Consider the following 169,704-nt stretch of genomic DNA (forward strand, 5'->3'; position numbering starts at 1 on the left):
ACAATTTCCCATCCTGAAGGAAAAATTTGAGTTAATGCAATGTCTTTTACAGTTTCATTTTTAGGATTGCTTACTGTAATTTTTGCTACAAAATCTTGTCCTTGTTTTAAATTATCAATGTTGATGTTTTTCCCTTTTAAATCGACATAATTTACAGAAACACTCAAACCTCTACGTTCTGATATTTCATCACCCAAAGCAAGTTTCCCAGCATTGATAATTCTTGCAAAAACAATATTGTTATCGTTGTTTTTAAAGGTGATTGTATTCGTTCCTTTTTTTACAGGTAAAGTTCTTTGAATCATAGCACTTGAAGATTGTAATCGTTCTGTTTTTCCTCCAAATTGATAATTCATATTGATGGATTTGCCTCCATTTTTCACCACCATTTTTCCAATTGCTAATAAACTAAAAGCAGTAGTTTGTGTGCTCATCCAACGTTTAGAAGACAATTCTTTAGCAATGGTTTTTGCCACATTTTTAGCTTCTTTATTGTTGGTAATTAGCATTGTTTCTAATGCCATTGCTCTGTTTCTAGTTACAGAACCATAATTGTAATAATTGTACCCAGAGAAATTTAAATCTGCTTTTTGCATAATTTCATCAGCAGCTTCTTTTTGCCCAACCAAGGCATAAGTGGCAGCCAAACGCCATTTTGCATCATTAGAAATTTGCTTGAATTCTCGTAAACGATTCATTGCAGATAAATCTGGGCTTCCAGCCAAAGCCAACGTATACAATCTGTAAGCTTGTGCTAAATCTGAAGTATATCCGTTGTAATTTTGCCTCCAGTTTCTGGCTACTTGTTTTTGATATTTGATAAAATTGCTCTTAAAAGTTAATGGTAAAACAAAACCTTTTTTCTCTGCTTCTAATAAAAAATGACCTGCATAACTTGTTCCCCAATCACTTATGTAACCTTCTCCCATCCAATAAGATAAACCTCCATTTGCTTTTTGAAAATTTCCTAAACGTGCAATTCCTTTTTCTATATTTCTTTGAATTTGCACTTTCTTTGCAGATGGTAAATCAAACAAATCTGTTAAAAATAATTGCGGAAAAACGCTTGATGTAGTTTGCTCTACACAACCATGTGGATATTGTATTAAATACTCCAATCTTCCAGAAAAATTTATAGACGGAATTGTTGACAATTCTAAAATCGCTTTGTTAGAACCAGTAACTCCAAATGTTTCAAAATTGATTGTTTGCGTCTGCTTACCCTCAATTGTTGCATCAATTACTTTGGAGGTTATTGGATTTGGATTTACAACATCCAATTCTACTTTATAGCTCGATTTTTCTCCTCCACCAGTGGCAATTACCTCAACAGTATTGATACCATTTGCTTTTAAAACGTCCAACTCAAAATAGACCATTTTTTCATCTGGTTTTTCAAAACTAAGTTGTTGAGTCTTATTGCCTAAAACATTTATTCCATCAGAAGTTTTTACTTGAATAGTAACGTTTTTCACATTTTTATCCATTGCAAAAACAGAAATTGGCAGGGTTACTTTTTCTTTTGGCGATAATTTTCTTGGCAATGTAGCCAACACCATCAATGGTTTTTTAACAGGTGTTGCTTTTTCTGCGTTTCCAAAAGCTTCCTTTTTTACATTGCCAGCAATCACCATTGTTCTTGCTAAGCCAATATAATTTGGCAAGGTGATCTTGTGCGATTTTGTAGCTCCTTTTTGCAACTCAAAAGGTCCTAAAAATTTGACAACAGGTTTGAAACGATTTGCTTTTTGGTTTTTCCCTTTAGCTGCACTTCCATCTCCACCAATGGCAAAAACCTGATCTACACTTCCTGAATATGCACCAATTACATCATCAAAAATATCCCACGTTTTTACACCTAAAGCTTCTCTTGCGTAAAATGTATTGTATGCATTTGGCGTTTTAAATCTTGTTAAATCTAACAAACCTTCTTCTACAATTGCCAAAGTATAAGTCATTGGTTTGTTATTTTTTTCAGATACTTTTACCACAAATTCTTTTTTGGGTTGCAATTCATCTGGCATCAAAATTTGTGGTTGTAAAATAGTATTTTTATCTTCCACTAAAATCGGAATTACACCATATAATCTTATTGGTAAATCGTTTTCTGTAACTTGATGTGGCTGCAATAAAGATATATTTACAAACATATTTGGTGTCATATTTTTGTTAATAGGAATTTCTATAGAAGTTGTTCCTTTTTGAGTTTCTACCCATTTTGTTTCCAAAACTTTTGTGCCATTTTCTATACTGATTAATGCACGTCCTTTTGAACCTGAAGGAAAGGTAATTTTTGCAGTTTCACCAACATTATACGTTTCTTTATCAGCAGAAAACACTAGCATTTTTGCAGCATCTTTATCTCCTGATGATGAATTTTGCCACCAATTTTTGTAGAAATAAGCTGTTCTACCTGTTGCGTGACCACTTTTTTTATCTATGACTCTAATTAAAAATCGTCCTCTATCTTCATCAGGAATGTTCAATTTAAAACTTCCTTTTCCTTTTGAATTTGTCCTGATTTTTAGAGTTCTATATGGCTTTCTATAACTGCTAGAGGTATATCTTGATAAATTATCTTCAGAAGAACTCCACCACCAACGCCAATTAATTTGATAGATTTTTACTTCTATTTCATCTCTTTGAATTGGATTCCCATTTTCATCTACAGAAACCACAGAAAACTCTTGATTTTCATCTGTATAAAAAGAACCATATCTGTTTCCTTTAGGAGATTTTAAACCAACAAAACTAATGTAAGGTGCATATTTTTTTGTGAATGCATCCAAAGAAAAATCGCCACCATTTTCAAAAGCTCTTACTAAAAATTGAACATTTAACATTCCTGGAGCATTTTTACCAACTTTTAATTTGCTATTGATTTTTGCAAATCCGTTTGCATCTAATTTACCATCAAAAACATTGATTTCTTCTGATAAAAATTTTCTTGATGGATCAGAAAACACATAGTTTTTATAATTTTTAAAACTATAATTAGACGTAGAAACTTTTGCTTTAATTGTTGCTTTTAAGTTTTTTGCAGGTGTTCCATGCAACCATTTTACATCTAAAGTTCCATTAATTGGTTTTTCTGATGTCAAGATTTCATCATCAAAATCTACTTTAATTTTTAGACGATTTGGTTTCACAGTCTCAACTTTTAAATTCTTGTAAAACTTTGCTCCACCTACAGAAATTTTAGCAGAATAATTTCCTGTTTTTGCTTCTTGTTTGGTTTTTACTGTGAATTTGTAAAAATTATTAAGGTTTTCTGAAGTTACTTTTTTGTATATCAGTTTTCCACTTGGATCTGTTACTTCTAATTTTATAGGATGATTTTTAGGGAGTTTGTTATCTGCATCATTCAACAAAAAAGTTAAATAAATGTTGTCTCCTGGTCTCCAAACTCCACGTTCTCCATAAAGATATCCTTTTAAACCTTTTTGAGTTTTGCTACCAGAAACATTAAACTTGCTTACAGACAAAGAATTCCCATCAAATAATTTGATATAACCAGTGTTGTTACCTTTAGAAATTACAGCAAATGCTGCACTTTTTGGACTTTCTATATTTGTAAAACCACGAGAATCTGTTTTGGTAGAAAGTAATTCTTGTTGCTGGTAATTGTACAATTTAATACTTGCACCTGCTATTGGTTTTGTTGTTAAAATATCTGTAATTGCAAAAAAATAATCATTGTTTGTCCCTTTTTTGGCAATAATACCAAGGTTAGAAGCTAGTAAATTTTGAGCAATTATTTTGTTATTATAATACGATTCGTGACAAGGATTATCTCTTTCGCGCCAATTATAATTTTGGTTTTTGTAACTATATAATTTATTATCCCAATACAATTCTTCTCTTTCTTCTTCACTTTCGACATCAGAAAAATTATTGTATTCTTCTTCATAATAATCATCTTCAATATCCTTATTATCTGATATAGAATTTTTGTTTTCTGAACAGCTATAAAAGGTTTGATTTTTATTAAAGCTCAATTCAACTCTATAAATAGCACCAGGTTCAGTTTCTATCATTTTGGACAAATCTATGCTATAAGCTTTCCATTTTTGTGTGTTATTTTCTTTGTTTTTAATTAAGGTTATTGTTTCTTTTGCTATTCTTCTTCCTACTCTTTTAATGTTGTAGTCGTTATTACTGTTAATGTTATTTTCTTGCAGAAATTGCAACATATTGTCTTCAAAAATTTTAATGATTCTAACCTCTACTTCTTTTACATTAATAGCTTCGAAATTGTATTTTAAATCTTTTGAATTTGGTAAAATGGTTCCACTTGAAATGGCTCTGATTTGTGGTTTCTTCTGCTCAAAAGTAACCACTTCTTTAAATGTTTTTTTGAGTTTGTATTGATCAGAATTAAGAATTCCAGGAAAAACAGACACTGTAATACTGCCTTCTAATTTAGCGCTTGAAAATACTTTTAATTCATTTCCGTTGATAATAAAACGTGGTTTTTTAACATTTTGCACCACTACCAAACCGTTTAAATTTTGTTGTTGTTTTAAAGCATCAGAAAAATTAATTGAAATGTAGCTTTCTTTGCTTTTTTGAACAGAAATATTAATGACTTTAAAGTTATTTTTACCGGGAATTATAATTTCATTTTCGCCTTTAGAATCTGCTTTTATGGGTTTTCCATCCCAAGAAACTTGTAGTTTACTATCATCAACAAAACGTTGAATACTATCAATTTTAAATTCAAAGACTTTTGATGATGCATAGGAATTATCCCAAACAATATTTTTAGTTTTTCCACTTTGTGAAGCTTTTAACAGCTTTTTTGCATTTTCTAAGGAAATTATATCTGCCGATTTTACAATACCTTCTAAATATTGAAACTCTTTAGAATAAGACTGTAAAGACGCTGTTTGAATACTAAAGTTGGGTGTGATTGTTCTAAACTGAAATGTATAATTTTTAAATTCTTGTTGAATGTTTTTATAGATTTCATTCAGCTTTATAGTTACTGAATATTCTGTAGCTGCATCTAAATTTTCATCAGGAATAAATATAAACGCATGCTTATTTATGGTTTTAATTTTTCCGTTTACAAAAGGTTTAATTGATAAAATATCTGTAGAAACCTCTTGATTTGCTTCCCAACCATCAACTTCTTTGGCTAGATTTATAGTAATTTTTTCAGTTACAGAAACCACTCCAGAAGTAGTATAACTGATGTATTCTTTAAATTTATAGATGTTATCTGTCTTTATTGCAGACTTTTTACAAGAAAAAATCAATAAAAAAATAACGAAAGCCGAAAGTAGGTGTTTTGTTTTCATAGTTGTGGTATTTGTAAGCACAACTCAAAAATACAGCTTTAAGTATCTAAAAAAAACGATAAATTAGAATTCGTTAAGATCTGTTTAGAATTTGCTATTTATTCTTCTCAAAACTTCGCTTTCTTAAAAAAGACAATACTGTAACTAAAACAACAATGGCTGTTAAAACATATATAAAAGTAGGAATTGGCAATGGATCTCCTGCTGCATAACTGTGTAAACCAGACAAGTAATAATTTACTCCAAAAGAGGTCATAATTATAGAAGCAAACGCAAAAACACTTACAGCATTAAGTACAAATCTACTTTTTAAAGTCGGTATTAAACGCAAGTGCAATACAATTGCGTAGACAATAATACTTATTAATGCCCAAGTTTCTTTTGGGTCCCAGGCCCAATAACGTCCCCAAGATTCGTTTGCCCAAACACCCCCTAAAAAAGTACCAATGGTTAAGACAAAAAGTCCAATTGTCATTGAAATTTCATTAATATAGGTAAGTTCTTTTATCTTAATATTGATAACTTCTTTGTTTTTTTTGGTTCTAAAAATGAATAATAAAAGTGCCATAAAACCCAAAATTGCAGACAATGCTAAAGGTGCATAACTACTAACAATGGTTGCTACATGTACTTTTAACCAAAAAGATTTTAAAACAGGCATTAAATTGGTTATTTCTGGGCTTAACCAGTCTAAATAACTTACAAAAAGCAGTGCTCCTGCAAAAAGTGTTGCCAATGGCAAAGAAAAATCTGATTTTCTAAAAGTTAATAATCCACATAAAAGTAATGTCCAAGCTACAAAAACCAACATTTCATAACCATTACTCCAAGGAGCGTGACCAGAAATATACCATCTTAAAATAATATTTCCTGTAAAGAGAATAAAACTTAGCAGTGTAAAAATTATGGATGCATTCCAAACTATATTTATTAGTTTATTTGTGGTAAATATTTTGATTAGTGAAATAATTAGTAATACTAAACCAATTACAAATAGCACTTGAAATAACCAAAAATTTAAATTTAATTGATTGTACCATAATTCTGCTTCTATGCGTTTTCTACTTGGTATTATTTCTTTACCTAAAACGTCTTGAAACTTTTTAATATATTCTAACTTTTCACTTGCTGCAACCCAATTTTTAGAATTTACATCTTTAAAATAAGTAGGAATAATGCTTTTTGCAAATTCACCATCTTCCTGTGGAAAGTTTTTAAAATCGTGTGTGTGGCTATACCATTTGTTATTCTCGTCATTTTTATTCGGGAAAATCGTTAAATAATTCCCAGAAAACACATTATAAAGAATATTAAAACGCTCATCTACTTTTAAAACTTCTTTGTCAAACTCGCTTCTTTCTGCAGGTTTTTTCTGATTGGCTTCTTCTACAACTTGTTTTAAAATATAATCTCTATTATCATCTAACAAACCTAAAAAAGAGACAAAACCATCTTCACTAATTTTTAAATTTTTAAAGAGTTCTCCTCCTTTTTCTGCATCTACTTTTATAATAGGTATATATTGCCAAACGTTTGCAGAGGCTTGCATTGCTAAAAAAGCTTGATTGGCATTTAACTTTACAGACTCACCATTTTTAGTAAATTTAAAATAAGGTTTTCTAGATAGTTTTCTTAAAAATTCTGATGCTAATGTGTTTAAAGGTTTTACTCTACCATCTAAATCTTGTACCATTAAACGCCCAAATAAATCTGCATGTTGCGCATTTACTGTTTGCTGTTTTATGGTTTTTACTGTTATTTCTGGAGATTTTTTTTGTGCAAAAGAAAACGCAGACAAAAACATTAATACTACTAGTGTTGTAGTCTTTTTTAATTTGTTTAATTTCTTATTAATCAATGTAAAACGCGATGCTTTTCCGAATAAAGTAAAAAACATTCCTACCATCATTAAAAGGTATCCTAAGTAGGTAACATTTGTACCTAAACTATCATAATTTACAGCTAAAACAGTACCTAATTCATCTGTATCATAACTTGCTTGAAAAAAACGATATCCTTTGTAATCTAAAACATTATTCATAAAAATTCTTTGATAAAAGCTTTTTTCGCCATCTATTACTTTAACCTCACTTGCATACGAAGAAGGACTTGTAGAACCTGGATAACGTTCTAGTTGAAAATCATCTAAATGTATAGAAAATGGTGTAAATATTGGTGCAGAACCATAGGATAAAGATATTTCTACATCGTCTATTTTTATTGGATGTTCTATAGGCAAGAATCCTTCTCTGTATAAAATTGTTTGCTCTTTTGTTTTGTTATTATAAGTAACATTAACCACTAAAGCATCATCTTTAAACTCGTCATTATCTTTCGGTTTTTCGGCACCTGTTACCAATTCAATTTTTGCATTTTTATGATATGACATTGGTACGAAAGAAACGTCTCCATCTCTATAAAGAGTTCTTAATGTTAATGGCTGCAAACTGTCTTTTTGAATAACGCTTGCTGTTTCTGTAGCCATTACAAAAGAACTTAAATTTCTTGGCGATAAAACGCTTAATACGCCATTTTTCTCAGTAATATTTATAACATCTTTTCCTTGCGCTTCAAAACCTATTTTATGTTGATGCTCTCCAACTGCTTCTATTTCTCCTCGCTCTAAAAAGACAGTTTCTCTTCCTTTTCCAGCAGAAATTACCATTTGTATCATAGACTTTCCGTCTTTTTCTGCATCTACAATTTGCGGAATGGCATCAGCTACAAACTTCTTATAATCAACCGTAATTGGCTTGCTGTTAAAATCTGTTTTTAGTGTAAAACTATTATTGCTTATTGGAGAAAAACTTAATTGTTTTCTAACAGATTTCGAAGTTTTACCGTCTTTTAAATGAACATGCAAGTAATTTGTACTTGAGATAATTACGTTAGATGATGCCCCTTCTCTTATTCGCATGATACCACCTTCTGATGCGTAACGTGTAATTGCTGCACCAATTAAGATAATAATAAAAGAAATATGGAATAATAAAATGGCCCATTTTTCTTTTCGGAGTAATTTATATTTAAAAATATTTGCTAAAAAACAACCCCCTAAACCAACCATCACCATTTCAAACCACCAAGCATTATAAATAATTTTCCAAGCGGTTGCTGTACCATAATCATTTTCTATAAAAGTGGCTATTGCCATAGAAACTGCAAAAGTAAACAGCAGTACAACTGCTAAAATAGAGGATGAGAATAATCGGTTTAATTTATTCATCTTTTTAAAATATGATTAAAAAAAATGCCTTTTTAAGATAAAAAGGCATCTTTTGTATGTAATTTTCTAATTATTTATTAATAGAAGCCGTGGTTTTTATTTCCATTTTATCTTCTCTTTGTTTAGCTTCTTCTAACCATTTTGGCAAGAGATTTTTCTTAAAAGCTTCTTTTTCTGCTTTTAATTTTTCGATATCTAAACCAATATATTTTTGTGCTAATTCTTTAGTAGAAACATCTGGCATGTCAATTGGTTTGTTAAAACCTAAAGTAGCTAATAATCTTGCTAGTTTTAAACGAGCATCCTGTGCTTTTACTAAACCACCACCAATAACTCTTGCAGTTTCTACTGGAGAGTGGAAAGAAGCTCCATGAGAAGCTGCAGAATAATCCCATCGCCATTGAGCGTGTCTAATATCTGTTAGAATATCTTTCATTTGTGCTTCTGTTGCTCCTAAATCCCAACATTTTTTAGCCTCTAAATGAGCTCTTACTAATAAATCTTCTAATTTTAACCTGTTTTCTTTTGCTTTGCTTTGTCTTTCATACACATTTGCAATTAATTTCTTAGAGTCTTCTCTATGACAAACTTGGCAAGCGTTAGATGTATTATTTAGAGGAGATTGAATATGGTGATCTGTAAATTTTTGGCCACCTTCACTTTTATATGGCATGTGACAATCTGCACAAGAAACGCCTCTATCTGCATGCACACCTGTTACAAACGTTTCATAACCTGGATGCTGTGCCTTTAACATTGGGGCTCTACTAATTTTGTGTGTCCAATCTTTAAATTTTAAATTGTCATAATAATTTTCCATTGCTTCTACAGACATTCCGTCTTTCCAAGGAAACGTTAAATAAGGTACACCTTCTTTACCTGGTTTCTTTTTATCAAAATAATACTCTACATGACATTGTGCACAAACTAATGAACGCATTTCATTATGAGTAGCGTTATTGATGTCTTTACCCATTGCATCAAAAGCCTCTACTAAAGCTGGTCTAGATATTCTTAATTTCATGGTTTTAGAATCGTGGCAATCTGCACAACCAATATTGTTTACAACTTCTGCACCTTTGTCTGCCCATTTTCCTTTATAAAATTCTGCAACCCCAATTTCATTCATTAATCTTGGTACATCTGGGCTTTTACAAGTCCAACAAGTTGCTGGCATTGGACCATCTCCTTTTCCTTTTGGCCCACCAGTTCTTAAAGTATTTCTTAAATCTTCGATTGCATAAGAATGACCTCTACCCTGATTATAATCTTTAGAAAAACCATAACCAGCAAATAAAATTACCAAATTAGGATCTTCTTCCAAAACATCTATCATTGCAGAACCACCTTGGAAAGAACGAAATGTTGTATCTAAAGTTTGTAATGATGATTGATATTCTAATGGAAAATTTTCTCCCCAAACTTCATTTCTTGGTTCATTTTCAGAAATATCTACCTGAGGAACATACTTATATTTTGCTTCGGATTTCCTATTTACAATACTTGATGCTAGTAAACCAAGTAGAAAAACTGCAACTATAGTAATTACAAATAATACTTTATTTTTCATTTTAGATAATTTTAATTTATTTAACTTCTTTTGCCAACCATTCTGGAATTACTGTTTTTTGTGTATCTGTAGGTAATGGTGCAATATTGTATTTTATGGTTAATAACCCGTGAATATCTCCATGAGGTACGTGTTGATGACAACTCCAGCACTTTCTCTGTGTTCTATTATCTTTATGATCCTCTAGATAACCACTGTATTTTGTTTGTGTAACTTGTTGTACATGGCAACGAATACAATTTTGTTGAACAACTCTTTGCGAAGCTTCTTTCATTTCTATTACATCTGGTTCTGCTCTTGCTGTAAAAACTGATGCGTGATATAAACCGTCTTTTGCCTTAAAATAATACTTCTCAAAAACATTATCATGAGGCACATGACAATCGTTACATTTTGCCCATTCTCTATGAGAACTCTTCATCCAGCTGTTATATACTGGTGTCATAACATGGCAATTTACACAGGCTTGAGGATCATCTGACAAATAAGAAAGTACTTTTGCTTCTTTTGCCATAAACAAACTTAACCCAATCAGCACAGCAATTAAAAACAGTGCTGTTTTTCGCCATTTTCTAGTTTTTGGTAGTATTTCTATTTTACGTTTCAATTTGTTTATTTTGAACTATTAAATAATTATTGGCACTAAATTGATTTGTTAAAATTAAGTTAAAGAATTGAGTTTTCCAAAACTTAATCAAAAATACAACACATAAAAAAATAGAATTATGACAATTATCATAATATTAATTATTTTAAATAAAAAAACCTTAATCAAGTGATTAAGGTTTTTAGAGGTGTCTAGCGGATTCGAACCGCTGTACATGGTTTTGCAAACCATTGCCTAGCCACTCGGCCAAGACACCTTAATAATAAATTCGAAGTATTTTTTCTTCGAAAGTTTAATTTGTCATTCCTATAAAAACAAGAATCTAAATTAAGGATTGCAAATTTACGCAAATTTACAAGTATTGCAAGTATTTTTTTATGTTATCGTTTTTTTGTGAGAATTATAACAACTTCTTCTACATTTCCGCCAATTGGTGGATTGATTTTTGCTACAGAAACTCTTGTTTTTCTTACCATAAGAAGCTCTTTAAAAATTCTATCTAATATTCTTTGAGCTACTTCTTCTAACAATTTAGAACGAATTGCCATTTCTTCTTTTACAATATGGTTTAAATGAACATAATCTACAGTGTCTACTAATTCATCAGTTTTTGCAGATTTTTTTAAACCTGCTTTTACTAAAACATCTACTCTGTATTCGCTACCAATCTTTGCTTCTTCTTCTAAACAACCATGATTAGCAAAGAGTTTTATGTTATTTACTTTTATAATTCCCATTTATTCTTTTTGTTTTGAAATTGACTCTATCTTTTCCCACATTTTGTCTGTATTTAATCTGAAAGAGCCCAAATACTCAAAACTACATTGTTCTGGCTCTATAATAGATAAAAATGGTTCGCCGTTTTTATTATTGTATAAATGATAATTTTCTCCGAAAATAGGTTCGAAACTAAACTTTGCATTGTAAATTAAATCGTTGTACTGGAACTTTTGCATTAAAGCTTCGTACTCTTTTTTAACTTCGTCAAACTTAGATTTTAGCTGTTTGTTTACACGCTGAATTCCGTCGTTTTTCCAACTTGCTGTATGTAATGGCTTAATTACTGGAGAACTTGCTGATGTCCCATAAGGCTTTAAAGCAGCATCATATTGCTCAGTTTCTTCATTAAAAACGACTAAATCTGGTTTTTTGTCCTCTTTTTTCATTGTTACAAAAATACGATAATTAATAAGTACTAAATTCTGTTTTTAGAAAATTTTAACTTGTAAGTAAGCCTGCGTTAAGGATTGAAACGACATCCTCTGAACTTGTTTCAGAGATATAGTGGAAAGCCTGACCTGAAAGGGAACGCCCAAAATAAAAATATACAAGTTATTTTACGTAATTTTGTGGCTTAATTTTTTCAAATAAAACGATGTCTGAAGAGAAAAAATCGCTCAATTTTTTAGAGCATATTATAGAGGAAGATTTGGCAAATGGGATGCCAAAACAAGATTTGCGTTTTCGTTTTCCTCCAGAACCAAATGGTTATTTACACATTGGTCATACTAAAGCAATTGGAATTAGTTTCGGTTTGGGACAGAAATACAATGCACCTGTAAACTTGCGTTTTGATGATACAAATCCTGCAAAAGAAGAACAAGAGTATGTAGATGCAATTAAGAAAGATATTTCTTGGTTAGGATATACTTGGGCAGAAGAATGTTATTCTTCTGATTATTTTCAGCAACTATATGATTGGGCAGTTTTATTGATAAAAGACGGAAAAGCCTATGTAGATTCGCAAACATCTGAAGAAATGCGCCAACAAAAAGGAACACCAACTCAAGTTGGAACAAATAGTCCTTTTAGGGATAGAAGTGTGGAAGAAAACTTGGAATTATTTCAAGGAATGAAAGATGGCAAATTTAAAGAAGGAGAACACGTTTTACGTGCTAAGATTGATATGGCTGATGATAATATGTTGATGCGTGATCCTTTAATGTACAGAATTATGTATAAAACGCATCATAGAACTGGTGACGATTGGTGCATTTACCCAATGTACGATTGGACCCATGGAGAGAGTGATTATATTGAGCAAATCTCGCATTCTTTGTGTTCTTTAGAGTTTAAACCTCATAGAAAATTATACAATTGGTTTAGAGATCATGTTTATGAATACAGTAAAAATTCATATCCAAACCCGCCAAAACAGCGTGAATTTTCTCGTTTAAATTTGAGCTATACTATTATGAGTAAACGTAAATTGTTGACTTTAGTCGAAAAAGGAATTGTTTCTGGTTGGGATGACCCAAGAATGCCTACAATCTCTGGTTTACGCAGACGTGGTTACACACCTGCTTCTATTAGAAGTTTTGTGGAAACTGTTGGGGTTTCTAAGCGTGAAAACGTGATTGATGTTGCTCTTTTAGAGTTTAAAATTCGTGAAGATTTAAACAAAACTGCAAAAAGAGTAATGGGTGTTTTAGACCCTGTAAAAGTGGTAATTACCAATTATCCTGAAGGTAAAGAGGAGATGTTGGATGCGAATTATAATGATTATGAAGACGGTTTTGGAAGCAGAGAAGTTCCGTTTTCTAGAGAGATTTATATTGAGCGCGAAGATTTTAGAGAAGAAGCCAATAAGAAGTTTTTCCGATTAAAATTAGGAAAGGAAGTCCGTTTAAAAAATGCGTATTTTATTACTGCAAATAGTTGTACAAAAGATGCTGATGGAAATATTACTGAAATACAATGTACTTATGATCCACTAACAAAATCTGGAAGTGGAACTCCAGAAAGTATGCGTAAAGTAAAAGGAACACTGCATTGGGTTTCTGTAAAACACGCAATTAAAGCAGAAGTTAGAGCTTATGATAGATTGTTTTTAGATGAAGCTCCAGACGCACATAAAGACAAGGATTATATGGAATTTTTAAATCCGAATTCTTTAAAAATTATCAATGCTTTTGTAGAACCAAGTTTACAATCTGCTAAAATTGGTGAGCGTTTTCAGTTTCAACGATTAGGATATTTTAATGTAGATGACGATTCTACTCCTGAGAAATTAGTCTTTAATAAAACTGTTGGACTGAGAGATTCTTGGGGAGGTAAATAAGTTGGCAGTCGCAGTTTTCAGTTTCAGCTGGAAGTTGGAAGTTGGAAGTTGGAAGTTGGAAGTTGGAAGTTGGAAGTTGGAAGTTTTTAAAAATGTATGTTCGAGCGCAGTCGAGAACTAATTAAAATTTATAATTATGAAAAAAATACTTTTATTATCGTTATTTATAATCGCTTTTTCTTGTGGAAACAAGGAAGAAATAACACAAGTTGCAGAAATTTCTTGCGGACAATGTAAGCTCGGTTTAGATTCTGAAGAGGGTTGCAGTTTAGCAGTTCGTTTTGATGATAAAGCTTATTTTGTAGATGGTTTTGGAATTGATGATTTTGGTGATGCTCATGATGAAAAAATAGGTTTTTGCAACGTGATTCGAAAAGGAGAAATTACTGGTAAAGTTGTAGATGGAAGATTTGTTGCGAGCAATATTAAATTAACTGATGAGTAAAAGTCTTAAAATATTAGAATGGAAAAATCCGAAGTAAAAATTTTATTTCGGATTTTTTTTTATAATCAATTCATTTGCATATATAATATATATAATATATATTTGAATTTGGGAAATTTGTTTATAAAACTAAATTTGGAGTAACATGAAAAAATTAGTAGAAATAGATGATTCTATTCTCACAAAACTAAAAGTATTATCCGCTTTTGAAGGATTAAGCGTAAAAGCTCTAATGGAAAAAGCTATTGAATTGTTTGTTAAATCGAAAGAAAAAGAACAATTAGATAGTTTGTCTAAAGAACAAAAAGAAGATTTAGGCTTATTACTTTTAATGCAACAAGTAGATAGAACTAAAACAGTTAGTAGAGAAGAGGTCTTTAAACTGTTAGAATAAAATGAATGTAATTTACCTAGAGAGTTTAATTAAAGATTTAAAAAAAGTAAGAGATAAAAAACTATTGAAATCTCTATCTAAAGTTTTATTAAATCTAGAAGAAAGTGAAGATTTATTTAAAGTTTCTAGTGTAAAGAAAATGTCAGGTCACCCAGAAGCCTACAGAATTAGAATTGGTGATTATAGGTTGGGGTTTTATTACTCAGAAAATCAAATAGAAGTTGTTAGATTTTTAAAAAGGAATGACATTTATAAAGTATTTCCTTAAAAAATGGATTACTACATTCGCAGGAATAACAAATAGATAAAAAAATCCGATGAAAATTAATTTTCATCGGATTTTTTTCACTGCAAACTGAATACTGAAAAACTGCCAACTAAATTAAGGTGCAGGATTGGGAATTTCTGTATGCACAGCTTCAATTTCTTTTAAAGTTTCTTCTGATAAATTAATATGAATGCTTCCAATATTTTCTTTTAACTGACTCATCTTAGTAGCTCCAATAATATTACTCGTTACAAAAGGTAATTGATTGATAAATGCCAAGGACATTTCCGATAATGTAACTCCGTTTTTCTTAGCAATCGTTTCGTATTTCTCTACAGCTTTTGAACAACTATCTCCCATATAACGTGCTACAAAACGTGGAAACAAAGTACCTCTTGCTCCTTCTGGTTTGTTTCCATTTAAATACTTACCTGATAAAATACCTTGTGCTAATGGAGAATAAGCAAATAATCCAATATCTTCTCTCAAAGAAACTTCGCTCATTCCTACTTCATAACCTCTATGAATCATAGAATATGAATTCTGAACAGTTACTGGTCTTGCCAAGTCATTTAATTTGGCAGTTTGTAAATATTGCATGGTTCCCCAAGGAGTTTCGTTAGACAAACCATATTGTCTAATTTTTCCTTCACTAATTAAATCATTTAACGTTTGTACGATTTCTAAATAGTTCTCAGCTTCATTTTTTGCAGCATCTGTTGGGAAATCTCTCAAACCAAATACATTAACTCCTCTATTAGGCCAATGCAACTGGTACAAATCTATATAATCTGTTTGCAAACGTTTTAAACTACCTTCTACAGCTTCTAAAATATTCTTTTTAGACAAACCTCCTTCTCTAATATGTTTTGTATAATCTCCACCACCAGCAATTTTACTTGCTAAAACTATTTTGTCTCTGTTTCCTGATTTTTTAAACCAATTACCAATAATTTTTTCTGTAGCCCCATAAGTTTCTGGAGTTGCAGGAACAGCATATAACTCTGCAGTATCAAAAAAATTAACTCCTTGCTCAAGAGCATAATCCATTTGTTCAAAACCTTCTTCTTGGGTGTTTTGGTTTCCCCAAGTCATAGTTCCTAAACATATTTTACTAACTTTTATATTGGTATTTGGGAGTTTTGTGTATTTCATTTTTATTATATTTAATCATAAATACCTTTGTAGAATATCTGCTCATTAAAACTTCTTTTAGGATATTTTTTATTCATCATTTTAAGGTATAGAGGGTAATATTTCTTTAAAATCTTTAAATCATTTAAAACTGGGTGATAGTTTAAATTTATTTCTTCTGTTACAAACATTTGCAAAATTCTAACTTTGCTTTCTAAAATTACCTCATAGCAGTTAAAGCCTGCAATTATTCTTTTGTTATTTAAATTTGTAGCTATCAATTTGAAATTATCAAAATTTTTATATTCTTCCTTAAAATTATAATCAAGCATACTAAAATCTTCAATACTAAAAATAGTATTTACTAAACTATCTCTACTAATTTTTATAATATTTGTAAAATTACTTTCATTAAGTATCGAGTCCCTTAAATTCTTAACTGTAAACTGAATATAATCTTTAGGATTTATCCTAAAATATTTTACACTTTTCCTATCATAATGTGCAACTCCTAGAAGATCATCTAAAATAACAACACTAGAATCTTTAGGATTTACGGATTTTAATTCAATCGCTTTTGGCGATTTGTTATTTAAGGAATCTGCAAGTTCTTTACTAAAATAATTTCGAGATTTAATAAAAAAGGTGATCCCTTTTTCGGTAAAACTTTCTTTTTGAGCACTTAAAGAGTAAGTCATCTGCAAAAAACAAAGTACCATAAGTAACCTAATTTTCTTCATATCTATTTTTAATAATGGAAACAAAACTAAAACATAATAACATTTAAAACAATAAGCGCATAATTTAAAAAATTATACGCTTATAAGAATAAATTATATTCAAGTAAAATGCGATATTTCACATGAGTGTTTCTTCTCTTTGGGAAGATTAAGATGGGCTTTGAATAGCCTCAATTCCAGGTAAAGATTTTCCTTCTAACATCTCTAACATAGCACCACCACCAGTAGAAACATAGCTTACTTTATCTGCAAAACCAAATTGTTTTACTGCTGCAACAGAATCTCCACCACCAACTAAAGAAAATGCTCCATTTTTAGTTGCTTTATCAATAGAATGACCTAATGCAATAGTTCCTGCAGCAAAAGATTCCATTTCAAAAACACCTAAAGGTCCATTCCATAAAATAGTTTTACACTTGTTTACAACATCATCAAAAATTTCTCTTGATTTTGGTCCAGCATCAACACCTTCCCAACCATCAGGAATTTGAGTGATATCTAAATTTTGTGTATTTGCATCGTTAGAAAAATTGTCTGCAGCAACAACATCAACAGGAATATGAACTTCTACTCCTTTTGCTTTGGCTTGTTTTAAAATATCTAAAGCCAACTCTTGTTTATCATCTTCGCAAATAGAGTTACCTATTTTTCCTCCTTGAGCTTTTATAAAGGTAAAACTCATTCCACCTCCAATAATTAAATGATCTACTTTGTCTAAAATATTTTCTATTACTGTAATTTTAGACGATACTTTTGCACCTCCTAAAATTGCTAATACTGGTTTTTCTGAATTGTTTAAAACCTTATCTATACTTTCTATTTCTCTTGCTAATAAATTTCCAAAGCATTTATTTTCTTCAAAAAACTGTGCAATAATTGTTGTGGATGCATGTGCTCTATGAGCTGTACCAAATGCATCGTTTACATAAATGTCTCCAAATTTTGATAATTTTTCTGCAAATGCAACATCTCCCTTTTTCTCTTCATCATAAAAACGTAAGTTTTCTAACAATAAAATCTCACCCGATTCTAAATTAGCCACTGCTTCTTCTACCTTTTCTCCAATACAATCTTCCACAAATTTAACATTGCAACCAATAATATCTACTACAGAACTTACAATGTGCTTTAAAGAAAACTCCTCTTGAAAACCTTTTGGGCGACCTAAATGAGACATCAATACACAACTACCTCCTTGTTCTAAAACATCAATTATGGTAGATTTTGCAGCCTGAATTCTGGTAGCATCAGTTACTTCAAAATTGTCATTTAAAGGTACATTAAAGTCTACACGTATTATTGCTTTTTTATTTTCGAAATTAAAATCTTTTAGTGTTTTCATTTTTAATTTTGTCTATTTTCAACAAAAATACCGATTTCTTTAGTTTTTATGAAGTCGAAATTTAAAAAGTTAATACAACGTTTGCGCTTATACTCATATTTTTTCTAAGCTACTTTTTTCCTTATTTCTAAAACTTACAATTGCAATTCCTACAAATAAAATAGCAGCAGCTACATAAGCAGAAAACTGAGTATAATTAGACTTATCTGCATTTGCTACTCCTATTGCTATAAGTGCCCAAACACCAACCAGAGCAAATTGGCTCATATTACGTTTCCAAATAACTACTATGTTAATAATTGTGGCAATTAATATCATAGCAACAGTCCAAAACAAAGTTGATATTCCAAAACCATCCCAATCTATCTTTACTAAATAAGTAGATACATTTGCAATACTTGCAACAGTTACCCAACCACTATAAATTGCAAATGGCCAACAAAGAAATATTTTTTGTGAAAAACGCGTTTGTCCAATTCCTATTTTTGTGTTCTGTACAATTTTTAATAGTGAAAAAAGCAATAAAAAAATACAGATACAAGACCAACCAGTATATTCATAAATCCAACAAAAAACCCAAGCACAGTTTGCAATGCAAGAAATAACGAACCAAAAACCTATTTTTTCTATAAAACTATTATCCTTTACATTTACAAACAAACTTCTACCTTGGTAAATTACAAAACCTAATAGTAATAAATAGATGAGTCCCCAAATAGAAAATGCATAACTTGCTGGCGTAAATAAAGATTTATACTCACTAGAAATTTCGCCAATTGTAGTGTTGTTCATAGCTCCAGTGTTAGACAAGTAGTTTATAAAAACAACAGATACAAATGCAATACCATTTAAAATTTGTATTATTTTTTTCATTACTAATTTTTATTTTTTTGTTGATTAAAAATACAAAAATCTAATTAAAGATTTTAGAAACCTTTATATTTGCTTATGCTTTTCAACCAAATCATAGGTCAAGAACATATTAAAAATCATTTACAGAAATCTGCTGAAAATGGAAGAATACCACATGCGCAACTTTTTGTTGGTAAAGAAGGGAGTGGTACTTTGCCAATGGCAATTGCTTATGCACAATTTTTGTTGTGTAATTTTTCTGATGATGCTGAAGTTTGTAATTTAAAATGCGACAAATTGCAACATCCAGATTTGCATTTTGCATTTCCAGTTACATCTAACGAAAATGTAAAAAAACATCCTGTTAGTAGTTTGTTTTTAGAAGATTGGAGAACCTTTATAGAAACACAACCTTATGGAAGTTTGTTTAATTGGCTGCAACATATTGGTGTAGAAAATAAGCAAGGAATTATTGGTGTTGATGAAGCTGAAGAAGTTGTAAAAAAACTGCGCCTTAAAAGTTACGAAGGTGGGTTTAAAGTGATGATAATTTGGATGGCAGAAAAAATGAATATTGCTGCTGCAAATAAATTGCTGAAACTGATTGAAGAGCCACCAGAAAAAACCGTTTTTCTATTGATAACTGAAAACGAAGAACAGATTATAAACACCATAAAATCTCGTTGTCAAGCTCTGCATTTTCCTGCTTTGAGCGAACAAGATATTGCCAACACTTTGGTTGTAAATCATCAAGTTTCTGATAATGAAGCTACAAAAATTGCACATCAAGCAGCAGGAAATTTTAACAAAGCCATTCATTTATTACAAAATGATTCTAGCGATTTAATTTTCGAAGAATGGTTTGTGGCTTGGATTAGAACAGCATTTAGAGCCAAAGGAAATGCTGCTGTAGTACAACAATTAATTTCTTGGTCTGACACAATTGCCAAAACCGGACGTGAAACTCAAAAACGTTTTTTAGATTATTGTTTACAGTTTTTTAGACAAGCTTTATTGATGAATTATAAATCAGATAATTTGGTTTTTATGGAAACAAAAACTGGTTTTAACTTATCAAAATTTGCACCTTTTGTACATTCTGGAAATATTTTGGAGATAGAAAAAGAACTAAATGATGCTATGTATCACATTGAAAGAAATGGAAATGCAAAAATTATTTTGTTAGATTTATCTATGAAATTAACAAGGTTTTTACATAAAAAAGAGGAGACAGTTTAATTTATTTAATTTAAAAATAGTCCTTTCTTCATAAAAACTCTACCCAAAAATGTAACCTTTTTAAAAATTTGAGGTTTTAAGATTGGTAACCAACTTAAGTAGAGAATATTATGAGACACCTTAAATTAATTGCAATTATTTTTATTTTTTGGAGCTGTAAAAACAATAAAAGCACAAATAAATATCAAGATTTAATAGTAATTGATCAAAACTATAAAGAAGCCTTAAAAATAGCTTCAAAAAAAGATAAGTTAATTTTTATAGACTTTTATACAACTTGGTGTGCACCCTGTAAAAAATTAGATAAATTAATTTTTAAAAACGATTCAATAAAAAAAATTCTTAAAAAAGATTTTATTTTATTAAAATACAATGCAGAAAATGATACTGTTTTTCACTTATCTAAAAAACACCATGTTAGTAGTTATCCTACTGGTATTATTCTTAATAGTAAAGGTTATGTTTTAAATAGAAAATATGGTTTTCCTGGAAACGATTTTCAATCATTAAGTAAAAGCGTATTAGAACTTACAAATGAAAGTATTGAATTAAATAAACAAAATAAAACAATAAAGGGATATTCTAATAAAATTGATGCTTCTAAATATCCAAAATTCTATACTAATTATATAAATCGTACCAATACTAAAATAAATTCCTCAGAATTAAATGCATATTGGAACTCAAATCAAGATATTTTATCAGAAGAATATTTTTCTACACTTATTTATTTTGCTAGAGAAGCATCAGATGCTATCGCAAATAATTCGTTAAAAAATTTAGAAAAATATACAGAACTTTATGGTAAGAATGATGTTGAAATATTGATGTATTTTTTAACTTCTGGAAAATTTAATAGAGCAATTTCTGAAAAAAATCAAGTAAAATATAATGAAGCTGTTCTCTTTGCTAAAAATGCTTTAAGTAAAAGATGGACTGATAATATCTTGCCAAGTTTTGAAAAAGATTTTCTAAAAGAATTAAATAAATGGAATAAAGTATTTGAAATCAATAAAAAACTGAAAGAAAATGGACAGTTTGATGAAGAATATGTGAATCATTTTAGTTGGGAAGTTTATAAAAAGTGTGACAATCAAGATGTGATTAAAAAATGTCTCCAATGGATGAAAGACTTAACAGATGCCAAACCAACCTATGCCTATTTAGATACTTATGCCTTTTTGATGTACAAATCTGGAAATAAAAAAGAAACTAAAAAAATAGCACAAAAAGCTTTAGAAATTGCAAAAAAAGAAGGCAAAAAAACTAAAAGTATCGAGAATTTATTAAACAAATTATAATATATTTTTTAAAGAATTGATTAAAAATGTTGCTCTTAAAAAGCAACTTTTTTAATACTTGATTTTTTTACCTTTACAAATACTCAAAAATTAAAACAAAAAACTGTCCCCTTTTTAAATTTGACAAACGTCTTATAAGTATAAACTTAAAAATTTTAAATTATGAAACAATTTATGATGATTTTTATTGGCGAAGATTATGCTGATTTAGGGCTTTCTCCAGAAGAAATGCAAAACAGAATGGAAAAATGGTTTGCTTGGAGCCAGAAAATGGATGCAGCTGGAATTAAACATGAAGGCGAAGCTTTAACTTCCAAAATACGACGTATTTCTGGTGTCGAAAGAACATCAAAAGACATTGCATCTACAGAATTGAAAGAAATTGTTGGTGGTTATTACACAGTTTCTGCCAAAGATTTTGATGAAGTTGAAGAAATTGCCAAAGATTTTCCAGATTACGATTTAGGCTCTTATGTAGAAATTAGAGAAGTTATGGTATTTGATCATTAATGGAAACGAAACTCATAGACCATCTTTTTAGATATCATAGTGGAAAGATGGTTTCTGTTTTAACTCGAATTTTTGGACTCTCAAATCTACAAATTATAGAAGATGCTGTACAAGATACTTTTTTAAAAGCTAGTATTTCTTGGCGAAAAAAACAGCCAGAAAATCCTGAAGCTTGGTTAACGCAAGCTGCAAAAAATAGAGTTTTAGATATTTTTAGAAAACTAAAAACAGAACAAAAACGCTTCCCAAAAACCAAAAATGGAATTGAAGCAATCTCTATTAACGAACTCTTTTTAGATACTGAAATAGAAGACGCACAACTTCGGATGATTTTTACAGCCTGCCATCCAAAACTAAACCCAAAAAATCAAATTGCTTTTGCCTTAAAAACCATTTCTGGTTTTAGCACAAAAGAAATTGCATCAGCTTTATTAACTAAAGAAGAAACAATAAAAAAACGGTTATTAAGGGCAAGAAACACTATCAAAAAAACAAATTTAGCGTTTACAATTCCTCAAGGAAAAGAATTACAGCAACGAATTGAAAGTGTTTTAGCAGTTATTTATTTAATTTTTAATGAAGGTTTTCACTCTAATAAAAAAGAAATTCTCATTCAAAAAGAATTGTGTGGAGAAGCTATCAGATTGTGTAAAATGTTATTGAAGAATAAACACACTCAAACTTCTAATACTTACGCTTTGTTTGCATTAATGTGTTTTCATGCTGCAAGATTAGATGCAAAAATAAATACCGAAAATGAGTTGTTAGATTTAAAAACACAAGACAGAAATAAATGGTCTTTTCCTTTGATTCAATTAGGAAATGCTACGATGCACAAAGCTGTAGAAACTGATGATTTTTCTACCTATCATTATGAAGCTGCTATTGTTGCAGAACACATAAAAGCACCCAATTTCCAACAAACCAATTGGGATAAAATTTTACATTGGTACAAATGTTTGTACGAATTGAATCCTTCTACTTCCCACCTGTTAACAATGGCAGTTGTCTGTTTACAAAGCGAAAACTATGTAAAAGCCAATTATTATTTCGAACAAATAAATCCTGATGATTTAGCACAACGTGCTTACTTATTTTATGGCGCAAAAGCAGATTATTTTGCCAAAATAAACAACAAAAAAGAAGCTTTAAAATGTATTGATATTGCTTTAGAAAAAGTGACTAATAAGTTAGAAAGAGCATTTTTGGAGAAGAAGAAAGGGAGTTTACTACTTTAGAAATATGCATTTTTCATCTCAAATGAAACACATTGAAATCGAGAAATCTTAATAATCAAGTTCGTGTTAGAGATTTCTCCACAAAGACGAAATAAAATATATCTGTCATTTCGAATGAAACGCAGTGAAGTCAAAAAATCTCTTGTTGTGACTTAAAATAAAAAAATTATATCACGTTTTAACTCTTTTTAGATTTCTCCACAAGGTCGAAATGACATACTTCTGTCATTTTAAATGAAACAAAGTGAAATCGAGAAATCTTAAAAATCAAATTCTCATTTTGGATTTCTTCCCAAGGTCTAAATAACAAACAAATGTCATTTTGAGCGAAACGCAGTGAAGTCGAAAAATCTCTTGTTGTAACTTACAAATAAAAAAATTATATCACGTTTTAACTCATTTTAGATTTCTCCACAAGGTCGAAATGACATACTTCTGTCATTTTAAATGAAACACAGTGAAATAGAGAAATCTTAAAAATTAAATTCTCATTTTGGATTTCTCTACAAGGTCTAAATAACAAACAAATGTCATTTTGAGCGAAACGCAGTGAAGCCGAAAAATCTCTTGTTGAAACTTAAAATAAAAAAATTATATCACGTTTTAACTCTTTTTAGATTTCTCCACAAGGTCGAAATGACAAACAAATGTCATTTTAAGCATTACTAAAATCAAAATATATTTTGATTGAAAATAACTTACGAAGTAAACAGTGAAGTAGAACAATCTAAAAAAGTTCTATTTTTATAGATTCCTGTTACCCAATCAAGTTGAGTATAAACTTCACAGGAATGACACAGATCTACATCCCTTTTGCAGCACGTTTAGCAACATATAAGTCTGCAATGGTTGGGTTTTCTGGGCAGGATTTTATTTGTTCAAAAACATCACCAGCTTTTACAAATCCTGTTTGAATCACTTTAAAATAAACACCACACATTGTTGTATTCCAAAATTGCTTTACAATTTTCATATTGTTAAAACGAATTCCTAATTTATAACAAGGATTTCTTTGAACTGAGGCTTCTAAAATGGTTTTACCCACTTTAAATCTATCACCTTGATGAATTCTGGTTTCGTCTAAATCATCAATGGTTAAATTTTCTCCAAAAATTCCATGCTTAAAATCTACATTTGGATGCAATTTTTTAAAATAGTCGTAATGTTTTAAAGAATAACCATAAACTGCTTGTAAAATACCTCCATGATGTTCTCTATCCGAAATTTCATCACCTTTTACATCTTCTGTATCTAAAAAAATAGACTTATCAACAGTATATTTAAAAATTCCTGTTTCTACTTTTTTTCCTTTGTAATCGATTTCTTTTCGTTCGCCAATATTTGTTGAGATTATTTTCATTTTTATTTGTTCTCCTGCAAGGTCTTGAAGACCTTGTAGGTATTATTTTCGCTAATATGTTTATATCTACAAGGTTTTTGAAACCTTGCAGGAAGTTTTTAAAATCTTACAAAATATTCTCAATAAAAAATCTATTTTCTAAATTTTGCTAACGCTTTTTTCGTGAAATCAGACAACACCAATTCACCAGAAACTGCAGCTCTTTCAGCTAATAAAGTGTTCCAGTTTTCTGTTCCTTTCCACAAAGCCTTTTTCATTTCGTCTAAAGCTGTGGGATTGTATGCAGCTAATTTTTCTGATAAAATTTCTACTTCTTCATCTAATTCTTTTATGGTTTCAAACACTTTTGCATACAAACCTTTTTCTTTTGCCCAATAGGCGTTTTTCCAATTGGTTGCGTCTAAAGTCAATTCTGCAGTTCCAGAAACTCCAATTTTTCTGGTTACAGCAGGTTCAATAACAAAGGGACCAATTCCTATGGTAAATTCTGATAATTTTATGGATGCATTTTCTGTTGCCAACACATAATCGCAAGCAGCTGCTAAACCAACTCCACCACCAACTGTTTTTCCTTGAATTCTACCAATAATTAATTTCCCACAACTTCTCATTGCATTAATTACATTTGCAAAACCTGAGAAAAATTGTTTGCCTTCTTCCAAGTTAGAAATGGCTACTAATTCATCGAAAGAAGCACCTGCACAAAAAGCTTTTTCTCCTTCCGATTTTAAAATAATGACAGAAACTGCTTCGTTATTTCCAACAGTAATTAATTCGTTTTTCAATCTTTCTAACAGTTCACTTGGAAAGGAATTACTCGCTGGATGTCCAAATTCTATGGTTGCAATTTTGTTATGTATGTTGGTGTATAAACTTCCGTTTTTTCTTGAAGTGGTCATAAACTTTTCTTTTTGTAAAAATAAGGTTTAATTCTTAATAGTTCTTGATACATTTTTCTTCATTCTTCAGAAAAAAACTCTAACTAACAACTATTTTAGTTACTATTTGCAAGAGGCAAAAATTTTCTCCTAAACTTTAAAACCAATGGTAAGCCTCTTGTAATCATCCATAAAACAAAAGTAATCCAAATGGCATATAATTTTAAATCTAGTGAATCAAAAAATAGTAACGCTGGTATAAAAATCAATCCTGTGGAAAGTAAAAGTAGGTTTCTTAAATACTTCATTTCTCCCATTCCTTTAAACATTCCATCAAAAATATAGGTAATTCCACAAATGGGTTGCATTGCTAAAATTAACCAAAATGTTGTGTAAAACTGATCTAAAACTTCTTTGTCTTTCGTAAAAATATTGCCAATTTGTTCGTAAAAAATAAATCCTACAAGTGCCATAAAAACACCCATTACCAAGCCATAAAATAATAAGTTATTGCCCAATTTTAATAATGTTTTATAGTCTTTTGCTCCTAATAACTTTCCTGATAAAATATTTCCTGCACTAGAATAACCATCTATACTAAATGCACCTAAAAGCCACAGATTTAAACCAATTGTGTAGGCTGCAATATAGGCTGCTCCATAACCAGTTGCATACGCTGTTGCAAAATATAAAGCTGTATTTAAAGCAACTGTTCTTACAAAAAGATTACCAATCATACCTAATAAACGAGGAATTTCTGGATGAATATCTAAAGAGATTTTTAAAGACATTGATGTCTTTTTCAATAATAAAACTAAAGAAATTATTGCCATTACAACTTGAGCAATGACACTTGCATACGCAGCTCCTTCTATATTCATAGCAGGAATATAACCTTCTATTCCATATACAAATATAAGATCCAAAACAATATTTAGTAATGCTCCAATAATGGCAATTATCATTGGATAATAAGTGTTTTGTAACCCTCTAAATGTTCCGAAAATGGCAAATACAAAAAGTGAAAACGGAAAGCCGAAAATTCTAATTTTAAAATAAGAAACACAATATTCTAAAATTTCTCCTGATGCATTGTAAAATTTGAAAATTTGTGCTGCAAATGGATAAGAAATTGCCAAAATAACCAAACTACCCAAGACTATAATTGCAATTGCTTGTGCAGGTAGTGTTTTTACTGCACCTAATTTATTAGCTCCTACATATTGAGAGATAATAGATGAAATTGCACTTCGAATCTGTCCGAAAACCCAAACTAACATCGAAATAAATGCACCAACAATACCTACAGCTGCTAAACTTTCTGTTGCATTTTTATCTATATTACCAATAATTGCAGTGTCTGTAATAGATAGCAAAGGCTCTGCAATACCAGCAATTAAAGCAGGAATCGCTAATTTATTAATGCTTTTAAAACTAATATTTGTGCTCAATAATTTTCTTTTTTGCAAAGGTACATATCTAAAAAATGAGAACAGAAACTAATAAATGAAAAATAACTAACTTTGCATTGACTAAATCTATACCAATGAAACATATTTTAGTACCTATTGGATCTACTGAAAATGCAAAATCTACTTTGCAATACGCAATAGATTTTGCTAGTGAAATAGATGCAGACATTTCTGTTTTTAGAGCTTATAAAGCAAAATCAAAGGCAGGAACTATGGTTAATTTAAACGCTATTATTGAGCGTGAAACAAACCTGTATTTGCGAACAATGGTAAATGCTGTGGATAGAAAAAATGTAGATGTAAAATTAATTGCTGCAAAAGGAAACTTACTGGAAAGTGTAGAAGCTATTGATAAAGAATTAGGCATTGATTTAATTATTGTTGGCGCAAAAAGTAATTCTTTTAAAGAGGAAACATTTTTGGGAAGTACTGCTGGAAGTTTGGTAAAACAAACCGATATTGCTGTTTTAGCTGTACCTGAAGCATATATTTACAAACCTGTAAGTAACATTTTAATGGCTTTTAAATCTGGAATTGTAAATAGTAAAACAACTTTAGAGTCTATAAAAACTATTGTTCAAAAATTTAAACCTCAAGTAAATTTGTTATTGGTAAAAACACCAGATTTTACTGAAGAAGATTTAGTGCTTGATCAAGGATTGTTAGATTTACAATCTTCGTTTACTACTACAGAAAATGCGACTACTTTTCAAGGAGTTTTAGAGCATTTTAAAACACATAACCCAGACATGTTGTGCGTTTTTAGACGTAAAAGAGGTTTCTTTAAAAAATTATGGGAAAAGAATACGATTCTTAAAAAAGAGTTTTATACTTCTATTCCTTTGTTAATTTTGAAGGAGAAGTAGAGTTCTTAAACTTATTTTAGATTAAGATTTTCATTTCGGTTTTTTTGGAGAAATTTCTCTATTAAACTTTATTATTCGGGTTTTTAAACTTCATTTTATTATGTTCGAAATGACAATATAAAGATTCAAGTTAATTTATTGGTTTGAATGATAAGGTCTCATAATTATCAATCAAATCCATAGCACAAAAGACTTTTGGATTGCTGTAAATTATGTGATTATAATCTAAATCTGTTACTATTTCTGCTAATGGAACAAATACAAAGATTAAAATCAAAAAAACCGACATTAATTTTACACTCTTAGGCTCATTATCCGTTTCAGAATATTGTATTTTAATTTGGTCATAACTATTATTCATAGGTTAAAAATAAAAAACTAATACTTTAAATCTGCAGGTTCTATAAAATCGGTTTCTAGGTTGAAAATTTCTTTGATGTAGATTTTTATTTCCTCTATAAATTCTTCCAATTTTTCTGAAGTGATATTTGTTTCTGGATTCCTGTAATTTGATGAAAAATTGATAGGTAAAAAACCACTATTTAGGTTTTTAAAAGAATAAATTCCGGCTTCTAAAGGTTTTGTAAAATCGTATTTTTTTGTTTTTGTATATACATAAGCATATAATAAAACCTGAATCGCTTTTAGATGTTTTTCGTCTCTCAGGTTTTCAAATTCAGGAACTCTTAAATTACCATTGGTAACAATTCCTGTTTTGTAATCGATAATTCTTAAAACCCCATTCAATTCATCAACTCTATCTACTTGGCCATGTAATTTTATGGGAAAATCTATTCCATCAATTTTAATTTCTGTAGCTAAGTTTTCTTCTGTAGCAATTATTTTAAGTTGATTTTTAGTGTCTTTTAACAACTCTTTTTCTTTGGCTAAAAAATTATCGACAAATCTGTTAGCAACTTCAAAAATTAAACGGTTTCTTCCTGTAGAAATATCCCCATTTTTAAATTCGTCTTTAAAATACTTTACCACCAATTCTTTAGCCTTTATTTTCATACTATCTATATCATCAACCGTTAAAAATTGACCTATAAAAGATTGGTACAATTTATCTAAAGTATTGTGTACAACAGTTCCTAAAGTTTTATAAGCCACAGTTTCTTCAACATCTTCAAACTCTTTTAATTTTAAAACTTTCTGTTTGTAAAAAGAAATTGGATTGTGTAAATAATTGGTTAACGCAGATGGCGAAATTCCTTTTTCAGCTAAGGTTTTTAAACTTTCTAAAACAGATTCGTTCTTTTTAATTTCTTTTAACTCTACGTTTTGAGTTACTACTTTTGGAGAAATAATTTTCTGAACAATGTCTGTTCTCATCATTTCTAATTGGGTTACAAACCTGCTTTTTTCTCCACTTCCAAAAACATCGTGTTCTGTATTGTAAATGATAAAAACGTTTTTGGCTCTCTGCATTAACCTAAAAAAGTGATACGAAAAAATTACATCTTTTTCTCTGTAGGTTGGCAAACCAAAAGCCAATTTTACATCAAAAGGAATAAAAGAATTTTGTTGGCTACTTGCAGGTAAAATTCCTTCGTTTGTAGAGACTAGAATGATATTTTCAAAATCTAAAACACGCGTTTCTAACATTCCCATTAATTGCAAACCTCTTAATGGTTCTCCTTGAAAAGACAAACTTTCTGAAGCAATTAATTGTCTAAAAAAAAGTGACAAGGTTTTTAAATCTGGAAAATATCTAAACTCTTTATGCAACGTTTTTAACTGTGTAAAAATGGTATAAAAACGGAATAAATATTCTTTCTCTAAATCTGTAACATCTTCTTTTAAAAGATTGATTAAATTTAGAATCCTGTCAATAAAATCATCAATAGAAACATAATTGTTAAAAATTGATATGATGTTTTTTTTGATTTCTGCACTTGAGTTTTTAACTAATTTCTGAATGTGATTTTGATTTATAAACGTCTGATTCTGTTTGGCAACCTCATCAGAAAAAGCATCTATTTCTGGAATTAATTTATAAATAGATTGGTGTTTTAGAAATCGAATAACATCTTTATGATAAAATTCATTATCAGTAGATTTTTGTAATTTATCCTGAGAAATAAACAACTGAAATATGGAAAACAATAAATTAGTTGTTGGAATATCTTTTAAAGGATATCCCATTGTAATATTAATTGCATTGATGTTTTTGGGCAACGAATTTAATGTAATTGGCAACAAGGTTTCATCTGCCATTACCAAAGCTGTATTGCTAAAACTTGTAAATTTCTCTAAGATTTCTCCTGCATATTTTATTTGAGTTGTGTTTTTAGAAGCACCAATAACTTCTATATTTTTTGGTTTAGAAAACGTATTTCCAAGTATTTTTAGTTGATTTTTTTCATAATATTTCCATTCTGCTTTATACTTTCTGATGAATTTTCCTGCTTGATGGTTTCCATTAAAAAAAACAGAATCTATGTCCCAAAAAATTTCTGACTTCCCAGTTTCTAAAACTTTCTGAAACAGAAACTCTTCAGCTTTATTTAGTGCATTAAAACCGATAAAAAAGAACTTTTTGTTGGCATTCTTTTTTAAAAAAATATCGATTTTCTCACAAGACTCTCTATAAATAAAACCTTGATAACCAATGTTTTTTTCTTTTAAAAAACTGTAAAAAGCATTGTAATAGGTATTTAATTTTTCTAAAAACGAATAATGATCTTTCATTAATTCTGTTTCTTGAAACTCCCCTTTTACGGACCATTTTTTTAAACGTTGAATATCTCTTAAATAGATAAAAATATCTTTTGTATCTACTAAATGTTGGTCTATTTCATTAAAATCTTGCAATACTGTAAATGCCCAAGAAGCAAAAACATCAAAAGAAACTGGTTCTTTTTCTAAACCTTTATAAATAGTATAAAAGTGAAATAATAATTGAATACTATCTACTTTTTCTATTTCTGAAACTTGGCTGATAAACTGCTCTACATTTAAAATTTCTGGTAAAAAACCAATAGTAATTTTATCTTTAAGTGTTTGTTTTAGAAATATTTTTGCTCTTTGCGAAGGCAAAACAAAAACCACATTTTCAAAAGAAGTTGTTGTTTTTAAAATATCATCTAAAGTATCAGAAATAAAAGATTGCATCAATTTTTTGGATTCAGTTTCGATTTCTAAATTACAAAAACTTACTTTTATATATCTTTAATCCTTAAATTATTTTTTGATGCAAAATGAATTAAATGTTGTTGGTATTCAAGCGGATTTAGTTTGGGAAAACCCTGCTAAAAATCTTGCTTTTTTTGAAAAAAAAATCAATACTCTTCCAAAGGATATCCATCTAATTGTGCTACCAGAAATGTTTACTACTGGTTTTACAATGCAGCCTGAAAAAGTTGCTGAAAAAATGGATGGAGATGCTGTTTCTTGGATGAAAAAAATGGCTCAAAAAAACGATGTTGCAATTGTTGGAAGTTTGGTAATTAAAAGATTTTTCGATTATACTCAAGATGACATTAAATATTACAATCGTTTGGTTTTTGTACATCCTTCAGGTAAAATTGAATCTTATGACAAAAGGCATTCTTTTACTTTGGCTGGAGAAGATAAAGTGTATACTTCTGGCAATAATAAATTGATTGTGGACTATAAAGGATGGAAAATATGTCCGTTAATTTGTTATGATTTGCGTTTTCCTGTTTGGGCAAGAAATACAGAAAATTACGATTTATTATTGTTTATGGCAAATTGGCCAGTTGCTAGAATTAAAGCTTGGGACACGCTTTTAAAAGCGCGCGCAATCGAAAATATGAGTTATGTTATTGGCGTAAATAGAACTGGAAAAGATGCTAATAATTATGAATATTCTGGTAATTCTCTAATCTTAGATTTTTTGGGTGAGGAATTGTCTTCTTTAGCTGAAAATGAAATCGGTACTATTTCTGCAACTATTTATAAAGATAAGCAGGAAACTATGAGGAATAAGTTAGGTTTTTTAAATGATAGAGATTCTTTTTCTTTCGAAATTTAAACTTTAAAAAATTACCACATAGGAGTGCAGATAACGTAGAGTTATATCTTAAAAACTTAATGTTAATGAATCCCAAAAGGGTTTGAAATCCTTTTGGGATTTTGATATTCTAGAACAAAAAAAGACCTCACAGGTTTTGGAAATATGTGAGGTCTGTGTATTTAAAAATATAAAAAAATTTATATATTCTATTGGTTTACAAACAAGTTTAGCCCAGATTGAACGACCTGTTTGAGCTCTTTTTTATACTGAACTCGATTTAGTATCTTTTGTAATAATGAAACATGTTATTAAATAAGTGAGATGCTGAAATAAATTCAGCATAAAAAAAGCGAGTAGTGAAAGCTGGAAATAGCTCCTAGTAAAGCTATGCTGGCACCATCCATTTAAAATTAAACTTGGTATCTGGAATTACAATTCTTTCTGTAATTCTGTACATTCTTTCTGGTAATTTCATTAAAAAATCTCTTGCTTTTTCTGCTTCTGGAGTAAGATTTGTAATTTTATCTATTTCCCACATGTTATTTAATTTCTTTAAAATATCTACATAGTCAAAACCTGTATACACACCAACTCTTTGTGCAACTGCAGAGAAATCATCAAACAAACTACCTTTTGCTCCAAAAGATTCACGTAAATGCATAGCTGGCATTACAATTTTGTATTTCATCATGTGTTGGAAAGCCAACATCATTTCACTTGGGTCTATTTTAAAAATTTCTTTTACAAAATGTGCATACGCTTGGTGATGACGCATTTCATCTCCAGCAATAATTTTAGACATTTTTGCCAACGCTTTATGACCTTTTTTACGAGCAATTTTAGCTACATTATTATGAGAAACGTAAGTTGCCAATTCTTGAAATGTGGTATATACAAAGTTTTTATAAGGGTCTGTAGAAGTACCAATATCAAAACCATCTGCAATTAAATGTTGTGTAGAAATTTCTACTTCGCGCATGTTTACACGTCCAGATAAATACAAATACTTGTTTAAAGTATCTCCATGTCTGTTTTCTTCTGCTGTCCAAGTTCTTACCCATTTTGCCCAGCTATTATCTGGGTCTTGAGAAACGCCATCTAAGTCTAACAACCAAGACTCGTAAGTTGGTAAAGCTTCTTCTGTGATTGTGTCTCCAACAAGAACAACCCAAAAATCGTCATGCAATTCTTTAGAGATTTCTCTAATTTCTTCTATCTCAGAAATAAAAGAATCTTTCTGCGAATTTGGTAAGAAATCTGTTGGTTGCCAGATTTTTTCAGCAGGAATCAAATACCTTTCCATAAAAGTTTCCATGCTTTTTTCTAGCTGTAACATTACTTCTTTTCTAATATTTTTAATTGTAGACATTTTCTTTATTTTATATGTTCTTTTATAACACTTTCTGTTTGTGCTAATAACTCATCAAAAGGTAATGAATCTATTTTTATAGGCTTATGAGTAGTTATAGTAATAGAGCTACCTAAGCCTAAAGGAAATTTTCCGTACTTAAATACTTTCCAAGAGTTGTTAATGGTTAAAGGTACAACATAACCATCTTTATTATATTTTGCAATTACTTTTAATCCGTTTGAAGCAAATCTTTTTGGTGTTCCGTTTCTACTTCTTGTGCCTTCTGGAAAAATAATTGCACCCCATTTGTTTTTATTTATTCTTTTAGAAAATTTTACTAACTCACTTATCGCCTGTTTTGGATCTTTTCTGTTGATGAGTGCAGCACCTCCATTTCTTAAGTTAAAAGACACACTTGGAATGCCTTTGCCTAATTCTATTTTGGCTACAAATTTTGGGTGTTGCTTTCTAAAAAACCAACCTATGGGAGGTATATCAAAAGTAGATTGATGGTTAGAAACAAATACAACAGATGTGTTTTCTGGTATTTTATATTTGTTGATTAATCTTACAGGGACACCAATAATCAACATTGATTTTACTAAAAAAAAATTTAAAATAGCTACTACTTTTGCATGTGCTTTATGTCCAAATAAGTTTAAACTTAACCATTGTAATGGATGAAAAATGACTAGAAATAAAAAAAACACCAATACAAAGATTGGTGATACTATGTAGCTTAGTATTTTCATCTTTTAAAACCAGTTACTCCAAGGAATTCTTGAAAGAATTAATACCAGTGCAAGTCCATAAAAGACAACAAAACTTTTAAATTTTGCAGCATCTTCTATCTTCTTTTTATGCTTAGACCATCCTATTGTAATTAATACTATTGCTAATATCATAATTATAGGGTGCTCTACTGCTAATAATCTAGCAGTCTTATCTTTCATAACATCTCCAGCTCCCATTTTTAATGCTTTGTACCAAGGAGACATAAAATACCACCCTAAACCTATTAGTAATTGGATGTGAGATACTATTAACGTAAAGAGTCCTACACGTAAATCTTTTTCTTTAAACTGCTTTTTTTGTGTTAACCCAATTATAGCATTTACAACTGTAAAAATTAAAATTGCTAAAACAAGGTATGCCCAATAAGAATGTATTTGTTTCATCATAATTAAATGTGTTTGGATAACAACAAAGTTAGTGATTTTTAAAACAAAAAAACCACCTCAGTTGAGGTGGTTTTTGAATAATTCTTAAAATTGACAAATTATTGTTTTACGTATTCGCCTCCTGTTTTTATAACAGCAAGTGTCCAAACACCATTAGCTCCATTATAAATGTTATAAGAAACTAAATATTTTTGACCTTCTGCGTCATTTGGAAAATTGTTCAATAAAATTGTGTTAATTTTTGCTAAACGAGCTTTTTCTGTTTCTTCATCTCTACCTGCTCTTACATCAAAATTATTATATCGATCATTACCTACTAAAGCATAGTCTGCATTTGTTAATGTATACTTAATTGTATTATCTGGAATCCATTTAGTTCCATCATGTCCAAACTTGATTGTTTCATTAATAATGTTTTCATATTTAGACCAATTTTTACCATCGTATATAAAGAAAGCTACGTAACTATATAATGCTCTATCATCTACTCTACCATCCTCATCTATATCTTGTGTGTCTGTAACAAACAATTTATACATAATACCTTCTATATCTCCTGCTTTTTTATTTTCAAACTTAAATCTATCATTTAAAAAAACTGGTATTTTCTCGAAAGCTTCTTCTTCAAAAGAGAATTGAGCTCTTGGCTCTCCCATAGATGCATACTCTTCTGGTGTAATACCAATAGACATTTCCCAAGTACCTCCATTATTTATAAAACCATTATTTAATTCTACAGTTGCAGCACCATTATAATATTTATAAGTTAAAGAAACTAAAAGTCTGTTTGCTGCATTAGGGTATTTTGTATTTAAAAATGAAACAATGTGATCATAGCTAGAAAAATTTCCAAATCTAGCAACATTTCCTCCTTGAGCAGTATAATCTAAATCTGATACTTCATAAACTTTTAAACTTTTCTCATCATTTTTTTTGTTGAATAATTTAAATGTTACCTCAACTAAAGATTCTTTTCCCCAAACTGGATATTTTTTAGATAAAAAGTCTGGTAACATTGTTTTAGCATCATCTAAAGAACTAAAGTTCCCAAAGTTTAAATTTAAAGCTTCATAGTCTTCATCTGTTAGTGTAATTTTTGCTTCACCAGAAATAGTGGTTTCTTTAGCATCAATTTCTTTATAAATGTCTTCCATTGGGTTGCATGATGCAAAAGTCAATGCAAGAATTGTAAGAGAATAAAATAATTTTTTCATTGTTTTTTAATTTTATATTTTAGAATAATATCTTAACACCTAAGTTATAAGTTCTTCCGAAACCAAACCAAACAAGTGGATCAGCAGCATCTAAAGCATCAGCTACATATTCAGTATCAAAAATATTGTTTACTCGAACTGTAACAGTAGTATCAAAACTACCAAATTTAAATCCGTGGCGCAAACTAGCATCAAAAGTACTATAATTTGGTGCTTTCCAAGAATTTCCTGGTCTAGTAGTTGGTGCAGATGTAGTTGCGTAATCTAACACATCTATTTGAGCATATAAATCTGCAAAATAATTATAATCTACTGTAATAGATGTTTTATCCCAAAATTTATATAGCATTCCAAGAGCTGCTGTTGTTTGTGCTGCATCAGATACTCTTAGTCCTTTAATTGGTAAATATACTGTTGAAACTTGATTTTGATTCTCATCAAAAATACCAACGTTTTCTAAATCGTTATTCCATTTCCAATTCCCTAAAGACAACATTCCTGTAAAATTTAAGTTATCTGTTGGTTTGTATGTAAAATCAAATTCAACACCTTTATGTAATGCATTAACTCCTAATAAGTTTGCAGTAAAATCTTCTGATCCAGGAATATTAGGATCTGCAGAAATACGTCTTGTAAAAGTTCTATCATTCCATTCTGTTCTATACAAATTTACATTAGCAGCAAATTTTTCTCCTCTAATACCATATCCTAATTCTAAACTAAAAATCTTTTCATTTTCTGCATTAGGATTTACATCTGTATTATTAAAGTTCTGAAAAACTGCATCAAAGTTTGCTGGCCTTTCAAAATATCCAATATTGGCAAATACATTTTGCACATCATCTATTCTATAGTTTGCACCTCCTTTGATACTATAACCATTTAATTTCACTTTATCAGTAATAGATAAATCTCTACCAGCTTGAGTATTTAAATCATATTGGAAATAATCAATTCTCTGATAAGAACTTCTCTGGAAAGATGTTGATAAAAAAGCATCAAAATTTTCTGCAGCATATTCAATCTGTCCGAAAAACCCTAACCATCCAACTTTTCCATCATTATTATATGCCATCTTATCACCAACTCTTAATGGAGCATTTGGATTATTAACATTATTTGGATTTCCACTGCTATCAACGTCTAGGAAAAAATCTCCTCCTAACAAATCTGTTACTTCTCTAAAGTGCTTTCCTGTATAAGTTCTCCAGTCTAAACCTCCAATTAAACTAATTTCTTCAGTTAATTCAGTTTTTAATGTAGATAAAACACCATACCATTCATGATCATTTCTTGAAGCTCTTAAAATTGCTTCAGACCCTAATGCTCCATTAGCTTTATTTATCCCTACAATATTATCAATATCTACTGGTTGATCAAAACCACCAATTCTTTCATTGAATAAACTTCTATTAGAACCAGCAGTTCCACCACCACCACCTGTTCCGTAAGAAACGTAAGCAGCAGTAGATAATGTAGTGACATCACTAATTGTCCAATAATGATTTAAAGAAGTTTGAGATTTATGATAGAAATTGTCTTCTATATTTACAACTTGACCATTTTTGTATCCCCAATCTGGGTTAAATCTGATACCAGATTCAGCGTTTCTATAAGTTGCAATTGTACTTCTGTTTTGTCTTTGACCATGTCTTTGTGGTGCTCCAAAAGTAGTAAAAGATAACTTATGGTTTTCGTTTAATTCTTTAGAAAAGTTAACAAAGTAATTATAACCATTAAACTGAGTTCCATCTACATAACCTTCTCCAGAAGTTTTTGCAAAAGAAACAGTAGCAGCAAAACCATTATCCATTAAACCTGTAGAAAGTGTAAATCCATATTTTTGAAATCCATCATTACCAGTAGAAGCAATTATATTTCCTCCTTTTTCAACATCAGATGTTTTAGATAAAATATTAATAGTACCACCTATAGAAGGCACAGCAACTTTAGCTGCTCCTAAACCTCTTTGAACTTGCATTGCAGAAGTAACATCTGCCAAACCTGCCCAATTAGACCAAAATACTCTACCATTTTCCATATCATTAACAGGAACTCCGTTAATCATAACAGCAACGTTTTCAGAATTAAATCCACGTAAGTTAATACGCCCATCTCCAAAACCACCTCCAGATTTTGTGGCGTAAACTCCTGGTGTAGATTTTAAAACTTCTGGAAATTCTTGAGACCCTAATTTTCTTTCAATATCTGCTGCTTTAATTGTAGAAACTGCAACAGGAGTTTTTCTATCAATGGCAAAAGAAGTTGCTGTAACAACAATTTCATCCAAAGAACCTGCGTCCTCAGTTAATTTGATAGTTTTTAAATTATTTTTTGACGGAGAAAAAGATACTTCAACACTTTTGTATCCTATAAAAGATACTACCACAAGACCAGAACTTGTTTTAGAGTTTAGTACAAAATTTCCATCAAAATCAGTAGAAGTACCATTATCAGTACCTTTTACTACAATACTTGCTCCTGGAAGAGGCTGGTTTGTTTCATCCACCACTTTACCAGTAATTTTAGTTTGTCCTAAAACTGTAGCTGTTACAAAAAACAAGGCTACAAATAATAAGTTTTTAAAATTTTTCATTTTTTAATTTTATGTTATTAAATGTTCTGCAAAATTGTTGCTTTTACAGGTTTTTAATGTTAATTTAATGTTAAGGTTTAACAAAAAATTATGATAACGAAACTAAACATAAAAAGAGTTAAGTATTGATAATAAATGGATTACATATTAACCAACTTATTAACAAAAAGCTATAGAAAAGTTAAAAAAATATTTTTTTTATTAGACAAACACTTACCTACTGTTTATTCAATAACTTCTTAGCAAGTTCTTTACCTAATTCTACACCAAATTGGTCATAACTGTAAATATTCCATAAAATTCCTTGTGTATAAATTTTATGCTCGTAAAGCGTGATTAATTTTCCTAAAGAGTGTGGTGTTAATTTATCAAAAAGAATAGCATTACTAGGTCTGTTTCCTTCAAAAATTTTAAATGGTAATAATGTAGCAATTTTATCTTCATCACCAAAAAACTTTAATTCTAAATGAACTTCTTCTTTGGTTTTACCAAAAGCTAAAGCTTCCATTTGTCCATAATAATTTGCCATTAATTTTTTATGATGATCTGTTAAACCATATAAAGATTCTTTATAACCTATAAAATCACAGGGAATTAGTTTGGTTCCTTGATGTACCAATTGCATAAATGCATGTTGCATATTGGTACCTGTACTTCCCCAAACAATTGTTCCTGTTTGGTAGTCTATTTTATCTCCATTTCTATCTACGCCTTTTCCATTACTTTCCATAATGGCTTGTTGTAAATAATCTGGAAGCTTTTTTAAATATTGCGTATAAGGTAAAACTGCTTCTGTTTCTGCACCATAAAAGTTATTATACCAAATACTTAATAAGGCTAAGATTACTGGAATATTCTTATCGAAATCTGTATTTCTATAATGTAAATCCATTTCTTCTGCCCCTTCTAATAGTGCTTTGTAATGATCAAAACCAACTGATAAGGAAATTGATAATCCTACTGCAGACCAAAGCGAAAATCTACCTCCAACCCAGTTCCACATTGGAAAAACGTTTGTTTTATCTATCCCAAAGTTATCTACTGCTTCTAAATTTGTAGAAACTGCAACAAAATGTTTTGGAATATCAAAAATGGTTGCATATTTTAAAAACCAATTTTTAATGGTTTCTGCATTTGAAATGGTTTCTTGAGTAGTAAATGTTTTTGATACAATTACAAATAAAGTAGTTTCTGGATTTAAATTTTTTATAACTTCAGAAACATGATCTCCATCTACATTAGAAACAAAATGAGTAGTTAATTGATTTTTATAATATTGTAAAGATTCTACAACCATATCTGGCCCTAAATCTGACCCACCAATACCAATATTTACAACATCTGTAATTGATTTACCTGTATAGCCTTTCCATTTTCCAGAAATAACTTTGTTAGAAAAACTTTTAATTTTTCTTAAAGCAGATTGTATTTTGGGTTTAATATCTTTTCCGTCAATTAAAACAGGTTCGTCTGAAGAGCTTCTTAAAGCTGTGTGTAAAACTGCTCTGTTTTCTGTTACATTTATAATTTCTCCTGAAAATTGTTTTTCAATAGCATCTTTTAAATCTACCTCTTCTGCAAGGTCTACCAACAATTTTATAGTTTCTTTTGTAATTCTATTTTTAGAAAAATCGACAGACAAATCTTTAAATTTTATAGAAAAATCTTCTTTTCTATTCTCTTCTTTGTCTAAATTTTTGATATTGACATCTTTTATTTCATTAAAATGATTTTTTAATGATGCCCAAGCTTTTGTTTTTGTTGGATTGGTATTTTTTAAAGCCATTTTTTATTTTTTTGCTATAGTTTCTATTACTTGTGGTTCTGGAACAGCAAGCTGATTGTGATCTAATTGATATTTTAAAGGTTTTATGAACTCTAAATATCTAGGTTTTAAACTTTTTTTAAGAGGTTCTGCAGCTGGTAACTTTTGTTTAAAAGGGTCTACTTCTTTACCGTTTTTCCAAAAACGATAACAAACATGAGGGCCTCCTGTATTTCCAGTCATTCCAACCAAACCAATAACTTGCCCCTGTTTAACATATTGCCCTTTTTTAACTTTTCGCGTTTTCATGTGCAAATATTGGGTAGAATATGTACTGTTGTGCTTTATTTTTACAAATTTACCATTACCACCTCTTCTTGTAGACTCTACAACAGTTCCGCTTGCAGTGGCTAAAATTGGAGTACCAATATTGGCAGCAAAATCTGTACCTCTGTGTGGTCTAACTCGATTTCCATAATAAGCAATTCTTCTTTTTAAATTATACCTAGAAGATATTCTGTATTGAAATTTTATGGGTGATTTTAAAAACTGACTTCTCAGCATATTTCCTTCGCTATCATAATATTCTGTAATTCCTTTTATAGAATCTGCTAAAAACCTGTAGGCATAAAAATCTTCTCCTCGATGTTTAAAAACAGCAGCTTTTACTTCTCCATAACCTGCAAAAAGATTGTTTTTAATGTATTTTTCTTCAAAAATAATTTTAAAAGAATCTCCTTTTTGAAGTTTATAAAAATCTAATGTCCAAGCATAAATATCTGCAACTGTATTTGTTAAGTTTGGCGACAAATGCAAACTATCCATAGCATTAGATAAGTTTGAATAAATAGTACCTTCTACAATTTTTTGGACTGTTTTTATAGGTTGTAAGTATGTATGAGCTTTGATAATTGTGTCAGAAAAATCTACAATTGTAGCCTTAATTTTATCGTTTTTGTAAATAAAAACTTGTGCTTCCTGCAAAGAATCTTTACTTGCTAAAATTGTATAAGGTTTGCCAGCTCTAACTCTTCTAACATCAAAAACATCTTTTATAGAACCTGCTATTTTATTAATCTTTGGATAAAAAACGTGATGCCTATCTAGTATTGTTCCAAAACTTTCTCCGCTTTTAATTGTGTCTTGAATTACCACATAATTATCTATATTATAGCCATATCTAATTTCTGGTAATGGAATTACTTTTTTTATAGATATTGGTGGTTTTTCTTCTTTTTTACAAGATAAAACGGATAGGATTGCGAGTAAGAAGAAGACTATTTTTCTCAAGAAGTATACTTTTAATTAAACTCCCCAAAAGTACAAATAAAATTGATTTTTCATCAATCATAATTGATGAAGTTTCAATATCGTTTTCGTTAAAATTTTTCTAATTTATTTTAAACTCGTTTGCCAAACCTTTATATTCTTCTAATTCTGCTCTCAAAGAACCTACAGATAAATCTGCTTTCATTTTTATAGGAATTTTATTGGCATCTTCTGTAATCCATAATGTAACACTTTCTTGTGCTTTAAATACTCTTCCAGATTGTACTAAAGGTCTAAAAAGCATTGTTTTTATTTTTCCGAATTTTGTTTTGATAGTTTCCCTACCCAAAAAACGCAATTTAAAAGGATATATTTTAGAATCCAAAAACATATCGATTGCTATTTCATCTCCTTTTTTCATATTATTTACATTATGATTTCTTAAATAATAGAAAGAAGACAACATATCTTGTACATTATAAAAGGCTACAGATGTATCTTTTTGCTTTGTAAAATCTTGAACATAGGCTTTGTTAGACTTATAATTAAAAGAAGTAATTCTATGTTTTTTATAACCTCCTTCGTCAATTTTTCTTTTAAACAAATAAGGTTTTATACTGTCTTTATCAAAAAAAGACTCGTATTTATCATCAACTTTAAAAAACCATTTTATCATTCCAGATGTCCAGCCAGTTCCTTTTGTGTGAAATACTTTTTTACCATTTAAATCTGTTTCTTTTACTTCTAAAACTGCTGTTCCAGCTCTTAAAAAACCAGAATAGCTCATTTTATAACGCAACCATTCTCCACTTTTAAAAGCAGATTCTTTCTTTTGACTAGAAACAGAAAAAGTGATTATAAATACTAAAAATAATAAGATATTTTTTTTCATAGTTTTCAAACTTATAAAAAAGTAATGACAATTACCATTCCAAAAATGAAAAATGTGATTTACAACCTATTTGTGTACAACTTTTTTAAGAAATTTTTAAGCGTTTTTAGAAAGTTCCCCAATTTTTCAGTTCTTCTTCACTCCATAAATAAGGGTAGAAAATTCTTCGTTGATATTTAGGGTGCATATATTTACGCCAATTGCTGCCACCTGTGGCTTTAAGTTCTGAGTCATCACCTCCAATATATTTTGCTGCTGCATTGTAATGGGCCATAACCCATTTTACGTTTACAGTATAATCGTAATGACGCATTGCTTTGATTAAATCTTCGTTTTCTTGAACTTCTTTAGGCAGTTGCTTGAATTTTAAAGACAAATTAATATCATTATAATCTTCCATAAAATCTATAAAATCGCCCATATATTTTTTCTCAAACAAGTTTAACAAGGTAGATTTTTGTCCAGTAGTATAGTTTTTACCTGCTGCTTGCCAATACAAATGATTGTAAGCATTTCTAAATGATGAGTTTCTATCTATAGTATCTCTAAATCTGGCATCGATTAAATTAATGAGTTCTGTTGATGCAAATTCAATTTTACGATATTGTGCAGATTGAAAACCACTTGCTGGTGTTAGCGTATTTCTAAATTTTAGATACTGCTCACGTTCCATACCTTCTGACATCACATTAAAAGAGCTACATAACATATCAAAATACCTGCTTATTCTGCCTAAATGCATCGAAAATTTATCTGCTGAAACTTTATTTGCTTTTGCAACTTGTTCTATTTCCCACAAAATCATTTTAAACAATAGCTCATTTACCTGATGATACATGATAAACACCATTTCATCAGGTTGTGTAGTTCTTGGGGTTTGTAGACCTAAAAGCGCATCTGTTTGAATATAATCCCAATAGGTAATTGGTGTACTCCACAACAAACCTTCTAACATAGAGTCTACTGGAACACCTAATTTATCATATTTTTCTTCTATGGCTTTTAAAATTTCTTCTCTTTCCATTATTGTTGATTGAATAACAAAGATATAATAGTTTATAAAATTAAGACCTCACAGGTTTTAAAAACCTGTGAGGTCTATGATTATTTTCTGCTTACTGCAAACTAAAAAACTGCAAACTTTTTACAACGTTCCTCTTTTTGCTTGTTCTCTTTCTATAGATTCAAACAGTGCTTTAAAGTTTCCTGCACCAAAACCTCTTGCTCCCATTCTTTGAATGATTTCAAAAAATAAAGTAGGTCTATCTTCTACTGGTTTTGTGAAAATTTGCAATAAATAGCCTTCTTCATCTGCATCTATCATAATTCCTAAAGCTTTTAGCTTTTCGATATCTTCTTTTAATTCGTGACTGTGTTCTTCTAATCTACCTGGAACTGCTCTGTAATATTCTTCTGGTGGAATTGATAAAAACTCTACTCCATTCGATCTTAATTGAGTTACAGTTTTAATAATGTCATCTGTTGCAACTGCTATGTGTTGTACTCCTGCACCTTCATAAAAATCTAAATATTCTTCGATTTGCGAACGTTTTTTACCTTCTGCTGGTTCGTTAATTGGAAATTTAATTCGTCCATTTCCATTAGACATTACTTTACTCATTAATGCTGAATATTCTGTATGAATTTGTTTGTCATCAAATGATAAAAAGTTGACAAACCCCATGACATCTTCATAAAATTTTACCCAAGTATTCATCTGATTCCAACCTACATTACCAACCATGTGATCTATATATTTTAATCCAGAAGTAGGTGGATTGTAATCTGATTCCCATTTTTGAAAACCTGGCAAAAATGCGCCATTGTAATTTTTACGCTCTACAAACATGTGTACAGTTTCTCCATAGGTATAGATTCCTGCTCTTACTACTTCTCCATGTTCATCTTTTTCTACAGTTGGCTCCATGTACGATTTTGCACCTCTTGAAGTGGTTTCTTTATATGCTTGTCTTGCATCTTCTACCCAAAGTGCCACAATTTTTACTCCATCTCCATGTTTTACAATATGGTCGTTAATTGGTGATTTGCTATTTAAAGGTGTGGTTAGCATTAACTTAATTTTGTCTTGAGTTAAGACATAGCTTACAGAGTCTGTTGATCCTGTTTCTAATCCACGATATGCGTGCGACTGAAATCCGAATGCGGTTTTGTAGAAATGGGCTGCTTGTTTTGCATTACCTACATAAAATTCTACATAATCTGTACCTAACAATGGAAGGAAGTCTTGTGCTCCTTCAAATATTTTTTCTAAACCGTAGTTTACTGATTTTATATCTTTTTTACTCATCTTTATATTTTATAGAAAAGAGAACAAAGAAGCAAGATTAGAGACCTTTTAGAGCTTATTTTAAAAACCCATTGTCATTTTTTGAAATTCTTGAATCTTTAATTCAATCTTTGTTAATTGTGCTTTATTAATGTAATTTCTTTTATATACTGTTATTAATTGTGTTTCGAGTTCAAACGAAGAACCTAAAGCAAAGTTGATAAACTGAGAAAAAGATGTATCAGTTCTTGATGAACCTTCTATAATACTACTTGGAATAGAAACAGAACATCTATTAATTTGAGAGATTAATCCAAATCTTTAAATTCTTATAATTGTGCCATTTCCTTTTCTCCACTCTCTTTATTCTTTACTCTTTATTCTTTTCTCTCTTCTACTCAAGCCACGATTTATAATAATCTTCGTCTGCAATTTTCATTGCTTCTTCTGTAACTTGCAAAGGTTTAAAGGTATCTACCATTACTGCCAATTCTTCTGTAACAGTTTCTCCTATACTTCTTTCTGTTGCTCCTGGATGTGGACCATGAGGTATTCCTGCTGGATGCAAGGAAATATGACCAGCTTCAATATCGTTTCTGCTCATAAAATCGCCATCTACATAGTACAAAACCTCATCAGAATCTATATTACTGTGATTGTATGGTGCAGGAATTGAGTTTGGATGATAATCATACAAACGTGGTACAAAACTGCAAATTACAAAGGTATTTGTCTCGAAAGTTTGATGCACTGGAGGTGGTTGATGAATACGTCCTGTAATGGGTTCGAAATCGTGAATTGAAAATGCATAAGGAAAATTATAACCATCATAACCTACCACATCAAAAGGATGTGAAGCGTAAACCATTTCTATAATTTCTCCTTGTTTTTTTACTTTGATTAAGAAATCGCCCAACTCATTATAGGTTTCTAATTCTTCTGGTCTGCGTAAATCTCGCTCACAAAAAGGCGAGTGTTCTAACAATTGACCAAACCAGTTTCTATAACGTTTTGGTGTATAAACTGGCGAATAAGATTCTACAATAAACAGTCGATTATTTTCGTCATCAAAGTCTAATTTATAGATAATTCCTCGAGGAATTACTAAATAATCTCCATACTTAAAATCGAGATTACCCAACATTGTGCGTAATTTTCCTGTTCCTTTATGGATAAAAATTACTTCGTCTGCATCTGTATTTTTATAAAAATAATCTTTGGTAGATTGTTTTGGAGCGGATAAAATAATATTACAATCAACATTTGTTAAAACAATTTTTCTACTTTCTAGATAATCGTTTTCTGGAGGAACTTGAAATCCTAGAAACCTGTATGATTGAATATTATTCGCTTTTGCAATTTTGGGTTTTACAGAGTATTGTTTCCCTATTTTTTTGACCATTGTTGGTCTGTGTTCGTGATAAGAGTTTGTAGACATCCCATCAAAACCAATGGTCCCAAACAATTGTTCGTAATATAAACTACCGTCTTTTTTACGGAATTGTGTGTGTCTTTTTGGAGGAATTTCTCCTAATTTATGATAAAAAGGCATAATGTTAATGTAAAAATTAATTAATGATTTAATGTATCAATGCTTTAAATATAAGACAATTGTTACATTGGTAAACTATTATGATTTACATTAAACGCTCATTCTGGATTGCGCTTTATTAAGAATTTTAAATAAGATAGTAAGCCTAAAAACATCTCAATCGATTTCGTTTGATATTCAAATATACAAAAACTATAAAGATATATTTTTAGTATTATAAAAAAACCGAAACTTTAAGTTTCGGTTTTAATTTTTTTTGAATCTGTTTTACTCTGTTGGCAATCTTTCATCAATCATTTTTAATGGCATATCTCCCATTAATTCAAACACATCTAAAATGCTTCTTACAGTATCTTCTTCTTCTACTTGCTCATTAACAAACCATTGTAAAAAAACTTCAGATGCAAAATCATCTACTTTTCTTGCTTGTTTAAAGCACTTGTAAATAGATTGTGTTACATGTATTTCTTGGTCTAAAGATTTCTCATAAATTTCTCTTAATCCTTCAAAATCATTATTTACTTCTGGAATTGATGGTGAAATTGCAGCACCTCCAGCATCATTAATAAAGTTAAAAATCTTCATTCCATGTGCTCTTTCTTCTTCTGCTTGTCTGTAAAAAAAAGCTTTACTGTTAAGTAGTTCTCTTTGATCGCACCAAGATGCCATTGCTAAATAAGAGGCAGATGCATGCATTTCTAATGCGATTTGGTGATTTAAAACATCCATAACTTCTGGATGTATTGTCATTTGTCTTCTTATTGCTGTTTTCATAATCATATTGTTTATATACCAAAGATACAGTAAAATGAGTATATCTTTAAAATTATAGACAAATTTAAACCTAATCTAAATAAAATTAGAAATTGATGATACTATTACTAATAACTATAGAAACAGAGTTCTATTTCTTCTTTTAAGTCTAAAAGTTTTGGGATTTCTAAAAAAACGAGGTGTTTTCTATCTGCTATAAATAGTAGTACAAAATTTTCGTTTTGAATGATATTTTCTAAGTTTTCTGGAGTACTATATTCGTTAATTTTATTTCGCAATTGCAATAATTGCGGAAATGTTAACTGCATTTGTTTATCATCTATAGTTAATTGATAATTACAAAAGGTAACTTTTTGAAGTTGTACGTTAAATTGAATGTCTGTAAAAATACTCACTTTGCAAAAATAAGTATTTATTTAGAATAAATAAAAATAATATTTAGAGAAAGTAGTCAACTCCTATTAATTCATAAAAAGGAGTAAAAAAGACTATAGCAATTAAGATAAACACAACAACTTTTACAAAAGTAGATGTTGTCTTCTCTGGAATAATAAAATTTGCGCTCAAATTGTTTGATTGTAATAATATGTCTTTTGATTCGTAGATTGGAGTTTCTAACTTTGGTCTTTTAACAATTTGCTTAATCTGTGGAGTTATATTTGAATATAATAACAATGCTGCTAAAGAACTTAACATAATTATATCAAAAATAGTAAACAAATTTCCAAAATTGAAAAAATCAAGGAATAGAGTTATACAAGGAACAATAAATGAGAGATAAAATAATAATTCCGGAAAAACTGATTTCTTACTATCGGATTGAATATCATTTTTATCAAAATTACTACTTGGAATTCTACTGTAGTAAAAAAGTAAAGCAGCAACGAGAATTAGTGATATAAATGAAAAAGTAATTAACTCCAATCCATTTAAAACATTATCATCAAAATAAAAATGACCAACTAAATTCAAACCTATCATAATTCTAATTTTTATCTAAAATAAGAAAATTATTTGAAAAAGTCCTTTTAGGCTTTAGTAATTTTAAGGGTTTTAATATTCAAAATAAGTTACAGTGTATTGAACTGAGATACTTATTTTCATTCTCGTGAATGCGTTAGGGATTGAAGTGACATCCTTTTTATGCAGAACTCGATTTGGAATCAGTCTGTTTAAATTCTAATACTTTTGTTTAAATGAAAGATGCTGAACTAAATTCAGCATAAAAAGATATAACGTAAAGCCCGACCTTTTTAGGGAACGCCCAAAATATGGTTTTAAGCAACATTAATAACCTCTTCTATTTGCGGTGCATATTTTTTAATAGTTGCTTCAACCCCATTTTTTAAGGTCATTTGGTTTACAGAACAACCTGTGCAAGCTCCTTCTAATTGTACTCTTACAATAGCATCTTCTATAGACAAAAGTTTTATATTGCCACCATCGCTCATTAAAAACGGACGAATTTCTTCTAACGCCTTTTCTACATTATTTAAAGTTTCTTCTGCTGTCATAATCTATATTATTTTGTACTACAACCACTCATTGTTGTAATTCTTACCACTTCTGTTGGTGGTAAATTTGCATTTCTTTTTAATAGTTGAGATACCATTTCTTTAGTTATCTCATTAAAGGCTTTTTCTAAGACTGTGCCTTCTTGCATGGCTACTGGTCTTCCAACATCTCCTGCTTCGCGAATGCTTTGTACCAAAGGAATTTCTCCTAAAAACTGTGTTTTTATATCTGCTGCTAAATTTTTAGCTCCATCTTGTCCAAAGATATAATATTTATTATTAGGTAATTCTTCTGGTGTAAAATATGCCATATTTTCTATAATACCTAAAACTGGCACATTTATACTTTCTTGTTGAAACATGGCTACTCCTTTTTTAGCATCTGCTAATGCAATATTTTGTGGTGTACTTACCACAACTGCTCCATTTATTGGCAATGCTTGTACAATTGACAAATGTACATCTCCTGTTCCTGGAGGTAAATCAATTAACAGAAAATCTAACTCACCCCAAGCACCATCAAAAATTAATTGGTTTAAGGCTTTGCTTGCCATTGGTCCTCGCCAAATTACAGCTTGATCTGGATTTGTAAAAAAACCTAAAGAAAGTAGTTTTACGCCATAATTTTCTATTGGCTTCATTTTAGAACGACCTTCTACTTTTACAGAAAGTGGTCTTTCTTTTTCTACATCGAACATTATATGTTGTGATGGTCCATAAACATCTGCATCTAAAACACCTACATTAAATCCCATTTTTGCTAATGAAATAGCTGTATTTGCTGTAATTGTAGATTTTCCTACCCCTCCTTTTCCAGAGGCAATTGCAATGATGTTTTTAATGTTCGGAATTTCTTTTCCTCTAATCTGATTTGGATTCTCTTTAGGTGCTGGCTTTTCTACTTTTACATTAATTTTTAGATCAATGTTTTCATCAACAATATTTTTTATTGCTTTAGAAATTTCTGATTCTATCTTCTTTTTAGCTTGTAAAGTTGGGTTGTTTATAGTTACATCTACAATAACTTCATTACCAAAAGTGACTACATTAGTTACATTTTTGTTTTCTACTAAGCTTTTTCCTTCTCCAGGTGCTGTAATAGTTTCTAATGCTTTGTATATATCTTGTTTTGTAAAACTCACGTCTTATTTTTATTTAATCTTGATTGCAAAGATACAGCTAACTATTAAGAAATTAAAAAGAATAGATTGTGTTTATTTATGTATTAATAAGTGAAAATGATTGTAGTTTTATATTGAGAAAATACTTGTTTTAGTTTTTACAATATTCTAAATAACAGTTAAGACAATTCATCTATTGGGTTCCAAAAAACTGTTTCTAAATCTTGAATCTGGTTTTCTATTACAACAATGCCTTCATTTTCTAATAATTGTTGCATTAAGTTAGTACCATTAAAATGATGTTTACCTGTTAACAATCCTTTTTTATTAACAACTCTATGTGCAGGTACTTCTTCTTTTTGATTGCTAGAATTATTCATAGCCCAACCTACCATTCTTGCAGATTTTGCAGCTCCTAAATAAGTGGCTATTGCTCCATAACTTGTAACTCTGCCAAAAGGAATTAATCTTGCTACTTGATATACTTTTTCAAAAAAATTATCGGATTCTTTCACTTTGTAAATATACTATTTTAGAAGTATAAAATAAGATTTCTCAGTCGCCCAAAAAGGCTTATTTAGAAATGACAGAAAAGTGAAAATTGTGAGATTCTGAAACTCTTGAAATTTTAGGACAGAATGACAACATCTAATATTTCAATCGAAATTTAATGTAAGTAATAGGTTTACCAACTGCTAAATATTGGTTTTCGTAAAAAGTTTGTGTTTGTATAACTTCTTCTGGTGCACCATCATTTTTATAGATATTGTGGTTGGCATATAAAACTTCATGACCTTCTCCATGCAATAAGCCTAGTGTATAACCATGCATAAATTCGCTATCTGTTTTCAGGTTCATAATACCATCTTCTTTTAAAATTATATGGTATTTTTTTAAGAAAGTTGCATTGGTCATTCTATGTTTTGTACGTTGAAATTTTATTTGAGGATCAGGAAACGTAATCCAAATTTCAGAAACTTCATTTTCTGCAAAAATAAAATCGACCAACTCTATTTGGGTTCTAACAAAAGCAACATTGGGTAAGTTTTCTTCGATGGCAGTTTTTGCTCCCCTCCAAAATCGTGCTCCTTTAATATCAATACCTATATAGTTTTTATCAGGATTTTTCCTAGCTAAAGCAATGGTGTATTCGCCTTTACCACAACCCAATTCAACAACTATAGGATTAGAATTACCAAAAAAAGAATGCCATTTGCCTTTTTGAGAAAAATTAGTAACAACTTCTTCTCTAGTTGGCTGAATGACATTTTTAAACGTCTCGTTTTCTTTAAAACGTTTTAGTTTGTTTTTGCTTCCCAAGATGTAAAATTAAGCTCTATCTTCTGTACCTTCTCTCTTAAAACGAGCAGATTCTTTCATCCAGTACCAAAACAATACTAAAAGTACTAACAAAAACCCCCAATTTACGGCATTTGATATCCACCATCCAAAATCTGCATGTGCTACACTTGTACGTAACCAATTAAAAGGGATAAATAAAAGATCTGTAAATAAACTACCAATCCATCTAAAAATATTGCTTGCTATCATAACTTAATTATCTTTACAGTGCAAAAATAACAAAAGAAACAATGTTAACCAATTTTTTAGAGAAATCTAAACCCATCAATTTTATAATCTATTTAGGATTATTTTTTGGTTTCTTTGTAATTGCTAATATTTCTATACATTTTACTAACGATTTTACCTGGATTAAAGTTTTAAAAAGTGTTGGTTTCTTTACCCTATTTTTATCTATATTCTTCTTTTACAACTTTGTAATTTCTAAAAATAAACTCACGTTTGATCATTCTTACAGTTTTTTTGTTTTTACTTTATTAAATATTTTATTTTTAACAAAGTTATTAGAGTTTAAAATATTAATAGTCATACTTATACACCTTCTTTTTCTTAGAAAAATTTATAGTTTACGTTCCTCTAAAAACCTTATACAAAAGCTTTTTGATAGTGGTTTTTGGTTAGGAATTCTTTTTATTTTAGAGCCTTTTTTAATTCTCTTTTCTTTGTTAATCTTTATTTCTATTCTTTTACAACAAAAAATTACAATTCATACTTTATTAACTCCAGTAGTAGGTTTTTTTACGCCACTTATTATTTATTTTACTTATTTATTTTGGAATGATTCTAGTGAAGTGTTTACTGAACTTTTACAATTAGGTAGTATAAAAAAAATAGCAATATATAGTGAAGATAGTTCTATTTGGTTTTTTGGAGCTATTTTACTGTTTACAATTTGTGGTATCTTTTTAAAATCTCCAAAAGCATTGTCTGTAAACAATTCTTTTAAAAGAAGTTGGTTGTTATTAATTGCGAATGCAATTATTGCTATTTTGTTTGCTTTAACCACTAAAACAAAAAATGGTGCAGAAATTATATTTCTAGCCATTCCTGCATCAATAATTATTGCAAACGGATTTGAAGTTATTCAAAAAAAGTGGATTAAAAATATACTTTTTGGATTGTTATTAACAGGAACAATTTTAGCTTTTTTCTCATTATAATTTAGATCCAAAAGCCAAATCTCCAGCATCACCTAAACCAGGTACAATGTATCCTTTACTATTTAATGTATTATCAATAGCAGCAATCCATAAATGTGTGTTTTTGGGGAATTTATCTTTGACAAAATCGATTCCTTCTTTAGCTCCTATTACAGCAACAATATGAATTTCTTTTGGAGTGCCATATTTTTTTATTGCCTCTAAAACCGCAATTAAAGACTGTCCTGTTGCCAACATTGGATCTGCCAATAATAACGTTTTATTTTCTATAGATGGTGCAGCAAAATACTCTACAACTATTTCAAATTCTGTATCATTATTTGGGTGATGACGATATGCAGAAATAAATGCATTTTCTGCATCATCAAAATAATTGAGCAATCCTTGATGTAAAGGTAAACCAGCTCTTAAGATAGAACACAACACCACATCATTATTACTTAATTGCGTCTTCTTTTCTCCTAAAGGAGTTTTTATATTTACATCTGAATAAGAAAGTTCTTTGCTCAATTCATATCCTAAAACCTCTCCTATTCTTTCTATATTTCTTCGAAATCTGAGCGAATCTTTTTGAATGTTCACATCTCTAATTTCTGCGATAAATTTGTTTAAAATTGAATTGTTTTCTTGTAAGTGATGAATTATCATTTTTGTAAATTATACAAACAAATGTAACTCAATTAACTAAAATTTGTATATTGCCTTCACACAAAAATCAAAATATTAATAAAAAAAAATCAAAAAAATGGGAATTTTTTCATTCATTAAAAATGCTGGTGCTAAAGTTTTTGGCATTGGAAAAACAACAGAAGAAGAAAATGCAGAAAAGTCAGACCAATTAAGAAACGCAATTACTGCCTTAGAATTAGAAGTTACAGATTTGTCTATAGAAGTAGATGATGATGCTGTAAAACTTTGGGGAGAAGCTGCAGATTTAGCCACCAAAGAAAAAGTAGTTTTAGTTGTTGGTAACACAAATGGTGTAGCTTCTGTAGAAGACAATTTAACTGTTGCAGAAGTAGAAATTATAGAAGAAGCAGCAATGGCACAATTTCATACTGTAGAAAGTGGAGATACTTTAGGTAAAATTGCAAAAGAATATTATGGAAATGCAATGAAGTACCCTGTAATTTTTGAGGCAAATAAACCAATGCTTTCGCATCCAGATAAAATTTATCCTGGTCAAGTTTTAAGAATACCACCTTTGGTAGACTAGCCAAAAGTTAATCAACCAAACCTTAAAGAGTTTCAACATTTTGTTGAAACTCTTTTTTATGTAATTATTTTAAATTTTATCATCAACTTTGTAAAATATTAAGTTGTTTTATAAATGAACTCAAGAACACTTGCTTTAATTGCAGTTGCTATTGCAACTCTAATTTATGGAGTTACTTTTACCATTGCAAAAGACGTAATGCCTTTGCATATTAAACCTTATGGACTTATTTTATTAAGGGTTTCTGGTGCAACTATTGTTTTTTGGATTGTAGGAATTTTCATCAAAAAACAAAAGATTGACAAACAAGATTACAAGAAAATTCTTTTAGCTGCCTTTTTTGGTGTTGGTTTAAACATGCTTACTTTTTTTAAAGGATTGAGCTTAACAACACCTATAAGTGCTTCTGTAATGATGGTAACATCACCAATGTTAGTATTGATTTTTTCTAGTCTTTTGTTAAAAGAAAAAATTATAAACAGAAAGATTTTAGGAATTATAATTGGGCTAATTGGAACCGTAATTTTAATCGTTTACGGAAACAAGTCCGATGGAAATGCAGATAATAGAACTCTTGGAAACTTTTTAGTTTTTATAAATGCAGCTTCTTATGGTTTATACTTAGTGTTGGTTAAAAATTTAATTACAAAATACAATCCCATTGTTTTTATAAAATGGTTGTACCTTTTTGGTTTGCTATTTGTAACTCCTTTTGGTTTCTTAGATTTAATGGAAGTTTCTTGGACAACTATGCCAACAAACATCTATTTAAAAGCTGGTTTTGTGGTACTTTTTACAACCTGTATTACCTATCTGTTTAACTTGTATGGCTTAACAAAATTAAAGCCCACTTCTGTAAGTGTTTTTATTTATTTACAACCTGTAATTGCAACCGTTTACGCCTTATTTACAGAAAGTGATTCTTTAAATTTAGTAAAGATTGCAGCCACATTAATTATCTTTTTAGGCGTTTATTTAGTTACCAAACAAGCAGATAATTCTGTTAAATAAAAACTATATTTGCCATTCATCTAAAATGTTGATTTTATGATTCAATCTATGACAGGTTATGGTAAATCTGTTTTACAATTACCAACCAAAAAAGTAACCATAGAAATTAAATCTTTAAATAGTAAAAACCTCGATTTAAACGTTAGAATTCCATCTTACTATAAAGAAAAAGAACTAGCTGTTCGTAAAAAATTAGCCAGTGCTTTGGTTCGTGGTAAAGTAGATTTTTCTATTAATGTAGAAATGACTGCAGATGAAACTTCTACAACCATAAATCATGGAGTTGTAAAACAATACATTCAACAATTAAGAAATGTGGTTCAAACTGGTACTTCAGATGATGTTGAATTGCTAAAAATGGCTGTAAGAATGCCAGATGCTTTAAAAACGGAACGTGAAGAATTAGATGAAAACGAATGGTCTGAAATTGAAAAAGCAATTAACGAAGCTGTTAAAGAAATTGTACAGTATAGAATAGATGAAGCTGCTTCTTTAGAAGATGATTTTAAAGAAAGAATTAGTAATATAAAAATGTATTTAGAAGAAGTAAAAGCTTTAGATGGAGATCGTATAGAAAACGTAAAAATACGTTTAAAAAAGGCGATTGAAGATTTAAAAGTAGATACAGACGAAAACAGATTTGAGCAAGAATTAATCTACTATCTAGAGAAATTAGATATTAACGAAGAAAAAGTACGTTTGGCAAACCATTTAGATTATTTCTTAGAAACTTTAGCAACACCAGATTCTAATGGTAAAAAACTTGGTTTTGTAATACAAGAAATTGGAAGAGAAATAAATACAACTGGTTCTAAAGCCAATTTTGCACCTATGCAAAAAGCGGTTATTCAAATGAAAAATGAGTTAGAGCAAATTAAAGAACAGATTTTAAACGTACTTTAGCTTACTTTAAAAAAAGCTGAATTTATTTTTCAGCTCTCAATAATAATAACGATGCTGAAACACTTTTCAGCATAACAAAATTAATTATGAAAGATAATTTTGTAGGAAAATTATTCGTCTTTTCAGCACCATCAGGTTCTGGTAAAACAACTATTGTTCGCCATTTATTGGCACAAGAAAGATTTAATTTAGAATTTTCTATATCTGCAACCTCTAGAGAGCCAAGAGGTTTTGAAAAAGATGGTGAAGATTATTATTTTATTTCTCTAAGAGATTTTAAAGATAAAATAAAGGCAGATAAATTTCTAGAATGGGAAGAAGTCTACAGAGATAATTTTTATGGAACTTTAAAAAGTGAAATTGAAAGAATCTGGGCACAAAAAAAACATGTTATTTTTGATATTGATGTTGTTGGTGGGTTGCGAATAAAGAAAAAATATCCAGAAAGAACCTTGTCTGTTTTTGTAAAACCACCAAGTGTTGATGAATTAAAAATTCGTCTAAAAAAACGCAAAACAGAAAGCGAAGAAAAAATAAATATGCGTATTGCAAAAGCTTCTGTAGAATTAGCGACTGCGCCTCAGTTTGATAAAATTATTAAAAATTACGATTTAGATGTTGCTTTAAAAGAAGTTGAGGATTTAGTGAGTGATTTTTTAGAATTGAAATAGAATAAAAAATAGAGAAATAAGAATAGTAAAGAGTAAGGAGTCTTTTTTCTTTTCTCTTTTTTCTAATATCTTTTAGAGAATGAGTAAAATCGGTTTATATTTTGGTACTTTCAATCCAATTCATGTTGGCCATTTAATTATTGCCAATTATATGGTAGAAAATTCAGATTTAGATGAAATTTGGATGGTAGTAACACCTCATAACCCTTTTAAAAAGAAAAGTTCTTTGTTAGAAAATCATCACAGGTTTGAGTTGGTATACAGAGCTACAGAAAATTATCCGAAAATTAAACCTTCAGATATCGAGTTTAAATTACCTCAACCCAATTATACTGTACATACATTAGCACATATTTCTGATATTTATCCAAATAAAGAATTTTGTTTAATAATGGGTGAAGATAATTTGAAGAGTTTTCATAAATGGAAGAATTATGAAACTATTTTAGCCCATCATCACATCTATGTATATCCAAGAATTGCAGAAGGTATTGTAAAGCATCAATTTAAAAATCACCCTAAAATTCATAGAGTGAATGCACCAATTGTACAAATTTCTTCTACAATGATTAGAAACGGAATAAAAGAAGATAAAAACATCCAACCAATGTTAACTAAAGAAGTTTGGCAATATATTGATGAAATGAATTTTTACAAAAAATAAAATCACTTTAAAATCGTTGTATATTTGTAATAAATCAAATCATTTTTTGTGGCGAAAAAAAACAAAAAAAAAGGAAAACTTAAACAAAAATTAACAGACAAATATAGATTGGTTGTTTTAAATGAAAACACGTTTGAAGAGCGTTTTTCTTTAAAATTATCTCGTTTAAATGTTTTTGTTTTAGGGGGTGTCTTTTCAATTTTATTAGTTGCTGCAACTATTTTACTTATTGCATTTACACCAATAAAAGAATACATTCCTGGTTATTCATCTACCAAATTAAAATCTGATGCATTAAAAGCCACTATAGAAGCAGATTCTTTAAAAATAAAACTTGCTATTTTAGAAAACTATACAAAAGCAATAAAACCTGTTTTAACAGGAGAAATAACTACAGAAAGTGTAGATTCTATACAAACAGAAACGAGACAACGTTTTATAGATGAAAGCAAGCTAGATGCCACCAAAGAAGATTCTCTTTTTAGAGAAAAAATAGATAGCGAAACTCTTTTCTCTTTACAAAATAATGCTTCTAAAAATATAAAAATTGTTTTTTTTGCACCATTAAATGGATCTATTTCGCAAAATTTTGATGCAAATTCAAAACATTTTGCAGTAGATATTGTTGCTAAAACTGGAGCTCCTGTTAAAGCCACTGCAGACGGAACTGTTATTTTTTCTGGTTGGAGTGCAGAAACTGGTTATGTAATTATTTTAAAACACACCAAAGATTATGTATCTGTTTATAAACACAATGGCTCTTTATTAAAAGAACAAGGCGATTTTGTAAAATCTGGCGAAGTTATAGCTACAGTTGGTTCTACAGGAGAATTAACTACAGGACCACACTTGCATTTTGAACTTTGGAGTGGCAGTTATGCTGTAAATCCTACAAAATTTATAGATTTTAAGTAATGAGCATTAAATCTTTTTTTGCGATTCCGTTTGCTAAATTTGCTACTAAAAAAGTAAATAAATGGGCTAAAAAACCGTTTAAAACACAAGAAAAAGTGTTTAAAAATTTAATTTCTGAAGGAAGTAAAACTGCTTTCGGAAAAGACCATCATTTTAATAAAATAACTACTTACAGTGATTTTATTAAACATGTAAAAGTTACAGATTACGAAGGTTTAAGACCTTATATAGATAGAATGGTTGCTGGAGAAGAAAATGTTCTTTGGACAGGAAAACCACTCTATTATGCCAAAACTTCTGGAACGACTTCGGGCGCAAAATACATACCAATTACCAAAGAATCTATGCCAACACATATCAAAGCAGCAAGAAATGCTTTGTTGTTTTATATTGTTGAAAAAAATGATGCTAGTTTTGTAGATGGAAAAATGATCTTTCTACAAGGAAGTCCAGTTTTAGAAGATAAAAACGGAGTAAAACTTGGCAGGTTAAGTGGTATTGTTGCACATTATGTGCCTCAATATTTATTAAAAAACAGATTGCCAAGTTGGGAAACCAATTGTATAGAAGATTGGGACACCAAAGTAAATGCAATTGTAAAAGAAACCATTAACGAAGATATGTCTGTAATTAGCGGAATTCCTTCTTGGGTACAGATGTATTTTGAAAAATTGATTGAAAAAACGGGTAAAAAAATATCAGAAATCTTCCCAAATTTTAACTTCTTCATTTACGGAGGTGTAAATTTTGAGCCTTATAAAAACAAGTTCGAAAGTTTAATTGGTAAGAAAATAGATTATATAGAATTGTATCCTGCTTCAGAAGGTTTTATTGCCTATCAAGATTCGCAAACCGAAAAAGGAATGTTGTTGCAGTTAGATTCAGGAATATTTTATGAGTTTATTCCTGCAAATGAATTTTTTAATGAAAATCCGACAAGAATTTCTTTAAAAGATGTAAAAATTGGTGTGAATTACGTCATCATTTTAAACACAACTGCTGGTTTGTGGGGTTATAATATTGGTGATACTGTAGAATTTACATCAACAAAACCTTATAGAATAAAAGTTACAGGACGCATTAAACATTTTATATCCGCCTTTGGCGAACACGTTATTGGTAAAGAAGTAGAAAAGGCATTAAATGATGCTATACAAGGCACAAACATTAATATTAGTGAGTTTACTGTGGCACCACAAGTAAATCCAGAAAGTGGTTTACCATACCATGAATGGTTTATAGAATTTGAAAATGAGCCTGATAATTTAGAAGAATTTGCACAAAAAGTGGATGAATCTATGCAAGCACAAAATATTTATTATTTCGATTTAATTGAGGGAAAAATCTTGCGTCAACTTGTAATTAGAAAAGTTAAAAAAGGTGGTTTTCATGAATATATGAAATCTATTGGTAAATTTGGTGGGCAAAATAAAATTCCGCAATTATCTGATAACAGAAAAATTGCAGAGGTTTTACAAAAGTTTTTAGTTTAAAATTAATAAATACATAAATAAATGGGAGGAGATTTTTTATTTTTAGGATTAGCAATAGCCTTAGTTATTGTCTACTTTTACAACAAATATAGAAACAGACGTTAATTAGTAATAGTTTGTCATTCCAAACGAAGTATGAGAAAGAATCTCTTTATCAAAAGATTTCTGAATCGTTCCTTATTTCGAAATGACATATTCATAAAATTTTTGAATGAGTACAATTAGAATTACAAAACAATTTAATTTTGAAACTGGGCATGCATTGTATGGTTATGATGGTAAGTGTAAAAATGTGCATGGCCATTCTTATAAACTTTCTGTTACAGTTTCTGGAAAACCTATTAAAGACAATACCAATGTAAAATTTGGGATGGTTATAGATTTTGGTGATTTAAAAAAGATTGTAAATGAAGAAATTGTAGATGTTTTTGATCATGCTACTGTTTTTAACAAAAATACCCCACATGTAGAATTGGCAAAAGAATTAATGGACAGAGGGCATGATGTTTTATTAGTAGATTATCAACCAACAAGTGAGATGATGGTGATTGACTTTGCAAAAAAAATAAAAACAAGATTACCAGATAACATCAAATTACACTCTATAAAACTGCAAGAAACTGATACAAGTTTTGCAGAATGGTTTGCTAGTGAAAATTAGCTATAAATTAATATCTTTACAAAAAACTTTAGTCATGAAAAATATCAAATTAATTTTTATTCTTTTAATTGCAATTTCTATCGCTAGCTGTAGTAATGGTGATGATAAAACTGTTGCTTTTGATTTTACAGCCGCTAACGTCTCTGGTAATTATACTGTAAAAAGTCTTAATGAAACTATTAATAATTCTGCAATCACTCAAGGTGGTACTGTTGCAGTTTCTACAACTACTAAAGTTGGCGATACTTTTGAGATAAATATATCATTAAGTAGTAATGGGCTTTTTTCTGCTGAAGGGCAACACAGGATTGTAACTACAGAAACACCTGTATCTGGTTCTGCAACTACAAATGCAAAAATTGTTAATATTAAAAACTCTGGGACATTTTCTATTAGCAGTTCAGGAGGAAGAACTATAACTTTTACATCTACTATTGGCAATTTTTTATCAGGAGAGTATAGTGTTAATTTATTTAATGAGAATAATTTAGCTATTAAAAAGAGTTACATCAATAATAAAATAAACATTACAGAAAAAGGTGAGATTACTATTAGTTTTGATAAAAAATAGCACTTTTTATTAGTTTTATTATTTACCATTAAAAGTATTCATAGTATTTGCCAAACCAGCTGTACCAAAAGAGGTAATAATTTTTGCTGAAGTTTGTAAACGTTCAATTAATTGGCTGGTTTCTTCTTTATTCCATTCGCCTAAAACGTAATCTACCTGTTTACCTCTGGCATAATTACCACCAACTCCAAATCGAAAACGTGCGTATTTTTGATGCCCTAATTTTGCTTCAATATCTTTTAATCCATTATGTCCACCAGCAGAACCTTTTGCTTTGAGACGAATTGTACCAAAATCTATATTTACATCATCTGTAATAACTAATATATTTTCTAATGGAATTTTTTCTTTATCCATCCAATATTTAAGTGATTTTCCGCTTAAATTCATAAATGTACTTGGTTTTAAAAGAATAAATGTTCTTCCTTTAAATCGGAAAGTAGCAACATCTCCCAACTTTTCTGTTTCAAAAGTAACATTGTGTTCTTCTGCTACTTCATCAACAATTTTAAAGCCAATATTATGACGTGTATTAGTATACTTATCTCCAATATTACCTAAACCAACAATTAAAAGTTTTTTCATCAATTTTTCTTTAGATTCAAATTTTATACCAAATATTTTAGAAAAAAAATTTCTTAAATTCATTATACAAAAATAAGACAAGTTCTCAACATAAATTCAGCACAACAAAAAAGCGTTACAGGTTTGTAACGCTTTCTTAAATAAATATTTTAAACTAACTATTCTGTTGCAGCTGGTGCAGCTTCTTCAGCAGTTTCTGTTTCTTCATCATCTTCTACAGCCACAGCGTTTCTAGAAGTTCTAACTTGTACAACTACTGTATTGTCTGGGTGCATGATAGTAAAATCGTCATTAAACAAAGAGGTTACAAATAATTTGTTTCCAATTTTTAATTTAGAAATATCTGCAGATATAAAATCTGGCAAATTAGCTGGTAGAGCTTTAATTTTTAATTTACGGTTTGTAAAACGTAAAGACCCTCCATTTAATACTCCTGGAGAAGTACCTGTTAATTTTACAGGAATATTCATTGTAACTTCTTTATCATCAAATAATTGATAAAAATCTACGTGTAAAATTTTATCAGAAACTGGATGAAATTGAATGTCTTGTAAAATTGCACTTACCTTTTGTCCATCAACGTCAATACTTGCAGTATAAACATTTGGTGTAAATACCAATTTTTTAAACGCTTTTTCTTCTGCTGAAAAGTGAATTGGTGTTTCTCCTCCGTATATAACGCAAGGAACCATTCCAGCATTACGTAAGGCTTTAGTTGCTGACTTGCCTACGCTTTCTCTTTTTGATCCTTTAATTGTAATTGATTTCATTACTTTTTTTGTTAATTATTTACATTAAAAATTGTCCACTAATTGAGGTATTGTCTTGCACTTTATGCATAACATCCGCAAATAATGGCGCGCAAGATACTACTTTTATTTTAGATGTAGCCTTTTTTAACGGAATTGTATCAGAAACTATTAACTCAGTTAAACCAGAGTTTTCTATTTTTTCATAAGCGCCACCAGAAAGTATTGGGTGTGTACATATTGCTCGTACACTTAATGCCCCTCTTTCCATCATTAAATTTGCTGCATGCGCTAATGTACCTCCAGTATCAATCATGTCATCTACTAAGATTACATTTTTTCCTTGCACGTCTCCAATTAACTCCATGTGTCCAATTACATTGGCTTTTTTACGTTGTTTGTAACAAATAACCACATCTGAGTGTAAATGTTTAGAATATGCATACGCTCTTTTAGAACCTCCCATATCTGGAGAAGCAATAGTTAAGTTTTCTAATTGTAAACTCTCTATATATGGCATAAAAATAGTTGAAGCAAACAAATGATCTACTGGTTTTTCAAAGAAACCTTGAATTTGATCTGCATGCAAATCCATAGTCATTATTCTGGTAGCTCCTGCAGCTTCTAACAATTTTGCTACTAATTTTGCACCAATTGCAACTCTAGGTTTGTCTTTTCTATCTTGTCTTGCCCAACCAAAGTATGGCATAACTGCTGTAATATGTCTTGCAGATGCTCTTTTTGCTGCATCTAACATTAATAACATTTCCATTAAATTATCTGCATTAGGAAATGTAGATCCTATAATAAAAACGCGTCTTCCTCTAACAGATTCTTCGAACGCAGGTTGAAATTCTCCATCACTAAAATAGGTAGTCTTTACTTTTCCTAACTGAGTATTGTATTCTTTGGCAATTTTTTCTGCCAAAACTGTGCTTTGTCTACAAGCAAATAGTTTTGGTGAAAGCTGATTTGAAGGCATTTAGTTGTTTTTTTAGTACTGTTGTTGTAAGAAAGCAAAAATAGAAATTATTTATTGAGTTTGAAATTAAATTATTGACTTTAAAATAAAATATTTTAATACATTTGCATTCCTATTTAGTACTTGCTCAAGTGGCGGAATTGGTAGACGCGCTGGATTCAAAATCCAGTTTCTTCGGAAGTGTGGGTTCGATTCCCACCTTGAGTACAAAAAAACCTGTAAAATATATTTTACAGGTTTTTTTTAATTATTTATTAAAGTTGTAATTTATTCTATTTACCTCCTAAAAACTTAGGCTTAATAACTAACATAACCCAAGCCCAGTTTTGTGTTCCAGAGGCAGTAGTTTTTGGTATTCCTTTTAACTCATACATCCCATCATTTGCAAACATGTGAGAGTATCCTGCTACTAGAGCATATCCTTTAAACTTCTTTTTATAAACTAAGTCAACCTCAGTTCCTAAAGATTTTTCTCCACTTGGCAATGCTTGTTCACCTCTAAAGTTTAATACTTTTGCCATTAAGCTTGATGTGCTACTTAATTTAAAATTAGCACTTGCATGAATGTCTACCAAGCCAATTGAATTTGCATGATTACCAACATAAAAATAGTCCATAAAACCATTAAATTTATGGTTTGTACCATATAATGGAAAGAAAGCTCCTGTTTCTCCAGCTCCTGCATCATTTCCACTAATAACTTCCAAACCAGTACCTAGTGTTACTTTGTCTGATGTTTTAAAATTGGCATCTAAACCTAGTAAATAAGCTCCTTTTACATTAACATCTCCTTGGCGTTTTCCTGTTTGTAAAAATGCATTTGCTGCCAAGCCAAAACTGCCAGATTTATAGTTTAAGTGAGTTCCTAAAGTTTGTAAATTACTTACTCCATCTGGATTACTATTTACATCAAACTTTTGGAAACCATTATTTAATAACAATACACTTCCAGTTAATTTTTCCCATTTTTGCTTCATGTATAACATTTGCATCGTTTTATAGGAGAAGAAACCAGTGGTTGAATACCCTGTTCCTTGAGAAATAAATCCTGTGGGATGAGAATAATCTTGATTAAAAGCCAACGCAAAATCTAACATAAAGTTATCTTTTTTGTACTTAATTAAAGCTGCATCATGATTTCGCCCTTGTTGCGCCCAATCTAAGCCTCCTAAAATTCTTTGATCATCATAAGATAATACTTGACGTCCTAATCTTGTTGATGTATTTTCTCCTAATTTTATTTCTGCCCAAGCTTGAAATACAGCAAAAGAATTATTTTGATCGTAAGGTAAGATTTGTCTATTTTCTCCCCAAACCATAACGTCTTGTAAACTGATATACACCCAGTAATTGTCCGTCATAAAACCAGCATTTAGTCTTGCTCTTGTAGAAATACCGAAACCAGCGTCTGCTGCATCTGGTATTAAACTTCCAAATCCGTGTCTATATTCAGACCTTGGTCTAAATTCTCCATCTAATGTAAATTGCGCACTTGTATATTGAAAACAAGCTAACATAAGTCCTAAAATTATGTATCGTTTTTTCATTATTTCTATTTTAATTTATTTTTTTGTTTATATATTTTAGTAGTACAAACTTATATTTTTATAGAAGTATATATTATGATAATTCTCATATTTAAGAATTATTATTAAAAAGAATTTTGAAGTATTTTTCAAAAAAAATTACTTTTTATAACGTAATTTACCAGTTTCTATACCTATTGCTGTTTTTGCTAATACTGTAAAAACCAAAGCACCTAGTGCCCAAATACCTAAAGTAACTCCTATTTCTATTCCTGTTGGTGTATATTCTGCAATTTTTCCATAAGGTCCAGGTATAAATCCTGGTACAATTAGTCCAAATCCTTTTTCTATCCAAATAGCAACAAACAAGATGAAACACGCAAAATAAAGTACTTTTAAATTATTTCTTAATTTATGAAAAGTTAAGATTACTGTAGCTAAAACATTTAAAGAAATCGCAGTCCAAATCCAAGGCAACAATGCTGTTTTTCCATCTAAACCAAAGAAAAGATAATAAGCACTTTCACTATGATGTGTTGGTGCATAAAACTCTTTAAATAGTTCTGAAATTAGCATTATAATATTTATTTGAGCAGCAACTGTAACCACCATTGCTATTTTTTTAATGGTTTTATCCTGTACTTTAAACTCTGTAAAGCTTCTAATTACCGCCAAAACCAAAATTATTAATGCTGGTCCTGCTGCAAATGCAGAAGCTAAAAAACGAGGGCCTAATAAGGCATTGTTCCAAAAAGGTCTTGCCTGCAATCCTTGATATAAAAAGGCAGTTACCAAGTGAATACCTACTGCCCAAAAAACGGACAGAATAGCTCCTGGTACATACACACTTTTTTTAGATTCTTTGCCTTGATAATGTCTAAATAAAATATAAAATGGTATTGTAATATTTAGGAATAAGTATCCATTTAAAACTAAAACATCCCAAGTTAACATCGAATTTGGAAAATTAAAAACTCCAATTCCTGGAAGCATGTGCCAGAGTACAGATGGTCCTCCCATATCTGCAATTACAAAAGCCAAACACATAATTAAAGCAGCTACTGCCAAACCTTCGCCAATTAAAACGGCTTGTTTAAAATCGATATCTTTTAAAACATACGTTGGCATTACTAACATAACTGCTGCTGCTGCAACACCCACTAAAAAAGTAAAATTAGAAATATACAACCCCCAACTTACTCTATCTGTCATACCTGTTACACTTAAACCTTCTTCTAATTGAATGGAATAGCAATACATACCTGCTAACATTACAAAGGTTAAAAATGCCATCCAAATATGGTATCTTCTAGAGCCGTGCGTAATTATATCGAAACTATCTTTTATTAAACTTTTAAAAACCTTAAGTCTTCTCATATCATTGTTTTATCAGTTAAAAAAACTTAATCCATGTAATACCAGAACTTGGGTTCTGTACCTAAATCTTCTTTTAACCTAAATACTTTTTTATTTTCTAAAACCCAACGAATTGTACTGTTTGGATCTAATAAATTACCAAAAACACGAGCTCCAGTAGGACAAGCTTCTACACAAGCAGGATTTTTACCAACTCTAGAACGTTGTACACAAAATGTACATTTTTCCATTACGCCTTTTTTACGCATTCTATTTCCTAAGTAATGTTGATTTTTGTTAATCTCTGCTTCTGGAACTTCTGGTTTGCTCCAATTAAATCTTCGTCCATCATAAGGACAAGCTGCCATACAATATCTACAACCAACACACCAATCGTAATCTACAACTACCAAACCATCTTCTTCTCTCCATGTTGCTTGTACAGGACAAACTTCTACACAAGGTGGATTATCGCAATGAAAACATTGGGTTCCCATATAAAAATGACCTTCAGCAGGAACTTCATGGTAATAATTATCATCAGCTTCGTTAAAATTGAAACCTTTTCCGTCTTTCATTTCGTGAATACGGATATATTCCATTTGCGAATTTCTATCTTGATTATTTTCTTCTACACAAGCACTTACACAATCCATATACCCTTGACATTTAGAGATATTGAATGCATAACCAAAAAGCACATCTTTTTCTGCGTTTTTAGAAGACATACTAATGGTTTTACCTGTTCTAATCTGATAAGAACGAACCAATCTATCTACTGTTCCTTTCTTTTCTTCATCAGACATTAGTTTATAATTTCCTTTAAATTGCTCTTCCCAATCTATTTGTGCTTTTTCTTTTGAATCTTTTCCAGAAGTAATACTTGTACAAGATGATACTGCTCCTGCTCCAATTAATAAACTTGCTGTTAATTGTTTAAAAGCAGTTCTTCTATTCATCTTTACATCAAAAACCTGATCAAAACCATCTTTTTTAACCTCTTCTCCAATAGATGCAGTTACAGCAGCTTCTAAAAATTCTTCTTCACTTAATTCTTCTTTGGGTTGATGTGAATTACATCCTCCTTCAGATTTACCACAGCTACAAGAAGAACCCGAAGTTTGCTTATTTTTACTGTTTAAGTTTAGAGAAAACCATTTTTTATTATCGCTCATGCCTTAGTTATTTTCTTTCTAATATTTTTTGAGTATTAAAACGCGCTGGCCATCTACTCTCAAAATGTGGTTTATGTGGATTATGGCAATTAACACAAGTCATTGAAGCTCTTGGTGGTGCCCAACCTCCAATTTTCTTTCCATGTGCGCCACCTTTCCAATCATCAAATTGTTTTGTATGACATTGGCTGCATAATTTATAGCTTCTATTAAAGTCTATTTTTGACCCTGTTAAACTCTTTAACTCATCCATGTTTTTACCATTATGACAAGTTATACAGTTCATAGTATTTGCATCTGCATGCTTTAAAGCAATATCCCAATGTGCTTTTTTATAGTCTTTACTTTGTAATTCGTTTAAAGGTTTTGAATGGCACTCTGTACAGGCGTAAGATTTAATTTGACTTTTTCTTTCGGGAATTAAAAACGAATGTTCTCCTTCCGTTATTTTTATCATCTTAACATTATCATAATAATTTTCTGAAGAAACAGAAACACCATGATAATTTTTGCTTTTTGCTTTTATTTTATCTGTTATACTATGATATTCTTCTTCTTTATGTTTGCAAGATGCAACCAAGACCATCAATAATAAAACTCCTAAAACATAAATTATTCTATTGTTTTTATTCATTTTTAATCTTTTTAATGAAAACACCTATGTCTTTTATTTCTTTATTGTTGACAACGTGACATTGTCTACAATTAACACGTTCTGGGTGTGTAACTCTAATTTCTTTGGGTGCACTTGGTCCTGCATGACATGACAAACAACTTTCATGCAATTGTATTTGATGTGGTATTACTGGTGGGCTTGAAACCAAAGCATTATTTACACCTACTTTTGGAGCAACAACCTTTCTATATTCAAATGGTTTAAAAGTTCCTTTTGTTTTTTCTTCTACATGACATTGTCTGCAATTTACCAATTCTGGATGTGGAGTTACAGGTGCATACGCATTAAACTTTTGAGTAAATCCGCCATTTTCATGACATTGTAAACAGGTGTTTTCGCCAACAGTTCTATCGTTCTTTACAGGATGAGGAATACTTGGAGGAGCTCCATGATATGCTCTATTATTATAGTATGTTTTTAAACTTCGCTCATGATTTTTATCAATAGGCATCTTTGCATAATCTAAAGCAAATTTAGATCTTTTAAAAACTCCTGCTTCAGAAGGTATTACATAAGTAACACTATTTTCTTCTACAGGAATATAAGCTTCTTCTTTGCCTGTTTGATAACTATAATTCCAAACAATTATAAAAGCTATAAATAGAATTACGAATAATGATATGATTCCTAATCTCTTTCTCATGGCTTAGACTTTTTCTATCTTAACTGCACATTTCTTATAATCTGGTTCTTTAGAAATTGGACAAAAAGCATCTAAAGTAACATCGTTAATTAACATATTTTCATCAAAGAAAGGCACAAAAACCTGACCTTGTGTTGGCAAACCTCTTTCGTTTATAGAAGCAGGAAGTATACAAGAACCTCTTCTTGAAGTTACTTTTATTTTTTCGCCATTTCTAATACCTAAAGCTGTAGCGTCTTTTGGATGAAACTCTACATAGGCATGTGGCATTGCTTTGTGTAAAACAGGAATTCTACGTGTCATAGAACCTGTGTGCCAATGTTCTATGACACGTCCTGTATTTAACCAAAATGGATACTCTGCATTTGGTGATTCTGCTGCTGGTTCATAAGGTCTTTGCCAAATAATTGCTTTTCCATCTGGCTTGCCATAAAAATCAAATTCAGATCCTTCTTTGCAAGCTGGGTCGTATTTTGCATTGAAACGCCATTGTGTAGATTTGCCATCTACATAAGGCCAAATTGCTCCAGACTCTTTTTTTAAGACTTCTAAAGGTGCCATTCCATGTTTTTTACCTTCATGAAATTGACGGTATTCATTAAAAATTTCTTCTACGTGGTTTTCTTTAGAATAAGGAAACAACTCTCCATAACCCATACGTTTTGCAACTTCTATAAACATCCAAGCATCTGGAGTAGCATCTCCAGGAGCTTCTACCATTTGATCCCAATGTTGGGTTCTTCTTTCAGAATTTCCATACAAACCAGATTTTTCTATATGCCAAGCAGCTGGTAAAATTACATCTGCAACATCTGAAGTTGGTGTTGGAAATACATCAGAAACAACCACAAAACAAGATTTTTTTTCCATTCCTGGACGAAACCTACTTGTTCTTGGCAAAGAAACTAATGGGTTTACTGCTTGTGTCCATATAAATTTAATATCTCCTCTATCTACTGCCCTAAACATTTCTGTAGCATGATAAGTAGGTTTTGCAGGAATTCTTTCTACTGGAACTTTCCAAATTTTTGCAGCCAATGCTCTGTGTTTAGGATTCATTACCACTCCTTTTGGTAATTTGTGTGTAAATGTTCCTACTTCACGCGCAGTTCCACAAGCAGAGGGTTGTCCTGTTAAAGAAAAGGGACCATTTCCTGGCTGAGAAATTTTACCTGTTAATAGGTGAATGTTATACATTAAGTTATTCATCCAAGTTCCTCTTGTGTGTTGGTTCATACCCATACACCAATAAGAAACCACTTTTTTGTTTGGATCTCCATAAATGGATGCCAAGTATTTAATCTCTTTTGCAGATACTTTGGAGTATTTTGCAACTTTCTCAGGAGAATACTCTTTTAAAAACTCTTTATAAGTTTCAAAGTTTATTTTTTCTGGTTTATCTTTAAAACTAAATTTATCTTCTGTTCCATAACCAATATTGGTTAGTCCTTTACTAAAGTTACAGTGTTTTTCTACAAACGATTTATTAACCCAGCCATTGTTTATAATTTCATAACAAATAGCATTTGCAATTGCCAAATCTGTTTGAGGCTCAAATAAAATAGATCTATCTGAAGCTGTACTAGAACGTGTTGTTCTTGTGGCAAAATCTATGATTTTAGCTCCCCTTCTGTTTTTTTGCTCTAGCATTCTTGAGAACAAAACAGGATGCATTTCTGCCATATTATTTCCCCAAGTTATAAAATAGTCTGCATGTTCTATGTCTTCATAACAACCCATTGGTTCATCTGCGCCAAATGTGGTTAAAAAACCAGCAACTGCACTTGCCATACACAAACGTGCATTACAATCTAAATTATTAGAACCTATTGCACCTTTCATTAACTTAGAAGCAACATAACCTTCTGGAATTGTAGATTGACCAGATGTGTACATTGCTACAGAATCTTTACCATGTTTTTCTATAGTACTTTTCATTTTATCTGCAACAATATCTAATGCTTCGCTTATTGGAGTTTTTACATATCTTCCATTCTTTTTAACCAAAGCATGTGTTAACCTGTCTTTAGACTGAATACACATGGTTTGATGATATCCTTTAACACAAAGCAACCCTTTGTTTACTGATGAGTTTGGGTCTCCTTTTACAGCAACTGCTTTTCCGTTTTCTACTCCAACTAAAATTCCACAACCAACACCACAAAAACGGCAAGGTCCTTTTTTCCATTCTAAATTTCCTGATGGTACTCCTGCAAGTTGTTCATTTGCAAAAATAATTCCTGGAAACATGGTTGCAGCTGCAGTCATTGCAGCAGTAGCAGCCATTTTTTTTATAAAACTTCTTCTACTTGATAATGGTGCACTCATTTGTTAATTATTTTTTGGGTGTATTAAAGCCAGAAACTAAAGCCAATAATTTTAAACTGTCTATGTCTTCAATTTTTTCTTTTAGGTTTTTTTCTTCTTCTGTGTTTTGTGTTTCTGTTACAACAACAAGAACTTCTTTATTTTCAGCAGGAATTACATCACATTCTTTTATATAAGCTAAAGCTTTTATGAGTTCGTTTTTTTTTCCTTCTACTGGATGAGCTAAATAACTAGTTATTGGCATAAACTATTTTTCATAAATTTAAAACAAAAATCTTTATTTTTTTGAATAAAATTTATGACATTTATCATAAAAACACTGTTTGTATGTATTCTAAATAATAAAAAGGTGTCTTTTATGATAAAACCAAAAAAACCAGCTAAGTAATGGCTTGTTTAATAAGTGCCAAATTTTTATCAGAAAATGTAAGTTTTAATGCTGCTGAATGCCCCTTAGTAGACATTTTTACCCATGTTTTTTTTAAGATATCTATAACTTTTTCATCATTGTGTTTTGCTGCAAATTCCTCAAAATAAAAATTTAGAAAAACAAGACAAGTTACATCTTCTAAAGTTTGAGACTCTTCGTTTTTCTTTAATTTCTTTTTAAGGATTATAGATTTAACTCTAGCAACATACTCTGTATCAAAACCAACATCTAACAAAATTTCTCCTGTTAAATTTGCATGCATTTTCTTTAGAGATTCTCTCCATTTTAAATACCCAACTCTATCCATTGGGTATTCTTTTCTCTGAATTTTCCATCTACAAATATGCTGTGCTCTTGCTGCAATTTGTAATGCTTTAGATGCATTGGGCATAAATTGCAGCAACATTCTTGTCATTCTATGAGCGTATAAAAGTTCTTTTGCATACTCAAAACCAGTAACTTTATAAGTGTTTGGGTCTTCAGCATTTTTTTTATCAATAATTGCTATGGCAGTTTCGAATCTAGTTGGCTTCATTTTTTTTGTATGTACTAAATATACACATTTACTTGTTTTATTTTCACCCTTGTTTTAATATCTTTGAAAAATCCTCTAAAATAAAACAAAAATGGACGAATTTATCCTTTACTTTAAAATGGGTCTTAACCATGTGTTAGACTTTTCTGCTTACGATCATATCTTATTTTTAATTGTCTTAGCTGTTGTTTTTAGCTTTAATCAATGGAAAAAAGTACTGTGGTTGGTTACTTTATTTACAATTGGGCATTCTGTTACTTTGGCACTTTCTGCTTACGGAATTCTAAGAGTAGATATGAAATTGATAGAATTTTTAATTCCTGTTACTATATTTATTACTGGTGTTATTAATGTTTTTACCGCTAAAAAATCATCTTATGGTAAAGAAAATACAAATTTAATTTTCGCAGTTTTTTTTGGTTTAATTCATGGATTGGGTTTTTCTAATTATTTTAAAATGATGGTGGGTAAAGAAGAAGATAAACTTTTTCCTTTATTAGAATTTGCCTTGGGTATAGAAGCCGCCCAAATTATTATTGTTTTGGGTATTTTAATTATTGGAACATTGCTTCAAAACTTTTTTAGAGTTACCAAAAGAGATTGGATTTTAGTTTGCTCTTCTATAGTAATTGGTTTTGCTATACAAATGATGATAAATCGTGTTTTTTGGTAAAATTTTTCCACGAATTTTAAAATCTAAGACAATTTGTGATTTCGTGGCTAAATTTTCTTTGAATTTCTATGAACTATTTTATCGTAAAAACGAAAATCTAAATTTTGTCTATTTATTAACGTCATAATTCTTTAAATCTTTTTACTTTCGTTCTGATGACAGAAAAGAAACAATTAAAATATGACAGAGCTTACTTAAAAATGGCTCGAGAATGGGGGAAATTATCACACTGTAAAAGAAAACAAGTAGGAGCTTTAATTGTAAAAGGAAGAATGATTATTTCTGACGGTTTTAATGGAACTCCAACAGGTTTTGACAATTGTTGTGAAGATGAAGAAGGTTTAACAAAATGGGAGGTTTTACATGCAGAAGCAAACGCCATTTTAAAAGTGGCAGCCTCTACACAATCTGCAGACGGAGCTACATTATACATTACATTATCTCCTTGCACACAATGCAGCAAACTTATTCATCAAGCAGGGATTGAAAGAGTGGTCTATGCAAACGCATACAGAGATACTTCTGGAATTGATTTTTTAAAAAAAGCAGGTGTTAAAGTAAATCATTTACCTTATGAAGAATAAAAATAATTTTCCAATTTATTTTTCTTTAGCAGTTGTTTTCGGAATTTTAATCGGAATTTCTTTTAACGGAACTTCTTCTAGTGTTTTATCCTTATCTAAAAATGCATCGCAAGAAATTAAAATAAAAAGACTTATCAATTTTATTGAGCGTGATTATGTAGACAAGGTAAATACAGATAGCTTACTAGATGGTGCCATTAATGAAATGTTGGGCAAATTAGACCCACATTCTGTTTATATTCCCAAAGAAAATCAACAAGCCAACATAGAAAATATGCAAGGAAATTTTGTTGGAATTGGTGTGCAATTTAGAATGATAAATGACTCGATTACTGTAATTCAACCCATAAAAGGTGGCCCAAGTATTAAAGCTGGTATTAAAGCTGGTGATCGAATTTTAATGGCAAATAAAGATACTTTGTTTGGTAAAAACATGTTTAGTAACAAAGTGCCAAATTATTTAAAAGGTAAGCCCAACACCAAGGTTGCACTTCAAATTTATAGAAAAAGTAACGACTCTCTTTTTACAATAAATATTACTCGCGGAAAAGTAAATATTAAAAGTGTAGACTTGGCTTACATGATTAATGACACAGTAGGTTATATAAAATTAGATCGATTTGCTAGAAACACTTACAGAGAGTTTAAATCTTCTTTAACTACTTTGATTGATGATGGAATGACGGATTTAGTCTTAGACTTAAGAGGAAATGGAGGTGGATTTATAGACATTGCAAACAGTATTATTGATGAATTTTTAGAAGATGATAAATTGATTGTCTTTACAAAAAATAATAAAGGAGAAATTGATGAATCTTATGCAACCTCAAAAGGAAGTTTTGAAAACGGTGGTTTGTATGTTTTAATTGATGAAAACTCAGCATCAGCATCAGAAATCGTAGCAGGAGCATTACAAGATAATGATAAAGGAACAATTATTGGGCGTCGTTCTTTTGGTAAAGGTTTGGTACAAATAGAAATGGATTTGGGTGATGGCTCTGCAGTACGTTTAACAACTGCACGTTATTACACTCCAACAGGACGTTCTATTCAGAAACCATACTCAAAAAACGGAAAAAGTAATTACTATCAAGACTACCAAAAAAGAATTTCTAGTGGAGAGTTATTAAGTAAAGACAGTATAAAAGTGGTAGATTCTTTAAAATTTAAAACACCCAATGGAAAAGTGGTTTATGGAGGTGGAGGTATTATTCCTGACGTTTTTGTAGCCATAGATACTACTTCTTATATGTCTAACTTCTATTTTAACACCATTAATAATTTTGCTTTTGATTACGTAGATAACAATAGAAAAGACTTACAAAAATGGACTATAGATAGTTTTATAGATGAATTTGATACTGACGAAAAAATATTTGACACTTATATTTCCAGTATTAAAGACAAAGCCAAACCATCTTTTAAAACAAAACAAAGCCTAAAAAAATATTTAAAAGCATCTATTGCAAATACACTTTTGGGTGATGTTGGTTTTTACAGAATTATACATCAAGATGATAAAATGCTGCAAAAAGTCTTAGAGTTGGAAAGTAAAGATGAATAACGTTTCTTTGTACCAATGATTTCTATAACTACATCTGCAAATAAAAAAGTATATTTTGCCTCAGATCAACATTTAGGAGCGCCTACACAAGAGGCCAGTTATCCTCGTGAGAAAAAATTTGTAGCTTGGTTAGATGCAATTAAAAAAGATGCAGAAGCTATTTTTTTATTAGGAGATTTATTCGATTTTTGGTTCGAGTATAAAACAGTTGTGCCAAAAGGGTTTGTTAGAGTTTTAGGAAAATTAGCTGAAATTAGAGATAGTGGAATTCCTATTTATTTCTTTATTGGTAATCATGATTTATGGATGAATGATTATTTTGAGAAAGAGCTCAACATTCCTGTATATCATGCTCCACAAGAATTCCTCATCAACAATAAAAAATTTCTTATTGGTCATGGAGATGGTTTAGGACCTGGAGATAAAGGTTATAAACGCATGAAAAAAGTATTTACGTTTCCTTTATTTAAATGGATGTTTAAGTGGTTACATCCAGATTTAGGCGTAAAATTAGGACAATATATGTCTGTTAAAAACAAACTAATTTCTGGTGATGAAGATGCAAAATATTTAGGGGACGAAAACGAATGGTTGGTTTTGTATTGCAAGCAAAAGCTAACAGAAAAACATTACGATTATTTTATTTTTGGTCATAGACACCTCCCCTTAGAAATTGAATTGCAAGAAAATAGTAAGTATATTAATCTTGGAGATTGGATACAGTATTTTACTTATGGGAAATTTGAGTCTAGTTTTAAGCTATTAGAATATAAGGACTAAAAAACTATTTTTCTAATTCTATAAATTTTTCCTCAAAAATAAAATCACCTTCGGAAGTTATACCTTCAATAAAAATTCTAATATTATTGGGTTGATTGTTATGAAACTTAAAGTTTAAACTTCCATTTTTATCAATTTTAGTTACAGGTAACCAATCTATTGTACCATAATTATTATAAAATTTACTATTGTGACTTTGGTAAACTGGCCTGTAAAATTTTTTAGACTCACTAAAAGTTATTGGAAACTTAAATTGTTGAGTTGTTTTGTTTTTCCTTGAAGACATTTTAAACGGATTTGTTACTATTCTTATAGTACCATTACCACCTCTTAAACCTTCACCTGTTCCTAACCTATTGATCTCTATATAATCAATATTATCCATTGTTAACCAAGATAATTGATTTAAATCTATAATTTGTCTACCATCAATAAAAACTGTAGGTGTACCTCCCCCATTTAAAGTACTAACAATTCTGTTAGATAACAAGACTTCATTGGTAAAAGGAACTCTTTCTGAATAAAAACCTTTTGTGGTTAAGAAACTAAAAATATCAAAATTATTGAACATACTTTTATCATCTATAAAATACACTCTTCCAAAAGAATTATTTTTAATTTTTTCTATTCTTTCTTTTTCTAAGTCTACTTTTAAAACTATTTCATTTAATTTTTGAGTTTGCTTTAAAGAACTTTTTACTAATTTCTCATTTATAAATTTTTCGGAACCATAATAAAATGGTTTTATTATTAGGTCATTTTTAACTAATTCGGTTTTTCTAAAATTGTTTAAAGAAAATTGTATGTATAAAGAAGAAGCTAATAATCTTCCTTTTCTGTTTAATTTAGATATATGTAGGCGATCATTTTCTTTCGGAAAATATTGTAAAGAATTGAAAGCACTTATTTCTTTTTCTATATCTATAATTTCTGCGCCCCTATTTCCTAACCTATGTATTAATAGTTGAGTACCTTTTTTATTATTTGGTAGATTAATTTTTAAATTAATTCCTTTTTCAAAAGCAAAATTTATTGGTGTTTTTTCTTTAAAAATATCATACCAATTGTAGCTACTCCAACCTTGAGTAAGTAAAAGGTTATCTAAATCATATTGTTTTCTTTGTGTAATATCTTTAAAGTAATAATCTGCATTTTCAATTTTTCCATTTATATATGGTTGTATCAAAACTTGTGAAATAATATTGCTGTTCTTTGTGTAAGATTTTGTTGCTGCAGGTAATACAGAAATACTAACGTTATTAAAACTTGACTCTTTTAAATTTTTATATTTGATTGTTAATGAGATTGAATCTGAGTTATCTAAAATATTATAAGGTTTTGAACTTTTTAAAAATGATATTCTATCATAGTTGAAAAATAGTCTTTCTGCAATTGGTTTATTTTCTTCATTAAATAAAGTAAAAATATTTGTACCAGATAATATTTTTTTTAAAGATATTCTTTTTGACACAATCTCTTTATTAGAAAAGTTAAACTTAAAAACCCCTAACTTATTACTATTATAGTTTGCTACTGTAAATTCTTTATTCTTTAAATCTTTTAAAGTTTTTTTATTGGTAATTAAAGAGAGTATTATATGCTCTTTTAGTTTAGTTATTTTAATATTTACCCCTTTTAACTCAATTTTTTTGTTTATTAGGTAGGTATATTTTTTACCTTTATAAACTATTTCTGCTCTATATTTTGTATTTAATTTTGGCAAAAAAGAATATCTACCCATACCTAATGTATTCAAAGAAAAAGAAGAAATTTCGTTATTTTTATCATCAAGAATTTTACCTTTTAAATTTCCAACTCCATTGCCCAAACTATCTTTTGCAATTACCCCTATTGTTGTAATAACATTATTTACAATATGACCCCCTTCTGGTAAAAACTGTAGATCTAATTTTGAACCAGATTTTATTTTTTTTATAATATCTTCTTTCTCTAAATCTATGACTTTAAAAGATTGCACAAAATAATTTTGTTGCTTAAAATTGAGCATCCAGTTCGTATAAGCTTTAAAAGTATAATTTTCTGATGTAAATGTAGAATCTATATCAAAAACATTAGATGCAATTCCTTGCTTGACTTCTAATAGTTTCTGTTTGATTACTTTATCATTTTTATCTGTAATCACGCAGTACAAATTTTTTGTAATTACAGATGGTTTATGATTTTTTTTATTAAAAACATAAGAAGTAAAACCAATAGATTCTCCTTTTAAATAAGTGGATTTATTAAGGTGTGTATAAACAACTTCTTGATACAATTTTGAATATTTCAAAAAAGAGGAATCTATTTTTTTATCATTAAATTCTTTTTGAGCCAAAGAACTCTTGGTATTGAATATTAAAAAACACAAAAATGTTGTTCTGAGAATTGCAATAATGTAGTTTTTTTTCATTCTTCTATTTTTTTTAAGTAAATATTCATCAACAATTATACCATAAAATTGTAAATATATTTAAATCATAGCCAGCTTTTCTTTAATATTCTTTATAATAAAATTATTTTTCTTATAAAACTTTGAACACCTATAAAACAAAAAAAGAGTCGTTTTACACGACTCTTTTTTTAAGTTTATAAAATGTACTTTTTTTATTGTCCTGCCTCTTTTTTAGCATCATTTACCATTTTATCATTAGGTACAATTGCTACATTTACTCTTCTGTTTTTTGCTCTACCTTCTGCTGTAGAATTGTCGTATTTCGGTTTTGTTTCTCCATACCACAAAGTTTCAAATCTATTAGGTTGTACACCATCATTTATTAAATAAGAAGTAACAGATTTTGCTCTCTTTTCTGACAATGCTAAATTATATGCATCTTTACCTGCACTATCTGTATGCCCAACAACTAATATTTTAGTGTCTGGAAATTCTAAAAAAACCTTTGCTAATTTATCTAAAGTTGCCTTAGATTTTGTATTGATATTCGATTTATTTGTATCAAAATACACTCCACTATTCTCATCAAAAGTAACCACAATACCATTGTCTACTCTTTCTACTTGAGCTCCTGGCACTTCTGTTTCAATTTTTTTTGCTTGGTCATCCATTCTCTTCCCAATAAGTACACCTGCACCACCACCAATTACTCCACCAATTACTGCACCTAATTTTCCGTTTTTTCCACTACCAACATTATTACCAATAATGGCGCCTAAAATTGCACCTCCAGTAGCTCCAATTACTGCACCTTTTTGTTTGTTATTTGCATTTTTTGTGGCTTCGCAACTAGATAGACTAATTGTAATTGTAAATGCCATTAGTATAGCTGCTAATCTGTTTATAATATTTTTCATTTTTTTATTGTTTAGTAAAGTTCATATTAATTATAAATTGGGTACCATTAACGTTTAATCGCTGTTGCCAAAGCATATTTGCATCTGTAAGATTCTTTAAGTCTATTCTATAACCAATATTATTTTCGTTATTTTTTGGTTTTAACATAAAATCGTAGTAGCCAGAGGCTTGATCTATTTCTTGAATCACAAAAATAAACTCTCTATCTCCCTCAACACAATTTGCTGAGTTAATAGTATAAACACCACTATTATTATTTGGTACAAATTTCCATGTACTTCCTTCTAAACACTCTTTAGAAGCATCATTAAACATTGTAACATTATAATCGCCAGTTTTGCTGTAGGTAATCTTGTTTAAAATCCAGTTACCTTTAATTGTTTTTTCTTTAGATCGTAAAGTTTTAGAAACTCCACAAGAAAAAAAGCTAACTGTTAATAATAAGAGTATTAATTTTTTCATTTTGTTTTATTTTTAATTTGATGTAAAATAACAGTAAAGCTAAGAAAGTATTTAACACAAATGCAAAAAAAATGAATGCATTTAAAAATTTTAGAAAAAAATATCTTGTGCCAATCTAAATGTATTTGCGTGTGCATTAACTATAATGTTGATGTCTTTAGAATATCCACCACCCATAGAACACATTACAGGAATTTTATTGTTGAAACACGTTTGTAAAACAAATCGATCTCTTTCTTTACAGCCTTCAATTGTTAAACTTAATTTGCCTAATTTATCGGTTTCAATAACATCTACACCACACAAATAATAGATAAAATCTGGTTTTTCTTGATTGATGAGTTGTGGAAGTGTGTTTTTTAAAATGGATAAATATTCAGCATCTTTGGTATCATTTTTCAATGGAATATCTAAATCGCTTTTTTCTTTTATAAACGGATAATTGCTTTTTCCATGCATAGAAAAGGTAAAAACAGAAGCTTCATTTTTAAAAATTTCTGCAGTTCCATTTCCTTGATGTACATCTAAATCTACTATTAAAATTTTCTTAACTAAGCCTTTATTTTGAAGGTATTTTGCTCCAATTGCTTGGTCATTTAACATACAAAAAGCTTCTCCTCGATTGGAAAATGCATGATGCGTTCCACCAGCAATATTCATTGCAATTCCATTTTTAAGTGCAAATTCAGAAGCTTTCATGGTGCCATCTGCAATAATCATTTCTCTTTCTACAAGTACCTCTGAAACAGGAAATCCAATTTTTCTGGCAGCTTTTTGTGATAATTGAATATTTAATAAATCGAAAAAATATTCTGGATCATGAACTGTAAAAAAGTGTTTGTTATTTGGTATTTCTGGTTCGAAAAAGTTTTCCTCTACACAAGTTCCTTCATAGATTAATTGTTCAGGCAAAAGGTCGTATTTTTCCATAGGAAAACGATGACCTTTTGGCAATTCGTGTTTGTATATGGGATGATATGCTATTTTTAGCATTAACTTACTTGCTGCCCATTTTTAACAGCTTTTTCAGGTTCTACAAAAGCCAATTTTCCATCAGGTGTATCTGTCATTAAAATCATTCCTTGGCTTTCTACACCTCTAATTTTTCTTGGAGCTAAATTCACTAAAACAGAAACTTGTTGACCAATAATCTCTTCTGAAGAAAAACTTTCTGCTATACCAGAAACAATAGTTCTTACATCAATACCAACATCAACTTTTAGCTTTAAAAGCTTTTTAGTTTTGGCAACTTTTTCAGCTTCTAAAACAGTACCAATTCTGATGTCTAATTTTGTAAAATCATCAAACTCAATCGTATCTTTTTGTGGCTCAATGTCATTCTGAGCTTGTCGAAGAGTCTCTTTTTGATTATTGATTTTAGTAGCTGCCAATTTTTCTAACTGAGCATCAATGGTTTTATCTTCTATTTTTGAGAATAGCAATTCCCCTTTATTAATTTGGTGTTCTGCAGGAAGTAATACATCTTTTTCGGTAATGTCTTGCCAAGTTAGATCTCTCGACTGCGCTCGAGATGACAAATTAAGAATAGATTTTAATTTATCTGAAGTAAAAGGTAAAAAAGGTTCAGAAACAACAGCTAAAGCAGTCGCAATTTGTAAGGCAACATACATAATCGTTTTTGTACGTTCTTCATCTACTTTTATAACTTTCCAAGGTTCTTCATCAGCCAAATACTTGTTTCCAAGTCGTGCTAAATTCATCAATTCTTGAGATGCTTCTCTAAAACGATATCTTTCTATAGATTTTCCAATAATATTCGGAAACTCTTTTACAGCTGCTAAAACATCTTCATCAATCTCAGAAAAATTATTTGGAGTTGGTACAATTCCTGAATAATATTTATTGGTTAACACCACAACTCTATTGATAAAATTACCAAAAATAGCAACCAATTCATTGTTATTTTTTGCTTGAAAATCTTTCCACGTAAAATCGTTGTCCTTACTTTCTGGAGCGTTTGCAGTTAATGTATAACGTAACACATCTTGCTGATTTGGGAATTCTTCTAAATATTCATGCAACCAAACTGCCCAATTTTTAGAAGTGGATAATTTATTACCTTCTAAATTCAAAAATTCATTGGCAGGCACATTATCTGGTAAAATGTACTCTCCATGCGCTTTTAACATACTTGGAAAAATAATACAGTGAAAAACAATATTGTCTTTCCCTATAAAATGCACCAATTTGGTATCTTCTTTTTTCCAATAATCTTCCCAGTTTTTTCCTTCTCTTGCAGCCCATTCTTTGGTAGACGAAATGTAACCAATTGGCGCATCAAACCAAACGTATAAGACTTTTCCTTCTGCTCCTTCTACAGGAACAGGAATTCCCCAATCTAAATCTCTAGTAACTGCTCTTGGTCTTAAACCATCTTCTACCCAAGATTTTACTTGTCCGTAAACATTAGGTTTCCAATCTTTTTTATGTCCTTTTAAAATCCATTCTCTTAAAAAAGCTTCATGTTTATCTAAAGGTAAAAACCAATGTTTGGTTTCTTTTACTGTGGGCACATTACCTGTAATTGCAGATTTTGGGTTGATTAAATCTGTTGCATTGTGTGATGTTCCGCAGTTTTCACATTGATCTCCATAACTTTCTTCAAAACCACATTTTGGGCACGTTCCTACCACAAATCTGTCTGCTAAAAACTGATTTGCTTTTTCATCATACAATTGTTCTGTAACTTCTTCTATAAACTCACCTTTATTATACAAATCCACAAAAAACTCAGAAGCAGTTTTATGGTGAATTTCTGCGGATGTTCTTGAATAATTATCAAAAGAAATGCCGAAATCAGCAAAAGATTGTTTAATTATTCCATGATATTTGTCGATAATATCTTGTGGAGAAACGCCTTCTTTTTTAGCTCTCATAGGTATAGCAACTCCATGTTCATCAGAACCACAGATGTATGCCACATCTTTACCAATTCCTCTTAAATAACGCGCATAAATATCTGCAGGAACGTATACACCTGCTAAATGACCAATATGAATTGGACCATTGGTGTAAGGTAAAGCTGCTGTAATTGTATATCTTTTTGGAGCACTCATTTGTTTCTTTAATTTTTTTGGACTGATTTTTGAAGTGCAAAAGTACGAAAAAGCAATTTTTTAAAACCATTGAAAATGGATATATTTACATTGATGGAAGTTAGATTATTAGAAAAAAGATACATTTTGAGAAAATTTATACCACTCTTTCTTGTTTTAATGATGCCATTATCATTAATAAATGCACAAGAAAAACTAAAAACACCTGCATATTTACAAAAAGGAGATAGCATTGTAATTTTAGCACCTGCAGGAATTTTAAAACCAAGCAGAAAAGCAATTGTTTTAGAAGCAAAAAAACTGGCTGAAAGTTGGGGATTACACGTTGTTTTAGGTAAAAATATGTTTAATAACGGAAATCATTTTTCTGGTTCTGATGCAGAAAGATCTGATGATTTTCAAAAAGCATTAGACAACCCCAATATCAAGGCAATTTGGGCAGCAAGAGGAGGTTATGGTTCTGTGCGTATTTTAGATAAATTAGATTATACTCAATTTTTAAAACACCCAAAATGGATTATTGGGTATTCTGATATTACAGCATTTCACAATCACATCCACAATTTAGGTGTAGAAACTATTCATGGAATGATGGCAACCAGTTTAGAAGAAAAACCTGAAGAAATTATTGCAACCATTTCAAGTTTTAAAAGTGCGATTTTTGGCAAAAAGTTGAGCTACACAATTCCTTCATCAAAATATAATAAATATACTTCATCAAGCTCAGTACAGGGTTCATCAAGGAAAATTGAAGGACAACTCATTGGAGGAAATTTAGCCATTTTAACCTCAATGTTAGGCTCTAAAAGTCAGTTAAATACTGATGGTAAAATTTTATTTATTGAGGAAATTGGCGAGTATAAATATTCAATTGATAGAATGTTGCAAAGCTTAAAACGAGCTGGATATTTTAAAAATGTAAAAGCTGTGATTGTAGGTGATATATCTTTAATTAAAAAGAACTCCACAAAATGGGGAAAACCTATAGAGCAGTTGATTTTAGATGTTGTTCCTAAAAACATTCCTGTTTTATTTGATTTTCCTGCTGGTCATGAAGCAGATAATAGAGCTTTGATTTTTGGGAGAAAAGTTCAGTTATCAGTTTGCAGTGGCATTAAAAAGTCAAAAGTTGTTTTTAAAGAATAGTTTTGATTTTGAATAAAGAGGTCTCTAAATCGTTATAAAGTTTTAAAAATCGTTGTTTTCGATTTTCTTGTTTTTTGAATTCTTTTCCTTGAAAACCACCTATAAATTTAAAAACTTTGAATTTTGAATGATGATGGTTTTCTTCATCTAAATCGAAATCAATTTTAGAAATTTCAAGCTTAATTTCTTTAGAAAATGAACTTTTATCTATTCTATTTTTAAAATTTTGTATTTCAATTTGTAATTGGTTTAATTCATCATCAGTTATAATCTTATCATTTTTATGCCTTAAACATTCTGTTTTTAAAAACTCTAAATATTTAATGAGTGTTTCTTCAGTCATACCTATAACTCTAAATTATAGTAAAAAGCTAACGAAAGCCAACTAGTTTTTACTTCTTTTTCTAACCTAGAATATGGCAAATAGCCATTATAATATTCGAGTCGTAAACTGTTGTTGTTTTTAAAAGCATATCCAATTCCGCCATTAAAATCTGCATTAAAATTGTTGTTTTCTAAAAAACGAATATCATATCCTAAAAAAATTCTACTTAAAAACTCGCTTTCAGATTCAAAGTTTTTAAAAACACCTCCAGTTTGAAAAGCTAATTTTTTACGTTTACTATTTGTTCTAACGATGTATGATACTCCTCCATATAAACCCAATTTTTCTTTATTATAAGTATATAAAACCTCTATGGTTTCATAATTGGCAGGATCTACTTTCCAATAATCGGGATTTGTAATTGTAGTATAACCATTTTTTAGTAAAAAATCATCACCTAAATGAGAAGACCTATGATACAAATTGATACGCAAATAGTTGTTTTCATTTAAAACAAAATCGTTGTGTAAATAGATGAAATAATCAGTATTAAAAAGCGAATGTGTAACACCATTAAAGTTTGCAGAATTCTCTTCTTGAAACACAAACTGATTATCAATATGCCCACTAACAGCTAATTGATAATTATTCTTTTCATAGATTTTTTTAAAAACATTGGCTTTTAAATTTACCAAAACTTTATAGGAATTGAATTGAAACCCACCAGCTGTTTTAGCTGTAATAGGACTTATTTTAAAAGCACTACTATTGTCTGTTGGACTGAATAATAAGAAAGGAAAACTTCGCTTTTTTTGACTTAAAAAAGGTTCGAATTCATTGGTTGTATGTTGACCGAAAGTAGAAGAGAAACAAAAAATGAAGAGTAAAAAAGAAAGTTGATTTTTAGTAGTTTTCATTCAAAATAATTTACTTTAAAAGTAATCAATAATTTGTAAATTCACACAATGGCACAACACAATGAATTAGGAAAAAAAGGAGAACAACTAGCCATCGATTTTTTAATTAAAAACGGCTACACTATTCTAGAAAAAAATTACCGCTATTTAAAAGCGGAAGTAGATATTATAGCACAAAAAGAAGCAATTTTAGCAGCTGTTGAAGTAAAAACAAGAACCTCAGATTACTTTGGGAATCCAGAAGAGTTTGTAAATCTTAAGAAAATTAAACTATTACTTTCTGCCATAGATAATTATGTTGTAGAAAAAGATTTAGACGTAGAAGTTCGTTTTGATATTATTGCCATCATTCAGAACAAAAAAGAAACAAAGATTGAGCATTTAAAAGATGCTTTTCTATATTTTTAAAGTTTAATTCTATCGTCTTAGAAACTCTAACCAACTTTTTAGCAAGTAAGTTAAAAGATAAAAAATCTTAAATTGTATTTTTGATAAATTTTAATTCTTGTTTAAAGCACTACTAACTTTTTTACTACTATTTATTAGCTTTTTAACAAAAGCTCAAGAGCCTGTTTCTATTCGTCTTTCAGAAAAAGATGGTTTACCAGACAAAGAATTTTATAATATTATAGAAGACAGTAAAGGCTTTATTTGGCTCTGTGCAGATAAAGGATTGTTTCGTTACGATGGTAAATCATTCAAAAATTATAGTAATAAAGAAAAACGAGGACTATCTGTTTTTGGAGTACAAGAAGATGCAGATGGTAATATTTGGTGTAACAATATTAGTGGGCAATTCTTTTATGTTAAAGATAATAAACTAGTTACTTTTATAGATTTAAGTAAAGAACTAAAAGGCGAATTAGCCTTGTTTCGTGTAAGAAAAAATTATGTAATTGTTGTTGGTCAGTATTCAATATATTATATTAATAAAACAACAAAATTAATTGAAAAAACGTATAATTCTAAAGCTGTTTATAGTTTAAATATTAAAGTTGGGGAGGATATTTACTTAGCCACAACAGATTCTATTGCAGTAATTAACAATAAAAAAGAGTACCAAAATTTATTTCCAACCAACCTTCCTATAAGAGACAAAAACGGAGTTACCATAATTCATGGTAAAACAGAAGTATTTCAATTAGATTCTTTGTTTTTTTTAAGACAAGTTCGTTTTCGTAAAAATAAATTTTATCAAATTGATTTTAATAAACAGAAATTATTAAAACTAGATGGGTATGAAAACTTTGAATCAGAAAGTATACAGCATATTTTTAAAAATGGAAATCAAATTTGGTTTTCAACAACAAATGGCGTTCATGTTTACAACTTTTTAGTCAATAAATTTCATGAAGAAAGGCAGTTTTTAAAAGGTAAAAGTGTTACAAAAACGATTAAAGATAAAGATGGCAATTATTGGTTTACTACTTTAAACAATGGTATTTATGTGATGCCAAATATTTTTATTGAAACCTATGAAATTTCTGAATCTCAGAAAAAAATAACTGCTTTAGACAAAGTAGACTCACAAACGCTATTTTTTGGCTCAAATAACGGAAATGTTAGTTTTTATAACATAGAAACAAATAAAGAAGTTCATATAAAAATGCCAGAAGCTTCTAAAGTTTCTGCAATTGCATTCGATTCTAAAAACGGATTAGGATACCTTGGCAAACAAACACAGGTATATGAATTAGAGAAAAAAACATTAAAATTTAAGCCTATTTTTAGTGCTTCATCTGCCAAGAGTTTTTCTATTTTAAATAATAAAGATGTTTTTGTTGTAGATTATAAATCAACTACACTTTTAAAGTACGCTAACAATTACAAACCACAGAAAATACTGCTAAATAGAAGACCTTATACTTCTTACTTTAGTTCGAAAACCAATATAGTTTTTGTAGGTTATGTAGATGGTTTGGTTGCTTACAATCATTTATGGAACCCCAAAACAATCATATATAAAAAAGAGAATATATATGCTCTGTCAATTACAGAAACTGAAGATAATATTGTATGGATTGCAACATTTAAAGACGGCATTTTTGGAATAAAAAACAATGAGGTTATACATCATTTTACAACAAAAGAAGGTTTAGTTTCTAACCGAATCGAAAAAATAGAAGCAGATAAAACCGATTTATGGATTGCAACTGATGCTGGAATTCAACTCTTAAATACCAAGACAAAATCTTTTAAAACCTTAACAAAAAGAGATGGTATTATTTCTTATGATATTTCTGGAATAGAAATTATGGGAAATAAAGTGGTGTTTGCATCTAGTGAAGGTTTATTTTCAGTTGATAAAAAGTATGCTTTTAAAGAGCAAAATACAGGTGAAGTTTATTTTACAGACATCCAAATTAATGATAATAAAAAGGAGTTAAAATCTAATTACGAGTTAGATTACAACCAAAATGCCATAAAAATTAGTTTTAATGTAAATGGATTAATTTTTAACCAAAAAGGAAAATACAAATACCGATTATTGGGTTATAATGATAGCTGGATAACTACAACTATTGGAGAAACCAGTGTAAAATATAATAGCTTACCAGCTGGAAATTACACTTTTCAAGTACAACCTTTTTTAGATTTAGAAGAGAATAAAAATGAAATAAAATCACTAAATTTTTCTATAAAAAAGCCATTTTGGGAAACTTGGTGGTTTATTTTTGGGGTATCAATTTTGGTTTTAGGTTCTATTATTTTATACTTCCGAAGAAAAATCAAGAAAAAAGAAATACAGCGTCAATCTCAAATAAATCAACTCTCTTTAGATAATGAGCTGATTGCTTTAAAATTAGAGAATTTACGCTCGCAGATGAATCCGCATTTTATATTTAATGCATTAAACTCTATTCAAGAATATATTATTCTAAATCAAAAAAAATTAGCAAGTGAATATTTAGGGAAATTTGCAGATTTAATTAGAACTTATTTAAACCATAGTAGCAAAGGACAAATTACTTTAAAAGAAGAAATAGATTGTTTAGAAATGTACCTAGAATTAGAAAAACTGCGTTTTGAAGACAAACTAAATTATTCGATTTCTAATTCCGAAAATTTAATTCCAGATGCTATTTACATTCCAACTATGTTAATTCAGCCTTATGTAGAAAATGCTTTAAAACATGGTTTATTGCATCGTAAAAATGAGCGTATCTTAACAATAGATTTCTCTATAGACAAACAAAATAAAATTATTAAATGTAGCATTACAGACAATGGAGTTGGGCGTGAAAAAGCAGCAGAATTTAAGGCAAGAAGTGGTAAAAACCATAAATCTTTTGCTACAAAAGCAACCAAAGATCGTTTGGCATTATTAAATTACGGAAAAGAAAAGCAAGCTGGCATAAATATTACAGATTTATTCGAAAACAATACTCCAAAAGGAACACAAGTAAACATTACGATACCATATACAACAATTTAATTATGAATGTAGTAATTATAGACGATGAACCAAAAGCACGGAATTTATTAGAAATTTTAATCAAAGAAAATTGCTCTAAAATTACATCAATCTCAACTGCAGAAGACTTATTAAGTGGTGTAGCATTGATTAAAAAGACAAAGCCAAAAATTGTTTTTTTAGATATTGAAATGCCAGTGCATTCTGGTTTAGAAATTTTCGATTTTATAGATAAAAACCATCATCATTTCGAAATTATTTTTACAACTGCATACAGCGAATATGCCATCAAAGCCTTCGAACTTTCTGCTGTAGATTATTTATTAAAACCATTAAGAACTAATAAGTTAATTGCAGCAATAGAAAAAGCAATACAAAATAGTGGAAAATCTACAATTAATTTAAAATTAGACGAACTTCAAAAAAGTTTAAAATCTGCCAATTTTAAAAAAATAGGATTGCCAATTGCAGACGGAATCAAGTTTGTTAATTTTGATGATATCATCTTGTTAAAAGCAGACGGAATGTATACAAAAGTAAGTATTCAAAATGCGTCTGATATATTAATTAGCAAACCTTTAAAACATTTTGTGGAATTGTTAGATACAATTCCCTCTTTTTATAGGCCACATCGTTCTTACTTAATCAACTTAAAATACATACAAGAATATTCTAAAAAAAATGGCGGCTATATAATTATGGACAACAACGAATCTGTTTCTATTTCAAAAGAGAAAAAAGAAGAGTTTTTAACCATTGTTCAAAATATTGGATAGTGTTTAGAAGTTGAAATAAGCATTTCAGAAATTCAACCTAAAAAACGACTCTAATTAATGGCAAATTTGTTTTCATAAAAACTAAAATGATTATGAAAACAAAATTACTTTTAATGCTACTTTTTATTAGTAGTGTGTTTTATGCGCAATTTCCTACAAATGACTTGGTTGGTAAATATAGCTTTGATAATGGAGCACTAACAGATGGAGCAAATAGTAACAATTTTACCCAAACTGGAACTTTACTAACTACAGCAAACGATCGTTTTACAGCTGTAAATACAAATGCAATACGTTTGAATGGAGATTATTTAACAAGATCTGATGTTAATTTTACAGGCAATACTGGTAGTGTTAGTTTTTGGATAAAAACAACCACAAATAATGGTAATGTTGAGACTATTTATGATGATGCATACAATAGAAATTCTGTTGCAGACAATACAACTTGGTCTGGTTACTATCTTTTTTTACAAAATGGAAAAGTTGGTTTTGTAATTCAGCAACTTTTTACTGCAAGCAATATTGGTAGAGTAGGAATTAAAAAAACGGGCGCAACAAATGTAAGCGATGGTAAATGGCATCACATAACTCTTTCTATAACTCAAGCCATAACTGGTACTGGACAATATAGAGCAGGAAGAGAAATTAAAAAATATTTAACAACGGCAAATTTATATATAGACGATATTTTTGTAGATCAAGCTACTATTAATAAAAACTCAGAATTTGGTTTTAATCCTAATGGAAATATAAATAGCACAGGAAACATAACCATTGCCAATAATAGAAGTAATAGTTTACCAACTGCAAATAAATACAAAGACCAAATTGACGACCTTTTTATATACAACCGCGCTTTAACAAGAGCAGAAATTGCACAGATAAGAAAAGACGGAAATTATTGTGTTGCACCACCAAATACTATTATTGGGTTATCTAATACTAACAATACATCTGCAACCATTACATTAAGTGGTTCAGGAAATTATGATTTGGCGTATTATAAACAAAGTGAATCCATTAGTAATGCAACTATTATTAATAATGTTTCCACAAATCCAATAAATATTACTGGTTTAGAAATTTCTACACCTTATGTAGTTAAAATTAGAGAACACTGTAATAACGTTTCAGATTGGTCTAATGATTTTGTCTTTACAACCTCTAGACCTTCAGGAATTATTTTTGTTGATGCTACTGCAACTGGTAGTAACAATGGTACAAGTTGGCAAAATGCTTTTACAAGCTTACAAGATGCCTTATCTGTAGTACAAACTTTTAATGAGAAAGAAGTTTGGATTGCCAAAGGAACATACAAACCAGACACCACTAATAGATCTGCTACTTTTTCTATAGGAAGAGAAAATGTTAAAATTTATGGAGGTTTTGCTGGTACAGAAACACAAGTTTCAGAACGTATTTTTGGCACTAATGAAACTATACTTTCTGGAGATTTACAAAATAACGATGTTAATCTTACAGATTTTGCATCAAACTACGCAAATACAACACGTAATTCAGATAATAGTTATCACATATTCAGAGTTTTTCTTGGAGGAGATAATTTATTGTTAGATGGCATTACATTTAGTGATGCACATAATAATAAAAACACAACAGAAAGAGGTGGTGCAATAGTAAAGGATAAAAGGGTTTCAAAACTAACGCTTAAAAATTGTGTTATAAAAAACAATGTTTCTAGAAACGACAATGCAGGTTTAATTGCAGAGTTTGAGTTGAATAATACTTCTGGTACAAGAGGAGGTTTAATTATAGAAAACTGTAAATTTATTAATAATATGTCACGTTGGGCGTCTGGAATTTATAGTTTTGTAAGAGCCAATTCTAATGTAGATATTACTGTTGCAAACTCATTATTTGATAACAATTTGGCAGCAGATTTATCATCATCTTTAACAGGAATAAGCGGAAGTGCTTCTTGGTTTAGAGTAATTGCAAATGGTTCTGATGTAAAACTAAACTTAGTAAATAATACTTATGTAAATCATAAAGATTTTGGAACAGGACAAAGTTTAAATAATTTTACCAGAGCTGTAGTTGGTATTAGTAAAACAGCTAATATTTCAAGTACTTTTAACGCAACAGTTTCTAATTGTATTTTTTGGAATAATAGAGCTTCTTCAAATGGTTCTAAAAGTAGATCAATTACAGATCTATATAAATCTCCTTTAAATTCTTTAGCAGTGACAAACTCTTTAGACGAGCTAAACTTTAATGATGATAGTATTTCTTCTAAATCAAATAATATAAGTACAAACCCTTCATTTAATGCAGATTATAGTTTAAAAGGAAATTCTCCAGCAATAGATACAGGAGATAATTCTAAAGTTTTTGGAACCACAGATGTATTAGGCAATCAAAGAATTTTTAACACCACTGTAGATATGGGTCCTTATGAATTTGGCTCTTCTCCATTAAGTGTAGACAATTTTTTAAATGATGATAAAGTCTTAATTTACCCAAACCCAGTTTCTTCAATAGTAAATATTAAGATTAATTCTAAAGTAAAAAAAGTAATTATTTATAATTTACAGGGACAAAAAATCATAGAAAGTATTTCTAATAAAATAAATATAAGCCACTTTTCTAAAGGTATTTATATGTTGAAGATTATTAGTGAAAACAATGGAATTTCAACCAAAAAATTTATAAAGAATTAAAAAAGAAAATTTAGTTAAAAGGCTGTTTAAAAAGTAGTTAAGCATGTCAAACTGAGCTTGTCGAAGTTTTATAATTCATTGATTATCAATTATATTTAGACAAAGCCTATCTTGAGCGAAGACATAAGCCTCAATATGACAAGTAGTTAATTTTTTGACTTTTTAGACAGCCTTTTTTTTATTTAAGATTTTCTACAATCTTTTTTAAATCATTTAATTCATCTGGTTTTGCAACAATTTTTTTATTTGCATCTAAAACAAAATAACTTGGTGTAGAGATAATGTTATAAGTTCTTGCAATTTTATTTTCCCATTTATTTAAACCTAAAACATGATGCCAATTGGGTAAGTTTTTCTTATAATTTTTCCAGCCAAAATCATTTCTTTCTAAAGAAAACGCAACTACTTTTACTTTTTTATTGGTTTGTAAAAACTTATGCAACTCAGGAATTTCTCTCAAACAATGAGAACAATCTGTACTCCAAAAAACCAAAATATAATTTTTAGCATCATTTAAAGTAGACAATTTTAATTTTTTACCATTTTCTTGCCAAGAAAAATCGGGTGCAATTCTACCAACTTCTGCTGCTAATAAAGCTAGTTTTTCTTCTTTAAATTGCTTGTTTTGTAAACCAACAGGTAATTTATTATAATAGTTTTCAAACAAATAATCTATCAATTCTAAGTTTTTTGAACCTTCAAATTGGCCAATTAAAAACTCTATAATATCTTTTTTAAAAGGAGCATTGTCAATCTTTGAAATTACTTTATCTATAGATTTTTTATATAATTTTTGTTGCGTTTCTTTATCATCAGAATAGTTAATATAGAAAACATAGTCTGTAATTCTGTCTACTAAAAAAGGCGAATTTAATAACGTTTTGTCGTTAAAATTCATACTATCAAAAAAAGTATCAACCATATTTGTCATATACTTTTGAGGTGTTGTAATTAATTCTGAAGAACTATTTCTAAAAGATGCTTTTATAAAAGGTGCTATATACATCCCTTTTGAAGCTGCTAAGTATTCTTTTTGGATGGTATTTAACTTGCTAAAAGCTTTTTTGTAAGCGTCTCTTAAATCAAGGTTTGCATTTTGCAAAGCAGTTACTTGAATAGAGTCTAAAGTTTGTTGTGCTTTCGAAATTTTATCCAAATATTGTTTGTAAAAAATATTTTCTTTTGATTCTGAAAAAGAAACAGATTGATTTGGATAATCTGGATGAAACCCAAAACCGATATTTTCTTTATTAAAGAAAAAATCTACAAAACCAGCACCTTCTAGCCTATAAGTTACTCTATAAGCGCCTACTTTTGTGTCTTTTGGTAGTGTAAAACTAAAATTACCTATTGCCTCTTTTTTTCCTTGAATAGAAACAGTATCTATATTTATTTTACTGTTTTGAACAAATTTTTGTCTTGCTCCTTCTATTTTATACAAAATTACCCAATCACTTTTTATAGTTGGTGTCATTGTTCCGTTTATAGTGTATTGAGCTTGAGCAAATGAGGAAATGAAGAGTAATAATACAAGTAATTTTTTCATCTTTTTAAAGTTGATTTTTTTGTTCTTGATAATCCATTTTCAAGAAGTGTACCAAAAATACTACTTATGTATTAAAATAGGTATATTGTAACGTTAAAAGTAAAAATTTATGGGTTTTTCTAATAAAGTAATTTGGATTACTGGTGCTTCTTCTGGAATAGGAAAAGCTTTAGCTATTGAGCTATCTAACCAAAACGCACAATTAATTTTATCATCAAGAAAAAAAGAACAATTAGAGTTGGTTAAACAAGAATGCAAATATCCTGATAAAGTAAAAATTATAACTTTAGATTTAGAAGATTACTATAATTTACAACCAAAGGTTGATGAAGCAATTACGTGTTTTAAAGGCATAGATATTTTAGTAAACAATGGTGGTATTAGCCAACGTTCTTTAGTTAAAGACACTAAAATTGCTGTAGATAAACGCATTATGGATATAAATTATCTAGGCACAGTTGCTTTATCTAAAGCTTTATTGCCTTATTTTATAAAAAATAAGAAAGGCCATTTTGTTGTAACTACAAGCATTGTTGGTAAAATTGGTACTCCTTTACGTTCTTCTTATGCAGCAAGTAAACACGCTTTGCATGGTTTTTTTGATAGTTTACGTGCAGAAAATCATGAAAAAAATATTGCTGTAACATTAGTTTGTCCTGGTTTTGTAAATACCAATGTTTCTATAAATGCTTTGACTGGTGATGGAACTCCACAGCAAAAAATGGACATGGCTACCAAAAATGGAATAGACCCAAAACGTTTTGCTAAGTTGATGATAAAAGCTATAAAAAAGAAAAAAGAAGAGGTATATATTGCAGGAGCCAAAGAAAAATTAGCCGTTTTTGCAAAACGCTTTTATCCAAAAATACTATCAAAAATGATACGAAAATTAAGTGTTACTTAAATTTAGAAAAAAACTAATCTATATAAGACAACCCCTCAAAATACTGAACAATTGCTTCTTTCATTAAAACCGTTTGTTCTCCTGGTTTTAAAGTTGGTAATTCTGTTATTGTTTTATAATGAGGCCAACCATCATCATCAAAAAAATCAAATTCGTAATAACCATAAGGTTCTAATAACTTACATATAGCAATGTGCATTAAATTTACTTTTTCATCTTTTTTAAATTTACGATGGCCTTGCCCTAATTCTTGTACACCAATTAAATAAATAATTCCATCTATGTTTAATTCATCTCCTTCTGCAAACTGGTTGGTTAATTTACCTACTAAAACCTCCCATTTTTCTTTTAAGCTAATTATTTTTGGCATACTACTTGTTTAAAAGAGTAAATATACGACCCACATTTTTAAAAAATAAAAAAAAGGTGTAGGTTTGAGCAAATTATTTTTATGAATATTTTTGATATTATTATTGCTGCATTACTACTTTTTGGATTTGTAAGAGGTTTAATGAAAGGGTTGTTTGTAGAAGTTGCCTCTTTAGTTGCTTTAGTTGGTGGTGTTTATGGAGCTATTCATTTTTCTTATTTTGTTTCAGATTTATTAAAAGAATACGTATCTTGGGAGCAGGAATACATCTCTTTGGTTGCTTTTGCAATAACATTTGTTATTATTATTATTGTAATTGCTTTTTTAGGAAAAATACTAACTAAATTAGCAGATTTTGCAGCCTTAGGAATTTTAAATAAATTATTAGGAGGTGTATTCGGAGCTTTAAAAATTGGACTCATACTAAGTGTTGTGTTTATTTTCTTCGGAAAAATGAATGACACAATTCCTTTTATAGAAAAGGAAACCTTAGAAGAGTCTATTTTATACAAACCCGTTAAAAAGATTGCTCCAACAATTTTCCCCTCAATAATTAAAGAAGAAAAACAAGTAAAAACCCCTACAGAAATTATATAATTTTTGCGGCTATTTTTTGTAAATTGCTGCGTGTTAAATAGGTTTTCAATGAAAAAGTTTTACAAATTAATATTATTTTTTAGTTTGGCTGCATTAATGTCTTTTGATAAAAAAGATTGCTCAACTTTAAAAAATAATACTTTTAAATATAGGTATGCTAAAAAGGATGTTATTGTTGTTTTTAAAGTGAATGATTATGTTGAGTATCATAATGATAGAGAACATTTTATAAAATCTGATATTGAATGGATTTCTAGTTGCGAATACAATTTAATTATTAAAGAAACCAATTTACCAGATTTCCCATTTAAGGTAGGAACAAAATTGCATATAAAAATAAACAAAGTACGTGGTAAAAAAGTGTACTATACTTCTTCTTTAGGAGGTAGGTCTTGGGAAGGAAGAATGACGAGAATTAAAATTTAATTTCTTAACGACAATAAAAAAAGAGGCTGTCTGAAAAGTCAAAAAATTAACTACTTGTCATATTGAGCTTGTCGAAATATAATTGATAATCAATGAATTATAAAACTTCGACAAGCTCAGTTTGACATACTTAACTACTTTTCAGACAGCCTTTTTTTTTACGTAAAATTATTTAGGCCTATAATAGATTTACTTTACCTGTTTGTAAAGAATATACTCCACCAACAATTTCAATATCACCATCAATTTCCATTTCAGATAAAATTTTACTCTTTTCTCTAATTCTCTCTATGGTTAATTTTACATTACTTTCTACTGTTTTAGCAACAAAATCTTTGTTAGAAGAGTCTACATCATCATCAAAACCTTCTGCTGCCACTTTTACTGCAGGTATGATATTATCTAACATAGCTGTAATGTTTCCAAGCTCAACACCATCACAAGCTGCTTTTACTGCTCCACAGCTTTCATGCCCTAATACAACAATTAATTTACTACCTGCAACTGCACAAGAGTATTCTAAACTTCCTAAAATATCTACATTCTCAAAATTACCAGCAACTCTAGCTACAAAAATATCTCCTATTGTTTGATCAAAAACTTGTTCTACTGGTACTCTAGAGTCGATACAAGATAAAATTACTGCTTTAGGAAATTGTCCAGAAACTGTGTCTTTAACTAATGCATTATAATCTGCAGATTGTAAGTTATTATTTACAAATCTATTATTTCCTTCCATTAAATCTGCTAAAACTCCTTTTGGAGTTAAACCACTTTGTACTTCTTTATTTATTGCTACATTTTTCATAATATATTGTTTTTAATGTTCGTCTTTTATATTTTGTTTTACCCATTTTACACAAGAATTAAAATCTTTAAAAATATGTTCTTGAGAAATTAAATCTGGTACAATGTCTATTCTTTCCATCATATATCTTGGTTGTTTTAATAAATTTACAAACAAGACTTCTATATTTTTTTTCTTTAAATTTTGCAACATATCTTCCATAACATACAAACCAGACTGATCCATATATGGCATTCTTCCTAAACGAATAATTACTGTTTTTGCTGTTTCTGGAATTTGTTTTGATAGTGCTTGAAAATCGCTAGTAGAACCAAAGAAAAGTGGTCCATTAACGTGCTTGATGAAAACTTCTTCAGATAAATTTTTAGGGAAACCTATTTCATCTGACCATTCATCGTTTTTTAGAGCCTTAATATTACTTGCTTTTGCTGTTAAATCGCCTATTTTTTTCATAAACATAAGCGATGCAAGTATTAAACCAATACCAACAGCATATACTAAATTCCAAAAAGTAGAAAGTAGCAAAACAATAATCATAATTAAAACTTCTGAACTTAATTTAACAGGGCCAATCTGTATGTCTTTTGGCAAATATGGTATTGCTTTTAATCCTTTATAATCCATAACACCAATACCAACAGTAATTAAAATACCTGCTAGAACTGCTGCTGGTATTTTTGATGCAATTGGCCCTAAACCAAGTAAAATTACTAATAGTAGAATACCAGCTATCATTCCAGAAAGTTTTGTTTTACCACCAGCATTAATATTTACCACTGTTCTAATAGTTGCACCTGCTCCAGGAATACCTCCAAAAATTGCTGCAATACTATTACCAATTCCTTGTCCAATTAATTCTTTATTGGGTTTGTGCTTGGTTTTGGTCATATTATCTGCAATTACACTGGTTAAGAGAGAATCTATCGCTCCTAAAAGCGCCAATGTTAAAGCTGTAAAGATATAGGGTGTAATATTGCCTAATGAAAACCCTGAAAAAATTTCCCATTTTATATCTGGAATTCCAATAGGTATTTCTTGAATACTTCTATAATCTAATTCAAAACCAAAAGCAATTCCAGAAATGACAACCAATGCAACAAGTGTACTTGGTATTTTTGTTGTAATCCGTTTAAAACCATAAATAATAAAAATGGTTCCTAAAGCAAGTAATAGTTCTAACCAAACAATATTTTTAAATGCTCTTGGAAATGCTTTTATGGCTCCTAATGCTCCTGAAGTTTGTTTAGCTGCTAAAGTTTGTGACTCTTTTTGAATATCTTCTGCAGTAATTTTTCCTGCTCTAGAAATGGTTTCTTTAAAGTTTTCTAATACTAAAACTCCTTCATTAACCTCTTCTTTTAAAATATTTTTTAAAATTACTTCTTCTGCTTGAGGTTTAAATTTGCTTACATATTCTATATCTTCTTTAGGATAATACCCTATTGCTGGTAAAATTTGTGTTAATAAAATAATAACACCAATAGCTGTCATAAAACCAGATACAACTGGATAAGGTATGTAACGAATATATTTACCTAAACCAATTAAACCCAAAACTATTTGAAAAACACCTGCTAACAAAAAAACTGTTAAAATAATTGGTAAAGCTTTGGCTAGATTACCATCATTACTAGCTACAATAGCTGCTATAACAACCATACTTACAGCTGTCATTGGAGCAGTTGGTCCAGATATTTGGGTGTTTGTACCTCCAAAAAGTGACGCAAAAAAACTAATAAATATAGCCCCATACAAACCTGCTGTAGGTCCTAAACCAGAGGAAACACCAAAAGCCAAAGCTAATGGTAAAGCAACAATCCCAGCTGTTATACCACCAAAAGCATCACCTTTAAAATTAGAAAAAAAGTTTTTCATACGTTTTTATTTTTATTACAATGTACTCCCTATTTCCTAAAAATAGTAATTTGTAAGTTTTTTATGCAGATTTTGGTCTTAATTTAAAAAACTCAATAAAACTCTCTGGGTTTTCTACAGTTCCACGTTCAGAAATTAGTTTTATGTCTATATTTCTTTCTTTTGCCTTAAAAGCAAAATCTTCTAAAATTTCAATAATATCGTTATCTAAATACCTTGTTTTTCTTACATCTAGTTCTAAATAAGAATTTTTTGGTAAATTATCTAATTCTTTTAAAATAGCTCCTTTATTAAAGAAAGTTACTTCTTCTGCAAGTGTCATTTTTATTTTTCCATCATCAACATCATCACCTTCAATATGTAAAAAATGCGAATTTTGGAAACTTTTAATAAGAATTACTACAATACCTACAGCTAATCCCATACCTATTCCCCATAATAAATCTTTAAAAACAATTACTAAAACTGTAACCATAAATGGCAACCACTGTTTCCAACCTAATTTAAACATTTCTTTAAAAGTTGATGGCTTTGCTAGTTTAAAACCAACGATAAATAATACTGCTGCTAAAACTGATAACGGAATTTTATTTAATAAAGTTGGTATTAATATCACAGATATTAATAAGAAAAAACCATGAATTATTGCAGACATTTTACTTCTACCTCCAGATTGTATATTTGCAGAACTCCTTACAATTACTTGTGTTATTGGCAAACCACCAATCATTCCTGAAAAAATATTTCCTGTACCTTGTGCTAATAACTCTCTATTTGTTGGGGTTACATTTTTATGTGGGTCTAATTTATCTGTAGCTTCTACACATAAAAGGGTTTCTAAACTTGCTACTAATGCAATTGTAAAACCAACAATCCATACTTCTGGGTTGGATATTGCACTAAAGTTTGGGAAACTAAATTGAGACAAAAACATATCAAAATTATCTGGTACTGGAACACTTACTAAGTGTTCTGAATTAATACCATATTTTGTGCTTTGATTGGTTAAATAAAAATAAACAATACCAGCTACTACAGCTACTAAAGGACCTTGTACTAATTGAAAGAATTTTCCTTTTTTAGATAAAATATTACTCCAAAGTAATAAAATTCCTAAACCAATAAACCCAATAATAGTAGAACCTAGACTAATATTATTAATCGTTTTAAAAATTTCTGAGAATGTGTTTTCTCCATCTACTTGAAAAAAAGCAAAATCTCCTTCAGGATCTGCATCATAGCCAAAAAAGTGTGGAATCTGTTTTAAAATAATAATAATTCCTATACCTGTTAGCATTCCTTTAATTACAGATGATGGAAAATAATACCCAATAATACCTGCTTTTAAAAACCCGAAAATTAATTGTATTATACCTCCTAAAACAACAGCTACTAAAAAGTTTTCATAACTACCTAGTGTACCAATTGCTGTTAAAACAATGGCAGCTAAACCTGCTGCTGGCCCACTAACTCCTATTTTAGAACCACTTAAAGAACCTACTACTATACCCCCAACAATTCCTGCTATTAAACCAGAAAAAAGAGGAGCCCCACTTGCTAATGCAATACCTAAACATAAAGGTAAAGCCACGAAAAAAACTACAATACTTGCAGGTAAATCGTTTTTGATATATTTAAACATATAAAAAGTATTTTTTTCTCTAAAATAAATTAGAGTATTTTGAAATTTAAAATTTGATTGATTTGTATAAACTAAGAACTATTAATACAAAAACTCTGGAGGTGGTGTAGTATTTTTTGGAAATTCTGATATGTAATTTTTAGATGTAAAAGCTACATTCTTATTTTTTTCAATTCCATTTACCAAAACAATACTTGTGTGTACCAATTGATAAATTTTTATTTCCAAATCTTTAGATGCTTCTTTCCCATTTTTCTCTTCTTCTTCATTCATATCTAGAAAAAAAGAAATATTTTGAGTATCATCAACCAAAGAAAGTATGGTTGGTGAGATTATTATTAATGAAAATAATAAAGTGAAAAAAAAGGCTATTTTAACTCTCAATTCTTAGATTTTATTAAAATAAAGAACGAAAATAAGAAAGGTTTGTGAAATAACCGTTAAATAAAATCTAAAAATTATTAAACATTTTTATTTCAGAAGAAATAATCCATCCTAATTTCCCATCAGCTAGTTTAATTTTTTTCCAATTATCTACAGTATCTAGTACAATAACTTTTGTGCCTTCATGCAATGTAAAAACTACTTCTGAGTTTAAAGTTGGAGCATTTCTAATTTCTGTTTTTTCTGCAAAAACAATAGCTTCTATATTCTTTTTGGAGTAATTAAATTGATTGTAAGTAATGAAAATTGTAAATACTAATAGGAAAAAACATACCCCACTTGTTATAAAAAAGATGCGTTTTTTAGACGTTGTGTAAGAGTAGTAGTATAGTAAAAAGAAAATGGCTGCTAAAAAAGAAAATAATACCACCAACATTGCCCATTCATTGTAAGAGAGTTTTTGCAAATAATTTTTATTAAATTTCTGAAAAACAGTTTGTGGTAATGCCTCTACATTATCTAAAGCCAATCTTTTTGCAAAAATTAAATTATTTTTTACGTCTTCATTTAATGGGTTTAGTTTTAATGCTTTTTCATAATAGTAAATTGATGGACCTACTTTATTTAATTTGTAATAAGAATTCCCTAAGTTATAATACAGCTCTGATGATGCTACTTCTTGAGATTCTATTGATTTGTATTTTATAATCGCTTCTTCAAATTTACCATTCTTATATAACTCATTGGCAGCCACAAACAAGCTATCTACATTTTGTGCAGTAACTTGGTTGATAACTATTAATAATAAGAATACTATTCTTTTCATTTAAATACTTGTATTTTAAACTCTATTAAAAACACCTACAATTGTTTATCTAATTTTACAATAACTTGTTTAGCTCTTTCAAATTCTTCTTCCATTTGAGTTGCTGTAAAAGGAGTATATCTTGCAAAATCAGAACTTTTTAAAACCTCTATAAATTGTTTAATAGTGGTTTCATCTATTTGTTTGCTTTCTAAAATTTGAGTAATTTTTTCTTTACTAATATCTGCAGTTTCAACTCCTAATTTTGCTTTTAAGTAATTATGCAAAGCACGCTCTAAAGCTTCGTAAAATGCCTCTTTATTACCCAATTGTTTTTTAGCATCAGAAAGGTATTTTTTTGCGAGTTTATTTGCTTTACGCAATTTATTTCCAACAATATCATTACTTCTTGCTTCATTTTGTTTGGCAATAAAAACACCTATTGGAATGGCAATTAATGGCAAAAATAGTAAGATATAAAACAGATTAGATTTGAAAAAATCTTCTTTTTCTAAAGGTTCAAAAGAACTTTTAGTTTGAATATATCTAAAGTTTTTACCAGTTATTTTAACATCTTGTTTTTGAACTGAATTGTTTTCTTTATCTGTATTTGTTACCAATTCTTTACCTTCTATAACATCTACAAATAAATCTTCTGAAGACAATGTATAATATTTTTCTTCTTTGGGGTTAAAATAAGAAAAACCTATACTTGGTATCTTATATTTCCCTTTATATTGTGGCACTACAGTGTAAATATCAGATACAGATCCAGAAATTCCGTTTGCACTAACACGCACTTTTTCTTTTCTTTCTGGTTGATACTTTTCTAGCTCTACAGGTGTTGTAACTTCTGGCAGTTCAAATAACTTTAAGTTTCCTTTACCAGTAACTGCTAGTTTTATTTGAGAACTCTCATTAGATTTTAAAATATCTTTACTAAGTGTTACTGCAAAATTAAAATCGCCAACTGCTCCAGTAAAGTTTTCTGGTTTGTTTTCTAAAGGAAGACTTTTTGAACGAATTATTTTCTTAGCAGAAGAAAATTCTTTTCTAATGTTTCGAGTAATTACATTTCCAAAAAAATCGGCTCTACCTGTTGGAACACCAATAGCAATTTCCATATTTATGGGTTCTATTTCTAATTTTCCAGATTTTGTGGGTATTAATAACGCTTTTCCTAATGTAAAATATTTATAGTCTTCTCCATTGTATTTGCCTCTTCTTTCTGGATAACCATTAATTTTTATTTCTTGATTCCAAAAACCAATATATTGTGGTGGTTCTGGCACTCTAGAATCGTAAATTATAATATTATCACTTACATATAACCTATATTCTACATAAATACCTTCTCCTACATAAGGTGTTGTTTTTGAAACTTCTGCAACTAAATGAATATTTTGTTGAGCAATATAATTAGGATCATTGGGGTTTTTAGGTATTTCTACAGCATCTAAAACAATAATTTTTATAGGTTTAGACTGTATGGTTTTACCACCAACCTCTATACTTGCAGCACCAATAGAAAACTCTCCTTTTCTTTTAGGCTGAATGATAAACGTGTATGACTGTGTAAAAGTCATTTTTCGTCCACTTGGCGTTAAAACAGTAGATTGACTGATAGATTGACTAGGCCCACCAACTACGTTAAAATTTGTAAATTTAGGTGGAGAAAAATTATCTGCACCTTGTTTATTGATAGAAAATACAATTCTTAAACGTTGGTTTACACCCAATTTATTCTTACTTACTTTGGCTGTTAAAGTAGCCTCTTGAGCAAAAACGCTTAGTGTTAATAACGTTATACATATTGATATGTAAAATTTCAACTTCATCATCTATTTCTGGAGACTGCTAATTTACCAATCTTTTTCTTGTTTTACTTTTTTACCTTTTGCCTTTTTAGCATTCATCTTTTTTTGAGTTTTTTTCTCTTCGTTATTTAAACTCTCTAATAACTGCTTAATTTGTTCAGGGGTCATTTTACCTTGTTGTGGCTTTGGCTTTTGTTTGTTTTTTTTATCGTCTTTATTTTTATTAGGATCCTGGTTTTTATCTTTCTTTTGATCTTTGTCTCCGTCTTTATCGTCTTTTTTGTCTTTGTCCTTATCTTTTCCGTCTTTATTTTTATTCTTGTCTTTGTCTTTGTTTTTATCGTCTTTATCTTTTTTATCCTTGTCTTTATTGTCCTTGTCTTTATTGTCCTTATTTTTATCGTTTTTCTTATCTTGATTTTCTTTGTCCAATAATTTTTGTGCAACCGCTAAATTATAACGTGTTTCATCATCATTAGGGTTATTTCTTAAAGAATTTTTATATGCATTTACAGCTCCTTGATAATTTTTAGATTCCATCATAGCATTACCAATATTATGGTATGCTTCTGCTTTGGTAAATTTGTCTTTAGCAGTTTTTGCAGTTAATTCATATTGAGGTATTGCCTCTTTAAAATTTTTATTTTGATATAGTGCATTTCCTAAATTATAGGTTGCTTTGTTGTATTTTGTGTTATTTCCCAGCGCTTTTTGGTAAGCTACAGAAGCGTCTGTGAATTGTTTTTGTTGATACAGTTCATTACCTTGCCTAAGTAGTTTTCTTGCTTTTCTTTGTCCAGAAATAGAATCTTTTTGGGAAAATGTTTCTTTTGATGAAAAGAGTACCAAGAAAACAATTAATAAATAGTGTATTTTTTTCATGTTATTTTTTGGATTTTTCTTCATTAAACAAATCTACTTTTTTCAACCATTTTGTTTTTTTATCAAACAAAAATATATCTGCAACTAAGAATAGCAAACCTAATGCCAAAAACCACTGAAATTGATCTTTGTAATCTGAAAACTGCTTGGTTTCAAATTCATTTTTTTCTGCATTTGCTATAATATCTGCAATAGCCTTTACAGGTTTTTCAGTTATATTTCCATCAATATATTGTCCATCTGCAGCATCTGCAATTCCTTGTAAAATTTCTGGTTTTAGTTGGGTAATAACTGTTTCTCCTTTTCTATCTTTTTTATAGCCAATCATAGAACCATTTATACGCATAGGAATTGGCCCACCATTTTCTGTTCCAACACCAACTGTATAAATTTTTACACCTTCGTTTGCTAAATTATTGGCAACTTGTTTTGTTTCTTCTTGGTGGTCTTCACCATCGGAAATAATAATTAAAAAGCGGTTGGTTTGCTCATCATTATTATAATAGGTTTTTGCCAATTCTAATGCTCCATTTATATCTGTTCCTTGACTTGAAACCATATCTGGATTTGCATTTTGCAAAAACATATTTGCAGCTGCATGGTCTGTGGTAATTGGTAAAAGTGGATAAGAATTACCTGCATAAATAATAATACCAACTCTATCTGAACCTAATTTATCTATAATTTTAGAAATAATTTGTTTCGCTTTTTCTAATCTGTTTGGTGCAATATCTTCTGCCAACATACTTTTAGAAACATCTAATGCAAAAACTACATCTACACCTTCTCTTTTAATCGTTTTTAGCTTGGTTCCCATTTTAGGGTTTACCAAAGAAATGATTAAAAAAGCGATTCCAATTAACAAAACAATCAACTTTAAAGTAGATTTAAATACAGATGAATTTGGTGCTAATCTTTGTAATAAATTAAGGTCAGAAAATTTCTTTTGTGTTCTTTTTTTCCACCATAAAACCAATAGAAATATTACAATCATTCCTGGAATGATTGCAAGTAGTGTAAAATAAATTGGTTCTTCTATTCTGTACATTTTTATATAAAACTCTTAAATAATGTATTTCTTAAAATGAATTCTAGCAGCAAAAATCCTAAACCTAAAAAGACAAAAATTCTAAACTTCTCTTGATAATTGTAATATTTAATTTCTTCTATTTTAGTTTTTTCGAGCTTGTCTATTTCATCATAAATCTCTTTTAATGAGGTGTTGTTGGTTGCTCTAAAATATTTCCCATCTGTTTTTTCTGCTATTTCTTTTAAGAGTGCCTCATCTATTTCTACCTGTTGTTTTCTAAATTGTAATTTGCCTGTTCTTGGATCTCTTGCCCAAGGAAAATCTGCCATTCCATTTGTACCAATTCCTATTGTATAGGTTTTAATACCCAATTCTGTAGCTAACTCTGTAGCTGTTCTTGGGTCTAAATTACCAGAATTGTTTACACCATCTGTTAATAAAATAATTACCTTACTTTTTGCAGTACTTTCTTTTAATCTGTTTACAGCAGAACCTAAGCCCATACCAATTGCAGTACCACCTTCTAATTGCCCCCATTTAAGTTCAGAAATGGTACGTTTTACAATTCCCTTATCACTTGTTATGGGTGTTTGGGTAAAACTTTCTCCTGCGTAAACTACAATTCCTATTCTATCATTTGGTCTTCTATCTACAAAATTTATTGCTACTTTTTTTAGAGCTTCTAAACGATTTGGCTTTAAATCTCGTGCCAACATACTTGCAGAAACATCTATTGCCATAACAATATCTATACCTCTATTTGATTTTGTTTTTTTGCTTACAGAAACATTTCTTGGTCTTGCTAAAGCAATGATTATTGCAGCTAAAGCTAGTAATCTTAATACATATAAAAGTGGTTTTAATTTTGATAAAAATGAATCTGCCTTGAAACCTTTTATACTTGGTATTGTTAAAACTGCAGCATCTTTTTTACGCATAAAAAAGTACCAAACTGCTAATAATGGAATTAAAATTAGCAGCCACAGAAACCCGGGATTTAAAAATTCAAAATTACTCCAATCCATCTTCTTCGTCTTTTTCTTCTACAATTGGTTTTGGTTTTAAATTGCCAATAATATCTTCAGCATCTTTTCTGTCTTCTTCAATTTCTGGAGCTAAAGGTTTCGATTTTGCAAACTTTACCAAGTCTGCTTCTCTTAATAAACTTTTTAGTTTATCTATGGTTTCTTGCGAGGTTAAAATAACATCCGATTTTTTAAAATCTCTTAACATATCTAACACCTCATCTGTAGTTTTTTCTAATGCTGGGACATTTAATTCTCGCTCTATATAACCACGTACAATTTCTGTTAACTCACTATAGTATTCTTTGGTTTGATTGTTTTGCCATAGTTGCTTTTCATCTAACTCATTTAAACGATAAATGGCTTCTTCATAGGGTGGTAAAGCTCTATAAGTTGGCTCTTCTTCTTCCTCTTTTCGTTTTCTAATAACAAACCAATAAATCCAAAATCCAATAATAGCCAATGCAGCTAAAATGATGTACAAATAGATTTTAAAATCATCGAAAGTATATGGTTCACTTTTAATAGATTTAATAGGAAACTTCTTTACTTTGGTTGTGTCTACGGCTACTGTAGCTACGTTTACTAATAAAGAATCTGTTAAATACGCTTGATTTTTTACAAAAATTTGTTGTTGTGGTATGTAAAATGCACCACTATCAAAACCTGTTAAAATGTATTTTCTAATTAAGGCGTTTTTTAAAGTATCTGTTGCTGTAGAATCTACAATTTCTAACCCTTTTAGTTGCAATTTTGGAATGATTACATTCTGGGTTTCATCAACAGAAATTTTTAAATGAAACTGCTCACCAATTCTAATATTGGTGGTATCAATTTCTGCTTTTACCATAGGATTTTGGGCAAAACTTATGGTTGAAATTAAAAGTAATATGTAAAGTATATATTTTTTCATAAGATTTCTCGACTGCGCTCGAAATGACAACTTATTTATTTTTATGTTTAAAATATCCTAATAATTTTTTCACGTAACTTTCGTCAACTCTTGTATTAATAGTACCAGCACCACTTCTTTTAAACATGTTTTTATAATAATCTGATAATCGTAGAGCATTGGCTTTATAACTTGTTCTTACAGATTTTGATGATGTATTTATCAATTGAACATTGCCAGATTCTGCATCTAACATGGGTACCATTCCTAAATTCGGAATTTTTTCATCGTGTTTATCATACACTCTAATTCCTGTTAAATCGTGCTTTTTTGCTGCAATTTTTAATGTTTTTTCGTAATCATCATCCATAAAATCTGATAACATAAAAACAATGGCTCTTTTTTTCATCACACTTGATAAAAATTTTAAAGCAGCAGCAATATTTGTTTTTTTACTTTTTGGTTTAAACTCAATTAACTCTCTAATAATTCTTAAAACGTGGCTTTTTCCTTTTTTGGGAGGAATAAATAACTCTACATCATCAGAAAATAAAATTAAACCTACTTTATCATTATTTTGGGTTGCAGAAAATGCCAATGTTGCTGCAATTTCTGTAACTGTTTCTTTTTTAAATTGATTGGAGGTACCAAATAATTCTGACCCAGAAACATCTACCATTAATAGCATTGTTAGCTCACGTTCTTCTTCAAAAACCTTAACATAAGGCTCATTATAACGTGCAGTAACATTCCAGTCTATGGCTCTAACATCATCTCCAAATTGGTATTGGCGTACTTCAGAAAAAGTCATACCTCGTCCTTTGAATGATGAATGATATTCACCTCCAAAAACATGATCAGACAAACGACGTGTCTTAATCTCTATTTTACGAACTTTTTTGAGTATTTCTTTTGTATCCATTTTTTTAAGTATGCAGTTTGCAGTTTACAGTTTTCAGTATGAAATCAGTATTAATAAGCTACTGCATACTGCCACTGATTTACTGCTTACTTATTTTAAGGTACTTCTACTTCGTTGATGATTGAATTGATAATGTCTACAGATGTTACATTTTCTGCTTCAGCCTCATAAGTAATTCCTATTCTGTGACGTAAAACATCAAAAACGACTGCTCTAACATCTTCTGGAATAACATATCCTCTTCTTTTTATAAAAGCATAACATTTAGCAGCTTTTGCTAAGTTGATACTTCCACGAGGTGAAGCTCCAAAACTGATTAAATCTTTTAATTGTGGTAAGTTGTATTTTTCTGGATAACGTGTTGCAAAAATGATGTCTAGAATGTACTTTTCAATTTTTTCATCCATATAAACTTCATTAGCAACTTGTCTTGCTTTTATAATTTGATCTACAGAAATTACAGGATTTACAGATGCAAATCCTCCAGACAAATTTTGACGCATAATTACCTGCTCATCTAATAATTTTGGATAATCAATCACCACTTTTAGCATAAACCTGTCTACTTGCGCTTCTGGTAAAGGATAGGTTCCTTCTTGCTCTACAGGGTTTTGAGTTGCCATTACTAAAAAGGGTTCGTCTAATTTAAAAGAAGTATCTCCAATAGTTATTTGGCGTTCTTGCATGGCTTCTAACAATGCAGATTGTACTTTTGCAGGCGCTCTGTTAATTTCATCTGCTAAAACAAAGTTAGCAAAAATGGGTCCTTTTTTAATAGAAAAGTCATTTACTTTCATATTATAAATCATTGTTCCAACAACGTCTGCTGGTAACAAATCTGGTGTAAATTGCACTCTACTAAAACTACCCTGTACTGCTTTAGATAATGTATTAATAGCTAGGGTTTTTGCAAGTCCTGGAACACCTTCTAGTAAAATATGCCCATTTCCCAGTAATCCAATTAACAAACTTTCTATCATTTGTTTTTGACCAACAATTACTTTATTCATTTCTAAAGTAAGAATGTCTATAAAGGCACTTTCTCTTTCTATTTTCTCATTGATAGCTCTTACATCTACATCCATTATGATATTGTATTAGATTTATTTTTACAAAGAACAAAGCTACAATTTTAACATTTTGATTTTTGTTAAAACAAGGTTAAAGATGCAAGAGCTATAAATGATTTTTTAGACTATTTTTAAAATCCATTCATTTTAATTTAGATTTTATGTTAAAACGTTATTAATTTTTAATAATTATTGATGATTTGGACTGATTAAAACTTGTATTATAAATTATATTTTCTGGTTTGTAATTAAAAATAATTTCTCTATTGTCTTGGTTTTTTAACTCATAGTCAAATCCATTTTTTACAAATTTAAAGTTGATACTATATGCAGCTGTTTTTTCTGTGAATGTAATTTCATAAACACCATCTTTATCATCATCAGATAATGGTACAGTTTCTCTCCATTTTTTTGGTAAAAAGTCGCCTCTAATCCCTATAGATTTTACATTTTTAATTCCATTAGTATCTACTTTAAAAGTAATTTTCTTTTCAAATTCTTTTTGAACACAACTAGATATAATTAGAACGAGAACAAGCATTTTTGATATTAAATAATTCTTCATTTTTTATACTTTTAAATACGTTTAAAATTTTGTTTATTTCTTATGATTTTTTCTTTAGAATCTATATATTCTACTTCTTTTACTATAGAAAATGAATCTTTATTAAACAAATATGTCTTATACATTTTTGCTTTTTTATTATTGTCTTTTCCTTTATAATAAGTAACTATTTTAGTAAAACCATTTTTTAAATTTTCTTTTAAAATTATTTTTTCATCCCCAAAATAAGTACCCTTTTTTCTAATTTTAATCTTTGTTTTAGAATTTGCTTTTGGTTCTCTAGGAAATTTAATTTCGCTAATTATTTTATTCTTTTCTATTAAAATTTGCATTGATGTTTGTAAGGTAATTTCTTTACCATCACTATAATTTTTATACGTTAAAGTCCCTTTCCAATTGGTATTATTTAGAATTTTAAAGTCGGAAATTGCTACTTTTGTTTGTGCTTTTACAGTTACTAAAAGACTAAGGCTGATGATAATTGTGAATATTGTTTTCATTATTATTATTTTAAAACTGACTATTATTTTAATTTTTTTGAAATGATGTAATCGACTCCGAATTTACCAGAACCCAAATACAAATGATAGATAGAAACCCATAAAAAACCCATTGCTGGTAACATAGACCACAAGCCCTGATTCCATTTTTGAAGAAAAATAGCTACTAACATTGTGCACATAATTAAAAAGGAAGCTATTCTAGTTTTGAATCCGAGAGCAAGAAAAAGCCCGCCAACTGCCTCTGCAAATGCACCTGACCAAGCAAAGAAAACTGGAAACATTGCAAAAATACCTCCATATTCTGCTACATCTTTTGGAAACCATGCAACAACTTCAAAAAAACCTAAATTTGATTTAGAGGACCAAGGCAAACCAAACTTATCTGACCCAAAACTTAAGGTTAATAATAATCCGCAAATAATTCTTGGAATGGCAATTAACAAATCTCCAAACCAATGGCTTTGAATTACTGGAGAAATTAGTGCTTTTGTAATTTTTAAAATACGTGTTTTCATAAAGGAAATAGTTTATTTTGTTTTGATAAGACAAAATTGCTATTTCTACTTTTTATTGGCGACTTAAAATGTATTTAGAAGTCTTATATACGATTTGAGACGTCTTATTTTGATAATGAATTTAAAAATTGGGAAGGTGAAGTATCTGTAATTTTCTTAAAAACACGATTAAATGTAGCTTTACTATTAAAACCACAATCGTAAGCTATACCTAATAAAGAAAGTTGTTTGTGTTTACCTTCTTGTAGCTTGTTTTTAAAAGTGTTTACACGATATTCATTTATAAAATCATTGAAATTTTTATTAAATCCTGAATTAATAATTTTACTTAATTCAGCACGATTAATTTGTAATTCATCAGATAAATCAGATAAATTTAAATCTGGATTTAAGTATGGTTTTTCTTTTTCCATAAAATTAGATAACTTTTTGATTTCTAATTTAGAGATCACAGTTTTATCTTCAGAAATCTGAGGAATACTTTCTGGATTAGGAGAAAAACTAAAAGACAATTTGTTAAGTTTTGTTGTATCTGTAAAATATCCTTTTATACCAACAAACAAAACCACTAAAGCCATAAAAATATTGAGCCACCAACGTTGCTTATAGTTAATTTCTATAATTAAACTTCCTATAATATCTTGTAATGAACTATATAAAAATAATGCTGTAAAGGCTACTAAAAAACTTAAAATCCAGTTGAGTTCTAGTCTATAGGTGTTTGAAAAGTACTCTTGGATTCGTTTTCTATAATTATAAAATAATTGAAAAGTAAATGCCAAATACAATAACATTTGGGCAAAACTTACAAAAACCAATAAAGGCATAACAATAGATTCATCTACAGCTAATTTTAGAACGCCATTTTGAGTAGTGTTAAACCCTGATTGTAAGCTATCATAAAAGTAAATACTAAACCTGTATAAAATTAAAGTGATTGCAGGTATAAAATGTAAAAAGTGTTGTTTTTTAAATTTAAAATTAGATGTTGTAATTGCTTTGACATAAAAATAAATTAGTGGTGCAATAGCTATACCTAAAGGTATTAAAAAGTAGTTGATTTTTGTGTTTTTATACAAGTCGTACCAACCCATAAAACCAACTGTGTAACAAGTTTGTTCGTAACAAATAATGAAGAGTATAAGCGCTAAAAATAAATCGGAAATATTTCTTTTCTTTAAGTATCTACTAAATAACAGACCCACAAAAATAAGCCCTTGAAAAACTAAAACTAGTAATGGTGTACTGTAAATATTAAAATCTGGAAAACCTGAAAGTGGTAAAATTGTCATTAAATTCTATCCTAAAATACTACTTTTATTTAGCTCATTTACAAAAGGTTGTTTGTAAATTCTCTTACCTAAAGCAGCATTAATTGCATTGGCAACAGCACCTCCTGCAGGTGGCAAACCTGGTTCTCCTAAACCTGTTGGTTTTTTATCATTTTGTACAAAATGCACTTCTACTTTTGGGGTTTCTTGCATTCTAATTAATCTGTACTTGTCAAAATTTTGATATTCTGGCTTCCCATTTTTAAAGGAAAAATCACTATACATAGCATGTCCTATTCCATCTAAAACACCACCTTCTACTTGATTTTTGGCACCTGTTGGATTTACCACAACTCCACAATCTACAGCAGCTGTTACTTTTTTAATTACTGGAAATCCGTCTTTTAAAACAATATCTGCTATTTCTGCAACATGAGTATTATGACTGTAGTAAGCTGCAAAGCCTTGATAAACTCCTTGTTCTGCTTTACCCCAATTTGCTTTTTCTCGAACTAATTTAATAGTATCTTCCATTCTTTGTCCAGAATATTCAATTCTTTTATCATCTGTGTTTTTAACATTTTGTAACAAATCTAAACGTAATTGAATACTATCTACATTTAATTCTGTAGCCAATTCATCAAAGAAACTTTGTTCTGCAAAAGCTAAAAAATTGGTGTAAGGTGCTCTCCAAGCTCCTGTTGTGATGTTGCTTTTATAATTACCAGTTTCTACTTTGTAATTTGGAATACAACCTGCAGGAAAAAAATTTGGGATTAATCCATACATATTTCCGTTTATAGCAGCTTCTTTTAAATGATATCCTGTTACTTTACCCTCTTTTAAAGACGCAGCAATTCTATATTTTATGGCAGGTCTGTAAGTTCCTGCAGTCATATCATCTTCTCTAGAAAAGACTACTTTTACTGGTTTTTTTGCCAAATTAGATATTTCTGCAGCTTCTAAAGCAAAATCTCCATACAAACGTCTACCAAAACCTCCTCCCATTCTTGTCATCTCGCAATGAATATCTTCTGTTTTTCTATCTAGTAATTTTGCGACTCTATTTACTGTCCATTGTGGAGTTTGAATTGGACCAACCAAATGTACTTTATCAGCTGTAACATCTGCATAAAAATTCATAGGTTCTAGACAATTATGAGGCAAAAATGGTGAGTGATAAGTTCTTTCAACTACTTTATCAGCTTCTGCAAAAGCTTTTTTTATGTTTCCATCTTCTCTTCTTACATCAAACTTTTTTCCGTCTAAAATTTTGGTTAATATTTTGTTATGACTTTCTGTAGACTCTAATTTTTCTTCTTTCCAAGTAGCAGAAAGGGCTTTTTTACCTTTCATGGCTGCCCAAGTTGAATTGGCTAAAACAGCCACTTTGTCTCCAAATTTTAGTACTTCAAAAACTCCGTTTATAGATTTTGCCTTTGAACCATCAAAAGAAACTAATTTTTGTCCAAAAGCTGGAGGTCTCAATACAGATGCAATAACCATATTGTCTGTTTTATAATCTAACCCAAATAAAGGTTTTCCTGTGATGATTTTATCTATATCTACATTTATAGCATCTTTACCAATTATATTAAAATCTTTGGTGCTTTTTAAAGTTACATTTTCAGGAACTTTTAACATTGCAGCTTCTTTTACTACAGTACCATAACCTAATTTTTCTCCATTTGTGTTTGTAATAATTCCTTTTGATGCTTTTAAAGTAGCAGCATCTACATTCCATTTAGCTGCAGCAGCGTTTACTAACATTTGCTTTGCAGTTGCTCCTGTTTGTCTTAGAGCATCCCAACTTTGTCTTATAGATTGGCTACCACCAGCAACTTGACTTTGAAAATTTTTGGTATCTAATGCACCTTGTACTACATTTACTTTGCTCCATTCTACATCTAATTCTTCTGCTATAATCATAGGCATAGATGTTTTTACACCTTGCCCAATTTCTGGGTTTGGAGAGTAAATAGTTACATAACCATCATCAGAAATTTTAATAAATGCATTAAAATCGTTAAAATTCAGATTGGCAATATCTACTGGCATTTCTGCCTCTTTTTTACATGCTGTTAATAGATTAAAGCCTATTAATAATCCACCACTAGCTAAAACTGAAGTTTTTAAAAAATTTCTTCTACTAAAATTGTCTTTTTTATGTAGTTTCATATTATAAGTTTTTAGATGCTAATTTTACTGCTTTTTCAATTCTATTGTAAGAAGCGCATCTGCAAATATTACCATGCATTGCTTCTCTAATTTCATCATCTGTTGGTGCTTTATTTTCTGCCAAAAATGCAGAAGCTGTCATAATTTGTCCTGCTTGACAATAACCACATTGTGGAACATCTATTTCTTTCCAAGCTTCTTGTACAGGGTGTTTTCCATCTTTAGATAAACCTTCTATTGTTGTAATTTTTACGTCATCTAAAATTGAAACTTGCATTTGGCAACTTCTTGTTGCAACCCCATCTATATGAACTGTACAAGCTCCACATTGAGCTATACCACAGCCAAATTTTGTACCAACCAAGTTTAGTTCATCTCTTAAAACCCACAATAAAGGGGTGTCTGAATCTGCAGAAACAGTTACTTGCTTTCCGTTAATATTTAATGTATAGTTTGGCATAGAAGAAGTTTTATAAATTGATGTTGTAAGTTACTAAAAAATATTTTTGGTTTTTTAAATAGTTTTTTTGTGAAGTCATTTTGTGATGTTTTTAACAAAAAAAGCCTGTTCTAAAAAAGAACAAGCCATTTTTTCATAACAAATTTCCCAATCTATTTTCCTCCTAAAAGCAATAATTCATTTACCATAATTTCGGTAATATATCTTTTTTCTCCTGTTTCTGAGTTGTAAGTTCTGTTTGTAAGTTTGCCTTCTACAGCAATTTCTTGTCCTTTATTAACATAGTTTTCTACCACGTTTACAAGACCACCTTTTACAATTATAGAATGCCAATAAGCACGTTCTACTTTGTTGCCTGCTTTGTCTTTATAACTATCATCTGTAGCCATAGAAAATTTAGCCATTTTGTTACCGTCTTTAAACGTAATAATTTCTGGATCTTGACCCAATCTACCAATTAACTGTACTTTGTTTCTTAACGTATTCATAAGATAAGTTTTTTAAACACTTCTATTTTAAGTGTAAGTTTATAATTTATTTTTGTTGATGATTATTCAACACTGCAAAATTGAGAACTATTAGAATTTTTATTCGGTTACAAAACAATTACTTTCGGTTGTAAGTGTTTGTAGTCGTTTGTAAATGGGTATTTTTTTTAATACACATTACTCCTTTTAAATCAATTTAAAATTTAAAAAAATAGACATTCTCTAAATTTTATTTAGTTGTAAATGTTGTTAATCAATTAAAAAGTCAGAAAAAGTTTAAATCGATAGTTTATATTTATTACATTTATTGTCATATAAGAAATAGTTTTTTTGTTTTGAAGACCCGTGTTTGCTTTCTTTTTGTAGTATTTTTTTGTACCCAATTTTTATTCTCGCAAGTAATTATTGAATCTCAACAACTTGTTGGAGAAAATTCTTCTACGCAAAGCATAACGTATGCTATAAAAAAAGACAGTATAGGCAATCTTTGGATAGCATCTGAAGAAGGTGTTTTAAAACATAATTCCAAATCATATAAACTTTATAATACTTACAATGGACTTCCTGAAACACTAAGTAATAGAGCGTCAGAAATTTTTATAGATAGTAGAGGTACTATTTTTGTTGGGCTAGAAAAAGGAGTTTGTATTTATAACCCTAACTTGGATAAGTTTGAATTATTAACAACAAAAGACAATATAAACCCATCTTTAGTTGAAAGTATTGATGAAGATGAAAATGGCAATGTTTGGATTGGCGGTTTTAATGGTTTGTGGAGGTATGATAATGAATCAAAAAAATTAATCCCTACAATTTTTAACAATCCAATAATCTCATTATTTATAGATAAAAAAGATATTGTTTGCGGAACAGAAAATGGGCTTTTTATCTACAACTCTATAAAAAAAGAATTTAAAGAAATAGAATTACCTAGCTATTTAAAAGATATTCATTTTATAGGAAAAATAAATGAAAAATTGATGGTGGGTTCAGAGTCTGGACATCAATTTAGTTTAAAAAAAATAAACGATGTATTTACTTTTGATAGGGTAATTAATTCCTTTGACTTTCCTGTTAAAGATATTATTTTAGGAAACTCAAATCATATTTTTATTGCAACAGATGGTAATGGAATTTTCGAATTAAATAACGACAATAAAATTCTAAAAAACTACAAACAAGATTTTAATAACCCCTCCTCTATTTCTAGTAACGGAATTTACGACCTAGAATTTGACAAAGAAGGCATCATCTGGATTGCTACTTATGGTGGAGGAGTAAATTATTTTAACTTTAAGAAATTACCTTTTTTAAAAATTCAGCATCAACTTAATAATCCAAATAGTCTATCAAGTAACTTTACTAGAAGTATAGCCAAAGATTCTAATGGTAATATTTGGTTTGGTACAAAAAACGGATTAAGCATTTGGAACTCAAAAAAAAATACTTGGAAACATATTCAAGAATTTAATACCAAAACCAATTCTCAAATTATTGTATTAGCTCTAGAACCAGATAAAGATTTTATGTGGGTTGGTACTTATGGTTTTGGATTGTTTAAAATAAATATAAAAACGTTTAAAATAATTAATTACAATAAATTACATGAAGATAAAAATCTACTCACAAAAATATATGCGCTAAAAAAAGCTTCTAATGGAGCAGTTTGGGTTGGTGGTATAGATAATAATCTTATTTCTATCTCATCTAATAGTAGTATCAGAAACTATCCAATTCTTCAAATAAAAGCAATTACAGAATTAAGTGATGGATCTATTTTAGCTTCTGGTAGATATGGAATTTATAAAATTAATCCTAAAAATAATAATTTCAGAATTATTGAAGATTTAGAGCCAAACAAAAAGTCTCTTGCATATTCAACCATACACACTGTACAAGAAACCAACTCTAAAAATTTAGTAATTGGTACTAATGGAGCTGGAATTGTTTTTTACAATCCTCAAAATAAACAAATACGAAAACTTAATGTTAGTTCTGGTATGCCTTCAGATATCGTTCAAGGTGTCTTGCTAAAAGATAAAAACACAATATGGGCAAGTACAACAAAGGGTTTGGTAAATGTTATTTTATCTAATAAAGATACTATTATTAATGTATACGATAAAAGAGATGGTTTAGCTAGCACAGAATATAATTATGGTAGTTATGCCAAATTAGATGATAATTTAATAGCTTTTGGTGGCGTAAATGGAGTTACTGCATTTAACCCAAACAAAATTGTGAGTCAAAACCAAAAACCTTCAATAGTTTTAGATGAGTTTTTGCTATTTAATAAAATTGTATTGCCTAATGAAGAGCCTTTAAAAAAACATATTAATGTAGTTGATGCAATTACTTTAAAACACAATCAAAATTCCATTGGTATAGAATTTACAGGTATACAACACAGTGCTCCAAATAAGATGAAATATTCTTGGATGCTAGAAGGTTTTGATAACAAATGGTCTAAACCTAACTCTAAAAGCTCTATAACATATACTAATTTAGAAAGTGGAAATTATGTGCTTAAAATAAAAGCCATAAATAAATACGACATTGCTAGTGATGTAAAATCTATTAAAATTAAAATATTATCTCCTTGGTGGTTAACACATGTTGCTTTTCTAATCTATGCAATACTCTCTATAGCTTTAATAGTTGGAGTAATTCATTTTACAACAGTTATCATCAACAAAAAAAATGCAGATGATCAAATAGAGTTTTTTAATAATATAACTCATGAAATTAAAACACCACTTACCATTTTAATGTCTTCTTTAGAGAGTATTACTAATAAAGACAACTCTAATGAATCTAATAAACATATAAAAACAACAGTAAAAAGAATTAATTCACTTTTTGAGCAGATGCTTAATTTTCATAAAGTAACTTCTCAAGATACCATATATCAAAATGCCTCTAAGATTGAAATTAATAAATATTTAGAAGGCAGAATTAAAAACTTTAAACCTCTAACAGAAGAAAGAAACTTATCTATTGAAATAGAAAACCACTGGCCAGATCAAATATTTTATTATTACAGAGATGTTTTTGATAAAATTATATTAAACCTACTATCTAATGCAATTAAATATTCTTTAGATAATGGTAAAATAAAATTGAAACTAAATAAGACTACTAAAGGAGAACTAAAATTACAAATAGCAGATAATGGTATTGGTATACCTAAAGATCAACAAAAATATATACTAAATAGATATTACAGAGCTAGAAATGCTATAAATAGTCAAAAACCAGGTACTGGCTTAGGGTTGATAATGACCAAAAAATTAATAGAAAAAACTGGGGGCACAATAAGTTTTGAAAGCCTAGAAAACAGAGGTACCACTTTTACAATTCTCTTAAAAAACTTACACAATCTTTATAAAGAAAGTGTCATAGAAGAAAATGAAGCCTTAAAAAGCGAACATTCTGCAGAAGATCAGTTAGAGCTTGATAAATTCTCAGATTCAAAAATACTAATTGTAGAAGATAATGATGAATTAAGATCTCTACTTGTAGAATCTTTAGGAAATTATTTTTTAATATTTGAAGCTAGTAATGGAGCAGAAGGTATAGAAATGGCATTACAAAACTTTCCAGACATTATCTTAACAGATTTAATTATGCCAGAAATGGATGGTATGGAAATGGCTAAAAAAATAAAAGAAGATATTAGTCTAAATCATATTCCTGTTTTTATGCTAACTGTTCTTCAAAACTCTACCCAAAAATTAGAAAGTATAGAAAGTGGTGTATCAGAATATTTAGAAAAACCAGTAAACACAAAACTACTTTTAGCAAAAATTATAAATACCTTAAAATTTAAAAGAAATCTTCGTGAAAAATATATTCATGATAATGATACTGACAATGCAACCCTATTCAGAAATCAAAAAGACAAAGACTTTTTACAAAATTTAGAAGATAAAATTATAGAAAACATAGAAAATAACTCTTTTTCTGTACATGATTTATCAGGTAGTTTTGGAATGAGCAGAACGTCACTTTACATGAAATTAAAAAACTTGGTAGACTTATCTCCCCAAGATTTTATAATACACACTAAACTTAAACATGCTAAAAATTTACTAATAAAAGGGCAATTAAGTATTAAAGAAGTAGCATATAGTTCTGGTTTTTCTAACCCAAAATACTTTAGTACATCTTTTAAAAAGTTTTATGGTTCTACACCAAGTAGTTTTTTAGATAGCTTAAAAAAGAATTGATAATTTTTAGGGTACTTTTTTAAAAAATACTCAAAAACCCTATCTTTTATTACAATTCTGACAATTTTCATACCTTTTGTGATGTTATTTATGAGCCATTTTAATGATGAAAATATAATTTAGCGTCAAAATAATCAATCCAAATTATGAAAAAAATATTTTATACAATTCTGTTACTCTTGCCAATTACAATTATGGCACAAACAACAGTAAAAGGAAAAGTTATAGATGATGCCAAATACCCATTACCTGGTGCATCTATAATTGTAAAAGGAACAACCAAAGGTGAAATTACAGATTTTGATGGTTTGTTTTCTATCAAAATAGATAAAACACCAGTTACATTAGTATTTAGTTATTTAGGATATACTACTAAAGAAGTTTTAATTACTAATCAAACAGACATTACAGTAGAACTTAAACCAGATACTGAACAATTAGAAGAAATAGTTATTATTGGGTATGGTTCATCAGCAAAAAAAGACCTTACAGGTTCTTTAACAGAAATTAAAGAAAAAGATAATATAGCAGCTCAATACAACAGTGTTGGTTCTATTTTACAAGGTAGGTCATCTGGTATTCAAGTAAATTCTAACGTTGGTACACCTGGAGCTCCTGTTAGTGTTAGAATTAGAGGAGCAAATAGTTTAAGAGGTAATAATGAGCCTTTATATGTTGTAGATGGGGTTATAATTAATTCTGCTGGAGAAGATGTATTAGATGCTACAAGTGATGCCAATGAAACACAGTCTACACAAAACGGTTTAACAGGTATAAACCCAAGAGATATAGAAAGTATGGTTGTTTTAAAAGATGCTTCTGCAACTGCTATATATGGTTCTCGTGGTGCAAACGGTGTTATTATAATTACAACAAAAAAAGGTAAAAAAGGAAATGCTGTAATAAATACTTTTGCACAATCTGGTGTTTCTCAAGCAACAAAAAAAATTAACGTATTAGATCCTGTTGGATATGCACAATACAGAAATATTAACGCTATTTTACAAAACAACCCACCAAATTATTCTATTGTTGGAGGTAAAGTTTTTAGTTTAGACAATAGCGGAAATGTTTTAAAAGAATTAACACAAATTAATTGGCAAGATAGTGTGTTTAGAAATGCTTTTTCTACACAAGCTGGCTTAAATGTTAGTGGAGCAAATGATAAATCTAACTATTATTTGTCTGGTCAATTTAACGAAATAGAAGGTATTATTCCAAATACTTTTTTAACCTCGACCAATCTTCAATTAAACTATACTACAGACTTAAATACAAAATTAAATTTACAATCTAGAATTGGTCTTTATTTAGGAAGAGGAAACTTAAATCAAGGAGCATCAATTTCTGGTGGTGGAAGAAGTTTTACAAGACAGTTAATAAGTTATAATCCATTGTTAGATGGAGAAATAGAAGACGATTTAGAATTATTTAATCCTTACAAATTTATAGAAAACGTAGAAGAGAAAATCAATGAAAAAAGATTAAACGCCTCTTTAAGATTAACTTATGATATAGCAGACAATTTAAAATACCAAATGAGAGCTGGTAGTAATTACAGAATTAAAGAGCGTTCTCGTTGGTATGGTGCAGAAACTCAAAAAGGTTCATTTACTAACGGGTATTTAGCTTTGTCTGATCAAGAAAAAATTTCTTATACCTTTGATAATCTTTTAATTTTTAATAAAAGATTCGAAAACAAGCATAGATTAAACGCAACAGTTGGTATTTCTTTTGATGGAAATAATTCTAACAACAATATATATGAGGTAGGAGATTTTCCTATAAGTAATTTAAGAGAAAGAAGTCCGCAATTAGCAGAATTAACCCTAACCCCATATACTTCTTTAGATTTTGAAGAAAACATATTTTCTTACTTAGCTAGAGCCACATATACTATAAATAATAAATATGCTTTTAATGCATCTTTTAGAGCAGACAAGTCTTCTAAGTTTCAAGGAAGTAACCAAATTGGGTACTTTCCAGCAGCATCTTTTGCGTGGACAGTTTCAAATGAAAAATTTATTAGAAATATAGAGTCCATCAACAATTTAAAATTTAGAGTATCTTGGGGGCAATCTGGTAACCAAGCCATTAATCCTTATCAAACTATAAATAATTACGGCCCTAGTTTCTATGCAGATGTTACCAATTCTACAATTTTAGGAGTTGTGCCACTAAACATAGCTAATAAAAATTTAACTTGGGAAACAACAACACAATCTAACGTTGGTTTAGATTTTGGATTATTAGAAAATAGATTAACAGGTAGTGTAGACGCATACCTAAAGAAAACAACAGACCTATTAATAAACACGCCTATTGCAACTTCTACAGGTTTTCAAAATTATCTTAGAAACCAAGGTAGTTTAGAAAACAGAGGTATCGATTTATCTTTAAATGGATTAATTGTAAACAAAGAAGACTTTACTTTTAATTTAGGTGGTAATATTTCTTTTATAAAATCTAAAATTACAGACCTATCTGCTTTACCTAAAAGTAATATCTTCATCAATGGTAATGCTGTGAACCGTTCTTTTTATTTAGGTAATAATGTGTCTACAGGAAACAATTTTAAAGCACCAGCAAACGCTTTTATAGAAGGTGAAGAAGTAGGTTTGTTTTGGGGATACAAAACTAATGGTATTTACAAAAACACTACAGATGCAGCAGCTGGCCCTACTTTTAATGGAAACGCAAACCAAGCAGGAGATGTTATTTTTGTTGATGTTAATGGAGATGGTAATATTAACGATGCAGATAAAACTAACATTGGTAATCCAAACCCAGACTTTACATTTGGTGTAAATGCTGATTTTACTTACAAAAGATTTTCTCTTTCTGTACTTATGAACGGTGTTGTTGGTAACGAAATTTTAAATGGTAATTTATTAATAGAAGCAAATGCTGTTGGTACAGGTAACAATATTAGACCAGAAGCATTTTACGATGCGTGGTCTACAACAAATACAGATGGGGCTTTCCCAAGAGTTGGCTCTGTTACTGCATCTAACGTTCCAAACGATAGAATTGTAGAAGATGGTTCTTACTTAAGAATAAACAACATAACTTTAGGTTATGATTTTGATATGCCAGAAAACTCACTAATAAGTTCATTTAAACTATTTGCTTCTGGTAATAACTTATTAACACTTACAAACTATAGTGGTTATGATCCAGAACTAACAAGTTTCTTGTATGATGGTACCATTTTAGGCGTAGATTGGGTTGGTACTCCAAACGTTTCAAGTTTTGTAATTGGTGCCAATATTAAATTTTAAAAAATAATAATATGAAAAATACATATAAAATTTCATCGTTACTCTTAATTTTCACATTAATATTTACTTCATGTGACTTAGAAGAAAACCCTCCATTTCTTGCAGAAAGTAATGTTTATAACTCTTTAGATGGTGCTACTGCAGCTTTAAATGGTATCTACTCTACTTTTGCAAATTTTAACTACTATAGTGCAGATTTTCATCACTCAACACTATATATGTCTGGTTTATTTGTAGTAAAAAGACCTACAGATAGAAATACCATAGGAAAACTAAGCCCAGAACCTTCAATAAACTATACAACTAATTTTTGGAGAGCTTCTTATCAAGCTATTGCAAGAACTAATGATTTGATAGTAAATGTAGACGAAAGTTCTTCAGATACAAAGTTAAAAAATATATTAGGAATTGCTTATTTTTTAAGAGCTCATGCCTACTTTAACTTGGTAAGAACTTATGGAGGTGTTCCTATCTATACAAAACCTGCAACAGAACTAACACTAAATGAGCCTAGAGCAACTGTAGATGACGTTTACAAACTTATTATAGAAGACGCTAAAAAAGCAGAATCTTTAATGTTTGACAACGCTGCTCAAATTCCTGGAAGCCCCTCTAAATACGCTGCTAATATGTTACTTGCAAAAGTTTACATGACGTTAGCAGCAAACGATAACAGCAGTCCAAATTGGCAACTTGCTTACAATGAAGCTATAAAAGTTTACAATAAATACACATTGGTTAGTAACTATGGTAACTTATGGGCTAATGTAGCTTTAGCAAACAACAATTCAGAATCTATTTTCGAAATTCAGTTTAACGAAGAATTTGCTTCTAGAATAACAAGAATATTTACCCCTAATAATGCTTTTCCTGGTAGGGGTTGGGAGCGTTTTAGAATTAACCCAGAAGTAGTAGACGCACATACAACCGCTTATCCTGGAGACCCAAGAATAGATTTTACATTTAGGTCTCAATACGTTAGAGCAAATAACGGTCAAACTGTTAAGGTTTACCCTTCTAGATCTAGAACTAGTTTTAACAATTCTTACCCATGGTTAAACAAATACTTTGTAAAAGATCAAACAGCCACTACAGACGCAAACAATTTTAATTACGTACACTACAGGTATGCAGACTTATTATTAATGTTAGCAGAAATAGAAAATGAAATAAACGGACCAGGAAATGCATACCAATATGTTAATGAAGTTTTAAAAAGAGCAAGAGACACAAATGGTGCTACTGTACCAGCTAATTGGTCTGGCTTAACACAAGATCAATTTAGAACTGCAATTATGAAAGAATATCACTTTGAATTACTTGGTGAAGGACAAGACTTTTTTGTAAGCAGAAGAAGAGGTTTTGATTTCTACAAAACAAATTACATAGAAGTACACAATAACAGAGCAAATAAGCCTTTTGATCTTATTTACCCTGTAGATTCAAAAGTTATGTTGTTTCCAATTCCATCAACAGAAATAGAAACAAACCAAAAAATTAACGGTTCAGATCAAAATCCTGGATACTAAAAATAAAATTATGAAAATTAACAATACAAAGATTTTATCTTTAATAACCCTATTTTTAATTGTCTTTGCAGGTTGTGAAGATACAGAAAATGAAGTGTTTGAAAATAAATATATTATAAATAGTGATATAGATTTAAAATACACAGATTTATCTACTTATTCTTATTTAAGAGATATCGTTTCTGCGGCTCCAACATTTAAAATAGAAGCTCCTGTATACACTATATCTATTTTAGAAATTAATACTTCTAAAGGAAAGCTTACCAATAACCTAGATAAATTTTCTATAGATTCTGAAAAAGGAACAATCAAAATAGAAAATAAAACAGGCTTTCTTACACCTGGAGAAACCTACAGTTTTTCTATTGGAGTGAATAACGTTAACGGAGTTGTTAAATTTGCTGACGTTTATAAAGTAACAATTAACCCTATTCCATTAGATTATATCATAACAAAAAACTCAGTTAGTATTGGTTTTTTAGATGAAGTAGATATAGCAACAGTTACCTATAAAGACACTTCTGGTAATAATATTATTGATGCAAATAGTGTAGAATACAAATTAAGTAATTCTCCACAAGGATTTACCATTAATAAAAGTACAGGAGTTATTTCTAGAAACACTAATGCAGGAACAGGTGTGCATAAACTATCTGTTTCTATAGCAACAAATGTAGGAGAAAAGCTTTTTTCAGATATTGTAACTGTTACTATTGGTGCTGCACCTACAATCTCTTACAGCCTATCTGCAAATACTAATAAATTAAATAATGTAACTCTATCACCATGGACAGCTTACAAAACTGCTGTTCCTAACCTACAAGGTATGGATGCTAATGGAGGGTATGATGTAATTTTACCATCTACATTAACAGCTGGTTCTATAACAGCAAACGCAGATGGTACTTTACAAATAGCAGCAGATAAAAATCTACCTACAGGAACATACAACATTGGTGTAAAAGTAACTAATGGAGCTGGTACAAGTGTTTCTTTTGAAAATTTATTTTCTATTACCGTAGAAAAAAGATGGGAAACTAACTTATTAATTAATCAAGATTTTAATGATGGAAAAGATGGTACTATAGATGCAAACAACACATTATATCCAAAATTTGCTGGTTACACAATTGGTGCGTCTAGCAAATGGCAAAAGAAAAAAGTTACAAAAGCTGGGTTGCCAGATGTAGAAGGAATTAGAATCATAAATCCAGGAGCAACAGAAAACTACTTAGTAAGATCTATAGATATTACTGGTGTAAAAGCTTTAAGAGTATCTTTTGGAGAAGTTTTTGGATATAATGACAAGTTTACTACAACTTACAATCGTGGTTTATTTGCATCCAATAACACTTCAGATTTAGATGGAGGCTCTTTTAATGCATCAAAGTGGACAACAGTTATGGCAAATAACGATTCTAGGTGGCCTGGAAGTCATAACTGGAAAACAAGAGTAAATAATCCAATAAATAATGTACTTGTAGATTTAACTAATATTTCAGGTAACGATTTAAAACTTGCATGGTTTTTAGGCTCTAACAATGGTGCTTCTCAAAACGGACAGTATTTTATAGATGATATAAAAGCAGAAATATCTATTGCTTTTACAGCTGAAGAAAAATAAGACTTCATAAATTTCTTTCTGTCTTTAAAACATATTTTAAAGACAGAAAGAAAAAATAATCACCAAATGGCAATTATAAAAAGAAACTATTTACCTATTGTAACTATTGTTATTGCTACAATTTCATTATTAACATATTGTGCTAGCAAAACAATAAATACTATTGCCAAAAAAGACGCAACAATAGAAAGACCAAATGTTATCTATATTATGGCAGACGATTTAACAACGCAAGCCATAAGTGCTTATGGTAGTATCTTTAAAGATATCGCCCCAACTCCAAATATAGATAGACTCGCAAAAGAAGGAATGTTGTTTCAAGATGCATTATGTACCAATGCTATTTGTGGCCCATCTAGAGCTGCAATTTTAACAGGTAATTACAGTAATTTAAACGGATATTATAAAAATGAACGTGGAGGAAAATTTGATAAAACGCAATGGACTTTCCCACAAGAGTTTCAAAAAAACGGATATCAAACAAGTTTATTTGGCAAATGGCATTTAGGCACAGAACCACAAGGTTTCGATGTTTTTAAATACCATAATTCTGCAAACCAACAAGGTCATTATTGGAATCCATTATACAATGAAAATGGAAAAAATGTTAAAGAAAAAGGATACTCAACCAATTTAAGTACCGACTTTGCTTTAGATTGGTTAGAGAAAAAAAGAAAAATAAACAACCCTTTTTTAATGGTTTTACAATACAAGGCACCTCACAGACCTTGGGAACCAGATACAAAATATGAAAAAATTTGGGATGATATAGAAATGCCTTATCCTTCTACTTTTAATGATGATTATAAAGGTAGAGAATTAACTGCTGGTGATACAGAAATGACTATGGATTATTTCTCAAGAAGAGATATGAAATACAAAACACCTAAAGAGTTAAAAGGGAAAAACCGAATGAAATGGGAATTTTACGGTTCTAAACCAGGTGAAATTGTTCAACCAGAAAACCTATCAGATGAAGAAGGTAGAAAATGGCGTTATCAAAGATACATTAAAGATTATTTAGCTTGTGTAAAATCTGTAGATGATAATATTGGACGTGTTTTAAAATATTTAGATGATAATAACCTAACAGAAAATACCATTGTTGTTTTAACATCAGATCAAGGTTTTTATTTGGGTGATCATGGTTTTTTTGACAAACGTTTTATTTACGAAGAATCTTTAAGAATGCCTTTTATTGTTAGGTATCCAAAAAAAGTTAAAGCTGGCACTGTAAATGAAGATATCGTTTCTAACATAGATTTTGCTCCTACACTTTTAGAATTGGCAAATTTAGAAACAAGTTCAAAAATGCAAGGAAAAAGTTTTCAACCAATCTTATTTGGCAACACTCCAAAAGATTGGCAACAAGCTATGTATTACCATTATTACGAGTTTCCTTATTGGCACCATGTGCAACCTCATTATGGTATTAGAACTCAAAAATATACATTAGCACATTTTTATTATAATATAGATGTTTGGGAACTGTACGATTTAGAAAAAGATCCTAAACAAATTCATAATATAATTGCAGACCCACAATATACCAATGTAGTTGCAGATTTAAAATCTCAACTAAATAGATTGATGAATAAATACCAAAACAACAAATCTTTAAACGACTTCAGAAAAATTACAGATACAGATTTTGGAGGAATTGTAGAAAATAAAAATGGTGAGATTTCTGTACAAGATATCATTTCTAATAACAGAAAAAAGTAACAAATAATAATCAAAGTTGGTAAGTTTATCGTCAACTAAAGTTATAAGTTATTGATAAAACCCTAAAATTTTAAAGCTATTATTAGAAATACTCTTAAAATTGGTTTTTATAGATTTTGACTCTATAAAAACCAATTTTGATTTTAAACAGACCGTTTTTTAAAGATATCCACTTAATTTTACTTCACAACAAATTTCTTAAACCAAATTAAGATCATATAAATGAGCAAATTAAAACTTCAAGAAAAAATTGGCTACGCTTTAGGTGATGGTGCAGCAAATATTGCTTGGAGAGGTGTTGCTACATTTTTATTTATTTTTTATACAGATGTTTTTGGGTTAAGTCCTGTAACAGTAGGTGTCCTGTTTTTGGTAGCCAGATTTAGTGACGGAATTTCTGATATTTTAATGGGAATTATTGGCGATAGAACACAAACCAAATATGGTAAATTTAGACCTTGGATTTTGTGGACTGCGATTCCATTAGCTGCCATTCTTTCTTTACTATTTACAAATCCTGATTTTTCTGATACTGGAAAAATTATCTATGCGTACATCACTTATATACTATTCACACTAATTTATACAGCAAATAACATTCCTTATGGAGCGTTAATGGCAGTTATGACTGGAGATGATAAAGAACGCGCAAGTTTAGGATCTTACAGAATGGTAGGTGCTTTTGCTGGTGGCATGTTGGTACAAGGTGCTTTGTTGTATTTGGTAGCAAGTTTTGGAAACATCAACCCAAATATTCAACTTCAAAATTTAGATAAAAGCACTTACAAAGTAACAGTTTCATCACCAGAAAACTATGAAAATGTAAACATAAAAACTAAAAATAATATTGCTCAATTTTCTTTTTTAGATACATCTGATGAACCCACTGTTGGAAAAAGTTTCTCTATGGAAGCTGATAAAAAATACACTTTTTTAGTTGTAGACGAAGAAAACTTAAAAGCTTCAGATTTTTCAATCATCAACCAAGATAAAGGCTATAGTAACGCAATGTATGTAATGTCGATATTTTTAGCAATACTTTTATTAGTTACTTTCTTTACTACGAAAGAAAGAGTACAACCCCCAAAAACTCAAAAACACAATTTAAAACAAGACTTTAAAGATTTATTGCGCAACAAACCTTGGCTAATACTATTATTTGTTGGGTTGCTTTTTAATATATACAATGCCATAAAACAAGGTATTGTCATTATTTATTTTACTCATTATTTAAACAATCAACTTTTAGCTGCTTCTTTTTTAATCGGTTTAATGATTGCTTCTATTTTTGGTGCAATGTTAACAGCGCCATTAAGCAAAAGGTTTGGTAAAAAAAATGTATTTATTGGTGCGTTATTGTTTTCTGGAGTCTTCAATAGTTTATTCATTTTTTGCAGTCCAGAGAATATTGGAGCCATATTTACAATCGGGATTTTGTCAGAATTTGCAGCTGCAATTTTCCCAACACTATTTTTTGTAATGTTGGGTGATGCTGCAGATTATTCAGAATATAAAAACAAAAGAAGAGCTACAGGTTTAATCTATTCTGCAGGCTCTTTTGCTACCAAATTTGGTGGTGGTATTGCAGGTGCTATTATAGGTTTAATTTTAGGACTATATCATTATAATGGACAAGATGCAATTGCTATAGAAGGTGCGATTCCAGGAATATTAATATTAATGAGTTGGATACCAGCAATCATTGCAGTAATTGCAGCTGGTTTAATGACTTTTTATCCACTAACACAAACAAAAACAACAGCAATTACAAAAGAGCTAAACAATAGAAGACAATTAGAACAAAATACCAACATTATATAAATATGAAACAATTTCCAGAAGATTTTATTTGGGGTACTGCTACCTCTTCTTATCAAATAGAAGGAGCTGCAGATGTAGATGGTAAAGGACCTTCTATATGGGATTCATTTTGCACGATTCCAGGTAGAATTGCACAAGGAGAAACAGGCAGTATAGCTTGTGATCATTACCACAAGTTTAAAGAAGATATTCAGTTAATGAAAGATATGGGTGTAAAAGCATATCGATTTTCAATTGCTTGGGCAAGAGTAATGCCTACAGGAAAAGGAGAAGTTAACGAAAAAGGAATTGCATTTTATTCTGAATTAATTGACGAACTTCTCAAAGCAGATATAGAACCTTGGATAACATTGTATCATTGGGATTTACCACTTGCTTTGCAATTAGAAGAAGATGGTTGGCTAAATAAAAAAATGACGGATTATTTTGCAGATTATGCAAACCTATGTTTTGATAGATTTGGAGACCGTGTAAAAAACTGGATTACCTTAAATGAACCTTGGGTAGTTGCTATTTTAGGCTATGGCCAAGGCGTTTTTGCACCAGGAAGACTATCTAATTCAGAGCCTTATTTGGCTGCACACAATTTAATTATTGCACATGCAAAAGCTGTGGCAGTTTACAGAGAGAATTACGCACATCAAGAAGGACAAATAGGAATTTCTAACAATTGCGATTGGCGTGAACCTCTTACAGATAGTAAAGAAGATAAACAAGCAGCACAAAGAGCGCTTGAGTTTTTCTTAGCTTGGTTTGCAGATCCTGTTTATAAAGGTGATTACCCAGATGTCATGAAAAAAAGACTAATGGAACGACTACCAAAGTTTTCTGAGGATGAGAAAAAAATGATTAAAGGTTCTTCAGATTTCTTCGGATTGAATCATTACACAACTATGTATGCTGCACATTCAGATGGTAAGCAAGAAGAAATTTCTGTTCATGGAAATGGAGGTATCTCAGAAGACCAAGATGTGAGCTTGTCTTTAGACAAAGATTGGGATGTAACGTTAATGGAATGGGCAGTCGTACCTTGGGGTTGTAAAAAATTGCTAAAATGGATTGATGAACGTTATGACCAACCAAATATTTACATTACAGAAAACGGTTGTGCTTATCCAGATAAACTAGTTGACGGAAAAATTGATGATCAAAAAAGAGTCGATTTTTATCAAGGATATTTAACATCTTGCCAAGAAGCAATTGAAGATGGTGTAAAATTGAAAGGGTATTTCGCTTGGTCTTTTATGGATAATTTTGAATGGGCTTCAGGTTACGAAAAACGATTTGGATTACACTATGTAGATTTTGAAACCTTAGAAAGAATTCCAAAAAAATCTGCTCTTTGGTTTAAAGAAGCTATCCAAAAGAACAATGTTGAATCAAATGAAATAAGCGAGTAAAATAGAAGTAAAAAATAATTCATGTTTCTAAAACTGTTAGAAAAACCACTATTGATAGAAAAAACAACAGAAAGAAATTTAATTCCAGTTTTAGAAGCTGGCAAAACCTACAATGTTAAAGTAACATTAGGATAATCAACCAAAAAAACGAACATTTATGTCAGAAATAAAAGATTCAGCATCATTAGTAAAAAGTGAAGATAGAGTCCCTTTTTCAAAAAAATTGGCTTACGCAGCTGGTGGTCCTGTAGATATTTTAGGAGTTTGGGTTATGGTAAGTATTGCTTATCAAGTATTCAACTTCGAGTTAAAAATGCCTCCAACGTATGTGGCCATTATTTTAATGTCATTACGTCTTTGGGATGGTGTTATGGATCCTTTAATGGGTTGGATTTCAGATAATTTTCGATCAAAATGGGGACGAAGAAGGCCTTTTATTTTAGTAGGAGCTATTTTAGCAGGAATCACATATCCTTTTATTTGGTGGTTTCCAACAGACATGAGTCAAGAAGGGATTATGTTTTGGGTAATTGGTTTTGGTATTTTATTCTACACCTGTTTTACAGTTTGGGCAATGCCTTACCAAAGTATGTTAATGGAAATGACTCCAGATTATAATGAGCGTACAAGAGTTGCAGAAATTAGAAGTTATTTTCAAACAGTAGCCGGTTTTTTTAATGGTTGGGTTTGGTGGTTAAGCATGTTGCCAATTTTCTTTATTAATGGAGAAGCAAGTCCTGTAAACGGAATGCGTTACATAAGTATTGGAATTGCTGTTATTATACTGGTATTAGGTGTTTTACCAGCCATTTTTGTAAAAGAACGTTACTATGAAAGTGATTTAATTAAGAATCAAAAACAAGTAAAATTAACAGATAGTTTAAAAGAAACATTTTCTAATAAACCTTTTTTAATTTTATGTGGATTAACCATTTTCTTCTTATTAGCAACATCTATTTTTGATAGTTATGGAAGATATGTAGGAACTTTTTATGTATTAGGTGGCGATTGGAATGAAGGTGCCGTTTTTGCAGGTTATGGAACCATTGTTTATATGCTTTTCAGTTTTATGTTTATTCCGCTTTTTAGAAAATTATCAGAAAAAATAGGAAAGCCAAAAGTATTAATGATTTCGATGCTGATTGTTGTTTTGGCAGTAACCACAACTTGGTGGACATTTACACCTAATAATCCTTGGATTATGTTAGCAAATACCGCTTTTATTGGAGCTGGTTATGCTGGTTTATGGTTAATGATTCCTTCTATGCAAATAGATGTGGTAGATTATGACGAATTAAAAACTGGAGAAAGAAGAGAAGGTAGTTTCGCTTCGATTTTTTCTTGGGTACTTAAATTCAGTTTTGTAATTGGGTTTATGATTTCTGGCCCATTAATCGAGTTAACAGGGTTTGATGCCAATTTAGATGGAGCGCAACCAGAAGAAGTGTATACCACAATGCGAATTGGCTTTTTAGCAATTCCAATAGTGGCATTAACCATTGCAATTTTATTATTAAGAACATTTCCAATAACAGCAGAAAAAGCAGCAGAAATTAGGCTACAATTAGAAGAAAAAAGAGGTAAAGTTTAAAAAAACAAGACCTCACAGGTTTTTAAAACCTTTGAGGTCTGAACAATAAATCAACGTAAAATATATTAAAATGAAATACGGATATTTTGACGATAACAAAAGAGAATACATTATTACCAACCCAAAAACACCTGTAAAATGGACAAATTATGTGGGTACATTATCATTTGGAGGAATCGTAGATCAAACAGGAGGTTCTTTAATTTGTAAAGGCGATCCTGCATTAAACAGAATTGTAAAATACATTCCGCAATTACCTGGTTCAGATTTTAAAGGAGAAACCTTATACATCAGGTTTAAAGATGAAAATGGGAAATACAAAGTGTTTTCACCATTCTTTGTACCAACTTTAGATGATTATGATTTATTTGAATGTCATGTGGGTTTATCATATCAAAAAATAGTATCAGAATTTTACGGAATTCGAACAGAGGTTACCATTTTTGTGCCTAATGAAGAAAATAGAGTTATTCGTAAAATAGAAGTAAAAAACATCAGTGGAAAAGAGTTAGAAATTGATGTGATTCCTGTGGTAGAATTTACACATTTCGATGCTTTAAAGCAATATACAAATGCAGATTGGTGCCCGCAAACAATGACTATGAGAGCCAATAAAAATGCAGACGGAACAGTATTGTTACGTCAGTATGCTTTTATGAAAAAAGATACAGAAAACAACTTCTTTACTTCAAATTATCCTGTAGATTCTTTTCAAACAGATAGAAAACTATTTTTAGGTGATAACGAATATGGAACTTGGAAAAATCCTTTAGAATTACAAAACGAAAGTTTATCGAATTACGAATCTAATAGAGGAGATAATATTGCTGCTTTATTGCACAAATTAGGCACAGTTAAAAATGGTGAAACAAAAACCGTTATTACACAATTAGGACAAGGAGCACCAAACGAAATTGCCAAAAACGCAGAGAAATTTAAAGACGTTGCAGAAGTAGATAAAGCATTTCAAGAACTTTCAGAATTTTGGGACAATTATTTATCAAAAGCAGCATTCCAAACTCCAGATGCAGCCTTCAATTCTATGGTAAACATTCACAATCCACGTCAATGCCATACTACTTACAACTGGTCTCGTTATTTATCTTTATATCAATTAGGTTTAGGTGCAAGAGGTATTGGTTTTAGAGATAGTTCTCAAGATATTTTAGGAATTTTATCTGCAATGCCAGAAAAAGGAAAAGAATTAATCAAAAAATTAATTTCTGTAAAAAAAGAAGATGGTTCTGCAATGCACCAGTTCTTTCCATTAACAATGGAAGCTAATGAAGGTGATTCTCGTGAAGAACCACATTTAAAAGATTTTTATGGCGATGATCATTTATGGATTGTACAAACAGTAATCGAATATATTAAAGAAACTGGAGATTACGATTTCTTACATGAAGAAATTACATTTTACGACAAGAACTTAAAGTTAAAAGACCGTAAAAAAGGTACAGTTTTAGAACATTTAAAACGTTCTTTAGAGTTCACAAAAAATAACTGTGGCCAACATGGTTTACCAATGTTAGGTTTTGCAGATTGGAACGATACTGTAAATTTACCTGGAGATGCAGAAAGTATTTTTAATGCAAATTTGTACGGAAAAGCTTTGAATGAAATGGCTGCTCTATTAGATCATTTAGGAGATACAGAATTAGCAGATCAATACAAAAAAGACCATGCCCACATGAAAGAAGTAGTAAATACACATTGTTGGGATGGCGATTGGTATTTACGTTATTTTGAAGATAATGGAAATGCCATTGGCTCTAAAGCAAATAGTGAAGGTCAAATTTATACAAACGCACAATCTTGGACCATTCTTTCTGGTTTTGCAACCCAAGAAAGAGCTTTAAAAGCATTAGATTCTGTAGAAGATAAATTGAATACAAAATTCGGAATTAAATTGAGTTACCCAGGTTATAATGGGTATGATGAAAGCATTGGTGGTGTATCTACATATCCTCCAGGAGCAAAAGAAAATGGTGGAATCTTTTTACACTCAAATCCTTGGGTAATGATTGCAGAAACCATGATGGGTAATGGAGACAGGGCTTTCCAATACTACAATCAAATTAATCCAGCCTCTAAAAATGATATTATAGATACTTTTGAGTGTGACCCTTATTGCTACCCGCAAAATATTTTGGGTGATGAGCATCCACAGTTTGGTTTGGCAAGAAACTCTTGGTTATCAGGTACTTCTTCATGGACGTATCAAGCAGCATCTAAGTACATTATGGGCGTTCGTCCAGATCATAAAGGATTAATTATAGACCCTTGTATACCTAAATCTTGGGATGGTTTTACAGCCGTTCGTAAATTTAGAGGAGCAACTTATAATATCGATGTAAAAAATCCAAACAATGTATCTAAAGGTGTAGTTTCTATGATTGTTGATGGAAATAAAATAGATGGACATATTGCACCTATTTTTAGTGACGGAAAAGAACATTCTGTAGAAATTATTTTAGGGTAAAAAAAATCATAAGTCTTTTACAATATTATAGTTCCCCCAACAAAACTTCCTGCAAGGTCGCTAAGACTTTGTGGGGGTTTTAAAAAACTTTTGTTATATCAAATTTATGCTAAAGAACAATCAAAACAACAAATTCACTTTTATTATGAATACTAAAACCTTAAAAATCGTACTCTTATCACTTTTTACAATATGTATTGTTTCTTGTGATAAAAAATCAGAAAAAAAAGAAGTCGCTAAAAATCAACCAAAAAATGTATTATTTATAGCGATTGACGATTTAAAACCTTTAATGGGCGTTTATGGCCATAAAGATATAAAGACACCTAACATAGATAAGTTAGCTGCCAATGGTTTTGTATTACAAAACAGCCATTGCCAACAGGCTGTTTGTGGTCCATCAAGAGCCAGTATATTAACAGGTAAAAGACCAGATTACACACAGGTTTGGGATTTAAAAACTTTAATTAGAGACAAACATCCCAATATTGTAACCATGCCACAATACTTTAAACAAAATGGTTATGAAACTGCAGCTGTAGGTAAAATTTTTGATTTTAGATCTGTAGATAAAGGAAATGATTCTATTTCATGGACATATCCTTACGATAATTTTAAACATAATTCCGAAATTGGTAAAGAGTACATCAAAAATAAGGAACGTGTGTCTTACGAAATTGTAAATGTTCCAGATAGCATGACTGCAGATGGTGAAGTAGTAAGAAGAACCGTAAAGCAATTACGTAAGTTTGCGAAAAGCGATAAACCATTTTTTATGGCTACAGGATTTTATAAACCACATTTACCTTTTGTAGCCCCAAAAAAATACTGGGACATGTATCCTTTAGAAAATGTTAAATTCCCAGAGTATATGAAGGCTCCAGAAGGAGCTCCTAAATATGCAACACAACCAAGTTGGGAATTAAGAAGTGGTTATGCAGATATTCCTAAAGATTTTGATGTAGAAATACCTATAGAAAAGCAAAAAAGAGTAATTCAAGGGTATTATGCTTGTGTATCTTTTGTAGATCAGCAAATTGGTAATGTTTTAGATGAATTAGATCGCTTAGGATTAAGAGAAAATACAGTAATTGTACTTTGGGGTGACCATGGATGGCATTTAGGAGATCATAACATGTATTGCAAACACACTAACTATGAGCAATCTACAAAAGTTCCATTAATATTTTCTGCTGGTAAAGATAAAATTGGAGAATCTTATTCTCCAACAGAATTTGTAGATGTGTACCCTACTCTATTAGAATTAGCAGGAGTAAAATCTCCAGGAAATTTAGATGGGGTTAGTTTGGTTCCTTTAATGGAGAAAAAAGTTGAAAAAGTAAAGGATTTTGCTGTAAGTCAGTTTCCAAGAGATAATGATAAAATGGGGTACACATTTAGAGATGATAGATATCGTTACACAATTTGGATTAAAGATGAAATGCCTTATGAAAGTAACAGAAATATAGATGCTGCAGAAATTGTTGCTGAAGAGTTTTACGATTACGAAAAAGACCCTCAAGAAACTAAAAACTTGATTAACAAAGTCGATTATCAAACAGCTATAACCAATTTAAAAGCAAAAGCCATAGCCTATTTTAAAAGTCAAGAAATCAAATAACTATGAAAAAGAACATATCTATTTCATTAATAATAGTAACGTTTTTCGTTACTATTATTAGTTGTAATCAACCCAAAGAACATCAATTGCCAAAAGCAATCTCTTATAATTTTACGCCAAAAGACACCAGTTGGAAAAGTTTATCAATAAGAGAAAAAATAGGACAAACAATGATTGTGAGAGCGTTTCACAAAGCGCAAGTTGCAGAGTTTGGTTCTATTAAGAATATGATGGAAAAATACCCAATAGGAGGTATTTTTGTGCCTTATTGGGATTACCTTTTTACGCCTCCAAGAGATCAAGTAATTCCAACAATTAAAAATGCTATTTCAGATTATGAAAATGCCTCTAAATATCCTATGATTGTTACAGAAGATTTTGAACGTGGAGTTGGAAGTATTTATAGTGAATATACAAATATGCCTTCAGAAATGGCTGTTGGTGCAGCAAATAATACAGATTTAGCTTATAAATTTGGAAATGCAATAGCAAAAGAATCCAACTCTTTAGGTGTAAACTGGTTGTTACATCCTTTGGTAGATTTAAATATGAATCCGTTACAAGATTTGGTAATTGAACGTGCAATTTCTGATGATGCTACAAGAGCTTATCCTTTGTTAAAAGCACAAATTAAAGGTATGAATGCGCAAGGTGTTGTATCAACCATAAAACATTTTCCTGGTGATGGAGCAACCATAAAAAATCAACATTTAATTACTTCTGCAAATAATTTATCTATTTCTGAGTGGAATAAAACCTTTGGTACCATGTATCAAAAAATGATAAATGAAGGAACACCTGCAATTATGGTTGGACATATTCGTTTTCCTGCATATCAAAAAGAAAAGAGAAATGGTTTGTTTTTACCAGCTTCTTTATCCGAAGAATTGATGATGGGTTTATTGAAGAAAAAAATGAAATTCAACGGAATAATTATGTCTGATGCCTTAAATATGGGTGGTGCAGCTGGTTATTATGAAAATGAAATTGAAACTTCTTTAGCCGCTTTTAAAGCTGGAGTAGATATGGTTTTATGGCCAACATTAAAATTTATGGATTCTTTGGAAGTAAGAATTAAAAGAGGAGACATTCCAATGTCAAGATTAGATGATGCAGTGGAAAGAATATGGGGGGTTCGTGAACAATATGGTTTATTAAAAAAGAAAGAATCTATTTTTTATCCCATTTCAGAAAAAGAAACAGCAACCATTCAAGAAAATGCACAAGAAATTGCAAATAATGGGGTTACTTTATTAACAGATGCTACTAAAATTCCTTTAAAATCATCAGAAAACAAAAGAATTGCCATTGTAAATATCAGTCATGAAAACAGAACCAATGAGTTACGTTTAACTCAAAAATTATTACAAGAAAAAGGTTTTGAGATAGATACTATTTTACACAACCCAAGTTTTTTAGATTGGGGAGAAAAATTAAATTTCTTTGACAAGTATGATAAGGTTTTTGTCGCTTTTGAAAATCGATATTTTAGTCCTTTAGGAGCTTCACTTTTAAAAGATAAAGAAGCTTTAGGAGTTTGGACAATGGGTATGTTGCCACAAGATAAAATTATTGCAGTTTCTTACAGTAATCCATATTATGTGAATTTTTATTTTGAAAATGCTTTTATAGGAATTAACGCTTATAGTTTAGATAAATTTTCGCAAAAAGCTGTAGTTGAGGCCTTAACAGGTAACATCTCTTTTAAAGGTACATCTCCAGTAAAATTAGAACATGATATTTTAAAATAAAATGACAATTAATTGCAATTTATTAACATATTAAATTTCATATTGTCAACAATACAATATAATCTTTAAAAAATACCACACTAAAAAATATAGTGTGGTTTTTTTTAGAAATTCTCAAAAAAAAACTATAATTAAACCTTATCTGACAATTTTAAGTACTCTTTTTCATTGTATGTAAATAGTTTAGCAGGACTAATCTAATTTATATACAATGAAAAATAATTACTTACTAAAATTACTATTAATCCTGTGCTGCTCAACAGGGTTATATGGTCAAACATTACCAACTGATATTAGTTTTAATAATAACAATTGGACAGAAAGCAGTTCAGGTGTAACTCTTTCAGGAAACGAATACACAATAACAGGAAATGCATCAGGAACAAGAAAGGTATATTTAGATGTACCTGTAGCTGATACGTATAAAGATGTATATATTACTGCTGATATTGAGATTAATAATGTTGTTTATGGTGATCGCATATACAAAGCACCAAGAGTAAAAATATATAAAGGAGGAACTACTTCTCTTTTACTTGCAGAAAATTTAAATTATCACCCAGAAGGTGCATTTTATAAAGTTGGTGTTGTTATAAAAAGATATGATAAAAAAAACATCAGCTCTCTTAGAGTTGAGTTTTTAATGCAAAACGCCTCAGGAGAAATGAAAATTAAAAATCCTGTAATAACAAACGTTAAACCAGCTATGGATTTTTCATTTCCTTTTACTGCTCCTTCTAGCACCACCTATACCTTAGATATAGATACCAATAGTAAACATACTTTTAATAATGATTTACTATCTACAAATACGCATTTTAGATTTATGGAAAACCAAGGAGGATATAATTGGAGTTCTTCAGAAACAAGTCAAGTTATTAACAATTGGTTCCCTCAATCTAATTTTAGATTTCCAGGAGGTACTGTAGGTAATTATTACAATTGGAGTACAGATAAATACCATCCACAAAACTCTAATGGAATTACCATTGGTAATCACAGTACAGATTTTGAGTTTGATTACACAGCATATAAAAATATCTGTACAACAAATAATGCATCTTCTACATTAATGTTTAACGTTTTAATAGATTCTCCTACCGATTCAAAAAACAGATTACAAAGTAGAATTAATGACAATTTAGATGTTAAATGGATTGAATTAGGAAATGAAAACTATCACACAGGACAACAAGGAGGAAATGTTACAGATGTAGACTCTTATATATCGCATACTGTAGATATGGTTACCCAATTAAAAACAGTAGACCCTAATGTTAAAGCAGCTGTATGTCTTGAAAAAGAATATTACTATACAGGTAGCTGGAATCAAAAAATAAAAGCGTATGCAGATGGTACAAATGATTATTTTGATGCAGCTACGTTTCATAATTATAATAATTCTAATGCATTTTTATACAGTGGTTCAACAGTATATCGTATGATGAATTCTTATAAAATTACTATGGATCGTATTAATAAGTTTAATACTAATTTTCCAGGTAAATCTGCTTTAATTACAGAGTGGGGAGTTTTATCTAATGGAACACCTGTTAACTTTACACAAACTTTAGCAAGCGCAGATGTTTTCTTAGCATTAGAAAAAGGGAGTCAACAAGGTATTGTAAAGCAAGCAGGTTTGCACATGCTTTGGAAAAATAACATCTATTCAGAATCTACTTTAACCTATTTAGATAATGGACAAATGAAATTAACAGCTTTAGGAGTAATGTATGCTTCTTTATTTGATGTATTTAAAGATAAAGAAGTATATGATGCTTACAGTGCTGGTCCAGATTTAGAAGCAAATTTAGATGGAATGTATGCCAAAGCTGTGGATGCTGGTACAGAATACAAAATATTTGTTGTAAACAAACTACCTACTACCTCTACTCTAAATTATAAAATAAATGGTGTTGCTTACGAAGGAAACTATACTATCGAAACTTTTAAAGAAGACATTACTAAAGAATTAAAAACACCATACACAAGCAAATCTTCTGCGTGGACGTCTAACACTCCATCTGCTACTGGAGGTAATTTAAGTATTCCTGCATATAGTATTAACATTATTACAATTTCAAAAGCTTGTGATGCCTCAGAAGATAATATTATTGCAAATGGTACAGCAGAATGTTTGTTAGCAGATGGTAATTGGACAGGAGTTGTTGCAAGTTCTACAGATAGCGAAGCAACTTTTTCAGATGAAAGCACAATTGTAAATGGAGGAAATAACGCATTTAAAATTTCAACAACAAAAACCAATACATTAGCTACACCAGAATTAGAAGATATTCGTATAGATAATGCTAAATATGATGGCGATTTTAATGGAAAGACAATAACTATTGATGTTTGGGCAAAATCAGATGTTTCTGCTCAAATAGGTATTCAATTAAAAGTTGATAAAACTGCAGGAGGTTCATCGTATATAGTAACTTCTCCAACTTTAACAACAACATATACTAAATATACGTTAACAGCAGATATTACAGAGGCAACAACTGGAGTTTCCTTAAGATTATTAGCAGGTAAAACTGTTGCAAATTATTATTTTGATGATATTGTTGGTACAGTTAGTATCAATTTAGATGTAGATAACGATGGTTACAATAACGATGTAGATTGTAACGATAATGATGCCGCTATTAACCCAGGTGCTACAGAAATTCTGTATAATGGTGTAGACGATGATTGTGACCCTGCTACTTTAGACACTGTAGATGCTGACAACGATGGTTATAATAGTGATGTAGATTGTAATGATAATGATGCTGCTGTTAATCCAGGTGCTACAGAAATTCTATACAATGGTGTAGACGATGATTGTGACCCTGCTACTTTAGACACTGTAGATGCTGACAACGATGGTTATAATAGTGATGTAGATTGTAATGATAATGATGCTGCTGTTAATCCAGGTGCTACAGAAATTCTATACAATGGTGTAGACGATGATTGTGACCCTGCAACTTTAGACACTGTAGATGCCGATAACGATGGTTATAATAGTGATGTAGATTGTAATGATAACGATGCTGCTGTTAATCCAGGTGCTACAGAAATTTTATACAATGGTGTAGACGATGATTGTGACCCTGCTACTTTAGACACTGTAGACGCAGATAATGATGGTTATAATAGTGATGTAGATTGTAACGATAATGATGCTGCTGTTAACCCAGGTGCTACAGAAATTTTAAATAACGGAATTGATGATGACTGTGACCCTGCTACTTTAGACACTGTAGACGCTGATAACGATGGTTATAATAGTGATGTAGATTGTAATGATAACGATGCTGCTGTTAATCCAGGTGCTACAGAAATTCTATACAATGGTGTAGACGATGATTGTGATCCTGCTACTTTAGACACTGTAGACGCAGATAATGATGGTTATAATAGTGATGTAGATTGTAACGATAATGATGCTGCTGTTAACCCAGGTGCTACAGAAATTTTAAATAATGGAATTGATGATGATTGTGACCCTACTACAGTAGATGTTATTAATTATACATTATCTGTTAGTGCTGTTAATGGTTCAGTAACACCAAACAGTGGTACATATGCAGCAAATACAAGTGTAACCATAACAGCTACAGCAAGTTCGGGTTATCAATTTAGTAGTTGGTCTGGAGATGCAAGTGGTTCTACCAATCCTTTAACAATTACAATGGATGCCAACAAAAACATAACTGCTAATTTTACTCAAATCCCAACAAATACAACAACTACAATCTCTGTAGTAGATGATGCTCACGTAAGAAATGGTACTTATAAAAACGACAATTATGGTACTTATTCTAATATGCACATAAAAGAAACATCAGCCAACAATAAGAAAAGACAAACTTTTTTAAAGTTTAACCTTAATAATATTAGTAATGTTGTCTCTGCAACACTAAGAATTAACAATACTGGTGGTAATGGAAGTGTTTTATTAAATAAAGTTTCTGATGATACTTGGACTGAAAGCAATATAACTTGGGCTAATAAACCTACTATAGGAAATAACGTTGGCACTATTACACTTAATGGTTCTGGAAATCATGATATAGATGTTACAAACTACGTTGCAACTGAAGCTCAAAACGATGGTAATGTTAGTTTTGTGCTTAGAGGCTCAACATCTAATTTTATGAAAATATCTAGTAAAGAAGGTAATAACGCCCCAAAATTAATTATTGAATATAGCAACAGTTCTGCAAAATCGTCTCAGAAAGGATCTGTTTTAACAACACAAACCTTTGAGGACAAAAATGCAATTTTTGTTTATCCAAATCCGACCAAATCATTGCTTAATTTTAAAATAGAAAATGCAGATATTGAAAACGGAAAAATTCAAGTTTTTGATGTAACAGGAAGATTGGTAAAAACAAAATCTATATCTGGAAAATCAATGCAATTGCAATTAGATGGTCCAGCTGGTATCTATATTGTTAAAATTACAAATGAAGCATCTTCAGTTGTAAAACGAATTGTGAAACAATAAAATACTAATAATAATTTGTGATAAAAGGGACATATTTTGTGTCCCTTTTATCATTTTATAAAGCTTTGTAATTTTATGATCAATTTTTAGAGTCTCAAATCTATCGTTATCAAACTTAAAATTTAAACCATATTGTATTTAATAAAAGTATAGTGATAATTTTAAAGCTTTTAAAATACAATAAAAAGAAAACAACAGACAGGAGATTATCTGTAATAAAAACAAGGGAATTTTAAAATGATAAGTTGGTAAAAAAGTTATTCAACTAACATCAAAAATACTACAACACAATCATCAAAAATAAAAAGTAAATATTTGTTTATAAATTGAAATTAAAATTTTCTTTTTTTAGAAATATTGGCAACATCAAAAACAAATAAAAGTCTTCATATATAGTTTTCAAAAAGTTATTCTATAACAATTTTCTTTCTTAGTACTCCTTTTTTAGTTTGTAAATGAACAATGTAAATACCAGAAACAACTTTAGGTAGGATGATTTCTTTGGTTCGATTTACTTGAAAAGTTTTATTTATAACTTGTTTTCCAAGGATATTGAACATCTTTAAATTCGCTTTTTCTTGAGATAAGCCAATAATATTTAAAACTGAAGGTTTAGATTGATACATCCTTACATTTTGAAATGTAATATTATTTGTATGTAAAGCGCTTTGTCTTGTATGTAAATAAAATCTTCCAATACTATTTGTACTTTTAGAAAGAGTGAATTTATATTCGCTTATATCTTCTTCTAATCTTATAAAATTGTTTGTTTTCTTATCCTCTAAAAATAGTTTTATACCAACAGGTAAATTTAAAGCTGTTGCAGAAATTGTAAGCTCTTTATTTGCTGTTGCAATAACCCCTAAAGGAATTACAGTTTCTTCAAAATTAGAGTTTGACACAGATTGAACTTGATATTTTTTACCAACATTATTAGAAATTAAATGTGAAAATATTTCGAAATTGCTTTTACTTCCTCCAAATAATTCGCCATCATAACCATTATCAAAACCAGTAGTAGCATTATTTAAATAATAGATTTTTGCCAATTTGTTTTGAGTGCCATCTTTTAAAAATAATTGCACTTCTGTTTTAGCACTACTTCTTAAAAAGGTATCAGTAGTTTCATGACTCTGATTGTTTTTATCAAAAAGAACACTTCCATTTACAGGAGTTGAACTCGCTTTTATAAAAAAACCTTGACCTGGGGCAACTTTAAAATCATCTACAGTAACTTTTGTAATATATCCGTTTGTATTTTGATCCCAAATCCAGATAGTTTGTGTTTCTAATTCATTTGTATTTGACGTTAAAAAAGTTCCGCTATTTATAAATGTAGTGTAAGGGTTTCCTATTAGATTATAGGCATTACCAGCACCAATAGAAATGTTTTTTGATACGTTTGCTGTATTCATATTTCCTAAAAAAGAAACATCTCCAGCTGTTTTTAATTTTGCAATAAAACCTTCGCCATTATTCATAGTTCCTGTAGAACTTGTTTTTTTATAATTCCATAAATTGTTGGCATTAGTTTGTGAATTGTCATAAGAGGCAAAGCCAAGATTTGTAGGATTAATGGTTCCTGTACTAAATAAATGGTTTGTTATTAAATTTTCTAATGATTCTCCAGCAACAGGGCTTGATATTAAATACCAATTAGAAGTACTTAAATTTCTTTTATAAGTTACTTTTCCTAAACCTGTAGTAACTGTACTTTCTGCTTTAAAAGTAGCACCAGATTCTATGGTGATTCCGTAAACATTTACAGCAGTATTTGCTGTAGGATATTTTGCCAAACCACTTGGTATTAAAACATAACTTATTGATGTTGGTACAGCTGCTGGTGTCCAGTTTGCAGCTGTATTCCAATTATTATCTATGCTTCCATTCCAAGTGCTTGTATGTTTATCAACTTCTATTACTGTAACAGAAAATCTTTTTATTTCTGTTGAATTTGTAACGTTTCCAGTAATTAATTTTATAGCACTACTTCCATCAGAAACACCAGAAGTATATGGTTCATTAGAATAATACTGTGTTATTTTGGGTTGACCAATATAATTAAATGAAGCACTAAAATTCACATCAGAAAAATCAGTTTCGTTTGTATTAATAATTAATAAAGTTTCCTTTTTATCATTCTTAAATTTAAGACCATATAAAGATTTTACAGCATTTACAGAAATAGGATTATTTGTAAAATTTACCTCTTGCATTTCTGTCATATCTGCAGCTGCTTTTAGTAAAACTTTAGAGGCGATTCCTACTGGTGCTAATTTCATGGGAGTACCAACTTTTACTACATTATTATCGGAAACAAAATGCCAATCTAATTGTTCTACTTTTTCTCCTAAACTAATCCATCCGTAATTAAAAGCTGCATATCTAACAGCAGAAGCCCAAGTTTCTTCTGCAATTGCTTTTACTTCGCCAAATTCTGTGTACCAAATTTTATAATCATTAGGTACAAGATTATAATCTGCTACTTTGTCTAAAGGGTATTCTATACCTTCTGCAATGGCTATTTTAGATGTAGCATTATCAGTTATTGTAGTTTGAACTCCATATTTATCATTTAAATAATGATGTTGTGTAACTGCATCAATGTTGCTCTTTAGAGTTGCAAAATCTGAATTCGTTGCCAATTCATTAAAAATGGTATTATTCCAACGTTCTCTAATAGAGTTTCCATTTCCGCTTTTTGTGGTTGTTAATGCAAACTTTAATGTAGGAAATGCTACTTTTAGTTGACTAACTATAGTTTTACACTGTTCTAAATAAAATTTTGCATTTACAATTGTCGCATCTTTTTTGTTGGCAGATTCAAAAGGTTGGTTATTTGCAGTATCCCATCCAGCATAAAATTTGCTATCTTTTTCTTCTATGTGAAAAATACCTCCTTCTTCGTTACCAAAGTAAAATTCATTTCCTAATTCAACAGCATAAGGCATTTTGCCTGCGTTTTTAAATTCATTAATTGCAGCTATCATATCGCTAATCTTTAAATTTAAAGTAGCTGTACTTTTAAGAGTTTGTTCGTTGGCAGTTACAGCAACTCCTGTTGTTGGAGTTGGTCTTGCCATATTTACTACGTAAATAATTTTTGTTCTATTAGGAACTACTTGTACAAATTCTGGGATTTTTAAAATTTCTTTATTATTCCAAGTTTTGTCTGTATTTTCTAAAAATCTTCCTGTTCTCCAATCCCAATAATTAGCTTGTGTTCCTCCAGGATATCTTAAAACATCAGGATTCATCTCTGAAACCAGCGTTTTAAAAGATGCGTCTGTCCACCAATTTCCTTTGTCTGAACGTCTGTTAAAACCAATATTTAAATCGCTAATATTTCTAACTACTGTATTTAAAGAAGTGGTAACAGTCTGCGCATTAGAACTAAAAGATAGAAATAGAGTGAAAAATAAAAGAAATGTGTTTTTTTTATTTATAATAGATTTTAAATACATATATGTTTTTTTATCAGATGGAAACAAAAGTATTTTATAGCGTTAACAACAATGTTTAAAAACTATCAAAAGGAGTTCATTTTAAGAAAGTAGTATAAAACTAAAAAGAGGCTGTCTAAAAAGTAGTTAAGTATGTGAAACTGAGCTTGTCGAAATATGACAAGTAGTTAATTTTTTGACTTTTTAGACAGCCTCTTTTTAATATTTACAGGAAGAATAATCTTACCAGTTTTTTATATATTTTTTAGCCAATTTACCAGAAATAGTTAAATCTTCATCAGTCCAATTACCATCTGTATTAGTATTGGGTTTTAATGCAGAAGCACCTTCATCTTTATTATTAATTGACCAATTACAATGTGTAAGTTGATTTTTTCTCATAAAATCCATCCATTTTTTTGTAGATTCTGGATCTGCTTCTCCACTTCCATCTGCTTTAACACTTCCCCATTCAGTAACAATTAAAGCAATTCCATTATCTAAAGCTTTCTGTGCTTTGTTCATTAACCATTTTTTATGAGAAGCTGCATAAAAATGAAGTGTATAAGCAATATTTTGGTAACCTTTAATTGGGTTTTCTGAGGCATTATCTACATCTTGAGACCATTTAGGTGTACCAACAACAATAATGTTATCTGAATCTATTTTACGAATCGCTGCAATTACTTTTTCTGCATAAGGTTTTATAACATCATCCCAAGAAACATCTAAAGGTTCATTGTAAATTTCATATATAACATTTGGATGTTTTCCATATTTTGTAGCCATTTTTGTAAAAAACTCAATCGCTTCTTTTTCGTTATCTTCTGCTTTATGACTGTGCCAATCTATAATTACATACAGGCCTAAATTTATAGCAGCATCTACAACAGTTTCTAATTTTGTTTGGTTGGTTTTTGCATCAAAAAGGTAACTATCATGAATATCTGGGTCTGCTGTCATAGGAATTCTAATGATGGTTGCCTTCCAATTTTCTTTTAAATGTTGTACAACATTTTTATTGTAAAAACCATTTCCTCTGTAATAATCATTAGACCAAAACAAGCTATTTCCTGCAAAGCTTACAGAAACACCTTTACTGTTTACAATTTTGTTTCCTTTTACAGATAAAGCACCATTTTTAGAAACTACAGTAATCTCTTTTCTGTTCATTTCTTCATTTTTTTCTGATGTTATTTTAGCATTACAACTCATAAGAATCAGCAAAAGTAAAAGGATACCTCTCATAATTTTATTTTTAATATTAATAGCACTTCAAACAAATTTAATTTATTTTTTACTGCAAAACCAGTGTTCATAGTACATTTGACGATATCTAAACCTTTTAAGATGTTTAATAAACCTATTTTTTAAAGTTGAAGAGTACTTTTACCTTGTAAAATTATCATCAATTATGAAACATTATTTTTTAAAATCTCTTTGTATAAGTTTAACTATTTTAGTTTTTGTTGGATGTAAATCTGAAAGCAAAAAAACAACAAAGGTTGACGAAAAAAAGAAACCAAATATTGTCTTTTTTATCGCTGATGATATGTATCCTTGGATGTTTAATAACACTCCAGAAGGACAAAGTAAAGATGGAAAACCTTTAAACTTAACACCAACTTTAGATAGGTTAGCTAAAGAAGGGGTTTGGTTAGAAAATATAAAAGTAGTCTCTCCTGTTTGTACTCCAAGTCGTTTTAATGTATTAACAGGTAATTATGCAAGTAGAGCAACTAACGAAGCTTTTACTGGATTTACTAATAAAAACGATGGGCAAACAGTTATTCAATGGAATTCTTATATTGTTCCAGGGCAAGAAACAATGGGTACATACTTTCAAAAATTAGGTTATAAAACAGGTTTTGTTGGTAAAAATCATATCATAGAAAGTTTATCTCAAGTAGGTGATGGAGGAGAAAAACCAGAGTTAGATGCAGATCCAACAGATACAAAAGTTAAAGAAGGGTTAGAATATAGATACAAAGAATTACAAAAAGACATAAAAAAATCTGGATTTGATTATGCAGAATCTTTATATCATAACAACCCAAATTGGTTAGGTATAAGAGCATTAGCCTACCAAAATATGGATTGGATTGCAGAAGGAGGAGTTAACTTTATAGATAAATACAATAAAAATCCGTTTATGTTGTACATCGCTTCTACCTTACCTCATGCACCACTTAAACCCGAATTATCTTGGAAAGCAGATAGAAAAATAACACCAAGAGGTATTTTAGAAAAAGCACCAACAGTTTTACCTCAACCACCTGTAGAATCTCTTAAAAATAGAATTAAAGAAGCAGGTTACGAAGGTAAAAGCAGAGAAAATATTTTATGGTTAGATGATGCTGTTGGAGCACTTTTTAAAAAATTAGAAAAAGAAGGTGTTTTAGACAATACAATTGTTGTTTTCTTTAACGATCATGGTCAAGATTTTAAAGGAACTTTATACGAAGGTGGTGTAAACTCTCAAGCATTTATATGGAAAAAAGGTGGCTTTAAAGTAGGTAATGTTTTAGAAACTCCTGTTTCTAATGTAGATTTCTTACCAACTTTATTAGATTTAGCTGGAGACACAAAACATAAAGATAATTTTGATGGGAAAAGCTTTAAAACTGCTTTAGAAGGAAAACAATTTACAGGAAGAACTTCTATGTATCATGAATTGGGTTATGCAAGAGCTGTTGTAAAAGATGGTTTTAAATATTATGCTGTAAGATATCCTAAATGGGCTACAGATTTTACGTTAGAACAACGTAAAGACACGTTAGAAAAATATACTAAATTTAGAGAGTCTTTTGGAGAACATGGTATTTCTGATAATCCAAAAGATCCTTATGGACAATTAGAAATGGTTCCTGGAGGTGGAGGTGCAGAGCACAATGCGTATATGAATCATCCTAACTTTACAGCTCCAGACCAACTATATGATTTAAAAAATGATCCTGAAGAAAAAAATAATTTATACAACAACCCTAAATATGCTAAACAATTAAAAATGTTGAAAGCAGAATTAAATAAATACACATCTTCTTTACCAGGTAAATTTGAAATTTAATAACAATATTCAGTAATATATTATAAAGATGAAATTAAAAATAACAATATTATTCTCGTTGATAGTTTTAACTATTATTAGTTGTAAAACACAACAAGTAAAAAGGGCTTCAACTAAAAAAGAAGTAGCAAATACTTCTAGCAAAGCAAAAAAGAACATCCTTTTTATTGCTGTTGATGATTTAAAACCATTACTTTCTAATTATGGAGAAACTCAAATGAAAACTCCAAATTTTGATAGATTAGCAAGTTTAGGAATGACGTTTACAAACGCACACGTACAATATGCTGTTTGTGGTGCTTCTAGAGCAAGTGTTATGACTGGTACAAACCCTGATACTAACAAAGTATGGGATTTAAAGACCGATTTTAGAGAATCTGCACCAAATTTAGTTTCTATGCCAGAGCATTTAATTAACCAAGGTTATGAAAGTACTGGCTCTGGAAAAATATATCATATTCCTTCAGCTGCAAAAGGGCATGATGGAAAAACATGGAGTATTCCTCATGAAATGCCAACAAACTTCGACCCTAAATACGGAGAACCTGCTTTAAAATACTATCAAAATCCAGAAACAAAAGCTAAAATGGCTCAATTAGAAGAAGAAGCTAAAGCTAAAGGAATTAAAAAAGCAGGAAAAATTAGACGCTATATTTTAAAGCGTTTAAAGCCAAGTACAGAAAGTATGGATGTAAGTGATGAAGCTTATAGTGATGGTTTATTTACACAAACTGCTCTAAAACAACTAAAAACTTTAGAAAAAGGAAAAAAACCTTGGTTTTTAGCAGTTGGTTATCAAAAACCTCATTTACCTTTTGTAGCTCCTAAAAAGTATTGGGATTTATATGATAGAGATAAAATCGAATTGGCAAAATTTCAACAATTATCAGATGGTACTCCTTCTTTTGCGTATCACTCTTTTGGAGAGCTAAGAGCTTTTTCTGATATTGATAGTAAATTAGGGGTTGGAGACAGAGTTCCAGAAGCAAAACAGCGTGAATTAATTCATGGTTATATGGCTTCTATTTCTTACATAGATGCTCAAATAGGAAAATTATTAGACGAGTTAGAAAGAAGAAATATTTTAGATGATACTATAATTGTTCTTTGGGGAGATCATGGTTTTCATTTAGGAGACCATACAGAATGGTGTAAACATTCTAATTTTGAACAAGCAACTAGAATACCTTTTATGTTTGCAGGTCCAGGAGTTGCAAAAAACAAAAAAAGTCATCACCCAGTAAATTTAGTAGATTTATTTCCTACAATTTTCGATTTGGCTAATGTGCAACAACACCCACAAACAGACGGAAAATCTTTGGTAAATTTATTAGATGCAGACCCAAATACTACTATTGATATGGATTACGCATATCATCAATATAAAAGAGGCCCAAAAATGGGATATTCTATAAGAACAGACAGATACAGATATACAGAATGGCATGACAATAATTATAGAAGTTATAATGATTATAATACTTCTAAAATTGCAGGTCGTGAGTTGTATGATTATGAAAAAGACCCATTAGAAACTAGAAATTTGGTTAAAGACAAAGCCTATGCTGCTGTTGTTAAAGAGTTAAAAAGCAAACTAAAAGCGCATCTAACAAAATAAAAAAATAAATGATGATGAAAATTGTCACTTTTTTTGGCACAACTTCTCAATTAAACCAATTAGCCATAAGCAAGTCTAAAAAATCGTTTAATTAAAATAATTTCAATGAAAAAAATAGTATTCTTATTAAGTATCAGTTTTTCTTTAGTAGCTTGTGCACAAACAAAGTCTGTAAAATCTTCTGCAAAAGTACCAAACATCTTAATTATTCATACAGATGATTTAGGGTATCATGATTTAAGTTTTACAGGTTCTCAGTTATACAACACCAACAATATTGATAAATTAGCAAAAGAATCTATTAGTTTTATAAACGCATATAGCAGTTATCCACGTTGTACGCCTTCCAGATATGGAATGATAACAGGAACCTATCCTGTAAACGAAAATAAAGGTTGGCTTGGAGGCATACCAGAAGAAAAGAATTTTATAAAACAGTTTAATAACGCTGGTTACAATACTTCTTATGTTGGTAAATGGCATTTAGGTGAAGGTGATAGTAACCCAGTTGCTTTCGGGTTTAAAAACACGTATGCAGCAGGAAGAGCTGGTGGTATAGGAAGTCGGTTTTATCCATTTAATTTTAACAGTAAAGGAAAACGCCATAAAGAGCAAGTAGTAGATCTTGAAAAAGATGGAAAAGAAGGCGATTATGCATCCGATTTATTAACAGATGCAACCATTAAATTCATAAAAAACAATCCTAAAGACAAACCTTTTTTAGCAGTTTTAGCTTATTATTCAGTACATACACCTATAGAAGCAAAACCAGAAGACGAAGCTAGGAACAAAGAACAATTAAAAAATATTGATTTTGGAAACACTCCAGAATATATAAAGGAAGGTAGAGGAAGAAGAAAAATGCGTCAAGACGATGCTGCTTACGCTGGAATGGTTGAAAACGTTGATGAAAATGTTGGAAGGCTATTAAAAACCTTAAAAGATTTAGGAATTGATAAAAACACCATCATTGTTTTTTCTTCAGATCATGGTGGTTTGTCTAATGATGGTTTTAAAAGCGAACGCCATTTAGCAACCACAAACCTACCTCTAAAAGCAGGAAAAGGACATTTATATGAAGGTGGAATTCGTGTTCCTTTATTTATAAAATGGTCTAATGAATTAAAGCCTAAAGTAGATGAAACATCCATAGTTTTAGGTATGGATATTTTTCCAACTCTTTTAGATTTAGCAATTCATAAAAAAGTAAAAGACATAGATGGTAAAAGTTATGCCAAAGTTTTAAAAGGACAAGATTCTTGGAAAGACAGAACTGTTTTTTGGATTTCTAGAAAAGCAAGACCACACAGTACAGGAGATTCTAAAGCAGCTGTGGTTAGATCTGGAGATTATAAACTTATGCAATTTTTAGATACCAAAAAAGTAGAAGTATACAATTTAAAAAAAGATATTGGTGAGAAAAATGATTTATCTAAAACAAATCCAAAGAAAACAGCAGAGTTATTAAAACTTCTTAAAGACTGGAAAACTGCGTATCTAATTCCAGAAAAAATGAAAATTTCTAACCCAAATAAAAAGAAAAATAAATAATGAAATCATCTAATAATTCTTTATTTAAAAATATAAACTTATATATTTTTACAATTATATTCAACCTTTATTTTACTACAAACTCACAAACTGTAGCTACTTCTTTAAACACAACAATTAGAAATATTTCTGATTTAGAAATTGGTTTTAACAGACGTTCAGACAAAGGAACTTGGTGGACAGACAATTCCTTTAAAAATTTAATCGCAGAAATGAATCCAGATATTATAAGATATCCAGGAGGAACTCAAGCTAATTATTGGGATTGGAGAACTGGTAGGTTTTTAGATAATACAGATAAAAATTGGAACAACAAAGAAATATTAAAAATACCAGAATTTGTAAGTTATGTGCCAACAAATACTAAAATAGTATATGTAATAAACATGGCTAGGCCTACACCAAATACTGGTGTTTCTGTAACAGCCAACGAACAAACTTTAAAAAGTGATGCTACTTTAGATTTAAAGATTACAGATATGATTGCTGCTATAGACAAGTTTGTAGCAGAAGGTAAAAAACCTTATGCTGTAGAACTTGGTAACGAATTTTATTTCGGTAATGAAGAAGCTGGTATTTATCACATTACAGAAAAAGACAGTAAATTTTATGCTGGTTGGAACTCATCAACAAACAGTGCGTATGAATTTAATAACAAAAGAGATGCAACTGTAGAAAACGCTAAATTTTATTTAAAACATTGTAAAAAAATTGTAGAAAAAATTAAAGCAAAATATCCAAAAATAAAATTTGCTCTTACTACCACTAAAGAAGAACCTGTAGCAAAAACTAGAGAGAGATGGAATACAACAATTTTTAATGAACTAAAAAATAATACAGATTACACTACTTTAAAAAATGATATTTATGCAGTTACACAACATCATTATTTAAACAGTAAATATGGTGTTCAAACAACTATTACTGATAATACAACAGCAAAAGTAGCCATTGCAGAAGGTATTAAATACCCAAAAGACAAACAATCTGATTATGATTTAGTACCTAATGATTATAAAATTTGGTATACAGAATATGGAGAAGTAAAAGCAATTGCAGAAGAAACATGGGCATCTGGCATAAGATATGCTGCTTTAGTTTATAGCTGGTTATCTTTGGGAGATAAAGTAGACCAATTAGATTGGCACTATATTACAGATAACAATGTAGTAAGAACAGATTCTCCAATGAAATTAGCACCAGTTGGTATTGCAGCAAAACTTGTTTCGAAAGCATTTAAAGGTATGTCAGAAATGCAAGAAATAAATTTTACCAACAATCCTATTTCTGTTGATAATGTAAAATCTTTATACGGTTACAAATTAAAAAATGCTGAAAAAGAAACTTTACTAATAATTAATACCAACGATTTAGATTTCACAGAAGTTCAATTCAACACATTAATTACCTATACAGGCCAACCAAAAATGACACAGTATTACTCTAGTAGCTCTTATGTTACAGGTGTTTTCGAAGGCAATTCTAACATTATTTCTAATACAGAAAACGTTACAAATTCAACAGAAATTAAAAAATTCTCTGTTACAGTAATTGAGGTTCCTAAAAGCACTCTTAGCGTTTATAATGAAACTGTTTCCAATGTCTCTATTTTTCCAAATCCAGTAAAAAACACACTCAAAATAGCTTCTAAAGAAAACATTCAGTTAATTTCTGTTTTTAATATTACTGGTTCTTTAGTTTATAAAAGGGACAAAATATCTGACAATACAATAGATTTAAGTTCTATAAAATCAGGTATTTATATCGTAAAAATAAAGTCTGATAAAGGTGTTTTTTATAGAAAAATAGTTAAAAAATAATGAATTATTAGATGGCAATTTTCAAATCTTCTTTTTGTTTGTGGTTAATGGCTTTTGTTTTCTTTGGTTGTAAAACAAAATCCTTACTAAATAAAAAAGGGAAAATTGAATATAAAAAAAAACATGTTTTAATTGGCGCAACTTTAAACCATAAAGAATTAAACACAAAAAAAGAAACACTTTTTTTAAAAGACTTTAAGTATTTAACACCTGCAAATGCATCCAAACAAAGAATTATTCATCCAATGCCAAACCAATGGAATTGGAAACATACTGATGATTTTTTAGCATTTGCAAAAAAAAATCATATTGCAGTAAGACTTCATGGTCCTATTAGTCCGCAAGCTTCTTGGTGGGTAAAAAAAGATGATAGAACAGCAGAAGAACTCAATTCAATTCTTATTGATTTTATGACTGCCTTTACCAAAAAATACAATAGTCATCCAAACGTAATTTGGATGGATGTTGTTAACGAAACAGTATTATCTAGTGGTAAATGGCATGGTCCCAAACCAGGAATAGATAAATGGGAAAACCCATGGTTAAAAATAGGTTTGGATAAAAATGGATTTCCTCTATACATTTTAAAAGCTTTTGAAATTGCAACCAAGCATGCACCAAATGTAAAATTGGTGTTTAATCAAAATGCAGGAATGGAAGATAAAATGTGGGACAAAATAAAAAAAACCATTTTATACTTACGCTCTAAAGGACACAGAGTAGATGGTCTTGGTTGGCAAGGTCACTTACTTTTAGGAGCAAAAAGAAAAGATTTTGTAGATAATATAGATACAACTTTAAAAAAACTTGGTAGTCTTATAGATTGGGCTCATCAAAATAATTTAGAGTTCCATTTAACAGAATTAGACTATTTGGTTAAAGAAAATAATCTTAAAAATTTAGAGGTAGAAAGAGCTACACAAGCAGCAATTTATGCTAAAATATTTATGCTTTTAAAAGAAAAAGCAAAAAACGGCTTTGTATCACTAAATTTCTGGGACTTAAGTATCCGTTTTGGAAAAAATAAAGGTTATTTTCAATCAATTTATGATGAAAATTTAAACCCTACAGAATCTTATCGTGTTTTTAAAGAAAAATTTGGTAGTAAATAATTTTAGTTTTTTTAATATGAGATTGCACAAACACATCTTCTTAATACTGGTCCTTACACTATTTTCTTGTAAATCTAAAGAAATAAAAACAGCTAAAGAAAACCTAAAGCCCAACATCTTAATAATTCATGTAGATGATTTAGGTTTTCATGATTTAAGTATTAATGGTTCTAAAATTTATCAAACTCCCAATGTTGATAAATTGGCTTCAGAATCTGTGGTTTTTAATAATGCGTATGCAAATTATCCAAGATGTGTACCTTCTAGATATGCGATGATGACTGGTAATTACCCTATAAAAAATGGTGATGTTCCAGATGATGGTTTTAATATGACAGATGTTTCAGACAATAAAAATTTTGTTAAAAATATCAAAGCAGCTGGTTATCAAACCGCTTATTTTGGTAAATGGCACTTAGGTGATAAAAATAGTTTAAAAGAATTTGGTTACGATTTTAGTTTTGCAGCTGGTCATGCAGGTTCTCCTATAAGTTTTTTGTATCCATTTAACAAACCAAAATGGAAAAAAGGAAAATCGAAAAAATCTCCAATTCCAGATGTAGATAATGTGAGTAAAAATGGCGATTATTTAATGGATGTAATGACAGATAATGTAGTCAAATACATTAAAAATGCAGATAAAAACAAACCTTTTATGGCAATGTTTTCTTTTTATGCAGTGCACCAACCATTAGAAGCAAAAGAGAAAGATATTGCTAGAAATAAAGAAGAAATTAAAAATTTCGATTATGGCAATCAACCCCAATTTATAAAAGAAGGAACAGGAAGAACAAAAATGCGTCAAAATCATCCAAAATACGCTGCAATGGTTGAAACAATGGATGAAAATGTTGGCAGGTTAATGCAATTATTAAAAGATTTAAATATCGAAAAAAACACCATTATTGTTTTTTCTTCAGATCATGGAGGCTTGTCTAATGACGGAACTAAAAAACGAGATTTGGCAACATCTAATTTCCCTTTAAGAGCAGGAAAAGGCTGGTTGTATGATGGTGGAATTAAAGTGCCCCTTTTTGTAAAATGGCCAAACCATTTTCTGCCTAAACAAGACAATGAATCTTTAGTAATGTTAATGGATGTTTTTCCAACAATGTTAGACATCACTGCAAAAAAATCTTTAAATACTGATGGAAAAAGCTTTCTACCAGTTCTTAAAAATAAAGAAAAATGGACAAACAGAACTGTATTTTGGCATTCATCAAAAGCAAGACCAGTAAATACAGGAGATACAAAATCATCTGCCATTAGAAAAGGAAATTATAAGTTGATAAATTGGTACAAAGAAGGTAGAACAGAATTGTATGATATTGCTAAAGATCCTTCAGAATCTAATGATTTATCAAAACAGAAACCAGAATTAACTGCAACATTATTAAATGAATTAAATAGCTGGAAATCTAATTTCTAAAAAATATGAAAACCGTTTTTTACATCATCGTTTTATTTTTTTGTTTTAGTAATTACGCTCAAAAAAATATTACAGTAATAAAGCCAGAAACTGTTTCCTATAAAAAAATAGATACCATAAATTTAAAACTTCATATTTATAAGCCTTTAAATTTTGATAAAACTAAAATATATAATTGCATTGTTTTTTTTCATGGTGGAGGCTGGAATGGAGGTAGTTATAAAGCATTTAAAAGACAAGCTTCTTATTTAGCTTCGAGAGGTATGATTGCAATTTCTGCAGATTATAGAATAAAAAACATTCATAGAACAACTCCTTTTGAAGCTGTAGAAGATGCTAAATCTGCAATAAGGTTTGTAAGAAAAAATGCAAAAAAATTAAATATTAACCCCAATAAAATTGCATCTGGAGGTGGTTCTGCAGGTGGACATTTGGCAGCAAGTTGTGGTAACATAGAAGGTTTAGAAGCAGAAAATGAAGATTTAAATATTAGCTCAAAACCTAATGCTCTGGTTTTGTTTAACCCTGTGTACGATAATAGTAAAAGAGGGTTTGGTTATAAAAGAATGAATGGTAGATATTTAGAAATATCACCATTACATAATATTACAAAAGGTGCACCTCCAACAATTGTTTTTTTTGGGACAAAAGACAAAACAACACCTATAATTTCATCTAAAGAATATGAAAAAAAAATGAAAGATGTTGGTAGCAGATGTGATTTACATTTATATGAAGGTGCAGAACATAGTTTTTTTAACAGAGGAAAGTATTTTATAGATACACTTTTAAAAACAGATGTATTCCTTGAATCATTAGGTTATTTAGCAGGGAAACCAACAATTAAAAATTAATTTTATGAAGCACTTACTTTTTTTTCTATCTATTTTAGTTCTTCCTTTATATTCTTCTGCTCAAAAGAACAAACTAAAAGGAGAAAATTTAATTAATTATAACCAAATTAAGTTTATTAAAACCAATAAAGAGTTTGGGAAAATTACAATAATAGAACCTTTTAATAAAAAGAATGCACAATTCGAAATTGAAACAATAAAATTACCTCAATTTATATACAAAAGTGCAACTTCGCTCCCAATTTACAAACAATCTGTAAAATCTGGACGCGTATTTTTGTTGAGTTTTACCGCAAAAACAACAAAATCTAGTTTAGAAACAGGTGAAGCTAAAGTGAATCTTTTGTTTAAACAATCAGAATCATATAAAAACAATATTGTATCAACACAAAGTATTTCTTCTCATTGGCAAAAATATTATATTCCTTTTCAATCAGATATAAATATTGATAAAAAGAGTTTAGGAATTGTATTGCATTATGGTTTTAAGCCACAAGCTTTTTTAATTAAAGACATAAAGTTTGAGCTGTTTGCAAAAGGAACAAAATTTGAGTCACTTCCTAAAACCGAAATTGTTTACAAAGGTATGGAGCCAGATGCCAAATGGCGAAAAGAAGCACTTGCAAGAATAGAAGGACATAGAAAGAGTGATTTTAAAGTGCAATTTGTAAAAAAAGGAAAATCTATAGCAGATAAAAACATAAGTATCAAATTAATAAAACATAGCTTTCCTTTTGGAGCAGCAATTAATGCAAAAGATGTAGTTGCCAATTCAAAGAAATATAAAAACTTTAAAAAAGCTTTTGATTTAGCCGTTTTTGAAAACGATTTAAAAATTAAAAGTTTACGTTGGAAAAAGAAAAAAGACCAAGTAATTGAAGCTGTAGAAATCTTACAAAAAGACAAAATAGCCATAAAAGGGCATGTATTAATCTGGCCAGGATTTAATTATTTAACTCCAGAAATTAAAAAAAATCAAGACAATCCAGAAAAAGTAAATCTATTAATAGAAGAACATGTTTCTAGTCTTTTAGCACTCACAAAAAATAAAATATCTCATTGGGATGTTGTAAACGAAGCCTATACAAATAGAGATTTACAAAAAATAACAGGTTCTGAACAAATACTCTATAATGGCTTTATAGCAACCAAAGAATTACAACCAAATGCAAAACGTTTTACCAACGAATATGGTATTATAAGTAAAGGTGGTTTAGATACCAAAAAGCAAGAATGGTATTACAATTTTATTAAAAGAATAGATAAAAACACAGGAGGTTTAGTAGATGGAATTGGCATTCAAAGTCATATTGGCTCAGATTTAACACCTCCAGAAAAAGTACTAGAAATTTTAGATTATTATAGTACTTTAAATAAAAAAATTAGTATTTCAGAATTTACAATGGATATACAAGAACCAAAAATTAGAGAGCAATATACACGCGATTTTATGATTGCTGCTTTCAGTCACCCAAAAGTTAGTGAATTTCTTTTTTGGGGTTATGTAGAAGATGAAAGAAAAAAAGTAGATATTTATAAAAAAGACTTTACAATTGGAGCAATGGGTAAAGCCTATTTTTCTTTAATTAATAATATTTGGAAAACAAATTTTGTCGCAAAAACAAGCAAAGAAGGTACAATTGATGGAAATGGTTTTTACGGAACTTATGAATACACTTTTGTTGAAAAAAATATTATTAAAAAAGGAACATTCCACTTAAAACCTTCTCAAAAAAAGATTATAAAAATTAATATTGATTAATATAACTAATTATCAGCCTCAAATGAAACAATTACTATGTATTCTTACTGTTTTAATAAGTATTTCTTGTACTTCAGAAAAAACAAAAAAAGAAGTAAAATCCGAAACTAAAAAACAACCAAACATTCTTTGGATTGTAACAGAAGATATTAGTCCTACACTTTCTTTTTATGGAGATAACACTGCTAAAACGCCTAATTTAGATGCTTTAGCATCACAAAGTTTAATTTATGACAATGCATTTACAACTGTAGGAGTTTGTGCACCAAGCAGATCTACCATTATTACAGGAATGTACCCAACATCTATTGGAACCATGCACATGAGAGCTGCACATGACGTGTTTTCTAAAGGCAGACAAGTATATAAAGATAGCGTAAATATAAAAGATATTTCTGGAAAGTATATTAGACAATACTCTGCTGTTATTCCAGAAAACGTAAAATGTTATACAGAATATTTAAGAGCTGCTGGTTACTTTACCACAAATAATTACAAAACTGATTATCAGTTTTCTGCTCCTGTAACTGCTTGGGATCAAAATAATAAAAACGCACATTGGCGAAACAAACCAAAAAACAAACCTTTCTTTTCTGTTTTTAATATTGATGTTTCTCACGAAAGTTTTTTATGGAGAAATAAAGATCTACCTTTAACTGTAGATCCAAAAATTGTTCCTGTACCACCTTATTTACCAGACAATAAAGCTACAAGAAAAACAGTTGCCAGACATTACAGTAATGTAGAGTTGATGGATAAAAGAGTAGGAAAAATAATTAAAGAGCTAAAAGACGATGGTTTGTATGATAATACTATAATCTTTTTTTACAGCGATCATGGAGGACCATTACCAAGACAAAAAAGAGCTATTTATGATTCTGGTTTAAAAGTTCCTTTTTTAATAAAAGGAATTAATAGTGAACCAGGAAGAACAGATAGGTTAATTTCTTTTGTAGATCTAGCACCAACAATGCTAAGTTTAGCAGGTGTAAAACCACCAAGTTATATGGAAGGTAAAGCCTTTTTAGGTGAATTTGATACCGAGAAAAGAACACATATTTTTGCTTCTTCAGATAGGTTTGATGAGTTTACAGATAGAATTAGAGCTGTTAGAAACAAACAATTTCTATATTTAAGAAATGATTTCCCAGAATTAACAAAATACAAAGATGTAGCTTATAGAAAAAACATTCCTATGATGCCCGTTTTTTTAGAATTAAAGGAAAAAAACAAACTTAACAATGTGCAGAAAATTTGGTTTCAAACCAAAACTGATGAAGAATTATATGATGTTGTAAAAGATCCTTTTCAGATAAATGATCTATCTAAAAACCCAGATTATGCAACTGTTTTAAAGGAAATGAGAACTACCTTAAAAAATCATTATGCAAACAGAAAAGACTTTGGTTTTACTCCAGAAGCAGAAATGATTGCTACAATGTGGCCTAATAATACACAACCAACAACTAATAGTGTTGTTATTAAAAAGGATAATGATAAAGTAACACTTTCATCAACAACAAAAGGAGCATCTATTGCCTATTTAATTTCTGATTCTAAGACAGAAAAATTAAATTATAATAGCAAATGGCAATTATATTCAACACCAATTACTGTGGAAAAAGGAAAAACAATTTATACAACAGCACAACGTATTGGTTTTAAGCAAAGCAAAATTACTTCTCAAACAATTGAGTAGTTTTAAATTTGAATGAAGTCTTCTACAAACTCAGACTGACATTCGTCTCTTTTATTGTAATTAGTAGTTAAACAATATTAATTGTTATCACTAAAATCAATTTAAAAGAAAAATGTCACACTGAGCTTGTTTGTGGAAGTGTAAATGAAAACTGTCTTCTACAGGCTCAGACTGACATTCGTTGTCTTAATTGTGATTTGTAATAAGAATTAAAACCCAATTATCTAAAACCAGTTGAAAAGCAAAACATCTACACTGAGCCTTTCGTCTTCGTTCAAGACAGGCTTTGTAGAAATGTAAATGATGATAATAAATTTTTAGTTTTTAATAATCTTCTTGGTTATATTCAAATTATTATCGCCCTTAATAGTAGCAAAATAAATGCCTTTAGCACCTTGTATAGCAAAGTTTACATTTTTTGTGTTAATATATTCTTTTGAAGAAATTCTTTGTCCTAAAATATTCGTCAAATCAATTTTAATAACTTTTTGAATTGAGTTAAACTTGATATTAACCAAGTTTTTAGTAGGATTTGGATACAAATTAATTGATAATGCTTCCTCTTTATCAACAGACAAGGTAGTGTTATAAGTTCTTCCAATTACTTCAATTTCTGCAAATTTTAACTTACTACTACCTTTGTTAAAAGATTGAATTCTCATGTATCTACCAACTGCGTTTAAATTATTTCCAGAAAACTTTCTTGTTGGAGTTCCGTTTTTAACGTATTCGTAATCTGCTTCTGCTTTAGAACCAGCAAAAGTGGTACTTGTAAAAGGGGTATCAGAAATAAAAACCGAAAAGTTTTTAAAATGAGTAGAAACCTCTTCTATACTAGCACCATTTAATTCTACAGTGTTCCAAATATCAAAATAATCTATTGTTTTTAATTCGCCAAAATCTAAATCATAATATGGCTCACTTTCACTTTTGGTTTGAGAAAAACTACCAACAGGCAACAAACCTCTTTGGTAATACTGTGCATTTATTCTTCCGTTGTTATTGCCATCTATTGCTTTTTCTGCATTTAAAGTAATGCTTGCAGTATTATGTGTACCATCTGTATAGCTTAAATTACTGCTTGTAGAACTTTGAGAAACTGTAGCAAATCTAGAAATTATCTGGTTTTTAGGTGCTAGAGCATTTGCAGTTTCTACAGTAGCATTCGCAAAAACTCCACTTGAAGATGCATTTTTAATTTTTATTTTAACAGGAAAAGTGGTGTATTTAAAAGTACGTCTGTTTGGTAAACTTTCGTTGATGATAAAGTACAATTCATCATTATTTTTCTCATCTTTAAAAACACCATTTACAGATAGATACTCTTCAAATTTTGTTTTGGATGCAAATTGATAAATTCTTTTTGGGTATCCAAATCTTAAATTTCCTTGTGCTAAAGCTTGCTGAATCCCCATATTATAGCTTCCAAAATCGTCAGTAATAATTCCATCAACTTCAAAGCGTAAGGCATTATTGCCTGTTTCATTATAATCTACCTCTAAAGTAGTAGCATCAATAATTGTAAAAGTGGTAGGTCTTGATGTAATTTCACTTTTTTGTAAATGAATTACATTGTCTGGGTGTTCTTTGTAATTAAAACTTGAATTTACAGACGGATTATCTACAACCAACTCGTAAAAATCGCCCACATTAGAAGTTTCTAAACCTATAAAAATCCAAGGGGTAAATCCGTTATTTCTTGTTTTAGGGGTATTTGAACTACTTAAAACTGTTTTAGAAACTCTTACTGCATGTTCTAAATCTACCATTTTAATATTTTCAAAAGTTTGATTGTGTGAGTGTTTCCACATATCTATTCCTAAAGAGTTATTTGCATTTTTCCCAGAAATATAAATGTCTTTAAAAGAATAATCTGCTTGATAGTTAATTAAAAAACCTGTGTTTGCTCCCCATACTTTAAACTTATCAAAAATAGAACGAGATTCATGATTTACTCCCATGTCTCTTTCTACAGAACGCAAACCAATGTTAGAATTTATAACGATAGTATTTTCCATAATTAAAGAAGCTTCTACTGGCATAACTCCATCACCTTCTTTACTATATCCATTTTTACTTAACGCAAAATTATCTACTTCATACCCTATTCTTGTTTTAGCAAGTGCTTCTGCATCTAATCTATCTAAATTATTGATAGAGTTATTCATATTAATAACCCCAACACCTCTTTTTGCATTTGCAATTACGTTATTTTTGCATAAAACAGCACGTCCTTTCATTGCCAAACCATCTCCAGAATACAAATAATCATCATGATACAAAGAGGCTGTATATGGGTCTGTTTTATGTCCTTCTTTAATATTTACTACCAAATTGTTGTTCCAAGTGCCAGTTTCACTTCCTGTTTCAGATACAATTCCAGCACCTGTTACATTATACACTACATTCTTAGAAACGTTTGCATGAGAATCATGATGTGTTATACCCCAACCAGGATTATCCCAAACTACATTTCCTGTAACTTGTGCCATTTTTGCTCCAAAAACAGTTCCTAATTTGTGTAAATGAATAGAATACCTGCCTCTAGGATTTGTTAGTTCGTTTTTTGGAATTGCTCTCATTTGTGCAATTTCTTGTCCTAATGCAGATATTTTTGAAGTAAAAACTTTTGGTGCTATCCATTTATCCCAAATAAAATCATCTAATAATTTAGATTTATCTGTTCTACCTAATTGTTTAAATTGTGCATTTTTAATTTGAACATTCGTATCATTATGCATTGCCATAACATGACCTCTTTGTGTAACAACAGAGGTTGTAGGAGATTTAAAAACAATATTTCTGGTTAAATTACCAACATAACAATGCAAACCTTCAGATAGTTTTCCTTGATGATTTTTAGATAAAGAAGATTGTGTTGTAATTGTTGCACCGTTTATATTTTTAATAGTAACTAAATCTTCACCATTATTTGATGCTTGAGCATTACCACTACTTGTTACAATTAAATCATCGCTAACGTTCCAACCTGTAGGAATGTCTTTTAATTTTAGTTTATTACTTCCTGCATTTGCATCTTCAGAAAGTTGCACCATATTTAATTTTTCTTTTCCAATAATTTCTAGTTGTCCCATAGTAACCATACCTAGACTTAGTTGTTTTGGATCCCAATTATAACGCCCTAAAACTCCTGCACCATCACTTATTTCTGTGCCTGCACTTTCAGTAATTTTAAAATCTCCACTGTTTGCTTGTTCTATTGTATTGTATCTATCTTTTCCAGAGCCTGTTCTGGTTTTAAAAGTAACTTTATTATTGTCTTTATAATGATTTTCTATATCTGTAGACCATATATTATTTGAATTTGCTCTATAAGCTTCAATATCAAAAGGTTTAATTTCTATTTCAATTTTTCCATCATTTGGGTTGTTTGCAATAAATTTTACGAAAGAAGTACTCATAGCAAAAAAAGTATCAAAAACTAATTTTGTGGTGGCTCCAGCATTGGTTTGTGTACAATTAAAGTTCCCATCTACTCTAATTGCAAAAATATGTGTATTAGAAGTCCCTTGATAATTAACTGTTCTTTCTTGAGGTATGTAAACAATTGCACCATTTCCAGGTATAGAATTAGTATTCCAAGTATCTGCAGAAAACCAAGAACCATCTTTAACAGCTTTATGTGTTATTTTATCCATTGGAATGGCATTCATCATATCCATTTGTGCTTTTGCAGGAAAAATGGTATAGAAAAAAAGAATAATGAAAAGAGGTAATTTTACGTAGTTTTTTTTCATGGTGCTTAATAATGGTTTTTACAAAATTAATTACTAATCAAAAAAAATAGGTTTCTTAACTGACAAATGGGGTTTAACAATTGTCTTTAACAAGACTTGTAATGACGATTTTGAAACCGATACTTTTATAGAAAAGTCTAATTTTGAAGAAGACTAAACTTTGGCACGTTTTTAAAGTCATACAATTAAACATTTATAAAATGAAACACAATATACTTTTAGTTCTTATCGCTTTTTTTACAGTAAAAACAGTAAAATCTCAAAATAAAGATACATTGAAACCAAATGTACTGTTAATTTGTATTGATGATTTAAGAAATAATTTAGGTGCTTATGGAGATACACAAGCTATTACTCCTAACATAGATGCGCTTTCAAAAAGTGGTGTAGTTTTTAGAAATCATCAAGTACAATATGCAGTTTGTGGACCTTCTAGAGCTGCTTTAACAACAGGTTTAATGCCAGAAGAAACAGGAGTTATTGGTTTTAAACCCATTAGAGGTAAATTACCTAATGTTACTTTTTTACCTCAGCATTTTAAAAATAATGGATACGTAACTGCTGCTGCTGGAAAAATACACGATCCTAGAACTGTTGGTATTAAAGCTAAAGACGAATTTACTAAAGATGGAGATGATGTTGCTTCTTGGAGTATTCCTTATTTAGCACCAAAAGGTGGCCATCATCCAAAAAATATTGCTTTAGATTTTCAAAACCTACCTGATGAAGAGTATGTAGATGGAATTATTAGAGTAGAAGGAATTAAATTGTTAGAAAAAGTTGCTAAAAAAGATGCGCCCTTTTTTATGGCAATTGGTTTTAAAAAACCTCATGAACCTTTTATTGCCCCCAAAAAATATTGGGACTTATACAACAACACCAATTTTAAAGTAGCCGCAAATCAAAAAGCACCTATAGGTAGAGACGATTTAAAAACCTATGCTATTAAAGGAAAAGATGTTAAGAAAAATATGAACCCAGAAACAGGTTTGATTAATGAAGATTTTCAACTTAAATTAAAACAAGGTTATTATGCTTGTACATCTTTTGTAGATGCTCAAATAGGGTTGATTATTGATAAATTAAAAAAATTAGGAGTAGCAGACAACACTATTATTGTGCTTTGGGGAGATCATGGTTTGTTTTTAGGTGAACATGGACGTTGGAACAAACACTCTAACTTAGAAGTAGCATCTTCATCACCATTAATTATAATAGATCCTAGAAACCCAAAAGCCAAAGGTGTAACTTTTTCTGCTGTTTCTACAATAGATATTTATCCAACTTTATGTGAATTGGCTGGTTTAAACATACCAGAACAACCAAAAAATAAAAATGATAAAACTGGAAGACCAATAAAAGGAAGAAGTTTAGTCCCAATTTTAAATGATACAAATGCACAAGTAAAAATTGGTGCCATTACTGTTTATAGAGGACAAAGAGGTTTGGGTTATGGTTATAGAATAAAAGGAAAATACAGATATATAGAATGGTTTAAAAAAGGAAAAGAACCTTTTTATGAGTTGTATGATTACGAACAAGACCCAAATGAAACCAGAAATTTAGCAGTAACCGAAAGAGAAACTTATGCGCCTTTATTGCACAAGTTTTCTAGAAATATTAGAAGTTTTGGAGAAAGTGATGGTTGTAAAGCCTTATTAAAAATAAAACCTTTTGAATTAAAAGACAAAAGTAAAATTCTTATTAGAGACGCAGATGGAGATGGAATTCCTGATGACAAAGAGAAAAAAGGCGATTCTAATGGAAATGGAATTCCTGATTATTTAGATTCAAAAAAATAAAAAGCAAATATTAATATAAGTAGAAAGTTATTAAGGTTATAAGCAATTTTTCTACTTAAAAAATATTATGCAACATAAATATTAAAATAATAATTATTAAAAATCGTTTCTAAAAATTACAAAATTAAATAGTAAAAGAGGCTGTCTGAAAAGTTAATTTAGCTGTCATTTTTGAGCCTTTCGTCTTCGCTTAAGAAATGCTTTGTGGAAAAATATATGTAATTAATTTAAATATATAAGATTTTTCCATTACAGTTGAAATGACAAATTTTAACACTTTTCAGACAGTACCTTATAAATAGATTCTAAACTTCTAAAAAGAGTATCTTTTTTCTATTGCTTAATTATTTTTTTAATTTCTTTCGTATTATCACTAAGATGGACATTGACAATGTATATGCCTTTGCTAAATTTATCTATATGTAAAATAGTTGATCTAGCATTTATTTTCTTTGCATACAGTTTTTGCCCCATCATATTAACAATCTCAATATAATTTATAGCAGATATTCCATTATTTTTTATTGTGATATAATTCTTTGATGGATTTGGATAGATTTTAATTTTATTTGGGGTTTCATCAAAATCTTTTACGTCTAGAGACTTTTTACTTCCTTTTCCATCATATTTAGCCGCTTTTGATGATGATGCAATTTTTTCAACCATTATTAAAGCTGTGTTAAGATTTACAGTTATTCTATAATTACCAGCTTCATTAACTTTCCATTTATGGTCTTTACCTTCTACAATATAATCTGTAGCCGTCAAAAAATCTGGATTTTCAGTAATGGCTCTAATATACGCTCCATCACCCCAATTGTTGGGAATGAAATCCGAACCTCTTTTAGCATGAATTTTAATCTGCCCTATATTTAAGTTCCCTTCAAACTGCCATATATTAGAATTGGCTGTTGTTTCTGTTAAGTCTGTAGTAGAGTCTCCCTCTGGTTTTGTCCAACTTCCTGTTGGAGAGCCCGATCCTACAAGGGTCATAAAATCAAAGTCTAACCTTTTTACTTTTAGTGAGCTATTTTTGTAATCTATAATAATTTCATATAGCCCAGCATCAGAAATATTCCATTTATTATCATCTCCTCCATGTATAAATTCTGTGGCCGATAGTAAATCTGCACTAGCCATTTTAGCTTGCAAAAACGAACCATCTGTCCAATCACCAGATATAAAATCAGTGTCTTCTTTGGTATGAATCTTAATTTCACCAGTATTTAAAGTTCCTCTAAACACCCAAATATTTGAGCCCAAAAAAGTCTCGGTAAAATCTGTTGTAGCATCACCTTCTGGTTTTGTCCAACTTCCTGTTGGAGAACCAGGACCGACCAATGTCATAAAGTCTGAATAATCCCTAATTACCCTCATTTCACCAGTATTCAAATTTATGGTAACATTATATCTTCCAGCTTCGGCAACGTTCCATTTATTGTCAGCCCCACCAACCGAGTAATCCAACGAAGAACGAAAATCAGCATTGACAGACTTTGCCTGTAAAAAATAACCATCTGTCCAGTCATTTGGGATAAAATCGGAACCTTGTTTTACATGGATTTTTATTTTCCCAGTATTTAAGGCACCTGTATATTCCCAAATATTCGAGCCTGAAGCGGTTTCTGAAAAATCTGTTGTAGCATCGCCTTCTGGTTTAGTCCAATTTCCTGTTAAAGAACCTGAGCCAACCAAAGTAACATAATCTGCATAATTTCTTTTGACCGATAATTTGGCTTTATTAAGGTCTAAGGTAATGTTATAAAACCCTGGCTCGTTAACATTCCATTTTAAGTCTGTTCCGTCCACTACATATTCTGAAGCTTCTTGAAAATCGGCATTAGCTGTTTCGGCTTGCAGGAACAAACCGTCTGTCCAGTCATTAGGAATAAAGTCTGAACCACTTTTAACATGAATTTTTATTTCACCTGAGTTCAAGTTTCCAGAAAAATTCCAAATGTTAGAACCTGTAGAAGTTTCCGTAAAGTCGGTTGTAGCATTACCTTCTGGCTTTGTCCAGTTACCTGTTGGTGAACCTGGTCCCACCAGAGTAACATAATCATAATCTAAATCTTTAACTGAGAGTGTATTATTTTTGAAATTAACGGTTATTTCATAAAGTCCAGCTGTAGCAACGTTCCATTTGTTGTCGGTTCCACTAACAACATATTGGTTTGCTGAAAGAAAATCTGCATTTGCCACAGTAGCTTGAAGAAACGTTCCGTCAGTCCAATCATTAGGGATAAAATCACCAGCTTTCACATGTATCTTTATCTCTCCTGTATTTAAAGCACCTGTATATTTCCAGATATCTGAACCTAGAGAAGTTTCTCTAAAATCTGTAACAACGTCTCCTTCTGGTTTTGTCCAATTACCTGTTGGCGAACCCGGCCCTACTAAAGTTACATGGTCATATACTGGATTTAATGCCCACAATTGATTATCGGAATTTGTAACTGTAGATTGAATTATATTTCCTTGTTCATCTACCGATAACGCCATATTACTATTAGCGTTGATTATTTTATAGTATCCTGAATTAGCTGAATCTTCATTAATTTTCCACTTTTGGTTAATTGAATGTAAATACTGATACATATGCACTTTTGCTCCATCATTGACCGATTGTTCTGCTACGTCTAAAGCTCTTTTATCAGTATCTCTAGAAATAATACTATATTCATTTGCACCTTCATAAGTAAACAACCATTTTTGTTTTGAATCCCAAATAAAACTGTTAATAGCTAGCGAATCTCTAACACCAGAAAAAGTAATAACTTTATTGTTCAGTTTAGACTTTACTGAGTAAACCTTGCCATTTAGATTAGATGGTTGTGGGTTTGTTGGTACTACTTTAAGTATTACGCAACCATGTGGTGGTACATCAATACTATAACTAGACATTACACCAAGATCTTCCTTTTTCCACAAATCTCTTACTGATGCTGTTCCAGAAAAACCTAACCAATCATTAAAGTCTAGACTTCTATTTTTGGTAACGTCTTCTCTATTAAAAAAGCCGACTATCCAATCACCATTTGACATCTGTCCTGCCCAAACCTGACTTGCTTCATTAGTAGGGTCGTTTGTAAAAATAGGTTTCCCAACAAAACCATCTTTATTCAATGCTAGCATTTCATTGTTCTGATAAAATTGAAGGTCATTACCTATAGTGCTGTATTGGTCTGCTACAGAAAGAGGCCCTCCAGCCATTAAATTTAATGAAATAACAGTCTTTTTTTCATCATCGTTTGCCATCGTATTTAGTCTGATAAAATCACCATCCAAAATCATTTTTTTTCTTCCTGAGATAAATGACCAATATGTATATCCATCAAATGTATTATAATATTCAGACCACCATGAATGACGAATTCCTCTATCAAAATTATTAAATCGGTGCCATCCTCCATGACCAACATCTTCATTAATACGTATCATGTGACCATATTTATTTTCTGAAATAGCATTGTTTTCTAATTCTGGCATCACCAAACTTAAAAAAATACCATTATCATCACAAACTTCTCGCATCCAACGAATTGCTTTCTCGTAATCTTCCACAGGTCTTGAAGGTCCATAACTATTATCTCCTTTGTCAGAACCTGTTTGAAACCAAGCAAGGAAATCTACTCTAAAGTAACTTACACCCATATCTGCATAATATTGAATATAGCCTTTGACATATTCTTCTGCGCCATCTTTAGTAACATCTACCCAACTAAATATTTTTTCCTCTTTAGGATTTGGATTGAGAAGATTTGAGAGCGGAATATTAGTTCCTTTAATTTTTATTCCTGCATTAGCTGCTGCTCTGTTTATCCATAAAGGATTGTTATACATGCCCAAAGTCATACCTCTATCCTGAAGATATTTGGACCAGTATTTATAATCATGTTCCCATTTTGCTGAATGTGTAATTCTATACCCATCTTTATTCCATTTTGTATCATCTCCCCAACCATCAATGCAAACCATATTATACCCATACTGTTTGAGGTTATCATTTACCCAATCAATATTTTTTTTCCATTCTTCTTCTGGAATAAAATTATTATCTGTAAAACAAAATTCATAAGGATTCCAATACAAAGGGGCCTTGTATGGGTTATCTTGAGCTATTGATACTTTATGACCAAATAGCAGTATTAAAAAAATTATTATTGTAGTGTTTTTCATGATTATGAAACGATTTAAAAATTAAGACTTCTAAGTAACAAAATAATAAAACACTATCAGTAGTGACACAAAAACTGTATAGATAAAACATATTCAGAATACAAATAAAAATCAAACAAAATGCTGATTATTAGTTATTTAATTTTTTTTCTAATAAAATTTGATATAGATTTTTAGACAAAAAATTAAACAATTAAAAGATTATACCTACTTATTTTATACTGTTATTTGTTCAAATCTCATCTACAAAATTACTAAGACTTAGTTATATAGATTTATATATAAAATACCAAAACGGCTTAATGGCAAAAAATGGTTGGTAAAAACCTCTGAATCCCTTTGTAATACTGATTAAATTAAAAGTTTATTGAAACTGGTTTCAATAAACTTTTTTTGTTAGATGAAAACATCAAAAAAAAGCGTTGTTGGGCTTGTGGAAGTTTATCAACAATCA

Annotated in this window: 132 protein-coding genes and 2 tRNA genes (1 of these 134 running past the window's edge); 55 read left to right on the forward strand and 79 right to left on the reverse strand. The window is 29.9% G+C overall.

Annotated elements, in window-relative coordinates:
- From ACY2RW_RS02410 to ACY2RW_RS02440, 7 genes are all read right to left on the reverse strand, one after another.
- A protein-coding gene (locus ACY2RW_RS02410) for an alpha-2-macroglobulin family protein (RefSeq protein WP_490121101.1) crosses the window boundary here: on the reverse strand, positions 1-5,303 show its 5' portion. The gene continues 253 nt to the left of window position 1, outside the view; only the first 5,303 of its 5,556 coding nucleotides appear in the window; its start codon is at positions 5,301-5,303; the stop codon falls past the left edge of the window.
- Positions 5,304-5,397: 94 nt separating this feature from the next.
- Positions 5,398-8,529, reverse strand: a complete 3,132-nt coding sequence (locus ACY2RW_RS02415; protein ID WP_490121102.1) for a cytochrome c biogenesis protein — start codon at positions 8,527-8,529, stop codon at positions 5,398-5,400.
- Positions 8,530-8,599: 70 nt separating this feature from the next.
- Complete coding sequence (nrfA, locus tag ACY2RW_RS02420) at positions 8,600-10,099, reverse strand: ammonia-forming cytochrome c nitrite reductase (protein WP_490121103.1); 1,500 nt, start codon at positions 10,097-10,099, stop codon at positions 8,600-8,602.
- Positions 10,100-10,115: 16 nt separating this feature from the next.
- Positions 10,116-10,706: a cytochrome c nitrite reductase small subunit gene (gene nrfH / locus ACY2RW_RS02425; RefSeq protein ID WP_490121104.1), complete on the reverse strand. Its 591-nt coding sequence runs from the start codon at positions 10,704-10,706 to the stop codon at positions 10,116-10,118.
- A 185-nt stretch (positions 10,707-10,891) separates the two neighbouring features.
- Positions 10,892-10,962: transfer RNA gene (locus ACY2RW_RS02430), tRNA-Cys, on the reverse strand.
- A 124-nt stretch (positions 10,963-11,086) separates the two neighbouring features.
- Complete coding sequence (gene folB, locus ACY2RW_RS02435; protein ID WP_490121105.1) at positions 11,087-11,443, reverse strand: dihydroneopterin aldolase; 357 nt, start codon at positions 11,441-11,443, stop codon at positions 11,087-11,089.
- Entirely contained in the window at positions 11,444-11,872 is a 429-nt protein-coding gene (locus ACY2RW_RS02440) for a DUF2452 domain-containing protein (protein WP_490121106.1), read from the reverse strand. It lies immediately after the preceding gene.
- A 209-nt stretch (positions 11,873-12,081) separates the two neighbouring features.
- Here ACY2RW_RS02440 and ACY2RW_RS02445 point away from each other — a divergent pair, with 209 nt between their 5' ends.
- The 4 genes from ACY2RW_RS02445 (at position 12,082) to ACY2RW_RS02460 (ending at position 14,874) form a co-directional block, all read left to right on the forward strand.
- Entirely contained in the window at positions 12,082-13,767 is a 1,686-nt protein-coding gene (locus tag ACY2RW_RS02445) for a glutamine--tRNA ligase/YqeY domain fusion protein (RefSeq protein ID WP_490121107.1), read from the forward strand.
- Positions 13,768-13,903: 136 nt separating this feature from the next.
- Positions 13,904-14,212 carry a DUF6370 family protein gene (locus ACY2RW_RS02450; protein WP_490121108.1) on the forward strand — a complete coding sequence of 103 codons (309 nt, stop codon included), beginning with the start codon at positions 13,904-13,906 and terminating at the stop codon, positions 14,210-14,212.
- Positions 14,213-14,357: 145 nt separating this feature from the next.
- On the forward strand, positions 14,358-14,606 hold the full coding sequence (locus ACY2RW_RS02455) for a hypothetical protein (protein ID WP_490121109.1): 249 nt from the start codon (positions 14,358-14,360) through the stop codon (positions 14,604-14,606).
- A 1-nt stretch (position 14,607) separates the two neighbouring features.
- Entirely contained in the window at positions 14,608-14,874 is a 267-nt protein-coding gene (locus tag ACY2RW_RS02460; protein ID WP_490121110.1) for a type II toxin-antitoxin system RelE family toxin, read from the forward strand.
- A gap of 114 nt (positions 14,875-14,988) precedes the next feature.
- On the opposite strand, the gene ACY2RW_RS02465 is transcribed toward ACY2RW_RS02460, so the two are convergent.
- The 4 genes from ACY2RW_RS02465 to ACY2RW_RS02480 all read right to left on the reverse strand — a co-directional run bounded on the left by ACY2RW_RS02465 (position 14,989) and on the right by ACY2RW_RS02480 (position 18,963).
- Positions 14,989-16,029 carry an aldo/keto reductase gene (locus ACY2RW_RS02465; RefSeq protein WP_490121111.1) on the reverse strand — a complete coding sequence of 347 codons (1,041 nt, stop codon included), beginning with the start codon at positions 16,027-16,029 and terminating at the stop codon, positions 14,989-14,991.
- An 11-nt stretch (positions 16,030-16,040) separates the two neighbouring features.
- Positions 16,041-16,748 (reverse strand): hypothetical protein, encoded by a 708-nt coding sequence (locus ACY2RW_RS02470; RefSeq protein WP_490121112.1) that lies wholly within the window; start codon positions 16,746-16,748, stop codon positions 16,041-16,043.
- A 148-nt stretch (positions 16,749-16,896) separates the two neighbouring features.
- Positions 16,897-18,090: a phosphoglycerate kinase gene (locus ACY2RW_RS02475; RefSeq protein WP_490121113.1), complete on the reverse strand. Its 1,194-nt coding sequence runs from the start codon at positions 18,088-18,090 to the stop codon at positions 16,897-16,899.
- A 93-nt stretch (positions 18,091-18,183) separates the two neighbouring features.
- Positions 18,184-18,963 (reverse strand): TspO-related membrane protein, encoded by a 780-nt coding sequence (locus ACY2RW_RS02480; RefSeq protein WP_490121114.1) that lies wholly within the window; start codon positions 18,961-18,963, stop codon positions 18,184-18,186.
- Between the two features lie 75 nt (positions 18,964-19,038).
- Between ACY2RW_RS02480 and ACY2RW_RS02485 the strand changes: the two genes are divergently transcribed.
- The 4 genes from ACY2RW_RS02485 to ACY2RW_RS02500 all read left to right on the forward strand — a co-directional run bounded on the left by ACY2RW_RS02485 (position 19,039) and on the right by ACY2RW_RS02500 (position 23,230).
- Positions 19,039-20,181: a DNA polymerase III subunit gene (locus ACY2RW_RS02485; RefSeq protein ID WP_490121115.1), complete on the forward strand. Its 1,143-nt coding sequence runs from the start codon at positions 19,039-19,041 to the stop codon at positions 20,179-20,181.
- 110 nt (positions 20,182-20,291) lie between these two features.
- The gene (locus tag ACY2RW_RS02490) at positions 20,292-21,482 is read left to right on the forward strand and encodes a thioredoxin family protein (protein WP_490121116.1); all 1,191 of its coding nucleotides are present in this window, start codon (positions 20,292-20,294) and stop codon (positions 21,480-21,482) included.
- Positions 21,483-21,644: 162 nt separating this feature from the next.
- Positions 21,645-21,992: a YciI family protein gene (locus ACY2RW_RS02495; RefSeq protein WP_490121117.1), complete on the forward strand. Its 348-nt coding sequence runs from the start codon at positions 21,645-21,647 to the stop codon at positions 21,990-21,992.
- On the forward strand, positions 21,992-23,230 hold the full coding sequence (locus ACY2RW_RS02500; RefSeq protein ID WP_490121118.1) for an RNA polymerase sigma factor: 1,239 nt from the start codon (positions 21,992-21,994) through the stop codon (positions 23,228-23,230). The genes ACY2RW_RS02495 and ACY2RW_RS02500 overlap by 1 nt, the downstream gene beginning before the upstream one ends.
- Positions 23,231-24,032: 802 nt before the next feature.
- Here the strand turns inward: ACY2RW_RS02500 and ACY2RW_RS02505 are convergent.
- The 3 genes from ACY2RW_RS02505 to ACY2RW_RS02515 all read right to left on the reverse strand — a co-directional run bounded on the left by ACY2RW_RS02505 (position 24,033) and on the right by ACY2RW_RS02515 (position 26,919).
- Positions 24,033-24,590, reverse strand: coding sequence for an MOSC domain-containing protein (locus tag ACY2RW_RS02505; protein ID WP_490121119.1), 558 nt, complete (start codon positions 24,588-24,590; stop codon positions 24,033-24,035).
- A gap of 131 nt (positions 24,591-24,721) precedes the next feature.
- Entirely contained in the window at positions 24,722-25,489 is a 768-nt protein-coding gene (locus ACY2RW_RS02510) for an enoyl-CoA hydratase/isomerase family protein (RefSeq protein ID WP_490121120.1), read from the reverse strand.
- Positions 25,490-25,584: 95 nt separating this feature from the next.
- On the reverse strand, positions 25,585-26,919 hold the full coding sequence (locus ACY2RW_RS02515) for an MATE family efflux transporter (RefSeq protein WP_490121121.1): 1,335 nt from the start codon (positions 26,917-26,919) through the stop codon (positions 25,585-25,587).
- Between the two features lie 95 nt (positions 26,920-27,014).
- Here ACY2RW_RS02515 and ACY2RW_RS02520 point away from each other — a divergent pair, with 95 nt between their 5' ends.
- Complete coding sequence (locus ACY2RW_RS02520; protein ID WP_490121122.1) at positions 27,015-27,806, forward strand: universal stress protein; 792 nt, start codon at positions 27,015-27,017, stop codon at positions 27,804-27,806.
- Positions 27,807-28,184: 378 nt separating this feature from the next.
- Here ACY2RW_RS02520 and ACY2RW_RS02525 read toward each other — a convergent pair whose 3' ends face one another.
- Positions 28,185-30,923: a PD-(D/E)XK nuclease family protein gene (locus ACY2RW_RS02525; protein ID WP_490121123.1), complete on the reverse strand. Its 2,739-nt coding sequence runs from the start codon at positions 30,921-30,923 to the stop codon at positions 28,185-28,187.
- Positions 30,924-31,002: 79 nt separating this feature from the next.
- Between ACY2RW_RS02525 and ACY2RW_RS02530 the strand changes: the two genes are divergently transcribed.
- Positions 31,003-31,806: an amidohydrolase gene (locus tag ACY2RW_RS02530; RefSeq protein ID WP_490121124.1), complete on the forward strand. Its 804-nt coding sequence runs from the start codon at positions 31,003-31,005 to the stop codon at positions 31,804-31,806.
- A gap of 367 nt (positions 31,807-32,173) precedes the next feature.
- Here the strand turns inward: ACY2RW_RS02530 and ACY2RW_RS02535 are convergent, their stop codons facing one another.
- The 20 genes from ACY2RW_RS02535 to ACY2RW_RS02630 form a co-directional block, all read right to left on the reverse strand.
- Positions 32,174-33,157, reverse strand: a complete 984-nt coding sequence (locus ACY2RW_RS02535; protein ID WP_490121125.1) for an acyl-ACP desaturase — start codon at positions 33,155-33,157, stop codon at positions 32,174-32,176.
- A gap of 5 nt (positions 33,158-33,162) precedes the next feature.
- Positions 33,163-33,891, reverse strand: coding sequence for a lysophospholipid acyltransferase family protein (locus ACY2RW_RS02540; RefSeq protein WP_490121126.1), 729 nt, complete (start codon positions 33,889-33,891; stop codon positions 33,163-33,165).
- A gap of 3 nt (positions 33,892-33,894) precedes the next feature.
- Positions 33,895-34,317: a hypothetical protein gene (locus tag ACY2RW_RS02545; protein ID WP_490121234.1), complete on the reverse strand. Its 423-nt coding sequence runs from the start codon at positions 34,315-34,317 to the stop codon at positions 33,895-33,897.
- A gap of 101 nt (positions 34,318-34,418) precedes the next feature.
- Positions 34,419-35,534, reverse strand: a complete 1,116-nt coding sequence (locus ACY2RW_RS02550; RefSeq protein WP_490121127.1) for a hypothetical protein — start codon at positions 35,532-35,534, stop codon at positions 34,419-34,421.
- 19 nt (positions 35,535-35,553) lie between these two features.
- Positions 35,554-38,130, reverse strand: a complete 2,577-nt coding sequence (locus ACY2RW_RS02555; RefSeq protein WP_490121128.1) for a TonB-dependent receptor — start codon at positions 38,128-38,130, stop codon at positions 35,554-35,556.
- A 217-nt stretch (positions 38,131-38,347) separates the two neighbouring features.
- Positions 38,348-39,916, reverse strand: a complete 1,569-nt coding sequence (gene pgi / locus ACY2RW_RS02560) for a glucose-6-phosphate isomerase (RefSeq protein WP_490121129.1) — start codon at positions 39,914-39,916, stop codon at positions 38,348-38,350.
- A gap of 3 nt (positions 39,917-39,919) precedes the next feature.
- Positions 39,920-41,185, reverse strand: a complete 1,266-nt coding sequence (locus tag ACY2RW_RS02565; RefSeq protein WP_490121130.1) for a peptidoglycan DD-metalloendopeptidase family protein — start codon at positions 41,183-41,185, stop codon at positions 39,920-39,922.
- A 100-nt stretch (positions 41,186-41,285) separates the two neighbouring features.
- On the reverse strand, positions 41,286-42,056 hold the full coding sequence (locus ACY2RW_RS02570; RefSeq protein WP_490121131.1) for a DUF3108 domain-containing protein: 771 nt from the start codon (positions 42,054-42,056) through the stop codon (positions 41,286-41,288).
- A 106-nt stretch (positions 42,057-42,162) separates the two neighbouring features.
- The gene (locus ACY2RW_RS02575) at positions 42,163-43,080 is read right to left on the reverse strand and encodes a tryptophan 2,3-dioxygenase family protein (protein ID WP_490121132.1); all 918 of its coding nucleotides are present in this window, start codon (positions 43,078-43,080) and stop codon (positions 42,163-42,165) included.
- A gap of 120 nt (positions 43,081-43,200) precedes the next feature.
- Positions 43,201-44,364, reverse strand: a complete 1,164-nt coding sequence (gene hppD / locus ACY2RW_RS02580; protein ID WP_490121133.1) for a 4-hydroxyphenylpyruvate dioxygenase — start codon at positions 44,362-44,364, stop codon at positions 43,201-43,203.
- A gap of 60 nt (positions 44,365-44,424) precedes the next feature.
- Entirely contained in the window at positions 44,425-44,652 is a 228-nt protein-coding gene (locus ACY2RW_RS02585; protein ID WP_490121235.1) for a four helix bundle protein, read from the reverse strand.
- 85 nt (positions 44,653-44,737) lie between these two features.
- Positions 44,738-45,895 carry a homogentisate 1,2-dioxygenase gene (locus ACY2RW_RS02590; RefSeq protein ID WP_490121134.1) on the reverse strand — a complete coding sequence of 386 codons (1,158 nt, stop codon included), beginning with the start codon at positions 45,893-45,895 and terminating at the stop codon, positions 44,738-44,740.
- 267 nt (positions 45,896-46,162) lie between these two features.
- Positions 46,163-46,669, reverse strand: coding sequence for a ferritin (locus ACY2RW_RS02595; RefSeq protein WP_490121135.1), 507 nt, complete (start codon positions 46,667-46,669; stop codon positions 46,163-46,165).
- Positions 46,670-46,776: 107 nt separating this feature from the next.
- Positions 46,777-47,064, reverse strand: a complete 288-nt coding sequence (locus ACY2RW_RS02600) for a hypothetical protein (protein WP_490121136.1) — start codon at positions 47,062-47,064, stop codon at positions 46,777-46,779.
- A 43-nt stretch (positions 47,065-47,107) separates the two neighbouring features.
- Entirely contained in the window at positions 47,108-47,650 is a 543-nt protein-coding gene (locus tag ACY2RW_RS02605) for a hypothetical protein (protein WP_490121137.1), read from the reverse strand.
- A 296-nt stretch (positions 47,651-47,946) separates the two neighbouring features.
- On the reverse strand, positions 47,947-48,183 hold the full coding sequence (locus tag ACY2RW_RS02610) for a NifU family protein (protein WP_490121138.1): 237 nt from the start codon (positions 48,181-48,183) through the stop codon (positions 47,947-47,949).
- Between the two features lie 8 nt (positions 48,184-48,191).
- Positions 48,192-49,325 (reverse strand): Mrp/NBP35 family ATP-binding protein, encoded by a 1,134-nt coding sequence (locus ACY2RW_RS02615; protein WP_490121139.1) that lies wholly within the window; start codon positions 49,323-49,325, stop codon positions 48,192-48,194.
- Positions 49,326-49,483: 158 nt separating this feature from the next.
- A complete protein-coding gene (locus ACY2RW_RS02620; RefSeq protein ID WP_490121140.1) occupies positions 49,484-49,819 on the reverse strand; it encodes an MGMT family protein in 336 nt (111 codons plus the stop codon).
- Positions 49,820-49,952: 133 nt separating this feature from the next.
- The gene (gene trmB, locus ACY2RW_RS02625; RefSeq protein ID WP_490121141.1) at positions 49,953-50,624 is read right to left on the reverse strand and encodes a tRNA (guanosine(46)-N7)-methyltransferase TrmB; all 672 of its coding nucleotides are present in this window, start codon (positions 50,622-50,624) and stop codon (positions 49,953-49,955) included.
- Positions 50,625-50,633: 9 nt separating this feature from the next.
- Complete coding sequence (locus ACY2RW_RS02630; RefSeq protein ID WP_490121142.1) at positions 50,634-50,855, reverse strand: DUF6341 family protein; 222 nt, start codon at positions 50,853-50,855, stop codon at positions 50,634-50,636.
- A gap of 41 nt (positions 50,856-50,896) precedes the next feature.
- On the opposite strand from ACY2RW_RS02630, the gene ACY2RW_RS02635 reads away from it, so the two are divergent.
- Positions 50,897-51,826, forward strand: coding sequence for a DUF6427 family protein (locus tag ACY2RW_RS02635; protein ID WP_490121143.1), 930 nt, complete (start codon positions 50,897-50,899; stop codon positions 51,824-51,826).
- On the opposite strand, the gene upp is transcribed toward ACY2RW_RS02635, so the two are convergent.
- A complete protein-coding gene (gene upp / locus ACY2RW_RS02640; RefSeq protein ID WP_490121144.1) occupies positions 51,821-52,474 on the reverse strand; it encodes a uracil phosphoribosyltransferase in 654 nt (217 codons plus the stop codon). The genes ACY2RW_RS02635 and upp overlap by 6 nt on opposite strands.
- A gap of 97 nt (positions 52,475-52,571) precedes the next feature.
- Here upp and lysM point away from each other — a divergent pair, with 97 nt between their 5' ends.
- The 9 genes from lysM to ACY2RW_RS02685 all read left to right on the forward strand — a co-directional run bounded on the left by lysM (position 52,572) and on the right by ACY2RW_RS02685 (position 59,931).
- Positions 52,572-53,042, forward strand: a complete 471-nt coding sequence (gene lysM / locus ACY2RW_RS02645) for a peptidoglycan-binding protein LysM (protein WP_490121145.1) — start codon at positions 52,572-52,574, stop codon at positions 53,040-53,042.
- 114 nt (positions 53,043-53,156) lie between these two features.
- The gene (locus ACY2RW_RS02650) at positions 53,157-54,053 is read left to right on the forward strand and encodes a DMT family transporter (protein WP_490121146.1); all 897 of its coding nucleotides are present in this window, start codon (positions 53,157-53,159) and stop codon (positions 54,051-54,053) included.
- Between the two features lie 36 nt (positions 54,054-54,089).
- Positions 54,090-54,956, forward strand: a complete 867-nt coding sequence (locus ACY2RW_RS02655; RefSeq protein ID WP_490121147.1) for a YicC/YloC family endoribonuclease — start codon at positions 54,090-54,092, stop codon at positions 54,954-54,956.
- 86 nt (positions 54,957-55,042) lie between these two features.
- A complete protein-coding gene (gmk, locus tag ACY2RW_RS02660) occupies positions 55,043-55,627 on the forward strand; it encodes a guanylate kinase (RefSeq protein WP_490121148.1) in 585 nt (194 codons plus the stop codon).
- A gap of 79 nt (positions 55,628-55,706) precedes the next feature.
- A complete protein-coding gene (nadD, locus tag ACY2RW_RS02665) occupies positions 55,707-56,291 on the forward strand; it encodes a nicotinate (nicotinamide) nucleotide adenylyltransferase (protein ID WP_490121149.1) in 585 nt (194 codons plus the stop codon).
- Between the two features lie 48 nt (positions 56,292-56,339).
- Positions 56,340-57,206, forward strand: a complete 867-nt coding sequence (locus tag ACY2RW_RS02670; protein WP_490121150.1) for a M23 family metallopeptidase — start codon at positions 56,340-56,342, stop codon at positions 57,204-57,206.
- Positions 57,206-58,699 carry a GH3 auxin-responsive promoter family protein gene (locus ACY2RW_RS02675; protein WP_490121151.1) on the forward strand — a complete coding sequence of 498 codons (1,494 nt, stop codon included), beginning with the start codon at positions 57,206-57,208 and terminating at the stop codon, positions 58,697-58,699. The genes ACY2RW_RS02670 and ACY2RW_RS02675 overlap by 1 nt, the downstream gene beginning before the upstream one ends.
- 211 nt (positions 58,700-58,910) lie before the next feature.
- A complete protein-coding gene (locus tag ACY2RW_RS02680) occupies positions 58,911-59,360 on the forward strand; it encodes a 6-pyruvoyl trahydropterin synthase family protein (RefSeq protein WP_490121152.1) in 450 nt (149 codons plus the stop codon).
- A 34-nt stretch (positions 59,361-59,394) separates the two neighbouring features.
- Complete coding sequence (locus ACY2RW_RS02685; RefSeq protein ID WP_490121153.1) at positions 59,395-59,931, forward strand: hypothetical protein; 537 nt, start codon at positions 59,395-59,397, stop codon at positions 59,929-59,931.
- Between the two features lie 18 nt (positions 59,932-59,949).
- Here the strand turns inward: ACY2RW_RS02685 and pth are convergent, their stop codons facing one another.
- The 3 genes from pth to ACY2RW_RS02700 form a co-directional block, all read right to left on the reverse strand.
- Positions 59,950-60,579, reverse strand: a complete 630-nt coding sequence (gene pth / locus ACY2RW_RS02690) for an aminoacyl-tRNA hydrolase (protein WP_490121154.1) — start codon at positions 60,577-60,579, stop codon at positions 59,950-59,952.
- Between the two features lie 95 nt (positions 60,580-60,674).
- Complete coding sequence (locus tag ACY2RW_RS02695; protein ID WP_490121155.1) at positions 60,675-61,286, reverse strand: 50S ribosomal protein L25/general stress protein Ctc; 612 nt, start codon at positions 61,284-61,286, stop codon at positions 60,675-60,677.
- Between the two features lie 19 nt (positions 61,287-61,305).
- Entirely contained in the window at positions 61,306-62,247 is a 942-nt protein-coding gene (locus tag ACY2RW_RS02700; protein ID WP_490121156.1) for a ribose-phosphate pyrophosphokinase, read from the reverse strand.
- A gap of 125 nt (positions 62,248-62,372) precedes the next feature.
- On the opposite strand from ACY2RW_RS02700, the gene ACY2RW_RS02705 reads away from it, so the two are divergent.
- A tRNA-Leu gene (locus ACY2RW_RS02705) sits at positions 62,373-62,454 on the forward strand.
- Positions 62,455-62,519: 65 nt separating this feature from the next.
- Here the strand turns inward: ACY2RW_RS02705 and ACY2RW_RS02710 are convergent.
- From ACY2RW_RS02710 to ACY2RW_RS02745, 8 genes are all read right to left on the reverse strand, one after another.
- Positions 62,520-63,794: an alginate export family protein gene (locus ACY2RW_RS02710; RefSeq protein ID WP_490121157.1), complete on the reverse strand. Its 1,275-nt coding sequence runs from the start codon at positions 63,792-63,794 to the stop codon at positions 62,520-62,522.
- A 138-nt stretch (positions 63,795-63,932) separates the two neighbouring features.
- Positions 63,933-65,150 (reverse strand): sulfate reduction electron transfer complex DsrMKJOP subunit DsrP, encoded by a 1,218-nt coding sequence (gene dsrP / locus ACY2RW_RS02715; RefSeq protein WP_490121158.1) that lies wholly within the window; start codon positions 65,148-65,150, stop codon positions 63,933-63,935.
- A gap of 26 nt (positions 65,151-65,176) precedes the next feature.
- Positions 65,177-66,304: a 4Fe-4S dicluster domain-containing protein gene (locus tag ACY2RW_RS02720; protein ID WP_490121159.1), complete on the reverse strand. Its 1,128-nt coding sequence runs from the start codon at positions 66,302-66,304 to the stop codon at positions 65,177-65,179.
- A gap of 7 nt (positions 66,305-66,311) precedes the next feature.
- A complete protein-coding gene (locus tag ACY2RW_RS02725; RefSeq protein WP_490121160.1) occupies positions 66,312-66,938 on the reverse strand; it encodes a cytochrome c3 family protein in 627 nt (208 codons plus the stop codon).
- On the reverse strand, positions 66,931-67,623 hold the full coding sequence (locus tag ACY2RW_RS02730) for a nitrate reductase cytochrome c-type subunit (protein WP_490121161.1): 693 nt from the start codon (positions 67,621-67,623) through the stop codon (positions 66,931-66,933). The genes ACY2RW_RS02725 and ACY2RW_RS02730 overlap by 8 nt, the downstream gene beginning before the upstream one ends.
- 3 nt (positions 67,624-67,626) lie before the next feature.
- On the reverse strand, positions 67,627-69,951 hold the full coding sequence (locus ACY2RW_RS02735; RefSeq protein WP_490121162.1) for a molybdopterin-dependent oxidoreductase: 2,325 nt from the start codon (positions 69,949-69,951) through the stop codon (positions 67,627-67,629).
- Between the two features lie 7 nt (positions 69,952-69,958).
- Entirely contained in the window at positions 69,959-70,195 is a 237-nt protein-coding gene (locus tag ACY2RW_RS02740) for a chaperone NapD (protein WP_490121163.1), read from the reverse strand.
- Positions 70,196-70,331: 136 nt separating this feature from the next.
- Entirely contained in the window at positions 70,332-70,916 is a 585-nt protein-coding gene (locus ACY2RW_RS02745) for a DUF4202 domain-containing protein (RefSeq protein WP_490121164.1), read from the reverse strand.
- 91 nt (positions 70,917-71,007) lie between these two features.
- Here ACY2RW_RS02745 and ACY2RW_RS02750 point away from each other — a divergent pair, with 91 nt between their 5' ends.
- The 4 genes from ACY2RW_RS02750 (at position 71,008) to ACY2RW_RS02765 (ending at position 74,517) form a co-directional block, all read left to right on the forward strand.
- Positions 71,008-71,589 (forward strand): HupE/UreJ family protein, encoded by a 582-nt coding sequence (locus ACY2RW_RS02750; RefSeq protein ID WP_490121165.1) that lies wholly within the window; start codon positions 71,008-71,010, stop codon positions 71,587-71,589.
- Positions 71,590-71,744: 155 nt separating this feature from the next.
- Positions 71,745-72,173, forward strand: a complete 429-nt coding sequence (locus ACY2RW_RS02755; protein ID WP_490121166.1) for a deoxycytidylate deaminase — start codon at positions 71,745-71,747, stop codon at positions 72,171-72,173.
- Entirely contained in the window at positions 72,163-73,737 is a 1,575-nt protein-coding gene (locus tag ACY2RW_RS02760) for a S41 family peptidase (protein ID WP_490121167.1), read from the forward strand. The genes ACY2RW_RS02755 and ACY2RW_RS02760 overlap by 11 nt, the downstream gene beginning before the upstream one ends.
- Positions 73,738-73,752: 15 nt before the next feature.
- Positions 73,753-74,517: a UDP-2,3-diacylglucosamine diphosphatase gene (locus ACY2RW_RS02765; protein ID WP_490121168.1), complete on the forward strand. Its 765-nt coding sequence runs from the start codon at positions 73,753-73,755 to the stop codon at positions 74,515-74,517.
- A gap of 4 nt (positions 74,518-74,521) precedes the next feature.
- Here ACY2RW_RS02765 and ACY2RW_RS02770 read toward each other — a convergent pair whose 3' ends face one another.
- The 5 genes from ACY2RW_RS02770 to metG all read right to left on the reverse strand — a co-directional run bounded on the left by ACY2RW_RS02770 (position 74,522) and on the right by metG (position 81,366).
- Entirely contained in the window at positions 74,522-76,927 is a 2,406-nt protein-coding gene (locus ACY2RW_RS02770; protein WP_490121169.1) for a hypothetical protein, read from the reverse strand.
- 194 nt (positions 76,928-77,121) lie between these two features.
- Positions 77,122-77,826 carry a YiaD family glycine zipper/OmpA-like lipoprotein gene (locus tag ACY2RW_RS02775; RefSeq protein WP_490121170.1) on the reverse strand — a complete coding sequence of 235 codons (705 nt, stop codon included), beginning with the start codon at positions 77,824-77,826 and terminating at the stop codon, positions 77,122-77,124.
- A gap of 4 nt (positions 77,827-77,830) precedes the next feature.
- Entirely contained in the window at positions 77,831-78,289 is a 459-nt protein-coding gene (locus tag ACY2RW_RS02780; RefSeq protein ID WP_490121171.1) for a lipocalin family protein, read from the reverse strand.
- Between the two features lie 90 nt (positions 78,290-78,379).
- Positions 78,380-79,282: a histone deacetylase family protein gene (locus ACY2RW_RS02785; RefSeq protein WP_490121172.1), complete on the reverse strand. Its 903-nt coding sequence runs from the start codon at positions 79,280-79,282 to the stop codon at positions 78,380-78,382.
- A complete protein-coding gene (gene metG, locus ACY2RW_RS02790) occupies positions 79,282-81,366 on the reverse strand; it encodes a methionine--tRNA ligase (RefSeq protein ID WP_490121173.1) in 2,085 nt (694 codons plus the stop codon). The genes ACY2RW_RS02785 and metG overlap by 1 nt, the downstream gene beginning before the upstream one ends.
- A 162-nt stretch (positions 81,367-81,528) precedes the next feature.
- Here metG and ACY2RW_RS02795 point away from each other — a divergent pair, with 162 nt between their 5' ends.
- Positions 81,529-82,512, forward strand: coding sequence for a S66 peptidase family protein (locus tag ACY2RW_RS02795; RefSeq protein WP_490121236.1), 984 nt, complete (start codon positions 81,529-81,531; stop codon positions 82,510-82,512).
- Here the strand turns inward: ACY2RW_RS02795 and ACY2RW_RS02800 are convergent.
- Together ACY2RW_RS02800 and ACY2RW_RS02805 are read right to left on the reverse strand one after the other, a co-directional pair.
- Complete coding sequence (locus ACY2RW_RS02800; RefSeq protein ID WP_490121174.1) at positions 82,502-82,855, reverse strand: hypothetical protein; 354 nt, start codon at positions 82,853-82,855, stop codon at positions 82,502-82,504. The two genes, ACY2RW_RS02795 and ACY2RW_RS02800, sit on opposite strands and share 11 nt — an antisense overlap.
- 2 nt (positions 82,856-82,857) lie before the next feature.
- Entirely contained in the window at positions 82,858-83,754 is an 897-nt protein-coding gene (locus ACY2RW_RS02805) for a DUF1207 domain-containing protein (RefSeq protein ID WP_490121175.1), read from the reverse strand.
- Positions 83,755-83,802: 48 nt separating this feature from the next.
- On the opposite strand from ACY2RW_RS02805, the gene ACY2RW_RS02810 reads away from it, so the two are divergent.
- The 4 genes from ACY2RW_RS02810 to ACY2RW_RS02825 all read left to right on the forward strand — a co-directional run bounded on the left by ACY2RW_RS02810 (position 83,803) and on the right by ACY2RW_RS02825 (position 90,629).
- Positions 83,803-84,162, forward strand: a complete 360-nt coding sequence (locus ACY2RW_RS02810) for a YraN family protein (RefSeq protein WP_490121176.1) — start codon at positions 83,803-83,805, stop codon at positions 84,160-84,162.
- A 97-nt stretch (positions 84,163-84,259) separates the two neighbouring features.
- Positions 84,260-87,190 (forward strand): sensor histidine kinase, encoded by a 2,931-nt coding sequence (locus tag ACY2RW_RS02815; RefSeq protein ID WP_490121177.1) that lies wholly within the window; start codon positions 84,260-84,262, stop codon positions 87,188-87,190.
- 2 nt (positions 87,191-87,192) lie between these two features.
- On the forward strand, positions 87,193-87,945 hold the full coding sequence (locus ACY2RW_RS02820; RefSeq protein ID WP_490121178.1) for a LytR/AlgR family response regulator transcription factor: 753 nt from the start codon (positions 87,193-87,195) through the stop codon (positions 87,943-87,945).
- 92 nt (positions 87,946-88,037) lie between these two features.
- Positions 88,038-90,629, forward strand: a complete 2,592-nt coding sequence (locus ACY2RW_RS02825; protein WP_490121179.1) for a T9SS type A sorting domain-containing protein — start codon at positions 88,038-88,040, stop codon at positions 90,627-90,629.
- Positions 90,630-90,807: 178 nt separating this feature from the next.
- Here ACY2RW_RS02825 and ACY2RW_RS02830 read toward each other — a convergent pair whose 3' ends face one another.
- Positions 90,808-92,175: a TlpA family protein disulfide reductase gene (locus tag ACY2RW_RS02830; protein ID WP_490121180.1), complete on the reverse strand. Its 1,368-nt coding sequence runs from the start codon at positions 92,173-92,175 to the stop codon at positions 90,808-90,810.
- Between the two features lie 109 nt (positions 92,176-92,284).
- Here ACY2RW_RS02830 and ACY2RW_RS02835 point away from each other — a divergent pair, with 109 nt between their 5' ends.
- The gene (locus ACY2RW_RS02835; RefSeq protein WP_490121181.1) at positions 92,285-93,079 is read left to right on the forward strand and encodes an SDR family oxidoreductase; all 795 of its coding nucleotides are present in this window, start codon (positions 92,285-92,287) and stop codon (positions 93,077-93,079) included.
- 13 nt (positions 93,080-93,092) lie between these two features.
- Here ACY2RW_RS02835 and ACY2RW_RS02840 read toward each other — a convergent pair whose 3' ends face one another.
- Positions 93,093-93,449 carry a hypothetical protein gene (locus tag ACY2RW_RS02840; protein WP_490121182.1) on the reverse strand — a complete coding sequence of 119 codons (357 nt, stop codon included), beginning with the start codon at positions 93,447-93,449 and terminating at the stop codon, positions 93,093-93,095.
- A gap of 81 nt (positions 93,450-93,530) precedes the next feature.
- On the opposite strand from ACY2RW_RS02840, the gene ACY2RW_RS02845 reads away from it, so the two are divergent.
- Positions 93,531-94,046 (forward strand): CvpA family protein, encoded by a 516-nt coding sequence (locus tag ACY2RW_RS02845; protein WP_490121183.1) that lies wholly within the window; start codon positions 93,531-93,533, stop codon positions 94,044-94,046.
- A gap of 48 nt (positions 94,047-94,094) precedes the next feature.
- A complete protein-coding gene (locus ACY2RW_RS02850; RefSeq protein ID WP_490121184.1) occupies positions 94,095-94,472 on the forward strand; it encodes a hypothetical protein in 378 nt (125 codons plus the stop codon).
- Positions 94,473-94,650: 178 nt separating this feature from the next.
- Here the strand turns inward: ACY2RW_RS02850 and ACY2RW_RS02855 are convergent, their stop codons facing one another.
- The 19 genes from ACY2RW_RS02855 to ACY2RW_RS02945 form a co-directional block, all read right to left on the reverse strand.
- Positions 94,651-95,280: a carbonic anhydrase family protein gene (locus tag ACY2RW_RS02855; RefSeq protein WP_490121185.1), complete on the reverse strand. Its 630-nt coding sequence runs from the start codon at positions 95,278-95,280 to the stop codon at positions 94,651-94,653.
- Positions 95,281-95,292: 12 nt separating this feature from the next.
- On the reverse strand, positions 95,293-97,155 hold the full coding sequence (locus tag ACY2RW_RS02860) for a SulP family inorganic anion transporter (protein WP_490121186.1): 1,863 nt from the start codon (positions 97,153-97,155) through the stop codon (positions 95,293-95,295).
- A 61-nt stretch (positions 97,156-97,216) separates the two neighbouring features.
- The gene (locus ACY2RW_RS02865) at positions 97,217-98,797 is read right to left on the reverse strand and encodes a SulP family inorganic anion transporter (RefSeq protein WP_490121187.1); all 1,581 of its coding nucleotides are present in this window, start codon (positions 98,795-98,797) and stop codon (positions 97,217-97,219) included.
- Between the two features lie 81 nt (positions 98,798-98,878).
- Entirely contained in the window at positions 98,879-99,181 is a 303-nt protein-coding gene (locus ACY2RW_RS02870) for a hypothetical protein (protein ID WP_490121188.1), read from the reverse strand.
- A 67-nt stretch (positions 99,182-99,248) separates the two neighbouring features.
- Positions 99,249-100,007, reverse strand: a complete 759-nt coding sequence (locus tag ACY2RW_RS02875) for an SH3 domain-containing protein (protein ID WP_490121189.1) — start codon at positions 100,005-100,007, stop codon at positions 99,249-99,251.
- 35 nt (positions 100,008-100,042) lie between these two features.
- Positions 100,043-101,827, reverse strand: a complete 1,785-nt coding sequence (locus tag ACY2RW_RS02880) for a BatD family protein (protein WP_490121190.1) — start codon at positions 101,825-101,827, stop codon at positions 100,043-100,045.
- Positions 101,828-101,848: 21 nt separating this feature from the next.
- Positions 101,849-102,685: a tetratricopeptide repeat protein gene (locus ACY2RW_RS02885; RefSeq protein WP_490121191.1), complete on the reverse strand. Its 837-nt coding sequence runs from the start codon at positions 102,683-102,685 to the stop codon at positions 101,849-101,851.
- A gap of 1 nt (position 102,686) precedes the next feature.
- The gene (locus tag ACY2RW_RS02890; RefSeq protein ID WP_490121192.1) at positions 102,687-103,733 is read right to left on the reverse strand and encodes a VWA domain-containing protein; all 1,047 of its coding nucleotides are present in this window, start codon (positions 103,731-103,733) and stop codon (positions 102,687-102,689) included.
- Between the two features lie 2 nt (positions 103,734-103,735).
- On the reverse strand, positions 103,736-104,740 hold the full coding sequence (locus ACY2RW_RS02895) for a vWA domain-containing protein (protein WP_490121193.1): 1,005 nt from the start codon (positions 104,738-104,740) through the stop codon (positions 103,736-103,738).
- On the reverse strand, positions 104,727-105,653 hold the full coding sequence (locus tag ACY2RW_RS02900; protein WP_490121194.1) for a hypothetical protein: 927 nt from the start codon (positions 105,651-105,653) through the stop codon (positions 104,727-104,729). The genes ACY2RW_RS02895 and ACY2RW_RS02900 overlap by 14 nt, the downstream gene beginning before the upstream one ends.
- Positions 105,654-105,684: 31 nt before the next feature.
- Entirely contained in the window at positions 105,685-106,554 is an 870-nt protein-coding gene (locus ACY2RW_RS02905; protein WP_490121195.1) for a DUF58 domain-containing protein, read from the reverse strand.
- 95 nt (positions 106,555-106,649) lie between these two features.
- Positions 106,650-107,639, reverse strand: coding sequence for an AAA family ATPase (locus ACY2RW_RS02910; protein WP_490121196.1), 990 nt, complete (start codon positions 107,637-107,639; stop codon positions 106,650-106,652).
- 160 nt (positions 107,640-107,799) lie between these two features.
- Positions 107,800-108,189, reverse strand: coding sequence for a hypothetical protein (locus tag ACY2RW_RS02915; protein ID WP_490121197.1), 390 nt, complete (start codon positions 108,187-108,189; stop codon positions 107,800-107,802).
- A gap of 11 nt (positions 108,190-108,200) precedes the next feature.
- Complete coding sequence (locus ACY2RW_RS02920; protein WP_490121198.1) at positions 108,201-108,689, reverse strand: hypothetical protein; 489 nt, start codon at positions 108,687-108,689, stop codon at positions 108,201-108,203.
- Between the two features lie 23 nt (positions 108,690-108,712).
- Positions 108,713-109,207, reverse strand: coding sequence for a DoxX family protein (locus ACY2RW_RS02925; protein WP_490121199.1), 495 nt, complete (start codon positions 109,205-109,207; stop codon positions 108,713-108,715).
- Positions 109,208-109,311: 104 nt separating this feature from the next.
- Positions 109,312-110,499, reverse strand: a complete 1,188-nt coding sequence (locus ACY2RW_RS02930; RefSeq protein WP_490121200.1) for a helix-turn-helix domain-containing protein — start codon at positions 110,497-110,499, stop codon at positions 109,312-109,314.
- Positions 110,500-110,505: 6 nt separating this feature from the next.
- Positions 110,506-112,656 carry a xanthine dehydrogenase family protein molybdopterin-binding subunit gene (locus tag ACY2RW_RS02935; protein WP_490121201.1) on the reverse strand — a complete coding sequence of 717 codons (2,151 nt, stop codon included), beginning with the start codon at positions 112,654-112,656 and terminating at the stop codon, positions 110,506-110,508.
- A gap of 1 nt (position 112,657) precedes the next feature.
- Positions 112,658-113,116 carry a (2Fe-2S)-binding protein gene (locus ACY2RW_RS02940; protein ID WP_490121202.1) on the reverse strand — a complete coding sequence of 153 codons (459 nt, stop codon included), beginning with the start codon at positions 113,114-113,116 and terminating at the stop codon, positions 112,658-112,660.
- Positions 113,117-113,268: 152 nt separating this feature from the next.
- On the reverse strand, positions 113,269-113,604 hold the full coding sequence (locus ACY2RW_RS02945; protein ID WP_490121203.1) for a single-stranded DNA-binding protein: 336 nt from the start codon (positions 113,602-113,604) through the stop codon (positions 113,269-113,271).
- A 335-nt stretch (positions 113,605-113,939) separates the two neighbouring features.
- On the opposite strand from ACY2RW_RS02945, the gene ACY2RW_RS02950 reads away from it, so the two are divergent.
- The 12 genes from ACY2RW_RS02950 to ACY2RW_RS03005 all read left to right on the forward strand — a co-directional run bounded on the left by ACY2RW_RS02950 (position 113,940) and on the right by ACY2RW_RS03005 (position 141,156).
- Positions 113,940-117,833, forward strand: coding sequence for a hybrid sensor histidine kinase/response regulator transcription factor (locus ACY2RW_RS02950; RefSeq protein WP_490121204.1), 3,894 nt, complete (start codon positions 113,940-113,942; stop codon positions 117,831-117,833).
- Between the two features lie 146 nt (positions 117,834-117,979).
- Complete coding sequence (locus tag ACY2RW_RS02955; protein WP_490121205.1) at positions 117,980-121,114, forward strand: SusC/RagA family TonB-linked outer membrane protein; 3,135 nt, start codon at positions 117,980-117,982, stop codon at positions 121,112-121,114.
- An 11-nt stretch (positions 121,115-121,125) separates the two neighbouring features.
- Positions 121,126-122,643 (forward strand): RagB/SusD family nutrient uptake outer membrane protein, encoded by a 1,518-nt coding sequence (locus tag ACY2RW_RS02960; protein ID WP_490121206.1) that lies wholly within the window; start codon positions 121,126-121,128, stop codon positions 122,641-122,643.
- A 10-nt stretch (positions 122,644-122,653) separates the two neighbouring features.
- Complete coding sequence (locus tag ACY2RW_RS02965) at positions 122,654-124,267, forward strand: hypothetical protein (RefSeq protein ID WP_490121207.1); 1,614 nt, start codon at positions 122,654-122,656, stop codon at positions 124,265-124,267.
- A 66-nt stretch (positions 124,268-124,333) separates the two neighbouring features.
- Positions 124,334-125,992 carry a sulfatase family protein gene (locus tag ACY2RW_RS02970; RefSeq protein WP_490121208.1) on the forward strand — a complete coding sequence of 553 codons (1,659 nt, stop codon included), beginning with the start codon at positions 124,334-124,336 and terminating at the stop codon, positions 125,990-125,992.
- 222 nt (positions 125,993-126,214) lie between these two features.
- Positions 126,215-127,813 (forward strand): MFS transporter, encoded by a 1,599-nt coding sequence (locus ACY2RW_RS02975; RefSeq protein WP_490121209.1) that lies wholly within the window; start codon positions 126,215-126,217, stop codon positions 127,811-127,813.
- Positions 127,814-127,815: 2 nt separating this feature from the next.
- Positions 127,816-129,213, forward strand: coding sequence for a GH1 family beta-glucosidase (locus ACY2RW_RS02980; protein ID WP_490121210.1), 1,398 nt, complete (start codon positions 127,816-127,818; stop codon positions 129,211-129,213).
- Positions 129,214-129,370: 157 nt separating this feature from the next.
- Positions 129,371-130,804, forward strand: a complete 1,434-nt coding sequence (locus ACY2RW_RS02985) for an MFS transporter (RefSeq protein ID WP_490121211.1) — start codon at positions 129,371-129,373, stop codon at positions 130,802-130,804.
- A 70-nt stretch (positions 130,805-130,874) separates the two neighbouring features.
- Positions 130,875-133,286, forward strand: coding sequence for a glycoside hydrolase family 94 protein (locus ACY2RW_RS02990; protein WP_490121212.1), 2,412 nt, complete (start codon positions 130,875-130,877; stop codon positions 133,284-133,286).
- A gap of 145 nt (positions 133,287-133,431) precedes the next feature.
- Entirely contained in the window at positions 133,432-134,907 is a 1,476-nt protein-coding gene (locus tag ACY2RW_RS02995; RefSeq protein ID WP_490121213.1) for a sulfatase, read from the forward strand.
- A 2-nt stretch (positions 134,908-134,909) separates the two neighbouring features.
- Positions 134,910-136,658 carry a glycoside hydrolase family 3 protein gene (locus ACY2RW_RS03000; protein ID WP_490121214.1) on the forward strand — a complete coding sequence of 583 codons (1,749 nt, stop codon included), beginning with the start codon at positions 134,910-134,912 and terminating at the stop codon, positions 136,656-136,658.
- A 211-nt stretch (positions 136,659-136,869) separates the two neighbouring features.
- Positions 136,870-141,156, forward strand: coding sequence for a MopE-related protein (locus ACY2RW_RS03005; protein WP_490121215.1), 4,287 nt, complete (start codon positions 136,870-136,872; stop codon positions 141,154-141,156).
- A 407-nt stretch (positions 141,157-141,563) separates the two neighbouring features.
- Here ACY2RW_RS03005 and ACY2RW_RS03010 read toward each other — a convergent pair whose 3' ends face one another.
- Both ACY2RW_RS03010 and ACY2RW_RS03015 read right to left on the reverse strand, forming a co-directional pair.
- Entirely contained in the window at positions 141,564-144,620 is a 3,057-nt protein-coding gene (locus ACY2RW_RS03010; RefSeq protein WP_490121216.1) for a T9SS type A sorting domain-containing protein, read from the reverse strand.
- Positions 144,621-144,842: 222 nt separating this feature from the next.
- Entirely contained in the window at positions 144,843-145,814 is a 972-nt protein-coding gene (locus ACY2RW_RS03015; RefSeq protein ID WP_490121217.1) for a glycoside hydrolase family 5 protein, read from the reverse strand.
- A 199-nt stretch (positions 145,815-146,013) separates the two neighbouring features.
- On the opposite strand from ACY2RW_RS03015, the gene ACY2RW_RS03020 reads away from it, so the two are divergent.
- The 9 genes from ACY2RW_RS03020 to ACY2RW_RS03060 all read left to right on the forward strand — a co-directional run bounded on the left by ACY2RW_RS03020 (position 146,014) and on the right by ACY2RW_RS03060 (position 159,511).
- Positions 146,014-147,666, forward strand: a complete 1,653-nt coding sequence (locus ACY2RW_RS03020; protein WP_490121218.1) for a sulfatase family protein — start codon at positions 146,014-146,016, stop codon at positions 147,664-147,666.
- A gap of 28 nt (positions 147,667-147,694) precedes the next feature.
- Positions 147,695-149,284: a sulfatase gene (locus tag ACY2RW_RS03025; RefSeq protein ID WP_490121219.1), complete on the forward strand. Its 1,590-nt coding sequence runs from the start codon at positions 147,695-147,697 to the stop codon at positions 149,282-149,284.
- A gap of 105 nt (positions 149,285-149,389) precedes the next feature.
- Positions 149,390-150,835 (forward strand): sulfatase, encoded by a 1,446-nt coding sequence (locus ACY2RW_RS03030; RefSeq protein ID WP_490121220.1) that lies wholly within the window; start codon positions 149,390-149,392, stop codon positions 150,833-150,835.
- Positions 150,835-152,655: a T9SS type A sorting domain-containing protein gene (locus tag ACY2RW_RS03035; protein WP_490121221.1), complete on the forward strand. Its 1,821-nt coding sequence runs from the start codon at positions 150,835-150,837 to the stop codon at positions 152,653-152,655. Before ACY2RW_RS03030 ends, ACY2RW_RS03035 begins: the two co-directional genes overlap by 1 nt.
- A gap of 11 nt (positions 152,656-152,666) precedes the next feature.
- On the forward strand, positions 152,667-153,767 hold the full coding sequence (locus ACY2RW_RS03040) for an endo-1,4-beta-xylanase (RefSeq protein WP_490121222.1): 1,101 nt from the start codon (positions 152,667-152,669) through the stop codon (positions 153,765-153,767).
- 16 nt (positions 153,768-153,783) lie between these two features.
- Complete coding sequence (locus ACY2RW_RS03045) at positions 153,784-155,196, forward strand: sulfatase (protein ID WP_490121223.1); 1,413 nt, start codon at positions 153,784-153,786, stop codon at positions 155,194-155,196.
- 5 nt (positions 155,197-155,201) lie between these two features.
- Positions 155,202-156,050, forward strand: a complete 849-nt coding sequence (locus tag ACY2RW_RS03050; RefSeq protein WP_490121224.1) for an alpha/beta hydrolase — start codon at positions 155,202-155,204, stop codon at positions 156,048-156,050.
- A 4-nt stretch (positions 156,051-156,054) separates the two neighbouring features.
- Positions 156,055-157,812, forward strand: a complete 1,758-nt coding sequence (locus ACY2RW_RS03055; protein WP_490121225.1) for an endo-1,4-beta-xylanase — start codon at positions 156,055-156,057, stop codon at positions 157,810-157,812.
- A gap of 22 nt (positions 157,813-157,834) precedes the next feature.
- Positions 157,835-159,511, forward strand: a complete 1,677-nt coding sequence (locus ACY2RW_RS03060; RefSeq protein ID WP_490121226.1) for a sulfatase-like hydrolase/transferase — start codon at positions 157,835-157,837, stop codon at positions 159,509-159,511.
- Positions 159,512-159,828: 317 nt separating this feature from the next.
- Here ACY2RW_RS03060 and ACY2RW_RS03065 read toward each other — a convergent pair whose 3' ends face one another.
- Positions 159,829-163,269, reverse strand: coding sequence for a T9SS type A sorting domain-containing protein (locus tag ACY2RW_RS03065; RefSeq protein WP_490121227.1), 3,441 nt, complete (start codon positions 163,267-163,269; stop codon positions 159,829-159,831).
- A 200-nt stretch (positions 163,270-163,469) separates the two neighbouring features.
- On the opposite strand from ACY2RW_RS03065, the gene ACY2RW_RS03070 reads away from it, so the two are divergent.
- Positions 163,470-165,071 carry a sulfatase gene (locus tag ACY2RW_RS03070; protein ID WP_490121228.1) on the forward strand — a complete coding sequence of 534 codons (1,602 nt, stop codon included), beginning with the start codon at positions 163,470-163,472 and terminating at the stop codon, positions 165,069-165,071.
- Between the two features lie 333 nt (positions 165,072-165,404).
- On the opposite strand, the gene ACY2RW_RS03075 is transcribed toward ACY2RW_RS03070, so the two are convergent.
- Entirely contained in the window at positions 165,405-169,250 is a 3,846-nt protein-coding gene (locus tag ACY2RW_RS03075; protein WP_490121229.1) for an RICIN domain-containing protein, read from the reverse strand.
- Positions 169,251-169,704 lie beyond the last annotated feature (454 nt).

This window comes from Polaribacter sp. 2305UL8-11, from assembly GCF_058147165.1.

Coding starts and splice junctions, on each gene's coding strand:
- ACY2RW_RS02415 (WP_490121102.1), bottom strand. CDS start 8,529: ATGAATAAATTAAACCGATTATTCTCATCCTCTATTTTAGCAGTTGTA.
- nrfA (WP_490121103.1), bottom strand. CDS start 10,099: ATGAAAAATAAAGTATTATTTGTAATTACTATAGTTGCAGTTTTTCTA.
- folB (WP_490121105.1), bottom strand. CDS start 11,443: ATGGGAATTATAAAAGTAAATAACATAAAACTCTTTGCTAATCATGGT.
- ACY2RW_RS02440 (WP_490121106.1), bottom strand. CDS start 11,872: ATGAAAAAAGAGGACAAAAAACCAGATTTAGTCGTTTTTAATGAAGAA.
- ACY2RW_RS02445 (WP_490121107.1), top strand. CDS start 12,082: ATGTCTGAAGAGAAAAAATCGCTCAATTTTTTAGAGCATATTATAGAG.
- ACY2RW_RS02450 (WP_490121108.1), top strand. CDS start 13,904: ATGAAAAAAATACTTTTATTATCGTTATTTATAATCGCTTTTTCTTGT.
- ACY2RW_RS02455 (WP_490121109.1), top strand. CDS start 14,358: ATGAAAAAATTAGTAGAAATAGATGATTCTATTCTCACAAAACTAAAA.
- ACY2RW_RS02460 (WP_490121110.1), top strand. CDS start 14,608: ATGAATGTAATTTACCTAGAGAGTTTAATTAAAGATTTAAAAAAAGTA.
- ACY2RW_RS02465 (WP_490121111.1), bottom strand. CDS start 16,029: ATGAAATACACAAAACTCCCAAATACCAATATAAAAGTTAGTAAAATA.
- ACY2RW_RS02470 (WP_490121112.1), bottom strand. CDS start 16,748: ATGAAGAAAATTAGGTTACTTATGGTACTTTGTTTTTTGCAGATGACT.
- ACY2RW_RS02475 (WP_490121113.1), bottom strand. CDS start 18,090: ATGAAAACACTAAAAGATTTTAATTTCGAAAATAAAAAAGCAATAATA.
- ACY2RW_RS02480 (WP_490121114.1), bottom strand. CDS start 18,963: ATGAAAAAAATAATACAAATTTTAAATGGTATTGCATTTGTATCTGTT.
- ACY2RW_RS02485 (WP_490121115.1), top strand. CDS start 19,039: ATGCTTTTCAACCAAATCATAGGTCAAGAACATATTAAAAATCATTTA.
- ACY2RW_RS02490 (WP_490121116.1), top strand. CDS start 20,292: ATGAGACACCTTAAATTAATTGCAATTATTTTTATTTTTTGGAGCTGT.
- ACY2RW_RS02495 (WP_490121117.1), top strand. CDS start 21,645: ATGAAACAATTTATGATGATTTTTATTGGCGAAGATTATGCTGATTTA.
- ACY2RW_RS02500 (WP_490121118.1), top strand. CDS start 21,992: ATGGAAACGAAACTCATAGACCATCTTTTTAGATATCATAGTGGAAAG.
- ACY2RW_RS02505 (WP_490121119.1), bottom strand. CDS start 24,590: ATGAAAATAATCTCAACAAATATTGGCGAACGAAAAGAAATCGATTAC.
- ACY2RW_RS02510 (WP_490121120.1), bottom strand. CDS start 25,489: ATGACCACTTCAAGAAAAAACGGAAGTTTATACACCAACATACATAAC.
- ACY2RW_RS02520 (WP_490121122.1), top strand. CDS start 27,015: ATGAAACATATTTTAGTACCTATTGGATCTACTGAAAATGCAAAATCT.
- ACY2RW_RS02525 (WP_490121123.1), bottom strand. CDS start 30,923: ATGCAATCTTTTATTTCTGATACTTTAGATGATATTTTAAAAACAACA.
- ACY2RW_RS02530 (WP_490121124.1), top strand. CDS start 31,003: ATGCAAAATGAATTAAATGTTGTTGGTATTCAAGCGGATTTAGTTTGG.
- ACY2RW_RS02535 (WP_490121125.1), bottom strand. CDS start 33,157: ATGTCTACAATTAAAAATATTAGAAAAGAAGTAATGTTACAGCTAGAA.
- ACY2RW_RS02540 (WP_490121126.1), bottom strand. CDS start 33,891: ATGAAAATACTAAGCTACATAGTATCACCAATCTTTGTATTGGTGTTT.
- ACY2RW_RS02545 (WP_490121234.1), bottom strand. CDS start 34,317: ATGAAACAAATACATTCTTATTGGGCATACCTTGTTTTAGCAATTTTA.
- ACY2RW_RS02550 (WP_490121127.1), bottom strand. CDS start 35,534: ATGAAAAAATTATTTTATTCTCTTACAATTCTTGCATTGACTTTTGCA.
- ACY2RW_RS02555 (WP_490121128.1), bottom strand. CDS start 38,130: ATGAAAAATTTTAAAAACTTATTATTTGTAGCCTTGTTTTTTGTAACA.
- pgi (WP_490121129.1), bottom strand. CDS start 39,916: ATGGCTTTAAAAAATACCAATCCAACAAAAACAAAAGCTTGGGCATCA.
- ACY2RW_RS02570 (WP_490121131.1), bottom strand. CDS start 42,056: ATGAAAAAAAATATCTTATTATTTTTAGTATTTATAATCACTTTTTCT.
- ACY2RW_RS02575 (WP_490121132.1), bottom strand. CDS start 43,080: ATGGAAAGAGAAGAAATTTTAAAAGCCATAGAAGAAAAATATGATAAA.
- hppD (WP_490121133.1), bottom strand. CDS start 44,364: ATGAGTAAAAAAGATATAAAATCAGTAAACTACGGTTTAGAAAAAATA.
- ACY2RW_RS02590 (WP_490121134.1), bottom strand. CDS start 45,895: ATGCCTTTTTATCATAAATTAGGAGAAATTCCTCCAAAAAGACACACA.
- ACY2RW_RS02595 (WP_490121135.1), bottom strand. CDS start 46,669: ATGAAAACAGCAATAAGAAGACAAATGACAATACATCCAGAAGTTATG.
- ACY2RW_RS02605 (WP_490121137.1), bottom strand. CDS start 47,650: ATGATAGGTTTGAATTTAGTTGGTCATTTTTATTTTGATGATAATGTT.
- ACY2RW_RS02610 (WP_490121138.1), bottom strand. CDS start 48,183: ATGACAGCAGAAGAAACTTTAAATAATGTAGAAAAGGCGTTAGAAGAA.
- ACY2RW_RS02630 (WP_490121142.1), bottom strand. CDS start 50,855: ATGATAGCAAGCAATATTTTTAGATGGATTGGTAGTTTATTTACAGAT.
- ACY2RW_RS02635 (WP_490121143.1), top strand. CDS start 50,897: ATGTTAACCAATTTTTTAGAGAAATCTAAACCCATCAATTTTATAATC.
- upp (WP_490121144.1), bottom strand. CDS start 52,474: ATGATAATTCATCACTTACAAGAAAACAATTCAATTTTAAACAAATTT.
- lysM (WP_490121145.1), top strand. CDS start 52,572: ATGGGAATTTTTTCATTCATTAAAAATGCTGGTGCTAAAGTTTTTGGC.
- ACY2RW_RS02650 (WP_490121146.1), top strand. CDS start 53,157: ATGAACTCAAGAACACTTGCTTTAATTGCAGTTGCTATTGCAACTCTA.
- ACY2RW_RS02655 (WP_490121147.1), top strand. CDS start 54,090: ATGATTCAATCTATGACAGGTTATGGTAAATCTGTTTTACAATTACCA.
- gmk (WP_490121148.1), top strand. CDS start 55,043: ATGAAAGATAATTTTGTAGGAAAATTATTCGTCTTTTCAGCACCATCA.
- nadD (WP_490121149.1), top strand. CDS start 55,707: ATGAGTAAAATCGGTTTATATTTTGGTACTTTCAATCCAATTCATGTT.
- ACY2RW_RS02675 (WP_490121151.1), top strand. CDS start 57,206: ATGAGCATTAAATCTTTTTTTGCGATTCCGTTTGCTAAATTTGCTACT.
- ACY2RW_RS02680 (WP_490121152.1), top strand. CDS start 58,911: ATGAGTACAATTAGAATTACAAAACAATTTAATTTTGAAACTGGGCAT.
- ACY2RW_RS02685 (WP_490121153.1), top strand. CDS start 59,395: ATGAAAAATATCAAATTAATTTTTATTCTTTTAATTGCAATTTCTATC.
- pth (WP_490121154.1), bottom strand. CDS start 60,579: ATGAATTTAAGAAATTTTTTTTCTAAAATATTTGGTATAAAATTTGAA.
- ACY2RW_RS02695 (WP_490121155.1), bottom strand. CDS start 61,286: ATGAAATCAATTACAATTAAAGGATCAAAAAGAGAAAGCGTAGGCAAG.
- ACY2RW_RS02700 (WP_490121156.1), bottom strand. CDS start 62,247: ATGCCTTCAAATCAGCTTTCACCAAAACTATTTGCTTGTAGACAAAGC.
- ACY2RW_RS02710 (WP_490121157.1), bottom strand. CDS start 63,794: ATGAAAAAACGATACATAATTTTAGGACTTATGTTAGCTTGTTTTCAA.
- dsrP (WP_490121158.1), bottom strand. CDS start 65,150: ATGAGAAGACTTAAGGTTTTTAAAAGTTTAATAAAAGATAGTTTCGAT.
- ACY2RW_RS02720 (WP_490121159.1), bottom strand. CDS start 66,304: ATGAGCGATAATAAAAAATGGTTTTCTCTAAACTTAAACAGTAAAAAT.
- ACY2RW_RS02725 (WP_490121160.1), bottom strand. CDS start 66,938: ATGAATAAAAACAATAGAATAATTTATGTTTTAGGAGTTTTATTATTG.
- ACY2RW_RS02730 (WP_490121161.1), bottom strand. CDS start 67,623: ATGAGAAAGAGATTAGGAATCATATCATTATTCGTAATTCTATTTATA.
- ACY2RW_RS02735 (WP_490121162.1), bottom strand. CDS start 69,951: ATGAGTGCACCATTATCAAGTAGAAGAAGTTTTATAAAAAAAATGGCT.
- ACY2RW_RS02740 (WP_490121163.1), bottom strand. CDS start 70,195: ATGCCAATAACTAGTTATTTAGCTCATCCAGTAGAAGGAAAAAAAAAC.
- ACY2RW_RS02745 (WP_490121164.1), bottom strand. CDS start 70,916: ATGAAGCCAACTAGATTCGAAACTGCCATAGCAATTATTGATAAAAAA.
- ACY2RW_RS02750 (WP_490121165.1), top strand. CDS start 71,008: ATGGACGAATTTATCCTTTACTTTAAAATGGGTCTTAACCATGTGTTA.
- ACY2RW_RS02755 (WP_490121166.1), top strand. CDS start 71,745: ATGACAGAAAAGAAACAATTAAAATATGACAGAGCTTACTTAAAAATG.
- ACY2RW_RS02760 (WP_490121167.1), top strand. CDS start 72,163: ATGAAGAATAAAAATAATTTTCCAATTTATTTTTCTTTAGCAGTTGTT.
- ACY2RW_RS02765 (WP_490121168.1), top strand. CDS start 73,753: ATGATTTCTATAACTACATCTGCAAATAAAAAAGTATATTTTGCCTCA.
- ACY2RW_RS02770 (WP_490121169.1), bottom strand. CDS start 76,927: ATGAAAAAAAACTACATTATTGCAATTCTCAGAACAACATTTTTGTGT.
- ACY2RW_RS02775 (WP_490121170.1), bottom strand. CDS start 77,826: ATGAAAAATATTATAAACAGATTAGCAGCTATACTAATGGCATTTACA.
- ACY2RW_RS02780 (WP_490121171.1), bottom strand. CDS start 78,289: ATGAAAAAATTAATACTCTTATTATTAACAGTTAGCTTTTTTTCTTGT.
- ACY2RW_RS02785 (WP_490121172.1), bottom strand. CDS start 79,282: ATGCTAAAAATAGCATATCATCCCATATACAAACACGAATTGCCAAAA.
- metG (WP_490121173.1), bottom strand. CDS start 81,366: ATGAGTGCTCCAAAAAGATATACAATTACAGCAGCTTTACCTTACACC.
- ACY2RW_RS02795 (WP_490121236.1), top strand. CDS start 81,529: ATGCCATTATCATTAATAAATGCACAAGAAAAACTAAAAACACCTGCA.
- ACY2RW_RS02800 (WP_490121174.1), bottom strand. CDS start 82,855: ATGACTGAAGAAACACTCATTAAATATTTAGAGTTTTTAAAAACAGAA.
- ACY2RW_RS02805 (WP_490121175.1), bottom strand. CDS start 83,754: ATGAAAACTACTAAAAATCAACTTTCTTTTTTACTCTTCATTTTTTGT.
- ACY2RW_RS02810 (WP_490121176.1), top strand. CDS start 83,803: ATGGCACAACACAATGAATTAGGAAAAAAAGGAGAACAACTAGCCATC.
- ACY2RW_RS02820 (WP_490121178.1), top strand. CDS start 87,193: ATGAATGTAGTAATTATAGACGATGAACCAAAAGCACGGAATTTATTA.
- ACY2RW_RS02825 (WP_490121179.1), top strand. CDS start 88,038: ATGAAAACAAAATTACTTTTAATGCTACTTTTTATTAGTAGTGTGTTT.
- ACY2RW_RS02830 (WP_490121180.1), bottom strand. CDS start 92,175: ATGAAAAAATTACTTGTATTATTACTCTTCATTTCCTCATTTGCTCAA.
- ACY2RW_RS02835 (WP_490121181.1), top strand. CDS start 92,285: ATGGGTTTTTCTAATAAAGTAATTTGGATTACTGGTGCTTCTTCTGGA.
- ACY2RW_RS02840 (WP_490121182.1), bottom strand. CDS start 93,449: ATGCCAAAAATAATTAGCTTAAAAGAAAAATGGGAGGTTTTAGTAGGT.
- ACY2RW_RS02845 (WP_490121183.1), top strand. CDS start 93,531: ATGAATATTTTTGATATTATTATTGCTGCATTACTACTTTTTGGATTT.
- ACY2RW_RS02850 (WP_490121184.1), top strand. CDS start 94,095: ATGAAAAAGTTTTACAAATTAATATTATTTTTTAGTTTGGCTGCATTA.
- ACY2RW_RS02855 (WP_490121185.1), bottom strand. CDS start 95,280: ATGAAAAATGTAGCAATAAATAAAGAAGTACAAAGTGGTTTAACTCCA.
- ACY2RW_RS02860 (WP_490121186.1), bottom strand. CDS start 97,155: ATGAAAAACTTTTTTTCTAATTTTAAAGGTGATGCTTTTGGTGGTATA.
- ACY2RW_RS02865 (WP_490121187.1), bottom strand. CDS start 98,797: ATGTTTAAATATATCAAAAACGATTTACCTGCAAGTATTGTAGTTTTT.
- ACY2RW_RS02875 (WP_490121189.1), bottom strand. CDS start 100,007: ATGAAAAGAATAGTATTCTTATTATTAATAGTTATCAACCAAGTTACT.
- ACY2RW_RS02880 (WP_490121190.1), bottom strand. CDS start 101,827: ATGATGAAGTTGAAATTTTACATATCAATATGTATAACGTTATTAACA.
- ACY2RW_RS02885 (WP_490121191.1), bottom strand. CDS start 102,685: ATGAAAAAAATACACTATTTATTAATTGTTTTCTTGGTACTCTTTTCA.
- ACY2RW_RS02890 (WP_490121192.1), bottom strand. CDS start 103,733: ATGTACAGAATAGAAGAACCAATTTATTTTACACTACTTGCAATCATT.
- ACY2RW_RS02895 (WP_490121193.1), bottom strand. CDS start 104,740: ATGGATTGGAGTAATTTTGAATTTTTAAATCCCGGGTTTCTGTGGCTG.
- ACY2RW_RS02900 (WP_490121194.1), bottom strand. CDS start 105,653: ATGAAAAAATATATACTTTACATATTACTTTTAATTTCAACCATAAGT.
- ACY2RW_RS02905 (WP_490121195.1), bottom strand. CDS start 106,554: ATGGATACAAAAGAAATACTCAAAAAAGTTCGTAAAATAGAGATTAAG.
- ACY2RW_RS02910 (WP_490121196.1), bottom strand. CDS start 107,639: ATGGATGTAGATGTAAGAGCTATCAATGAGAAAATAGAAAGAGAAAGT.
- ACY2RW_RS02915 (WP_490121197.1), bottom strand. CDS start 108,189: ATGAAGAATTATTTAATATCAAAAATGCTTGTTCTCGTTCTAATTATA.
- ACY2RW_RS02920 (WP_490121198.1), bottom strand. CDS start 108,689: ATGAAAACAATATTCACAATTATCATCAGCCTTAGTCTTTTAGTAACT.
- ACY2RW_RS02925 (WP_490121199.1), bottom strand. CDS start 109,207: ATGAAAACACGTATTTTAAAAATTACAAAAGCACTAATTTCTCCAGTA.
- ACY2RW_RS02930 (WP_490121200.1), bottom strand. CDS start 110,499: ATGACAATTTTACCACTTTCAGGTTTTCCAGATTTTAATATTTACAGT.
- ACY2RW_RS02935 (WP_490121201.1), bottom strand. CDS start 112,656: ATGAAACTACATAAAAAAGACAATTTTAGTAGAAGAAATTTTTTAAAA.
- ACY2RW_RS02940 (WP_490121202.1), bottom strand. CDS start 113,116: ATGCCAAACTATACATTAAATATTAACGGAAAGCAAGTAACTGTTTCT.
- ACY2RW_RS02945 (WP_490121203.1), bottom strand. CDS start 113,604: ATGAATACGTTAAGAAACAAAGTACAGTTAATTGGTAGATTGGGTCAA.
- ACY2RW_RS02955 (WP_490121205.1), top strand. CDS start 117,980: ATGAAAAAAATATTTTATACAATTCTGTTACTCTTGCCAATTACAATT.
- ACY2RW_RS02960 (WP_490121206.1), top strand. CDS start 121,126: ATGAAAAATACATATAAAATTTCATCGTTACTCTTAATTTTCACATTA.
- ACY2RW_RS02965 (WP_490121207.1), top strand. CDS start 122,654: ATGAAAATTAACAATACAAAGATTTTATCTTTAATAACCCTATTTTTA.
- ACY2RW_RS02970 (WP_490121208.1), top strand. CDS start 124,334: ATGGCAATTATAAAAAGAAACTATTTACCTATTGTAACTATTGTTATT.
- ACY2RW_RS02975 (WP_490121209.1), top strand. CDS start 126,215: ATGAGCAAATTAAAACTTCAAGAAAAAATTGGCTACGCTTTAGGTGAT.
- ACY2RW_RS02980 (WP_490121210.1), top strand. CDS start 127,816: ATGAAACAATTTCCAGAAGATTTTATTTGGGGTACTGCTACCTCTTCT.
- ACY2RW_RS02985 (WP_490121211.1), top strand. CDS start 129,371: ATGTCAGAAATAAAAGATTCAGCATCATTAGTAAAAAGTGAAGATAGA.
- ACY2RW_RS02990 (WP_490121212.1), top strand. CDS start 130,875: ATGAAATACGGATATTTTGACGATAACAAAAGAGAATACATTATTACC.
- ACY2RW_RS02995 (WP_490121213.1), top strand. CDS start 133,432: ATGAATACTAAAACCTTAAAAATCGTACTCTTATCACTTTTTACAATA.
- ACY2RW_RS03000 (WP_490121214.1), top strand. CDS start 134,910: ATGAAAAAGAACATATCTATTTCATTAATAATAGTAACGTTTTTCGTT.
- ACY2RW_RS03005 (WP_490121215.1), top strand. CDS start 136,870: ATGAAAAATAATTACTTACTAAAATTACTATTAATCCTGTGCTGCTCA.
- ACY2RW_RS03010 (WP_490121216.1), bottom strand. CDS start 144,620: ATGTATTTAAAATCTATTATAAATAAAAAAAACACATTTCTTTTATTT.
- ACY2RW_RS03015 (WP_490121217.1), bottom strand. CDS start 145,814: ATGAGTTGTAATGCTAAAATAACATCAGAAAAAAATGAAGAAATGAAC.
- ACY2RW_RS03020 (WP_490121218.1), top strand. CDS start 146,014: ATGAAACATTATTTTTTAAAATCTCTTTGTATAAGTTTAACTATTTTA.
- ACY2RW_RS03025 (WP_490121219.1), top strand. CDS start 147,695: ATGAAATTAAAAATAACAATATTATTCTCGTTGATAGTTTTAACTATT.
- ACY2RW_RS03030 (WP_490121220.1), top strand. CDS start 149,390: ATGAAAAAAATAGTATTCTTATTAAGTATCAGTTTTTCTTTAGTAGCT.
- ACY2RW_RS03035 (WP_490121221.1), top strand. CDS start 150,835: ATGAAATCATCTAATAATTCTTTATTTAAAAATATAAACTTATATATT.
- ACY2RW_RS03040 (WP_490121222.1), top strand. CDS start 152,667: ATGGCAATTTTCAAATCTTCTTTTTGTTTGTGGTTAATGGCTTTTGTT.
- ACY2RW_RS03045 (WP_490121223.1), top strand. CDS start 153,784: ATGAGATTGCACAAACACATCTTCTTAATACTGGTCCTTACACTATTT.
- ACY2RW_RS03050 (WP_490121224.1), top strand. CDS start 155,202: ATGAAAACCGTTTTTTACATCATCGTTTTATTTTTTTGTTTTAGTAAT.
- ACY2RW_RS03055 (WP_490121225.1), top strand. CDS start 156,055: ATGAAGCACTTACTTTTTTTTCTATCTATTTTAGTTCTTCCTTTATAT.
- ACY2RW_RS03060 (WP_490121226.1), top strand. CDS start 157,835: ATGAAACAATTACTATGTATTCTTACTGTTTTAATAAGTATTTCTTGT.
- ACY2RW_RS03065 (WP_490121227.1), bottom strand. CDS start 163,269: ATGAAAAAAAACTACGTAAAATTACCTCTTTTCATTATTCTTTTTTTC.
- ACY2RW_RS03070 (WP_490121228.1), top strand. CDS start 163,470: ATGAAACACAATATACTTTTAGTTCTTATCGCTTTTTTTACAGTAAAA.
- ACY2RW_RS03075 (WP_490121229.1), bottom strand. CDS start 169,250: ATGAAAAACACTACAATAATAATTTTTTTAATACTGCTATTTGGTCAT.